The sequence below is a fragment of the Chryseobacterium sp. FH2 genome (assembly GCF_001045455.1).
GTDB lineage: Bacteria > Bacteroidota > Bacteroidia > Flavobacteriales > Weeksellaceae > Chryseobacterium.
Map to the genome: position 1 here is coordinate 230,686 of NZ_LFNE01000001.1, position 230,686 is coordinate 461,371.

Sequence of the window (230,686 nt, forward strand, 5' to 3'; positions counted from 1 at the left end):
TCAATGGAAACCAATCGATTTCTGGAAAGTTCAGGAACCTGTCGACGGTGAAGATGTTTACACAACTTTAGATCTTAGAATTCAGGACATTGCACATTCGGCTCTCCAAAAACAGCTTATCAATTTCGAGGCAAAACACGGAACCGTCGTTGTAATGGAAGTTGAAACAGGTAAAGTTCGTGCATTGGTCAATTTAAGAAGGGATGAAGATGGAAATTATGTTGATTCTTACAATTATGCTTTAAAAGACAATATTGAGCCGGGCTCTACTTTCAAAACCATTTCGCTTTTGGCAGCAATGGACGATGGATTCATCGATGAAAACACGACTGTAAATGTTGGAAACGGAGTCTGGGTATACGCAAAACAAAGAATTTCAGACGGTCACGGAGGTGGAACATACGACATTAGTGATGTTTTAGCAAAATCCAGCAACGTGGGAACGGCTAAATTGATAACAAAGTACTACGCTGATAAACCTCAAATTTTCCTTGACCATCTAAAACGCTGGAAATTATTTGACAAAATGGATATCGAGTTGCCGGGAATCACAAAACCCAAAATCGTAACTCCTCAAAATAAAAGATGGAATGCCGCCACATTAGCTTCAATTGCTTACGGATATTCATCAAATATCAACTTATTACAATTAGCAACTTTCTACAACGGAGTTGCTAATGGTGGCAAAATGCTAAAGCCCCTTTTCATCGATAAAATAATGAAAGACGGTAAGGTAATGTACAATGCGAAACCTGAAGTAATGGTCAATAAAATGGCTTCTGAAAAAGCAATTAAAATGATGACCAATGCTTTAACAAAAGCTGTTGAAAAAGGTACAGGACGAAGCATTTTTACCCCGAATTTAAAAATGGCAGGAAAAACAGGTACTGCAAGATTTGAATATTGGTTACCCGGCCCCATGAAGTACCGTGCATCATTCGCAGGGTTCTATCCTGCTGATAATCCGAAATATACGTGCTATGTAATGATTAGTGAGCCCAACACGGCAAAAGGATTTTACGGAGGTACAGTTTCGGCACCGGTTTTTAAAGAAATTGCAGGAAAAACGTTCTTAAAAACACCTCAAAATATTGAAAAAGAAATGCTTGTTGACAAAAAGGTAAACCTTAATAAAATGGTCGAGCCGAATGTGAAAATAGCAGTTAATGATAAGCAAATGCCAAGCGTGGTCGGATTAATTGGTAAAAACGTAATCCCCCAATTGGAAAATTTAGGTTATCGTGTTGATTTCAAAGGAGTAGGAAGAATCAAAGAACAATTCCCATTGGAAGGTACAACAATTAGTAAAAATCAGAGAATTTATTTATCTCTGCAAAATTAGAATATAAAGCATCAAAGAAATGCAATTAATTGAATTATTAAAAAGAATTCCAGTTTTAGAGATTCACGGTGATGATACTTGTGAAATTTCCGAATTGGTTTTCGACAGCAGAAAGGTTACTGAAAACTCTTTGTATATTGCAATGAGAGGAACGGTTGTGGATGGGCATTCATTTATTGTATCTTCGGTGGAAAAAGGTGCCAAAGCAATTGTTTGTGAAGAATTTCCTGAAAATTTAGATGAAAACATTACATATATTAAAGTAAAAGATTCGTCTAAAGCTTTAGGCCAATTGGCTTCAAACTTCTATGGAAACCCTTCTGAAAAATTAAAACTAATTGGCGTAACCGGAACAAACGGAAAGACATCTGTTTCTACACTTCTTTTTGACGTTTTCAAAAACTTAGGTTATGATTCGGCCTTACTTTCAACGGTAGAAATCAGAATTGGGGATCAAATAATTCCGGCGACCCATACAACTCCGGATGTTATCACGATTAATAAAATTTTAGCCCAGGCTATTGAGGAAGGCTGCGAATTTGCTTTCATGGAGGTAAGTTCTCACGGAATTGCTCAGAATAGGATTGAGGGACTTCATTTTAAAATAGCAGGCTTCACCAATCTTACTCACGACCATTTAGATTATCATAAAACTTTCGATGAGTATTTAAAAACAAAGAAGAGATTTTTTGATGAGCTTCAGGATACAGCCGTTGCCATCACAAATATTGATGATAAAAACGGGAATGTCATGCTTCAAAATACAAAGGCTAAGAAAAAATCTTATGCTCTGAAGGCCATGGCAGATTTTCACGGGAAATTACTGGAAGTCGATTTCAACGGAATGTTATTAAATTTCAACGGAAAAGAATTCTGGACGACTTTAACAGGAAAATTCAATGTTTATAATTTATTGTTGGTTTTCGGAATTGCTTCCGAACTTGGCTTTGAGCAGGATGAAATTTTACAGGCTATCAGCAGATTAAAAAGAGTTTCAGGTAGGTTTGAAACATTCAAATCAGATGGCGGAATTTTCTTTATCGTAGATTATGCACATACTCCGGATGCTTTAGAAAACATTTTAGACAGCATCAATGATATCAGAACTAAAAACGAAAGATTAATCACAGTTTTCGGTTGCGGAGGCGACAGGGATCATTCAAAAAGACCTGAAATGGGAAATATTGCCACGAAAAAATCTACATTGGCCATTATTACCTCAGACAATCCGAGAACAGAGGATCCGGCAGCTATTATAAAAGAAATTGAAGCAGGCGTTGAACCTCAGAACTTTAGCAAATACACTTCAATTCCGGATAGAAAAGAAGCCATAAAAATGGCCATAAAATTTGCAGAACCTAAAGATATTGTTCTCGTAGCCGGAAAAGGACATGAAGCATATCAAGAGATTAATGGTGTGAAGCATCATTTTGATGACAAAGAAGTAATTAATGAGCTTTGGAAATTAATGAGTAAGTAAAATTGATTTAAACAGATCTTTAACCCAGAAAAAATGCTATACTACTTATACGAATATTTAACCAGCCAAGGAATCCATGTTCCCGGATTAGGATTGTTAAAATACATTTCTTTCCGCGCAGGAATGGCTGTTTTACTTTCTCTGATCATCGCTCTTGTTTACGGAAAAAGAGTCATCAACTATCTTAGAGCCAAACAAATGGGTGAGCTTGTCCGTGACCTTGGTCTGGACGGACAAAAGCAAAAGGAAGGCACCCCTACAATGGGCGGTCTTATTATTATTTTGGCCACATTGATACCCGTTTTGCTATTTACAAGAATTACAAATATTTATATTGTCCTTCTGCTGGTTTCGATGCTTTGGATGGGTGCTATTGGTTTTCTGGATGATTATTTAAAGAAAATAAAGAAAAATAAGGACGGTTTAAGCGGAAAATTCAAGATTGTAGGACAAGTTGGGTTAGGACTAATTATCGGAATCACAATGTATTTCCATCCGGATATTACCGTTAAAAGAAAATACGCAGATGCAAAAGTAGTCAACAGAAACAATGTAGAGCAAAACTTTATGCCTACGGAAAAAATCACAGTTTCTACCGTTCCGTTTGCTAAAAATAATGAATTTGATTATAGCGGAATGCTTTTTTGGATGAATGATAAAGATGCCCACGAATGGGCATGGATTGTCTTCATACCAATTGTAATTTTCATTGTGACAGCTGTTTCCAACGGAGCCAATATCACAGATGGAATTGATGGTCTTGCCGCGGGAACAAGTGTAGTTATATTACTTACTCTTGCCTTGTTCGCATACCTTTCGGGGAACATCATTTTTGCAGATTACCTCAATATAATGTTCCTCCCGAATATGGGCGAAACAACCATTTTTGCCGTCGCAATGGTAGGTGCAGTTATCGGATTTTTCTGGTATAATACTTATCCTGCACAGGTTTTCATGGGAGATACAGGAAGTTTGATGTTAGGAGGAGTAATTGCTGTTTTGGCTGTTATTTTAAGAAAAGAATTATTGATTCCTGTATTATGCGGAATCTTCTTAATCGAAAATGTATCTGTAATGCTTCAGGTAGTTGTTTTCAAATACAGAAAAAGAAAATATGGGCTGGAATATGCTCAAAATAATAGATTATTTAGAATGTCACCTTTACACCATCATTATCAGAAAGGCGGTTTTCATGAAAGTAAAATCGTTAACAGAATGATAATTATAGGAGTTATGTTGGCAATTGTATGTCTTATTACATTAAAAATGAGATAAAAACTTTGTAAAAAGTAAAATGTATTGACGTATTAATGATTTTAAAACCCATAAATACAAAAGTACATAAATACGAAAAAATAGTATGAAAATAGTTGTTTTAGGAGGAGGTGAAAGTGGTTGCGGAGCTGCTTATTTGGCTAAAAAACAAGGTATGGAAGTTTTTCTTTCAGACAAAGGAGCCATTAAGGATAACTATAAGCAATTCCTTACTGAAAATGAAATTGATTTTGAAGAAGGAAACCATGATCAAGAAAGGATTTTAAATGCAGACTGGGTTGTAAAAAGCCCCGGAATTCCGAAAAAGGCAGATATCATTTATAAAATTCAAGAGAGAGGAATCAGACTTTCTTCCGAGATTGAATTTGCTTCGGAATTTACCAATGCAAAAATCATTGCCATCACAGGAAGTAATGGAAAAACAACAACCACTTCTCTTATCTATTACATCCTGAAAAATGACGGATTGAATGTAGGATTAGGCGGAAATATCGGATATAGTTTTGCGAAGCAGGTTGCCGATGAAAATCATGAATATTATGTTCTGGAGGTAAGCTCCTTTCAGTTGGATGATATTCAAAACTTTAGACCGTATATTTCTTTATTGTTGAATCTATCCCAGGATCATTTGGATCAGTACAATTACAACTATGAAGAATATGCAATGGCAAAATTCAGAATAGCTGAAAATCAAGAGAATGATAATTTTTTCATCTATAACAAAGATGATGAAATGAGTAAAAATATTCTTGAAAAGTTTGAAATAAAAGCGAAAATGATTCCTTTTTCAACAAAAGAAAAATTATCTGAAGGAGGTTTTATTGACGAAGATAAAATTGTGGTAAAAATGAAAGATAATTTTTCAATGAAAATTGAAGAATTGTCACTTCTTGGAAATCACAATGTGGCTAACAGCCTAGCCGCTTCAATTGCAGGTAAAATACTGGAAATCAACAATGAAAGTATTAGAAATTCATTAATGACTTTTCAGGCAGTTGAGCACAGATTGGAGTTTGTAGCTGAAGATGAAGGAGTAAAATACATCAATGACAGCAAAGCAACTAATGTAAACGCAACGTATTACGCGTTAGAAAGTATGAAAACCCCGACGGTTTGGATTGTCGGAGGGCTAGATAAAGGAAATGATTACACAGAAATTGAAAATTTAGTCAAAAGAAAAGTAAAAGCAATCGTCTGCCTAGGTATTGATAATCAAAAAATTATAGACTTTTTTAAAGACAAAAAAGAATTTATTTATGATACATCAAGTATGGAAGAAGCAGTGAAGATTTCAAAATCTTTAGCAAAGAAAGGAGATACGGTTTTACTGTCACCATGTTGTGCAAGTTTTGATTTATTCAAAAGCTATGAAGACAGAGGCCGTCAGTTTAAAGAGCAAGTATTAAAAGTACATAGCTAATAGCCAACAGCTAAAAGCAACAACTATGAACGAACAAGACACAGAAAACAGATTTGAATTTCTAAAGGGTGATAAAGTACTTTGGATGGTCATTCTTGTGATCTCCATTTTTTCTATTTTCCCTGTATATTCTGCGAGTTCGAACTTAGAATATATCGTAAATAACGGAACCACAACAGGCCATGTTATCAAGCATATGTTTTTTGTAGTCTTAGGGTTGGGAATTATGAGAGTGGTAGGAATGGTAAAGTATGAATATATCGGAAAACTCAGCAGCATCCTACTTGGTTTAATGGTGATTTTACTGATTGTCACCATGTTTACAGGTCAAACAATTGACGGGGCAAGTGCTTCCAGATGGTTGAAAATTCCCGGAACACCTATTTCGTTCCAGCCGTCTTCGTTTGCATTTTTAATGTTGATTATCTATCTGTGCAGATATTTGACCAAGAAAATCACCAGAGAAAGGCTTCCGATTGAGAACATTATGTACATTTTCGGACCTATTTTATTGGTTTTTGTATTGGTTGCAAAAGATAACGGTTCTACGGCATTAATGATTTTAATGGTTTCTGTTATTGTTCTGATAATTGGCCAGCTGCACTGGAAATATATTGCAGGATTTATTTCAGCATCATTTATTGCCATTGTTTTGTTTTTATTAGTTGCTTTAAATACAAGTTTAATCGGCGGAAACCGTGTTCATACATGGATGAGCCGTATTGAAACATTTACATCAAGCAAAGCAAAAACATCCGACGTGGATGACGAAAGCGTAAAAGCCAAAAACTATCAGGTAATGCAGGCAAAAGCAGCCATCGTTCATGGGGGAATTACCGGAATGGGGCCAGGAAAAAGCGCCTTAAAACAAATGCTTCCTCAGTCTGCCTCCGATTTTATTTTTGCAGTAATTGTTGAAGAATATGGAGTAATTGGAGCTGCTTTTTTAATATGTTTATATTTAATTATGATAATTCGTATCGTGATGATAGCCAGCAAAATGCCTGCCTTTTTTGGGTCACTGCTTGTGCTCTGTCTCGGGGTGATGATTTTCATACAATTATCTGTGAACATCGCCGTTGCGGTTAATTTAATCCCGGTTACAGGCCAGCCTCTGCCATTAATAAGCTATGGAGGAACATCCATGTTGGTAACCTATTTGCAATTAGGAATTATCTTAAATATAAGCTCTAGAATTCAGATTTATGATGAAGAAGGAATGGGCAAAAAACAAACAGTAGCAGAAATAAATGATATTGCCTAAGGCATTGCGAAGAGCAGAGCAATGAAGCAATCTCATTTTTAAAGAAAATAGATTTTAAAATGAACAAAAAATTAAAAATACTATTATCCGGCGGAGGGACAGGAGGTCATATCTTCCCGGCCATCGCTATTGCAGATGAAATCAAGAATAGATTTCCTGATGCAGAGTTTTTGTTCATTGGAGCCAACGGAAAAATGGAAATGGAAAAAGTTCCGCAGGCAGGTTATAAAATTGAGGGAATTGATATTGCCGGAATCGACAGAGGAAATATGTTGTCGAATTTAGGATTGCCTTTTAAAATTTTAAAAAGCTTATCTAAATCTAAAAAAATTATCAGAAATTTTGCTCCTGATTTCGCAGTGGGAACAGGCGGTTTTGCAAGCGGGCCTGCTTTGTACGAAGCAAGTAAACTGGGAATTCCGATTTTTATTCAGGAACAGAACGCTCATGCAGGTGTAACGAATAAAATTTTAAGTAAAAAAGCGAAGGCGGTATTTACAGCTTATCCAAAAGTAGACGGTTTTCCAAGTGAGAAAATAAAATTTCTGGGTAATCCGATTCGTTCAACTATTATTTCAGGAATATTGGAAACGGCTCAGGCAAAAGAAAAAATGGGGATGAATAGAGACAAACTGACAATTCTTTCGGTAGGAGGTTCTTTAGGTTCCAGAACATTGAATAATGCTTGGAAAACTCATTTAAATGAAATTGTAAATAAAGATTATCAGCTTATCTGGCAAACCGGAAAGCTTGATTATAAAGATATTGTTGAAGAAACAAAAGAAATCGATAGCAGAAATATCCAACTCAAGGAATTTATCAGCGATATGGAAACAGCTTACTCTGCAGCAGATGTGATCGTTTCGAGAGCGGGTGCAATTGCCATTTCAGAGCTGGCAGTAGCTCAAAAACCTGTTTTGCTGGTTCCTTTCCCGTTTGCAGCGGAAGACCATCAAACCAAAAATGCCATGAATCTGGTTGAAAAAAACGCCGCCAGAATGGTAAAAGACTCTGAAATGCAGGAAAATTTCTGGAACACATTATCAGGAATCTGCGAAAGTGAAAATATAAGAAAGGAAATGTCTGAAAATCTGAAATATTTTGCCAAACCAAATGCCACAAAAGAGATTGTGGACGAGATTTTTAAAATAATTAAATAAAATGACAGACGGACTATCAACATATAAAAAATTCATTTACAAAGATGATGCTCTTGACTTAATTAAAGTTCTTGAAAACCATCACATTGTTTACGAATTGAAAGATAATTCGTCCAGATTAGGTTCTAGTTTTGGTGGAGACATTAACACCAATGAGTTTGAATTAAAAATTCAGAAAGAAGACTTTGAAAAGGTTGAAAATCTTGAAGAAGAACTTGTAAAAAATGATATCGAAAATGTTTCGAAAGATTATTATCTTTTTGATTTTTCTGATGAAGAACTCATTGAAATTGTCATGAAAAAAGAAGAGTGGAACAAATTTGATTTTTTACTTGCTCAAAAAATTTTAAAAGAAAGAGGGAAAGAAATACCTCCCAGTCTTTTAAATGTTATAAAAAAACAGAGAATTAAAGATTTATCTTCACAAGAAGAAAGCCCGAAGTGGCTCATTTATATAGGCTATTTTCTTGCTTTTGTCGGAGGTTATTTAGGAATCATTATAGGAATCTATTTAACAACTTATCAAAAAGTTTTACCAAACGGTGAAAAGATATATGCATACTCCGACGAAGACAGGAAAAGAGGAAAAACTATTTTATACTGTTCAATCATCAGCAGCATTTTTTGGACTGTATTAAGATTTTTCAGATAGAAAAAAAAGAAAAGAATGAATAATTTAGAAACATATCAAAATTTTTATTTCGTTGGAATCGGAGGTATCGGGATGAGTGCTTTGGCACGTTATTTCCATGCTTCGGGCAAAAAAGTCTTGGGCTATGATAAAACCAACACCAAACTCACTCAAGCTTTGATGAATGAGGGAATTGATATTGTTTTTGAAGATATTATTAATGAAAAAATCACTTTGTTTCAGAAAGAAAATACATTGGTGATCTACACGCCGGCAATTAAAAAACTGGGAATTTTAGATTATTTTAATGAAAATCAATTTGAAATTTTAAAACGCGCAAAAGTGCTAGGTTTAATTACAGAAAATACAGATTGTATTGCCGTTGCAGGAACCCATGGAAAGACCACAACCTCTACCTTGGTTGCTCACTTATGTAAAGAAGCAGATTTGCCTTTTTCATGTTTTCTGGGAGGAATTTCTGAGAATTTTAAATCAAATTTCCTGTATAATGGCTCTCAATACTCTGTAGTTGAAGCTGATGAATATGATAGAAGTTTTTTAAATCTCTCTCCCGATTGGGCAGTGATAACCTCCACAGATGCAGATCATTTGGATATTTATGGAGATAAAAACCATATCGAAGAAGGATTTAAACAATTTGCAGCTTTAGTACCAAATGACAGGCAACTTTTTGTAAGAAAAGGAATTAACATAGGAAGACCTCATCTTACATATGCAGTAAATGAAGTGGCTGATTATTACTCGGATAACCTTCGTATGGATTATGATAAAATCTATTTTGATTTTCATACTCCTGCTGAAACAGTGAAAGATTTTGTCTGGGAAATTCCTGGAATTCACAACGTAGAAAATGCAACGGTTGCTTTAGCTATTTTAAATAATTTAGGAATTGACTTCGAAACTTTAAAGAATGCAATTGCTAATTTTAAAGGCATTAAAAGAAGATATACTAAACATATTTATAAAAACGGTAAAATTTACATCGACGATTATGCTCATCACCCAACGGAAATTAATGCGGTTGTGGGCTCAATCAAAACTTTTTACCCTGATAAGAAATTATTGGCTGTCTTCCAGCCACATCTGTTCAGCAGAACGAGAGATTTTGCAGAAGGTTTTGCAGAAAGTTTAAGCAATTCAGATGAATTGATTTTATTAGACATTTATCCGGCAAGAGAACTTCAGGAAAATTTTGAAGGGATTACCTCAAGTTGGTTACTAGAAAAAGTGACGTTGGATAAAAAAGAAGTATCAACATTATCAGATGCTTTTAACAAAATAAAAGAGAAAGATTTTGATATCCTTCTTACGGTAGGCGCAGGAAATATTGATACACTGTATGATCCTATCTGTGAATGGATGAATAAAAATTAAATTTTAGCGCAACGTATTAAAAATTACATCGTCAGCGTTTAAAGAAGAATTTTAAAATGAAAAACAAGTACAGAATATTAAAAATTGCCATCACAGTAATCATTCTTGGATTCCTGCTGAGTTTCTCTTTGAAAAAATTCAGCGGTCAGAAGATTACGGACAATAAAATTTCTGTAAAAATGAACGAGAAAACACCGGTTTACTTTATTGATGAAAAAGATATCCGTGAGATTGTAAAAAAAGAAAATCCGTCAGGAAAAGTTGGAGACTTGAATATTCCTGCTTTGGAACAAAAAATCAATGCTCTTCCTGCTATCGACAGCGCAAATGTCTATTTAAATTTGAATGGAAAATTAAATTTAGATATTAAACAAAGAGTTCCTGTTTTCAGATTAAATAATAACGGAAAAGATTTTTATGTAGACGAAAAAGGGGTTGAATTTCCAATTTCGAAAACATACTCTCATCCTTGTATGTTAGTGACAGGAAATGTAAAAAAAGATGAATATCAAAAGTTGGCTGAATTGGTTGAAAAAATCGACAAAGATGATTTTAGCAAAAAATACTTCATAGGTATTTCAAAAGACAACGATGATTATAATCTTCTGACCAGCGAAGGAAACTATAAAGTAGAAATCGGAGATTTAGACAATATTGATTTTAAAGTAAAAGGTTTTAAAACTTTTGTGGAAAAATTTCTTGTTTATCAGGATCCTCAAAAATACAATATGGTTTCTGTGAAATATCAGAACCAGATTGTCACCACATTGAATCCTTATTTTAAAGAAAATGACAGTATCTTAAAAGCAGGAAATAAAGAGTTGGCAAAGATTCCTACTCCCACCACAACCAAGAAAACTGACAATAAGGCTAAACCAAAAACAGAAGAAACCAAAAAGACAAGCTTAGTTTCTTCAAAACCAAAGGAAAACACAAAACCAAAAACTATAACCAAGCCAAAGGAAACTAAAAAACCAGAGAAGAAACCAACGGTCACAAAGCCGGAGACAAAAGCGAAAGTAAAAATAGAATAGAAAAGTCAAGGATGGAAAGGGGGGAAATAAAACCCAAATTATCAGAAAAAATCAAATCGATATAAACAAATGGAAAATCAAGAGTATTCGGTAGGTCTGGACATCGGGACAACAAAGATTGTTGCGATTGTCGGAAGGAGGAATGCACACGGGAAAATAGAAGTTCTCGGTGTAGGAAAAGCTAAAAGTCTTGGTGTTCACAAAGGTATTGTGAATAATATTTCGCAAACCATTAATTCAATCAAAGCTGCTGTGTCAGAAGCACAGTCCAGCGCTGGAGTTCCTATCCGTAAAGTAACGGTTGGGATTGCAGGAAAGCATATACGTTCTCTGCAGCACTCCGATTATATTATGCGTGAACATCCTGATAAATTCATTACAGATGACGACATTGAAGCATTAAAAGATCAGGTGAAAAAGCTGGTCATGCTTCCGGGAGAAGAAATTATCCATGTTCTTCCTCAGGAATATAAGGTTGATTCCGAAGGTGAAATTCAGGAACCTGTTGGTATGCACGGGAAACGTTTAGAGGCCAATTTCCACGTCGTAGTAGGGCAGATGGGAAGCATCAGAAACATCGCAAGATGTGTTCGTGAAGCAGGTTTGGAAATGGAAGCCCTTACTCTGGAACCTCTGGCATCTTCAGAAGCAGTTCTTACAAAAGAAGAAAAAGAAGCAGGGGTAGCCATCGTTGATATTGGTGGCGGCACAACTGATATTGCCATATTTAAAGACAATATCATCCGTCATACCTGCGTAATTCCTTACGGAGGCGGAATCATTACAGAAGATATAAAAGAAGGCTGCTCAATCATTGAGAAACACGCGGAACAATTGAAAGTAAAATTCGGTTCTGCAGTCCCTGAGCTTGAGAAAGACAGTACTTATGTTACAATTCCAGGGCTTCACGGGAGACCGGATAAAGAAATTTCGTTGAAAACTCTAGCACAGATTATCAATGCAAGAGTTGAAGAAATTTTGGAAATGGTAAATACAGAATTAAAGGCTTACGGAGCATTTGAACAAAAGAAAAAACTGATTGCAGGAATCGTTCTTACAGGTGGTGGTTCAAATTTGAAGCATCTCCGTCAATTAGCTAATTATACAACAGGCTTTGATAGTAGAATTGGTTTTGCAAATGAGTATATTGCAAACGATAAAAACCAGTATCTGAAAGGCCCTGAATTTGCAACTTCTATTGGATTATTAATGGAAAGTTTAAAAATCAGGGATAAAAAACAGATTACTGAAGTTGAAGAACCTGTTCAGGAGCAACCTAAAGCAGAGACTGTAGCAACTCCGGCTGAAACAGCACAACCTGTACAACAGGCAGAACCAATTCAGCAAAAGGAAACGGCACAGGAACAGTTAGAAAGCAAAAGAGCGGCAAAACTGACTTTTGGTCAATCGCTAATGGAAAAAGTTAAAAAATTCTTTGAAGAAGTAGAATAAAAAACATACATGACAAATGATAATCGATAAATGAATTTTATCATCTATCATGACTCAAATAAGAATTATAAAAAGATTATAATTATGGAAAATTTAGAAACACAAGGATTTTCATTTGATTTGCCAAAAGGAAATTCATCAATAATAAAGGTAATCGGTGTTGGTGGCGGTGGAAATAATGCGCTAAAACACATGTATGAAAAAGGAATTTACGGAGTAGATTTCGTGATTTGCAATACAGACGCTCAGACTTTAGATAATAATCCTGTTGCCAACAAAGTACAGTTGGGAACGACCATTACAGAAGGCCTTGGCGCAGGAGCCGATCCTGAAGTCGGAGAAAAAGCAGCCATCGAGAGTATCGAAGAAATCAAAGCTGCGATGGGACAAAATACCAAAATGGTTTTTATCACTGCCGGAATGGGTGGTGGTACAGGAACCGGTGCAGCTCCCGTTATTGCTAAAGTAGCAAAAGACATGGGGATTCTTACGGTAGGAATTGTTACAGTTCCTTTCAGTTTTGAAGGTAAAAGAAGACTAGAACAAGCCGAAAACGGACTTGATAAGTTAAGAAATAACGTTGATTCACTTATTGTAATCAACAATGATAAACTAAGACAGCAATTCGGAAACCTTGGCTTCAAACAGGGATTCTCAAAAGCCGATGAAGTTTTAACAAACGCCGCAAAAGGTATGGCAGAAGTTATTACAGGTTACTTTGATGTAAACATTGACTTTAGAGATGCCAAATCTGTACTCCAAAATTCTGGTACCGCTTTGATGTCTACAGGAATGGCTTCAGGTGAAAATAAGGCTGAAGAAGCGGTAAGGAAGGCCCTTGATTCTCCGCTGTTAAACGATAATAAAATTACAGGTGCTAAAAATGTACTATTGCTGATCAGAAGTGGCGCAGAAGAAGTAACGATGGACGAAATCGGTATCATCATGGATCACATTCAGAAAGAAGCAGGAAATACGGCAGATATTATTTTCGGGGTTGGTGCTGACGAAGAATTAGGAGACGCGGTAAGCGTGCTTGTTATTGCCACAGGTTTTTCTAATGACAATAAAAAGTTTGCAGGCCCTACCGAGAAAATTAAAATCAGCTTAAATGACAGTTTTGATACTCCAAAACAATCTCCTTTTAAAACAAGAGAAGAAAGAGAAACAGCTTCTGAACAGGGTTATGATTTTGGAAGTAAAAATCTTTTCAGATTAGATGATGAAGATAATGACACCCCAAAATTCAATTCTTCTATTGAAAAAAAAATGATTATTGAGGAAGAGCAAAGAAAAACTGAAATTAAATTCTTTGATGATGAGGAAGACACACTTGATAACCCTAATCAAAACTGGAGAAATCAGGAAGAAGCCGGAGATGAATCTTTCAGTCTGTTTACCATTGATGAAGAAGTTGAAGATCCTAACGATTTGGAAATTCAATCTTTCAAATTTGATTTTGAAGAGAAAAAAGAAGAGCCTAAAACAAATACTTTCACGAACTCTCATTCACAGGAAAAACCGGTTGAATTCAGCTTTTTTGTAAATGAACCAACCAACGAGCCTAAGAATGATTTTGGACAGCCGAAAGCTGAGTTTACATCAACAAATCAGGTAAGCCAATTAACAGAAGAGCCTTTTCAAAAAGTTGAGAACTTCTTTCAGAATATAAAAGACGAAACTAAGGTCGAGGAAAAAACTTCTATTGAAAATAAAGTGGAAATCGAAGCTCCGAAAACTACAGAATCAGAATTCACTTTTGTGAATAAAACCGTAGACCAGGACAGAGTAACCGAGAGAAGAAATAAATTAAAAGAATTCAACTCACGTTATCAAAGCTTTGATAGCTCAAGCGAATTTGAATCTATTCCTGCATTTAAAAGAAAGAATATTTCTCTTGACGGGAATAATGCTTCAGATCAAAATATCAACACCTATTTGTCTGAAAATAACGGTTCTATGCAAATAAAAGAAAACAGATTTTTAAATAAAGACGTTGACTAAATAATGTAACAATGTATCAATATAGCAATGTTATAATTTTATGTATTAACAATTATTGATACATTAATACACTTTACATTGGTAAATTAATTAAAATGAGTTTAGAAAATACAATAAACGAAGCTATCAAAACGGCAATGAAAGCTAAAGACAAAGTTGCTTTAGACTCTCTTCGTGCTGTAAAATCTCAAATCTTATTACTGAAAACTGAAGCAAAAGGTGCCGAAGTTTCAGCTGAACAGGAAATTGCTATTCTTCAGAGAATGGTAAAACAGCGTAAGGATTCTTACGACCAGTTTTCTGCACAGGGAAGAAATGATTTGGCAGAAGTAGAAGATGCACAGATGAAAGTAATTGAGCAATTCTTGCCCAAACAGCTTACTGCAGAAGAATTAGAAACCGAAATAAAAAATATTATCTCTGAAATCGGCTCCGAATCTGTGAAAGATTTAGGAAAGGTAATGGGAATAGCTTCAAAAACATTAGCCGGAAAATCTGACGGAAAAAGTATTTCCGAGATGGCCAAGAAGCTGCTTTCATAGTTGACAACCATCAACTATTATTAGGATATACAACCTTTGCATATCGATTTGATTAACGAAGCCCGAAACGAATTGTTTCGGGCTTCATTTTATTGTAGAAATATTCAAATTTATCCCTTATTTGTTCTCAGAAAAACAGATACAAATCAAGACAAATATTAAATATTTACAAAATACATCATTGGTAAAATTCTACTTCAATAGGAGGGAAATTTGGTGTTAAGTTTTTTTTCACGGTTAATTCGTTTTTAGAATCATTTCAAATTTAACAATATTTATTGTTTATTCATAATTTTATTTCATTTTTTTTCAAATATGTATAAACTATTAACAATCGGTTAATTTTGTTTTACGAAACTACCGATAGTTTTTATATATTGATCAAACGTAAAGAATTGTTTAACTTTGCATAGATTAAAAAACAAAAATATGTACCCAACAGATTTAGTAATGCCTATGAAGGCTGAACTTACAGATAAAGGTTTCGAAGACTTGACAACTCCGGCTCAGGTGGAAGAAGCTATAAAACAATCAGGAACTACTCTATTGGTAATAAATTCTGTATGCGGTTGTGCTGCAGGAGCAGCAAGACCGGGAGTTGTATATTCTTTGACAGGAGATAAGAAACCTGATCATTTAACGACTGTATTTGCCGGTTTTGACACTGAGGCGGTAGCCGAAGCTAGAAAGCATTTAGCTCCATTCCCTCCAAGTTCACCTTGTGTAGCTCTTTTCAAAGATGGAGAATTAGTTCACATGCTCGAAAGACACCATATTGAAGGAAATCCAGCAGGAGCAATTGCTGCAAACCTTCAGGCTGCTTATGACGAATATTGCTAGGAAACAATAATCTAAATATCAAACCGTTACTATATTGTAGCGGTTTTTTTTATTTAATACGCTAAAAAATTCTTTAAAAAATCAAATATTATTATATTTGTTGGAATGGCAACGAAGGCACTTTTCAATACTGTGGTCAATTGGTTTATCCGTCAAAGGATAGATCAGATTCAGAATTTCATGAATCATCCTATTGAGACACAGAAAGGTATATTATTTTCACAGTTGTTTCATGCCGAAGATACAGAGTATGGCAGAAAGTACGGCTTTAATTCAATTTCTAGTTATCAGGACTTCAAAAATAAGGTTCCGGTAGTCTCATACGAAGATTTTGAACCTTATATTGAAAAGGCAAGGCAGGGCTGTAAAGATGTAAGCTGGCCCGGCTACATCAAACACTTTGCTAAATCCTCCGGGACTACAAATGCAAAAAGCAAATTTATCCCAATTTCTGCTGAAAGCCTGGAGTATTGTCACATGAAGGCAGGAAAAGACATGGTTTCCATATATGCCAATAACCACCCTGAAAATCAGCTTTTCAATTACAAAAACCTCCGATTAGGCGGAAGCTCTGAACTTTATGCCGATTTTAACACGAAATTTGGCGATTTATCCGCTATCTTGATTGATAATCTCCCGTTTTGGGTAGAAATTACGACTACACCGAGTAAAAAAGTTTCTTTAATGGGCGAATGGGAGAGCAAGCTCAAAGCCATTACTTTAGAAGTTAAAAATGAAGATGTTGGGAGCATTTTAGGTGTTCCGAGCTGGATGATGGTTCTTTTGCAGAGAGTTTTGAAGGAAACCGATATTCAAAATATATCTGAATTGTGGCCCAATCTTGAGGTATTTTTTCACGGAGGAATAAGTTTTAAACCCTACCGAGAGCAATACCGGCAAATTATCGGAAAAGACATCAATTACTATGAAATTTATAATGCATCTGAAGGTTTCTTCGGAATTCAGGACAGATCAAATAGTGATGAAATGCTTTTAATGCTTGATTACGGCATTTTCTATGAGTTTATTCCGATGGAACAGTTCCATTATTCTAATCCGAAAGTGATAAGCCTAGAAGACGTGGAAGTCGGCAAAAATTATGCAATGGTAATTACCACAAACGGCGGGCTTTGGAGATATTTAATTGGGGATACGGTTGTCTTCACCTCGATTAATCCTTTCAGAATAAAAATTACAGGTAGAACGAAACATTATATTAATGCTTTTGGAGAAGAATTAATGATTACTAATGTAGAGTCAGCCCTCTCAAAAGCTTGTGAGGCAACCGAAGCATCTATCACAGACTTCACAGGAGCCCCTGTTTTTATGAAAGGAAATGAAGGCGGTGCCCATGAATGGATTTTTGAATTTTGCGAAAAACCTACTGATATTGAACGTTTTATTGATATATTCGACCAACATTTAAAGGCTATCAATTCAGATTACGAAGCAAAACGTTATAATAATATGACCTTAAAAAGACCAATCGTACATATTGCAAAACCTAACCTGTTTTATGCATGGCTTGAGTCGAAAGGAAAGCTTGGAGGACAAAATAAGGTTCCCAGACTAAGTAATGACAGAGAATATATCGATCCTCTGCTGGAGCTAAATAATAAATAAAAAAACCGCAGATTTACTGCGGTTTTTTCTATTTGTTTAAATCTTCTTTTAATTTTCTAGCAGCATCTTCTACTTTTGATGCTCCTTTTTTAGCCACTTCTTTGGCATCTTTACCCACTTTGTCAGCTTCAGCTTTAATATCCTGTCCTGCTTTGTGTATATCCTCTTTCGTCTTACTTGCAGTAGCATCGATTTTATCTTTTGCTTTCTGTGCTGCAGCATCGATTTTATTTCCCGCCTCGTCAGTTTTAGCTTTTACATCTTCTTTAGCCTTACTGATTTTTGCAGTATCTACAATATCACCGGGGCTTTCAGTAACAGTAGTCGAAGTTGTTGTCACAGAGCCATCGGGATTTTCTACTGTTTCAGTTTTAGTCGTTGATTTTGTACAAGATACAATTGCAAGAAAAGCAATACTTGCTACTAAAATTTGTTTTTTCATATTTTATATTTTTAAAAAGTTTTTAATTAGTTTGTGTAGATGGAGATGTTTCAGAAGCTTTTTGTTTTTTCTCTTCTTCAGCTTTCTTTTTCTCCATGTCTAGCTTTTTCTTATTTTCTTTATCAAGTTCATCCTTGATACGTTTTTCTTCTGCCTGAAGTTTTATGGCAGCTTTCATAGAATCCTGATATTTTTGAGAAGACATTCTGATTTGCCTTACAATATCAACCGAAGCCGCCCCGTTTGAAAAAGAATCTACAGCTATTGTATCATAAGATGCTTTTACCATATCCTGAGGATATAAGTCTGTGGGTTCTTTTTTAGCACAAGTTACCAGGAATAAAGAAAAAGTAAAAATTCCAAACGCTAAATTTTTCATGAAACTAATTTAATAGAAATTCTGCAATTACAGGATAATGATCCGATAATTTCACAGAATAATCTACTTTATAGCTTAAGGGAATTATTGAGCTGGAGGTAAAAATATAGTCAATTCTTAAAGGAAATGTATAGTCATGAAAACTTGTTGAAAATCCGTTTCCTGCTTTTACGAAGGCATCTTCAAGATTTTCACCTAAATTATAATATTCATAAGAATTGGGGACCGAATTAAAATCACCTGCTAAAATCACAGGATAAGGTGAACCATCAATTGCTTTTCTTATTTTTTTTATCTGATCCTCATGAGTTTTGAAAGTTGGGATTAAATGGGAAAAAATCATGTCTAATTTATTCGTTTCATTTGAAATCCCGTTAAACTCAAGCATAGATTTATGTAATCTGAAAGGTTCCAAATAAACATTTATCACTCTTACAACTTTCCCGTTAATATCAATATCAGCGTAAAAAGAATTTCCTCTGGACTTATCGGTAATCAATTCTCCCTGCCGAAGAATTTTATGCTTTGTTTTTAAAATCACCGTCGGATATTTTATCAAACCTTCCCGAAGTGCTGTGTTTGTATCCTTTTCCTGAACTAAAATAATATCTGCATTTTGCTGGCGGATATATTTCTTTACACTGTCCCAACCAACAACACTACCATATTTCACATTGAAAGTCAACACTTTAATGTCATTTTTTGAATTTATGTTTTTTGAATATTGAGGGGAAAAATTAATCCATCTTCTGATGGGATTATAAAAAATAAATGTGCTTAATACAAAAACGATCGCAACCGCTTTTCTTTTAATAATCCAGATTAAAGTTAAAAAACCATGTAATAGAATGAGATAAGGAAAACTGAGGGAAAGAAGATTTAGATTACCAAAATAATTAGGACGAACCCAAGCATTTGCAAAAGTGCATAAAAGCAAAAGAACAACACCTAAGTGAAAAAATAGTACAATCCGGCTCAGCCTCATAAAAAATTTACTTATCCCTGTAATTTTTAAGCAAAAATCTTACCAACAAGCACCGTTTTAACTAATTTTATGATTTTTATTTTTCTAAAGAGAAAGTCGTAATTACAGGAAAATGGTCAGAAAGCCTTATAGAACGGTCAACTTGATAGCTAATTGGTTTTATTGAGCTTGATGTAAAAACATAATCAATTCTTAAAGGAAACTTATAATCATGAAAACTTGTAGCGCTTCCGCAGCCAACCTCAACAAAAATGTCTTTCAAATCTTCTCCTAAATGATAATATTCGTAAGAATTCGGAACTGAATTAAAATCTCCAACTAAAAATACCGGATATGGAGAATTATCAATTGCTTTTCTAATAATTTCCACCTGCTCCTGATGTGATTTAAATGTAGGTATCAGTCTTTTAACAACATTTTTAAGTTTTTGTTGATCTCCTTCGCTATTTCCATCTAATTTTATCATTTGTTTTTCAAACTTGAATGGCTGGAGATAAAGATTAATAAAACGGTATGTTTTTCCTTTTATTTCAATATCATTCAAATCCGAGTAAGCATTAAAGCTATTATAATCTCCTAAAATCAAGATCTCATGATTAATTATTTTATGCCTTGTAAAAAGGGAAACAATATACATTTTTTTACTATCAGATTTTTTCAGATCATCAAACTTATAATCCATTTCTCCATCTTCCTGTAACAGAACAATATCTGCATTTTTAGAATTAATATAATTTTCAATATTTGTCTTTCCAAAATGCCCCCCCTTTACATTAAATGAAATAACTTTGAAGTCAGGAGTTTCCTTTATTTTTGAAGAGAAATTCACCCATCTTTTTATAGGATTAATGAATGCCAAACTGAATAAAAGAAAGATGAACGCTCTTTTTTTCCATGAAAAAAACCAGAAAACAGTTAATATAAAATAGCCCGTAATCAAAACAGGAAACCCCAGCGAAAGAAGATTAAACCAAGGAAATGTTTTTGGTGGAACATAAGCATTCAATTGCATACAAAACAAAAGAAATAATATTCCCAAATGCATTACTAACAATATTAAGCGGACAATTTTCACAGGATAGTTTAATTAAATCTGTATAAATGCTTTCTCCAACTTCTTGCTAAAAGAAAACCAACCAAAGCACCTCCGACGTGGGCTAAATGAGCAATACTTCCACCATCTCCCGAAACACCTAACCAGATAGAAATTATTACTACGATTGGTAATACATATTTTACTTTCATCGGAATCGGGATAAACATTATTGCAATTTTTGCATCTGGGTAAAGCGTTGCAAAGGCTGCTACAACTCCAAAAATAGCACCTGAAGCCCCAACCATAGGCGTTCTCAATGCATCGTAAAGCTGTTGTGAAAGTTCTCGTCCTTCAGGTGTAGTCGCACTGATATTCATATTTCCTGAATAACCAATCACGGCTTTTGAATATATTTCTGAAGTATTTAACCCTAAGCTTTCCAAACCTGAAATAATTTGTTGTACTTCAACAAAATTCCAAAGATTAAATAAAAAGAACGCTCCTAACCCGCTTGCAAAATAAAGTATTAAATATTTCTTTTCGCCCAACGACTGTTCTAATATCGGTCCAAAACTCCAAAGTGTCAACATATTAAATAAAATATGCATAATTCCTATTCCTTCATCCATACGGGCATGCATAAACATGTGCGTAATAATTTGCCAAGATTTAAAATTTGGAGAAAATGGATAAAATCCCGAAAGTAAAGTATATAATTGAGGGTACAAGAAATTCGAGATCACATAGACGATCACATTGATAATAATAATATTTCTTGTAACGGGTGGTATATTATTAAACATTTACTTTAAAATTTATTTTTAATATCATTAAAAGGAACCTCATAAAAACATCTCTTGCCATTTGGTAAAAATTCAGGGAATCCCAACGTTGTAAAATCCTTAATAAGCTGCTCAGCATCAGCTTTATAAATAAAATCAAAGCGAGATTTTGATTGCATTTTATTCCATTGGTTCTGATAATATTGCATGAATTCTTCTTCTGTTTTATATTCCAAAATATCAAAAAGGTTTTCAAGGAATTTCATAACCTGGGTTTCTTTCATTCCTTCCGGAACAGCATCTATTCTCAATACATTATCATGCGCCGTGGAGGTATTAAAACCAAGCCCCGGAAGATATTTTTTAAAGGATTTATATTTCTCTTTTTCAATCTCATTCATATGATATTCAAGAGAGAAAAGGAGTGAATGCCCATTTGTATTTGATTTTTTTGAGCTTTTATTGTTTTCTGAAACGACCAATCTGTGCATTCTTCCCAAATCCAGCATCAGCGTTCGGTCACCTTTGTTGAACAGCCAATATCCATTAGGAAGCCTCATCAAATCTTCATCAAAATCTTCTTCTTCAAACAAATTAATCTTTGAAGGTTCTGCAGAGATATTCTGATGATACATTTCCGTAAGACTTTGTATTTCAGCCTGTTTAAATACACCCCGTTCTTCCAAAAACGGATTATAATCCTTATCTACAATAATTTCAGGCATTTTCAAAACGCCGCCTCCGCCATTATTTGCTTTACTGGGAAATGCCTTATGCATGATTTCATCCAACTGCGGATCTCTTTCGAAATCCAAGCTTGGAGCCACATTGTAAATTCCCAGCGATCTTTTAATTGTTGAACGAAGCAAAGCAAAAATAAGATGTTCATCTTCAAATTTGACTTCCGTTTTCTGAGGGTGAATATTTACATCAATCTTCTCCGGATCAAGATTTAAGAAAAGAAAAAATGTAGGAACATATCCTGGTAAAAGTAATCCTTCAAAGGCCTCCTGAACAGCCTTATTAAAATATGGACTTCTAAAATATCTTCCATTAACAAAAAGAAACTGTTCGCCTCTTGTTTTTTTCGCACCTTCCGGTTTTGCAACAAAACCATGAAGCTGGCACCAAATAATATCTTCTTTTATAGGAATCAGCTGAGGTTGAAGTTTTCTTCCGAAAATATCAACAATACGTTGCATCTGGCTCCCCTTTCTTAATTTAAAAACAGGTTCGTCATCATGGAATAAAGAAAATTCCAAATTTTCATGAGCTAATGCCACACGCTGAAACTCATCAATTACGTGTCTGAATTCAATATTATTATTTTTAAGAAATTTTCTTCTGGCAGGAACGTTATAAAAAAGGTTTTTCACTAAAAAATTAGAGCCGTCAGCCGTTTGTATCGGATCCTGAAACTGGAAAACTCCACCTTCGATATAAATATTTGTTCCAATGCCTGTATCTTTCTGCTTTGTTCTCAACTCAACCTGAGAAACAGCAGCAATGGAAGCCAATGCTTCACCACGAAAACCTTTTGTAGCAATTTTAAAAATATCTTCAGTTCCTCTGATTTTAGACGTAGCATGTCTTTCGAAAGCCATTCTAGCATCTGTTTCGGACATACCCTTTCCATCATCTACTACCTGAATAAGGTTTTTCCCGGCGTCCCTGATAATCAACTCTATTTTTGTAGCGTCTGCATCGATGGCATTTTCCAAAAGTTCTTTCACAATGGACGCAGGTCTCTGCACCACTTCTCCTGCCGCAATTTGGTTGGCTACATGATCCGGTAAAAGCTGAATAATATCTGACATAAATTCTCTAATCAACTTACAAAAATAGTCAAACGAAATAAGAATAAAAATAGTAAGACCCTGAATTAAAATTTAATTATCAACATATCAACAACCTGGCCACAAACGATCTGAGTATGAATCTTTTATTAATCATGCTTTATTAAAAGATCAACCCTCAATTGCACTTATACAAACAGAGGGTTGATTCACAGCTAGTTTACACAAAATTAATACTGATATTTACTTTATCTTAATTTAATCATCAAATACAAGTTTTCTTTTCTTTTCTCTTTTATTTTTTATTTCAGGAATTCCGTGGATCTTATCATAAAGATAAGCTACAAGATTTGGTTTTTTATATATTTTACTATATCTATATTGTGTGTTAAAATGCCTTATATGGATTTTATAGGCATCATACCCGATAACCGTCAAAAGACATAAACTGATTACATAAAATACTCTGAATTCTAAATAATAGTAGGTCAAACCTGAGAATATAGCCCCCAATACATAAGCTACCATGATACTAGACAATAATTTTGCTCTTCCGATTAGCTCACCGTTTTTTCTAAATTTCTTTTGGGTAAACATTGAAAACAAAATTCCCAAATCAGTCGTTGTACCCGTAAGATGCGTTGTTTTTACCGAGAAATTTGAAATACTTGCTGTCAAACCATTTTGAAGACCCGTTGCAAATAACATTAATGCCACTAAATATTCTGCTTCTTCAAGTGTTTTTTGATAAAAAAGCTGACCGTAAACCCCTACGAACAAAAGACAGAGCATTTCTAAGACAATCGGCATTGAATGGGCGAAATATTTACTCTTTTTATTGAAATTAATAACAATAAAATTTGATAAAAAGCTTCCGAAGAAGAACAAGAAAATCCATAATCCTACCACAGCAACCTGTGACCAGTTCCCTTTACTTATTTCTGCTGCCAAAATAGCATAATGCCCCGTTACATTTGAGGTAAAAGAAAGAAATATCAATAGAGATGCTATATTTATAGTACCTGCCGTGAAGGCAGTCAGCGTCCCCAACCTGATGTTATCTCCCAATGTTCTGCTGTTACTATAATTTCTTAACATTTTTTCGTTTTTTTTAAGTTATTGTGTTTTTTAGACCTCAACAAAGATCTCTGCAAGCCTGCCTCTTTCAGGAAGTCTTTCGTGAATCTCAACTGCAATTTCATAAGATTCAAGATCTTTGCATTTTTTGATGTAAGGAATAATGTCAAATTTTCCTTTTCCTTTACTTTTAATTGATGGAGAATAATAAGCCTCTTCAATATTTTCTGTTTTCACATAATTATCAAAGGTTCTTTGGAAGCTTCCTGTGAAAATATCACACACGATTTTATTGATTAAATGAGGGTATTTATTCTTAATAATCCCATACGCCTCGTTAAATTCCTGAGCCTTGATTTTATTAAAGATTGTACTTTTGGTAGTAAACAAAAGATCTCTGATAGAATCTCCCATATCATACCCGGAAACCAGCAAAATATCATATTGATTCTGGTCTTCTGAAACATCTTTTCTCTTAAGCACTTTTTTCAATATATTTAATGACTCAAGAGAGTAATCCGTTGCTATTAAAATCGTTTTGGTCATATTTTAAAATTTAGTTTTGTAATATCTTATTTGATGATACAAAAATAGAGTGACCAAATTAGAAGCTCTTTGGAATAGAATTAAAATGTCATTAATGAGATTAAAATGAGATTAGAAAATTGTTAAGGGAAGTTAATATAGCTAAGAGCGCTGAGAAAAACCCGTGTTTTTTATCTATTATTTCCAAAAAAAGTTATTTCATACAGCTTATCATTCAGAGCAAGAATTTAGCGGATTTAATTTAAGAATAACTCCCCATTTACTAATCCTCAACTGTCTTTACTTTCCTGCATTATGCTATAAAAATTCGGAAAACGAAGCTGTACAGTCGTTCCCTGGTTTTCATGTGAACTTACGATCAATTCACCATGATGCATTCTCACGATATTTCTCGCCAAAGGAAGCCCGATTCCGTAACCTTCATAATTTTTCGTGTTTGAGGCTCTGAAGAAGGGATCATAAATTTTATTCATTTCCTCTTCAGGAATACCAATTCCATTATCTTTTACAATAATATAAACATCAGTATCTGTTGCCCCTAATGAAACTTTAACCTGTTGAAAATTAGAATATTTACACCCGTTTTGAATAATATTTGTAACTGCAAGATGCAATAATTGTTCGTTCCCCTGAACTTTCAATTTTTTAGGATTATCGGGTAACATGCTTATATCCAGATAGATATTATTTCTCGAATCGATTCTCCGTAACGTTTCAATGACATCCCAAAGCAATTGATCAATCCTGACCTTATCCATTTTCTGGATTTTTCCGTCGAAACCGGTTTGGGCAATCATCAACAAAGCTTTTATTTTTTTGTCTAATTTTTCAGCTTCGTCAAGAATAACTCCTAACGTTTCTTTGTATTCATCTGCTGTTCTGTTGATAGAAAGTGCAACGTCAGCTTCCCCCATAATTGATGTCAAAGGTGTTCTCAATTCATGGGAAACATTTCCAATCAGGTGATTTTGAGTTTCAAAAGACGTTTCGATACGGTTGAGCATATCATTAAATGTATCAACCAGTTCGTTTAATTCTTTGTTATCCGGTTGAGATTCGAGTCGCAAGTGAAGGTTTTCAGAACTGATTTCCTTTACTTTTCCTGTAATTTTTAAAATAGGTTTAAATAATGTTTTAGACAGGTAAAAAGAAAAAATCATACTAAAAAACAGAGAAAGTACGATACAGGTTATCAATGTTCGCTTCAAAAAGCCTAAATAATAAACCACATAATGATTTTTTGCGGAAGCTATCGCGATATAATCTTTTTCATCATATTTAAAGGTTTGCCCAATATAATAAAACTCTTTATCGTTATAATTTGCCTCCCCTTTTTTTACAATATTTTTGAAAAAATAATCCGGGATATGGATTTCCTGCGAGATTTTCTTATAATTAGAATCCGTAGGAATGGCAAAAACATAATCGCGCTCCATTGGAAGCTCCTCGTCATTTAAACTATTTAAAATATAATTTTGGGGCAAATCAAGATCATCTTTGCTTTTTTCAATCTGAATAATCGTTGTGGTACGGATTTTCAATAATTCATAGAATCTCTGATGTGAAAAGTTGACAATAGAGAAATAAACCAATCCACTGAAAAGCAAAATGATGGCAGTAAAAACCAACATCAAAAGCACCATTGTTTTGGTCTGATTTGTAACAACTTTATTAAACATCTATTAAGGTTTTTTCAAAACATAACCCATTCCTATTACGGTATGAATCAATTTATTATCATCCTGGCTATCTAGTTTTTTCCTTAAATAATTTACATAAACATCCACAACATTAGTTCCTAATTCATAATTCACTCCCCAAACTGCATCCAGAATTTCCGCTCTGGAAATTACTTTTTCAGGATTATTCAGAAAATATAGAAGTAATTTATATTCTGTGGAAGTCAGTGAAATTTCTTCTCCCGCACGGGTAACTTTTTTGGTATAATCATTCAAAATCAAGTCTGAAAACTGAAAAATATATTCATTATCGACTACGGGCTCAATAACTTCTGGAACACCCCCATTGTGACTTCTTCTCAACAAAGATTTTACACGGGCAACCAGCTCTATAAATTTGAAAGGTTTCACCAGGTAGTCATCTCCACCGCTTTCCAAACCAAGAACTATATTTTCGGAAGTTCCCAGTGCGGTTAAAAATAAAATAGGAACATGTTGATTTGTTTTTCTAATTTCTTTGCAGACATCAAGCCCGTTCATTTCCGGCAACATAATATCTAAAACTACCAAATCGAAATCGTTTGATTGTACCAACTGTACCCCCGTTTTCCCGTCAAAAGCTACAGAAACTTCATATCCGCTTTCCTGCAATCCTTTTTTTATAAAAGATACAACACTTGTTTCGTCTTCGATAAGGATAATTTTTTTCATTGAAATAAGGAATTAGACAAAAATAGAAAAAAGGATTAGAAATTCTAATCCTTTTCTTCATACTACTATAATTATTTTATCAAAAAATTTGATAAACAGGAACTCCTGAAAAATAGCTCGAAAAAATAATAATCAGAATAATTTCAACTAAAAGATAGTCTTTCACCAAAGTTGTATAAGCCAATTGGAAGATAAACAGGAATAAAAGTTTAAATATGATAAATGAGCTTATTTCTATAGATGTATAATCCAGCACAGGAATTACTACAACAATATACACTAAAAACAATAAAAACTTGGAAACAATAAACATTAGTAAAGGATATCCTGAAATTTTTTCAGCGTAAAATGTATTATTCGTATATTTTCCGGCCAGATAATTTTGATTAAGAGGAAGTAAGGTGATAAATACTGCAGCAATAATCAATATTTTTATTTCTCCGTGCACAAAAAATGCTAAAATCCATAAAACCAGCGCAACCAATTTCAAATTTTTGCTGATAGAATTCCTCAAAAGGAAAAATTCAGCTTTCAGCAAATGCCTAAAATTAAATGATGACACAAAAGCAATCGGATGATATGTCTTTTCTTTTATAGCAGAAGCGTTCGTTTCCTTTTTTATAACCGGCGGATTTTGTTCTGACTTTCTGATAACTGAAAATCTATTGAACACAAACGAACCAGCCAACACAAGTATTAGCGAAATTGGTAATAAATAAATTTTACTTAACCAGTCTTTAGGATTAATAAAATTATTGAAGTTTACAAATTCAATATCTTTGGTTTTTACAGCTCCAAGAATGAACTTATCCTTGGTTTGTGCATTTAAACTAGCAAAATTATCCATTAACTCCTGGATTCCGGTTATATCCAATGTGTGTCTTATACTATTATTATAAATGAAAATTATAAAAGCAAAATATAAGATATACTTTAAAAATTTCAAATCAACTAAATAGTCAATCAGTATACAAATCGAAGCCAATAAGAATAAATAAGGAACCGTAAAATAGAAAAACGGAATCAAATAGGAAACCAAGCTATAGCTTTGATAATTGATAACAAGAATGATGATTTCAAGGATAAAAGCCAGTATTGTAAGGTAAAAAAACAGCGAAACAACCTTTTGCATCAGCAATTGAAAATTCGATTCTACTGATAATCGAAAATTGACAAATGTATTGTTGTTTATTTCTCTTTTCTTCAGATTTTGACTAATAAAAATTGCCAGTAAAGAAAATATTGCGTTAATATAAACAGGCGTTAGATTACTTATCCAAACTAAATTTAATCCTCCAGTATAATTCCCAACAGTGAACGTTACATAATCTGATTTAGGATTTGGTATAATAAAAAATCCTAAAATCATGATAATGACTAAAATATATTTAAAATAAGTATGTTTAAAAAATAATTTGAGGTTATATAGAGATATCAATGGTAATGCTTTCATAAAAATCTTATTTCGCAAAATATTCAAATGCTTTTTCCAAATTCAAAGAGCTTTCCGAGATAGGACTTCCCAACCCCAAAACAGCTTCGGGAATTAGTTGATCCACAGTATTTGAGAAACTGATTTCCCCATTCCGGAGAACAATGATATTGTCAACATATTTTTCAATTTCATAAATATTATGAGAAGAAACAATCACGATAGAATTGTCTGATATTTTTCTTATAAGCTCATAAAAATTTATCCTTTCAATAGGATCGAGCGCACTTGTAGGCTCATCAAGGATCAAAACTTTTGGATTATTGACCAAAGCCAACGACAGTGCAACTCTTTGCTGAGTTCCGCCTGATAGATTTTTCACGTTCGTATCTTTCGTATGCAGAATATTGAAAAACTCTAAAACATTCGGAATATTTTCTTTCAATGTTTTCGAGCCTACCCCCTTTAACATTCCAAAATACATCAGATTCTGTGTTACAGTTAAATCCGGAATCAATCCAAAATTTTGAGGCATATAGCTCAAGTCTTTTCTAAGAATCAATGGATTCTTTATAATGTCTGCACTGTTGTAACTTAAACTTCCTTTTTGAGGTTTTGTAAGAGTAGATATCACATTCAATAAAGTTGTTTTCCCTGCACCATTTAAACCTAAAATACCATAAACACCTTGATTTAAAGATAAACTTATATTGTGCAGTATGGTTTTATTGTTAATTCTATAATTAATATTATTCAGCGATATACTCATTTCTTTTAAAATATTTAAATTCTAATATCATTTTTGGTTGAAAAGCTATTACATTAAGAATAATCATCACTACTCCGAATGTATAAAGGTTTATAGTTAAAATAATTATGATGTGTGTTATAATAATGTAAATTAAGGCTACATTTTTTGTCAGTTTGTTGTAAATGAGAATTGGATAAAATAACTCAACAATTACTACACTAAGCGAAATTATCTGAAATACAACGGGAACTGTAGTTGCGACGAAGGCAGTCAGGATATTCACATTCGTATAGGTAGATACCAAATACCATATTGCATCCCCCGTATACCAGTTATTTCCCATCGCTTTTCCTACTCCTGAAAAGAAATATATGATGCAAAGCTGCAGTTGTAAAAGTCTTATTGCAAAAGAATAAATTCCTTGGCAGTATTTTGAATTAATACACAACAGCATATTAATGAAAAGCGAAAAACTAATCATATAATCTGCTCCATAAGAAAACGAGTAGCTACTCGCCACTAAGGCATTATGTATAACAAGAACAATTATGGCAAATATAAGCCTATAATAATTCATCAAAACAAATAAAAATGAGCAGATATAAATTGCAATTACGATTGCTAAAGCATATTCATACTGTAACCCTATTCTCTCAAGTATATCTGTAATAAATGTTAATCTGAACTGATCTTTTCTGATCAGAAAATCATTAATATCAGAATTAATGACTCCATTTTTACTATAAATATTGTAAATATCTGGTAAAATTGATAAAATATTTAGCAACCCAAAAATAGAGATCATAATAATGAATATATTTTTTTTATCTATATTTTTATTATATCCAAAAAAAAATGTATTTATTTTATTTAGAACTGCATCCATATCAATTTTTATTAATGTTGTAAACAGTACTCTCTTCAATTCTGATTGGTTTTCCCATTTGAATTTCATCTAAAGATGGAAATTCTTTTTTCATAATGGCAACATCCATATGATTAACATTTGGATGAAGTGTAAATAATCTTACAGACATAGACTGAATTACTTTATTCCTAAATCCATCATTTTCCAGCTGTCCTCCTAATATGGTAAATACACTATTTATTTTAAATTTTGATTCAAATGTTCTTCCCGGTAAGTCAACTGGGTTATTATTGTCTTTAAAAATAATTTTAGTTTGTTTATTTGATGCATTTGGCGAATAATATTCATACCCGCGTTCTATCCCTGTATAGTATGAATAATTTCTCATAGCAATCTGTATAAATTCCGGAATATTAAAATATCCCAAATAATTTATAATATTCTTTCCATATATATTCAAAGAAGAATATGTAGAATTTTTCCATGTTTTAATAATCTGAATATTTATGATAACTGACGAGAAAACATGAAAAAGCAACACTGATATTAATAAGATTTTTAATGTTTTCATAGGATTATAAAAAAGAGGCTAATAAATTATTAGCCCCATAGATTAAATAATTTTGAAACAATTACTTTGTTGCAGTAGTAGTTGTTGTTCCTGTATAAACATATTCCGAAGAAATAAATGTCCACTCTTTTTCTTTCACTGCCTCTTTTACAGTTGCTGAAGAAACTGCATTTACTGTAACTTTTTCAGAAGAAATGTTTTGTGGGTTAGCACTTGCTAATGTAAATGTCCCTGCTGAGAATGCAACGATTAATGCCGCTGCTACTAAATGTTTTTTCATTTTAATAAATTTTTAATGGTTATTTTTCTAATTTGTTATTTTCGGGTAGCCCCTTATGTTTTGTTTTTAGAGTTACAAAATATCAAAATCTCTCATAAAAGCGCTTTATATTTTCTTATTGTGCCAACTCAATAGATTCATTATTGGCCCCAATCATTTTTTTAATTGTTTCTTCCTGATCTCTCAGCTTTTGACCTAATGTTTTACCATCATCTCCTGGCTGATTCAACTGCTCCGAGGTATATTTACTCCTTACCTGAGCCAAAGGGCTGCTTTTAAAATCAGCAAACATTTTAGTAAACTTGTCTTTATTTACCACAAGGGCTTGTTTATTTTTCAGCCTTTCGTTAAGACTTAATTCATTATAATTTTCAATGTTCTTGATTCCTGCTAATTCCCAAGAAAAGTTTTTACCTTCATCTTCAATCTTTACAATTAAGCCAGGTAAACCATAAAATTTATATGGCCCGTCCTGAATCGGAATATCTGGCGTAAACCAAGCCACCCAATTCCTTCCCCAAGCTGTTGCTGTAGCTTTTTGGATCTTATATTTTTCAAAAGAACTTACACTCTTTTCAGTCGAAATTTTCCATTTTATCTTACTCATTTCAGGATAAGTAATATAGTCACTAAGAATTAAGTCTGTGTATTTCACTTCATAAGACGGATAATTCTTCTGAACTTTATACATAAACTTAGGATTTTTAAATAGTTTCGTCAAATCTATTTTTACTCCCGTTGTTTTCATTTTTTCAACATTACTTTCAATCATCGAATCCTGAGATATGGACAAATAATCTCTATAAATAGATTTTTCTTTTGTTACATCTAAGATTGTCAATTCTTTTTCAACCCGGGAAGAATCTTTATTAGGTTTATAAGAAAACTCATAAAAGAATCTGCGAGCCTGCGCATTAGTAAATACATAAAGAATTAATAAAAAGATTGAAAAGTTTTTCTTCATTTTCTGGTTGTGATTAGTTTTTCTTTGATTCAGCCAAAGTATGTGATAATATTCACATATGCAAGAGATAAAATGATTTTTTTTCAAGCAAATCTCAAATTTGTGAATTTTTAATTATATTTTATATCACAAAGAAATGAATTAGCAATTTTTCAAACCTGTTAAAATACTTGTATTTAAAACACTTTGAACATGTTTTACCAAATGCTATAAAATTAAAATTATCAAATTATTGTGAAAAATATAAATTTTAAAACATTTTTTCATGTACTTTATAGTTCGAACTTATCATCAGCTAGTGATTTTTAAATTTAAAATAAACCATTTATAAAATATAAAAGTCGGACAAACCGAAACAGCGACTCAAAAAAAACTGAAAGTGGGCCAATCAAAAAAATTTAATACCATGAAAAAATTGCAATCTTATCTTCATTAGCATTATCCATAATCATCGGCTACTCATTTACAAGTGGAAATTCCAACAAACTACACAAGCTAGATACCGGCTCTGTAAACAAAACAACTTCAATAGGTGATAAACAAGTAGACGGAGCTGTAATTATAATATTCGTAGTAGACGGAACTTCTGCAACTGCTTTTCCGGGAACGATAAACAGTCACTTCACTCCCACAACAACTGATACACAATCTCCTAAAACAAAGCTTCAAAACTTAGTAAAAAACTATTAAATCTAAAAAGCCCATATCTCAAGTATGGGCTACTTTACCATGAAAAAGAAATTATACTTTACAGTTAGTTTAGTATTGATTTTTATCGTGCTATTATCTTCTGTAAAAACTACACTGGATAGCTACTACAAATATTATAAAGAAACCAAAGAAAATATTTTCAAATCATCTATCGACAATGCATACAATTACAGACCTTTAAGAATCTTCAACACCTATACAGGACTCGAAACCGGATATGGTTTCTTTGGAACCAATGTTTCAAGTGAATTTGTAATTTCCTATGAATTATTCGATAAAAACCAAAAACAAATAGACCGGCAAATTTTTAAATTGAACTCAAATGAAGGAAGTGTAAGGTTTATGTCTTTAAATAGAGTTTTTTTAGACAGACTTACCAAACCAGAAGATGAATTATTTGGAAAATACATGGAAATAGTAATGAAAGAAATATCAAAATTCGTTTATAATAAGTATGATAAAAAATATTCCGTAAAGCTTAAAGTTTACTTATTTTTAACGAATCACAAAACAACCTATTTTGGCTAAAATTTTTCAGAATTTCCATATCAATCCTTTAATATTCATCCATCATCTACAATTCTGTGTTTCAAAATAATTTACACGGTCTTAGCAATACTTTTGTTATCAGGCTATAAACAAAATTTCACTGCTATATTGCTGTTATTTATACAAATTATTTTATCAAAAAGCAATTTCTACTATTCATACGGAATAGATTTCTTTACGAGTATGTCACTATTTTATTTGGCAATAATTCCTCCGGATTTAAAATCTTTGGCACTGCCTGCTTTTAAAAGACTATTTCAGATTCACGTTTGTATCGTATATTTTTTTGCCGGATTTGATAAACTAATTGGAATTAATTGGTGGAATGGGGAAAGTATTTGGAAAGCTATTAATTTACCTTTTGCCACAAGCATTTATGATATTACTTTTTTAGGTAATTATCCTATTTTATTAACCATTTTAGGTCTTGGGACAGCTATTTTAGAATTATATCCTTTATTTGTTTGGAATAGAAAAACGTCTAATTTTTGGATTTATTCGGTAATATTGATGCACATAGGTATAGCCTTTATTCTGAACCTTTATTTTTTCAGTGCAATAATGATTATCTGGAATCTGACGTTAAAATTTTCATTTAATAATGAGAGGTCTTATAACTTAGCAAATGCATAAAGTGGAAGCAGAGATATAAATATGAAAAACAAAAAACCCTCCGTAAAAATACGGAGGGTTTGTAAGTACCCCGGGCGGGACTTGAACCCGCACGCCAAAAGAGGCACAGGATTTTAAGTCCTGCGTGTCTACCAGTTCCACCACCAGGGCATGGAGTGGAGCGAAAAACGGGATTCGAACCCGCGACCCCAACCTTGGCAAGGTTGTGCTCTACCAGCTGAGCTATTTTCGCATACTGTGCGGATGAAGGGACTCGAACCCCCACGCCTCTCGGCACCAGATCCTAAGTCTGGCGTGGCTACCAATTACACCACATCCGCGTTGTTTTGTTTAAGTTTATTTTAAAGAACTTGTTTCGTTTTTGTGAGTGCAAATATAGGACATTTTCCTTTACCTCCAAACTTTTCAGAAAAAAAAATGATTTTTTTTACATTTTTATTTCCTCATACCCTTTATTACAATTCATTTTATTACTTTTACACCGTTAATAATTATGTTATGGAATTACAAGGAACGGTAAAGAAACTTTTTGATGCTCAGACATTTGCGAGCGGTTTCCAAAAAAGAGAAATGGTTATTTTGACTCAGGAACAGTATCCACAGCCGATAAACATAGAGTTTTTGTCTGATAAGATAAATTTATTAGATAATATTAAAGAAGGGGAAAATGTAAAGGTAGGAATCAATATAAGAGGCAGAGAATGGGTGTCTCCTCAAGGAGAAACAAAATACTTCAATTCTATCACAGGCTGGAGAATAGAAAAAGTTTTAGACAATGGTTCAGAGCCTACACAGGCTTCGCCTTCTCAATCGGCATCCCCTGTTTCTAATGAAAATCCTTTCGCTGGAGACGATGATGATGATTTACCTTTTTAATCAGATAATACTATCAAATAATAATCCTACTTTTTATGAAGTGGGATTTTTTTTCACTAAAAATGGTTCGATTAGACGAAAAAGAAATTTCATTTCCCGATCCTGAGCTCTATGATGGACACGAGGGAGTTATTGCTTTTGGCGGTGATTTATCCGTAGAAAGACTTTGGTTTGCCTATCAATTAGGTATTTTTCCTTGGTATAATCCCGGAGAAGAAATTCTTTGGTGGTGCCCTGATCCCAGATTTGTTTTAGATCCAAAAGAACTAAAGATTTCAAATTCGATGAGGAAAATATTAAACAGAAATATTTTCACCTTTACAGAGAATCAAAATTTCAGAGAAGTCATTAAAAATTGTCAGGAAATAAGCAGAAGAGGACAAACAGGAACCTGGCTTTCCAACGAATTAATGGAATCCTTCATTCAGCTTCATGAATATGGCTTGGCAAAAAGTATAGAAGTCTGGCAAAACAATGAGCTTGTCGGAGGATTTTATGGCTTACAGATTGGTGATGTTTTTTGTGGCGAAAGCATGTTTGCAAAAGTAAGCAATGCATCAAAAGCTGGTTTCATCCATTTTGTTGAAACACACAAGGATAGTATTGAATTAATTGATTGTCAATCCCATACAGAACACTTGGAAAGCCTTGGAGCCAAAATGATTCCCAAAAAAGAATTTTTAAAAATTTTACATAAAAACAATGAACGCAGATAAAGAAAAATGGATTCTTCTGGTTATACTAAGCATTATCTGGGGATCATCGTTTATTTTAATCAAAAAATCTTTAGAACATTTCAGCCCATACCAGGTAGGAGCACTGAGAGTTCTTATTGCCGGAATTATTTTAATGCCAATTGCAATTTCAAAGTATAAATTATTTCCGAAAAGGCATGTAAAATGGCTTATTCTGGCTGCATTTACAGGAAATTTTATCCCTATGTTTTTATTTCCTATTGCTGAAACTGAAGTAAGCAGCAGTATCGCTGGAATTATCAACTCTATGATGCCGATTTTCGTGATTATTGTCGGAGCCTTAATCTGGAAATTTGAAACAACAAAACAACAGATTATCGGAACTTTAATAAGTTTTACCGGTGTCTGTTTATTAGCATTCGGCGGAGACGGGGAAGGTGGAAAATTCAAGCTGATTCCTATTGTATTGTTATTATTAGCAACCTTATGCTATGCGGTAAGCACCACAACAGTAAAATCTAAATTAATGGAAGTTTCATCAACCATTTTATCTGCTTTTGTTTTCTCTTTTGTTTTATTTTTCCCTTCGTTAATTGCTCTAACATGTACAGGGTTTTTTTCAACATTTGATTTTAATAAAAATAATTTGACCGGATTAATGTTTGTGAGTTTATTATCAGTCTTCGGAACCGGACTGGCAATGATGATGAATTATCGTTTATTAAAAGTATCCACTCCTCTTTTCGCGTCAACAGTTACTTTATTAATGCCGATTGTAGCCATTATTTGGGGCTTTTTAGACGGTGATAGATTAAGTGCAATACAGTTTGTAGGTGCAGGAATAATTATTGCTGGATTAATTTTTTTAAGGACAAAATCAAAAAGATAAATTATATTCTAAAAAAAAATTATTTTATTGGGCTCAATGGCCTTACTTACGCTTTCTTGAAGTGCTACTCAAATCAAAGTAAAAAGAACAATATTTTGAGGAACAGCTCACCCTGTGATGAACATTACATATACTTATAATAATGGTAATATGGTAAGGTTCTCAGGAACCGGCATATTAACAACTACGCCTTATAATGAGTTATCAACTTACATTTACACAGATAAAAACTATCCTTTCAAAAATGTAAAATTATACATTCAACACTTACCGGTCCAGAAAGTCTGTAGATTTAAATGGTAACCCAGGACAGCAACCAACCTGAAATTCACACCCTACGAATACAATCACTAATAAAAGAAAATCCTGCAGAATTGCAGGATTTTCTTTTATTTAAGGTTAATTTTTCTTTTTCACTTTAGCCTTGGCCTTTTTCACCTCATCTTTGATATAAGGATATTTTTTTTGCATATCCGAAACCAAAGAAGGATCCAAATCTAATGCTTTCTGAAGTGATTCAATGCCTTTTTCCTGTTCTTTTAGATTAAAATAGCAATTACTTAGCTGATAAAATAATTCCGCTCTGTGGTGGGCTTTTAAAGCTTTACTTAAAATAGTAACAGCCTCTTCATATTCTCCTAACAGCATTAATACTTCCGAAAAAGCATACCAGTTATAAAACCTCGTAGGCTCAGCTTCAACCAATTTTTTTAGACAGGCAAGACTTTCTTCAAATTTACCTGAATCTATGAATAAAAAAGCTAATCTTTTCTGATAATCAAGATTATTTTCGTTCAAATTAGTAGCTTCTTTTGCAAAGTGCAGAGCTTCTGTCATTCCACCCATTTCTTCGTAAAGATAAGACTGCTCCATCATCGCCAGATAAAACTGGGGATCTTCTCTCAACGATTTCTGAAAACAATTCAATGCTACAATAGGCTGTTTTAAAGCCTTATAGCAAAGTCCTATTTTGTAAAATGTAAAAGCTTTCGTATATTCCAGCTCAAGCATTTCTTTGTAGACTTCAATTGCTTTTTTATACTGACCTAAAGCTTCATAACAAGCTGCTTTATTGGCATAAACCCCAACAGAGTTTGAATTAATAGCCAACAAATAATCATACCCTTTTATTGCCTCTTCATAATTCTTTCTATTAAAATAGAATTGTCCGTATTCAAACCACGCAACCTCTGAATAAGCAAATTCATCTAAATATTCATTAAGGAAGGCAATCGCCTCATCGTTCTTATTTAAATCCGAAAAGCAAACCATACAGTTTTCCAACGCGTAATCATCAGTCGGATCTTCTTTCAGTGCTTTTCTGTAATGTTTAAGAGCGTTAAAAGGATCTCCAAGATTTACATATTCATCAGCAATAAAATTGTGAAGAAAATTTTCTTCTTCTTTTAATTCTAATGCTTTTTTACAGATGTCAATAGATTTTCTGGGATTTCCTAAACTCGAGTAATACTTTGCATAGCAAACCAAAAAGTCAGTGTTTTCCATAGAAGCACCTTTCAACTCATTGATAAGTTCTTTCGCTGTATTATAATCTTCCCATTCCAATAGAATTTCAAGTCTTTTGATCTTGATATCTAAAGAATTAGGATGAAGCTTTAGCCCATAATTAACCGCTGTATCAGCATAATTAAAATCACCCAGCTCCAGATAATAAACAATAATGTCTTCTAACTCTTCCGTATCAAAGTAGAATTCATCATTATTTTCCATCATTTCTTCGAACTTTTTTACCAGTTCATTTCCAAAATATTCTTCCAATACTCGTTTCATTCGTCAGCCAATGTCTGAATATGCTTACAGACCTCGACAAACTTCTTAAATTAATATTACTTCTGAAATTTATAATTCAAAATGTATGCAAAGTTGCGAATTTTTTTTGACATTTATCTTCGTAAATTTCTATCCTAAAGATAGTAAAAAGAATAATAAGATAAAAGGAATGTGGATAAAAAAAGAGGAGTTATTATTAAATTAACACTACTAATCGCTTTCTATTCTGAATTTCGCTTTCCCAAACCGTTTCAATATCTTTTAAATAAATGTTTTCTGTTTCTATTTGTAATCTACCTTCCACTGCTGCCTGAAACATTTCAGGAATAATCATAGAAAGAAGCTGCTGCAATTCTTCCTGTGTCCAACTCCCTAATCCCGAACCGGAAATCTGAATATCTGTTCCCCTCAAAATCTGAGATGACAACTGAATGACATCACCGCTCATGCCACCAACAGAAACCAATCTCGTTTTATGGGAAAAAGTTCCGTCACCCTTTAATGCATACAAAAGCAATTCAACCGAATGCCCCCAAATATAATCCAGAATAACATCAATAGGTGTTTGAGCATGAACTTCTTTAACTTTTTGTTTAAAATCTTCATCGTTTTCATTCAAAGAAATAATTTCATCCGCACCCAGATCATATAGAGATTTTAAAACGTCTTCATTTCTTCCCGTAACAATTACTTTTTTGGCACCGTATAGTTTTGCGATCTGAACGGCAACCTTCCCTGTTATTCCCGTAGCTCCATTGATAAGGACGGTTTCTCCTGCTTTTAAACCAGCTTTAAAACGCAACCCCATTGCAGAACCCATAATAGCATTTGGCAAAGCAGCCGCTGTAGAAAAATCCAGTTCTTCAGGAATCGGAACAATCATTTTTTTATCTGCAGCAGCTTTTTCAGCTACGGTTCCTTTTTTGCTGAAAAAATAAACTTTGGTTCCGTCTTCTAAAACTCCAACGCCGTCACTCCCTACAATTTTTGGCTGATGTTTTTCATTTTCAGTGGAATAATGCTTTCCGCTCGCCCTCGCTCTATCAAGGTGCTTAATGGACGCCGCCTTTACTGATATTAACGTTTCATTATCATTGTTAATTATCGGATCAGGAAAATCTGCATATTGAGGTATTCCCCCCTTTTCAAATACTACTGCTGCTTTCATTATTTTAAATTTTAATTCAAAATTACTTCGAAAGTGAGTTGAGATGCAATAACATTTGTTATCAGTTTATGATCATTACTTTTCTTTTAAAATTTTGGCCTTTATCCTGCTAAGGTGTACGGTTGTGATTCCCAGATATGAAGCAATATAATGTTGCGGAACTCTCTTTACAATTTCAGGGGTTTCTTTACAAAGGGTAAGATATCGCTGTTGAGGACTATCTCTTATAAATGAAAAAAAATGCTTCATATAATCGAAAACCCTTTCAAAAACGGAATCTATAAATTGGTTTCTTAGCGTTGGGTTTTCATAAACTTCTTCTAAAATTTTATCTGCAGCCGCTTTATCTATCTGCCATAAAACGCAGGGTTCAATTGTTTCAAATGAGGCCATACTCGGCAATCCTTTTCTAAAACTTTCAAGAGATGAAAACATAGTATTTTCCATAAAAAACTGAAAGGTAATATCTTTCCCATCATGGTTGTACCAAGCTCTTACAATTCCTTTTTCAATAAAATAGGCATTTAGCGAAACCTCATTTTCTTTTAAAAGTATTGTTTTAGCAGGAACTTCAATCCGAATGAAGCTCTTTCCATACTTTCTCCAGGTTTTTTTCAGGAAGGAGAATCTATTTTGTAAATGTTCAAACATGATATGTAAAAAAGAACGAAACCTATAGCTCCGTTCTTAATTTTATTAAATCAAACTTTTGATTTTAGCGATAATATCATCTCCCAATTTATCGGCAGCTTCCTGGGAATTGGCTTCAGTATAAATCCTGATAATAGGCTCTGTATTAGACTTGCGAAGGTGGACCCAGTTATTTTCAAAATCTATTTTCACTCCATCAATGGTAGAAACCTCCTCGTTTTGATATTCTTTTTCCATTTTAGATAAAATATCGTCAACATTAATTTCCGGAGTCAGTTCAATTTTCTTTTTACCCATAAAATAGCTTGGATACCCTGCCCTCAACTCAGAAACAGTTTTGTTTTCCTTTGCTAAATGAGTCAAAAACAGTGCTACACCCACCAGAGAATCTCTTCCGTAATGCAAGTCAGGATAGATAATCCCTCCGTTTCCTTCACCCCCTATTACTGCATTTTTCTCCTTCATTAAAGTAACTACATTTACTTCTCCAACAGCACTTGCAAAATATTCTGAATTATGAATATTCGCAACATCCCTCAACGCACGGCTTGAAGAAAGATTGGAAATAGCCACTCCTTTTTTATTTTTCAATAAATAATCTGCAACAGCAACCAAAGTATATTCTTCGCCAAACATTTCACCTCTTTCATCGATTAAGGCTAATCTGTCAACATCCGGATCTACCACAATTCCTAAATCTGCTCCTTCCTTTTTCACTAATCCACAGATATCTCCTAAATGTTCTTTTAACGGTTCTGGATTGTGTGGAAATTGACCGTTTGGTTCACAATATAGCTTTACTGTTTCACAGCCCAGTTTATCCAATAACATTGGAATAGCAATTCCTCCCGTAGAATTTACCGCGTCTAGAACAATCTTAAATTTTTTAGCTTTAATTGCTTCTGCATCTACCATTGGCAAATCAAGAATCTGCTGAATATGGATATCAAAAGCATCATCTCTTGTTTCATATTTCCCCAAATCATCTACTTCTGCATAATTAAAATCTTCACTTTCAGCCAAAGCTAAAACTTCTGCTCCATTTTCTCCGGTGATGAATTCACCTTTTTCGTTTAATAATTTAAGAGCATTCCACTGTTTTGGATTGTGGGAAGCGGTAAGAATAATCCCTCCATCAGCTTTCAATTCCGGAACCATAATTTCAACAGTCGGAGTGGTGGAAAGCCCTAAATCAATCACGTTGATTCCAAGACCTTGTAAAGTTGCTGTAACCAAAGAAGAAACCATTTGTCCGGAAATTCTGGCATCTCTTCCGATGATTAACGTTAAATCTTTTTTATTTTTATTATTCTGAAGCCAAGTTCCGAATGCCGAAGCAAATTTTACCACATCTAGCGGAGTCAAGTTATCATTTACCTTACCACCGATAGTCCCTCGGATTCCTGAAATACTTTTTATTAGTGACATTTTTATTTTTTCTTAGTTCGTTTTAAATTTTCTCTTCCTCATCGTTTTGCGCGCAAAACAACCTTACTAAATTCTATTATTTCACCGATATTGGCAAAATGATTAGAAACATTTTCTTCTGCATTTTCACAAAAATAAGCAAAAATTGAATCCTGGAAACCTTTAATTTTCCACAAAGAACATTATGTTTTTATGAACATCCACAATCTTTATCACAGTTTGTTCTTTTTGAATTGAATTTCTTCGGTGCAAAATTCTTTCTGAGTATTTTAAACAAAGAATAGCATGCGAATGCAACGATTAGTAATACGATTATGTATTGTAAAATTAATGAAGAGTCCATTATTTTAATATTTGATATGCAAACATCGACACAAAATATGCCAAACCGGTCATCATCACAACCTGAAAAGCCGTCCATTTCCAACTTTTGGTTTCTCTGTAGACTACTGCTAGTGTAGAAACACACTGCATTGCAAATGCGTAAAATAAAAGCACTGAAATACCTGTCGCAAAATTGAAGACTTTTTCGCCATTCGGTTTTATGTCGTGTCTCATTTTATCAATTACTTTCACTTCGGGTGCATCATCCTCTAAGCTGTATAATGTTGACATCGTACCTACAAAAACTTCTCTCGCTACGAAACTCGTCAATATTCCCACACCCATTTTCCAGTCGTAGCCAAGCGGAGCAATTACCGGCTCGATTCCTTTTCCCATTTTTGCCAAATAAGAATGATCAAGCTTAACATTAGTTGCAACAAACTGGCTCTGCTTCTGTTTTGGCCCGAAATAACTCAAAAACCAAATGATGATACTTACTATGAAAATAATTTTTCCTGCTCCTGTAATAAAATCCCAGACTTTACCCAAAACCATCTTAAAATCATATCCGAAAAGTGGTTTTTTATAAGCCGGCAAATCCATTACCAGATAGGTTTTTCCTTTATTTTTAATAAATTTATTAAGAATTGCTGCAGAAAGTAATGCAACAGCAAAGCCCAATAAATACATTGCCATCAAGACCAAAGCCTTGTATTTTATTCCTAAAAAAGTTTTATCTGAAATTATTAAACCAATAATGATACTGTAAACAGGAAGTCTTGCGGAACATGTCATGAAAGGTGTTACCAAAATGGTTAATAATCTTTCCTTTAAATTCTCAATGTTTCTTGTCGAAATTACTGCCGGAATTGCACAGGCTGTTCCTGAAACCAATGGAACAATACTTTTTCCGTTTAATCCAAATGGTCGCAAAATTCTATCCATCAGGAAAACAACTCTCGCCATATATCCTGAATCTTCCAATAAATAAAGAAAGTACAGCAAAATCCCGATTTGTGGCGCAAATACTACAATTCCCCCGATTCCCGGGACAATCCCGTTTGAAATCAAAGAATTAACCGGCCCTTCCGGTAAATGTTCTCCCGTGAAAGCAGAAAGCCATGAGAAAAAATCATCAATCCAGTTCATAGGATACTCTGCCAAGAAGAATACACTCTGGAAAATAACCAATAAAATTACTAAGAAAAATACATATCCCCAGAATTTGTGAACGAGTACTTTGTCTAATTTTTCCGTTAATAATTCTTTGAACTGCGCTTTTTTGGTAATGACATTAGCTAAAATTTTATCAACATTCTGATATCTTCTAACTGTTTCCTGAACCTGCAGTCTTTTTGGAACCAAGCTTTTAGAATCCGGCTTGTTCATTTGCTCTATGATCGAATCAATACGTCCTAAATCTGATCCTAGAGAAAGGCTCATCCAGGCTTTATATTCATTATCAACCCCTTGATGAGCAGCAATTTTTTGAATAAAATCTTTATGTTCGTTTGGCATTTCAAACGATAACTTTTCAGCTTTTACAAATTGATTATTTAAAACAGCATTTTTTATTTCGTCGATGCCAAAATTTTCCTTTGCATTGGTTTGAATGATTTTTAGCCCTAAAGATTCTGAGAATTTTTGAATATCTATATTAATTCCTCTTCTTTCAGCCTGATCGATTTGGTTGACAACCAAAATCATAGGCACGCCTAAATCTTGAATCTGCTGAAATAAAAGAAGCCCCCTTTTTAAGCTTAATGCTTCAAGAATATAAACAACACCCGCGTAATCTTTCTGATTATCAATAAGAAACTTTGAAAAAATAGCTTCATCCTCAGAACTTGGATAAATACTATAGGAACCGGGCAGATCCACCACCTCAACCTCTTCATTTTTATAAGTGTAGTTTCCCGAATGACTCGCAACGGTAACCCCTGCATAGTTTCCGGTTTTTTGTTTTTTATTGCAAAGCGCATTAAAAACCGTTGACTTTCCTACATTTGGATTCCCTACTAAAAGTACCTGTTTTTTTTGAGTTTCCTGCATTAATTCAATTCTTCAACAATAATAAAATCTCCTTCTTCTTCACGAAGAGCGATTCGGCTTTTTTCCTCTCCAAATTCCACATACATTGGTCCACTAAACGGCGCTTGATACAAAATTCTGAATGAAGTTTCCGGAAGAAGCCCCATTTCGATGATTTTATTGGGCATTTTCAGATGGTCATTGTCATATCCCAAAATCTTCCCCATTTTGTTTTTGGGAAATCCGCTCAATTTGTGTAAATCCTTATCTTTCAAAGCCAAATTTTTGTGTCTGCAAATATACGCTATTTAAATTTAATCTAAATAACGATGTGCCATAAAAGAAATCAACCCAAACACACGAATGCGTTTGGGTTGATTTACAAAATATAATTTAGTTGATATGAAGCTTATTTTTTCTTCTTTTCAGTAACTTGGGCCTGATTAATCTCAATCGGGTTATCATTAGCATTGAAGAAATCTTTGTACATTTTTTCCTGTTTTTTCATTATATCTCCAATTGTTCCATCCATTCCAGGGATACTTTTAGATAGCATTTCCTGCGTCATCATAGGTCTTACTGTAGCAAAAGGATCTTTTTTAAAATCACTGTATGTTTTCTCAAACTTTTCTCTTGTCAATTCGTTCACTTTTCCACCTTTAGCCTGCATTAGGTTTTCAATATATGAGTATTCTGTATAATCTTTTACCCTTTTATTTCCTTGTAAAACCCAAGAATAGTTTTTTCCTTCATCTTCTATTTTTACAATAAGACCCGGAAGTCCTGAAAACTTATATGGTCCGTCTTGAAAAGGAATATCTGTACTAAACCAAGCAGTCCATTTTCTTCCTCCAAATTCAGTAGTTGCCTTTTGAGCAGCATATTCTCCGATCTTTTGTTTGTCACCCAAGATATTCCAGTTGAATTTTACATCTTCGTTGTATCCAATATTACTTGGAGTAAATCCACTCGCAATTTTGTCTACATATTGTACTTTCATGCTTGGATAAAATTTATAAATTCTTGCTGAAATTTTTGGGGTTTTAAGAGATTTTGAAATATCTTTCATCATACCCGCCTTTTGCATCGCTTCAAATTCCACCTTCATAATAGAATCCTGCGAGATAACGGTGTAATCCTGATACACCGATCTGTTTTTATCCGTAATATCAAGAATTGTAATCACTTTATCAAGCTTTGCTGAATCTTTTTTAGGTTTAAAAGTTAATTCATAAAAAAAACGGTTTGCGGTTTCTTTCGATTCCTGAGCATTCGCAAAAGCCACAATAACAATTAAGAATATTGAGAAAAGTTTTTTCATTTTGAAAAGGTTTATATAATTAGTTAGCCTTTACTAACTTTTGTTACAGATTGTATGTCTTTTTATTTTGTTATTTTTTAATTTTAATATTTACCAGATTAAAAATATTGATTTTCAATTATTTATATTAGCCGAACGATAATTATCCGTTTTATGGAGAAGCAAAATTTGTGATTCCGTTAAAACACTTTTTATCCATAAAATTTTAACTTTAATATACCTAAAAACAAAATTATTATGGACACTTTATCTCAATTAAAAAACGAGCTTGATGCCGAGTATCAGACGACCCGAAAATTTTTTGAAGCTTACCCTGAAGGCAAAAATGATTATGCCCCTCATGAAAAAAGCTCGAAAATGATGCCTTTGGCAACTCATATTGCAGAAATTTTTGAATGGCCCAACGCGATGCTGAAAACTTCGGAACTGGATTTCGCTAAAGTAAATTATAAACCGAGCAATTTGTATACGAAGGATGATCTGCTTCAAAAACTCGATGAAAATTACCACTCCGGAAAAGCAGCACTTGAACAAGCAAAAGAGGAGGATCTTGATAAAATATGGTCATTAAAAAATAACGGTGAAGAGCTTAGAAAATGGACTAAATACGGCTCCATTCGTCACGGTTTAAACCAAATTACACATCATAGAGCTCAATTGGGGGTTTATTACAGGCTGAATGATATTCCGCTTCCCGGAAGCTATGGCCCGACAGCAGATAATCCTGATTTTTAGATTATTAAATATATCTTAAATAAAAAAACCAACCTCAATGAGATTGGTTTTTCTTTTTATTTAAAATTGAATTTTACAGTAAACATGACTTGGCTTGGACGAAGCTGGATTCTTGTGTAAGTATCCGTGAATCCGTCAACGGTATATGTTTCAAACAATTTCCTATTGGCAACATTCATCCATTTAACTTCAAAATCAATTTTCTTTTTAGCCCAAGTAAACTGATAAGAAACATCAAAGAATGGGTTTTTATATTTGGAGGTATCATTTCCAGTATTTACCTGATCCCAATAAAATCCGAAAGTATGGTTTTCAACAGGATATAAGAATAGGTTTAAATTGTGGTTATATCCATTCGTTCTAAAGTCCGATCCTGTTACACTATTTCTTGTATTCCAAGAATATGTGAAGTTATAATCCAAACTCATCCAACTAAAATAAGTGTTATTAAATTTAGCCCCAACACTTTGATTTACAGAATGATTCTCAAATCCTATGCTGTTTCTTTTTTGAAAAGACTCCGATTCTGTATTTCTATAATTCAAAGAGGCATTTGTTTTGAATTTTGGGAAATATTTTCCAAACTCAGCGCTGTAAGTATTGGATATATTTGTGTTATCTTCCAATTCATAGATAATTGTAGAAGCTCCTGTACCTTGATTTAGGACGTTTGCGGTAAGATTTCTCTTTGCATAAGTATATCTATATCTTACGTTAAAGAAAATATTATTTAATGGATTTCTATATTCAATTCCTGTTCCTGCAGATTTTGAGTTAATTTCATTAATAGGATTTTGAGGAGACATTGAGCTTAAACTTCCCGGATTTGAAAGGATACTTCCTGCATACATATCACTAATATCACCAAAACTATTGCTTATACTCCCATTCACACTGGCTTTCCAGAATGAAGCAAAAGAATACTGTGCAAACGCATTAGGTTCAAAGGTAACTTTATGTAATGATTTTGAAACATCTCTGTCATCATCTTTAGCAGTTATATTATTAAAATTTACCGGCATTTGGGCAAACACCATCCAAGCATCAGTTTTCAAATTAATACCCACAGCCCCATATGGGATGGTGTTTGTATACTTTATATTATTTACATAACTGTTCCCATATCCGATTGTTCCGCTATTTGTAATACCTAATAATTCTGAATTCATATTATTGGTGGAAAAATTTAGACCTACTTCTGGTGTAAACGTCCAATTTTTTTTAGTAAAACTTATATTAGCAGAATGATTTGCCTGAAAAGTTTTCATATTAAAATTCTGGCGGACAATGTTTGCTCCTTGAAAATCAAAAAATGTATATTGATCTGTTGCAGGATCATATGAGGTAGGAATTTTTATATAAGAAGCAGGATTTATATCTAAATTTTGGTGGTCATCCTGATAACTTAAATATGATTTTATGTTAATCATTTTTTCCTTCCATGGCAAAATGGTGCTCAATGAATTTTGAAAAGAGGTTGTTGGAGACTGTACTCCTTCATTTCCATTTCTAGCCCCAAATCTGTCATTAATATCTGTGCTTGCTCTATCAGCATTCCAGAACTGGCTAAATGAAGTTGTATTTTTAAAGAATCCTTTCTTAGCATTTTTTGTGAAAATCAATTCTCCTTTTGCTTTATCAGTATAAAAATGGTTAAGAATATTTGTTGTATAATGAGTATTTTTTTGATAGTCATTTTGCTCAGTATAAGATTCTCTTTCAATGGCATTATTAGTATAATTTGCATTGGCCTTTAATTCCCATTCTTTTTTCTTATCAATATTTGTAAGATAATTGGCTGATAAATAATGTACATTATTCATCAAATATCTTTTAGCAGGAAGATCGGGAGTACTTGCGTTTTCCACATTTAGCCAATCATTTTGGGATGCATTAATCCTTCTGCCTTCCCATCCGCTTCCAAATGCTAAGATATTCCCTTCATTTTCCACCTGCTCTCCCATATTGTTTGTTTTATAATTAACAACCCATTGGCTTTTTTGTCCAAAAAACATGGGCGTTAATTTTACATTCCACAACCAAGGATCTCCGAAACCGGTTCCCACTTCGCCACGGCCTGTCATTGTCACGGAATTTTTAAGCTTAATATTAATCGCAGCCTGATCGGAAGGCACTTTATCCTGAAGTATTTTTACCGGTTGGTGATTTTCAAGAACCTCAACTTTTTGTACGGCATCTTTTGGAAGTGAATTGTTAATTGTTCCGTAACCTCCTTCCATTAAATCCTTTCCGTTTACATAAAATTTATTGATTGCATTTCCTTGATAAAGGATTGTTCCGTCGGTATTTACTTCAATTCCGGGAATTTTTCTCATTACATCGGCTAACGTTCTGTCGTTTTTGCTGTCAAAAGCTTTCAGATCATACGCAATGGTATCCCCTCTAGAGGTAATCATTTTTGTTTTCAGCTGAACTTCTTTAATTTCTGTAGCTTCAGACTGCATTTTAAAGCTTAATGTCTGATCACTGTTGCTGATTTGTTTGGTTAAGGGTTTCTGGTTAAATGCTTTGACTTTCAAATCTACATTCGATTCTGCAGAAGTAAAAGTTACTTTGTATTCCCCCTTTGAGTTGGTAATCCCATATGCCAAAATTGCATCTTTTCCTGGTTCTTCTACCGTCACACTTGCGCTTGGGATTGCAATTCCATCTTCATCAGTAATTTTTCCCGAAACCGTCTTTTGGGCAAAAGAAAGAATTGAGAAAAAAATCATCAGAAACAAAGAAATCTTTTTTTTCATAATTTATTATTTGAATAATTAGTTATTGGTTATAGCTTTTTGTTACACTCTATTAAAGATGAAATTTGTTTTAAAAAGTTAAAACTTTATTTTATCACTACAAACATAGTTATATTTTTTTATATTTCATTCAAGCATTTTAAAGAAGAAAATTTATTTTTAAAATATTCATCACCATCGAATGAAAAATATAAATCTTTTTTACCTTTTTATTCTTCATTTGTTTCAATTATTGAATTTTAAAACATATTGCTATTTATTTTTTATCTAATTGTATAAATTTGTAGAAAAGAACCATATTATGGGAGTAGGAACAAACCTAAAAAAACTCAGAAACAAGACCAAACTTTCTCAGCAGGAAATCGCTGATATGCTAGGTTTAGACAGAAATACGTATACCAACTGGGAAAACGAAGTTACGGATATCAAATCCCAATATATTCCAAAATTGGCGGAAATTTTCCAGGTAAGTATTCTTGACCTTTTTGATGGAGCGCAGAAAAATCAGTTTGTAAATAACAGCTACGATAACAAAGATAGTTCTGTTGGTCAAAAAGATTTTCAACAAGGAATTATTCTTAATATCACAGAACCAGAATTAGCAAGAGATTTGGTTTCTAAGCTAGAAGAACTAATCAAAAGTTTGAAAAAATAAATTTTTAATTTGCCATTCCGTAGGAATCCATACTTTTATTGGAATAAAATGGCTTACATTCCTACGGAAAGACAAAATTTATTCAAAAGGTTTTAATTCCAGAGGATTATTTTTCATTATTTTCATTTTATCAAGTATATTTTGGGTTTCTTTTCTGAAACCTTCATCATCAATTGGAGGAAAAGCAGCCAAAGTAAATTCCATATTATACTTAGACTTTAAATAATTTTTTTTGCTCATCAGTTTATAATTAGAAAGATTGAATGTAAATTCTTCTGAATCTTTTTCAATTTTTGTCACTGTGAAATGATAATCATCTCTTGTATCATACAGGTCAAAAATCAATCCCGGAAGGCCCGTAAATTTATATGGTCCAGTTGAAAAAGGATATTCTTTAGAAAAATACGCAATCCATCTACGTCCATATTTATTAGTTGCTGCCATTTGACATTTTACTCCATTTATTATTTTTGTATCCCCATACAAAACCCATTTTAAAGGCTCAGATTCTTCATATCTCAGTTTCGCATCTGAAAATTTTATAAAAACAGACGTTTTATTATTTGTTTTTATTACTCTTTCCTGAAAATAATCACTAATTATTCTAGTATCTATTGCAGCTGTTTGTTTATACTGTCCTGTATCGTTCAAATAGTTTTGGGCGGCTCCAAAATATGAATCTTGAGAATTACTTAATAAAACAAATTTCTGAGTGTGACGATATTTTTCACCTAATTGAAGCTTAGAATCATAAATAACTTTTATAGTTGATTTAAAACTAACTTTTTGAGCACAAGTTGCTATGCAAATAATAGTTGCAAGAATTATGTATATCTTTTTCATATTTAATAAAGGTAGGCAGAACAAGTTCTACCTACCGAATTTAAATTAAGGATTAATTGTTACATTTGGTGTTACTCCACATTCAGCTTGGTTTGCCGCAGCAATCCAGTCTGCCATTTGATTATACGTATAGTTATTCGGAAATGTAGTATAATGCGTCACTCCACATGTGGAAGTCCAGACTGCCTGAATGTTTTTTGCAAACGCCATCACGGAAATACCCATCATAGCGCAAAATAAAATTTTCTTTTTCATAATGTTTTGTTTTAAAAATTAATAAATAGATTTTTCCCAATCCGTGATTCCATGTCTAGAATAGGTTTCCGAATCAGATGATGCATCACTTATGACAGTCAAGAGATTGTAACCACACAACAGACCGTTGTATAGCTTTCGCGAGTTTCTCATTTGTATCATATCACAAATTTATGAATAATTCACAAACCATTTACCAATGAAAATCAGCAAATTATGCGCAATTTTATAGGCAAAAGATAATTCATTGCACAATATTTATACTTAAATTTTTTAACTTAACTTTTATGTTTTACTTATTCTTATTTTATTTTTTTCAGATAGCATGAAATAAAAACATACAATTGTTAATTATTTGTTTTAATTTTTATTTAGTCTAAGCATTTAAAATATTGATTTCAATCATAGATTAAAAAAAACTTAAACCACGAATCATAAATATTTATTTAATAATTTTGTAACATAAAATTTATAAGATGGGAATTAATTTAAAGCCTATAGATATTGTAGACGATATTACTCAAGAAGAGTTTATAGAAAAATATCTAAAGCCCAGAAGGCCCGTTGTCATCAAAAATATGGCAAGAAAATGGCCTGCTTATCAAAAATGGACAATGGAATATATGAAGGAAGTTGTTGGTGATGTAGAAGTTCCGTTGTATGACAGCTCAAAAGCAGATCCTGCAGCTCCCATCAACACCCCTACTGCCAAAATGAAATTCGCAGATTATATTGATCTTATTCAAAGAGAACCTACTGATCTGAGAATTTTCTTTTTTGATCCTATAAAACAGGCTAAAAAATTATTAGACGATTATATTTCGCCAAAGGATTTGATGGGTGGATTTCTAGATAAATATCCATCAATGTTTTTTGGAGGAAAAGGTTCTGTGACCTTCCTTCATTATGATATTGATATGGCTCATATTTTCCATACACACTTCAATGGAAGAAAGCATATTCTTCTTTTTGACTACAAATGGAAAGAAAGACTATACCAGATTCCCTATGCAACCTACGCGTTGGAAGACTATAATATTGAAAATCCTGATTTCACGAAATTCCCGGCATTGGATGGTGTGGAAGGTATTGAGTGTTTCCTTGAGCATGGCGATACGTTATTTATGCCAACGGGCTGGTGGCACTGGATGAAATATCTTGACGGAAGTTTCTCTATTTCTTTAAGAGCCTGGGATAAATCTTGGGCCGTGAAAGCACATTCTTTATGGAATCTTACTTTCCAGCGTAAATTTGATGATATCATGAAGAAGAATTTCAAAAAGAAATACATGGACTGGAAAGAAAAAGTAGCCGTAAAACGAGCAGAAATTGCGTTAAAAAGAGGGTTACCAAAATAAAATGAAAGACGTTTCTATATGAAACGTCTTTTTTTGTTTAATTAATTTTCTAAGAATGAAAAATCCTCAACATGTATTGAGGATTTAATCAAAATATTAATATTTGTAGTAAAATTGGTGTTTTTTGTGACTTTCCGGATTATAAAATATTCCCGAACTCCTTCGGGAATATTTAATGTTCCTTATTCTGTTTAATTTCTAATAGTTGTGGTTGAACATTCAAGTACTATGCCAGGAATACTATATTTTTCACAAAAATTTATTTATTTGTTTTAGATACCACATTTTGAGTTTGCGCCTAAAAATGGTACACTTTTAGAATAGATGATTTCAGCACACAAAAAATATTACATATGAATTCATCTACACAATCTGAAAGCAGCAATTCACATTTCAACAGGGAAATTGAACGTCAAAAAGCCATTAAAGCTTTGGAAAAAGCAAAAAGTATTAAGAGAAAAGTTGTTTTTCTACCCCAGGGAGCAACAGGAAATCTAAATTTTATATACTAGATTTACTATAGAAAATAAGCTGCAAATTGCAGCTTATTTTTTTGTTTTCAAAGGATTTTAACTGCAATAAAATGAGATTATAAGATTCTATAAATCGGATATTGCCTAAAGGTTTTTTCTTCAAAGTAAGGAGAGTTTCTGTAAACCCAATCCAATTGAGCAGTTCCGTCATCTGCAAACTTTTTATCCGAAGTTTTTTTAGCCTCAAATTTTTGTTTTAAATCTTTATCTTTTTTCAGTAACTCTGCTGCAGTATCTTCAAAAATATAGGCTGAATAATATTCTTTCTGAGCTAAAATCCCGTCAAAGAAATTCCAGTTGAAAAAAGAGTCCAATGCTTCCGGTTCTAGGGTTTCAATAATGTATTTTACTCCTTCCTGTGTGGTCGGAACAATGTAATCTCCGGTAATAAAATTCAGATTTTTATTTGACGTATCAACCGTAGTCTCAAAATGCAGATAATGACCTTCGTAAGGATTTTTTACGGTTTTAAAATCATTAATTTTATAGGATTCCACGGCAATGGTACTGTCTTTTTCAAGTCGTTTCATCTGAATCTGATTTCTTTTAAATTCTTCAATGACTCTATGTTGAGACTGAGGAATCACATAATATTTTGGTATCGTGACATAGCCCGTCGCAAAGGCCGTTGTAAACAGCTTTATTCTCTTGGTAAAAGGCTTATTCCTGTCATAATACAATCTTGGCTTACCGGAAACCTCGCTGGGCTTATATTTTCCTTCAAAACCTTTAAAATCCATCGTAGAATATTTTGTAGAATCTATTTTCCAACGAATTCCGTATTGTTTTCCGGCTTGATATTGTTGTAAATTTTTCGTTCTGAGCTGTTTTATCTTTTTATAATCTTTATCTAAATTCTGAACATTCACAAACATATATTTATACGTCGCATCTACTCTTTTATCGTAAGGTTTCAACATATGCGTTTCAGGCATTGTTGCCAAAGTATTAAATAGAGAAGCATATCCCGTAGAATATCTCGGGGAATCTTCAAAAGCCGCAAAACCAATTTCAGGAACATCCCCGTGAATATTGACATAAGGTGTACTTTCGTAACCTAATTTTTTTAAATCTTTGAGATTATCTGCCTGATAATTATTGTAGAAATATTCTCCCAAGACATTTCCCAATCGTTCTTTGAAAGTGGAGATATAAGTGAAAGTATATTGATAATCCGCTCCGTTACTCACATGATTATCTATAAAAACATCAGGTTTCAGCCATTGATAAATCTCCTGAAAACTTCGGGCATTTCTGGAATCTGCTTTGATGAAGTCCCTGTTTAAATCGTAATTTCGCGCATTTCCCCTGAAACCATACTGTTCAGGACCATTTTGATTGGCTCTTGAGAATGAACCGCGATTCAGCATTCCGCTCACATTATAAGCTGAAACAGAAGCAATAATAATATTCTGAGGAGTTTTAATTTTCTTTGTCACCAAATCTCGCATCAGCATCATCGTTGCATCAATTCCGTCCGGTTCGCCCGGATGAATCCCATTGTTAACGAACAAAATTACTTTTTCTTTTCTTAATTTCTCTAAATCTTTTTCAGGAAAAGGATTGTAAACCACCACATAAATAGGTCTCCCATTATCATCCTCTCCCTTTTTCAGATATTGAATTGTACTGAAATTTTTAGCTAAATCCTGATAATAAGAATTCATCTCATCATAAGTAACGGACTGATTTCCATTCCCTTTTTCAAAAGGTGTCTGAAAAGTATGTTGAGCAAAAAACAAAGATGAACTTAAAAAAAATAAGAGATATTTCAGTTTCATTGAATTGATATTTTGAAGTTTAAAATTACTTTGTTTTTATAAAACAGCGAAATTGTGAAACTGTGAATTTATTTTATATTTTTCATTCGCAATGGGATTCATCCGGGCCGGACGGAACTTCTGCACATCCCAAAGCTATTTTCTGCATACAATTATAGGCTTCTTTTTTATTCTTCCCTTTTATCAGCTGAATTGCAAAAATCACATAAATAAAACATGCAAAAACAGAACGGAAATGCCCATGAGTAATGGATGAAACTTCTTTTACAGTTTGATACAGATTTTCGGTATTCTCTTCATCTTTAAGATAAAAAAAGGAAGAATTCTCATCAAAGAACCGTTATCTTCTTGAAAATTTTGCACTTTCACCTTTAATCAATCTTGCAATGGAATGTTTTGTTGTTCCACCAATATCGAAAAGCTTTCCGTGGGCAGTCCAGCGTCCATATTGTACCCATTTTACAAAACTTTCTCCAATTTTTTCTAAATCATATCCTTTGGTTAATTCATCAGCAAGACAAAGTGTTAATGAGCTATCGTCACTCCAAGTCCCTTTTGGCTGATTCCAAGACATATATTCCAAATACCCAGTAACAGCAGACTTCTTTAATTCTTCTCTTTTTTTGAATTCCACTGGAACACCCAAAGCATCACCAATACAAACTCCGAAAATTCCTGCTTTTACTATATTTTCCATTATGCAAGATTTACCAGTTTATCAAACAATAATTTCATCCCCTGAGTTGCAGTTTCTTTTATGACAACAGCTCTTTGTCCGTACCCAAAGCCCGTCTCGTTAGGATTGATAACAACTAAATGGCAATCATCTTTAATATAGTGAAGCAATCCTGCTGCCGGATAAACTTGTAAAGATGTTCCGATTACCAGAAAGATGTCTGATTCTTTTGTTTTTTCAATCGCTTCTTTCATGAGCGGAACGTCTTCACCAAACCAGACAATAAAAGGTCTTAACTGACCTCCGTCTTCCGCTTTGTCCCCGATATTGATGTCTTCTTTCTGTTCATAAATCAAACTTTTATTATTGCAGGAACATGACTTGAACAACTCTCCATGAATATGAAGAATATTTGTAGAACCTGCTCTTTCGTGCAAATCATCAATATTTTGCGTAATAACCTGAACGTCAAAATATTTTTCCAGATCGGCAATTAATTTGTGAGCATCATTTGGTACGACCTCATGAAGTTGGCGCCGCCTCTGATTATAAAATTCCAACACCAAAGCTTTGTCTTTTCTCCATCCTTCAGGACTTGCGACATCCGTTACATTATGATTTTCCCAAAGTCCACCTCCGTCTCTGAAAGTTTTTATTCCGCTTTCGGCACTGATTCCTGCACCACTTAATATGGTTAGTTTTTTCATTGTGTTTAATCTAATAATGTTTTATAAATCTCTTCGTTTTCATTATCAAAACAGACAAAAATAACTTTTTCAATGATTTCCGACTGAAAATTTTTAACTTCTTCAACTGCTATTTTTCCAGCCAATTCTTTCGGAAATCTGTAAACTCCCGTACTGATATTCGGAAAAGCAATTGTTTTTATCTCCAAGCTTTCTGCTAATTTTAAAGAGTTTTTATAGCAATTTGATAAAAGCTCGGAGCTTTTATCTTCATTATGATTCCAAATTGGTCCAACGGTATGAATGACATATTTTGCCGGAAGATTTCCGGCTGTGGTCGCAACAGCATCTCCTGTTTTGCACTTTCCTTGCCTATTTCGAATTTCCATACATTCATCTAAAATTTGTTTTCCGCCTGCTCGATGAATTGCGCCATCAACTCCACCTCCTCCAAGCAAGGATGAATTGGCAGCATTGACAATTGCATCTGCATTTATTTTGGTGATGTCGCCTTTTATTAATTTTATTTTCATCCTGTTTTAATTTTTTAATTTTAAAATCAAGTTCATAATTTCAGAATTTCCAGATGCTTTAAAATCTCTCCCTGTAAAAACTTTTATCACTTCAATATTTCCAATGATTGCCTGATTAAATGTTTCTAATTCTTCTGAGGGAACCCACAGTTCATTATGATTTCCGGCTCCGACATTTTGCGCCGGATATTTATTAACCTCATCTTCCAACACTTCAAGTTTGGTTACGAAGCCAAGATAGTTTCCTGCTTCATCTCTTGTATTCCATTTTTCAGCAATTTCGGAAGCATAATCTTCATCCAAAACAGGATAGAAAATCGGCTGCCATTCCAATCTCGGAGGAAATTTTTTGTAATTACTCTTTATAATTAAAACCATTTCCTTTTCTCCGACCGGTCTGTAAAGTATTCTTGTTTTCATTTTTCTTAATTTACCACTAAAACTGCTTCTTCGTCAGAAAGCCTTATTTCCACCGTTGCTCCACTGTTGAACTGTAAAAAATCCTGCTCAATCCCATCACTAAATATAAAACCATTATTCGGCATTAAAGATTCTACTGTCAATTTATTTCCTTTTTTCAGCTTCCCCCCGCATATGCTGGTTTGAGTTCTAATGCTTTTGAAAGGTTCTCTTACTGCAAAATACAAATCCTCTTCTTGCAGTTTTGGATAGTGCAAATCGGCTTCACCTAAAATTCCGAACGCCATATTGAAAATTGAACTCAGCCATCCCGTGCTTCCTGTTTTTGTAGAGACAATAATTCCGCTGGAAGAATGAGTTTCCTCTTTCCCGTTCAGCATGATTTTATATCTTGCCGAGCTGTGAGAAGAAATACCGATGAATAAATCATTTACTGCCAATAATCTTTGACCGTCGTTCAGAACAGCTTCTGCAAATTTCATCTTCCTTGAACTAAAACTTTCGTTGAATACAGAATTCACTCCACTCAAAAAGTTTTTTACCGTGAAAGGAAGTAAAACACCATCATATCTTTCCTCGTCAGGATTGATTGCCACAATCGGAATATTTTTAGAATATTTAGCAACATTCGCAACCAAACCGTCTTGTCCAACCACTACAATTAAATTATTTTCAGAAAAAATATATGACGGAACAAACTCTCTTTCGATTACTTTATTTTTGACAACTTTTGAAAGCTTGTTCTGAACTTCAAAAAATGATTGATAAAACATCTCATGCTCAGCCACATATTCCTGAAAATTCCCTCCCGAACTTTCAATATAAAACTGAGCCTGGGCTTTGGTATTAAATCTTTCAATCAAAGACTCAAGCCGTGTTTTATTTTTGATGATAATGGCGTATTCGATTTTCATTTTTGAGGAGTTAGAGATTAATTTTTTAATAAATTCTCAAGCAAATCAGGACTTATATTCAGATTACCAATTTTGCCGGCATTTTCAGCCAATTCTCTGAACGCAAGAGCAATATTATTTTTTGCATCTTGTTTTCCGCTCAAAGCGCTCAACACTTTCCAATCGATTTCTTTATAAGGTTTCAAAGAAGCTTCTAAAATATAGCCTTGAGTTTCAGCTTCTTTTCTGTCGTTTTCAGTTTTTTGTCCAATCAGTTGTTTTCTCTGATTTTCGACAGAAATATCAGCGGCAATTTTCATTTCTCTCAAAATCCTGTTGTTTTCTTCCTGCTGCACCTCAGTTTCCATTCTCTTTTCTTCGATCTGCTTTTGTTTTTCTTCAACGGCAATTTCGGTATTTAACTCAGATTCCTTTATTTTTCTTTCCTGTTCAACCGCAAAATTTCTTCTTTCATAAATAGCTTCATCGGCCTGCTGTTGAAGCTTTTCTCTGGTTTCCGTTTCCAATGCTCTTGCCATTTCAGGAGAGGCCTGAACCGCCAGGATATTGGCTCCCAAAATTTCTATTCCCATTGTTTTTATTGTTTCAGAATCCATCAAACCATTCAAAATATTTCCTTCGATTTGCTTTGCAGATCGTATTGCGTCTTTTAAACTCAATTCGTGAATAAATGATGCCGTTGAAGTCTGTGCAAGGTTGATGATTCTTTGATTCAACTTTTCGATATCATTTTTCTTATAAATTCCAGCTTCGTTTACCGTAAAATCTAAAGTGTTCGAAAGTGCTTTAGGATCAGTGATTTTATAGCTTATCTGTCCCTGAATTTTTATTGTCTGATAATCAAAAGTATTTTCATTAAAGATAAACGGCAGATCATTACTTCCCATAGGAATCGCAACGATAGAGCTGTTTGGAGCAAAATAAAAAAATGACAATCCTCTTCCTTCTTTTACAATTTCTCCGTTTTTAAAATGGAGAACGTAAGTCATTGAGTCAAATTTGATGTGTCTGAAACCGAACATAGCTTTAAGTTTTAAATTAATATTTGTGTTGTATTTACGCTAATTGAAAAATGTACAACAAACCTTAATTGCGTTATTTTTACACAAATTTACAGAAATATTAATTTATCTACAAAATTAATTTGCGTTATTTTTACACTAAAAATTTAATACACTGATTTTCAGTTACAAAATATTATTTAATTTCAAAGTAAAACCCTTGCTCTTCAAGTTCTTTATATTTCTCCTGATTAAAAGTAAATAGCTTACCGGGCCTGCCGCTACCTTCTTTCTTAAGATTATTTGTTTCATTTAAAAGTCCGTAACTCATGATTTTCTTACGAAAATTTCGCCGGTCAATTTCTTGCCCAATAATGGTTTTATAAAGATTTTCAAGATCTGAAAATACAAATTCCTCATTCAGAAGATTGAAGCCAATAGGTTGATATTGAATTTTCGTACGAAGTCTTTTCAGCGCAATATCAATAATATTTTGATGATCAAAAGCTAATTTTGGGAGATTGTTGACACTGAACCACTGTGCGTCTTCAGCATCTGAGTCTGCGAACAACTCATGATAAGATGGATTTACAAGCCCTAAATAAGCCACAGAAATCACTCTATTTCTAGGATCACGGTCAACCTTACCAAAGGTATAAAGCTGCTCTAAAAAATCGGGCTCTATTCCTGATTCTTCACGAAGTTCTCTTTTTACCGCATCATCCAGGTTTTCATCGTCTAAAACAAGTCCGCCAGGAAGCGCCCAGCCTCCTTTGAAAGGTTCGATATTTCTTTTAATCAAAAGAATTTGCAAATCCTTTTTATCAAAATATCCGAAAATAACTGCATCTACAGCAACTTTTATATCCTGTAATTTTTTTGACCCTTTCATTCTATTAATTTGCGTTATGAATACACAAAAATACAATTTAGATTTCAGAACTTCAAAAAAATTTATATCGAAGAAAAAACAGTGAAATCACTGTACTGAAATCGTGATTTTACTTATTGATTTCAAGAAAGTTATATCCAACTTTGATATATGCAAAAAGGTGAAGCCAAAAACCTGAAAAATAGGCAATAAAAAACTAATTTATATCATCATGAAAACATTATTAAGGGCTATTATAGTCATCATCATTATCATTGGCGGGGTTATTATCATCGTAGTTGGAAAAAAACCTGTACCAGAACCGGAATGTCTCGTATGCGGACCAAACCTTGTGAGAATGCTGGGAATCGCGGAAATTATTCTCGGATTGGGGGCATTGGTAATTCAGGGAAATCTCATAGAAAAACAAAGAAATCTATGAAAATAAAAAGACCGATAAAATTATCGGTCTTTTTATATTAATCATTTAGCTTCAGAACTGCCATGAATGCTGATTGCGGTACTTCTACTCTACCAATCTGTTTCATTTTCTTTTTACCTTCTTTCTGCTTCTCTAGAAGCTTTCTTTTTCTGGAAATATCCCCTCCGTAACATTTTGCAGTAACATCTTTTCTTAAAGCCTTAATCGTTTCTCTGGCAATAACCTTTGCTCCCAAAGCCGCCTGAACTGCAATATCAAACTGCTGTCTAGGAATCAGTTCACGAAGTTTTTCACACATTTTTTTACCAATATAGTAAGCATTACTATCGTGAATTAATGAAGAAAGTGCATCTACCATATCACCATTGATAAGAATATCCATTTTTACCAATTTGGACGCACGCATTCCGATTGGTGTATAATCGAATGACGCATATCCTTTTGATATGGATTTCAAACGATCATAGAAGTCAAAAACAACTTCTGCCAAAGGCATATTGAATGTTAGTTCTACCCTGTCTGCCGTCAAATAGCTTTGATTGACAATTTCACCCCTTTTTTCGATACACAGTGTCATCACTGCACCAACGAAATCTGATTTGGTAATAATAGAAGCTTTAATGTATGGTTCTTCTACTCTATCTAAAATATTGGGATCCATCATTTCTGACGGGTTATTAATCAGGATTGCAGTTTCAGGATCTTTTTTAGAATAGCCATGATACGAAACGTTCGGTACAGTTGTAATAACATTCATATTAAATTCTCTGTCAAGACGTTCCTGAACGATTTCCATGTGAAGCATCCCTAAGAACCCGCATCGAAAGCCAAAACCAAGTGCTGCAGAACTTTCCGGCTCGAAAACCAAAGAAGCATCATTTAATCTTAATTTTTCCAAAGAGAATCTTAATTCTTCAAAATCTTCAGAATCAATAGGATAGATACCTGCAAAAACCATTGGTTTTACTTCTTCAAAACCATCAATAGCTTCAGAAGCAGGATTTTCAAATGAAGTAATCGTATCTCCCACCTTTACTTCTCTTGCATCCTTAATTCCTGAAATAATATAACCTACATCGCCACATTCAATCTTCTTTTTAGGAACCTGTTTTAGCTTCAAAGTACCTACTTCATCAGCTCCGTATTCTTTTCCTGTTGCGAAAAATTTAATTTTTTCGTTTTTAGAAATACTTCCATTTACAACTTTGAAATAAGCTTCAATTCCTCTGAAAGGATTATAAACTGAATCAAAAATCAAAGCCTGTAACGGCGCATCCGGATCTCCAACCGGAGCCGGAATCCTGTTTACAATCTGCTCAAGCAAATCATGAACACCCTCACCCGTTTTTCCGGAAACTCTAAGAACATCTTCCGGCTTACATCCCAAAAGACCCACGATTTCATCAGTCACTTCTTCAGGGTTTGCTGAAGGAAGATCTATTTTATTAAGAATAGGAATGATCTCCAGATCATTTTCCAATGCCAAATACAAATTACTAATAGTCTGCGCCTGAATACTTTGCGCAGCATCTACAATAAGAAGCGCTCCTTCACAGGCAGCAATAGAACGGGAAACCTCGTAGGAAAAATCTACGTGTCCCGGTGTATCAATCAGATTTAAAATATATTTTTCTCCTTTATATTCATAATCCATCTGGATTGCGTGAGATTTGATCGTGATACCACGTTCTTTCTCCAAATCCATATCATCAAGCGTCTGAGACTGTAATTCTCTTTGAGTAACCGTATTCGTATACTCCAAAAGACGATCCGCCAAGGTACTTTTACCATGGTCGATATGAGCGATTATGCAAAAATTTCGTATGTTTTTCATTTAAGAACTTGTAATTTGCAAAGATAATAAAATGCAAGAGAATTCCTTATTCTATTTTGTCATGTGAAAAATTATTTTAAATTGATCAATAACATCAAAATTTTGGTCATTAATGAGACTATTCTCCACACTTATACTTAATAAAATTGTCTACTTGGGTTTATCAAAATTTTCGGGTAAAATATATTCTCCTGTAAGCCTATCAATTCCTATTCTATAATACAACGCATTCTGTTTGCGGATTTTTGTGACTGCAGCATCTATTACAACTGCTACTAAACTTCCAACAATACCCGCAGACCCTGCTCCTACGATAATCGGCGTACTGTTATACTGCGGGAAAATTTCCTCCTGAGACGCCATTATAAAAATCCCTTCATTATCTTTTTCAATCTCAATGATATTTGTGGGTGTCTTTTTATAAGCAATCCCGTTATCGATAATTGCGAAAACATCTCTGCCTAGATTATCATAGCCATCCACTCTTTTCACTCCTTTAATAATTCCGTCTTTATTCTTTCTTACCATAAGTTCTTTATCCGGTGTCTGCTCTGCAAATGACTTATAATCTCTATAAACACCATCCGTAAAAGACCCTGAGCTATAAATGGGTAATTGTTCAGATATTATTTTTTCATAGTTTCCAAGATCCATTTCAGAAATAGGAACACTCAGTCCTTTTTCTGTATATGAACTCTTTATAATATTGGCTAATTCTGATGATATTTTGGCTGCAATGACTTTTGTAATATAAGCATGATCTTTCTGCGGATAGTCTTTTGATATGTTAGCTTTTTTCAAAAAATAATACTTGTCATTCCGTTTTAAAAAAGTAGAAACTTTCATTTCCAGATGCCCCGTAGTAGATCTTTTTTCAGATATATCTTTAACCTTTAAATATTCCAGCATAATGAAATATTTGGTGTTTCCTCCTTCTTTATTATCTTCTAAAAACCAATCTGAAAATAATTTTTCAATATCTTCATTTTCGAATTTTACTTCATAAGGCTCTTTTCTGTGAGAAATAATCCCTATATTTTTATCTTCTCTTCTATCAATTAAAGTAAGAGATTGTGCAATATGATTTTTATCTTTTATACTATTTCTAAGCTCTATAAATTGATTTTTTTGAGCTGAAATAAATATTGGGAACAAAAAGAACAAAACAATTTTTTTCATAATTTAAATTTTCAGGTAAAACTAAACATTCCTTCTAAAAATTAAACGACTCTCACAAGTAAATTGTAAGAGTCGTCCAACATTAAAAAAATAAACTATTATGGGTTTTGTCTGGGTTTTGGAGCATTATTGTTTCCATGAGGTTTTCTTTCGTTCATTTTATCTCTCATCATACCTTCTGATTGAAACAGCTTCAAAACTTTTTGGCAAGGAATTACCTCCTGCATTTTATCAGCATATCTTTTTCTATTATCTAATAACTTCTGTCCTACTTCAAAACTCTGCTGTAATTTAGCTTTAGCTTCTTCGTCGGATAAAGTTTCAGGATTAAAATTAGAATCAAATTGATTTTTAATCTGCTTCTGATTATCCAGGTATTCATTATAAAGCTGAGTAAATTCTACTTTGTCATTTGGATCAATTTCCAGATTTTCCATCACCATATTATTCCTAAACTTTGTAAGAAGCGCTTTTCTCTCTTCGGGAGAAAGATTGTTTATTACCTCTTTTCTTTGTTTAGGGTCCATCTTTTTCCAGTCGTAATCCGTCCTCTGGGCATTCAAGCCAAAACCATAAATAATAAAAAGTGTAAATAATATCTTTTTCATCTTTCTTTTAATTATATAAATCCAAATAAACATCCTGCGTTGAATTGCTTGCTAACTCTGAAATTTCAGCATTAGAAAAAGAATCCAAATATTCATTCATTTGAGCTTCATTCTGTTTTGAAACAGTTTTTACTGTTTTTGTTTTTGGTTCAGTTGTTTCTCTTTTCCCTTTATTGTCATGTGCATAGAATGGTTTACTTTCTTCTTGACTTTCAACTATTTGATCATTATTTTCAACAGAAGTTAAATCAGACTGTAAAGTTTCATATGCTGTTTCACTCTCCATCTTGGATTGTTGATTATTCAAAGCATAAGTTTGCTGTGAATTTTCATTTCCTTTTGATTCGTCATTTGAATTAATAACAAAAGTTGCTCCAAAAACCAATGCTAATGATGCAGCTGCAGCATACACCCAATTCAGCTTAAAGATAGGCGCTTTTCTGTTAGCTTTTACATCATTCATTACTTTTTCCTGAATATTTTCAAACAAATTATCAGGTACTGTGTAAATATTTTTACGTTCAAGTTTTTCTATATCAAACTCTTTCATCTTTGTTTTCTCAAAAATTATCTTTCGTAATTTTCCTTAATATATTCTTCTATTTTTTGTTTGGCATAATGATAATTCGTTTTTAAAGTACCTACCGACATATCTACTATTTTTGATATCTCTTCGTAAGGCAAATCATCATAGTACCGCATCATAAATACCAGTTTCTGCTTTTCAGGCAGGCTTTGTATAGCATTCTGTAATAATAATTGTATTTCCTCTGCACTTCCTTCTGTATTATCAGCAATAAGATTTTGCATGTGATACTCGGGATCTTCATCAGTTTTCTGCATTTTCTTCATCTTATTTACCTGTTGTAATGCTTCATTGGTAGCAATTCTGTACAGCCATGTGTATAGTTGGCTATCATTTTTAAACTGGTGAAAATTCTGATAAGCTTTAATAAAAGTATCCTGCAGAGTATCCTGAGCAAGATTTCCGTCCACAATAATTCTTCTTATGTGCCAATACAATCTACTCTGATAAGCATCCATCAGGGCGCGAACTCCTTGTTCTAGAGTTCGTGGGTTTTGCATCAACGAAATAATTTCCGTGTCCTTAATCTTCATAAGATGCTTTCACTGTTTTGGATTACAAAAATAACTGAAAGTTAAATTACTTATTCAATTTTTAGTCCAAATATTAAAAATATTATCAGATAGTTACGTTATAAGCTTTATATAACAGGTATCCGCAGCTTTATAAGAATATACAATTCGATGCTTTTTCCTTTCTTTTTGAAATCAACGTAAAACCCTATCTTTGTTATATGCAAATTGTAATAATCGGTTCCGGGAATGTAGCCTATCACTTGGCGAAAGCATTTGTTTTAAAAGGGATTCCTTTAGCTCAAATTTTTGGGAGGAACGAAAAAGAATTAAATAAAATTTCTGAAGAATTAAATATTTCATACTCAACAGAAGAACTGGCTGACGCAGATTTGTATATTATCTGTGTAAGTGACAATTCTGTAGAAAATGTTTCTAAAATAATTACTGAAAAAGACTGTTTAGTTGCTCATACTTCGGGTTCACTTCCCAAAGAGATTTTAGTGGGTGAGTTCAGGAAATCAAGTTTTTATCCTTTGCAGACATTTTCAAAGTCTAAAGAACTGGATTATTCCAACATTCCTTTTTTTATTGAAGCTGAGAACGAAAAAGATAAAAATTTACTTTTTGAAGTTGCATCCAAAATTTCAAAAAATGTAATGGAAAGTACTCATGAAAAAAGAAAATACATTCATTTAACAGCAGTTTTTGCCTGCAACTTTGTAAATCATCTTTTTTCAAGAGCAAAAGAAATTTCAGATTCTCAGAAAATTCCGTTTGATTATTTTTTACCGTTAATTGATGAAACAGTTCAAAAAATTCATGAGATTGATCCAAAGTCAGCACAAACAGGGCCAGCAGTAAGAAATGATGTAAGAATACTGGAATTACATGAGCAGCTATTAAAAGACGATAGCCTTGAGATTTATAAAACAATGAATCATTCAATTCAAAAAATGTATGAGTTATAAAGAGAAATTAAAAGATATAAAAGCATTTGTATTTGATGTAGACGGAGTTTTCACAGACGGCAGCGTGTATCTGATGCCCGGAGGAAATATGAGTCGAGTGATGAATGTTTTAGACGGTTATGCGGTAGTTAAGGCCTTAAAAAACAATTATTTAATAGGAGTGATCACAGGCGGAAATGACGAAATGGTAAAGCACAGAATCAATTATCTCGGAATTCAGGACTATTATGCAAAATCTCATAATAAAATGGCCGATTTTGAAGATTTTAAATCAAAATACAATCTTAAAAACGAAGAAATTTTAACGATGGGAGACGATTTACCGGACATTCACATTATGGAAATCTCTGCCATCGCAGCGTGCCCTGAAAATGCAGTTCCGGAAGTGAAAGGAATTGCAACTTATATTTCACCAATTAAAGGTGGAAGTGGGGCAGTGCGTGATGTCATTGAGCAGGTAATGAAAGTTCAGGGAAATTGGCACGATGACAACACACAGTCTGTTTAATTAATTGATAATGAAAATATTACTAGCATCACAATCTCCCAGGAGAAAAGAACTTTTATCCAATTTAGGATTCGAGTTTGAAGTGGTAAAAATAGATTGTGAAGAAATTGTTCCTGAACATATTAAAGTAGGAGAATCTGCAGCTTATTTATCTGAATTAAAGGCTGATGCATTCCGAAAACTGGAAAAAGATGAAGTTTTATTAACAGCAGATACAGTAGTAGCCTTTGATAATCACCTTCTTGGAAAACCAAAAGACGAAGATGATGCAAAGAAAATGCTTCAGTTTCTTTCAGGAAAAATACATCAGGTGTATACGGGAATTACTGTTAAAACTTTAGATAAAACTATTACAGAAACAGATGTTGCCAATGTAGAATTTGATGACATTACAAATGAGGAGATAAGCTATTATATCCAAAATTATAAACCCTTCGACAAAGCAGGAAGTTACGGCATTCAGGAATGGCTCGGAATGGTTAAAATCAAAAGGATAGAAGGTAGTTTTTATACAATTATGGGACTTCCTACTCATTTGGTTTACAAAATTTTGAAAGAAATATAAAGAGTTTCAATATAAAATTTTATTATTTTTACAAAATCATCAACTCTTTTTATAATAAAAAGCAGATTAGCGAGTTATATTGAATAAATGAAAAAGAATATTTTATTCCTTTTAACAGCTTGTATTGTTATCTCCTGCGGGACAAAAGTCAAGAAGCCGGAGCAGCGATCTAAGTTTATGAAAGGATTTTCCACATATTACAACACATTATTTAATGCAAAAGACGCATTAAACACTGAGTTTGAGACAAGAGACAAGGGACATAAAGATAATTTTTATGCTCCTTATATTCCTATTCTTACCTATGAAGATCAGCCTTTGGGAAGTGACCTGGGACAATCTGCAGCATTTGCTGAGAATTCCATGAAAATGGCTGAAATCAACAGACAGTCTTCAAAAAATGATCTTCCTCAAAGGCCAGATGGCAACAATCCTAGAGGTAATAATTCTCCCTCAAGACCACAGGATGCAACAGATCAAAATGCAACAAAAGGGGCTACAACATTAGAAATTGCAGAAGCAAAAGCATTAAAAGCTATCAACAAATATTCTGTAATCAAAAATGGAGAGGAAAAGAATAAGAAAATTTTTGATGCTTATATGATTCTTGCCCAATCCAGAATCTACAGAGGAAAATCATTGGAGGCTTTAGATGCATTAAACTATGTTTTTTCCCATATGAAAGAAGATAAAAGACTTCCCTTGGCAAGGATTTATCAAGGTTTGGCTTATGCTCAGATTAAAGATTATCATAAAGCTCATGAAACTTTTGCGAAGCTTAAAGATGAGGGAATCAGTAAGACATATGAAAAATTATTAAGCATTTATTATGCTGAATCGCTTTTGGATGCCAATAGGAAGGAAGATGCTGTAAGAGAACTTGACCGGGCTTTTGACCTGAATAGCAATAGAAAGCTGAAGAGTAGAATTGCTTATTTGCGCGGACAGGTTTTACAGAATTTAGGCCAGAGTGAAAAAGCCAGAGAAAGCTTTGTTTCTGCTTATAAATATGCGAATGATTTTGAATTCGAAGTAAAATCTCAGATAGAAGTAGCTAAAACATTTAATGGAAAAGGCGATTATGAAGGAGGCAAAAGATATCTTGAAAATATAAGTGAAAAAGGAACTTACGGTTCCAGAAAAAACGAATTTTATTATGCTTTAGGGTTAATGGCTAATAAAGCAGGAAAGAAAGCCGAGGCACAGGAATTCTTCAAAAAATCATTAAAGGAGAAGGTTTCCGATCCTCAGGTTCGTGGGCTGGCTTACTATGAAATCGGTAATGACTATCTTGGGAAAAATGATTATATCGGAGCCGGAAGCTACTATGATTCAGCTCTTGTGGTGATGACTTATGAACCTTCAAAGGTGCTTTTGAAAGATCAGTCTGAAAACATCAAAAAGATATCCAAAAACTACTATTTAATCAAAAAGAATGACAGTATTTTATCGTTGGCTAAGATGACTACTGAACAAAAAACTGATTTCTTCTCAAAATATATTGCCAAACTTAAAGCTAAAGAAGAAAAAGAAGAGCTTGAAAGAAAACGTGCAGAAAGAGCAAAAGGTTTTGATACAGGAGATTATAGTGCCAATTCAATATTCGCAAACAATTCTAACGGTTTTGAAGATTTTGGTGTGGCTACCAAAGGGTTTTATTTCAGTAATGCGGGAACGGTAAGTAAAGGAGCTTCCTCATTTAAACAGGTTTGGGGGGACAGGGCACTGGTTGATAACTGGCGTTTTTCTAAAAAAATGTCTTCCATTGAGGATATGAAAAATGAGGCCTTAGGACAAACTTCAGCTCCTAATCCCAGACGTTTTGAGCCTACTTATTACATTGAACAGATTCCTACTGATGCTTCCAAATTATCTCAATTGAAGAAAGATAGAGATACGGCTTCACTTGGTTTAGGTATTATGTATCAAAACTATTTTACAAATACTCCTTTGGCTACAAAAACTTTATATGATCTGGTAGATGTAAAACCCGAAGAAAAGGTAATGTTACAAGCTCTCTATGAAATTTTTGCCATGAACTATGAGAAAAATCCTCAGGCTTCTGAAAGAGCAAAACAAATATTAATAACCGATTATCCTTATTCATCTTATGCAGAATTTGCAAGAAATCCGAAGAATAATACTTTCGTGAAATCATCAGAAGACGTAGAAAATGAGTATAAACGTGCATATGCTTTATTTGAATCAGAAAAGTTCAATGAAAGTAAAGATGTCATTGATCAGACTATTCAGAAATATCCTAAAGATGCACTCGTTCCAAAATTATCATTATTAAATGCATTTAATGCAGGAAAATCGAGTGGGAAAGAGGTAATGATATTGCAGCTTGAACAGATTGCCTTAAACTATTCTAAAACACCTGAAGGCATAAAAGCTAAGGAAATGCTGAATTATATGAAAAGTGACCTGAGCTTCCAATCAACTGATAATAAAGGAAATGTGCTTCCTCAAAGACCTGGGGAAAATAATGGAACTCCCTCTCAATCAAACCCTGCCCAGAATAGCAATAATACTCCTGCTAATAATGTTCCTCAACAGCAGCCATCATCTTCACCTGCAAACAACAGCAATATGCTTTTGGATGACGTTAATGCGAGCCCACAATCGCCGGTTCCACAACAGAAAAAGCAAAATAAGAAATCACAGCAGCAAAATAATCCTAATACGATTCCACCGAGACCACAATAAACAGTTTATAAATAAAAAAGCGAAGGATTAATCTTCGCTTTTCTTTTTCTTTACTCCATGGAAATCTTTCAGATAAAATGGTTCAAAGTACGCAATGTCTTCAAATTCTTTTTTATCAATTTTTTCCAGCGTTTTCTTGATTAAATATTGTGCGGAAGGGTAGATGTTCTCATTAAAATCAGCATCCGGAAGCCGTAAAATATCTTTTGCTTTTTTCGCTCCGTCTCCCACAAATATTACTTTTTTGCCTTTAAATTCCTCAAAAGAATTTTCGTCTAAAATTTTTGCTTCCGTTGAAGAGAGTTCATATCCCGTTTTCCCGTCATAAACGGCCGTATAAACCTCCATTCTCCTTGCATCAATCAAAGGTACTATAACGTCATAGTTTTGCTCTAAAAAAGGCTCTGCCATACTTTCTAAAGAATTGATGGCAACCAATGGAACTTTTAGTCCATAACAAAACCCTTTTGCAGAAGAAGCTCCAATTCTAAGACCTGTATAAGATCCCGGGCCTTTTCCTAAGGAAACTGCTTCAATATCCTTGATCGAAATTCCGGCCCCTTCCAATGCCCATTCTACAAAAGTATGAAGGCTTTCAGACTGCTTATAATTTTCAGAGACCTCTTCGGTTAAACATAATAATTTTTCATTATCTGAAATGGCTACTGAGCAGTTTCTTGAGGAAGTTTCTATGTATAAAATTTTCATTTTTTTATTTTAAACTAAAAGGCAATTCGCAAAAATGCTTTTAAATATTTTGCAAATTTAATGCTTTTTCAAAACTACTTCCTGTAAATTGTTCTCGGCTCAGCCTGGGCACTCGGATAAATGGTCATATCAGAAATACAAACATGTTTTGGCGCATTCACGCAATATGCGATAGAATCTGCAATATCCTCTGCCTTTAGCGCTTCATAACCTGCATATACATTGGAAGCTTTTTCGCTGTCCCCTTTAAATCTCACCAGTGAAAAATCTGTCTCTACTGCTCCCGGCTGAATATTTGTCACTTTAATTCCAAATTCAGTTAATTCCAATCGCATTCCTTCGGAAATAACATCAACTGCTTTTTTAGTTGCACAATACACGACTCCGTTTGCATAAGTCTGTCTTGCTGCCACTGAACTAATGTTTACGATATGGCCGGAATTTCTCTCTTTCATCATAGGAATGATCATTTTAGAGACATATAAAAGACCTTTCACATTCCCGTCAATCATAGAATCCCAATCATCTGTTTTTCCGTCAGAAAGAGGATCTAAACCATGAGCATTTCCTGCATTATTAATCAGGACATCTATATTTTTCCACCCTTCAGGAAGGGAATTGATGGCAGTTTCAACTTCATTTAAATTCCTTACATCAAATTTCAAACTAAATATTTCGGTAAAAGAAGAAAGTTCTTTTTTTATTTCATCTAAAACTTTAGATCTTCTGCCACAAATGATAATCCTGTTTCCTTGTTTTGCAAGAAGCCCGGCAGTGGATTTCCCTATTCCGGAAGTAGCTCCGGTAATCAATATTGTTTTCATTTTTTAAGCTTTTACCTATCGGTTATCAGCAATTGCCTACAACCAACAGCGAATTAATTGGCATCAAATGCTTCAAAAGCATCGGCTATATGTTCAATAATTAAATTTCCATTTTTGTCCGGAAGAACAGAAATAATATCAAATCTCACTTCATTGTTTTTGTTAAATTCCTCCAAATAATGATTTGCCGCTGAAACTATTAATTTGATTTTAGTTTTTGTAACAGCTTCCTGAGGTAACATAAAAGCATCTGTAGAGCGGGCTTTGACTTCAGCGATAATAATTAAATTATCCTTTTCAGCAATAATATCAATTTCAGCTTTTTGAAAGCGGAAGTTTCTTATTAAGACTTTATAGCCGTTTTTTTGTAAAAATGCTGCTGCTAAATCCTCCGCTTTTTTTCCAAAATCATTGTGAGTTGCCATATCTTGCCTTACAGTATTCGAGGTTTACTTTTAAAAGAATTTAAAACTCAACCTTTACCTTATCCTCAACTTTTAGCTTCACATTTCCTCCGACAATCAAAGGCCTGTTATCCTTAATATGGCCGTTCGGAAAACCGAAAATTACAGGGAATTTGTATTTTAAAATCCTGTCTGAAATTAATTGATAAGCAAATTCATCAAAACTTTCTTCGTATTGCTTATTCTCTTTTTCATCGCCCATATTTGTCATTCCTCCGACAATTAAACCTGAGATTTTATTGAAAACTCCGGCTAGTTCCAAACTCATAATCATTCGATCAAGAGCATAAAAATTTTCGCCAATATCTTCAATAAATAAAATTTTATCTTTAAATTTAAAAGAATATTTAGTCCCTAGAAGCGCATAAATCAGCGCTAAATTTCCTCCAATCAATTCTCCTTCAGTATTCCCTTCTTTATTAAACTGATGCGACTTAAGGGTGTACTTTGGAGTTTTTCCCTTTAAAATATCAAAAATCAAATCATAACTTTCCTCAGTAACTCCGAAACTTGAAGTTTTGATTGTTTGCCCGTGAATAGAAGCAAAACCTTTACCTAATAAAAAGCTTTGAATCACTGTATTATCAGAATAACCAATGTACCATTTCGGATTTTTAGTAAAATGTTTCAGTTTTAAATGTTGGATTAAATGCTGACATCCATAACCACCTCTGGAAGCCCAAATCGCAGAAATTTCATGGTCATTCAGAGCCCAATTGATGTCTTTTATTCTTTCCTGTTCTGTTCCCGCGTAATTGTAACCGTTAGAAAATTTTGCGTAAAGATGTTCTCCTAAAACAGGTACAAAACCTTTATTTTTAATCATCTCAATTCCTTTTTCCAATTGAGAAGTGTCTACAGCTCCTGCAGGAGAAATTACAGCAATTTTATCACCTGTTCTGAGTGGTTTTGGAAAGATATTTTTTTTCATTTAGTTTTTTGATATTTTACTTCAGTCTTTTCAGCTTCTTCCAGCCGCCTATCAAACTGATTGAATTTTTTGAAGCTCTGTAAGAAGATAAAGAAACTGAATATGATAAGGATCCCGCCAACAATTCTTCTGATTCTATTGGCTAAATTTTGTGTCAGTTTATCATGAAATTGTTTTGCCAGAAAGATTTTAGCAAGATCTATACATAAATAAGTTCCGATAACAATCCCGATGTAAAGAACAAAACTAGAAGTATCCGGATACTGATTTCGAACCGAAATCACGGTAACCAACCAAAATAAAATAACTCCAACGTTCAAAAGATTGAAGAAAAATCCATTCATAAAGGTCTTAAAATAATTTTGACTGATGATTTTTTCTTCTCCGGGCATATGCATTTTGGTCTTGGTAACCATCATTACAATTCCGTATATAAAAATAAGAATTGAGGTAATTCTATAAAAACCGGGATGTTTATCTATCAAAGTTACAATATCTGCACTTGCATAATAAGCTGCCAAAATACATAACAAATCTGCAGAAATCACTCCAATATCGAGTGCTAAAGCATGTTTTGGACCTCTGGAAAAGCTGGTTTCAATGAGTAGGAAAAAAATAGGTCCTATAAAAACCAAGCTCAGCATGAATCCTAAAATAACAGCTGAAAGTATAAGTTCAAACATTCAATAACTTTTTAAATGAAAAATAATTTTCATCCCATTTTATACAAATTTAAACTTTATGTTTTAATTAATCAACTATCTTAAAATCTAACTGCTTTTGGATTAAATTAGCTTTAACAACTTTTATCTTTACCTGATCTCCCAGCTGATATCTATTACCTGTTCGTGATCCGTAAACAGCGTGGGTAGATTTATCGTAAGTATAAGAATCATCCATAAGATCTCTCAATTTGATCAAACCTTCCGCCCCGTTTTCAGGAATCTCTACCCAGAAGCCAAATTCTGCAACCCCGGAAATCACACCATTGAAAGTTTCTCCCAAATGCTTTTCCATAAACTTTACCTGCATAAATTTGATAGAATCCCTCTCCGCATCTGCAGCTAATCTTTCCATTGAGCTGCAATGCTTTGCTTTTTCTTCCAGTTCAGGTTTACTTGGAGATTTTCCACCATCTAAATAATGTTGCAGCAAACGGTGGGCAAGTAAATCAGGATAACGACGAATAGGAGAGGTAAAGTGGCTATAATACTCAAAACCAAGACCATAGTGGCCGATTGGTTCTGTGGAATATACTGCTTTACTCATACTCCGCATTGCCAAAGTTTCAATCATGTTTTCTTCGCCTTTACCTTTGACATCGTGCAATAATCTGTTCAAAGATTCTGCAACCTTTTTGGTGTTTGCCAAATCCATTTTATACCCAAAAGTGGAAACAAAATCCCTGAGGGATTCTAATTTCGCAGGATCCGGATCATCGTGAACCCTATATATAAATGTATTTTGAGAAATATCTCCCCGCTTATTTAACGAAACAAATTCCGATACTTTTTTATTTGCCAAAAGCATGAATTCTTCAATCAAATGATTAGAATCCTTGCTTATTTTAAAGTAAACTCCAACGGGCTCGTTATTTTCATCCAGATTGAATCGGACTTCACTTCTATCAAAGGTAATTGCTCCGTTCTTGATTCTTTTTTGACGCATAATTTTCGCCAATTTATCTAAAACCAAAATTTCTTCTGCAAAATCACCATCTTTTCCTTCGATTCTTTCCTGAGCCTCTTCGTAAGTAAATCTTCTGTCTGAATGAATTACCGTTCTCCCAAACCATTGTTTTTGAATCTCAGCATTATCATTTAATTCAAAAACGGCTGAGAATGTAAATTTATCTTCATGCGGGCGAAGTGAACAAACATCATTACTCAAAACTTCAGGCAGCATAGGTACAACCCGATCAACCAAATAAACAGAAGTAGCTCTTTCATAGGCTTCATCATCCAAAATAGTTCCCGGAACTACATAATGAGAAACATCCGCAATGTGAATACCAATTTCCCAGTTTCCATTTTCTAATTTCCTGATAGATAAAGCATCATCAAAATCTTTTGCATCTTTCGGGTCAATCGTGAAGGTAGTAATACCACGCATATCCCGGCGTTTTGCTACTTCTTCATCATTGATAGTTCTGTCAATTTTCTCAGCATCCCTTTCAACTTCTGCAGGAAATTCATATGGTAAACCGTATTCGGCCAAAATAGAGTGAATCTCTGTTTCGTGCTCTCCAGGAGCCCCTAAAACCTGAATAATTTCACCTTCAGGATTTTTATCTCCAGGTTTCCATTCTGTCATTTTTACGATAACTTTGTTACCGTCTTCAGCTCCTCCGAATTTTCCTTTCGGAATAAAAATATCTGTATTAATCGTTTTTTTATCGCAAACAACAAATCCGAAATCTTTATGAGCAACCACTTGGAAAATTCCGACAAATTCCGTCCGCGCTCTTTCTAAAACTTCAATCACAGAACCTTCAAGCTTTTTTCCTTTATAAGTATATGTGATAATTAAAACTTTATCACCCTGCAAAGCATCTTTTACGTTCTTGGAATGGATAAAAATATCATCCTCCATACCTTCCACACTTACATAAGCATTTCCGGATTGGTTAAAATCTATAGTCCCGGAAAGAGTTCCTGCAATTTTTAGATTTACAATATATTTTCCTTTTTCAGTTTCCTTAATTCTTTCAGAAGCCTGAAGTTTATGCAAAGCCTGAATTACAAGTTCTCTCTGTCTTGGATTTCTGTAATCTATTCCTTCTGAGATCTGCTTATAATTATAGATCTTAGTAGAATTTTCATTCATAAAACGCAGGATTAATCTTCCGATTTCCATTAGTTTATGATCATTTTTTTGACTTATATATTTTCTTTTTTTTGGCATTTTAATTCATTATTAATTAGTTACAGTTTTAATCAGATTAAAACCGTGTTTTAAATTCATCTTTATATATAAAGAGAATTTTAATTTTTATTGTAAAATTTACTACTGTAATTTAACAACATCAATTTTCCTTCCAATATTTTACAATAGAAACGAGTTTTGTATAAAATTACTACAAATATGGAGAAGAGTGAGAAAAAACCTCATATTAAATATGATACAGGCTAATGAAAATAATAGGCTGGTAAATCCTAATAGACAATACAAAGATACAACATAAAAAATAAATAAGGCTTGTAATTTGATTTACAAGCCTTTATGTATTTAGCAAAATGCAATTTTATCAACTCTGTTCTGATGTCTGCCTCCTTCAAAATTTGTTGTAAGGAATTTATCTACAATTTCAATTGCCAATTCTTTCGATATGAATCTTGCAGGCATTGAGATCATATTGGCATCATTATGTTGTCTTGCCAAGCTTGCAATTTCAGGCATCCAGCAAAGAGCGCAACGAATTTTCTGATGTTTGTTGGCTGTAATCTGAACACCATTTCCGCTTCCGCATATTAATATACCCAGCTCATTTTCTCCGTTCTCAACTGATGTCGCAGCAGGATGTACGAAGTCAGGATAATCCACACTGTCTGTGGAAAACGTTCCAAAATCCTGAACTTCAAAGGTTTCTGATAAATAGTTCTTAACAATCTCCTTATATTCGAAACCGGCATGGTCAGCAGCAATAGCGATTTTTCTTTTCATAATTCTTGTATTAAGCTTTTTTAGATTTATTTCCACACAAATGTAAGTATAATGTGGATAACTCTTAAATTTTTGAGGATTTAATGTGAAACATATTGTTAATAACTGTTGGTAACATTGGTAAAATAAATGTTTCGTAACATTAGAAAATTTTGTAATAGAAATTACTGCCAAAAATTTTAACAAATTTTTTCAAAAACTTTCCAGTGAGATTTCTCTGCTTTTTCCATAAATCGGTTATTAATAAAGGGAATCGTGGAAAAGTTATCCATATTTGTTAATAAGTAATAGAAAAATCAGATTTCCAGGAATTTATAATGTATATAAAATGTGAATTGAATAAAAATTAATTGTTATAATTTATTCTTGAAAAACTTATCCCCTATACTAACAACACACAACAACAATACCATATTCTTTTTTTATAGAGAAAAGAAATTGTTGATTATTGAATGTTGGGTTTGCGGGAAACTTTTCTGAAAACTTTTATCGGGTTGCGGCTTTTCAAAAATTTTAAAATCTTACATTTGTGAAACGAAAATTCAACGATATTTATGAAAACAATCAATGATTTCAATTTTAGTGATAAGAAAGCTCTGGTAAGAGTGGATTTTAATGTTCCGCAAGATGACCGGTTAAAAGTTACTGATAATACAAGAATTGTTGCTGTAAAGCCAACAGTTGATAAAATCCTTAATGACGGAGGTTCTGTAATTTTAATGGCTCACCTTGGAAGGCCAAAAGGAGAGGTGAAGGATGAGTTTTCTCTTAGACATATCGTGGAAGAAATATCTGCGGTTCTTGGCCAGGAAGTAAAATTTGTTGACGAATGTGTAGGAGAGAAGGCTGAGGAGGCAGCAGCAGACCTAAAACCGGGTGAAATTCTTTTATTGGAAAATCTGCGTTTTCATAATGAAGAGGAAAAAGGTGATGAAGGTTTTGCAGAACAGCTTTCTAAGCTGGGTGATGCTTATGTGAATGATGCTTTTGGTACAGCTCACAGAGCCCATGCTTCTACAGCAGTTATTGCTAAATTTTTTCCATCAACTAAATTTTTCGGTTTGTTAATGGCTAAAGAGCTCCAGGCTATTGATAAGGTTCTGAAAAGTGGAGAACGTCCTGTAACTGCTATACTTGGAGGGTCTAAAATTTCAACTAAAATTACCGTTATAGAAAATATATTGCCTGCAGTTGATAATCTGATCATCGGTGGTGGAATGGCATTTACTTTTATTAAGGCACTTGGCGGTAAAATCGGAACTTCATTGGTAGAAGAAGATAAACTTCCTCTTGCCCTGGAAATTTTAGGAAAAGCGAAAGAGCATAAAGTAAAAGTTTATCTTCCCTCTGATACGATCATCGCTGAAAGTTTCAGTAATGATGCAGATAGAAAAGAAACAGATATTTATGCTATTCCGGAAGGTTGGATGGGATTAGATGCTGGTCCAAAATCCAGAGATCAGTTCAATGATGTACTTTTGAATTCAAGAACAATTCTTTGGAATGGACCAATCGGAGTTTTTGAAATGTCAAATTTTGCATCCGGAACTATTGCTCTTGGAGATAGTATTGCAGAAGCAACAAAACTTGGAGCTTTCTCTTTAGTTGGAGGAGGAGATAGTGTGGCTTTCGTAAAACAGTTTGGGTACGATGAAAAAGTAAGTTATGTTTCTACAGGGGGTGGGGCAATGCTTGAAAGTTTGGAAGGTTTGGAACTTCCTGGAGTGGCTGCCATAAATAATTAAGAAATTTAAATTTTATAAAACAAAAGTCCGCTAATTTTCAGTGGACTTTTTTATTTTATTAAAATCTTTATGTTTTGAATTTTCAGTTTATTAAAATACTTAATTTATATTTAATTTACTTTTATACTAATTTTAAGTATTAAAATAGGTTTTTTAGATAGAACTACTTTTTACTTTTAAATTTCTATCCATAAGATTACTTTATTTGAACTATCATTCTTAGTAAATTTTTTCTAACATTTACATTTTTTTTAAAAATTCGTTTTTGGAATATTGTTGAATAGGGGAGATAAAAAATAAAAAAACCTGGTGATAAAACCGGGTTTTTTAGATTTTTAACTAAAAATAGTAAAAATTGACCTTTATAAATGCCTCAAAAATCGATTTTTTACTTTTTTTCGATAATATATATCAAACTTGAAAATTCTGTCGAAAAAAGAGCCTTTACGTTAGAAATCGTTCCGTAGATGGCTGCTTTTAGCCAGAAAAGAGGGGATTTTTTGTATTTTTCGCTCAACATAGATATATAGTATGAATCTAGAATCAAAGGTTTAATTTTTCTCATTTTCCAATTTGGCTTCTTGGCGATCAGGTTTTCCATTCCATTTTTTGAGAAATGGTAAATGTGTCTTGGTACATCATAAGCTGCCCAATATTCTTTGTAATGTTTTGCATCATACGAAGTAGGGTTAGGTACAGCAATAATTAACAATCCTTTTTCTTTTAATTTCATGTTAAAAATTTCCAACATTTCATCCTGGTTTTCCACGTGTTCAAATACATGCCAAAGTGTAATAGCGTCTAAACTTTTGTCTTCAATTACATTTATATTATCTAAGATTTTAGCTTTTGTAATTTTATTTTGTGCTGCCTTTCTTGCATCAGTGTCAGGTTCAAAACCGAATGTTTCAAAATCATTTTCAATATATTTTACAAACTCTCCGGCACCGCAACCATAATCTAAAACATTTGCTCCTTTTTTAATCCTGTCTAAAAGAATCGTCTTTTTATACTGTAAATTAAATAGCTGTAAAAATTTGTAAAGTTTTTCTTTTAAACTTCCTGAATCCTGATGATGGGAGATATAATCTTCGCTTTCGTAATATTTAGAAATATTTAATGGAATAGGGGAGGTTTTAAAAACTCCTTTTGTTTCCGTTTCCTTAATTTCAAAAATTTCCTCCGAAAGAAAATGATCTTTTATTTTCATTGAATCTATTCTTTTATAATAAAAATTAAAGATATTCAGCTTTGTAATAAGCTTGTAAATGCCTTAATTTTTGCTTTTATTTCATATATGTTTCACGTGAAACATTTTTTAATTAACGTCCTAAATAGACTAATAAAACATTAATATCGGCAGGTGAAACACCACTTATTCTGCCAGCCTGAGCTATTGTTTTTGGTCTTATATTTGACATTTTTTGTTTTGCTTCTGCAGAGAGGCTGGAAATACTTTTGTAATCAAAATCTTCAGGAATTTTAATATTTTCCAGACGATTTAGTTTGGCAACATTCTCTTTTTCCTTTTCTATATACCCTTTATATTTTATATTTACTTCCGCTTGCTCTCTTACTTCATCATCATATTGAGAAGAAAATTCCTTGATTATTTCAATATTATCCAGTTTTTCTAGTGTAATATTAGGTCTTGTAAGAAATTGAGAAGCTCTATACGCCTGATCTACAGGATTGCTCTCAATACTTTCCAGGATAGGATTAATAATGCCGGGTTTTAAAGAGGTTTCTCGAAGAAATGCTTCAAGCTCCTGACTCTTAGCTATTTTTTCATTTACCCTTTTTAATCTATCTTCTTTAGCCAGGCCTAATTTAAAAGCTTTTTCAGTTAGCCTGATATCTGCATTATCCTGTCTTAAAAGAAGTCTGTATTCAGCTCTGGAAGTAAACATTCTATAGGGTTCTTCAGTTCCTTTTGTAATTAAGTCATCGACTAAAACTCCTATATACGCTTCGTCTCTATTTAGAATAAATTCATCTTTTTCATGTACTTTATTGTGAGCATTTATACCTGCAATCAAACCTTGTCCCGCAGCTTCTTCGTAGCCTGTTGTACCATTTATTTGGCCTGCGAAGTATAAATTATCCACCAATTTTGTTTCTAAAGTATGCTTTAGTTGAGTAGGAGGGAAGTAGTCATATTCAATAGCATAGCCGGGACGAAATACTTTTACATTTTCAAATCCAGGAATATGTTTCATTGCTTTAATCTGAACATCTTCAGGAAGAGAAGAGCTGAATCCATTTACATAAATTTCTACGGTTTTCCAACCTTCAGGTTCTACGAATAGCTGATGTCTCGTTCTTTCTGCAAAACGGTTAATCTTATCTTCAATACTTGGACAATATCTTGGGCCTAAACTTTGAATTGTACCATTAAACATTGGGCTTCTATCGAAACCTTCACGTAGAATATCGTGTACGGTTTCGTTAGTATAAACAATATGACAGCTTAATTGTCTGGTTAATTTTGGTGTATCCGAATAGCTGAATTTTTGAGGATTTTCATCTCCCTTTTGTTCTTCCATTTTAGAATAATCCAGGCTTCTTCCATCTACTCTCGGTGGAGTACCTGTTTTCATTCTTCCGGCTTCAAAGCCTAAAGAAACGAGTTGCTCCGTAATACCAAAAGCTCGCGGTTCACCCATTCTTCCACCTCCTAATTGTTTATCTCCCACATGAATTAATCCATTTAGGAAGGTTCCGTTTGTAAGTACTACAGCTTTTGATCTTATCTCAATTCCTAATGAAGTAATAACTCCTACAGCTTTATTATTTTCAATAATAAGCTGTTTTACCATATCCTGAAAGAAATCAAGATTTGGTGTATTTTCTAATGCCAAACGCCATTCTTCTGCGAAAAGCATTCTGTCATTCTGTGTTCTTGGAGACCACATCGCAGGACCTTTTGAAAGATTTAGCATCTTGAATTGTATGGCAGACTTATCTGCTATAATTCCTGAATACCCTCCCATTGCATCGATTTCTCTTACAATTTGTCCTTTGGCAATTCCTCCCATCGCAGGGTTGCAACTCATTTGCCCAATAGTCTGCATATTCATTGTAACAAGAAGAGTTTTTGAACCCAGATTCGCCGCCGCTGCCGCTGCTTCGCATCCCGCATGTCCAGCACCAACTACGATTACATCATATATTTCTGAAATCATTTTATTGCTTGTTTTAAGCTTTAAATTTTTATCTTTTTTTACAAATGTTTCACGTGAAACATTATTTAAATTTACAAGTCTAAATCGCTTGTTTTATAGTGTAAGATTAATATTAAGATTAGAAATTCAGAATTAAAAGATTTAGCATAAACTAATCTTTTAATATTCAATTTTTAAATTTATCTAAATAAAAATCTTCTTTGCTTCGCATTAACTGTTCTTCTTCCTCAGTTTTATCTTTATATCCTGAAAGATGGAGAATGCCATGAGCTAAAACTCGTCTCAATTCTTCTTCGTAATCTCGGGAGAGGGTAGAAGCATTATCAGAAATGCGCTGCAAAGATACGAAAATCTCTCCGCTTATGGTTTTACCTTTTACATAATCAAATGTAATGATATCAGTATAGTAATCATGCTGTAAATAGTCCTGATTTACTTTTAATAAATATTCATCGTCGCAGAAGATGTAATTGATTTCTCCAAGTTTTTTTCCTTCTGAAAGAATGATGTCTTCCAGCCATGTTGTATACTCTGTATTTACAGATTCGGGTAAGTTTTCGTAAAAGAATTGTATCATTGTTTTAAAACCAGTGTCCTAAAATAACACTGAATATGCCTTTTTGATTATTTTTAAGTGAGTGGCTAAAATTTAGCTTTATTTGTCCAAAAGGAGATTTATATCCTACATTGATTCCTAAAGAACTGTAATTTAATTTGACTGCATCCTCAAAACTTAAATCGTCTGAAAGATTTGCAAAAGAGAAATTTCCGCTTATGAAATAATTTTTGTTGAATTTAAATTGGAGATCATTTGAAATTAAAACAACGTTATTAGTATTTAATTGAGCAAAATAGAATCCTCCAAAAGTTTTAAAGTTTGCAATATTCTGTTCGAAAATTCCTCCAAGCCTATATTTGTAATAAGAAGGAAGTTCATCTCCGATAGTAATCCCTCCGTATAAATTCAGGCGATAAGTAAATTGTTTTGAGATAGGGATATTAATTCTTATATCTGCCTTTACCTGAACAGGTCTTTTTTCGACTTCTGAGCTTAATAAATCTACCACTTTTCCCTCTGCTGAAAAGTAAATACCTTTGGTAGGAAAATCCCTGTCGTTTTGCGTATCGCTTTTTAAGAAAACATATGGGTTAAGGTATCTGCTGTATCTTTTGTTGCTTCCATTATTATCAGCTTCAAAATAATCGTGGCTGATACCACCACCGATTGCAAATTTATCTTTCCAGATAGATTGAATATAAGCTTCATTTCTGAACCATTTCCAGGATTCATAAGATTGATTGCTGTCATTTCTTAAATCAAAACCCATTCCGGAGGAGTAGATTCCAAAGCCTGGAATATACCCGTTATCTATAAAATAGTTTAAGTAATACCTTGGTTTATCCCCTACAATCACATCAAGTGAAAGATTAGTATTTTTAAATAAAAGCCGCTTTGCTGAATAATTTAAAAGTAAACCTGTTTTGAAAACTTCATCATAATGCAAGCCAAATTTTACAAAATGACGGGCTTCATCTTCGGTAACATACAATTTCAGATAATTGACATTATTTTCAGTAACTATATCATAATTAATAAATCTATAATTATTAGTAGCTACAAGCTTATCTATTTTTTTATTAATACTTCCATATGTCTGCATAGAGGGTAATCGTAGCCCCATTTTCCCAAGAATATAATTTTTGCCGTAAATTTTACCTCCTTCTATGGAAATGCTGTCAATTTTATAGACATTAGAGTAAATGGGATTTATGCGTTCCCTAAGACGGTCAAACGAACGTTTAGGTAATTGATCTAAAATATCGACATATTTTAAACCTTCGACATAACCGCTATCGAGAATTTTTTTCTTGTCATCATAGCTTGTGGCGGTCATACCTTTTAAATTAGGCTTTATATTGATATCGGTGTATTTGTATTGTCTTCGGGTGTCTTTTTTTATTCCGAAATCGATAACCTGATTTAAAATCGCGATAATACTGTTTAAATCCTCTCTTTTTGATAAATCCTGGTTAAGGTCCACCCCGATAACGATATCGATTCCTTTATCCTTTAACGGCTTTGAAGGATAGTTTACCGTCATTGCTCCATCAATATAAATACTATCTCCGATTTTGACAGGATCCATCAACGAAGGAAATGCAGAACTAGCCATAATAGACTGAACTAAATCTCCTTTTTCAAAAATCTTCATATCTCCACTTTCAAGATTTGTCGCAACACACATGAAAGGAATTGGCAGTTTTGAAAAGTCATCTATGCTAGCAACATTTTTAAAAAGCTCTTTAAGTAAGTAAACATTTTTTTGTCCTGTGCTGATAGAAGAGGGAAGTGTGATTTTTCCGTTTTTAAGAGGAATTGATAAAAGATATTTATCTACAGATTTATTGAAAAAGCTTGCTTCCTGTCGGGATTTAGGATCCATAATTAAAGAATAGAAATCTGTATCCATAACAATTTTTTCAATTTCCTTTCCTGAATATCCTGAAGCGTAAAGACCTCCTACAATTGCACCCATACTGGTTCCGGAAATATAATCGACTTTTACTCCTAATGAATCCAGTACTTTAAGCACTCCGACATGTGAAAATCCTTTAGCACCACCACCGGCTAGTGAAAGTCCTATTCTGGGATTCTTTGGAATCACTAGATCCTTCTTTACCTGAGAATGGATTAAAAGCAATTGAAATACGAATAAAATTATCAGGAGCTTTCTCATAAGTGTTAGTCTTTTATGTAAATCCGTTTCACCCGAGGCGAAATAGAGGTTAATACTTCGTAGGTTATGGTTTTGCAGTAATCTGCGAATTCTTTTAAACTTGGTTTTGCATTAAAGATTGTGACAGTATCGCCCTCTTTTGCATTAGGAACATTATCTATGTTGATCATCATCATATCCATACAAATGTTTCCTATAATCGGGACTAAATTTTTGTTTACGCCAACACTTCCTATTTGATTTCCGATAAGCCTCGGAATTCCATCTGCATAACCCACAGGAATTGTGGCGATTTTTGTGGGGTGATCAGCTTTAAATCTTCTGCTGTAGCCTACTGATTCTCCATTCTCAACCTGTGAAATCTGCGAAATTACAGTTTTGAAGCTTACGACAGGCTGTAGTTGTTTTTGTATTTCACTATTTGGTGATTCACCTAACATTCCTATTCCGATTCTTACCATTTCATATTGATGATTGGTATAACTTGTAATTCCTGATGAATTTAAGATATGTCGGATAGGAGAATAACCCAATTTTTCTATTAAATAGCCTGAATTTTTTTCAAAAGTCCTTAATTGATGTAATGTAAATTCTTTCTCTGCCGGTATATCTGAAGACGAAAGATGGCTGAAAATACTTTGAATTTTTAAATTTTTATCACTTAAAATTTCACTTAATCTATCTAATTCAAAATCCTTGAAACCAAGACGGTGCATACCCGTTTCAAGTTTGATATGAATAGGGTATTTTTTATCATACCCGGATTTTTGAACGGCCTCATAAAACAATTCCAAGACTCGGAAACTATAAATTTCCGGTTCCAAATTATATTGAATCACAGTATCGTAGCTGTGTTGTTCAGGGTTCATCACTACAATCGGAACTGTAATCCCTTTTTTACGAAGTTCAACTCCTTCATCCACAAATGCTACTCCAAGATAATCAATATGGTGATGCTGAAGGAATTCTGAAATTTCATAACTTCCTAATCCGTAAGCATTCGCTTTTACCATTGCCATCATTTTTGTAGAAGGTTTCAGCAAAGATTTATGATAATTAATATTATGAAGAATGGCATTTAAATTAATTTCTAAAACGGTATCATGTTTTCTAAGTTCAAGAATATCTTTAAGCCTTTCAATTTCGAATTTTCTGGCTCCTTTAAGTAAAATAATCTGATTTTCAATTTCCGTAAGGTGTTTACTGTCAACTAATTCCTGAGTATCTATAAAAGTAAAAGTTTTAGCTTTAAATAATTCACTAAAATTTGATATCTCATTACCAATCAGAAAGACAGAATCAAATTTTTGTTCATTTACCAATTCTGAAACCTCTTCATAAAGTTCTTTAGAATTTGAATTAACGCCTACAATATCCGTCAAAACCAAAGATTTCTTCGGTTTGTTGTACTCATTTAAAAATTGAAGGGCGGTTTTGAGAGAATCTAAATCAAGATTAAAAGAATCATTGATAACAATATTATTTTTAATCCCTTCAATAGCTTCAAGCCGCATTTCGACAGCCTTCAAAGCATTGATTTTTTCAATGATTTTAGTGTTTTTGATGCTTAGTTCCTTTAATACGGTTATAAGTGCCAGAGCATTTGTTAATGTCGCTTCATCTTTTTGATAGACAGGAAAGGAAATTTCTTCATCGAAATATTTTACAACAATATTCTCATCCTTGGAAATGTTACTTTTAATAAAAACTTTGTTGTCTTCTTTAAAACCGTAAGAAATTAATTTTTTACTTGAATAAATATTTTTTATTTTATTGTCGACCAATAAGTTGTCTCCATTATAAATGATAACTTCAGAATCTTTGAAAAGTTTGATTTTTTCATCAATTAATTCCTCTTCAGACTCAAAATTTGCAAGGTGGGCTGTACCGATATGGGTAAGTAAGCCAATCTGTGGATGAAAAATATTTTCCAGTTTTTCCATTTCATTTGACTTAGAAATTCCGACTTCAAAAATTCCCAGTTTGTGAGAAGTGTTAATCTGAAGTAAAGAAAGCGGAAGCCCAATCTGAGAATTGAAGCTTTTTGGGCTTTTTACAGTAGAAAACTCATTCCACAGGCATTGATACAACCATTCTTTTAAAATTGTTTTTCCATTACTTCCAGTAATTCCGATAGATTTTAAATGAGAATTTTCGAAATGATATTTAGCTAATTTCTGAAGAAATACCACGGAATTTTTGACAATAATCCAGGTTATATTTTCAAAATTTTCATACTGATGCTCGGAAATAATCACATTGATACCTCTGTCAATGGAAGATTCGATGAATTTTTCTCCCGAATTTTTATGAGTATTAATGGCAATAAAAGCGGTATTCTTGGTAGAATAAATAATTCTGCTGTCGAAAGCTATATTTTTGATAATTAAGCCATTGTCTCCAATGACCTGAGCATTGGTGATATCTGCAATTTGTTTTACTGTATAATTCATTGGTGCCTTACTGCTTAATATTTTGCTTTGCTGTTTTGGTGATTAAATGTAAGGGAGCAGAGTTTTATTCAAAAACTTTTACGCTTTTTCATATAATCAGAATATTTTCTAATAAATCTAGTCCTAATTTTTAAACTAAATTTAAAATTATTTTCTTTTTTTTGAAAGTACTTCATCAATAAAAACACGCCGGCTTACTGCTTCATAACTTTCTGTTTCTCCGAGTTCCACAAGATCATTTCCTTGAGAAATTCTCATAGAGTAGTTGGCAAGATTTCCTGTTCTTTTACAAATAGCATGCACTTTTGTAACGTATTCTGCAGTTGCCATCAGATTGGGAATCGGTCCGAAGGGGCGTCCCAAAAAATCCATATCAAGACCTGCAACTACGACTCTTATACCACTATTTGCCAGTTGATTAGCTATATCTACAATGCTTTCATCAAAAAATTGTGCTTCATCAATACCCACAACATCACAATTTGAAGCCAGCAAAAGAATCTCGTTCGGGTTTTCTACTGCTGTACTGCGAATTTTAGTCTGATTATGAGAAACAACATCTTCATCCGAATATCTTGTATCCAGTTTTGGTTTAAAAATCTCTACATTTTGCCCCGCCATTTCTGCTCTTCTAAGCCTTCTGATCAACTCTTCGGTTTTTCCGGAAAACATTGAGCCACAAATAACTTCCATCCAACCACTTTGTTTGGAATGATTAATTGTATTTTCTAAAAACATTTGTTAAATTAGCCGTATATTTTTAACATCAAAAGTAAGCAATTTTAACAAGATTCTTATTATGCAGAACATCCAAGATTTAAAGGAAAAGATTTTTTTTGAATCCAAGAATATCATTGATATTTTGGACAAAATTAATAACGTAGATGAGTTACTTTCCAAGCAGGATCTTGTAGATGAGCTTGCGAATAGGATTTCTTTTCTGAGATTGCTGGAAAAGAATATTGAATATTTTATCCCGGAAAATTCATTTCAGGGTTTAGGAAACCAACAAAATAATAATGATTATGAAAATCATGATTCCGGAAATGAAGTGACTGAAGAAGAGGCAATTTTTAATAATGAATTTAATGAGATTGACGAAAATGAAGAAAATACTCAAGACGATTTCAGTTACAAAGCCGAGGAGGAGGCCGTTTTTAATAATCAATTAAGCGAAATCGTTGAAAATGAGCTTCATGAAGGAATTATAAATTTTGTTGAAGAAAATGAATCTGCTGCAAAAGAAAATACTCAAAATCAAATTACAGGAGAAGAAATTTTTCATAAGCAATTGAACGAAATTGAGGAAGACGAAACATCAGAAAATCAGGAAAACAAATTGAATTTTGTAGATGAAGATTTGATTTTAGCCAATTCTGAACCTGAAGATGATGAAGGTATTCATGAAAATATGTTTAATCAGGAAACAACAGAGGAGGAAGAGATTTTTAATAATCAGCTTAATGAGATTGATGGATTGGAGAATGGAAATTCTCAAAATAAAGATTCAGTGACTGAAGAAAGAATCCCAAGTATTTTTGACAGTGAGATTCTTGAGGAAGAGGAAATTTTGATTGAAGAAAATGAAGAACAGTTTATTTCTTCAAAAGTGGCCATCGAACAAGGAGAAATGGCGACTGATACTTCTAATGTTGATAATATTCTGAGCGAAATAAAAAATGATGCTCAAATTGAAGAACAACAAAAGGAAGTTTTTACTTCTGAAATGTCTGACAGGCGAAAAATTATAGAAATCGACAAGCCTCAAATCGAAAAAAATATACATCCTTCTGATGAAAGTTTTGAAAATACCGATGCTTATCATCAGGAGAAAAAAATAAAATTAGCCAATATTAAAGGATTGAAAGGTGTTCATACTCTTTTTGACGATGATCCTTTGGAAAGAGAAATTCCTGTAGAAAAAAATACAGAACCTTTGGGAAAAGAAGAAGGCGGAAGTATTCTTAAGACGAATATTCCTACAGATTTCATGGAAGCTGAAAAGAAAAAGCCAGAATTTAAGCTTGATTTAAATGACAGAATTGCCTTTTCAAAAATGTTATTCGGTGGAAGCCAGTCTGAGCTGAATGATGTGGTTTCTGAACTCAACAAGTTTAAAACTCTTGACGAAGCCAAAGAATTTTTGAGTGATCTGTATTATTCCAAAAAGTGGAATAAGGTGGATGAATATGCTCAGAGACTTTGGATATTGGTAGAAAATAAATTCTTATAAAATTAAATTTTGAGCGGGATTCTATATTTTGTTCCTACACCGGTTGGGAACCTGGAAGATATGACTTTCAGAGCGGTAAATGTACTGAAAGAGGTGGATTATATTTTATGTGAAGACACAAGAACTTCCGGCGTGCTTTTGAAACATTTCGAAATTTCTAAACCTTTAAAATCTTATCATTTACATAATGAACATCAGGCGACGGAAAAAGTGATTATTGACCTTAAAAGCGGACAGAATATCGCCATCATTACTGATGCAGGAACACCGGGAATCTCTGATCCCGGTTATTTATTGGGAAAAGCAGGAGCTGATAATAATATTGAAATGATTTGCCTTCCCGGAGCAACGGCCTTTGTGCCTGCTTTAGTGGTTTCCGGGCTTCCTAATAATGAATTTTTATTTGCAGGATTTCTGCCTCAGAAAAAAGGCAGGCAAACGAAGCTGAAACAGCTTGCAGAGGAAAAAAAGACGATTGTTTTATATGAGAGCCCACATAAAATAAATACAACTTTAGAACAGATTAAAGAATTATTTGGTGAAGAAACTAAAGTAAGCCTAAGCAGGGAAATTTCGAAAAAATTCGAAGAAACTAAACGCGGAACAATCAATGAATTAATTGAATTTTCAAAAAGTAAAACTTTAAAAGGAGAAATTGTTCTAATTGTAAATAATGCTATTTAATTTTTAATTGAAAAAACTAATTTTTGTATTGATTTCATCGGTTTGCATTGCACAGCAGACGGATCAATACACACAAATTTTATTATCAAAAAAACTCGGAAAAGAAGTTCGTTCTTATTCAAAAGGGTACGGAATTGTGTTGGATAATAAAACCGGGAAATCAGGAATCGTCGATTCTTTGGGAAACATTACTTTTGAGGGCGTTTATAAAAATGAAATTCTGCATCTTTCGCGCAACAGATTTATTTTAAAAATTAAAGATGGGAATCTGAAGAATAAAATTGCTCTGATAGATAAAGATGGAAATCAATTGATTTCTTTAAATAATTTCCAATACAGAACTTGGGAAAATAAAGACAGATTGATCTATACAAAAGACGGAAAAGACTGTGTTTATGACTATAACGGTAAGCAAATCATTCCTGTTTCAGATAAAATAGAATTTGCGAGTGAAAACCGTTTTTTTGTGAAAAAAGACGGAGCCTGGTTTATTTACGATTATGACGGAAAGCAGGTTTCTGACAGAGCTTTTGAAGAAGATTTACGATTTTATAAAGGCAGAACTTATTTGATAACCGGGGAAGATAAAGGTGAAGTTTTAGATAATAACGGTAAAACTTTAAGCCATATTTCTGCCCATAATATTGACAATATCAATGCTTTTCCTTTTCTTGTTACCAGAAAAGTTCCTAAAAATAAATATGGAATTATAGACGAAAACGAGAACGTTCTCGCTGATGAAATCTATGATCAGGCTTTTGTTGGAAGAGAATATATTTATTTGATTCAAGATAATAAAGTAAGCATTTTTTCTAAAAAAGAAAAGCAAGTATATCCTACTGATTTTCATTTTGTAAACCATTTGTTTGATGGGATATTTAAGACTTTAAAAGATGAAAAAAATCCTAAGATAGGAATCTTAAAAACCAGCGGAGAAATTATTTTTCCGAAAGAATATGATGTGGTAGAATCTTTTAAAATCCAGGGGAAAAACTATCTGTATGTAAGTAAAAATGATGAAGAAAAGCTTCTTGATGAAAATTTAAAAAGCATTTTAGAGGATGGCTATCAGATTGAAAAGGTTTTTTTTAATAAATTGATTCTTAGAAAAGGCGATATTTTCTATAAATTTTCACCCAATACTAAAACCTATACAGAACTTAAAAACATAACTTCTATAAAGCCGTTTCAATATTATCCCGCGATTATCTGTACCAATAAAGATAATCTTTACGGAATGCTGGATGAAGATGGAAATCAGATAATTCCTTTTGAGTATAGTGATATTTTCACTTTTTTAGGCGATAATGAAGTTGTTGTACAAAAAGGAAATAAATTCGGAGTCAGCAATCATAAAGGAGAGCCTTTGTCCGAGGTTATTTATGATAAATATGCGGTAGATAGAAAAGGGATTAAACTCATGAAAGGGAAAGAATCGCAATATATTTTTACTACCTCACAAAAAGACAACACTATCTTTGAATAACATACATACATGACAAAAAACAGTCATAAAATTTTACTAAAATAAGGGTTTAAAATGCATTGATTAACAATTTATAATATCTTTGCGCACCGTTTAATTTTACTAAATTTAAATATGTTAAATTAGCCAACTTTCAAAAGGCTAGTTAGTTGTAAAGAAATAATTGTCATAAATATGAAACTATTAGAAGGAAAGGTAGCGCTAATTACGGGAGCTACAAGAGGAATAGGTAAAGGAATTGCTGAAGTTTTTGCTCAACAAGGCGCAAAAGTAGCATTCACTTACGCTGGTTCTGTAGACAAAGCAAAGGAATTAGAAGCGACTTTAAGTTCTGTAACTCAAATTAAAGGTTACCAGTCTGATGCATCAGACTACGATGCAGCTCAAAAACTTGTAGACGATGTAATGGCTGAATTTGGCAAGATTGATATCTTGGTAAACAACGCAGGAATTACAAAAGACAACCTACTTTTGAGAATGTCTAAAGACGATTGGGATACTATCATAAAAGTAAACTTAGATTCTGTATTCAATCTTACAAAAGCGGTTATTAAGCCGATGATGAAGGCAAAATCAGGTTCTATTATCAATATGAGTTCTGTAGTTGGTTTAAAAGGAAATGCAGGACAGGCAAACTATGCGGCAACAAAAGCAGGAGTTTTAGGATTTACAAAATCTGTAGCGTTGGAATTAGGTTCAAGAGGTATTCGTTGCAATGCAGTTGCTCCGGGGTTTATTGAAACGGAAATGACGGCTGCTTTAGATGAAAAAACCGTTCAGGCATGGAGAGATGGTATTCCTTTGAAGAGAGGAGGACAGCCGGATGATATTGCAAACGCTTGTGTATTCTTCGGAAGCGATATGTCTGCTTACATTACAGGTCAGACATTGAATGTTGACGGTGGAATGTTGATGCCCTAATTAAGATTTAAGCTTAAAATTATAAATAAAAATCCGTCACAGTGACGGATTTTTTTATTGTTTTTCTTTTAAAATTTTGTCATAAACAGCCTTGACCTGAAGATCTCCAAAACCAAGCATTTCAAATTCTTTCTGAAACTTTTCAAAAATGATATTAAAATCTGTGACTTCGTCTTCTATTAAATTTTCAATAAAATCTTCAGGACTTGTATGTAAATAAACTTCAATCACTTCTTCTAAATATTTAAAACATTGAGATAGATTTTCTGAAAGCTGTTGTAAAGAATTATTATCATTGTTTTTAAATGCTTCCCAAAGATTTAAAGCAAATTCAATATCATTTTCACGAAATAAAAATCTTGATTGTAAAGATTCTTTTAAGTCTGAGCTGCTTGAAATAGAAAATCCTTTCCAGTGATCTTTTGCAGAGGCCTTCGGATAGATTCTATAGATTTTTAAACCTTTAATTTTTGAAAGTAAGGAAATACAAAACCACATATTTACCTGGCAAAACAAATCATCTTCAAACCAAAGATTCACTTCTGAACTTTTAGGAATATTCAATGTTTTTTCAAATTCCGAAACTACTTTTTTGTAATAACTAGCGGGTGCCGAGTTATAATATTTTAACATAAAATCAGACCTTAATTTCCAAAAATCATCCAGATTCCCAGTTTGCAAAGGACCTGCAACTAAAGCTTCTCTACAAACGATAACTTCTCCGGTAATCTGGATTTTCTTTAAATCTTCCGCAAGATAATCTCCGTTTGTTATATGAAAAATCTTCTCCAAATTTTTACTCTTTAAAAACCTGATTTTCCTGTTCCTGAACTCTGATAAAAGTCGTTCTTTTAGATAATTCCTTCAATTTTGAGGCTCCTACATAAGTACAGGTTGAACGAACGCCGCCCAAAATATCCTTTACCGTCTCAGAAACCGGGCCTTTGTAAGGAACTTTTACCGTTTTTCCTTCCGAAGCTCTGTATTCTGCCACTCCTCCCGAATGCTTATCCATCGCTGTTTTTGAGCTCATCCCGTAAAATGAACGGTATTTTTTACCATTTTCTTCAATAATTTCACCGCCACTTTCATCATGACCGGCAAACATTCCGCCAAGCATCACAAAATCGGCACCGCCACCGAAAGCTTTGGCAACATCTCCCGGAACCTTACAACCACCGTCTGCGATAATATGCCCGCCTAAACCATGAGCTGCATCCGAACATTCAATAATTGCGGAAAGCTGTGGATATCCTACTCCTGTTTTTACACGGGTTGTACATACAGAACCAGGACCAATTCCTACTTTGATGATATCTGCTCCCACCAAAAGCAGCTCTTCTACCATTTCTCCGGTTACTACATTTCCTGCGATGATAATTTTATCAGGAAAATTGGCTCTAGCTTTTTTCACAAAGTCTACAAAATGCTCAGAATACCCATTGGCAACATCTATACAGAGAAACTCAATTTTTGGATGCTTTTCGATTATAGTTTTAATTTTTTCTTCATCAGATTTTCCGGTTCCCGTGCTTAAAGCAATATATTGATGGATGCTTTCCGGCTGACTGTTTAAAAATTCGCTCCATTCTTCAACAGAATAATGTTTGTGAACGGCAGTTATGATTTTATCTTTTGCTAATTCCACTGCCATTTCGAAAGTTCCTACCGTGTCCATATTGGCAGCTATAATCGGAGTTCCTGTCCATTTCTTTTTGGTATGTTTAAAGGTGAATTCTCTTTCTAAACTAACTTCTGAACGGGATTTTAATGTTGAACGTTTCGGACGAAACATTACATCCTTAAAACCCAGTTTTATATCATATTCTATTCGCATTTTGGTAAATTATTTTAAATTGTTTACTAAATAAAATTAGCAAATAATATTAAATATCTTACTTTTGAGTTAATGGATTTCCCTTTTACATTTCATATTTGTGGTAAAACTGTTCTTGCACATCCTATTTTTGAAACATTGGGGATGTTTATTGGGATGCGGTATTATTTTTATTTAAAGCGAAAATCTACGGAAAAACTTTCGTTCAACACTTCTGCAGCCGTTTTAATTGGAGCGACAGCTGGCGCATTAATTGGTTCAAAATTAGTAGGGAACTTAGAAAATCCTTACAAAATTTTCGAACATTTTGATTTAAAAACATTTTGGTCAAATAACACAATTGTTGGTGGATTAGCGTTTGGATTGGCTGGAGTGGAAGTAGCAAAAAAAATTGTCAAACATAAAGAAAGTACAGGAGATTTGATAGTTTTTCCATTGATGCTGGCGATTATTATCGGTAGAATCGGCTGTTTTCTTACAGGAATTTACGAAGAAACATATGGTTTGCCTACCAATTCTATTTTTGGAATGCATCTTGGAGATCAATATTTGAGGCATCCTGTTGCATTATACGAAATTGCTTTTTTGATCCTGCTTTGGATTGGGTTAAAGATTATTCAAAAGAAACAAAATTATCCATCAGGCTTTGTTTTTCAGGTGTTTATGGTGAGTTACTTCACGTTCAGGTTTTTTCTGGATTTTATAAAACCGAGAGTGGAAATTTTGGGCAATTTGGGAACGATCCAGATAGTGTGCATTTGTGTAATTATTTATTACATTTATAAAATCAAAAATACGTTATCCTTACAATCATAAAATATTCGAATCATGGAACTTTTGACACTTTTAGAAGTCGGTGACCTTGGGGGTTTGGTTTTAATGATCATTCTGATTATGCTCTTTGGAGCTTTATTCATATCTGCTATCGTTACGCTTTTCATAAAACTGATTTATGAATTGAAAGGCGGTAGAAAATTTTCTAAAAAACAGTTTATTCAGACGATGGTTATCTGTTTGTTAATCTGTGGTTTGATTAGTGGATATATTTGTGGAGGGGGAATTTAAAATAAAACTATGCCGGTAAGAAATTATACTTATTACGATTATACGATCAGTCTTTGTCCTGAATGCCTGAAAAGGGTAGGAGCAAAGATTATCATAGAAGATGAAACCGTTTTTATGACAAAAAGATGCCCGGATCATGGTTTTTTTAAGACTAAAATTGCTTCAGATGTTCATTATTATAAAAACATCAGAAACTACAATAAAGCATCAGAAATGCCTTTATATTTTGGAACCGATGTAGAATATGGCTGTCCTTATGATTGCGGTTTATGCGTTGATCATGAGCAGCATAGCTGTCTTTCGATTGTAGAAGTTACGGATCGTTGTAATTTGACCTGCCCGACCTGTTATGCAATGTCTTCTCCCCATTATGGAAGTCACAGAAGTCTCGAGGAAATCGAAGCTATGTTTGATGTTATTGTTAAAAATGAAGGCGAACCTGATGTGGTGCAAATCAGTGGTGGTGAGCCGACGATCCATCCGGAATTTTTCAAAATCATGGATATTGCGAAATCAAAACCAATTAAACATTTAATGTTGAATACCAATGGGGTACGAATTGCAAATGATCCCTGTTTTGCGGAAAAACTGGCAACGTATGCCCCGGAATTTGAAATTTACCTTCAGTTTGATTCTTTTAACCCTGACGTTTTAGAAGATTTTAGGGGAAAAGATCTAACGGATGTCAGAATGAAAGCTTTGGAGAAATTAAATGCTTTAAATCTTTCAACAACTTTGGTTGTTGTTCTTCAGCAAGGGAAAAATACTGATGAAATCGGGAAGATTATTGACTTTGCTTTAAAACAAAAATGTGTTCGTGGAATTACTTTTCAACCTGTGGAAATTGCGGGAAGAAACAGAGAGGATTCTTCTCATCAAAAAATTACGTTAACGGAAGTGAGGCAGGAAATTTTAAACCAGTTTCCGCTTCTGAATTCTGACGATATTATTCCTGTTCCGTGTAATCCTGATGCGCTGGCAATGGGATATATTTTGAAATTGGAAGGTGAAGTTATTCCTTTAACACGTTATATCAATCCTGCGGATTTGCTGAATAACGAAACAAGAAACACAATTGTTTATGAGCAGGATACGGGATTGCAGATGCAGCTTCTGGATATTTTCAGTACAGGAATTTCTGTTGATAAAGTACAGCCGAAGGTAAATCAGCTATTATGTTGTCTTCCGGAAGTTTCTGCCCCAAATCTGGATTATGACAATCTTTTCAGGATCATTATTATGAATTTTATGGATGCTCATGATTTTGATGTTCGGGCTGTCAAGAAATCTTGTGTTCATATCGTCAATAAAGATTTAAAACTAATTCCTTTTGAAACAATGAATCTTTTTTATCGTGATGATAAAAGTAAATATTTGGAAGAATTGAGAAAGGAGGATAAAATTTTGTTCTAAATTTCTTTGTTTTTAAATGAAAGAACAGAAATTCAAGGCTTGGAAACAGTAGAATTTTTTACGCTCACAGAATTATTTTCTTAACATTTCATTGAAGCACAAAGAATTGCGAAATTAACGAGATAAAACAAAAAAGGCGTAAAAACTTACGCTTTTTTGTTTTAATTTTATTCAAAATTCATTACTTCCTCCAGCGTTTTCATATATTCATATGCCGTCAAATCAAACTTTACAGGAACGATTGAAATATATCCGTTTGCCAAAGCTGTTTCATCCGCATCTTCAGATTCATCCATATTGTTGAAATATCCTGTTAGCCAGTAATATTTTTTACCATGCGGATTTACTCTTTCATCAAAACTTTCTTCCCATTTTGCTTTAGCCTGTTTACAAACTTTTATGCCTTTAATATCTTCTTTAGGAAGCTTAGGTATATTTACATTTAATACAATTCCTTTTGGCATTGGATTTTCCAAGGTTCTTCTGACAATATTTTGAATATATTCTTTAGCTTGGGTAAAATCTGCCTCCCAGCTGAAATCCAACAATGAAAACCCGATTGCCGGAAGGCTTTCTACACCAGCTTCTACGGCTGCAGACATTGTTCCGGAATAAATTACATTAATCGAAGAGTTTGCTCCGTGATTGATCCCTGAAACAACGATATCCGGTCTTCTTGTTAAGATTTTATCGAGTGCCATTTTTACACAGTCAACAGGGGTTCCGCTACAGGAAAAATCCAATTGCGGACCATCGAGCTGTACTTCTTCATAGCTTAAGGTTGAGTTAATAGTGATAGCGTGGCCTTTGCCACTTTGTGGAGAGTTTGGTGCTACGACAACTACTTCTCCGATTTCGTTCATAAAGCTGACAAGATTTCTGATACCAGGTGCTGTAATTCCGTCGTCATTAGTTACCAGAATAAGTGGTCTTTCCATATTAAAATTTAATTTTAACAAAAATACTTAAAACTATTCGATATTTATAAATAAGGTATTAAATTTGATAGTTTGTAACAGTAATTTAAAAATTACTACTAATTGAAATACTTTTAAAAAATTAATAAAAATACATAACAGATTTATGTGGAAAAATTTCAAGCTAAATAAATTTTTACTCTTAATTCCATTAACAAGTCTAATGTTTTGTTTCAACTCGCCTAAAAATGATGATGAAAAGATGCAGACGATAATGGTGAGCGTAAAAAATACACTTTCTTATTTGCATTACAGCCCAAAACCTATCAACGATGCTTATTCGAAGGACGTTTATAAGCATTATTTCGAAATGGTAGATCCGGCGAAAAGATACTTTTTACAATCAGATATGGATGAATTTGGAAAGCATGAAACAAAGCTTGACGATTATCTGAACCTGGGAGATCTAACGTTCTATAAACTTACTATTGACAGGCTTTATCAAAGAGTTGATGAAATCGATAAAATCACTCAGGATATTTTCAGCAAACCAATCAATCTGGAAGAGGATGAAAGCCTAACTCTTGAACCCAAGCTGAAAAAGGTGCCTGCCAACAAACAGGAACAGTACAATGAATGGAAAAAGTTCATCAAATACAATATCCTTCAGGAAATCGAATCAATGAACAGCAAAGAAGAGACTCAGAAGGAGAAAAAAGATTCGGTTCAGAAATACAAACTGAAGGATACTATCAAATTCCAGCCTCTTAGCCAGGATCAAAAGATTAAAAAAGCAACTGATGAGGTAAAAGATCTTGTGAAAGAAACATTTACAAGATTCAAAAAAAGGAAGAAAATGGATTGGTTTACAGTATATATGAATTCTTATACTGAAGTTTTCGACCCGCATACCAACTATTATTCTCCAAAAGATAAAGAAGATTTTGATACAAATTTTACCGGAAAGGTAATAGGTATCGGAGCTATTATCCAGGAGAAGAAAGGATATCTTTATTTGGGTGCTCTTACGATTGGGGCTCCGGCTTGGAAATCAAAACAGCTATCGGAGGGGGATAAAATCTTAAAAGTAAAATCTAAACCAAAAGATGATGCTGTAAATGTTGTAGGAATGCTTTCCGATGAAGCTGTAAGGCTTATCAGAGGGGAAAAAGGAACACCCGTAACGCTTACCGTTCAGAAAAAAGACGGAACGATTAAAGACGTTACAATGATTCGTGAAGAAGTCGCTATTGAAGATACATTTGCTAGAAGTATTGTAGTAAATTCTCCAAATGGCAAAAAATATGGGTTTATTAACCTGCCGAGCTTTAATGCTGATTTTGAAGATGCTAAAGGAAGAAACGCTTCTGATGACATTAAAAATGAAATTATTAAACTTAAAGCTCAAAACATCGACGGAATTGTTTTGGATTTGAGGAATAACGGTGGTGGCTCATTAACGGAAGTTGGTGATATTATGGGGCTTTTTATGAACACAGGGCCATATGTTCAGGTAAAAGACGGAAACGGAAAAATTCAGACTTTGAAGAGTAAAAGCGATGCTCCAATCTGGACGGGACCGCTTGTAATCATGCAAAACGAACTTTCTGCTTCGGCTTCTGAAATTTTGGCTGGTGTAATGCAGGATTATGGCAGAGCGATGATTATAGGTTCTCCTCAATCATTTGGAAAAGGAACTGTTCAGACGTTTGTGGACCTAAACAGATTCTTGAATACGGAAGATGATTTTGGTTCTTTAAAACTGACAATTCAGAAATTCTACAGAATCACGGGGGAATCTACCCAGAGAAAAGGTATTGTTTCTGATATTCAAATGAAAGACTTCTTTACCTATGCAGAAATCGGTGAAAGATATGATGATTTTGCTTTAGCTTGGGATAAAATTCCCAGTACAAATTTCCAGAAACTGAATTATTTTAATATTCAGGCTTTAGAAAAAGCAAGCAATGACAGAATGGCTAAAAACAGCAATTATCAGTTATTATTAGAATCTGCCCAGTGGAGAGAGAAACTGGATAAAGAAGGAACAATTACTCTTAATATCAATAAGTTTAACGAATTGATGAAGCAGAGAAAGGCTCAGATTGAAAAATTCAAAGCATTAAGCAAATTTGAAAACGGGCTTCAGTTCATTATGTATCCGGCTGAGATAGAAAGAGAGAAAAAAGATGAAGCATTCAAGAAAAAATCTGAAATGTGGATTAAAAATCTGAAAAAGGATCCTTACTTACAGGAAGCAATGAATATCGTTGCAGATATGGGTACAAAATCATAAAACAAGCTAAACATGAAAAAACCGCTAATGAAATTAGCGGTTTTTTTATTGAAATAAATTGGATTATTTAATTTCTATACATCCTACTCTTCCCCCTGCATTACCAGTAGGCTGGGTATGAAAATCGTCTGCTGCGGCATGTACGATCATTCCTTTTCCTATAATGTTTTTAGATTCGTCTGCACATCCAAGACACCATTTATTCGTTTTAAATGTCAAAGTTGCTACACCGTTTTGATCTGCAATTAGATTGCCGATATCTCCCATGTGGAAATGTTCTGCTCCCCATTTTCCGTGGTCATCTTTTGCAGGGTTCCAGTGGCCGCCAGTGGAGGTTCCGTCTGCAGCAGAACAGTCGCCTTTTTCATGAATATGCACCGCATGAATTCCCGGAGTAAGGTTGGTAACATCAAGTTTCATGATAACTTCGTCTCCTTTTTGAGTAAACTTTGCAGTTCCTCCTGTCTGTGTGTTGCTTTTAGACAGGATTTGGTATGTATTTGTCGTTCCGCAAGAAACAGCAAATAAGGCATATCCTGCCAATAATGCTAATGTTTGTACTTTCATTTTTAAATGATTTAAAGTGATTTTACTATAAATTTAAAAAAACATTCCCAATACACTTTATGATTAGCATCTTTTTTATGTTAAATAAGATGTTTTTTACGATTCAGAATAAAAAATTTACAACTCAGTAAGAAAAAATTATCAGAAGTGAATTTTGATCTTATTTTTGAACCGAAAATTAATAATAATGAAAACACAAGTACAAAAATTACTACTCCTGATTGCTTTCTTCGGTTTTATTGTGAGTTATTCTCAGGTAAAAATCACAGGAAAGGTTACTTTTAGAAATAAGGGAGTAGCAGATATAAGTGTTACTCTAAAAGATACTTATGATGGTGCTACAACAGATGCAAATGGTAATTATTCGTTTGAAACATCAGAAAAAGGCGATCATATTCTTACGTTTACACATCCAAAATATAACGATATTGAAAAGTCAATTGACATTGAAAATCAGACTCTTTCAGTAAATGCAGAACTTAAAGAACAAATTAATGAAATTGATGCTGTAGTTGTTTCTGCAGGTTCTATTGAAGCGAGTGACAGAAAACGGGCAACCGCTCTTTTGACTCCGATTGACATTTATACTACCGCCGGGGCAGACGGTCAGATTTCTTCAGCGTTAAATTATCTTCCGGGTGTTCAGAAAGTCGGTGAGACTGAAGGTCTGTTCATCAGAGGAGGTACAGGAACTGAATCCAAGATTTTTATGGATGGAAGTTTAATTAATAATTATTTTTCAAATTCAGTTCCCGGAATTGCAGGAAGGGACAGATTCAACACGTCACTTTTTAAAGGGAATATTTTTTCAAGTGGTGGCTATTCGGCTTTATATGGTCAGGCTCTTTCGGGTGCTTTGATGCTGGAAAGTGTTGATTTACCAGATCAAAGTTCTTATGATTTCGGAATTTCACCCATATTTTTAAGTGCAGGATTTCAAAAATTAAGTGATGATAAAAATCATTCCTACGGAGCGACTTTAGGCTATTCTTTGCTGAGCCTAATGCAGAAGGTATTTAGTTTTAACACAGATTTTATGGATGCTCCCCAAGGATTGAACGGTGATTTTAATTTTAGAGTTAAAACAAAATCAGGTGGTTTCTTCAAATATTACGGGATGTATGATTCCAATAAAATGGGTGTGAGAGTGCCAAGTTTAGAAGCTGATGATCAGTTTAATTTGATAAGATTAAAAGGAAAAAATACATATCACAATTTATCTTTCAGACAAAAATTCGGGAAATATCTTTTAAACGCAGGAGCTTCGTATTCTTACAACCAGTCAGATCTGAATTTTTCTACAGAAAAAAATGATATTGAAGATAATAAATCAGGATTATTAAACGAGGGGAATTATTTGAATTTCAAGGCAGTATTAGAAAGAAAGATCAACAAAATCAGTGCGGTAAGAGGTGGGTTAGAATTTAATAATACAGATGAAAAACTGGATTTTGAAGAGGTAAATAAACATTATAAAGACTTAATTTCTTCCTTTTTCTTAGAAACAGATTTGGGTTTCAGCAACCGCTTTTCAGCTAAAATAGGAGTAAGGGCAGAAAACTCTTCGTATTTAAATAAAAATAACATTGCTCCGCGTTTTGCAATAGCTTATCGTTTGGCTAAAGACTGGACAACCTCTTTTGCTTACGGTTTATTTTATCAAAACCCTGAAAGCAAATACATCAACTGGCCGGCAGATCTTGATTTTCAAAAATCCCAACATTATATTTTTCAGGTTCAGCGAACTACCGAAGGAAGAAGTTTTAGATTTGAAGCCTTTTATAAAAAATATGATCAATTAATCAAAACCTTTACCATTAATCCTCAGGAAAACCAAAACCAGCAGGTACAAACAGCTTTGAATAATGATGGTTATGGCTTTGCAAAAGGCTTGGAATTATTTTGGAGAGACAAAAAAACATTTGAAAATATCGACTATTGGATCAGTTACTCATTCCTGGATTCTAAAAGAGATTTTATGAATTATCCAATGAGTTTAAAGCCAAATTTCGCTTCAGAACACACCCTTTCAGCAGTTGCAAAGCGATTTATTCCGGAATGGAAATTGGGAGTTAATCTCTCTTATACTTATGCAAAAGGCCGTCCGTACTACGATATGGCTACAAAAACAGAAAACGGCGAAATGGTAAACTTCACCCGGAATGAAGGAAGGCTGAAAGATTATAATGCTTTGAATTTTAGTTTGAATTATCTTCCCAATCTTGGAAAGAAAGATGCTAAAGCTTTCACGGTTTTTGTGGTAAGTATTTCGAATATTTTAGGAACGAAGAATGTTTACGGGTACAATTTTTCACAAAACGGATCCCGAAGTTCTGCAGTTGTCCCACCGGTAAATACATTTGTTTTTGTAGGGGCATTTATCAGCTTTGGGGTTGATAAAACACAGGATGCAATTAATAATAATTTGTAATAATAATTTGAATATCAACTAAAAATTTATCTTTGATTAAACCGAAACTAACTTTAAAAAATTAGAAAAAAATGAAAAAATATCTATTAACATTTGCTTTAACATGTATGAGTTTATCTGCTTTTGCTCAAAGCAGTTATGAAAAAATCATGACGGAAAAAATTACCAAACTTGAAGCCGGCAAATCTGCTGATGAATTTCAGGTATTGGCAAATGACTTCGACAGGATAGGGAAAAAGGAAACGAAACAGTGGCTGCCTGCTTATTATGCAGCTTTGGCATATATCCAGAAAGGCAGAATACAGATGAGAGAAGGAAAAATGAGTGAACTTTCTGTACAGGCAAATGCTGCTGAAAAATATTTAGAACAAGCCGAAAGTATTGCAGGAAAAGACAATTCTGAGATTCATTTGCTTAAAAAAATGACGTCTTCCCTAAAAATGATGGAAAATCCTGTAGAAAGATATATGACAGACGGAATGAAAGCTATGGAAGAACTTAAAATTGCCGAAAAACTTGACCCGAATAATCCGAGAGTTGCTTTGATTCAGGCTGAAGATACTTATTTTACTCCTGAGCAATATGGAGGAAGTAAGACAAAAGGATTGGAACAATTCAAGATAGCTTTGGATAAATTTAATGCCTTTAAACCAAAAACAGCATTAGACCCGAACTGGGGAAAAGCTGAAGCGGAATATTTCCTAGGTCAGGATGCTAAAAAATAATATGTCAAAACTTTAAAAGAAAGCCTTCCCCCACGGAAGGTTTTTTTGTGCGGCTCAGTAATAAAAAATAACAGTTCAGTAAAAAATAATTTTTAATACTTTTAATATAAACTAATTTTGGCTCAAGAAAATCAATAATGAAACGTAAAAACTTTATCACCTTATCATGGATATCACTGGCAACATCCATGTTTTTCTTTTTCGTATTTACGGATGAGAAGAATATTAAGAATTTTCTCCTGACAGTGCTTATTTCATTTATGTATTCGTTCATTTTGGGGATAGGAAACGGGTTGATTAATGATTTTCTGAATAAAAAGTTTCCCTGGTCTGAAGCTACTACAAAAAGGGCTATAATAAGTGTTGTTTCAATTCTTCTTGCGAATATTATTTTAGTGTATTTCTGTAATTATATAAATTTTGTGGTTTTCCAGGGAGTAACTGCGGAAGAGTATTTTTCAGGTAAATATAACTATATCAATTGGTTTACGATAAATGTTGCACTTCTGATTTCTGCCTTTCTTCATGCAAGAGGATTCATGGAAGAACTTAAAAAGACATCAAAAAAAGAAGTTGTAGAGCAAAAATTGATCGCAAAATCAGCCAATGCACAATTTGAGAGCCTTAAAAATCAGCTGGATCCGCATTTCTTATTTAATTCTTTGAATGTTTTAAGCTCATTAATTGATGAAAACCCCAGACAGGCGCAAAAGTTTACAGCCTCAATGTCAAAGATTTACAGATATGTTTTGGAGCAGAAAGATAAAGAGCTCGTAACCGTGGAAGATGAAATAGAGTTTGCAAAAACTTATTGCGACTTGCTGAAAACCAGATTCGAGGATAGTGTAGACTTTATTTTTGATGTTAAAAAAGAAGATTATAGAAGGTTTGTAGTTCCGCTTTCTTTACAGTTGATTCTGGAAAACTGTATTAAACATAATTTCGCAACATCTTCAAAACCTTTAATCATTAAAATATTTTCCGAAAATGATACGCTTTGCATTGAAAATAACCTGCAGGTAAGGGAGCAGATAAAGGAAAGTTCGGGAATTGGGCTGTCAAATATTGTTCAACGTTATTCTTTACTTACAAAACGAAATGTTTTTATTGAAAAATCCGAAGAGTATTTTAAAGTAAAACTTCCGGTATTGGCGGATAAGCCAAAGGCAGTCAGTGTAAATATTGATGATAAAGATAAAGCTTACGAAAGAGCACAAAAAAGGGTAAAAGAAATAAAAGGCTTTTACGGAAACCTTATTTCTTACTGTATTATTATCCCGTTCCTGCTTATTTTAAACCTTATTACAAGCCCAAAAAATCTTTGGTTTTATTTCCCGATGCTGGGTTGGGGAATTGGGTTGGTTGCACACGGAATGAACGTTTTTGCAATAGGTAAAAATTGGGAAGAAAGAAAAATAAGAGAAATTCTGGAAAAACAAAACAAACAATAAATGTATACTTATGGAAAATATAGATGAAAATAATATCCGTTACAGGGAAGCAGCCCGAAAAGTAAAGAAAATTAAAAATTTTTATATGTTTCTATTTATTTACATTATTGTAAATGCTTTCATTTTGTTTCTGAATTACAGAGAATTAGAGGCTGGACAAACCATCTGGAAATTCCAATATTTTGCGGTACCTTTTTTCTGGGGTATTGGTCTGATAGGGTATGGAATAAGTGTTTTTTTACCAGGGTTTATTCTGGGAAGCAAATGGGAAGAGAAAAAGATAAAAGAATTGATGGAAAAAGAGAAATAATTTCGGGTTGAAAAGCCTGAACTTTCTTTCCCTGAACACAATAAAAAAATCCCGATTCATAATTGAGCCGGGATTTTTACAATTCAGTAATCAATTTCTACGGTTCGGTTATATAAAATTGCTTTGAGGTAGTTTCCTGCCATACATTTGTCTCAACAAAAACAAACAACTTAATCTTTAAAAATAAAATTATGGAAACTACATTCAACAATAACGAAAGTTTAGCCTACCAAAAAGCGGCTAAAAGAGTAAAAGAAATCAAAGGTTTCTACGGTAATCTTACTTCTTACTGTTTGGTAATTCCTTTTTTAGCCGTGTTAAATCTTATCACCGATTCCAGCCACTTGTGGGTTTTCTGGCCAATGTTGGGATGGGGAATGGGGCTTGCTGCACACGGAATTAATACTTTCGGAATCGGAAAAGAATGGGAAGAAAAAAAAATTAAGGAATTGATGGAAGAAGAACAAAAAAATAAAAGAACATTTAATTAAATAAAATAACCATAAAAATTAGTATAATGAACTACAACCAAGCACAACAAAGAGTACACGACCTGAAAAAATTCTATAAAAGTCTTACATGGTTCGGAATTGTGGTACTAATCATTTTTTGTAATGATGTTTTCGAAAACGGAAAAATAGATTTTACATTATTCAATGGTTCGGTAATATTGACGGTTTGGGCCATTATTTTAGCAGTAAAAGGTATTAAATTATTTATTTTCAATTCAGAATGGGAAAGAAAAATGTTGCAGGAAGAAATGAGAAAGTCAAAAGAACCAGTTCAGTTTTAAGAGCTGATAACTTTTAAGTAATTTTATTTGAATTTTAAACCTAAACCGGGCTCAATGATAAAAACAGTCATTATCGAAGACGAAAAACCTGCTTCAAGGAAATTGGAAAGAATGCTTAATGAATTTCCTGAAATCGAAGTGGTTGCGAAAATAGAATCAGTAGAACAAGGTATTCAATGGTTTTCGGAAAACGGGCATCCACAGCTTATTTTTTCAGATATTGTTTTGGGAGATGGGCTATCATTCGATATTTTTGAAAAAGTTCCTACAAAAGGTTTTATTATTTACACGACAGCTTTTGACCAGTATACTTTGAAAGCATTCAAATTAAACAGCATCGATTATCTTTTAAAGCCTATTCTGGAAGAAGATTTAGCCGGAGCGATTGAAAAATTCAAATCATTTATTCCTTCAGATAATTCTGTCAATTCACAGGAAATTAAGCAATTAATAAAAAAAGATAAAACCACGCTTTCCAGAATTCTGGTAAAGATTGGCTATAACTTAAAGATTGTACAGACGCATGAAGTAAGCTGCTTTTACAGCGAAAATAAAATTGTGTACTTACAGACTCAGGAGCGAATTTTCCCTTCAGATTTCACGCTGGATGAGCTTGAAGATGTATTAGATGAAAAAAAATTTTTCCGTGTAAACCGACAGTTTATTATCAATTCAGATTACATAAAAAATATCCATATTTCTCCAAACTATAAAGTTGATTTGGATTTTCAGCCACAGGAGGATATCACGGTAAGTAGAGATCGGGTGAAAGATTTTAAAGACTGGTTAGTCAGCTAATTTTTAAATAGAGTATAGAAAATAACCTTATCTACTGATAGCCATCAACCATCAGCTAATTACCTGTAATCAATACGATTAGCTTCTGTATCTTCAAGCTGTTTTATAATTGATTTAGGAATCTCATCGCTATCAATCGGGAAGCTGATAGAGTCAGTAACAAATGTTTTTCTGTCTGCTTTCTGAAATATTTCGAATAGGGCTATCGGCTCTTGATTAAAACTGATACATGTACTTATAAAATGCAACTCATGGAGCTTATATTCTGGATTTTTCAACTTTTCCTTGATGTCTTTTATCCTTGAAATAAAATGCCTTTGACGGATAAATGTATTACTGTTCATGATGATAAAAACATAATCTGAATATGCAGTTACTTTACCGAAATACTTATGACGGTCACCACCACTTCTTTCTATTAAATATTCACCTGAAGTTTCCGATTTGTATATTTCCATTGCAGAACGCCAGATTCGGTTGTCTTTGGCTTGCAAAGGATTTTCTGGAAGATTCCGGTTATACGAATACCAACAGCCTACCAAGCTGTCTAAAAGAAAAGTATTTTGTTTCACATTATTCATATCAATCCTCAAATCATTAAAATTAAATGATTCGGTGTTTGAATTGATAAAATCGATATAATTTGAATATCCTAAAACTTTGACAATTATGCTGAGTTTTGCCAAATTGGGTTTGCCTAAAACAGCATTTTCGTTTTGATAATACTTCTTTAATTTATTGATAATCAAATGTTCATAAAGATAATTTGTGCCCAGTAATCCGGGTTCTTTTTTTATGTTTTTTTCTGAATTGTCATTAATAATGAGATCATTAAGTTCTGCAACTACGTAAGACCATTCAGTTTTTGATACATCTCCCCAATGATTTTTCTTTAAAAAATGCAGGCTTAAGAAATTCATCAATTTCTCCAAATGCAGAATATCCTCTTTTTTCATGTATTAAATTTTATAAGACCAATATAAGATTATTTTGAAACCAAATAAGATTAGCGTAAGACTTTTATATTTTAAAATCAAAAGATATTTGGATAGAACTAAAAGATAAAAAAATGGAAACAAAAATGGTATTACAAAATGACTCACTTTGGAATAGACTTCAGAGTTTTTCATTAGACCGTCCCCATGTAGATTTCCCTTTCTCAAAAAAACTGGCAAAAGAAGAAGGCTGGACGTTGGATTTTACTAAAAAAGCAATAGAAGAGTATAAAAAATTTGTTTATCTCTGCTGCATTTTACCAAATGGCGCTTCACCAAGCGAAATTGTAGATAAAGTTTGGCATATGCATCTCATTTATACTCAAAATTACTGGGAAGAGTTTTGTCCGGAGATTTTGCAGAAGAAACTTCATCATCATCCTTCAAAAGGTGGCTTTGCGGAAAAAGAGAAACACATATATTGGTTTTCGGAAACCATAAAAAATTATAAAGAAGTTTTTCAGCAGGAGCCTCCAAAAGATATTTGGGAAAACCAGGGTGAAATTCAGTTCAAGAAACCAAATTGGTTGAAGAAACTCAGATTAATACTGTTTTTCTCATTGCCTTTACTCCTGGTATCTTGTTTGGGCGAAGTTATTGGATCGATAATGTCAATTTTTATATCCGTAGTTGTCATTCTTACAATAGGAATTGCAATTTCTTCATTCAAAAATAATGGTAATGATAAAAATAATAACGATGGAAGTGCGGGAGGTTCAGGTTGCAGCGGAGGAAGTAGTTGTGGAGGAGGAGGCTGCGGTGGAGGATGTGGAGGAGGATGTGGTGGTTGTGGCGGATAAAATAATAAATAAAAAGCTATGAAAAAGATAATCATTCACACAGTTCCGTTGATAATAAGCTGGCTTTGGCTTGTTATAAATAAAGAAACCTACAACCCTATTACTTTGAAAGGCCCGGATTTTCTAAAGTTTTATTTGATTCTTTTATTAGGATTTTACAGTTCTTTTTTTCTTTTGAAAACACTCAGAGAAACTATTTCCAAAACTACATTTTATTTTATGATTTTAATTTTCTCTTTGGGAATTGTAAAACTGATAAGAGGAATTTTTTTAGGGAAACCGATTGGTTTTTTAGCTATGATTTTGATATTGGAAAGTATTGTTAACTTGATTATATGTAAATTAAACAACAACATTAAATAATTTTTTGAAATAATTTATAAAAATAAGCCTGAAATAATCTGTTCCAGGCTTATTATAATTTACTTCTTTTCTGTTTTATAATTCTATTTATACATATAGGAAGTAACTGCCGATAGAATAACGCTTCATATCAAATGTGATTTTTCAAGATTTGTCTTAGGATATTGTTTTTTTATAACTACGCAATTACACCGCTTCCGATAAGCTCATCACCAATGTACCATGAGGCAAATTGTCCTTCTGCAATGGCCGATTGTGGTTCTGCAAATTCCATATAAAACGCTTCTTCAAACTGGAAAATAGTTGCGGGTTGTAAATCCTGTCTGTAACGGAATCTAGCCATTACCTCCATAGATTCTCCATTTTTTAGTCTTAAATCATCTCTTACCCAATGCACTTCAGCATTGTCTACTTTCAAGGCTTTTTTATGCAATCCTGGAAAACTGTGACCTTCTCCAACGAAAATAATATTGTTTTCCATATCTCTGGATACGATAAAACAGCTTTCTTTGTGTCCGCCGATTCCTAATCCTTTACTTTGCCCGATTGTGAAAAATTGAGCTCCCTGGTGTTTCCCGATTACTTTACCATCGGCTTTTTTATAATTGATTTTCTGGCTTAAAAATTCTAATTCATCTTGTTTTGAAGAAAATTCAGGTGTTCCCAGTGTGAAAAGCGGAGAATTTTTAAAAATTTCCACTATTTCGCCTTCTTTTGGAACCAATTGCTGTTGTAAAAATTGAGGTAAGCTCACTTTTCCAATAAAACACAATCCCTGCGAGTCTTTTTTATCAGCCGTCACCAGACCAATTTCCTTTGCGATTTCTCTTACCTGAGGTTTTGTTAGTTCTCCGATAGGGAATAATGCCTTAGATAATTGATCCTGGCTCAATTGGCATAGAAAATAGGACTGATCTTTATTATTATCTTTTCCTGCTAAAAGATGATAAATTTCTTTTCCGTTTTCGTCAATCGTAGAATCTACTCTTGCGTAATGTCCTGTTGCCACTTTATCGGCACCTAAAGACATTGCCGTTTTCATAAAAACATCAAATTTTACTTCTCTGTTACACAGTACATCAGGATTCGGGGTTCTTCCTTTCTGATATTCGTCGAACATATAATCGACGATCCTTTCCTTATAAAGCTCGCTCATATCGATTACCTGAAACGGAATTCCTAGTTTCTGGGCAACCATCAATGCGTCATTACTGTCCTCAATCCAAGGGCATTCATCTTCTAACGTCACCGAAGCATCATTCCAATTTCTCATAAATAAAGCCACCACTTCATGCCCTTGCTGCTGCAACAAATATGCTGTAACACTGGAATCTACACCTCCAGATAATCCTACAACTACTTTCATAATAATTCTGATAAAGTTTTTATCTTTATCTTAAGGGTGCAAAATTACAATAATCCCTTTCGCAAAAAAAGTTATAATTTTAAACATTGATAAAAACGATATTAGTATGAAAAAATTTATTATTCCTTTAATGTTAATACTTTCCGGAGCAGTATTCTCGCAGGTTTCAGTAGGTGCAACCCAGCAAAATAATAACAAATGGACTTTTGGTGGTGGAATAGGAGTCGGTTTCGGAAGTCAGAGTTCGTTTTATCTTCAGGCTTCTCCCAGAGTCGGGTACAGGCTTACAGATGATTTGGAAGCTGGAGTAATTGGAAGTATATCGTGGCAAACATCTGATTATTACAGATCTACTATGTTTGGAGTAGGCCCTTTTGCGAACTATTATTTTGCAAGATCATTTTATGTAGGAGCAAACCTTCAGCATTATTTTATCAGTTATAAAGACAAATATTATGATTATAAGGTGAATGAAGAAGAAACCGCTTTATACCTTGGAGGAGGATATATGCAGAGAATCGGGAATAATTCTTTTATGCAGATTGGGGTGATGTATAATGTGCTTTATAAGGAAAATTCGAGTGTATTTTCCAGCGGTCTGATTCCTAATATAGGTTTTGTAGTCGGGCTTTAAATAAGTTTACTTAATCATTTAAATAGAAAATCCCGAAATTTTCTTTCGGGATTCTTATTTATAAAACTTAATTCTTAATAAAAGATTAACCATTCTCCGCCTCCAAAAGTAAAATAACTCGCGTTAATAATATTGGTATAGGCTGATATATCTATAATAGGAGGCTGCCCGCATTGTACATTTCCGATAGGAAAATAGCCGGCTACGTTTGTTCCGGTTATAGGATCTTTTATCCCGAATTTCATGCCCATATTTTTGGCTGCAAGACTGCTCGCAGGAATTATAGATCCGGGAAGCACATACGGTGATGTATAATTGTTATCAAGAATCCAGGTATCTATCAATGGTTTATCGGGAAAAGCAGGATTAAAAGTATTCGATTGATTTAAGTCTGCTTCATAATATGCATCCGTAGAGACAAATCCGGGATTTGGAGATTCTTTCAGTAAAGATAAGCCTGTCATACTGTTCCTTCCATCCCAAATAGGAGAGCAGCCGCCGGAAACATTTGTCTGGTCAGATTTAAATAGGCTAAATTCTACTTGATAAGAAGTAAAGTTTTGTATGTTTAGATCTGAGCCTTGTGCTGATATACAATAAGATATAATAAAAGCAGTAATTAATAATAACTTCTTCATTTTTATTCTGACTTGGATTAAAAGTTTTTAAAAGAATACTGCCCATGTTGCTCCTCCAAAAGAGAAGTATGAACCATTAACAACAGGGTTAGGATAAGCAGATAAATCTGTAGCTACAGTAGAGCTTCCACAAGTTTCTCCCATGAAGTAATATCCTCCAATATTTACTCCAGAGGTGTTTGTGATTCCGATTTTCATTCCTGTCCAAGTTGTAAGGTTGCTGAATGTAGCTATTATCGGAGAGGGGGTATTATTATAAGGAGGATTAAAGTTATTATTGATATTTACCCTTTCTATTAAAGGAGTTGCGGGATATGTGGGGTTTGGTGCAAATCCTAAATTAACATTCGATTCATAATTAGCTTCACTGGGAGTGCTTGAATTTACTGCAGGAGCTAACATCATTAAATCATTTTGAATATTTCTTGCTTCAAGTACAGGTGTACATCCTGTTGCAGGACTACCCATATTAGATTTCCAAATTACGTACCCAACAAAATGTGGGGTATAATTTTGTATAAAAAGTGAGCCTGCCGGTGGGGTCTGCGCAGAGATATGATAAGAAATAAATATCACTGCAAGTAATAACAACTTTTTCATAAGGTATTAGTTTTCAGATTTGAAGTTTTGATTTACCTTTTTGTTGTAGTCACCATAAACCTGAACGGCCCATTTCAAGATTTTCTCTCTGTCGTTATTTGTTTGTCTCTCAATTTCAGCAAGAGTAACACCTGTAGATGCGATTAATTCTTTTGCTGCCGGAATTAGCATGTCTTTTTTCTCATCACTCAATTCTGCTGAGGTTTTCGGCATTGCAGGAGCTGGATCTTTAATCATTGCCACTTTTTTGATGGCTCCATTAAATTTAGCAACCGCTTCAGGCTTTGTAGCCTGTGGTGTTACATTTGTTGCAATGTTGGATTCGTTTGTACAAGAAATAAAAGGTAGTAATGAAATACTAAGAAGTAAAACTGTTTTTTTCATTTTCATGATATTGATTATTTTATGTTCAATAAAGTTAATTATTTTTCTTAATTAATCAATACTAAGTGAAAAAATAAATGAGATATGTTGTGAAAATGAAAAAAGCACCGAGAAAAATTCCCGATGCTTTATTATGATTAAATTATTTATTTATGATTGAGAAGACTTTTCAGCCGACTTTTTGGTTTTTGAAGCTTTACCTGCCAAAGCGTCTTTTGCTTCATTAACATCTAAAGTAATAGTTTCTCCTTCGTTTAATTGCTTGTTTACCAGCATTTCTGCCAATAAATCTTCAATATATTTCTGGATAGCTCGTTTCAGTGGTCTTGCGCCGAAATCTTTGTCCCAACCTTTTTCAGAAATAAAGTTTTTCGCTTCTTCAGTTAAATCAACCTTATATCCTAATTTTTCTAACCTTCCGTACAATTTGCTTAATTCAATATCGATGATTTTCTTAATATCTTCTTTCTCAAGCGAGTTGAAGATTACAATATCATCAATTCTGTTTAAAAATTCAGGAGCAAATGCTTTTTTAAGGGCATTTTCAATTGTACTTCTGGCTCTGGTATCTGAACCTGTTTTTTTAGCTGAAGTTCCGAATCCTACACCGTCTCCGAAATCTTTAATATCTCTGGTTCCGATATTTGAAGTAAGGATAATAATTGTATTTCTAAAATCAATTTTCCTACCTAAACTATCCGTAACGTGACCTTCATCTAAAATCTGTAACAGGATATTGAATACATCCGGGTGAGCTTTTTCAATCTCATCCAAAAGAACCACAGCATAAGGTTTTCTTCTTACAGCTTCAGTCAATTGTCCGCCTTCTTCGTATCCTACATATCCCGGAGGCGCTCCGACCAATCTTGAAACCGCAAATTTTTCCATGTATTCACTCATATCAATTCTGATTAATGCCTCATCAGAATCAAATAATTCTCTTGCCATTACTTTAGCCAGCTCAGTTTTACCAACACCTGTTGTACCAAGGAAGATAAATGTACCGATTGGGCGGTTCGGATCTTTCAGTCCGGCTCTGTTTCTTTGAATTGCCTTAACAACTTTTTTCACAGCATCTTCCTGGCCGATAACTTTTCCGTTCAGATTATTATCCATTCCGGCTAATTTATCAAGCTCGTTCTTGCCAACTTTCGTTACAGGAACTCCACTCATCATAGAAACCACTTCCGCTACATTTTCTTCCGTTACGGTTTCTTTTTTCTCTTTTACATCTTTGTCCCACTTATCCTGAGCAGCATTCAGCTCCATTTGAAGACGTTCCTCTTCATCTTTAAGCTTTCTTGCCTCAAGATAATCCTGAGCTTTTACGGCTTTCTGCTTCATTTCTTTGATATCTTCGATTTTCTTTTCAAAATCAATGATTTCAGTAGGAACTTTCATGTTTTTAATATAAACACGGGAACCTGCTTCGTCCATCGCGTCAATTGCTTTATCCGGTAAGAAACGGTCAGTAATGTATCTTGATGTCAAATTGACACAAGCCAGAATTGCTTCCGGAGTATATACGACATTATGATGTTCTTCGTACTTGTCCTTAATTTGATTTAAAATCTGGATGGTTTCATCAATAGAAGTAGGTTCCACCATTACTTTCTGGAATCTCCTTTCTAAAGCACCGTCTTTCTCAATATATTGACGGTATTCATCCAGGGTTGTTGCCCCGATGCATTGAATTTCGCCTCTTGCCAAAGCCGGTTTGAACATGTTTGATGCATCTAGGCTTCCCGTAGAACTTCCTGCACCAACAATAGTGTGCAGCTCATCAATGAATAAAATGACATCTCTGTTTTTTTCCAACTCTGTCATGATAGCCTTCATTCTTTCCTCAAACTGACCACGGTATTTCGTTCCGGCAACTAAACTTGCCAAATCTAATGTGATAACTCGTTTTCCGAAAAGAACCCTGGAAACTTTTTTCTGTTGAATTCTTAAAGCCAAACCTTCTGCGATGGCGGATTTACCAACACCAGGCTCTCCGATAAGCAACGGATTGTTTTTCTTTCTTCTCGATAAAATTTGAGAAACTCTCTCAATTTCTTTTTCACGACCGATTACCGGGTCTAATTTCCCATCTCTAGCCAAAGAAGTCAGGTCTCTGCCAAAATTGTCCAATGTAGGAGTTTTACTTTTTGCAGAACCTAAATTTCCTGTAGGCTTCCTCATCTGCTCAAATTCCTCTCTTTCATCATCGTCGTCATATGCACTCATTTGTGGCGCTTGCCCGGAATTTTTAAGCATGGTTTGATACTCTTTTGAAACGCCTTCATAGTCGATATCGTAAGCTCCTAATATACTTGAGGTGGGGTCTTCATATTTGTAAAGAATGCCTAAAAGTAAATGAACGGTATTAATCTCATTACTTTTATATTGTCTGCATTCTAACTCCGCACGTTTAATAGCATGATCTGCCATCTTGGTGAAAGAAATATTGGTAACCTCCTCAGAAATAGGATTTAGACTTGCTGTATTTAGAGTTTCAATTTTTCTTCTGATTTGTGTTAAATCCGCATTAAGGTTTTGAAGGATTTCTTTTGCAGAGTTTTCCGTTTTTATAATACCTAAAAGTAGATGTTCTGTATTAAGAAATTCACTTTTCAGCCTTTTAGCTTCGCTTTTGCTTTGTTTGAACACTTGGCTCAAACCTTGTGAAAACTTATAATCCATAATATATCTCATTAGAATAAAAGCAACATTGCCATTTATTCATTATCTAAATTACAAATATTTTACCAAAAATCAATAAATGACTTTATGGCAGAAAAAATTTTATTATCTTATTGAAAATGATTAAGTTTGTTATCCTCAAAATTTCTCCCATGAATCCCGAAATTGCTACATATATTGGATATTCCGCTTCACTTTTTATCGTGCTGAGTTTTATTCTTAAAGATGTAAGAAAAATTAGAATTGTCAACATGATTGGCTGTATCTGTTTTGTTATTTATGGTTTTTTCAGTGGAATGCTTTGGCCGGTAATCATACCAAACGGATTGATTTGCTTTATCCAGATTTATCATTTGATGAACGGAAAGAAAGAGTAATGAAAGATAAGAAAGTCATTATATCCGCATTCAGCAATTTATATACAGATCAACGCATAGAAAAGGTTTGCAGAACTTTATATGAAAACGGATATGAGATTGAATTGATTGGAAATGACTGGAGTGGTGCAGAAAAAATGTCTCGACCCTATTCTTTTGTCCGGCTGAAATTAATTTCAAAAAGTTTAAAAACCGCATATTTTGAATTCAATTGGAAATTATATCATGAATTAAAAAAGAAAGCAGATAACAATACGGTTCTTCTTGCCAATGATTTGGACGCGTTACTTCCGAATTATCTTTTGGCTAAAAAATTAAATATTCCAATAGTATTTGACAGTCATGAAATTTTTTCGGAAATGCCGGCAATTCAGGGCAAAATGTCACAAAAACTATGGCGCTATCTTGAAAAAAAATTAATTCCCAACATAAAATTAATGATTACGGCAAGTTCAGGATATGCCGATTGGTTTAAAAATAAATATGGAATTTATCCAACGGTTGTTCAAAATGCGCCGCGAAAAATAGATTTTGATATTGAAATTCCTGTAAATACCCCGAAAATTCTTTTATATCAGGGGGTAATCAACCCATTTCGTGGAATTGACAAGGCTATTTTGGCAATGCACCATCTGGAGAATGTGATTTTTAAGATTGCAGGTGATGGTCCGAAGAAAAAAGAATATGAAGAATTAGTTATTAAAGAACATCTCCAGCATAAAATTCAGTTTTTAGGAAAATTATTGCCTGAAGATTTGAGAGAAATTACTTTGACGGCTGACTGTGGTATGAGTATCGAAGAAAATGGAGGAGAAAGTTACTTGTATTCTTTACCTAATAAAGTATTGGACTGTATTCAGGCGCGCGTTCCGTTAGTTTTGTCCAATCTTCCTGAAATGCAGAATATTAAGCAGCAATTCGATGTTGGAGAAATTATAGAAAACCATGAACCTTTATATATTGCAAGAGCAATCCAGGCGATTCTAAATAAAGGGAGAAAAATGTATTTACCGGAACTTGAAAAAGCTTCTCATATTCTCTGCTGGGAAAATGAAGAAGTAAAACTGTTAGAAGTTTTCAAAAGGGCATTCCTATAATATTTCTGTTTTAATTTTAATTGAAATAAACATTTAAACATAATTGCAAATAGATTTACATATTAAATTATCTTTTTAAAATTGGTTATCTTTGCAGAAAGAAAGTATAGAAATGACCATTAAAGAAAAACAGCAGGAAATAATCGACGAATTTGCGTTTCTTGAAGATTGGGAGCAGAAATATGAGTATATCATAGACCTTGGAAAAGAGCTGAAAGGGCTTTCTGATGAGAAAAAAACTGACGAAAACCTGATTAAGGGTTGCCAAAGCAAAGTATGGATTGATGCTGAATTTAAAGATGGAAAATTGTTCTTTGATGCAGATTCTGACGGAATTTTGCCAAAAGGAATTGTTTCTCTTCTGGTAAGTATCTACAGTGGACATTCTACGCAGGAAATTTTAGACTCTGATTTTGAATTTATTTCTGAAATCGGGTTGCAGGAATTTCTTTCTCCTTCCAGAGCCAACGGACTGATGGCGATGACAAAACAAATTAAATTTTACGCAGTCGCTTATCAACTGAAGTCGTAGCCGTGACAAGAATCTTAGCATATCGTTTTTCGGCTTTTGGTGATGTTGCGATGACAGCACCGGTTTTTCGTGAGTTTTTGGAACAAAATCCTGATGTGGAAATTGTTATGGTTTCCAGAAGTAATTTTGAGAGTTTATTTGCTGATATTCCGAATGTTATATTCAAAGGAATCAACTTAGATGATTATAAAGGCTTTTTTGGATTAAACAGGTTGGCAAATGAGCTTGTGAAGGAATTCAACCCTGATTTGATTGCAAATCTTCATGACGTTATCAGAACTAAAATTTTAGATAAAATCTACAGGAGAAAAGGCATTAAAGTCTTTAAAATTGACAAAGGCAAAGAAGAAAAAGAACGTTTGACAGACGTTTGGAATCTTCATAAAGTGCAATTAAAGAAAACGGTAGAGCGCTATGCTGATGTTTTCCGGGAAATGGGCTACAAAGTGGAACTTTCTCATCAATTACGATCTGTTTCACAAGAAAAGTCGGGAATAGGTTTTGCTCCTTTTGCTCAACATAAAGGGAAAATGCTTCCTCTTGAGAAATCTTACGAATTGGCAAGGCATTTAGCTCAAAAAAATACAATTTATTTTTTCGGAGGAGGAAAAAAAGAAACGGAAACACTGGAAAAGTGGGAAAGCATGATTCCTAATTCCAAAAGTTTATCAGGAAAATTAAGCCTAAAAGAAGAACTAAAAAAAATATCGGAACTCGAGCTGATGATCTCTATGGATTCTGCCAATATGCATTTGGCAAGCCTTGTAGGAACCAGATGTGTTTCTGTTTGGGGATCAACCCACCCATACGCCGGATTTTTAGGATTCGGGCAAAGTGAAGATGATGTGGTCCAGGTAAAAGATTTGACTTGCCGGCCTTGTTCTGTTTTTGGTGATAAAGAATGTTATCGCGACGACTGGGCATGCCTGGAAGAGCTTGATATTCAGAAAATTATCGATAAAATTTAAAATAAGGAAAAGGCTCCTATTAGGAGCCTTTTCCTTATTTTAAAGGAGTTTCAATATATGCTTTTTTCTGTTTTTCTTCTGCGGTATAAATTTCTTTATTGTTGATATCAGTCAGTTTTATGTAATCTCCTGATCTATTTACTTTTAAAGTTATTTTCTTTTTATCGGAAGGATTTGTGAGAATGATTGTGTTACCTTTCATTGTAACATCTAATTCAATCTCTTTTGTATCATATAAAACGTTAGATTTTTTAATATCCTGATCAACAAGTTTTACCTGTTTTTTGGGTGAACAAAGTTCCAGATATGCTTTTTCATTACTTTCAAAGATTAATATTTTTAAAAATACTTGTTTCGCTTTAATATAAACCACATTTTTGGTATCGATATAATGACTGTATGTTGCGTTATCTGTGAAGGAAAGATCCGTAAGTTTTGAAGATTTTATGACTTCAGGAACTTGTTTTTTCTGTGAATAGATGTTTTGGAACGTAACTGTTAATACTAACGATAAAAATAGTGCTTTCATTTATAATTTATTAAATTATTTCTTCTCCATGAAGTTTTGAAGTTGGCTTTTCATTCTAAATTCAAACAAAAATAAGAAAAGATAATAGAACGTTCCGAAGAGGAAAGATTTTTCAGAAAGGTGAAACCATTTGGTCAGAATAGCAGAAATTACGAGTAAAACAATTCCTGCAATCATCACAATAAAGTTGAAAAAGTCTGTATTGCTTTCCACTTCTCCATTCAAATGATTATTGATAATGGGCTGAATAGCGGCGATGAAAATAGGCAAAGAAAACAGAATATCCTGTGTTATAAATAAAATGAGTATTGGAACAAAGATCAATGCAATCAAAAAAACAGAGAAAAATATTTTTCCTGTTCCTTTTTCATTTACGAAAGAAAACCAAAAATAAAGACTCAGGAACCAGAACAATTGCATGAATGGTGTATATAGTACAAAATCGAGCTTTAAGGCATAAAATTCCCGGCCTGTAAAAAAGCATTGCTTCAAATACAACAATGCCATTAATAGGTATATCCAAGTAGAGGAAGAACGTAAAATATTTAATATTCTTCGCATAAATCTTTTATCTGATAACTTCTAAAGGCGCACCTTTTTTCGGACGGTGAAGAACCAAATCATAAATTTCTGTACTGTTATCTTTCAGTTTAGCCTGAAGTGGAGATTCGTCTTTGCTTTTGCTGTCGGTTCTGATAAGCGCTACCATTCTTCCTTGTCCGTAAAATGCCAATTTATAGTTTTCTAACGGCAAAACCTCTGTAATATTTTGAATCGTAGCGGTTGTTTCAGATTTATCCTGTTGAATATCTGAATCGCTGAAGTATAAGGCTTTATCAATTTCAGTATCTCTTGTTTTCGTTTTAGCTAAAAAAGAAGAGACATCTTTCTTTTGAAGAATATCTCGAAAGTTATTGTAAACGGCTAAAACTTCCTTTAAAAGAACGTCTTTATCTTCATTTAATAAAGTCTCAGATTGTGACCACCCGACAACTTTGTAAGGAACAGTTGAGGTGAAATCCCAAATTTGGGTAAATTCTTTCACTTTTTTGGATTTTTCAGTGTCAAATTTACAGTCGACGATGGTTTCATAATCCGGAGAATCCATGCTTGCATATTTTAATACTCTGAATTTATAATATTTAAGTTCTGTATCATCCAATTCTTTGTCGGATTTTAAAGCAATTTTAATGCTTTGTTTTCCAGAACCTAAAATTTCTCTGTTGATAGGAATGGTAAGATTTGTCGCTCCGGTTTGATAATAATAAGCAACTAAAATATCATTAATATAAACCTGAAAATCTCCCGAAGCATCGAGACTTAGAGCATAAAAAGGGCCGGATGTATTTTGTTTCATTTTGTTTTCGTGATTAGTATTAAGACTTGATGTTTGTATGTTGCTGTCTTTTTTCTGACAACTTATGATATTGAAAAACAGCAGCGCAAATAAAATGTTCTTACTCATTACATTAATATTTATTTTCTTTTCCTTCTCCGAAGGTCATGCTTACGGGAGTTCCCGTATAACTAGGTATCAGTTTAAATGGATCCAGCGTCTCAGGCGCTTTATTTTTAGAATTTCTCTTCATTGAAAATTTATAATAAACCGTTACCATAAGACCGGAAAATTTGGTTGTAATATCTACCTTGTTATCCCAGTCAAAATTTGGACTTAAAGTTATTTTAAATGAACAATCTGCTTTTACTCCCGCCTGTAGCTCCACTTCAGGGAATTTATTGATTTGCTTGTTGCTCATTGCCAATCCCATTTCCAGCTCCAGTTTTCCGCCAAAAGTTCCGGAAAGTTTCATGTCTGAATCCCATCTCTGACCTTCGGGCTTGGCATCATTCCATTTAATATAAGCTTCTTCGAGTGCTAAATTAGCATAAAAAGTAAGATCTATACGGTAGTTTATACTTAAAGAATTGAAAGACATTTTTTCAATAAGCCAGGTCGTCAAATCCAGAAAAGTGATAAACTTTCCGTACACCGGAATTTTATCGGCTAAGGCGAGTAAATCAATTTTTAAATCTCCACCAATGAGAGGGGCGCATTTTACTTTTCCGGCAATTTCTAAACCTACGAAATCACCACTTTTGGCAAATTTCCAGCTGACTCCTGCAGACGGAGCGGGAGGGAGCAGAGAAAGGCTCATCATGCTTCTTCTTCCCGCAAGTGATGGTGGAAGGGTATCTGCTGCATCTCTGGCGTCTTTTGCGCCTGCAATTTTATCGGCAAGATCATAGACAGATTTTAAAATGCCGATCATTTTTCGGTATTTTTCAGCGAATTTCCAGCTTAACTCGTGAGATTCTCCACCATTGAAGGTAACTTTAGCCGAAAGACCAAAATTTCCTTTCATCGTTCCATAATAACGATTGGCGGCTGTTCCTATTTTCTTTTGGCCGTCTTTTGCATTTTTGTTGTTAGTATTTTCCTCGCGGCGCAAATCTCCGAGCGCGCCCACATCGCCTGTGTTTCTAACATCTCTCAATGAAATGGAATCTCTTGTAGCCTTACTTTCTGTCCCGTAAATATCATAAGTTGGTTCAGAATTTCCGAACCAAACGGGATCTGTGGTGTTGTACAGAATATTAAACGACCATTCTACATCAGGAAAAATTCTTATTCTCGCTAATTGATTCGGATATCTGCATGTAGATATTGGAACAAAATAAGACTGAATTTTGTCTTTCGATAAAAAGAAATAATTGGCCAGCCATGCATCTGCTACAGGAACATCATTAAATTCGTTTTTAGCGACGACAACGGTTTTATTATAGTAATAGCTTAAATTTAATTCTAACTTGTTCTCACCAATATAATTAAAATCAACACCTTCTTTCCAGTCCTGAACATCAGAAACGTCTCCCGATGGAGCTTTGTTTGGATCGGCATAAACGTCTGTGTCATTCGCCTGAGTTGGGTCAGTTTTAGTGGAATAACCTTTTTTTGTCCAGTGTGGGGCTAGCACTCTGTCCATTAAAAATAAATTTTGCGGATGATCGTGCTTTTCCCCCTCAGGAAGAAGAACACCGGTACAAAGCACATTTTTATTCTCAAGCTTATCTAAGGTGATCGATACTTTTTTCTTTTTCTTATCTCCGGTTACAATGTCATATGTACTGATGGTTTTATCCATTTTATCTGTTGCATCTTCATCAAAAATGACAAGAGGAGCTTTGGTTTTATCATCTTCATCAGCGATTGAAATTTTGCTGTACCCGCACGGATCAAACTCTTTCTTTTGATATTCTATATCACCGATATATTGAATCATGTTTGACTTTCTTACCTCCATTTGTTTAAGAATAGTCTCGGTAGATTCATATTTTACGGCAAAAACGGACGAAACTTCCACTTCGTCAAAGTCTCTGTGAGAATCTGCAACCTTTCGAATTTGGTTGGAGTCTGGCTGAAAAGTGTATTCTTTTTTAGTTTTTTTATTGGTTACCTTTATTTTAACCGAATAATTCTTCGTTTTCTGATCCTTTTTATGAAGCTTGTCTCTCCAAGAAGGATCAATGTAAACAGGAAATTCATAACCAATATTTGCTGAAGTCAAAGAAACACTTCCGTTGGCTTTTTTTATTACAGGAGAATAGTCTTGTAATTTTCCTTTAATAATTGGTTCCTGAACAATTACGTTATTATTTTCATCGGTAAGATGTATCTCGACTTCCAAATCCGCATAAGTTGGTTCTACTTCAATTTTTCCATACTTTTCAAGATACTGATCGCTGATTTTCAAAGGAAGCATGTGAGCCCAAGCATAAAATTTTATGGTTTCGCCATAAGAATAATAGCCGTCATTGATTCTAAATTCTTTTATTTCAGGATCTATCTTCTGTTTATCGAAATAAGCTAAATAAATTTTAGGTTTATCAATCGTAAGAAAAAGGAAATTGAGCCCTTTTCCGGGAACCATGCTGAAAACCTCCATTCTATGATAGTTTCCAAGCCAAACGTCATTGGATTCGGGTGTGATTTCTATTGTAGACCCCTGTTTGTACTGCATATCAATTCCCATAAATTCTACGGGTTTCGGACCGCCGCCTAAATCTGCCCAAAGAGGAAGTTTTTCTCCTTTCGGTGTTTTTTTAGCTTCTTCCCAAAGATAGGATAGAATGAAGGCCCATTTTGCTTCAGCAACGGTGGTGTTCGGATTAGAAGTTCTTTCTCCCAGAATCGTGGAGTCATTTTCTAAAACGAAACGGTGTTTCCTTCCGCTTAATAAATAAAGTACAGCGTCTGGAACAACCGTAAATGCTTTTGTGCCGTCAATTTCATGATAGCAGGCTTTTATACCTCTTACAATTTCTCCCATGTTATTTTGCATTTAAATGATCGTACGGGTAAGTAAGATTATAGTTTTTCATGTCTATAATCGGGCTTATGTGGGACTGAAGCTCTTCATCGGCGCCTTGAATATTGCTTTGAGAGGGCTCACCGATTTGCCCGGTTTTCATGATGCTTATGCAGTCTTTTCCTCCAATAGGGCAGGTTGCTTTGCTGTCCTGAAGCAAGATATAACCATCGGGGGGAGAATATTTTTCTTTTTCATAAAAACCGCTCCATTCCGTCACGGTAGCCACGCAGGGAGCATTATTCATTTTTTTGCAAGAACCAAAAGTGTTTTTCTCGAAAGTAGTTCCGATATCTTTGTGAGTGGCGGCCAATTTTGTACTGCCGTTAAGATCATTGATGAAATATTTTTGCTGGGTGAGTACTTTTAATGCATCCGGAGTAGTACCAAACTGACATTGGCACAAGGCTCCCTGTACTACTTTTTCTTTTAAAGACATATTAATATAATTTGTGTGGTGTGTAAATTTAGTGTTTTTTATTCAAACAGGTTTTTACCAGTCATTTTCATATTCATTTTTATAAAACCCCCAACGGTTAGGCTCAGAAACGACAAGTCCACCAGTGATAAAAGGACTGGTTCTGCTTAATTCTTTATCTTTAAATTCTTCAGTATTTTCCTGATATTGGGTGTAATTTATTCTTTTTACAAAAATTTTATTTCCTGACCAATCTTTTGTGTAAACTTCAAAATAAGCCTGAATATGCATTGGGAAATGATGATAAAGATCCATATCAAAAATGACTTTTAAACTCATGAAATAATGTTGATCTGGATTGTTTTCAGGAACAAAATGAGAATGTGCATTTTGTTCGTGACTTTCAAATTCAATAACAAATGAATGATAATTTGTCGGGATTTTATTAATGGTCTGAATTCCAGTAAATTTTAAAGGGGATTTGTAAGGAACAACTGCCAAATAAAGAGAGGTTTCCGCCTTTCTTGTTTCTCCGTAGTCAATGAATTTTGGGTGAAAAAAAACGTTCCAAAACCAATCGTATTGGAGGCTCCTTTCTAAAGCTGTTTTATTGTCAATTTTTTTATCGACAGTGAGGAGAAAATTAGTCAATGATTCACCAGAATATTTTTCTAAAATTTTAGATTTTTCCTGAATCCAACGTTCTTTTATTTCCTTAATATTAATGATTTCGTTGCTGGAAAGCCCCTTTTCATTGATATGAGTCGTAACAGGATATAGAGATTTTGAAACCGAATTTGAAAGCATTTCGCTAATGCTGTCTGGTTTGTGCTGATCAAAAAACACGTTCTCTTTAATGATGCTTAAAAAGCCTTTGTGGCTCTCGATATTTAAATCAACAGTAACGTTATAATCAATTCTTTTTAATGGAATTTCTTCGCTGTTTGAGAAATATTTTACGGAAACATTATACTTCCTTTGCTGTAAACCCTGTGGTTTTATTCGAAGGGTGTTGAGTCGTCTTAATATTTCTTTTTTTGACATGGATATGTCCATAATTCATTCATTTTAGCCTTCAGACATAAAGTTTTATTGTTCCAAATTTAATAAATAGAATATAAATGACTGAAAATTTAAACTCAATCACAGAAATTGAGATGAAATTGAATATTTGGTTTAAAACTTTTATATTGCATTAAAACAACACACATGGAAACAATTAAAGTTTTTTCAAACGGCGGAAAATTATTTTATAGTGAAGGAAATTTTGATAAATGGTGTGTTTATTATGAATCCGGGGAAAAACCAATGTTTCCCCCAACAGATAAATATTACTTTAAATACTTGCTGAGAAGCAGTAGAATGTATTCTACAATTTATGATGATTTATTTTCTGTTTTTAATCAGACAACAGATAGGGTAGAAGAAGAGGTCTTACAAAATATTGTAATTCTTTCTCAAAAGTATGGAGCTTATGCTATTCAGTTTGAAATTTTATTCACTGTAATTTATTGTGCGATGATTTCTGAAGAGAAAAAGGAGCATACAAGATTGGGAAAAAGAATTAAAATGCTTGGCATTCATCAATTATTAAAAGAAAATTTTAGCGTTGACGAAGCTGCGGATTTCAGCAGAAATAAAAGCTGGAAAGTATTAGCAGCAGAATGCAATAAATATGGTTTTTAGATTAATAATTTTTAATTAAAAGTTCCGTAATACTTCCTCTCGCCGTACCTTTCGAATTAATACTTCTCTTAGCTAGGACTCTCTCAATATTAAAGTCTTTATACAAATTATCAAAATATTGATTTTCAATATCAATATTTTTCATGTCAGAATTGCTTAGCAACCACGAAACATTTTTATCATTCAGTTTTTTGCAAAATTCTGATAATCTTTCCTGCTCAGCATCAGAAAACTCTTCAAAATTGTAAGAATTGAAAGATGCGGTTTTGCTTAAAGGCTTATAAGGCGGGTCGAAGTAAAAAAAAGTGTTTCCGCTGATATATTTTTCAGTTTTGCTATAATCATCATGTAGAATGATAACTTTTTTCAGAAATTTGTGAATGTTTTTCAGGTTTTCAATGTCGTAAATTCCCGGAGTTTTGTGTTTACCAAAAGGAACATTGAATCCATTCTTTTTGTTCACCCGATACAGGCCATTGAAGCATGTTTTATTTAAATAAATGAAAAGAGCGGCCTGTTTGTAACCTTCGTCAATTTCAGAATTAAAAATACTTCTGTTTTCTAAGAAGAAATTTCGTTTCCCCTCCATGTCTTCAATAGAATTATGAATGGACTTTAGCTTCTCCAGTTCATTGAGGAAGTTTTTGAAATCGTTTTTAATGCTGAGGTAGGTATTAACCAGTTTTTCGTTTTTATCAGCAATTACAAACTTTTTGATGTTTTTGAATTGGTTTCCAACTTTGAAAAGCATGGCACCACTCCCGATAAAAGGTTCAATATAAGTGTCAAAGTTTTCAAAATCAGGAGGAAGATTTCCGATAAGGGACTCCATAAGCTGGGATTTTCCGCCCGCCCATTTCAAAAAAGGTTTAATATTGCTGTTTTCCATTAATTATTTCAAAAATAGCCCTTTGAAAAAGGACGAAGAGAAGATTCAAAGGTATTAAAATTTGGTATTATAATAAATACAAAAGCCAACACTTTGAATAGGCATAAATAAAAAAAATCTCCCAATATATTGAGAGATTTTGTGGGCCCTGAGGGATTCGAACCCCCGACCCTCTGGGTGTAAACCAGATGCTCTGAACCAACTGAGCTAAGAGCCCTAAATTTTTAAAAGTCTTAGGAACTTTTGTGGGCGATGAGGGATTCGAACCCCCGACCCTCTGGGTGTAAACCAGATGCTCTGAACCAACTGAGCTAATCGCCCTCTGTAACGTTATTTCCGTTTAGAGTGGTGCAAATATACGACTTATTTGGAAATCTCCAAATTTTTTTCTAAAAATTCTCCCACAACAAAGTTGCTTCCACCAATAAAAATCATTTCTTCATTTGTACATCTCTCTTTTGCAGAAAGATACGCTTCCTGTACAGAATCGAAAATTATATAAGAAATTTTTGCCTCAATCAGCAAATCTTCATAGTCTTTCGGGTGCCTCCCCCTGTTGATCGAAGGTTTAGCAAAATAAAATTCCGAATTTCCAGGTAAAATCTTCATCACTTCGTCAATTTTTTTGTCATTCACAAACCCTAAAACAATATGTTTATATTTATCGATTGAGCGCAACTGAGCGAAAACCAGCTCCAAACCGGCTTGATTGTGTGCTGTATCACAAACAGTAAGTGGTTTTTTTGAAAATTCAAACCAGCGACCGATAAATTTTGTGTTTTTGTGAACGTGTAAAAGCCCGTCTTCAATATTTTTATCGGAAATGATAAAATTTAATTTTTTTAATTCTTCAATCAAGGCTAAAACTACTTTAATATTTTTCTCCTGATAATTTCCTTTTAAATCCGATTTTACATCTGTTTTTAATAAAGTTGCATCAATAAAAGGAGCATTTTCTTTTGCAGCTTTATTTTTAATGATATTCTTCACTACTTTATTCTCATCTCCGGAAATAACGGGGATATTATTTTTAATGATTCCGGCCTTTTCTCCTGCGATTTCTTCAATGGTATCTCCTAAAATGTTTTGATGATCAAGCTGTACATTTGTAATGGCGGAAACCAATGGCTTGATGATGTTTGTTGAATCTAATCTTCCTCCCAGGCCCACTTCGATAACGGCGAAATCTACTTTTTGCTGATAGAAATATTCAAAGGCCATGACGGTAGTGAATTCAAAAAATGAAGGACGAATATCTTCAGGTAGTTGTTTTAACTTTTGGATAAAATTAAAAACAAATTCTTTGTCGCAATTTTTGCCATCCACTTTTATACGTTCCGTAAAATCAATGAGATGGGGTGAGTTATATAAACCGGTTTTATACCCTGATTCTTGTAAAACAGAGGCCAGCATATTACTTGAAGAACCTTTCCCGTTTGTGCCTCCGATATGAACACATTTAATCTTTTCCTGTGGGTTTCCGAAAAACTCACAAAGCTTAATGATATTATCCAAACCCGGTTTATAAGCCTTTTGTCCATCGATTTGATAGTTCGGAGCCTGTACGAAAAGCCAGTCTACAGCTTCCTGATATTGTTCCTTTGTCATCCTGCAAAATTCATAAAAGTTTTTGAAAAAAAATATTAATTTTTACAAACTGTAACTTTTTTATATTTGGCTCGTCTAATTCGGAAAAGCTTATAAATATGAAAAAAGTTTGGATTATTGTTTTTGGATTAACTTGTTTGGGCATACATGCCCAGAAAAAGTGGTCTTTGAGAGAATGTGTAGACTACGCAGTGAAACATAATCTTCAGGTGATCCAAAATGAATATTCAAAACAATCTCAGGATAATAACCTAAGAATTGCAAAGAAAAACTCTTTACCATCTGTTTCTGCAAATATCGGAAATACCGTGAGTTTTGGGCAGATATCGTTCGGGACGGGGAGTTTGAGAAATGACAAATACAGTAATAATGCAAACATTAATGCTGATGTTTTGGTTTACAACAATGGAAGACTGGATAAAACGATCAGAAAAGTAGAATTTGATGTAGAAGCAAGCTTGTTTGATATTGAAACCGTTAAAAATGATATTTCGCTTCAAATCGCTCAGCAATATTTAACGACTTTATTGAATAAAGAAATTGTGAAGATTTCTGAAGCAGCCGTTGAAAATGCCCAAAAACAACATGATAGAGCAAAAATCACCACGGAAGTCGGAACAACGGCTCAAACTGTTTTTGCGGAAGCCCAAGCTGCGTTGGCAAGAGAAAAGCAAAATCTTAAAACTGCTGAAATTAATGTGGGAAGAAGTTTATTTGCTTTGGCTCAGCTGCTTCAGTTGCAGGAATATAAGGATTTTGATGTAGAAGATGTTGTAGTTTCGGATCAGCTAACACCGGAGCTGAGATCTGTTGATGATGTTTTAAAGACTGCTTACGAAACACAGCCGCAAATAAAAGCTGCAGAAAGCAGAATAAAAGCTGCAGAAGCTCAAATTGAAGTTGATAAGACCGCTTTTTGGCCTACTGTAACGGCAAGTGCAGGTATTGGCAGTTTCTATAATAATCTTTTGACTACGGATAATGTAGGCTCGGTATCGGTCTATATAAAAGAAAGAGGTTTATTTCCTCAGTATAAAGACAATTTTGGACAGCAGGCTGCATTGTCTGTAAACATTCCGATTTTTAATAAAGGAATTACAAAATTGCAGGTAGAGCAGTCGAGATTGAATGAAAGTGTTGCTAAAAATACTTTGGAGCAGCAAAAACAGACGGTAAGACAAAATGTTCAGCAGGCACAATTTGATGTTGATGCAAATTATGAAATATATTTATCGGCGGTAGAAACAGAGAAAAGTACAAAACTTGCATTGGATTTTGCGGATAAAAGTTATGCGGCCGGAAGATCAACAATCTATGATGTGAATGTTGCAAGAAACAATTATGCGAATGCACAGGGTTCTGTGGCTCAGGCTAAATTTAATTATCTTTTCAGTCTTAAATTGTTGAATTTCTATGCAGGAATTCCATTAAGTTTGTAAAATGTCTATTCAATCCTTAGAAAAATATTTACCACAAAACACGCTTCAGTATTTAAAAATCTGGTTTTCAGATTACTATATTCATATTAAAATAACTCGAAATAGGAATTCGAAACTGGGAGATTACAGAAAGCTTCCGGACAATTCTCACGAGATTACGATTAATTCCACACTTGCACCACAGCTTTTTTTCTTTGTTCTCACCCATGAGCTGGCTCATTTGATTGCTTTTGAAAAATATGGCAGAAAAATCTCTCCACATGGTAATGAATGGAAGGAAACTTTCAGGCAAATGCTTCTGCAAAGCCTTGATATTTATGAAGAAGAACTGAAGCCTATCATTGTGCGATTTTCCCAATCTCCCAAAGCTAATTTTATGGCAAGTCCGGATTTGGTAAAGTATTTTCATATTGAAAAACAGGAAGATAACCTCCGGTTTATTGAAGAACTAAAAAAAGGGGAGTATTTCCTTTACCGCAATGAAAAGTATTTATTAGAAGGTCTGATTAAAAAAAACTATCTTTGTAAGAACCTGGCTACTGGAAGGAAGTATTCTTTCAAACCTTTGGCGAGGGTAGAAAAATGTAGTTAAGCATGTCAAAATCAGATAAATACTGTGTGATAATGGCCGGTGGAATCGGAAGCAGATTCTGGCCGATGAGTACGCAGAAATTTCCAAAACAATTTCAGGATATTTTAGGAGTCGGGCGTACGATGATTCAGCAAACGTATGACAGAATCAGCAGGTTAATTCCTAATGAAAATATATTTGTAATAACAAATAAAGAATACATGGAGCTTTCTCATCAGCAGCTTCCGGAAATTCCGGTTGATAATATCGTTGGTGAACCTCTAATGAAGAATACGGCAGCATGTAATCTGTATATGGCAAATAAAATTGCAGAGATTGATCCTAATGCAACGATGGTTGTTTTGCCTGCTGATCATTTGATTCTGAAAGAAGAAACTTTTCTTGAAAAGATAGAATTGGCTTTTGATCTGGCTTCAAAGCACGAATATCTGGTTACTTTAGGAATCACACCTACGAGACCAGATACGGGATACGGGTATATTCAGTTTGTTGATAAACATGATTCTGAATACTATAAAGTAAAAACTTTTACCGAAAAACCCATTCTGGAAATTGCCAAAAGTTTCTTAGAAAGTGGCGATTTTCTGTGGAATGCAGGGATTTTCATTTGGAATGTGAAAAGTATTTATCATGCATTTGAGACCTATCTTCCGGAAATGACACAGCATTTTATGGCTTGTGAGTATAATGCGGAGAGTGAAAAAAACTGTATAGAGCTTATTTATCCTAAAGTTCAAAAAGTTTCTATCGATAACGGGATTTTAGAAAAAGCTAAAAACGTTTATGTGATTCCCGCAGATTTAGGATGGAGTGATCTTGGAACATGGACTTCAGTTTATGAAAACACGGAAAAAGATGATAATGGAAATGCTGTAAAATTAAAACATCTTTTAGCGTATAATTCCAAAGGAAATATTATTCGGTTAAGAAACAATAATAAAGCGGTGATAATTGACGGGTTAGAGAATTATATCATTGTAGACACCGATAAAGCACTTCTGATTTGCCCAAGAGATAATGATCAGCTTATAAAAGATTACGTCCTTGATTTGAAGAACTTCAAAAAAGGAGATAAATTCATGTAAAATATTGGCATAATTTCTGCCAGGTTCTGATTATGACAAAAATTACGTCCAAATTTATACTGTTTATCTTCTTGATTTTAGGCGTTTTATCCTATTCTCAGGTAAAGAAAAAATTTATTAATATTCCAACAGCCTTGAATGGGATTATTCCCAATGACAGGGTTGATTTTTGGGTATTAGTCCATAATGAATATGGAAAGGATACCGAAGTAAGAACCTCCGGGACGAAGAAAGATTATATTCCCCAATCTTCCGGATTTGATTTGTTTCCTGACGACGACAGCTTCTATTATATTGTTTATTCCTCTGCTGGAAAAATAAATTATGTAGTTGATTTTGAAGGTTTAAAGGATTTTATCGGGAAAATAGATAATGCCGATGAAGCTTCAATCGCAGCTACTATTGATGGATACCTTATTGACGAAGAATTTAAAGATGTTGCTGCAAATTATTATGAAGATGCTTCCGCTTATTATTTAGATTTAGGGAAGATTACATCAAAAGAATGTCCTTATCAGAAAAAACATTTTACCTTAACGGTAAATAAAAAGTCAGGAACTATAACTGATGTAAAGGATAACGGAACCTATATTGAGCTTTATAATAAAAAGTGCGCAAATAATCCTAGACTTTTGAAAATCGAGAAAAAAGAGGAGCCAAAAGATGAGTCTAAAAAATCAAACAAATCCACAAAACGCAGATGATTTTTACGAAACAGAGCGGTTAATTATTCGTCCGATGTCATTGGACGATAAGGAATTTATCTTTGAACTTTATAACAGACCAAAGTTTATAAAATACATTGGCAATCGTAATATAAAAACGGTTTCTGATGCCGAAAATTATATTAAAAACAGGTTTCTTCCCCAGATGGAGAAACTGGGTTTTGGAAATTATTTAATAGTTACGAAAGAAGGAAATCACAAAATAGGAGGGGTGGGAATCTTCGAGCGGGAAGGTTTGGATGTTGTAGATATAGGCTTTTCGCTTTTAGAAGAATTTGAAGGAAAAGGCTATGCTTATGAAGCTGCTTTGAAAGTAAAATCTGTCGGAATGGGAGATTTTGGACTGAAAAAGATTTCTGCCATTACTTCAAAAGATAATTTTTCTTCACAGAGATTAATTGAAAAATTAGGGCTAAAATTTCAAAAACATGTTACTCTTCCAGACGAAGACGAAGAGCTCATGTATTATGAAACAGAATAATTTAGTGGTTAATTTGTCATCCTGAGAGCAACTCAACAATGTTTTTATAACTTCGGACAGATGCTTTCAGTATGACAAATAAAGTGAAAGATAATTTATCCTCCCAAAATCTGTTCAGCAGCAGTTTTTGAAGTCACTTTTTCTATAACCCTTGTACAAATCCCTTTTTCATCAAAAATAAATGTAGTTCTTACAATCCCCATATAAGTTTTTCCAAAAGTCTTTTTCTCTTGCCATACCCCAAATTTTTCAATGATATCTTTGTTTTCATCGGCGATCAGATCATAAGGAAAAGCATATTTGCTGTGGAAGTTTTTCTGTTTTTTTACAGTATCTCCGCTTATTCCAAGAAGTTGGAAACCGGCTTTTTCTAATTTAGAATAATTGTCACTCAGATTACAGGCTTCAACCGTACATGTCGGAGTGTTTGCCTGGGGATAAAAGAAAACGACTAATTTATTTCCAATCAATTTTTCAGAATCTATGGTTTCCCCATCTTGATTTATTCCTTTAAATTGTGGTAATTTATCTCCAACTTTCAGCATAATATTCGATTTTGAAAGCTAAAATAATAAAAATATTGTTGTATTGAGGGTTTGAGAACTTCTTTAGTTTAAGTCTCTGCCGTTTTAAACGAATTGTTACTATTAATACGGAAACAATAATTGGATCTTTTTATTCCTTCATTAATTAAAGTGGTTTTAATCTAGCTCAATCGGATTATATGGTTTTGCTTTTACGGTCTCCCTTATTACATTACCTTCGGCATCATAAGAAGAACCATGAAAGAAAGCCGGATTATCATGATAGGTTTTTTGAATTTCTCTAAATTTTTTTCTGGTTATTTTAAAAATTTGATCTTCATTCCTTAAATAGATATTCATAGGCTTTTTATCCATTGCTATTGCTGTAAAATGATAATGATTTTTCCTGTCCTCAATCTCCATAATCAAACCGGGTAACCCATTAAAAAGATAAGGGCCATTGTTTATTGGAATATCTTTAGAATACCAAGCTGTATATTTTCTTCCGCGAAATTCCGCGGTTGCTTTGTAACAAGTGTATCCAAGAATACTTTTAGTGTCATTTCCTAGTTTCCAGATAATAGCTGGCTGTTCTTCGGTATACTGATAATTATCTCTTGCTTTATCCTGAATGGTTATACTATTTTTATTGAGATCCCGAAGAACAACGGGTTTCCATTTCGGATAGACAGGTAATATCTGGTTCATTTCTTTTGCGCTCACGTTGTTTTGATGGCTAAACTTTTCTGCCAATGAATCGTATTTTATGGTGTTTAGCTCAAAAAATTTAGAAAAATTTTTTCCCAACTCCAATACACATATAACTTCTTTTTTGTTGACTGATTTAGGATTTGAAACGTAATTTAATTGATAATACACATTTTGTATGCTTTTATCAAACATCTCTATACTATATTTATCGGGAGGAAGAGAAAAATTTCCTAATACAGTTTGAGATTTTACCAAAATACAAAACATGCAAATTAATGTACTGATGTAATATTTCATATATTAAAAAAAATTAAATCCGTACAAATAATTGTACGGAATGATTAAGGTCAAGGGAATAATTATTAACATTTAATATCGTTGAAATCCTGCTGCGCATCAAGGAATTCAGCAACCGTATTATAATTTGAAGCTTGTAACCAATAAACAGCTCCACATGGCGCGATACATTGTATCCATTGAGCGGGTAATTTGAACGTGATTGTTTCTTTTTCAATCTCAGGTTTGCTCTCTACAAGATCTTTTGCATTCATCATTATTCCTGTGATCCCAAATAATGAGGCTAATAAAATAATTTTTTTCATAATGTTTTTAGAATGTTAAAATTAAAAAAAATAACTAATTGAAATTGCTATGCATAAAAATTTCATTACAAAAATTGAAAATAATTTTGTTTAACCTATGTGTTTCATACATAAAGAATGTACATTATTACTTTTTTAGTATTTTTGACTAAAATCTTCAAAATGTATATAAAGACAGACCAAATAAGAAAGCTGAGAAGGGAAAAAGATTTCTCTTAGGAATATATGGTAGAAATGCTAGATCTTTCTCAGTTTCAATATTCAAGGATTGAAAACGGAGAATGCAGCATAGATTTGGAGAAAACAAGTAAAATTGCAGAAGTTTTGGGTACTAATCCATTAGATATTATAGAGTTTTCGGATAAACAAGCTTTTTTTAATTGTTCACAATCAGGCAATATGAATGTCATTAACAATAATGAAAGTTTTGAGAAAGAAAGAGAAGCTTATCTTGTACAAATAAAAGAGCTAAAAGAAGATAAAGAATTTCTGAAGCAGGAAAATTTATCCTTAAAGAAAATGTTAGAGAAACTGGTAAAATGACAAAAAAGCAAAGAGCAGAGCTCGTTCAGGTTGAATTAGAAAAATTATATCCTGAAGTTCCTATTCCGTTAGATCATACGAATGCTTATACTTTAATGGTTGCTGTTGCGCTTTCTGCACAGACGACCGACAAAAAAGTGAATCAGGTAACACCCAAACTTTTCAAAGTAGCAGGAACACCTGAAAAAATGGCAAAATTGGAGGTTGAAGAAATCAGGGAGCTCATCAAAGAAATAGGGCTCTCAAATACAAAAGCCAAAAACCTAAAGAGGATGGCAGAGCTTTTATTGGAAAGGCACAATGGAGTAGTGCCTCAAACATACGAAGAGCTGGAAGCTTTACCGGGTGTTGGCCATAAAACAGCTTCTGTGGTGATGAGCCAGGGCTTCGGGTTTCCTGCTTTCCCTGTTGATACGCACATTCACAGACTGATGACCCAATGGAAGCTTACTTCAGGAAAAAACGTAATAGAAACGGAGCGGGATGCTAAAAATATTTGGAAAGAAGAGGTTTGGAATAAACTTCACTTACAAATTATTTTCTACGGAAGAGAATATTCTCCTGCGAGAGGAAAGGGGGAAAAGGATTTTATTACAAAAATGATGTTTGAGAAATAAAAATTCCCCCTGGAGGGGTAGATTTTTGTAAAACAAAGACGGGGTTAATCAATATTCATACATCCAACAGTCTCCTATGATAATTGATCTGCCCCAAATGATAACTCAAATGACCGAATAAGTGAGTCAGAAAATAGCCTGTTGTCATTTTGTACCCTAAAGCTTCAAGGGGATATTCTTTTTCCAAATCATTTCCGTTGAGCTGATTCAGGGTTTTGATAACAATGTCTAATGTGCCTTCAACTTTTTCAGTTAATTCAGTTTTTGGAATATTTTTTAAAGAAAACTCAAGTTCTCTGTTTCTTACATATCCTGAATTTCCAAGAATTGCTCCAACATAATGATTGAGATTCCCCACCAAATGAAGGCAAAGATTACCTCCGGAATTCAAAATATTCTTATCTGTCTCCCAAAGTGATTTTTCATTTTGGTAAGACTCAATTTCTGTTTTTAATTTATTTAAATCTCTGGCGTAAAGAGATTTTAGAGATTCTGTTATCATTTTTTTTGATTAAAATTAAAGTATACATCTAAATAAAAAAACCACAAAAATTAATTTGTGATTTTCATATTTTGTTGAAATTTATTTCTGCTTTTTCGCCCAAAGTTCCATTTTTCTGTTTAAAACGTCTAAAGGAAGACATCCCTGACTCAAAACTTCATCATGGAAACTTGCTAAATTGAATTTGTTTCCAAGCTCTTTCTGATATTTTTCTCTCAATTCACGGATTCTCAGGGAACCTATTTTATATCCCAACGCCTGTCCAGGCATTGCCATATATCGTTCTACTTCAGCAGTTGCACCTGCTTCATCGTAAGAAATATTGCTTAAGAAATATTTGATGGCCTCTTCTCTTGACATTTTTCCGGAATGTAAACCTGTATCAACAACCAATCTCACGGCTCTCAACATTTGGTCACTCAAATATCCCATTTTTTGATAGGGGTCTGTATAAAGCCCGAATTCAGGGCCCAGGGTTTCACAATAATGCGCCCAGCCCTCACCATACGCTCCAAACCAGCCAAATCTCATGAATTTTGGAAGTTTTGTATTTTCCTGCTGTAAAGAAACCTGATAATGATGTCCCGGAATTGCCTCGTGTAAGAAAAGAGACTCCATTCCGGAAGTAACATTGAATTTTTCCGGATCCGGAAGTGGGACGTAGAAAATCCCGGGTCTTTTTCCATCAGGAGTTCCCTGGATATATTCTGCGCTGGCACTGGCCTCCCTGAATTTTTCCGTTTGTCTGATTTCAAATTTTGTTTTAGGAGTTATGCTGAACATTGTTTTCAGCTTTGGAGTAATTTTCGTTAAAATCCCATTAAAAGCATCTAAAACTTCTTTTGAAGTCTTGTAAGGCATTGCTTTAGGATCTGTTTTTATATAATTGATAAATTCTTCCAACGTTCCTGTGAAGCCAACCTGCTGTTTCACTTTTTCCATTTCTGAACGGAGCATAGCAACCTGCTGTAATCCTATTTTATTGATTTCCTCAGGTGACATATGGGTTGTCGTCCAGCTTTTTGCATAATATTGATAAATCTCCTTTCCGTTTGGTAAGCTGTTGTAACCATCTGTTTCTCTTGCCTTGGGCAGATATTCTTTTTCTAAAAACTCACCCATTTTTGTATAAGCAGGAATGATTTTCTTCGTAATAGCATCTTTGTAAAGTGTAGAAAATTTATCTTTTTGAGCCTGTGTAAAATCTTTAGGGAATTTTTTTATGGGTCCGTAGAAAATATTTTTATCTAAATCAGTTGAGGTGATTTCCTCTGATTTCATCTGAGGAATCATTTTGATTACCAGTTTTTTAGGCAAAACAAATTTATTATTGATTCCTTCACGGAAATTGTCTTTTGCGGCATCCATCCAGTCTGGAAATTTTTCCATTCTTTTCAGCCAGTCATTATAATCTTTTTCTGTTTTAAACGGTTGGCTGCCTTCTCCGCTTCCATACAAAGGAAAACTCAATGGAAGTCCTCCAAATTGTGTAAACGGAATATATTCCGGATGATAAGCGTAGGCTTCAATTTTATCTTTTAATGTAAAATCCAAAACATCGTACACTACTTTATCGTCGTCGGAAAGGCTTTTGTAATCAACATTATCCAACTGTTTCTGAACCGAATTGTAAAAAGCAACTTCCCCGGAAATGAAATCTTTATCAATATTAATAGGTAGCTGATCGTTATACCTTGTATCTCCTTGAGAAGTAGCGTCTAAAGGATATAATTTAAGATATTGCTCATAATAATTTGAAGCAATGGAATCCAGATTGGATGGAGTAACTTTCGTTAGCGGAGAATCGGATTTCTTGCAGGAAGCAAGACTTATCACGAGTCCGAACCCTAAAATACTTTTCGATAAAATGTTTTTCATTCTTCAGAATCTTTATGTAAACAAAAATAGCTATTCTTGAGATATTCCGGATTATTAATTAAAGTTGATTTTAAAAAAATACTTTTCAAAAAATTTTTCACATTCAATCAATTTTTTATCTTTGCTGAAAACGTTTAACAATCATATTATTACAGCTCTTTTTTAAGAAATAATGAAAGGGATTTTAAAAATTTACCATCCGGAGGAAACGCTAAAGTACAATATTAGAAATACTTATTGCAAAGCAGTTTACAGCAATCAAAAACACTTTTTAGAAGTTGAGATTATTACGGATGACAGTGTGGATCACGTAGATGATGATTCTTTACAGTATAAATTTCCTCAGCTTTCACTTGAAGTGTTCGATTTTCCTATCGAATCATCAGAAATAGAAGGGAAAACCATCAACATCAATGATTCTGATGAAGATACTTACACAGAAGTTGATCTGTTTGATGATGAAGATGCCTATATTTATGATAATGAGCTTTTTTTCGAGAAGAACGAAGAAGGAGAACTTCAGGTAATCTGGAAAGGAAACATTGATGATTTTTACACAGGATCGGATACTCCTATTCCTTTTAGATTAAAATGCGAATTTAAACAAGACGATATTGAGGTAGACGAAGATTAGAAATAGTCTTTATGTTCAGTATTTTTTATATCAGATTTCTTTTCAAATCTATTTTGGAAAGAAATTTGCTGTTTGCAATAATATAAATTAATTTTAAGTTGTTTTTAAGCAATTTTTAAGACATCAATTAATAATATTCAATTACTTTTGTCGTTTAAACCTTTATTAAAATATTCACAGGAATGCTGTTAACGGAACTTACTCAGATTTTATTTGCACAAATCGCTACACCTGCAGTTGCCGCAGAAGATTTAGAATTTTCATTTTGGAAAATAATGTTCCACGGGGGAGCTTTCGCTAAAATAGTGATGGTTACGGTTTTAGCACTGGGAGTGTTTTCCGTGTATCTGTTTTTTGAGCGTTTTTTCTTTATTAAAAGGCTGACTTCAAAGACGGATTCCAATTTTATGGATAATATTGAAGACTTCATCAAAGAAGGGAAAATAGAATCGGCAGCAGATTACTGTAAAAGACAAAATTCTCCTGAAGGAAGGATTTTGGAAAAAGGAATTTCAAGATTGGGACGCCCTGTTTCTGATATTGTAAGCGCAATGGAATCTCAGGCTCAGGTAGAAGTGGCAAATATGGAGAAAAACCTGAATCTTTTGGCTGTTGTACCAAGTATTGCTCCGATGTTAGGGCTTTTAGGAACGGTTATCGGGATGATTATTGCTTTCTTTAATTTATCCCATGCAACCGGCTCGTTTTCGCCGAAAACACTATCTGAAGGTATTTATACTGCCTTGGGACAAACGGCTGTTGGTTTGGCTGTGGCTATTCCTGCAAACTTTTTCTACAATATTCTTTTAACGAGAATTGATAAGTTTGTATTGAAAGCTCAAAATATGTCTGGAGAATTTTTAGACCTTATCAATAAACCTTTATAATCTTTCTTATGAAAATTCAAAGAAGAAATAAAGCGAATCCGGAATTCAGTTTGGCAGCGATGACAGACGTTATCTTGCTGATGTTAATCTTTTTTATGATTACATCGTCGGCTGCCAATCAGAGTGCGATTGATGTAAAATTACCTCAAGCAGGTGCTGTGGATGATAATATTCCCAACCCTTTGACGGTAAGCATCAAACCGGACGGATCATATTTTGTGGATGACAGTCCGATTACAAAAGATCAGTTGGAACCCACCATTGTAAATAAACTTACAAACCAGACAAACAGATCTTTTACGATAAGAGCGGACGAAAATACAATGCATAAAGACGTTGTTTTTGTAATGGAAATCGCTGAAAAACATAAATTTAATATTGCCATTGCAACGGTTAAAGATAAGTAGCACATCCGGGACTTCCGGTAAGGATCATTTCAAGATGAGAAGCCATATTATAAACAGAGACGAGGAAAATAGAGATAAGGTAAAAAGTGCATTGCTTTCCATCCTTATCTGGTCTGCAATTTTGTTATTTGTTTTTTTATATAAATTGAAACCGGAAATTGATCAGGAACCTGAAGTAATCACCACTATGCTTGTCAATTTCGGGGATAACAGAAATGGAAACGGTATCGAAGAACCTGCAGAGCAGGAAGGCAGCTTGGCAGCAGCAACTGAAGAGGTGATTCCGGAACCTGTAGAGACACCTGTACCTGAAACAAAAACAGTTATTAAGCCGGAGCCAAAGCCGGAGCCGGAACCAAAGAAAACAGAGGTGAAGGAAAAGGTTATTACGGGAAATAATTCTAAAGTTACAGTTCCTAAAAAAGAAGAATCTAAAAAAGCAGATAAAAAAGCTACAACAGCTACAAGTTCTTCAAAAAATACGACAAAATCCGGTGCAACAACGGCTAATTCTAAAACAGGGAACGGTGACGGAAAAGGAAATGCTGCAATTGGTAACTTAATTAAAGGAAGAGGAACAAAAGCAGGAAGCCAGGGAACAGGAGACGGGATCGGAAATGCGGGAGATCCTTTAGGCGGAGACGGAAATGGTGATAGTAAAGTAGGAATTGACCGAAAATTGATTGGCTATATTCCGGGGACGATGGGAAGAGGAGGGGCACAGCCGGCAAACAGCTGTACAGCAAGCGGAACCATTACAATTGCTTATACCGTAGATAAAGCAGGGAACGTGGTTTCAGCAAGAAGGGCTAGCGGTACGTCTGATCCATGTATTGCTTCAAATGCTATCTCATGGGTTAAGAAATATGTAAAGGCTGAAAAAGCAAGCACATCCTCCACCGGAACATATAAAATTACATTCTAAAAATACAAAGCACTTTATTATTCAAGTGCTTTTTTTATTTCGTTGATTCTGTTGATTACAGGAAGCGCGAAAATCCCGCTGGTTTGAAGATATAGCTCGTAGAATGTTTTTGCTTTATCTAAAAAGTCTTTATTGTCTGCTCCTTTACCGTTAAAATAAAAAAGATTCCCCAACATTTCATAATAATCTTTGTGATCTCTTTCCTGCCTTTCATTGACGAGCTCAATAATTTCTTCTTTTGTTTTTGACGAAATTGCTGTAAAATCAATCTTGAAAATATCTTTCATTAACGAATCAAAATCTAATTCTTTCTGCATTAAACTTTCTTCCGGTTTATCCAGAATCAGTTTTTCTAATGCTTGAGTTAACTGACGTATTAATCGTAATGTGAATTCTTTATCTGTGATCATAAGTTTGGTTTAAATTAAGATGAAAAAATTAATATGGGATTTTAAAATTATGCAAAAAATAAATATGCCAATGCGATAGAAACAATAACGCCAACTAGATCCGCCAAAAGCATGGCAATTACTGTATATCTCGTGTTCTTTATGGCTACAGCTCCAAAATAAACTGCAATCACGTAAAATGTTGTATCTGAGCTTCCCTGTAGAACCGCCGCCAATTTTCCCTGAAAGCTGTCTGATCCGAAAGTCGACATAGTATCAACCATCATTCCGCGGGCTCCGGAACCTGACAAAGGCTTGATTAAAGCTGTCGGAAGGCCATCTACAAAGCGAGGGTCAAAATGCGCAGCATTGGCCACCCATTTCATTCCGTCAATAATAACATCAAAAACCCCTGAGGTTCTTAGCAAAGAAATTGCAATAAGCATTCCGACCAGATAAGGAATAATCTTTACACAGGTTGTGAAACCTTCTTTTGCTCCTTCAATAAAAGCATCAAAAACGTTGATTTTTTTATAAACCGCTCCCAGAACTATTGCCAGAAAAATGAATAGAATTAACCCATTACTTAGAACTTTACTGAAATCATCCAATTGATCCTTGCTTAATTGAACTAAATATAAAACCAGCAGGGCAATAACTGCCGAAATTCCCCCAACATAAGCGATAACAACAGGTCTTAATAAATTTATTTTTTGATACAAAGAAACAATGATCATTGCTGCTAAAGTTGCTGCAAAGGTTGCAATCATACACGGAAGAAATATATCTGTCGGTGTTTTTGATCCCATTGAAGCCCGGATTGCAATAATAGAAACCGGAATCAAAGTCATTCCTCCGGCGTGAAGGCAAAGGAACATAATTTGGGAATTACTTGCCGTGTCTTTATTGGGATTTAAGGTTTGCAGGCTTTCCATGGCTTTTAAACCAAAGGGTGTTGCGGCATTATCCAGCCCTAAGAGATTTGCGCTGAAGTTCATCAGCATATGCCCGAAAGCGGGATGGTTTTTAGGGATATCAGGAAATAATTTCGAAAAAAATGGCTGGATTAGCCTACTTAAAAGATTGATTCCGCCGGCTTTTTCCGCGATGCTCATAAACCCCATGAATAAGGTCATAATTCCAATTAATCCAAGACAAATTTTTACGGCAGTTTCAGAAGTTCCGATAACGCCGTCTGCTTCCTGAACGCGGTAAACTTTTACCTCTTGTTGTAAAGAATCTGTTTTATAGTGAATTCTGCTGTCTGCAAAATTGGTTTTTTTCATCAAACTGTCCCGGACGACAGGAGAAAGTGTATTCATTTTTTGTGTTGCAATCTGTACAGTATCGCCGCCTTTTCCTACAACCATATCGTTGAAAATGGTTTTATAATGACTTGATGAGACGTATTTTATACTTGCAATAGCAATGGCAATAATAATAAAAGCCGACCAAATTCTGCTGAGAACCATTTGATTAAATTAAAATTTTAGAAAAGATAATAAATTAAATTTAATGAAAAACTATTTGTCTTCAAGATAGACTAAATGTCCTCCAAAATCATCATCTAAGTTTTTCAACACTTTTGCGTCCTTCATTTTCTTCACTAAAGCGTCAATGAAGAAACTTTTTTCAAAAAACTGCCGGTGAATTCCCGGTAACAATTCCATAAAATAGTCCATTCCTATTTTGTTATTGTGAAGATCCATCTTTGTTTCTAAAGGCTTATTGGGAAACAATTCTTCATGTAAATCTGTTATTCTTTTGCAGAAATCCAATGCTTTTTCAGGTGATGAAACTTTGCAGCAGTACATCATGATAAAGGAACTCCAGAGCGCATGTCTGAAAGCATTTCCAATTCCGTTATTAGATGCTGTTTTCGGAAATTTTTTCTGAGCTATAGTAAAAGCCTGAACGGTTGCATGAAAGCTTAACAGAGAGAACAAAGGATGCGGTAGCACGAGCGATAAAAGGCGCATTATCTTTTTAAAGCTCATACTTCGAATTGTATTAAAAAATATTTTGAAAGTCCTCATAAATAAAAAATCTCTCCCCAATTAGAGAGAGATTATGTTGTATTTGTTACAAATATTAAGCATTTACTGCCAATAAATTTACTGTTTTAGATACAGTCTCCTTAATTTCAGTTCTTTTCACGATAAAATCAACAAATCCTTTTTCCTGAAGAAATTCTGATGTCTGAAAACCTTCCGGTAAATCTCTGCCGATGGTTTCACGGATAACTCTTGGTCCGGCAAAGCCAATTAAAGCTTTTGGTTCCGCCATAATGATATCTGCTGTCATTGCGAAAGAAGCTGTAATTCCTCCAAAAGTAGGGTCACACAGGTAAGCAATGTATAAAAGTCCCGCTTCTGAAAGCTGAGCCAATTTTGCCTGTACTTTTGCCAATTGCATCAAAGAATATGTTGCTTCCTGCATTCTCGCACCTCCTGACTGACAAATAATCATATAGGGGAGCTTTTTTGCGATACAGTAGTCAATTGCCCTTCTGATTTTTTCACCCATTACAGAGCCTAAAGATCCTCCGATAAAAGCGAAATCCATACAAGAAACCACCATTTCTGTCCCGTTTACCGTACCTACACCGTTTCTGATAGAATCGGTAAGTTTGGTTTTTGCTTTTACTTCTTTTAAACGATCTGCGTAAGGTTTTGTATCTTTAAAGTTTAGGATGTCTATACTTTCAACATTAGCGTCTAATTCAGTGAATTTACCTTCGTCAAAAAGGATATCAAAAAATTCTGCACTTCCTATTCTTACATGAAATCCGTCTTCTGGAGAAACATAATTATTTCTTTTAAGTTCTTCATGCTCAACTACTTTTCCTGAAGGAGTCTGATGCCAAAGACCTTTGGGAACGTCTTTTTTCTCATCAGTAGAAGTTGTAATGTTTTGTGCTTTTCTTTTAAACCACTCGAATGCCATCTTGTCTGTATTAATGTATAAATGTAAAATGTATTAATGTAAAAGCCTTCACTATGATTACTTTTTACATTAATACAAATGTACAGTTCTTATTTTAAAGTATTTACGTTATTTAAATCTTCAAACGCTTTTACCAGTCTTGCAGAGAACGTTTCTTCGCCTTTTCTCATCCAGACTCTTGGGTCATAGAATTTCTTATTAGGCTTTTCTTCTCCTTCCGGGTTTCCGATTTGAGTTCTTAAATAATCGATATTTTGTACCATATAATCTCTGATTCCTTCTGTATAAGCAAACTGAAGGTCAGTATCGATGTTCATTTTGATTACACCGTAGTCAATAGCTTCTCTGATTTCTTCCAAAGTAGATCCAGAACCACCGTGGAATACGAAATTCACTGGCTTTTCGCCAGTTCCGAATTTTTCCTGAACATATTTCTGAGAATTATCAAGAATTTTTGGAGTAAGAACTACGTTTCCTGGTTTGTAAACTCCGTGTACGTTTCCGAAAGCGGCAGCAATTGTAAAATTGTCAGAAACAGCCTTCAGTTTTTCATAAGTGTAAGCGATATCTTCCGGTTGAGTATACAATTTAGAGTTGTCTACGTCAGAGTTATCAACACCATCTTCTTCACCTCCCGTAACGCCAATCTCAACTTCCAAAGTCATCTGCATTTTAGCCATTCTTTCGAAATATTGAGTAGAAATTTCTAAGTTTTCCTCTAAAGGTTCTTCAGAAAGATCCAGCATGTGAGAAGAGTAAAGAGATTTTCCTGTTTTTTTATAAAAATCTTCACTGGCATCCAGCAATCCATCAATCCAAGGCAACAGTTTCTTTGCACAGTGGTCTGTGTGAAGAATAACAGTAGCTCCGTAAGCTTCTGCAAGTGTATGAATATGTTTTGCTCCGGCGATTGCTCCTAAAATAGCCGCTTTCTGACCGTCATTGCTTAATCCTTTTCCTGCATTGTAAGCAGCTCCACCATTAGAGAACTGAATAATAACAGGTGAGTTTAGTTTTGCTGCAGTTTCCATAACCGCATTTACGTTGCTTGAACCAATTACGTTTACTGCTGGTAATGCAAATTTATTTTCTTTAGCATGCTGAAAAATATCAGTAACTAATTGACCTGTGGCAACTCCTGCCGGGAAAATTCTGCTCATGTTTTACTTTTTAGTATAATTATAGGGTGTTTTTAAATTCCTGTAAAGGTAATAATTTTTAAGATATTGTTAATTTCTTTTGTCTCTTCCCCAAAGTAGCTTCTGGCGGATGGTCTCATAGAAGCTCAGATTGTTCGGCTGCACCAAAAGTATCTGAAAATTTGCTTTTTTAACGATAATTTCTTTATCTGTTTCTATGTGTATCAGTCGAGAATCAAGTGAAAGAGAGTATTGTGGTACCCGGCTTTCAACCTTAAATTTAATTTCAACGCGGTCATTCACAACCAAAGGTCTTACATTCAGGTTATGAGGAGCGATAGGTGTGATGACAAAATTTTCGTTGTTTGGAGAAATGATGGGGCCGCCACAACTTAAAGAATAAGCAGTAGAACCAGTTGGTGTTGAAACAATAACTCCGTCTCCCCAAAAAACATTTAAAAATTCGTTATTAATATATGAATCTACCGTAATCATCGATGTTGTTTCTTTTCTTGAAATAGTAACATCATTTAAGGCATACGGAAAAAAATCCTCCAATTCAGGAGATACCACCTGGATAACAGCACGGCGGCTTGTTTTTACATCACCTTTTAAGATAGAATCTAATTCTTTAAAGGCTTCTTCTTTGGTAAAGCTTGCCAGAAATCCTAATCTCCCTGTATTTACACCAACTATTGGAATTTCAAGATCTTCGATAAAGGTTAAAGAATTTACAATCGTTCCATCTCCCCCGAAAGTAAAGAAAAGGTCAACCTCTTTATCCAGAAGATCCTGTTTGTTGTTAAAGGTTTCGAATATTTTTGAAAACTGAAGAGCTTCAGCCATCTCATCATATAAAACAGATTTTACACCTCTGCTTTCAAGCTCCGAAACAAATTTGCTTAAATATAAAAAAGTGTCTAGATCTTTTTTTTGAGAATATATGGCTGCCTTCATTAGTTTTTATATTTCTATGAATTTTTGGAAAAACCCAAATCTGTCCTTAAACAAATCTGATTTTTCATCAGAATAGTATTTTTCAACGATTCTATAATCATATCGGTCGAATGTTTCATCAATAGAGCTCAGATTTTCATTGCTGATTTTTATGGTAACCTGAATAGCTTCATCTGACATAAAACTGATAAAAGCACCATAAAATTTTGAATTATTACTTTCTACAATATTCGCAATCTCAGTCATGGAGTATTTTCTGGAAGGAACCTCTACTGTAAGAATTGCTCCTGATTCCGAAAATAGCGGATACTTTGATAAATCCTGAAAAATATCTTCACAGCTGATATATCCCAAATATTTTTCAGCTTTGTTGATAACAGGAATCACATTGGCATTGAATGTGTAAAACAACCGGATGCTGTCCATGATATTGTTATCCTCAAGAATAGCAAAACGTTCGATTTGATGTTCCAGATCTTTCAGAATTCCTTCTTCTTCATAAAGAAAATCCTGGGCAATTGCTCCGTAAAAGTGATGAGATTTTTTGATGAAAATATGAGAATATCCAAATGCTTCTAACATGTCTCTTGCTGATTCTATCGAGTCAGTTAAACTAAAACACGGAAAGTCTTTTGAGATATAGTCCTTGATAAACATTGTGCTAATTTATAAAAAATTAAACGAAACTTTTTCTGAAACTCAAACTTTTTTTTAGCAAAAATGAAAAAAATGATTTTAAAATTTGTTTGTGATGAAAAAAAAAGTATCTTTGTCGCCTTTCATTTTTACTTTTTATTAGATTTATTTCAAACTGCACTGTCTTTTAGACATATGCAGTTTTTTATTTTAAGGCCTTTGCAAACTCCCACATTACGATTCCTCCGCAAACACTTACGTTTAGCGAATGCTTTGTTCCCAATTGTGGAATTTCCAGGAAAGAATCAATATTCTGTAATGCTTCATCGCTGATGCCTTCCACTTCATTTCCTAAAATAACCGCGTATTTTTTTAATTTGTCTATTGTAAAATCCGTGATCATTTGGCTGTCAGTTGTCTGCTCGATGCCAACAATTTCATAACCTTTTGATTTTAACTCATTAATCGTTGTATTAATGTCGCTTTCGTAGCCCCAGTCAACACTTTCTGTTGCTCCTAATGCAGCTTTATGAATTTCACGATGCGGCGGTTGAGGTGTAATTCCGCAAAGAATAATCTTTTCAATTAAAAAAGCATCTGCGGTTCTGAAAGTTGCACCTACATTATGCATACTTCTGATATTATCCAAAACCACAACCAAAGGGATTTTTTCAACAGTTTTGAATGTTTCTACGTCTATTCTGTTGAGCTCTTCCAGTTTTAATTTATGTACCAATGTATTATTTTGTTGAGATTAATTTTCCGTCTTTGTAAACCTCTGTCTTTTCTATGCTTCCATCTTCCCGGTAATGAATTCTGGTTCCGTTCCATTTATCATTTACGAATTCCGTCTCTCGTTGGATTTTTCCTGATGGATAAAGCATTCTCCATTTTCCTGTAGCTAATCCGTTGTCATAATATCCGATTTGCTTTACAGATTTACCATTTTCATAATAAAGTTTATTTTCGCCCTGCAATTTACCAAATTTAAAATTTGAAACTTCAGTTATTGTTCCGGAAGGAGAATAAAAAGTTGCAGTTAAACTATTATCATAAATGTTTTTCTCACCATTTCTAAAGACTTCTTTTGAAGTTAAAACTCCGTTTTTATCGAAATATTGCCATTCTTTTACTTTATAATCTTTCTTGTACTCTCCTTTTGCCTGCACTTTTCCGTTATCAAAATAGAAGATGGCATTGCCTTCCAGCTTTCCATTTTTCCATTCGGCGATTTCCTTTACTTGTCCGTTTTCGTAAAATTGTTTACAACTCCCTTCCTGTAATCCGTTTTTAAATCCGCAGGGCTTTTGGGCAGATATAATGCCAAATGTGAAAGGGGCTAATAAAAGTAGATATTTCATAGTTTCTTTTTTTTCAAAATTAATATTTGTTAGAATAATTTTATTCAATGTAGGGTGTTATAATGAAAATTTAACGTTTTTTCTACCCAAATTTGGGTATTTATTCTCTTTTGTAAAATATCTATATTTGACTAAAATATAGGCTATGAAAAATGTACTCGTTTTAATGACCGTAGTATCTGCTTTTACTTTTACGAAAGCACAAAATACTTATTATCCACAAGCTTTCTTCGATAAACAGCTGGCTCAGGATATGATTGGTTTTGGAAATTCAACCATTGAAGGGGTGGCTTCCACAAAACAGAAAAATAATTGGGGAATCAAACCTTTATTAGCTGAAAAGCATTATGCTAAAAAAGGAACTGTTGTTATGCTTTTTCCGGTAACTCCTTATTTTGAAGAGTTTTATAATATGCGAAGAAAATATGAAAACAAAAAAACTACAGTATATATGTCTGAAGAGGCGTTCAAATATAGAATCGAAGCTTTAACTGACGACCGAGGAAGATTTAAATTCGAAAAATTAAAACCCGGAAAATATTATTTAGAAACAATAATCAATTTTACGGCAACAGCAAGTTATAAACAACAAACCGGACAATCAGATGCTTATAATGCCTATGGAGGATATTTATACTCCACACCAATATATCAGACGTTTTTCTATGGCTATTCTGCCGGTAACCGCGAAAGCAAATTTGTAGAAATAAAAAAGGATGGCGAATTGAAGGAAATCAACCTGTAAAATTTGATTCTTACTTTTTTAATCCCATAATTTGATGAACGCTTCTTTCAATATTTTGGGCTAACGCTTCCATCGGAATATCATTTTCATCATTGTTGAAAGGATCTTCTATTTCTTCTGCAATAAGCTCAAGACTCATTAAAACATAATATACAAAAACCGTCAACGGAATCATAAAAAGGCCGATAGTAATAACATAGGCAATGGGTAAAGCGAAAACGTAAAGGATAATAAACTTTTTCACAAAAGACGAATAAGAATAGGGGATGGGAGTATTTTTAATTCTCTCACATCCTCCGCAAACGTCCAGAAAGCCGGAAAGTTGAGTATCTAAATATAGCATCTCAATTTCTGAAATTTTCCTTTCTTTTTTTAATTGGTTTAATTTGTGAGTGAGCAGAATAACGATTTCACTCGGTCCGTGATGTTTTATATGTTGCTCAATTTCAGAATAGTCTTCATCTAAGGCGAGCCTCGTTGACTCTTTTGAAAGATGTTTTGCTAAAAAGTGAGGGAAATACTTCAAATATCTTGCAATTTGTTCTGCATCCTGTCTGTTATCCCCTAAGATGGAGTTGATTTTTATGGCAAAATTTCGGGTATCATTTACCAGTTTACCCCAAAGTTTTCTTCCTTCCCACCACCTGTCATAAGCCGTATTTGTCCTGAAAACCAATAATAAAGAAAGTACAAATCCTAATAAAGAATGAATCATTCCCACATTACTGATACCTGATTTTGAAGTAAGGTGAAGATATTCAACCTCCAGATATTCAATCCCCCAAGAATATAACCCCACCAGAACCATGGTTGGGAAAAGGATTTTCATGGTATCGCTTTTATGTAAGCTGAAGAGGATTTTCAGGAAATGTTTAGTATTGTAGGCTCTCATAAACTTTATTAGTTCCACAAAGATAAAATTTTTCATTTTGACAGACTTTAGGAAAAGCCTCAATTTATTTTAAATGCATTGGAGGGTTTAGTTTTTTTGAAAAATTCTGAGATAAAATAAACTCACGCAGGTAGGGCAAATTATACATTTTTTAGCCAGAATTTAAGATAATCTGCTAAATTCATGAAATCAGCGAAAAATGAAATTTGATTTTAAATTTTTCTGAATTTCAAAAAAACACTATTTTTATTTCGTATTAAATACCAAAACAAAATGATTCTCGAAAACGTAGATGTTGTAACTGATATTAGTAAAGAAGATTTTCAGAAAAATTATTTCAAAAAGCACAAACCTCTTTTGATAAAGAATTTTGCGAGCCGTTGGGGTGCTTTCGAAAAATGGAATTTTGAGTTTATCCGCGAAAAAGCTGGTGAACAGGAAGTTCCGTTATATGATAACAAACCTGCCGATGCGTCCAAAAGTACAGACGCGCCGGTTGCGAAAATGAAAATGAAAGATTATATCGACACAATAAAAAACAAACCTTCAGATCTTCGTATTTTCTTTTATATCATTACAGACAGGCTTCCTGAATTGTTGAAAAATTTTACCTATCCGGATTTAGGAATGAAATTTTTTAAACGGCTTCCGACTTTGTTTTTCGGAGGGAGCGAAGCTCACGTTTTGATGCATTATGATGTAGATTTAGGAGATTTTCTCCATATTCATTTTGAAGGAAAAAAAAGGATTTTATTATTTGATCAAAAACAATCTGCGTTTTTATATAAAGTTCCTTTATCGGTTCATACAATCTATGAATTAGATTATGAAAATCCTGATTATGAAAAATTCCCTGCTTTAAAATACGCTAAGGGTTTCGAAATTTTTATGGAACATGGTGACGCGCTTTTTATTCCTGGAGCATTTTGGCACTTCAACAGATATCTTGAACCGGGATTTTCAATGTCGCTTCGTGCGCTTCCCCATAAACCTAATGTTTTCCTCAATATGCTCTATCATGTTTTTATTATGAGATATACAGATAAGCTGATGCGAAAGGTTTTTAAAGCTAAATGGGTGGATTATAAACAGAAATGGGCTTTAAAAAAAGGAAATGAGGCTGCAGAAAAATACAGTAGAATATAAATTTGGAAGCAGGAAAAGATTTAATAATATGCCTTAATTATTTTGCAGAAATCAATTTCCCGGTTTGATAAATTTCGGTTTCTTCTAAGCTTCCGTTTTCTTTATATGAAAACTGTTCGCCTTCTCGAAGTCCGTTCACGAAATTAGATTCATACTGCAGTTTTCCATTTTCGTAGAAGTATTTCCATTTGCCTTTCTTTTCCGTTGACAAATTTTCCGTAACGGATAATTTTCTCATTTTTAAAATAAGTATTTTCAGATTCGTCACTATAAACATCGCCTTTCCAGCTGTTGTATGTTTCGGTGCCGGTTTTTGATCCGCTTTGGTCATAGTAAACCCATTCACCAACTTTTCGGCCTTTTTTATAAACTCCTTTTGCTTTTTCTTTTTCAAAATAAGCAATATAATTTCCGTCTAATTTTCCTTTTTTCCAATTCAGATCCCACTTTTTTTGTCCATTCTCATAGAAGAAAATGCAATTTCCTTCTTGAAGACCATCTATAAAGCCGCATTTTTTTGAGCTTGTAAAGCAATACTCCAAAATAATAGAGCAAATAGTATTTTTTTCATAAAAAGTTGTATTTAATGCCAAATATATTATATTTGACTTAACAACAAATGTAAATCAGATGAAAACAAAAATTATTTTCACACTTTTCCTGTTATCAGGAGCTTTTTCTTATGCTCAAAATAAACTTTTTCCGCAAAGCTTTTTTGATAAAAAATTAGCTCAGGAAATGCTTGCTTTCGGAACATCAACCATTGAAGGAAGAGCAGATACAAAACAAAAAAATACGTATGGTCTAAATTCCGACGCCAATGCAAAACATTATGCTCCGCAAGGAAGTGTAGTAACATTGTTTCCAATGACACCTTATTTTGAAGAATTTTTAAAATTAAGAAGGCAAAAAGAAAATAAAAAAACAATAGTATATTTATCTGAAGAGGCATTTAAATACAGACTGGAAACTAAAACAGATGAATACGGAAGATTTAAATTTGAAAAGTTAAAACCTGGAAAATATTATATTGAATGTATGGTGGCTTTCACAGCAGTGGGAGGTTACACTCAGCAAACCGGAGTTACAACGACTTACAACGGATATGGAAATGCAATTGCTTCGTCGCCTTATTATGAAAATTTTTTCTATAATTATGATTCAGCAAACCGCGAAACTAAAATTGTAGAAATAAAAAAAGATGGTGAATTGCTAAACATAAAATTGTAAGAGATTATTTAATAACTTTGAAACCCTAAATTTAATACATAAATTTGGGGTTTTATTTTAATATGGCAAAAACAGCAAAGAAAGAAACCCCGTTAATGACGCAGTACAATACCATCAAGGCGAAATATCCTGATGCTCTTTTACTATTCAGAGTAGGGGATTTCTACGAAACTTTCGGACAGGATGCTGTTAGAACTTCTCAGATTTTAGGAATTGTCCTTACGAAAAGAGCGAACGGTGATGGGCATATAGAATTAGCAGGATTTCCGCACCATTCCGTGGATTCTTACCTTCCTAAATTGGTGAGAGCGGGAATGAGAGTTGCTATTTGCGACCAACTGGAAGACCCGAAAATGGTCAAAGGAATTGTAAAAAGGGGGGTAACGGAATTGGTGACACCCGGAGTTACTTTTAATGATCAGGTTTTGAACTCAAAAAAGAATAATTTCCTGTTGTCTCTTCACAAGGAAAAAGAAAAATTCGGGATTGCTTTGGTTGATATTTCTACAGGAGAATTTTTGGTAAGTGAAGGAAATTTAGAAAAGCTGCTTCACATTGTCAATACCTTTGATCCGAGCGAAATTATTTACCAGAGAAGTGCCCAGATTCCGGAACAGATTAAAAATAAAAACGCCTTTAAACTTGAAGATTGGGCATATCAATACAATTTTGCGTACGAAAAACTGACGAATCATTTTAAAACGAATTCATTAAAGGGTTTTGGAGTTGAAAATCAACCATTGGCAATTACGGCCGCAGGAGCGATTTTCGCTTACCTGGTTGAAGATACTCATCATAATTTACTTTCTCACATCACAAAAATTCAGATTATTCCACAGGAAGATTTTCTGATGATGGATAATTTTACGTTGAGAAATCTTGAAATTGTTTATCCGAGCAATGCACAGGGTAAATCTTTGCTGGATATTATCGATAAAACATCAACCCCAATGGGTGGAAGATTGTTGAGAAGGCGGATTATTTTGCCATTGAAGTCGGTTAACGAAATTAATAGAAGGCTTTCTTTAATTGATTTTTTAAATGAAAAAGATAATCTTAAATATGATATTTCCCAATTACTAAAATCTATTTCAGATTTGGATCGGCTGATGGGAAAACTGGCTGCGGAAAAAATTTCACCAAAAGAATTAGGATATCTTCGTCAAAGTTTGATTAATATTCATAAAATTAAAGCTTTAATTCATCCTCATGCTGATGTGTTAGCCTGGCTTGAGCCGCTTTATGATCAGGATGAATTGATCAAAATTTTAGAAAATCATCTTAATGAAGAGCTTCCTGTAAGCCTTGCAAAAGGGAATGTAATAAAAGAAGGTATTTCTGAGGAATTAGACCGATTGAGAGGGCTTCAAAGTAAGGGACGCGGGTTTTTAGACGAAATGTGCCAAAGAGAAATCGAACGAACAGGAATTACAAGCCTTAAAATTGATTTTAATAATGTTTTCGGATATTATATTGAAGTCCGAAATACTCATAAAGATAAAGTTCCGGCTGATTGGCTTCGAAAACAGACGCTGGTAAATGCCGAACGTTACATCACGGAAGAATTAAAAGAATATGAAAATCAGATTCTTGGAGCGGAAGAGAAAATCGGGGTGTTAGAAAATCAGCTGTACAGAAATGTGTGTGCTGAAACAATGATTTATATCGACCAGATTCAGGAAAATTCAAATATAATTGCCCAATTGGATGTTGCGGTTGGCTTATCAGAACTGGCCGTTTCCGAGAGCTATACTAAACCAATTTTAACTGAAAATTTTGCGATTGATTTAAAGGAAGCAAGACACCCAATCATCGAAAATGCCCTTCCTTTAGGCGAAAAATATATCCCGAATGATATTTTTCTAGATAAAGATTCTCAACAGATTATTATGGTTACAGGCCCGAACATGGCGGGTAAATCTGCAATTCTACGTCAGACAGCAATTGTTTGTTTATTGGCTCAAATTGGAAGCTTTGTCCCGGCAAAACATGCTGAAATCGGGATTTTAGATAAAATTTTCACAAGAGTAGGGGCGACGGATAATATTTCCGCAGGGGAATCAACTTTTATGGTTGAAATGAACGAGGCTGCGAATATTTTGAATAATATTTCTGAACGAAGCCTGATTTTATTAGATGAAATCGGACGTGGAACTTCTACGTATGACGGAGTATCTATTGCTTGGGCAATTGCGGAATATCTTCATCAGCATCCGACTCAGGCAAAGACCTTATTTGCAACGCATTATCACGAGTTGAATGAAATGACCGTAAATTTTGAGCGTGTAAAAAATTTCCATGTTTCTATTCAGGAGAACAAAGGAAATATTATTTTCCTGAGAAAGCTGATTTCGGGTGGAAGTGAGCACAGTTTTGGTATTCACGTGGCAAAATTGGCAGGAATGCCTTCAAAAGTGGTAAACAGGGCTAATGAAATTCTAAAAACGCTGGAAGCAAGCCGTTCTCAAAGCGGAGGTTCATCAGAAAAGATAAAAAGAGTAACAGAAGAAAATATACAGCTTTCTTTCTTTCAGCTGGATGATCCTGTTTTGGAAAATATCCGTGAAGAGCTGACGAAAATTGATATTAATACATTGACACCAATAGAGGCTTTAATGAAGCTCAATGCAATAAAAAAAATGATCGGTAAATAGCCAATCATTTTTTTTATTTAGTCAAAACTTAACGTTAAAATATTTAGTAATTTATAGCAACATTAAGGAAACTTTACAGGAAACCTGGATCTTACATTTTGACTTTCAAACTGTGCAGGATTCCACTTTTGTTTACAATTCTGAATTGCTTTTATTATCATTTCATTTCTAAAGCCGGACTGACCCGTTATGTATTCCGGAAATATATCAGCCTGTTCGTATGGTTCTTTGTTACCATAGATTTTTTCTTTTTTTTTGTGCTGAAGAAAAGGTGCAAATGGTGATGATGAATATTGTAAGAATTTTTTTCATTGTTAAATTTAGATGGAATAGCAAATGTTTTTTAATCAAAGTTTCTGAACTTATAGCGAACCTTTGCGCCATTCAGTTCTGATGATATTTCTTATTTGAAATTTTCAGAAATCATTTTTTGAAAAACATTTACACAAAAATAACATTTTAATATTTCTTCAATGTCAAAGGGAAAGTATAAAGATATCGAACGGGCTCTCCATTGATTGTTGCGGGTTTCCATTTTACAAATAACCTTCTTACGGCAATTTCTGCAGCTTGAGAATGCTTTTTATTATCTCCTGTTGCGGTCACAAATCTTACATATCCATTCTTTTCGACAATAAAGTAAATGCGGGTATTGATTTTATTGGTTTTAACATCAATGACATCCATTTTCTCTGCAAATTGTCTTTTGAAAGCCGCTTCTCCACCGGGAAATTCAGGTGATACGTCCGCTTTGGTTACCACATCTTCCAGTTTCATCCTTGTCTTTAAAATCCCATAATCCGGAATACCTGTTACACTGCTGAATTCAGGGGTATATGTATTCGTATTTTGTGCAAATGTTATAATGCTAAATAATACGACTAAACAAGGTATTAATTTTCTCATAGCTCAATATTTTGTGTTGTTACAGCAAAAAAAGAGCCTAACATTTTAAATTTGATTGAAAATACACTTTAGCTGGTGTTAAATTCGCAAAAACAAATACTTTTAGTAAATTTAAGCATGAAAAATTTGCTTACTATAATACTGTTGTTTTTATGTATTACTTTCTTTAAAGCACAACAAACAACAGTCTCTTCAGTAAAATATGAAGAACTTGAAAAAAAAATTCAGGAGGAGAATGATAAATTTCTTATTGTCAATTTTTGGTCAACAACCTGTGCTCCGTGTGTGAAAGAGCTTCCGCATTTTATGGAAATTAATAATAAAAATGCTGATAACCCAAAGTTTAAGATGATTTTGGTTTCGCTGGATAGATTGGTTGATAAAGAAAGAGTGATAAAATTTATCAAAAATAAAAACCTTGCCGCTGAGGTGGTTTTATTGGATGATATTAAAAGAATGAATACATGGATTCCGCGTTTTGAGAAAGATTGGGACGGAAACATCCCTGTGACGATTTTCTATAAAAACGGAGAGAAAGTACATTTTAATGATGGTGAAATGAGCAAGGAAGAATTGGAAAATATAATTTCAAAATATTTATAAATATATATACCTATGAAAAATTTCAAAATTGTAATGGCAGCTTTTATTGTCGGGCTTGGTCTGCTGAGTTTTACAACAATAAATCATGATAAAAACAAGACTGAAAATCAAAATGCTTCTTCTGTAAAAGGATATGAAGTGGGAGATGAGGCAACAGATTTTAAACTTAAAAATGTTAACGGTAAAATGGTTTCTTTGAGCGATTTTAAAACGGCAAAGGGGTTTATTGTTGTTTTCACATGCAATCATTGTCCGTATGCAAAAAAATATGAAGACAGAATTATAGAACTAGATAAAAAATATAAGTCTCAGGGATATCCTGTTATTGCTATTAATCCTAATGATCCGGGTGTACAGCCTGAGGACGGATACAAAGAAATGATTGAAAGAGCAAAACAAAAGGGTTTTACATTCCCTTATTTAGTGGATGAGGGACAGAAGATTTTTCCTCAGTATGGTGCAACAAAAACGCCTCATGTTTTCCTTCTACAGAAAGAAAATGGTAAAAATATTGTGAAATATATCGGCGCTATTGACAATAATTATGAAAATCCGGATGATGTTTCAGAATATTATGTACAGGATGCAGTGAATTCTTTGATTAAGGGAGAACCTGTAAAAATGACAAAAACTGTTGCCATAGGATGTACAGTGAAAGTAAAGAAATAATATATTTGCTAAATAAAAATCGGGATTCTTTTTGAATGCCGATTTTTTATGTATTAATTTGAAAAATGATGAAATTTAAATTCACCCTGAAATACTTTCTTTTAGCAATTGTAATCCTCTTCATTGAAGTTTTAATTGCTACAAAATTGAAGGATATTTTCTTTGTAAGAGCTTATCTGGGAGATGTTATTGTAGTGATGCTTATTTATACTTTTATTAAAAGTTTCATTAAAATTAATAACAATCAAAAGCTGATTTTAGGAATTTTTATCTTTTCATGTCTGATAGAATTTGCACAATACTTCAATATTGCAGAAAAACTAGGCTTCCAACCTGGAAGCCTGATGTATATTGTGATTGGAAATTCATTTTCCTGGATTGATATCCTTTGTTATGCTGTTGGATGCTTGTTGCTTTCTCTTTTTGCGGGATTTACTTCAAGAAAATAATTATCTTCCAAAACTGTCATATTTATCCTCTGCATATTTGATAAAACGGCTCAATAAAGCCACATTTTCTTTTTCCAAAGGAGATAGATCATTATCCACATTGTTTGAAACCGGGATATACCAATCTGTCTGCTCAAAAAAGTTTCTGTAAGTAGCTTTTTTAAAGGAATAACCGTGTCTTGCAAAAACCGAATTTTTAATGATTTCCATATCCAGCTTCCGAAGATTTTTAAGGTCTTTTTCCGTTAATTTTTGTTTTGAAGCATTTAATTTAAAAACAGCATCAGAAGCAACTCTGTTTTTCTGAGTGGTATATTTTTCGGTATTTCCGTTTTCGTCTGTATATTTTTCAACAAAATCTTTCGGATTTTCCCAATCTACCAGGTTTGAATCTTCATCCAGCATAAAATTCGGGTTATAAACGAATTCTTTTTTAGCCAATTTTAATGTTTTAAGAGGCGCTTTTACGGTTGCTTTGTTAAATGCAGACCATTTTCCGCTCAAACTGTCACCATTTAATTTTACCTCAAATCTGCCATCTGTTTTATCATTTCCAGGTTCGTCAAGCGTAAATGATTTTGAAATTTCATTAAAAATTCCTCGGAACGGGCGCTGATTTCCATTGACGATACTTTGACCATAAACACTGTCCTTTGTAATTCTGTTAATTTTTAAAGCAATTTTTTTATAAACATTACCTTCATACTCTTCGCCGTCTTCAGAGGTAATCATCTCTTTTCCTGCAAAATCACCCATGTAAATTCCGTAATATTCTTTAAAAATTTCCGGAGGAACTAATGAATCTTGTTTTGCAGTAAGGCTGTCTTTGGAAGAATTTACAGATTTTCCATCCTTCTTACAGGCAACTAAAGTAATTGTAAATAAGGAGATTAATGTTAATTTTAAAAATTTCATATATGTTTTTTTGCGATTAAATATTCAATTAATAATAAGTTGGGAACCCACCCCAGCCATGCGATAATCTGGTAAACATCCATCGGATTTGGGTGAAATAAATATACAATAATAACTTTCCACATTCTTAATGTAATAGCTGAAATTGTAAGGGCAAAACTGCGCCACATCCATTGTTTATGTTCTTTAAATTTTTTATGTCGCGCAAATTGGTATGCTTTAAATGTTGAAAACCACCACAAACAACCCAAAATCAAGAAAGAAATTTTAGATAAAATTCCGCCGTTGGCAAAAATTCCCATATAAATTCCTGATGGAGCAGCGAAAAGAAGAATTAGAAAAATATAAATTTTTCCTGCATTTTTATGGAAATTTTTAAACCCAAAATCTTTTCTTAAAATGGCTGAAAATCCCGATAATAAAACAAAAATACTTGTATAGACATGTGTGTAAAAAAAGTAGAGGTATTCTGCTCTTTGCCCAACTTCGGTTTGTTTTATCATGAGAAAGCTCACCTCTGTTTTAAATGGGATATATTCTAAAGTAATTTTCAGCATAAGCCAAAAGAAATATCCGAATCCTAAGATTAAAAGGATTTTTAAAATATTCGAAATATTTTTTTTGACTAAAAGCATTTTTATAATTTGTGTTCTTTATTATCGAATTTACGGTTAACTTATCTTTCTGACAAAGGAAGATCTAAACCTATTCATTAGAGATTCTCCGTTTCATTCCGTTTCATTCCGTTTCATTCAGAATAACAGGGGCAGTTACTAAATAAATGATTTCAAATTTAAATCCTGTGCAATCAACCATGCTTCGCTCCAACACGCCTGAAAATTAAAACCTCCGGTCACCGCATCAATATTTAAGACTTCTCCGGCAATGTAAAAATTAGGTAAAATTTTCGAAGACATATTTTTAAAGTTAATTTCCTTTAAATCAATACCTCCTGCAGTTACAAATTCATCTTTAAAAGTAGATTTCCCGGTTACGTGGAATTTCTTTTTACATAAACATTCAGTAATGGTCTGTATTTCTTTTCCTGAAACATTCGCAACCTGTTTATTTAAATCAACTTTTGAAACTTCCAAAATTCTCTGCCAAAAACGATTCGTTATATCAAAAAGTTTCGATTGTCCAATGGTTTTTTTAGGATTTAGCTGCCTGAAATTTTGGAATATTTCTTCAGCCTCATCCATTGATTTTGAAATAAAATTTACTTCAACTTCGAAATTATATTTCATTTTAGCCAAATTCACCGCTTCCCAAGCCGAAATTTTCAAAATTGCAGGTCCTGAAAGTCCCCAATGTGTTATTAAAAGTGGCCCGCTTTCCTTTGTTTTCAATGTTGGGATAGAGGTTTCTGCCATTTCAAAGCTTGTTCCGGCTAAATCTTTCAACAAATCATCTTTAATATTAAAGGTAAAAAGTGAAGGAACCAAATCAATGATTTTATGTCCTAAATTTTCAATGATTTTTAATGATTTCGGAGAACTTCCCGTTGTATAAATTACAAAATCTGCTTCGAAATCTCCTAAAGTTGTTTTAATGACATATTTTTCATCTTGTTTTTCAATTTCTTTTACAGAGCATTTTGTTTTTATTTCAACATTTTTTTGCTGGATTTCGTTCAAAAAAGTATTGATGATTGTTTGTGAAGAATTGCTTTCCGGAAAGATTCTGTTGTCATTTTCTATCTTCAACGAAACTTTTCGTTTATCAAACCAATCCATTGTATCGCCCGGCTGAAATTTGGTGAAAACACTTAATAATTCTTTGTTTCCACGGGGATAAAACTGTACCAGTTCTCTTGGGTCAAAACAGGCATGAGTCACATTACATCTTCCGCCTCCCGAGATTTTAACTTTCTGAAGGACATCCGAATTTTGCTCAAGAATAGTGATTCTATATTTCTTTCCGTCAAGATTTGATGCCGCGAAAAACCCTGCCGCACCACCTCCGATAATGATAATTTGCTTCATAATTATTGTAATCTTATGCTCAAGATTATTTTTCCAAAAGTACAATTTTTATAAACCATCTTATTTGAGTAATTTTGAAGAATATAATTAATTATTCTAAAACCGATATTTAAATGATTTTTTACCATAAATTCGAAGTTCGTTGGAGTGATCTTGATGCCAACAAACATTTAGCAAATTCATCTTACGTACAATATTGTGCCCAAACCAGAATGGCTTTTATGAAGCAGGAAAAAATGGGTGTTACGCAGATGAGCCGATGGGGAATTGGCCCTGTTATCATGCATGAAAGATTTTCTTTTTTTAAGGAAATATTTGCAGACCAAACCGTGATTGTAAGTCTGGAAGTTGATGCCTGTGCAGAAGATTGTTCTATTTATCGTTTTGTACACAAATTTTATACTCCTGAAGGAGAGCATTGCGCAACTTCTGAAGCTACAGGGGTTTGGATTGATACAATGTTGAGAAAAATGACGACTCCGCCGGATGATGTGGTAGAGGCCATCAATAAATACAAAACTCCGAATACAGTTGTTTTGACAAGAGAAGATTTTAAAAAGTTGCCTTTCCGTCCGGAAAATGTTGATCCATCCACATTTGCCTAAAATGGTTTTAAGTTTAATGTTTTGAGTTTAAAAGCATTTACTTATTACCAATTACTCATTATTTATAATTAAAAGATATGTTTGAAGATAAAGAACCTGAATTAACGCCGATTTCAAAATTGGGCGAATTTGGACTAATTAAACACTTAACGGAATTTTTTCCTTTATCCAATGAATCTTCGGAGCTTGGGGTAGGAGACGATGCGGCAGTTATTAATCCTGAAAATAAAAGAGTTGTCCTTACAACGGATGTTTTGGCGGAAGGAGTTCATTTCAATTTAGGGTATGTTCCGTTGAAGCATTTGGGTTATAAAGCTGTTGTTGTGAATCTTAGTGATATTGCAGCAATGAATGCGGCCCCAACGCAGATTTTGGTTTCTTTGGCGGTTTCAAATCGTTTTCCGGTGGAAGCTTTAGAGGAAATTTATGCCGGAATTCAGGCTGCTTGTGGTCGTTATAAAGTGGATTTAATTGGTGGTGATACAACAAGTTCAAACTCAGGTCTTGTGATGAGTATCACGGCTGTTGGAATTGAAAATGAAGAAAATATCGTAAAAAGAAGTACTGCAAAACCAAACGACTTACTTGTTGTGACAGGTGATTTGGGTGGAGCATACATGGGACTGCAAATTTTGGAAAGAGAGCATGCTGTTTTTTTAGCTGATCCAAATATGCAGCCTGAGATGGAAGGTTACGACTATATCCTGGAAAGACAGTTGAAGCCTGAAGCAAGAACAGATGTGAAAGGAATTTTAAAACAATTGGATATTAAACCAACTTCTATGATTGATATTTCTGATGGTCTGGCTTCCGAAATTCTGCATCTTTCTGACCAGTCGAAAGTTGGTTTCAGATTGTATGAAGAGAAGGTTCCGATGGATAATCTGACGATTACAACAGCAGATGAATTTAATTTAAATCCTGTTATGACGGCTTTAAGTGGTGGTGAAGATTACGAATTATTGTTTACGATTTCACCGAATGATTTTGATAAAATTAAAAATCATCCGGATTTTACAATTATCGGACATGCTGTTGAAAAGGAAGAAGGAAATTTTATGGTGGCACGAGGCTCTAATCAATTGATTGCTTTAACGGCTCAGGGATGGGACGCTTTTTTAGGAAACCAACAAGGATGATTTTGATTAATTTTAAATAAAAAAGCCAGCTCATTTGAGCTGGCTTTCAATTTTATATGCAAAACATTACGCTTTCACAATATTAATAATCACCTCCGTTGCTTTCTCCATACTTTCCAATGCCACATACTCATAAGGTCCGTGGAAATTAATTCCTCCTGCGAAAATATTCGGGCAAGGTAATCCCATATAAGACAGCTGCGCACCGTCGGTTCCTCCTCTTATAGCCTTGATTTTAGGCTCAATCCCGGCTTCTTTCATCGCTTCTGCTGCAATATCGATGATGTGCATTTTTCCTTCAAACTGCTGCTTCATATTTCTGTATTGCTCTTTAATCTCAATTTCAGCCGTTCCAGCTCCGTGTTTTTGATTAAATTCAGCCACTTTTTCTTCCATGAATTTCTTTCTTGCTTCAAATTTATCAGCATCATGATCACGGATGATATATTGAAGTTTAGCCTCAGAAATATCAGCGTTTATATCCATTAAATGATAAAAGCCGTCAAACCCTTTCGTTGTAGCCGGAGTTTCATTGGCTGGAAGCATCTGGGTAAATTCAGAAGCTAATAAAGCTGCATTTACCATTTTTCCGTACGCATAACCAGGGTGAACGCTCAATCCGTGGATTTTCACGACGGCGCCTGCGGCATTGAAGTTCTCATATTCCAATTCTCCAACTTCACCACCATCCATTGTATAGGCAAATTCCGCCCCGAATTTAGCCACATCAAATTTGTGTGCGCCCCTTCCGATTTCTTCATCAGGCGTAAAGCCAATTGCAATTCTTCCGTGTTTGATTTCCGGATGAGCGATTAGATATTCTGCTGCTGTTACAATTTCTGCACAACCTGCTTTGTCATCGGCTCCAAGAAGTGTGTTTCCGTCAGTTGTAATTAAAGTCTGACCGATATATTTTTTTAAACTTTCAAATTTTGAAGGAGATAATGTAAATTCTGTGGTCTGATTTAAAACCAAATCACTTCCGTCATAATTTTCCCAAACCTGTGGTTTTACATTTTCCCCACTGAAATCCGGTGACGTGTCATAATGTGAAATAAATCCAATCGTTGGTTTGTCATCGTTTTCAAGATTTGAGGGAACGTAGCCCATGATGTAACCGTTGTCATCAATCGATACATTTTCAAGACCTATCGTTTTCAATTCTTCAACGATATAATTGGCGATATCCCACTGTCTTTCTGTCGAAGGGGTAGTTTCGCTTTCCGCGTCGCTCGTTGAATAGATTTTTACATAATTGATAAAACGGTTCAGTAACTTTTCTTTCCACAATTGGCTGAATTCTATTGCACTCATTATTCATATAAATTTTAACAAAGTTAACAAATTTGATACTGAGAATAATTTATTTGCAATTGAATTAAATCATTAAAATTTCAAATGACAGTATAACTGAAGATCAAATAAAGTAGTTTTTTAAACCGCATAAACCGCTTTATTCTGAAAAACATTCATAACGGCAATTTTATTATTGGCTGTATTGTAGGCAATTTCTACAGTAAAACATGAAAGTTCATAAAGAACATACTTTAAAGTATCTATTGTCCTTTCGTTCATTACACGTCCATTATTTACAACCATATTGCATTGGGCCTGATCCGTCAAATTCTTGAAATCGTAGTAAGAAATATTCATAGCTGTAATTTTTATTAGTTTAATTGTCTTATTACTTATATACAATTTGTTTACCAATTTGCTTAGATAAAATACCACATTTTCAATTTATTTTATTTAAATAGAGTGATTAATGACAAATTATAATGATGGTGATTGATTTTTTGATTTTTACTTAAATTTTTAAATGATAATTTCATCTTTCACAATGTTGGGTTTTTAATGTGTTTCTGTGAAATCATTCTTAATGAATGCTTTATTTGTAAATGAATATTAAGTATTGAAATTATAAATTGAATATAAAATGTTGGAAATCAAAATAATGTTAGCTTTGTCTTCATTATATCTAAACTTATTTAGTTTTATTATATTTGAGAAAATCAAAACGTAAAAATGTTTCTTACTGAATGTCCACGTGATGCAATGCAGGGTTGGGGAGAATTTATCCCTACCGATAAAAAAATAGATTATATCAACTCTTTGATGGATGTTGGTTTTGATGTATTGGATTGTCTGAGTTTTGTGTCTCCAAAAGCGATTCCACAGATGGCTGATTCTGCTGAGGTTGCCGAAAATATAGATAAATCACTTTCCAATACAAAGGTTTCTGCGATTATCGGAAATTACAGGGGTGCCGAAAAAGCACTACAGCATCAGTCGGTAGATATTCTAGGGTTTCCATTTTCTATTTCCGAAACTTTTCAGCACAGGAATACCAATAAAAGTCAGGAAGAAGCTTTTGAAGAAATCATCAAAATGCTTGAACTGGTAAAAACTGAAGGGAAACAATTAAATATCTATTTTTCAATGGCTTTCGGGAACCCTTACGGGGAAATGTGGAAATGGGAAGATGTAGAGTTTTGGGCTCAAAGATTTTCGGAAATCGGAGTTAAAGATATCTTGCTTTCTGATACTACAGGAGTTGCAACACCGGAAACAATTGCCCTTTTATTCGATAAAATACCTTCAAAATATCCTGAGATTAATTTCGGAGGTCATTTTCATAACCGTTATGAAGATTCTTATTCTAAATTAAAAGCTGCTTATGATCAGGGTTGCAGAAGATTTGACAGTGCAATCAAAGGAATCGGCGGCTGTCCGATGGCAAAAGATGATTTGGTGGGGAATATGCCGACAGAGCAGGTTATCAACTTCATGAGCGTAGAAAAAGTAGATCACAAATTGAATTTATTAAACTTCGAAAGTTCTTACAACAAAGCGAAAGATATTTTTCATTTTTAATAATATAAAACAGTAAGTGATTCCTATCTTGCGGAATCACTTATTGCTTCTACTGCTGGTTCTTTTTCATCATTTCCTTCTTCATAATCACCTTGATTTTTCATGTCATCAAGTTCTTGTTTAGAATATTGGTGATATTCTTCAAATTTTTTTATCTTACTATTATAAACAAGTGCAATTTTTCTGTAATTATTAAACTTTACAATTAATCCGTCTTCTGGTGATGGCTGTAGATCTGTATTTTCCATGAAAATTTTACTTCCTTTTGTAAAGCTATTAATAATAGGGAGCTCTCCATCATATTCCTGCCAATGTAAAAGATCACCGCTACTGGAAATGACGTAAATGGCACTGCTTTTAAAGTCATTTTTCTCTAAAATAAAAGCCATGTCTTTGCCATCGTGTTCTGTTTTTCCGGTGAAGTTTCCAAAAGCGTAAACATTTTTTGCCCTGTCTTTGATTCTCGTGAAATAATAGTAAGCTTCTCCGTCTTTTGGCTGGTAGTAATTATTATCAATGAAGATTTTGACTATAGCCTTTTTGTAGTTTTCAGGAATATCATCATATTCACTTACCCGAAAAGTTGTATTTTTCCAATAATCATACTCATCTTGAGTGGCAAATGCATCTCCCGAGGATACTTCTAAAGTATAGTTTTGTTGCTGAGATTTCTTTTTATACGCATAAAAGCTTAATCCTAAACATAGGATTAATACAATTATTGAGATTAAAATAATGATCTTTTTTCTGTTTGGTTTCTTTTTTTCCGGTTCCATTTGTGTTTTTGTTTAATTTTATGCAAATTAAAAATTTTTTAATAAACAAAGCTGATTTTCATAAGCTTAAATTAATTTCAACTAAAAATAACATTATGTCACCAATAATTTCCGCGTCTGAATTAAGAAATCTGTCAGGCGAAAATCTTATTATTCTCGATGCAAGAGCAGGAAAAGATGCTTATCAAAATTATCTGAACCAACATATCAAAGGAGCTCGATTTATCGATTTAGATAACGATTTAGCTGATATTGGAGAAGATGCAGCTTTTGGTGGAAGACATCCGCTTCCGACTATTGAAAAATTTGCACAAACACTTTCCGGTCTTGGAATTTCGGAAGATTCTCATGTTGTTGTCTATGACGATAAAAATGGGTCTAACGCAGCAGCAAGAGCTTGGTGGATGCTTAAATCTTTTGGTTTAAAAAATGTTCAGGTTTTAGACGGTGGATTTCAAAATGCAGGAAGAGAAAGCTTGGAATTTACATCAGATGAAGAAACTTTTAAAAAGGCTGATTTAATTAAAAAGGTTCATTGGATTCTTCCGATTTCGACTCTGGAAAATGTTGAAAATGAATTAATAAACAATTCCTCAACAGTAATTGACGTAAGAGATGCCTACCGCTATAAAGGAGAGTCTGAACCCATCGATTTGGTTGCGGGACATATTCCTGGTGCTATCAATATTCCTTTTTCTGAAAATATTGACGAAAACGGAAATTTTCTAAAGCCTGAAATATTAAAAGAAAAATATTCAGAACTTCTGAAAGATAAATCTCAGGGGTTAATCATTCACTGTGGTTCGGGAGTGACGGCTTGTCATACCATTTTGGCTTTGGATTATGCAGGGTTCCCAATTCCTAACTTATATGTGGGCTCATGGAGTGAATGGAGCAGAAGAGAAGGAAAAGAAATTGCAAAAGAAATTTAAACATTAATTGCTCTGTTTGTCATTTCGACGAAAGAAGAATCTGTTTAGATCCTTTTCTGTTTTCGCTCTGCTCTAAATGAACTAGTTTCAAGTAAAAAATAAAAGGCTGCCAAAATTGACAGCCAGTTTTATTTTTAATTTGAATTTTAAAGCATTCCTAATTCAAATTTAGCTTCTTCACTCATCATATCCTTGTTCCAGCTAGGCTCAAATGTAAGCTCTAAATCGACACTTTTTACGTGTTCTACCTCTCCTACTTTGTCTTTTACCTCTTGCGGAAGTGTTTCTGCAACAGGGCAGTTAGGAGTCGTAAGTGTCATTATGATTTTAACATCCGCATCGTCAGAAATCTGAACATCATAAACTAACCCCAATTCGTAGATGTCTACCGGAATTTCAGGGTCATATACGCTTTTTAGAACCTTGATGATTTCTTCACCGATGTCGGCAATCTGATCGTCTGTAAATTTCATTTTTTAATCTAAATTGATATATCTTTTCAACAAATCTTCCTGACGCATTCGCCGGAAAATATTTGCCAAAGTTAAGACATCTTTTTCACAATAGTCAACTATTCTTTGCAAGTCTTTTTCTATGTAATAGATTGATGAAACCATTGAGCCGTCGATATCGTCTTTCGGGGTAGGGATTCCGAAAAGATGAGCCAGTAATTCTAAAGAAACGAAACTTTTGTAATCTCCAAATTTCCACAACTCCATCGTATCGATATGCGGAATCTCCCAGGGCTTTTTTCCAAACATCTGGAATGGAGCAGGAGGCATCATTCCATTGATTAAGAATCTTCGGGCAATCCAGGGAAAATCAAACTCCTTCCCGTTGTGAGCACAAAGAATAACATCACGAAGTCTCGGGCTGTTAAAAATTTCACCAAATTCCTGCAGCATTTTCTTTTCATCATCATCAGCAAAACTTTTGATTTTCAGCGTATCATTTTTTTCGACCATTCCTATCGTGATGCAGATTATTTTTCCGAATTCAGCCATAATTCCGGCTCTTTCATGATAAAACTCTTCTGCGGAAATATCGTCCTTTCTTTGGAACCTTGTTTTTTTATCCCAAAGAATTTGCTCTGTTTCGGATAATTCATCCCAAACTCCCGATCCAGGAACGGTCTCAATATCAATGAATAAAATTCGTTCTAAAGGAATATTTTGTATCATGTATTTTATAATTTTTTAACCAACCTGCATTCCATTTTTTGTTGGCAATGAAGGAGTTAAAAGTGTAACGTCCTTTTTGTCTTCACTGTACAGTCCCAACACTAAACATTCACTGAAAAAATTAGCAATTTGTTTTTTTGGAAAATTAATGACAGCCAGGATCTGCTTTCCGATTAATTCTTCTTTCCTATACAATGAAGTGATTTGCGCAGATGATTTTTTAATACCTAAATCGCCAAAGTCTATTTCTAATTGATAAGAAGGATTTCTGGCTTTTTCAAAATCATTTACGGAAATGATTGTTCCGCTTCGGATGTCTATTTTTTCAAAATCTGCCCAAGAAATTTCTGGTTTTATATTCATGATGATGAGTTGATTAGCTGTTCTATTTCTTTTTTCTGTTCCGCATATTTTTGTTGTAGCTCTGAGCCATCGCCCATTCTTTTGTAATATTCCAATGCTTTATTACCGAAAAATTTTCTGTGAAAATCTGAGACGTCCGGGATTTGAGGAAAAACTTTGTGAAAAAGCATTTCATAATAAGCCTGAAATTCTCTTTCATTTTTATCTTCAACCACTTGCCCCGGAGCTTTTTGTCTTACATGAAGCATTTCATGGGCGACCATATTTAAGACCAAATTCAAATCAAAATCAAAAATGTTTCTGGGGATCATTACCTTTTGTGGCCGTCCTAATTCCCCTTCGGCTGTTAAAAGCATAGAATTGGGTGAAAGTTCTTCTCTAAAACCGAATCCTGCAAAGTTTTCATGTTCTAAATTAAATGAATAAACTAAAAATTTTGCAGCATCTATAATTTGGTTGTGCTCTTTGTAAGCGTTAAGGTGTAGATTGACTTGTTCTAAATTCATTCCCAAATATGTTTTAACAAATGTATTAAAATAATAAAAACAGTAGTGCTATTTTGTTAGATTGAAATTTTTATTGTTTAAAATCAATGAGTTATAAAAAAATAACTGAATTTCTGAAATATTCATGCAAGATTCTTCAAAAAACGGATTTATTTAATGAGTACTCAAAATAAGTAATGTTTAATGAACTGAATTTAAAATAATGAAAAAATTAATGGTACTTAAAGCTTTTATAATTGCTTTTATTTCTTTTTTAGGATTGTCTTTGATGACGTCTTGCAATGACGATGTGTATGAGCCAATTCCCGTGAAGAATGGTGATGAAAATGGAACGTACAGAGCCAAACTAATTACAACACAGGGAATTAACCGGACAGAAAAAATTATTGATTTTGTGACAAAAGATTCTGTCATTACCTATAAGGAATTTCCAATAAAGGAAATTGTAAAAGCGGTGATAAAGGATGATGCAAAAGCAAATGCAGCTGTTACGGCAATGGGAAAAATTGAGTATAAACTTAATTTTTCCCCGAAAATAATTACAGAGCATAATGTAATAGAACTGACTTTTGCTCCTGAAAAACTGATATTGCAAATTCCTGTTGACGGACAAACGAAAAATACCGTAGTGACATTGGCAACATCAGAAAAAGGATACTTTATAGGACAAGATTTTTCGATGAGATTTGGTTTTGTAGCAGATAAAATTACGGTAGACGGAACGGATTTGACTCCTTATGAGAAAATTAAATATGATTTCCCATACTGTTTAAAGTATTAATTAATGTTTATGGCCCCCGAATAGGTTGTGCTTTGTAAAAAGGCAGCCTATTTTTGTATTATGTTAAATAAATCAATTATTAAAATAGGTATGTTGTAAATTTTACATGGAAATAAGCAAGGAACAGATTTTGGTAAACCGTCTTTTGAAAAAGGAAGAAACCGCTTGGAAAGAGCTTTTTGGGGCTTATTCAGGTAACCTTACTTATGTCTGTTCGCGATATATTACAGGTAGAGATAACGTGCATGACGTATTGCAAAACAGCTTTATTAAAATGTTTAACTCCATTGGTTCTTTTGAATATAGAGGCGAAGGATCTTTGAAGGCATGGCTTACGAGAATTGTAGTTAATGAATCTTTAAAACACCTCAAGCAAAATATGAATAGCGGGAATTTTACAGATGTGTTGGAGATACCCGATGTACCCAATGAAGAGGAACCTAATCTGGAAGAAATCCCGAAACCTGTGATGATGGAAATGATTCGTCAGCTTCCTGACGGATACCGGACGGTTTTTAACCTTTTTGTATTTGAGAGAAAGAGCCATAAAGAAATTGCAGAAGATTTAGGAATAGCTGAAAACTCTTCTGCCTCACAGCTTCACAGAGCAAAGGCAATGCTTGTTCGGAAAGTAAATGAATATAAAATGTCAAAAAAAGCGCAATATGGATGATCAATGGTTAAATAATCTGCGCAATAAAATGGAAGATCACTCAGAGGATGTTCCGGACGGATTGTGGGATGCTATCAGAGATGAATTATTCTATGAAGGTGATGAAAATAAAATTATAAGATTAAATTTAGAAAATGAACTAAAAGCGCAGGAAAAATCTGCCCAAATTGATATTAAAACGAAAATTTACCGTGCTGTGGGGATTGCGGCTGTTCTTGCTGCATGCTTTTTTGTGGGTAAAGAATTATTAAATCTAAATACTTCTGAACAGAAAAAAGCGTCAACAAAAGTTTATGCCAATAAAGATAATGTAAAAACAGTTAATAAAACTTCTGAAACTCAACACGCTTCAATACGAAATGAAAATATAATCCCTAAACAGACTTTTAGGTCTGATAATTGTCTGAATAGTAGTGTTTTAACTCAAAATGTAAAGAAAAATATTTCAGGTCAAAAATTAAGAGAAGAAAAAACGAACGATAATATTTTTTTGAAGCCTCAGGAAGAGTCTAAAGCAACAAATTTATTCAGCCAAAATCAAAGTATTGCTAAGGAAAATCAAGTTGTTACAGAAAATGTGAATCCCGCTGAGAAAGGTGAAGAAAATAAAGAGCTTCTTGCTGATAATCAAAATATTTTGAGCCCCAAAAGTGCTGATGAAGCAAAGCAGAAAACCCCAAAATCTACAAAATGGATGTTGAGTATGCTTACGGGAAATGCTTCTTCAGGTTCTGCGGAACAGTTCCCGGGGTATGCAACTGCTGCGGGGAAACCAATGAGTGTAGCTGAAGTATATCAAAGTTCTGACGGAGATCCTTTTGTGGAGGTGCTTTTGGCGAATCAAAACAAAGAAGTTGAAGCAAGGGTAAGGCATAAAACGCCGGTTACTTTTGGCTTGTCTTTATACTATAATCTTGGCAAAAGATGGGGTATAGGAACGGGTATGAATTACACCAAACTATCCTCAGAAATTCACTCAGGGAGCAGTACGAATTATATTAGGACAGATCAGTCGGTTCACTATATCGGAATTCCTGTTCAGGTTAATTATAATATTGTCAAGAAAGGAAGATTTACAGGATATATTACTGCAGGGGCATTGGCTGAAAAAGCGATTTCAGGAAAGCAAAAGACTCAATATGTTGTAGATAATATTGTAAAAGATGAGTTTACGGAGAAAGTTGATGTAACCCCTCTGCAGGTTTCTGTAAACAGTGCCGCCGGACTTCAGTTTAAAGTAATACATAACATAGGTATTTATGCGGAGCCGGGTGTAGCGTATCATTTCAGGGATGACAGCCAGCTGAATACGATTTACAAAGAAAAACCATTTAATTTCAATATGAAGTTCGGAATCAGGCTGCAGATTGATTAAATAATTTTTTTGAAATAATAACATCTAATGTTTTTGGATATCAGTGCTGTATTTTGTAGCCCTGTAGATAATCACATGCCTGTTTTTAATTATTGAAACTTAATACAACCAATAAATATTTTATATGAGAGTAAAATTAATTTTTTTAGCGTGTTATTTATTTTTAAATATCTTGAATATCAATGCGCAGTGTACACCGACCATCACAAGTCCCAGACTTGGAGTAATGTTTCAGGATAAAGTAGTTTTTTGTACTACGGAAACTGAAATTCTTTCCGTAACGCAAACTTATGATACCTATCAATGGTATAAACAAGAGTGGGATTGGCAGAGCCCGAATAATAATCCTTGGGTTGCTATTCCGAACGCAACATCACAGACACTGACAATCAATGGAGCGGATGATATGCTTTATTATTTTAAAGTCGCTGTTACCCAGGGGGGATGTTCCGCAGAGAGCCCGGCGATAATGTCAGACGGATATGCTTATGGACTTCCTTTTATGATGGCAGATTTCATACCGGGAACTTATCAGGAAATACAGCCGGGAGAATATAACGTTTGTTCCGGAGCAACTGTGCAACTTGACAATGGATTTCCTTTGGTGTATGGAACACATACTTGGTTTAAATGTATTCCAAGCAGTAATCCGCCTTCGCCTACAGATCCTTGTATCATTCCTGGAGCTACAGGTGATACTTTCGTTGCGCATGATTCCGGTGAATATGGTTTCTATGCCTGTACAGAATATTGTCCGGATATGTGTGAAATGCTAAGTGATGCGGCCTTTATAAAATTAAATTTTGGAGAATGGGGCTTCTGTAGCTTAGGAACAGGAGAAACGAAGCCGAAACAGAATAATCTGAGCATTTATCCCAACCCTACGACACAATTTTTATATATCGGAAAGGAATCTGACAAATCATATGCAGATATTTCCATCATAGATATGTCTGGGAAAATTGCTTTACAAAAACAAAATCATAAATACACAGAAGCGATTGATGTAAGTAAGCTTGTTCCGGGAACGTATTTTATTATTTCAAAAAATGCAGAAGGAAAAGTGTATAAAAACAAGTTTATCAAAAAATAAAGAAGTTCGGTGTTATCGGATTTTAGTTTTTTCAATAAATATCCTTGGTCGGCGCAGACATTTTGTCTGCGCTGTTTTTTTTATTTAAAATTAAATTTAAACTATCAAAATTATGTTTTTGCTGAAATTTATAAAGATTAATATTGATTTTGTAAAATGAAATATTAATTATTTTTACACCAAAACACAGTGTATGCTGATAAAAATTTACGGAAGTGCAATTCACGGGGTTGCCGCTCAAACAATTACTATTGAAGTAAATATAGATACCGGTGGAGTAGGTTATCACCTTGTTGGTCTGCCTGATAATGCAATAAAGGAAAGTAGCTACAGGATTTCGGCAGCTTTAAAAAATGTTGGTTATAAAATTCCCGGAAAAAAAATTACGATTAATATGGCTCCCGCCGATCTTAGAAAAGAAGGTGCGGCGTATGATTTGAGCATTGCCGTGGGAATTTTGACAGCTTCGGACCAGATTTTAGCTGAAAATGTTCAGGATTATATCATTATGGGAGAGCTTTCATTGGATGGAAGCTTACAGCCGATCAAAGGGGTTTTGCCAATCGCTATTCAGGCCAGAGAAGAAGGTTTTAAAGGGATTATTTTACCTAAACAAAATACCAGAGAAGCGGCAATTGTTAACAATCTTGATGTATTTGCCGCTGAAAATATTAAACAGGTTATTGATTTCTTTAATGAAGGAAAGCCTCTCGAAAAAGTTGAAATTGACACCCGAAAAGAATTTCAGGAAAGGATAAATGATTTTCCTTTTGATTTTTCTGAAGTTAAAGGTCAGGAAACGGCAAAAAGAGCCATGGAAGTTGCGGCTGCAGGAGGACACAATATTATTCTTATCGGCCCTCCCGGAAGCGGAAAAACCATGCTGGCAAAACGTGTTCCGAGTATTCTTCCTCCATTGACTTTAAAAGAAGCTTTGGAAACTACAAAAATACATTCTGTTGCAGGAAAAATGGGAAGAAATACATCTTTAATGACGATTCGTCCTTTTAGAAATCCACATCATACAATATCTGATGTTGCATTGGTTGGCGGTGGCGGTTATCCACAGCCCGGCGAAATTTCTTTGGCGCACAATGGTGTTTTGTTTCTGGATGAAATGCCGGAATTCAAAAGAACTGTTTTAGAAGTAATGAGACAACCTTTAGAAGATCGGGAGGTAACAATTTCAAGAGCAAGGTTTACGGTAAATTATCCCGCAAGTTTTATGTTGGTTGCATCGATGAATCCCAGCCCGAGCGGATATTTTCCGGATGATCCGAATAATACCTCATCAACTTATGAAATGCAACGCTATATGAATAAGCTTTCAGGACCGCTTTTGGATAGAATAGATATTCATATTGAAGTACAGAAAGTGGAATTTGAGCAACTGGCAGAAAAGAGAAAAGGAGAAAAAAGTGGAGATATTAGAAAACGTGTTTTAAAGGCGCGTGAAATTCAGGAGGAAAGATATAAAGATTTAAAAATCAGTTATAACGCTCAAATCGGGCCAAAGGAAATTGAAAAACATTGTGCATTGAACCAGGCTTCTTTCGACTTGATAAAAATGGCAATGGAAAAACTTAATCTTTCTGCAAGAGCCTATGACAGAATTTTAAAAGTTGCAAGGACAATTGCTGATCTGGATGAATCTGAAAATATTCTTTCCGAACACATTTCTGAAGCGATACAATACAGAAGCCTGGATAGAGAATTTTGGAATGTTTAGAAATTAAAAAACCACTGGGAACAGCTAGTGTTGATTTGATATTATTAAACTTATTATGTGATTGTTACTTTATAAAGCCTTTGCGTAAACCACTTTATGAAACCTATAAATTTCTACCGATTATAAAATATATTTTATAATTAATCACATCGTTATTTATAAACATTTGATTATGTAGATATCTATAGGAGTAATAATATTAAATATCAATTTCAGTTCTTAAGTGATTCAATAATCCGAACCACCATTTTAATATAGTTTCTGTATCCATACTTTCTCCATTGTACATTATTCTAATGTCTTTTTGATGTACAATTTAAAAAGTCATAGATACGAGAGAGATATTTCTATATTGTTTTCTGTGACCTTTTGTTTAATTAAAGCATCTATATGAATCTTTTTAATCTAAGTTCATTTTTGTTGGGAAAAAAGAAAGCAGTACTAACTTGCTTTCTTTCGTGTTTTTAGAATCAATCGTTTATTAAAAAATGTTTGGAAAGTAATTAGGAGAGGGAGAGTTATCCTAATTACCTAGTTAATACCTTTAGAATTCATGAGTTAGTTGATCTATTTTAAATCACATAATTTAATAGTTTATTAAGTTAAGAATGAATGGTTTAATATTGTGTTTATAGTGTGCAAAAGTATATATTGCCAATATTCAAAACTAATAATAGTCTGTAACTAATCGGAAAAATAATATATACTTTAATGTGTATTATGCCTTTTATTCTCTTGTTTTTTTTGAAAGTTGTTGAGCGATGAATTCAGACGGAGAGATTTTCATTTCTTTTTTAAACATTTGAGTAAAACGACTATGTGAGGAATAACCAGTGATTTCTGCCAAATAATCGATTTTGTAATTAAGATATTCTGGATTATTTATCATTTTTTTTATAATGTATCTAATCCTAATATTATTTAGATAATCACTAAAATTCTTCCCTCTGTAGTTTTGTAATAAATAATTAATATATTTTGTATTACTATTAAAAATAATAGCCATATTTGATATATTGAAGTTCTTACCAGTAAAAATTTCACTATTTTCAAATTCCTCTAATTTTTGTAATAACTCAGTAGTTTTCTTTTCAGATAAGGGTTCTTTAGAGGTAGTGTTTACTTTAGATGAAACACTTTGAATTTCTTTGTTTTTTACTTTCTCAAAATCATCAATGATTTTCTCATATTGAATTTTTATTTTTTTATTTTGGTAGTTTTTGTACCCCCCTATGAATAAAGTAAATACTATTAATAAAATTGAAATAATGATAAATAATAACGAAACCTTTTTCTCAGTTTTAATTTCATTTTTAGTCTTTTTTAAAATATTCTTTGCGGCTGTTTCTTTTGAATTTGAAACTAAAATACCATTGTCGATTATTCTTTTTTTTATACTATCCGCCTTTTTTACTTCCTTATTCAAAGTATAGTATTCATCAAATACTTCATCTATTTGCAGTTCCAAATTCTTGTCGGCCATTTTATCGGCTAAAGTTTTGGATTTATTAATATAAATAAGCGCTGAATTTATATTCTTCAACTTTATTTCTGCAGCAGCATAACGAATATAGAAATAGGCCAAATAGAAATTATTATTATCATCAATTGCCTTCAATCCTTTTTCATAATAAAATTTTGAAAGTTTATAATTTTGTAGGTTATAATAGTTAACGCCAATATTTAACAAAGCTGGTATATAGGCTTTTGAATAGCCAGCAAAGGGAAATTCTTTTTTTAAATCTTCCAAGTAGCTAAGTGCTAATAAGTTTGCAGATAGAGCTTTCTTATGTTTTTTTTGTTTACTATAGACGGCTGAAATTCTCTGATAAATTATTGATCTATCAATTAAAAAGTTTTCTCTATCAAGTTTACTAGTGTACTGAAGTGCTCGCTCTAAATATTCATTACTTTCAGCTTCCATATTTAGATTATTATACAAGGATGCAATTATGCCACTAGTCTTTGGTTTAAAATAAATAAGGTTTGATTTTATTGCAATAGAATCTGCTTTTAGAGATACATCTAAGGAAGAAGACAAATTGTGTTGCATTTCATATCCTTGTATAATAACAAATAAAGCTTTTACTCTTTGCCAATCATTGATAGATGACCTATATAAAGAGTCACCTTTTAGTAGGATTTCATCAGAAGTAATTTTCTTATCATTTCTTAAAATTTTATCTGTAATATGATTAAAATATCTATTTTCTTTTGATATACTTAAGTCCTGACAAAAAATATTTGCATAATTTATTAGAAAACAAAATATAAAAATATGTTTTATTATTAAGTGATTTATCATATTTATTTCGATTACATAAATATATTTTAATTATTATACAAATAAACAAATAATAAATAAGTGTATTAATGAATAATTAAAATTTTATTTTCTGAATAACTATAAAAAAGTATAAGGCAAGTAGCTAAAAGTTTAAAGTGAGTAGCACTTCCACCAAGTCAATTGATAAGAAAGGGCTTAACTGAAATCTCCTTGGATAAAAGATGGAGAGTTTTTTTGAATAGGTATGGATGAATGAAGCTGTCTCAAAAAGTAATATATATTCCTGAAACCTCCTAAGTAACAAAGTTTGCTAAGTTAAAAGCCGGGTTATTATTTGAGACAGCCTCTTTACAAAGGACAAGTATATTATGATTATATTCTATTGTTGAATACGAACGGCTGTAATAGTATTTTCACCCCAATTTCCACCAACTGCAGAAAAGGTTTTATTGTTGCTTGGTGTACCTATAACTGCTATATTTCCAACAAGTAAGTAATAAGTTTTATTTGCTCCAGAGGTGTTATTTACATAAAGACTTCCAGAGCCTATGTTATATTTAGCCTGAACTCCAGTTGGAGCTGCTGGGCAAGGCCCTTGAAAGCCCATGGATACTAGACGGCCTGCAGCAGGAGGAAGGTCGGAACTTATTGCGGGAACAGTGGGTGAGTCTCCTAAAGAAAATCTTACCCAAATCCAATCATCCGCAAGGAAGGGCTCAGTCCCATTATAACGTAATAATTGCGTAATATCAACTTTCCATCTCCCCGGAGCAAGAGTTATATAAGTCCCAGGTCTAACAGTATATGTAAGAGTAGATTGAAATGGAACATCTCCGCTTGAATCAGGAATACTAGTAATTACCCCTTGCGCTAACCCAATTGAAGCAGGCCTCCAGGTCCCCACGCCGTTCGTATCGGCGGTAAGTACGTAATCCGTTTTTTGATTTCCATCAGACAATTTAAACCCTGTTATAGGGGCGCTTGTTGTTCCTCCCGTATTAATTTCCAATTTTTGAGATGGTGTTGTTGTTCCTATCCCAACCTTACCTGACGCATCTACAACAAAATCATTTAGTTGTTGAGTTGCATTAGGCGCAACTGTAGCTGGATTGTCCTTGGCTCCATCCACATGAAAAATACCTTGTGGCTTTTGGTTATTAATACCTACCTGAGAAAATAAAATACCTGATACTAATAAATATGAGGCAATCATAAATTTGTTTTTCATTGTGTTGTATTTTTAGAATTATGCTTGATTTAAAATAAAAAATCGCGTGCTGTCATTTGTTTTGCAAAAGTAGCCTGAGATTCATTTATTAGCAAGATTTAGTATGTTGCTATTCCGAAAAATAACAACTAAAACCAAGACATATTGAGTAGGTGGTTTTGATTAAACTATTATTACAAAAGAGTTCCGGCAAGATTAGCAAATAACACCGGAAATAGATTTTAACATTTAATTATATTCTTTGATTGATTATCTTAAAATTAAAATATGGATAGGAAGAAAGTTGGATTTTCCACTTTTATTTTCGTTCAAAAAGTGTAAATGATCGAGTAATTATTAATTCATTAGAAAAATTAATTATCTTATAAATATCTGATATTAAAATATTTAAGTCAATATAATTGTTGCTTTACCGAATAGTTACAGTTTATTATGGATCCTCTGGTCCTGTTGCACTAAATGTTAGAAACTTGTATTCTGAATATAGAGCATACAGTTGGAAGTGAGTAAAGGAAATAACATTAATGTTTGGGGAAGAGTAAAAGCTTATGCCAGTTGGTCGGATAAGGTAGTCAAGCAGAATTAAATCTTCTTAATTCAAAATTAGACAGGTTAAATGCTAACCTTAAAAATGAAAAAAAAGGTGCCTATTATTTTCATATTTCATATTTTAATTCTTAAATAAAAGTAAATACAAAAAAGGATGTTGAAATTTTTTGTTAGAATCCAGTGTGTCAATGAAGCGTTCACTAGATTCTACTTATCCCTATAAATATAAAATAATACTCATAACGACTATATTGTTGAACCACAAGGTTTTATTGGTAAACCTATACGTTATGAGTGTAATGAGCCTTATCTTCCTGAAAGGATAATTATTTAAAATCTACATAAAAACCCGTGAAAGATAGCTTTCACGGGTTTTAAAATATATTCAGCGAATATTATTTTTTCTTTTTACCTGTTGCAGGTTTTGCGTGTTCTGGTTTAGCAGCACGGGTTTTAGTATCAGCTGGAGTATTTTCGTCTCTTACCAATTGCAATTCATCGATAATTCTTCTTGCTCCGGCATATTTGTCGATAGTCCAAAGAACGAAACGAACGTCAACATTGATGGTTTTTTGCCATTCTGGTTCAAAAACGATATCTCCGCTTAAAGCTTCACTGTTTCCGTCGAATGCAATACCGATAAGGTTTCCATCACCGTCGATTACAGGAGAGCCAGAGTTACCACCGGTAATATCATTGTTTGAAAGGAAGTTTACAGGCATATAACCTTTAGCATCGGCATACTGACCGAAGTCTTTCATATTGTAAAGGTCGATTACTCTTTGTGGAAGGTCAAATTCTTCGTCACCTTTCTTGTATTTTCCTACAAGACCAGCCATATCTGTGTAATAGTTATCCGTAACACCGAAATAGTTTCTGTCATCTCTGATTGGTAATGTATCCACAGTTCCGTAAGTCAGTCTCATAGTAGAGTTTGCATCCGGATAGAATTTTTTCTCAGGCATAGATTTCATTAAACCAGCTAAGAAAAGACGATTGTTTTTCGCAAAATTATCATCTATTTTCACAAATCTTTCATTAGATGCTTTTTGGTCAGCAACGATTCCGTCAGCAATTTTCAAAAGCGGATCTGCATCTAATTTTAAACGGTCTGGGTTTAAAATAAAGTTTGTAACGGATGTTTTATTAGCAAAGATTGAAGAGTAAGCTACGTTAGAAAGATTTTTAGAATCTAATCCCATAATCGTAGGAGAAGCAACATCTTTGTTTACTCTTGACTGGTAAAGCCCAACCATAGAGTTCATCATTTCACCTTCAAGCTTAGTGTTGATATTTTCGTAAGCAGCTTTTACGGCAGCTTCTACTTTTGGTTTCATTGCTAATCTTCCTGCCATATCCTGTTCGGCATAAGCTTTAAGAACAGAGCCTACTTGTAAAGCAACCGAGAAATATTTAGAGTTTCTCAAAAGCTGAGAAGCATAATTTCTTTCAACACTTCTATCAGATGTTTGTTTATAATAAATAGCAATATCATCTAAAACACTTTCATACTCAGCAATGTTTGCCGGTTGTACCGCCCATGCTTTGAAGGTAGCTTCCAGCTTTTGTTTGTCGGTAATTGTTCCGTTTTTGATAACGGCATCAATAGTTCCCTGTCTGTTTTTCCAGTAGTTGGCTACTGAAGCGTACTGAGAAGCATAGTTAAGCTGAGTTCCTTTATCCTTATCCATGTACTTTTTCATAATATCCATAGCTAATTTTGAAGCTTCAACCCAAGCCGGATAATCTTTGCCTACCATCTGCTGAATTCCGTAAGAAGTCAAATAACGGTTCGTTCTTCCCGGATAGCCCATGATCATTGAGAAATCACCAGGCTTAATTCCTTTCAAAGAAACAGGTAAGAAATGTTTAGGTTTCAGAGGAGTATTACTTGGAGAATATTCAGCAGGGTTTCCTGCTGCATCGGCATATACTCTGAAAACCGTAAAGTCTGCAGTGTGTCTTGGCCATTCCCAGTTATCTGTATCACCTCCGAATTTTCCTAATGATGAAGGCGGTGCACCTACTAATCTGATATCTTTGTAATCTTGGTATACGAAATAGTAGAATTCATTTCCGTTGAAAAAATCTCTTACCACTACGGTATATTTCCCGTTTTCAGAATTTTCTGTCTGGATGGCTTTGGTTTCTGCATCAATCACAGCTTTTCTCTCTTCACCAGACATATTGTTGTTTAGTTTAGAATTGATTCTTTGCGTAGCATCATCCATTCTAACTAAAAATCTTACATAAAGATCTTTTGCATTGAATTCATCTTTTTGCTTCATTGCCCAGAAACCATTCTTCAAATAGTCTTTTTCCGGAGTAGAAGCTGCCGCAACAGCACCATAACCACAGTGGTGATTGGTAAAGATAAGTCCTTGATTAGAAACAATTTCACCTGTACAGAAGCCGCCGAAACTTACGATAGCATCTTTCATACTTGAGTTGTTTACTGAATAAATTTCTTCAGGTGTCAAATGCAAACCTTCTTTTTGCATGTCAACACCATTTAATCTCTTGATGAGCATCAACAGCCACATCCCTTCATCTGCTCTCATCTGAGCAAAGCCCAATAGAAAAGTGAATAGTAGAAATAGTCTTTTCATTTTATAAAAATTAATTTTTGTGTCGCTAATTTACTAATTTTTACGATATTCTCCCTGCGATTGGTACGGAAATGGATTATTGTGCGTTATGAAAAAAATACTGTTATCATTTTTTACGATCTTGTTTCTTGGAATGACTTTGAATTGTACTTCTACAATCAGACAAAGTTCTCAGACTGTAGCTCAGAATCCTAAAATCCAACGGGAATGGATGTTGGTGGCATTCGGAAACTTTACAAAACCGGATTTAGAAAAAAATAAAGCTAAAATTGATTTGACAGGAAATATCGCTAAGGGAAAAATTAAAGGAGGGGCTTTTATGGGCTGTAACGATATGTTTTTTGATTCTGAATTTAAAGATGATGGAAGCATGAAAATTTCAGGGATAGGCTCTACAATGAAATCCTGCCAAAATATGGACTTAGAGACCTTATTTTCAAAAAATTTCAGAAGTATGATAAAATATTTTATTGAAGGACATTTTTTAACATTATCTGATAATAATGGACAGACTATGAAGTTTGTAGCTGCCGATTGGGATTGATTTTAGTAATTAACTTCAAAATATAAATAAAAGTCCACCAAAAGTGGACTTTTATTTAGTTGAAAATCTAGTTATTTGATTATTAGTTTTTAGGAATTGTCTTTTTTATTTCGTCTAAAGTTGCCGTATTGGGAAGCCCCTGAATATTATTTGTGTTCCTAGAATTTACTGTATGGTTGGCTGCCTGTCTGTTGGGAATTGTACTTTTAATTTCTTCAAGAGTTGCCGTATTTTCTAATAGTTTTCCGGAATTGCTTGTAGATACCTGAGTTTTCGGCTCCTGTTTCTTCACTTCAAGGCCCTGATCTGAAACCAGCGTTGTAGGGGTTGTTTTTTTCTCCGCTCGGTCTTTTGCTTCTTTTAGCATTTTGGTTTCAAATTCTTTTGATTGCTTAAAAGACAGATCTTCCTGTACTTGTGCTTCAGAAACTTTTTTGTTTTCCTGGGCATAAATATTTAGACTTAAAGCTAAAAATGTGATGATATATAGTGATTTCATGGTTTATTATTTAATGTTTACTAATACTTTTATTTTCCCGGTTTCGTTTTGATCATAATCCTGGAGGGCTTTACCTAATACTTGTCCTATTTTTACTTTCTTAAGATTAGCTTTCATGGCAACTCCTGATTTTGATGAGGTTACTAAAAGATCTCCTCTTTTAATTGCTCCTCCTTCCAGACAAACTTTTGTAGGAATGACTCCAATTACTCCCATCGGAACTTTTCCGGTTAATTCAGAATCAATATTTTCTTCTGTTAAAAGAACTCCCGGCTTCGTAGCATAAACTCCTGCAACAAGATGAGAATATGGTTTAGACGATTTTTCTACTGTTCTGTCAGAATCTATTGAAATAACTAAAATATCACCGGGTTCGTACTCTGAGGTATTTCCTTCTACATCAAACGCTTCTGCAACGTCGGCACCACTATTCTGAGTTCCTCCGTTGAAAAATCCCGTACCGGATTTATTTACTCTCGCAACATTGGTCCCCGCACTTTGGAATATCGCGATATTCCCGGAAGATCCGGTATGATTTACAAAAAATCCTGTTCCTGTACCGGCATTCGTCACAGATAATACGGGGGTCGCATTGGCTGCATTAAAGTTTCTGAAATATCCTGCCCTACCTGTCCCGAAGTTTGGCACCCAGCCATACATAGCGCTTCCTGTTCCATCTGCTGTGGATTCTATACCATTTCCATTTTTTCCGGCATTGGCTGTTATGCCGTTTCCGTTTCCTTCTGTTAAAGCAATTAAAGCAGGCCCGTTTCCATTTACATTGCTTTGATAGAATAAGCCTGCAAAACCGCCCGTTCCTATTGACTCTCCGTAGATACCTGCAGTTCCGAAGTTGGCAAACTGAGAGTTTACTTTTCCGTGTACGGCAGGTGAAGTCCCCAATGTATTATCTACGAAAAAGTCTCCGGCCATGTTGTTGCCGACGGTCTTGGCTGTAAGTACGGGGTTTATATTTGAGGTGTTAAAATTTTGAAATTCGGCTGCTTTTCCTGTGCTGAAAGTAGGGATCCACCCATAAATTGCACGTCCTGCTCCATCTACGTTTGCTTCTATTGCATCTCCGTCTTTACCTGCATTAGCCACAAAAGCATCTCCATTTCCATCTGTTAATGCAACTAAGGCACGACCGTTTCCTGAAGTATTTGATGAATAAAATAGCCCTCCAAAGCCTCCGGTTCCCGAAGAAACCCCAAAAATACCTGCGGCGCCAAAGTTCCCAAAAATGGTTTTTACTTCACCTCTTACAGCTGCACTTACACTGTTTGCATTATTGGAAAGGAAAGAAGCAACGTTTCCTAGGGTATTATCGGGAATATTTCCTGTACTGTTTGATTCTACTTCGAACGTGTTTCTGTCATTTGTTGAGTTTAGATTTTCGAATCTTCCTGCACGTCCTTTACCGCTATTTAATCCAACCTGTCCAAAAACGCCCACGGAAGTTCCTGTAGTATTGGAGGCTACAAAACCTCTTACGCCATACCCGCCACCATCGTTTCTACCTACTACAGCACCTGCAATATCACTTGTGTTTCTGCCTACTACAGCTTCACCTGATCCATTATTATCTCCTATAATCCCGGCAGAGGTTTGTGCGCTTGTTATACCATGAACAGCAAATCCTGATCCGGTGGAACTCTCAATACCTGCTCCCGTCCCTGTGGTGGAAACATTAATAACCGTTCCGTTTCCGACAGTATTTGCATTAAGCACATTGTTATTATTGGCGTTATTAAATATACCTATAGCTGCTGCAATTCCATTGGTACTTGTTGCATTAAGACCTGTTCCTGAATTACTATTGGCATAAACACCATAACCTGATGCGGATGAATTGCCATATATCCCTAGCCCGTTTGGAGTAACACCATAAACACCCCATCCGCTTCCGTTCTGGCTTCCCCAGACACCGACACCTAAACCTCCGGTTCCGTTATTAATCCCCCGGATTCCGGAAGAAAATCCTCCGGGAGCCGTACTGCTTACAATACCTCTTACTGAAGCAATACTTGAAGTGGTTGTATTGTTTATGCCTTCTACAGAGGTTCCGTCTCCGTCATTTATTAAAGTGAAAAGCGTTCCGGCGTTGTTGACTGTATTTGTATATGGAATTGTAAAATTCCCACCCGTTCCGCCTGCAGATTTTGCATACATAGCAAATGGCACACTTAATAACTGGCTTGTTCCCGTAATGGTATAGTTGGTTCCACCTGCAGGATCTGTTTCTGTTTTTAAATAGTAATTTCCTGTAGACCAGTTGATTGTATTAAAGGTTCCGGATAAAACTGTTCCTGTTCCAAGCTCAAGAGTAATAAGACCGTTCAAATTGGTGTTTCCTGTAAGCCTTTCCGAATAAACGGCAGCACCCGCAGGAGAACCCTGTAAAATGCTCGCTCTGATCCCTATACTTTGATTGGAAAGAATTTGTCCGCCGGTATTTCGAACGATTGCCTGATAACTCATTTTTTCAGGAACCTGTGCGAAGGCTGTAATTGTGCCCAGCAAAATTCCCATCAATAATAATATTTTTTTCATGGTAGTTATTTTTTTATGATTTTAAATGTTTTGATATTCTTCCCATTCTGATTTATCCGGATAATATACATAGCGGAAGGAAGAGAAGAGAAATTGAATTCAGACTTAGGCTGAGAAATTTTATCTTTTATAATCAACTTGCCTTGTGCATCAAATAGTTGATAGTCTGAATTCTTGTAATCATTTGTGGTAAAATCCAGATACAGATAATCTTTAAATGGATTCGGGTACAGTAAAATACCTTTTTCTGTTTCCTGGGTTTCGTTTGTGGCAAGTGTGGTTGTGATTTCGTAAGCTTGCTGCACACCTTCTAAAATTTCGTTGTTGCTGCCCTTTGCAAGATATGCGGCTTGCCCTACACTGTAAGAAACCGAGCCGTTACTTCCTGTAGCATTTGCTCCGGTTGCCGGTACTGCACTTTGGGCTTTCAGTAATCCGGGGACTATAAAGAGCGGAATGAAAAAGAAGCAGTGAATAGATGTTCTTTTCATATTGAGTAATTTTGTGGTTATTAATTGGTAAATGCAAAGTGAAAATTTTTATCACTTTGGGAATACTAAATTACCATAAAACAGGAACGGGATTTTTGGAAAATAGATAAACGACAAGATTAATCGACAAACGACAAAAGTGGAGTTATTTTGTAAAAATAAATCGAAACCGGTGTAGTATATGGAAAAGCAGTATTAATGATTTGGAGTGAAAAAATCCAGATTTTCTTTGTACATTCTCCCAATAGGAAGTTTGATCTGATGTACAAGTTCTACTTCATGAGTGTTTTTACTCCGAATTAAATGTCTTGGAACGGCATAACTTCTGTGTATTCTCACAAAGGAATCAAAATAGTTTTTATGTAGAAGATTTCCCAAAGAATCTAAGATGCAGTGTTTTTTATCAGAGGTGATGATTCTTGTATAGTCTTTTAATGCTTCAAGATACAGAATGTCAGTGATTTTAACTTGGTAAATATTTCCTCCCTCCTTTATTTTAATGCTGTTTTCACCAAGCAAAGTATCAAAACATTCACATTTTTCTTTCATTTCGAAGTAATCGAAAAGTTTTTGCATAGAATAATTAAAACGGTCTGTTTTTAAAGGTTTTGTAATAAAATCTAAAGTATCAAGTTCAAAGGTGTCAATAGCAAATTCGGGATACGAACTGATAAAAATGCAAGCTGGGATTTTATGAGCTAATTTTCTGAATTCCAGGCCACTCATTCCTTTTATTTTAGTTTCGATAAATAAAAGGTCAATTGGAATGCTGAGGTAGGGGATTGCTTTTTCGATTGAGTCAAAAGACGCAACAATTTCAATATTTTCATATTGTTTGATGTGATGGTGAAGAACCAGCCTGTCCAATTCATCATCATCAATAATCATACATCTAATACTGCTAATCATGATATTGGTTTTAAATAATTTTCAGAGATAAATATTTAAAAATCAAAAAATTACTTTATAAAGTTATTAATTTTCGGAATATCAATACAGGAATGAACTTAAATTAACATTAAAATATTTCTTAAAATTAAAAATCATTTTGTTTTTTGTAGCGAAAATGGTAACTTGTAAAAATCACAAACATAGATAGAATTTAATGCTAGAAAAGAAAGAACATAATTACGAAAAAGCAGTTTTGGTAGGTGTTGTGACCCAGCACCAGAACGAGGAAAAGCTTCAGGAATATATGGATGAATTGGAGTTTTTAGCCTTCACAGCGGGAGCTACGGTTGACAGACGTTTTACTCAAAAGTTAACACAGCCAGACTCCAAAACCTTTATCGGAAGCGGAAAAGCTCAGGAAATAAAAGAATACGTAAAAGAAAACGAAATAGGAACGGTCATTTTTGACGACGAATTATCTCCTTCACAACTTAAAAATCTGGAAAGAGAAATGGAGGTTAAAATCCTTGACAGAACAAACCTTATTCTCGATATATTTGCCCAAAGAGCAACAACTTCTTATGCGAGAACTCAGGTAGAGCTGGCTCAGTATCAATATCTTTTGCCTCGATTGACCAGAATGTGGACTCACTTGGAGCGTCAGAAAGGGGGAATCGGGATGAGAGGCCCCGGAGAAACGGAAATCGAAACTGACCGCCGTATTATTCGTGACAGGATTTCATTGTTGAAAGATAAGCTGAAAACGATTGATAAGCAAATGGCCACCCAGAGAAATAACCGTGGAAAAGTCGTGAGGGCAGCTTTGGTAGGATACACCAACGTTGGAAAATCGACTTTGATGAATGCTTTGTCAAAATCTGAAGTTTTTGCTGAAAATAAATTGTTTGCAACACTGGATACGACCGTAAGAAAGGTTGTTATCGGAAATTTACCTTTCCTTTTAACGGATACTGTTGGTTTCATCAGAAAATTGCCGACTCAGTTGGTAGAATCTTTTAAATCGACTCTTGACGAGGTACGTGAAGCTGATCTGCTGATCCATGTGGTAGATATTTCTCATGAAAGTTTCGAAGATCATATCGATTCTGTGAATCAGATTTTAATGGAAATTAATGCTCATCAAAAACCGATGATAATGGTTTTCAACAAGATTGATGATTTCAGTTATGAGAAAAAGGATGATGATGATTTGACGCCGGCTTCCAGAAAAAATGTTTCTCTTGAAGAATGGAAAAAAACGTGGATGGGAAAATCTAAATATCCTACCGTTTTCATCTCTGCTTTGACGAAAGAAAACTTCCCGGAAATGAAGAAAATGATCTATGATGAGGTAATGAAGATTCATATTTCTAGGTTTCCTTACAATGATTTCCTCTTCGAATATTTCGATGATGAGGATTATGAAAATAACGATTAATGAAAAAATATCTTTTCTTTTTGCTGCTTTTTATTTCGTGTTTTGGTTTTAGTCAAAAATTAAAACCTGAGTTGAAAGGCATTGAGAGAAATCTTAACGATTCAAAGTCTCCGTATAATTACGAGAAATTGATTTTTAAATATAAAGCCTATCCGCAATCGCTGGACAGCATTGAGGCTCAGCATCTTTATTATGGAAGGAACTTTAAAGGAGAGGTGATTTCAACCTCCGGGGATGAATTTAAAAAACTGGCAGAAGCTTTCAAAGACAAAAATTTTAGTGAGTGTATTGCTCAGGGAAACGCCTTGTTTCAGAGAGATCCTACAAACATGGATGTTCTGTTGATACTGCTTCGTGCGTATGATTCAAAACAGGATGGAAGTAAGTTTACCTATCATTTAAACCAATTCCGGGTGTTGACAAATGCCATGAAGCTGTCTGGGGACGGGAAGTCTGAAAAAACTCCGTATGTGGTAAATTCTGTCGGTGATGAGTATATTTTACTCAATATGTTGAAAGTTGGAGAAGAATATACCCGAGGATCAAAATCTACCAAGAACGGGATATTAGACATTTGGCAAAAAGACGATGATAAGATATATATTAAAATACTTTATTTAAACCTTTAATTTTAATCTAAAAAAACACTTTAGTGGAGTTATATTATTCATTTTCAGCTTTAATAGTTTTAGCATCAATATTCGCCTATCTTAATTACAGATTTCTTAAACTTCCGAGTACCATCGGGATTATGGTTATTGCCATCGTGGTTTCTATTATATTGGTTTTATTCGGGGAGAGTTTCCTTCCAAGGACTTTTGGTCATCTTAATAATTTGATGAATAGTATTGACTTTACTGAGGTTTTGATGGGAGCTATGCTTAATTTCCTTCTCTTTGCGGGAGGGATCCATATTAATATTAATGATTTGAAAGAGCAGTTGCGTCCTGTTGTGATATTTTCTACGGTGGGAGTTGTGATTTCAACATTTATTGTAGGTTTTGGAATGTTTTATCTGTTGCCTTTAGTGGGTTTAAAACTTCCGTTTATCTATTGTTTAGTATTTGGAGCTCTGATATCGCCGACCGATCCTGTGGCGGTTTTAAGTATTTTAAAACAGGCAAACGTATCAAAATCACTGGAAACTAAAGTCGCAGGAGAGTCTCTTTTCAATGATGGTATGGCGGTTGTAGTTTTCACGGTTGTGTTACAGCTGGCTATTGGAAATGAAGTGGATTTAGGATTAGAAAATATTGGCTTATTACTAATCAAGGAAGCTGGTGGGGGAATATTTCTGGGTGTTTTACTAGGTTGGATTACTTCCAGGCTGATGCGTGAAGTAGATGACTATATCATTTCGGTTTTGGTAACACTTTCTGTAGTGATGGGCGGTTACCTTGTTGCAAGACAAATGCACATTTCAGGACCATTGACGATGGTGGCAGCGGGTTTATTTATGGGGAATTTCAATGTTAAATTTAAAATGAAATCCATCACTCAGGACTATTTGATAAAATTCTGGGAGCTTATTGATGAAATTCTGAATGCTGTATTATTCCTATTTATTGGTTTCGAACTTTTAATGATAAAAGATTTTAAAGAGTACATGATTCCGGGATTGCTTGCCATTATTGTGGTTTTATTCGCAAGATTTATTTCAATTTGGGGCCCTACAAAGTTTATGTCTTTACGAACCAGGTTTAATCCTCAAACAGTAAAAGTATTGGTTTGGGGAGGTATTCGTGGCGGTGTTTCCATTGCGTTGGCGATGTCTATTCCAAAAGGGGAATATAGCAATGTCATTTTAAGTATTACCTATTGTGTTGTCGTATTTTCGATTATCGTCCAAGGGCTTACAATTGCTAAGGTTGCCAATCCTAAACAAATTGCCGAAGAAGAAAAAGTGTTGGAAAGTACTGCTTTAGATGAAAGTCATTAAATGATATAAAATCATACCAATACAGATGAGCATAGTTAAAGAAATCCAGGGTGCATTAGCTGTTTTGTCAATTCCTGAAAAAGCAGAGTTTTTCCCAAAATTTTTCAAAACCGGGAAAGGAGAGTATGGAGAAGGAGATGTATTTCTTGGGGTAAAAGTACCTGATCAAAGGGCGGTGGCAAAAGAGTATTATTCCAGAATATCTTTGGATGATTTAAGTAAGTTACTTTCCTCAAAATATCATGAGCATCGTTTGACGGCTTTGTTTATACTGATTTCAAAATTTGAAAAAACAAAAGACCCAAAGATTAAAGAAGAAGTCATTGATTTTTATATAAACCACCTTCAATATGTCAATAATTGGGATTTGGTAGACTCTTCTTGTTATAAGATTTTGGGAAGATATGCCTTTGAAAATCAAAAAGAAGACTTGCTGAGAAGCTTATCTGATTCTGAAGAAATGTGGCACAAAAGAATTGCTGTTGTCGGAACAATGTATTACGTAAAAAAGGGATTTTTTGAGCTGACTATAGAATTTGTAACGGGCAATTTAAAACACACTCATGATTTAATGCATAAGGCAAATGGCTGGCTCTTAAGAGAAATAGGGCAAAAAAATGAAGCGGAACTGATTAATTATCTAAACAAATACTATAAAGAAATGCCAAGAACCTGCCTGAGATATGCTATTGAAAAACTTGATGAAGAAGTGAGACAGGATTATTTAAAAGGAAGGGTTTAAAAATAAGATGTATTTTTGTTGATTAAAACTCAACTATGAAATTATTTCTCAAGCAACTGGTTCTGCTTTTTCCTTTATTGTTGTTGACTAGTTGTTTCGACATCTTAGATAAAGTCAATGTAAAAGCTGATGGAAGTGGGGAATATACGATTATTCTGAATGCAAGTAAAAGCAAAACCAGACTGGCTTCAATCTCAAAAATGGAAACGATCAACGGAAAAAAAGTCCCGCAAAAACCTGAAATTGAAAGTAAAATTAATGAGGCTGCGAAAATTTTCAGAGTAACCCCAGGAATCAGCAATGTAAAAACTTCTTTGGATTTTGAAAATTATATTATTAAATTAAGCTGTAATTTCAAAAAAATTGAAAATATCAATGCCGGATTAGAGCAGTTAAAAGCTAAGAATATTCTCGGAAAAATGATTCCAACACAGATTTATAGTCAAAATATTGAGAATAAGTCATTTACAAGAAACAAAGTAAACACATTCAAAACAGATTACGACAAAATGAGTACGGCAGATAAAGAAATCTTTAATAATGCCAGATATACTTCTGTCCTGCAGTTTGAAAATACGATAAAATCTCAGACAAACAGCTCTTATCTGCTTTCGCCCAATAAAAAAGCGGTGAAGCTGGACGCCAATGTTTTAGATTTTATACTTCAAAAGAAACAAATACAAAATAACATCCTTTTTCAATAATTTCTAAACCATGAAATCTATTTTACAAAAGACCCAAACGATTGCCCTTCTACTTTTGGGTTGTATGTTTGTTTTTGCACAACAAAAAATGAGAATTCCCAATGATGTTGCATTTTATATGGAAATCAACGGAAAACAGCTTAATAAAAAAATTAATTGGCAGAAATTCAATCCTTTTTTGCAGGAAGTGGCTAAAAAAGGCAAAGAAAAACCTTCATGGACAGACTATTCTAAAACAGGAATCAAATATGATGCGACTCAATATCATTATGCTACTTTCAACGATTCTGTACAGGTGTATACAGCCCACTTTATTTTAGATAATAGAGAAAAATTTCAGGAATTCATTAATTCCACAAAGAAAAAAGGATTGGAAATTTCTAAGAAAAACAATTATTCTTACATTGATATAGATGATGATATTTTTGTTGCGTGGAACGAAGATCGCGCTATTCTCAGCATGATAAATTATAATAAACATTCTAAAGATATCTGGGAAGACGCCGCCATATCAGATAGTATTGTTGCTGACAGTGCGGCCGTTGCTGTTGACAGCGTTTATACAGAAGAACCGGAAAAACCTTTTGATTATAAAGAAGAGATAGGATATCTGAAAGATGATATTAAATATTTAAAAGAAAGCATACAGAATAATAATGCTGAAATTGCAAGAAAGCAAAAGGATATCAAATATCTGGAAAAACATCATCAATATCCAAAAGAAAAGAAAGATATCAATGCTACAGATAAAGAATATTCCGGCAATAACAGTGAAATTTTGCCACCTCTTAAAGATAAAAGTTTTGAGGATGAGACAGAAGAAGATTTAGCTTATCAAAAAGAATTGGATTCTATAAAGATTGAAAAATTCAAAGTTGTAAAGAAGATTGCAGAGGAGCGGTTTGATATATATTTCAGTTCAAATTTAGAAATAGAACCGACTAAAGGCATGACAGCTTTCCGAGATGTAAATTCCGACGTTTTTGTCTACACGGATTACGGAAGAATCGTTGCAGACGGGATTTATGGCAAAATGATGAAGCATTACGGATTTGGGCAGATTTTCAATAAGGCATACAATTCAACCTCTTCATACAACCTGTATTTTGATAATGATAAGGTAAAACTGGTCAACAGTTATCAGCATAAAGATCCTGAAGTTCAAAAAAGTTTTTCAGAGGTGTATAAAGGCCGGAAAAATAAAAAACTATCATCGCTTATCAATGATAAAAGCATTGGATATTATGTTATCAATGTAGATAGTAGCAAATATTTTGATATTCTCTACAGTATGCTTAAAGACTCCGGAGAAGGTGATTACCAAAAGGAAGTGGAACTGATGATGGAAACCATGAAGATTGTTCTTGATGAAAAAGCCATTGCCAAAGTCGCACGGGGAAACGGAATTTTTGTTTTAAATGAACTGAAATCTAAAACAGTAGAATATACAGACTATGACTACGATGATGATTATAATGAAAAAGAAGTAAAAAAAACAAAAGAAGTAATGGTTCCAAATTTTACTTTTGCTTTTGCAACCGAAAATGAAGGCTATTGGAACCGTGTTTTCAATTTATTGATAACAAACAAAAAAACAGCTAAAAGCTTTACTAAGAATGGAGATTTTTATTCTTTTAAAGATGATAAAGCCAAAGACGGATATTTAGATCAATTATTCTTTACGGTAAAAGACGGATTGGTTTATCTTACAACATCAACAGACAATGTACTGCCTAAAAAACAATCTGAAATTTCCAGACAATGGGCGAAAGATTCATATAAATATCCTATGTCAGGAAGGTTTGATGCACAGAAACTATTAATTGGTCTGGAAAAGGAATTCAACAGTATCTCGGAAAGAAAAATCCTGGATCTATTCAGAAAGAATGTTGGTGAAATGTACTTTAAAACAGAAGTAAAAGGAGAGAGAATAGAAACAGAAATGAATTATAATATTAAAAATTCTTCCGAAAACAGCCTGATGTATTTCTTCGATTTGTTTGACGAAATTTTTAAAATCAAAGAATCTGAAAAAAAACAGCAAATTCTATAAATGAACCGCAAAAAACTTTTTGTCACGGCTGTTTTTCTCATTGCAACAGCTTTCTATTTTGTGTTTTATCATAAAGACAAAACTTTAAAATTTGTTCCGAAAAATGCAGATGTGGTAATTTTGGTTGATGTGAAAAATGTTACGAGACAATACATCTGTGCTCTTGCCTTTCATCCTTCGCAATGGTTTAGAGGTGGAAAAAATAAGATTTCTATAAAAAAATCGGGGTTGAAAATTCCTGATTTTTTGCAGGTGTTTCACATTAAAGATACCAAATTTTCAGATTGGTATAGTATTTTTGAGATTAAAGATAAGCAGGCATTTCTGTCGTTTTTAAAGCAGGAAAAGTTTGTAAACGAAGGTGAAAACCTTTTTCAAAAAGATAATTTTTTTATTAAAATAGAAGGCCAGAACTGTATTGTGGGAACCTCTGCTTCAGCCTTTGAAAATATAAACCGTTTGTTTTTGCAGTTTTCTCAAAGGACGGTTTACAGTGCTGATCAATATATTGATAATACTTCCGGGAGTATTTCTTTCATTTCCGGAGAGAAAATTCAGAATTTTTCTATTGAGCTGAATCATGGTGATATTGAGATAAAAAACAGTTCAAAATCAATTGATTTTACTTCACTTATTGATATGTTAGAGAGAAAAGTCCGGTTTTCGGATATAGAATTAGATGCTAAAAATATAAAAAATTATGCTGGATTTTTTGATAAAAGTATTTCGGATTCTTCTCAAATTAATTATTTCAAATTAACTTCCGATTTAGAGCAGGTAAGCTATACAATCATAACTTACGGCTATGATGATAATTTTAATGAAATTGAAAAAAAGAGCTTTCAGAAAATTATTCAGCCAAATTATAGTATTTCCCTTCAAAGTTCCAATCCCGGCAAAACGTGGGAATATTTCCAACATAAAAAGTGGATTAATGCTCAGAATCAATTTACGATTATCCCGTTTCAGCCCAATAATATCAGCAAAATAAAAGATGGTTTTGAAATTAAATCTATGAGAAAACCAGTTCCGTTGTCTCAAAAACTAAACGAAAATTATATTTTTGTAAGAAATAATGATTCGCTTTTATCTTCATTCAATATTTTAAATGTGGCAGAAAAGAAAATAATTTCTGCTGTTGATTATATTTTTTATGGAAACAGAGGACAGGATTATTATGTGAGAATAAAAGGAAAGAAAGGAGATTTACCTTTGATTTTAAGGTGAAAATTAAAAGTTCTTATAATCTGAAAAGAATAGTTTTATGATTTCCTCCGAAACTGCAATTTGGCTAAAACCATGTATACATTATTTCCTGCATTTGGTTTTTCCTGTTTTTATCGCATTGATTTTTTATCGTGAAAAGTGGCAAAAGGTTTATTTCATTTTTTTGGCAACGATGCTGGTAGATTTAGATCATTTATTTGCCCATCCGATTTTTGATCCCAATAGGGGAAGTGTAGGGTTTCACTTTTTACATTCCTATTATGCAATTGCGGTGTATTTTTTGATGCTATTTTTTAAAGGAAATACTAGGATTGTGGGTATTGGCCTGCTTTTTCATATGTTGACTGATTTACAGGACTTTTATTGCTGGCATTATTAAAAAGCTATTAATATTTTCTTTTGAAATTGTAAAAACCATAGGTTTTTTGTATTTTGTAGTCGCTTTATGAAATTAAAAGAACTTTTACATTATACGTATATTTTTCCTGTCCTGGCGGTAGTTTACTACTTTTCCGGATTGATAGGAGGCGGGGTTGTTTATGATGTTGTTGCCGGAATTTTACTTACCGGTAGCGTATTATCGGCAGTCCATCATGCTGAAGTGGTTGCCCATAAAGTAGGAGAACCTTTTGGAACAATTATTTTAGCTCTTTGTATTACGATTATTGAAGTGGCGTTGATTATCTCACTAATGGTTGCTGGTGGGGATCAGGCAATCACGCTGGCCAGAGATACTATTTTTGCTGCAGTAATGCTTATTTTGAACGGTATTTTAGGCATCTGTATTTTGGTAGGAGGAGTAAAGTATCACGAACAGTTTTTTGCCAGAACATCTGCTACGACATATTTAGTAAGTATTATTTCTATTCTGGTGTTTACGCTGATTCTTCCTAATTTTACCTCAAGTGTTAACGGGCCGTTTTATAATCAGGCCCAATTGGTATTTGTTTCTATTGCCTGTTTGGTAATTTATGGGATATTTCTAATGGTTCAGACCGTACGGCACAGAAGTTACTTCATTGTTCCTGATGAACATCCTGAAGAACATTATATTCCTTCTTTAACAAAAACTCTTATCAGCTTTGTTTTTCTGGTTATCTGTCTGGCTATTGTCGTAATGATGGCAAAAGGTCTTTCTACAACGATTGAAGATATGGTAAGAGGGTTGGGTGCTCCGAAATCTTTGGTTGGAGTAATTATCGCAGCGGTAGTTTTACTTCCTGAAGGCGTGGCGGCAATCAGAGCTGCCAAAAGCAACCAGATACAGTCTAGTCTGAACCTCGCTTTAGGTTCTGCTTTAGCAAGTATTGGATTGACAATTCCAGCGGTTTCTGTGGTTTGTATTACGTATGATATCCCTTTGGTTTTGGGATTGGACAAAAAAGATATCATCTTACTTTCACTTTCAGTATTTATTGTAATGCTTTCTTTAAGCAGGGGAAAAACAAATGTTCTTTACGGAACGGTTCTGCTGGTCAATCTTGCGGCGTATATTTTTACGGTAATTGTTCCGTAGCTGAGATTAAAGTCTTCTTGCTAAATCCATTTTAAAAGCCATCAGTTTGGCAATGTTTTCAGATTTTGAAATGGCCATATCTGCGTTTTCACCTGCGAAGTTTTCTTCAATGGTTATTCGCCACATTTCAAGCCATCTTTCAAAATGTTTTTGTTCCATAGCCTGAATTTCATTGATGGGAAAATGTGCTCCCATTGGATTGCCTTTATACGTCATTTGCCCGAAAAGAATTGTTTCCCAAAAAGAATACATTTTAGGAAGATGCTTGTCCCAATCCACTTTGGCAACATCTTTAAAGAAGAATCCAATAGTCTCATCCTTAACTACTTTAGCATAAAATGAATTGACAAGACGCTCAATGTCTTCTCGTGTTTCCAATTTTTTCATACTCCAAATTTAGCGTAAAATCAATTGAAAAATTCAATCGTGAACTTGATAAATTTCATGAAAACAATATTTTATCTTTGCATGTCGGGTTTCAACATAAACAGAGGGTTTAAGAAAAGGCAAAGGTTTTTAGAATAGAGCCTGTCAAAAGATAAATAACCCTACAGTACCGGATTAGGATAAAATTAATGAATGTAAGGCTGTGGAGATGCCTTAGTGGATTAAAAATAAATGAATTTAGAATCATATAAAAAACAGGCTTTACAAAAGCAGAAAGAACATAGAAAGTTTTTAGACGGATTGAAGAAAAAACCGCCTAAAAATCTTGATTATATGGTGCAGGAAACGCATGATAAGGTTTTTGAAGAAATAGACTGCCTGCAATGCGCAAACTGCTGTAAAACTACGGGACCTCTATATACGGAAAAAGATATTGAGCGTATTGCCAGACATCTTCGTATGAAACCTGCAGATTTTGAGGTTAAATTCCTTCGTGTGGATGAGGATAACGACAAAGTCTTACAGAATCTTCCATGCTTCTTTTTGAATAATGACAATACTTGCTCTATCTATGACGTTCGCCCAAAAGCTTGCAGGGAATACCCCCATACAGACCGGAAAAAGATATATCAGATAAATAATTTAATGATAAAAAATACGGTAATTTGTCCTGCTGCATTCGTATTTGTAGAAAAAATTATGAAGAATTTAGAAAAATAAATTATAATCCTAAATCGTCTTAAAAAATTATAAAGTACGTTAAATAAGAATCTTACATATAATTAAATATAAAATATGCCGTTTAATTTAAACAATCATTTAAAATATTATATTATTATGAAAAAGTTAATTTTAACTGCAGCGTTCTCATTAGTCGGAGTAATCACAGTATCGGCACAGGAAACAACTCAAAAATCTACAGACACCACTAACCAGACAACTCAAAATGAACAGAATCAGTCAGCAACAGATCCGAATGCTGGAGCGACACAAAATACAGCGACAGTAGATGCGTCTGCTTACAGCTCAACAGCTACTGCAGATACAACACTGAATGCTACAGCGCCTCAAGATGCAACGAAAGAAGAGAAGAAGGCGAAGAAAAAAAATAAAAAGTAAGTCCTTTTTTTAAAAAGTAGAAATGGAAATCCTGAAATGTAATGTTTCAGGATTTTTTATAACAGAATAAACTAGTTCCGATATTAAAAAATAAAAAAGCGCTGAATAATCAACGCTTTCTCCTTTCACTTTTTACTTTTTTCCCTATTATTGCCCCGGGAACAGGCTATAACAAAAAAGGCCGGGAATTTTCCCAACCTTTATATTTTTATACTACACCCTGAGCTAACATTGCTTCTGCAACTTTTACGAATCCGGCGATATTTGCGCCTTTTACGTAGTTTACATAGCCATCTTCCTCTTTTCCATAGTCTCTACAAGCTTTATGGATTCCAATCATGATTTCCTTTAATCTTGCATCTACTTCTTCAGATGTCCAGTTTAGACGGATAGAGTTCTGAGTCATTTCCAAGCCTGAGGTAGCTACGCCACCCGCATTAGATGCTTTGCCAGGAGAGAACAATACTTTGTTGTCTAGGAAATAATTGATTGCGTCTAGTGTTGAAGGCATATTTGCTGCTTCAGTTACACAAAGGCAGCCGTTTTCAACCAATGATTTTGCATCTTCCAAATCTAATTCGTTTTGAGTTGCAGAAGGGATGGCAACATCACATTTCACTTCCCAAGGGCGTTTTCCGGCGTGGAATTCCGCAGAAGGATATTTTTTAGCATAATCTTCAGCTCTGTTGTTTCCTGAAGATCTTAATTCTAATAAATAATCAATTTTTTCTCCGTCTATACCGTCTTTATCATAGATATATCCATCCGGTCCGGAAAGAGTCACTACCTTTCCTCCCAGTTCAGACACTTTTTTGATAACTCCCCAAGCTACGTTTCCGAAACCTGAAACTGTTACCGTTTTATCTTTGAAAGTTTGTCCGATAGTTTTTAACATTTGCTCAGCGAAATAAACAACTCCGTATCCTGTAGCTTCAGGACGGATAAGTGAGCCTCCGTAAGCAAGACCTTTACCTGTCAGTACTCCTGTAAACTCATTTCTGATTTTTTTGTATTGTCCGAATAAATATCCGATCTCTCTTGCACCAACACCGATGTCTCCTGCAGGAACGTCTGTCTCAGGACCGATATGCTTACATAATTCTGTCATGAAAGCTTGGCAAAAACGCATTACTTCCATATCAGATTTACCTTGCGGGTCAAAATCTGAACCTCCTTTACCACCACCCATTGGAAGGGTTGTCAGAGAGTTTTTGAATACCTGCTCGAAAGCTAAGAATTTAAGAACCGAAAGGTTCACGGTAGGATGGAAACGGATTCCTCCTTTGTATGGTCCGATTGCAGAGTTCATCTGAATTCTGAAACCTCTGTTTACTTGAATTTCGCCTTTGTCATCAACCCACGGAACTCTGAAAATAATGATTCTCTCAGCTTCAGCCATTCTTTCTAGAAGCTTCATTCCTGTATATTCCTTTTTGGTCATGATAAACGGAATCACAGTGACTGCTACTTCTTTTACTGCTTGTAAAAATTCCGGTTCATTCGGGTTTTTTGCCTCAATTTTTGCAATAAACTCTTGGATTTTCTGGTCAATATTATATTGTTCCATATATTAAGGTTGAATATTATTGTCAACAAATTTAATTTTTTTTTCAAAATTCACAATACCTTATTTAAACATTGCTGAAAATTTAATAATAATGTTTCGAAATATTATTAAATTAATAATTTGTGATTAAATTTTATTAAAAATTAAATGTTATGTCTGAAATAATGCAATATTAAGAAATCGTTAATTCTTAAATTGCTAAAAATTGTCTCCCGGAAAATGATTTTACTTTCCCCAAAAGTTCCAACTCCAAAATTATTGGTAAAATTTTGTGGGAAGGAAGGGCAATTTTATCAGTCAAATCATCTAATGAAATCTGTGGATTGTTAAATATGGATTTATATATTAATTCTTGATTATCAGAAAGTTGTATTGTGTTTTCACTTTGAGGAAATAATTCTTCAATTTTGTCTTTCGGGTTGTTAAATCCAAGTAAATCTGTAAGGTCTTTGATGGTAGAAATTGCTGTTGCCCTGTTCTGGAAAATAAGCTGATTACAGCCTTGGCTATATTTATCTGTTATTTTTCCGGGAAGTGCAAAAACTTCTCTATTATAGCTGTTGGCGAAAGTTGCCGTACTGATAGAACCTCCTCCGAAAGCTGTTTCCACGACAACCGTAGAAGGAGAAATTCCTGCAACAATTCTATTTCTTTGAATGAAATTTTCCCTGTCCGGTTTTTGGGAAGAATTAAATTCAGTGAATAGAGCTCCTTTATTTTGCAGGATTTTTTCAGCCAGCTTTTTATTTTTTGCAGGATATAAAGTGTGAAAACCATGTGCTAAAACTCCAACTGTAGGAATCTGATAATGAACAGACTGCTCATGAACTTCCTTGTCGACTCCTAATGCCAGACCGCTAATTGAAATAAAATCGGAATATTGACTTTCTTCAAAGAAGTCGTAGATAAACTTTTTACCATAGGGGGTGATATTTCGTGTTCCCACAATGCTCACCGTATTCAAAGAATTATTGAAGGTTCCCTTTTGGTATATAATTGCAGGAGCATCATCACATTCTTTAAGCAAGGAAGGAAAATCCCCGAGATGCCTTAAATTGATTTTAATATTATTCTTTTCACAAAAAAATAATTCATTTTCTGCAAATTTTAAATGTTCTGTATTGCCAATATCGAAGACTGTTTTTCTTCCGATTCCATCTACTTTGCTATATTCTTTTTTAGCGTTTTGCCAGACTTGTTTTGCACTTCCAAATGCCCTTACAAGTTTATGGAAATTGATGTCTCCAATGAGATTGCACTCGCGCAAAGCAATTGAGTATAGATATTCTTCAGAATACATTTGTGTTTTGTTTTGAACAAATGTAATAAATAAAGTTTTATTTTCCTCTTAATTCGTCCAAATGATCCCAAATATCATCTCTTTTTTTATAAGGTAATTCTAAGAAATCTTCCGGGTGATTTTCTTTGTATTCCTGCCAAAGTTTATCATCTTTTTCATTGTAATAATTCGGAAATTCCCAGATATATCTCTTCTTTTTTTCGCCGATATTTTTAAAAGCAAAAGCAATAATACTTCCTACAACGGCACCGGAGAGGTGAGCCTGCCAAGAAATTTTACTGGGCTCGTGGAGATTATAAAAAAGCTCTTCGGGAAACATTCCCCAAATCAAACTGCCGTAATATAAAACAACAAGCATCGATATGGTAAGAAGTTTTGTATTCCATTTAAAAACTCCGCTAAAGAATAGGTAAAAGGCTAGAACATAGACCACACCACTGGCACCGATAGTACAGGTGTACATATATTGACCTGTAAGAATATCAACAGGAGGCAAAAGCCAAACTAATAAACCTGTAGCCAGCCATCCTATAATAAATACTTTATTGGCAACGAGAGGATAAAATTGATATAAAAGGAACATCAAAATGGCAATTGGAATAGAATTTCCTATGATATGATCGATATTTCCATGTAAAAGGGGAGAGGTAATCACACCAAGTAAACCTTCTGGTAATAAAGGAATGATTGCCCCAAAGCAACTGCCAAAAAAGCCGTGCATCTGTAAAAAGTATCCGAACCACATTGCAGCAAGCATCAGCAAAGGATAAGTGATAGCTCTTTTGGAAATTACATTTTTAAACATATTTTTATTTATGAGTAATGGAAATCGCAAAACGAAAGCCAATCATAAATTTCGGAAAATTTGGCGATGATTTTTATCTCTTCAATTTTATTTAAGACAAAAGGTAATGATTTTCATCAGGTTTATAGATTTATTCAAAATTTTGACATCGTATTCTATTAAACTGGCTTGTTTTTAGTAGGTTAAAAAAAGTTTAATATTACAAAAGGAGAGGTTTGGGTTAAAGAAAAATTATATTTATACTTTTGTAATGTAAAATATTAATTTATGAAGAAGTTTTTATTGTTTATCTCCATTTCTATGGGGATTTTTGTATATGCACAGGAAAAAATAGAGAAAGATTCTGTAGTTGTAGACACGGTAAAACACTGGTCAGTTTTAGGGAAGAATTCATTAATGATTAATCAGGCAGCTTTTTCTAACTGGGTTGGAGGTGGAGCTAATAATATTGGCTGGCTTGCAGGAGCAAATTACAACATTACATATGAAAAAGGCAAGGATCTTTGGGAAAATATCATTATTCTGGGTTATGGACAAAATAATACAAAAGGTTTGGGAACAAGAAAGACTCAGGATGTATTGAATGTTTCCACAAACTATGGGAGGCAGTTTTCTAAAAGCTGGTATTTTTCTGGAGGTATAGGATTTCAGTCGCAATTTTCTGCCGGATATGAAGACGGAAATAATCCTTCTGCAAAGAAAATTTCAAATTTCATGGCTCCTGGATACTTTAATATTGGTTTGGGGATTACATACAGGCCGAGTGATGATATAAATGTTACGTTACGACCTGTCAACGCCAGATGGACATTTGTTTTGGATAAAGAGCTTCAAACTGCAGGAACGTATGGTTTAAAGGCTGATGGCGATAATTCATTATTGCAGTTCGGTTTCTTGGGAACAGCTTATTACAAGATTAAACTCATGGAAAATGTGCATTTGACTAATACAGCTTCGGTATTTTCAAATTATATTGATCATCCTGAAAGATTAGTTCTCGCCTATGGAGCTATTTTAAATTTGAAAGTAAACAAATTTATCTCTTCAAACATAACGGTGGATGTTTTGTATGATCACAATCAGATTCAGAAAACACAGCTGAAACAGACATTAGGAATTGGTTTTGCCTATACTTTGGATAATGGTGTAAAACGCTCTGACAGAAAGGACAGTCAGTGGTGGCTTAAAAAATAGTTTTTTCCACTTTAAAAATAAAAAGCACTTCAACTTGAAGTGCTTATTTATTATCAATTATATATTGTTAAAACTCTATATCAACTTCTAATTTCTCAGCCAGAAGCTTCGAAATTTTTTCTTTTAAAGGCTCGATGTCAATATTCTGCATTGCATCGTTAGCAAAAGCGTACAACAGTAAAGCCTGGGCTTCTTTTTTAGAAATACCTCTGGCTCTTAAATAGAACAGAGCATCTTCGTTCAGCTGACCAACTGTACAGCCGTGAGAACACTTCACGTCGTCTGCAAAAATCTCCAATTGAGGTTTTGTATCGATAGTTGCTCCTTCGCTTAATAAAACATTGTTATTTTGTTGATAAGCATTCGTCTTCTGAGCAATCTTATCTACAAAAACTTTCCCGTTGAAAACCCCGTGAGAATTTCCACTATAAATGCCTTTGTAATTTTGATAACTTTCACAGTTCGGTTGATTGTGGTGCACTGCCGTATGGTGGTCTACCAATTGATCTTTTCCGATGATTGTGATTCCGTTCATAAATGAATTGATATTTGATCCATTTTGAATAAAATCAAGATTGTTTCTTACCAGTTTTCCTCCGAAAGAAAAAGTGTTCACAGTCGTTAAGCTGTCTTTTTCCTGTTTTGCGAAAGTACTGTCAATCAAATAAGACGTATCGTTATCATTTTGGAGTTTATGCCAATCTGCTTTTGCATTTGGATATGTAAAAATTTCTGTCACGGAATTTGTCAGCACATATGTGCTGTCAAAATTGTGGTGACTCTCAATGATTTCCACTTTTGCTCCTTCTTCTACGATTAATAAATTTCTCGTGTTATAGAAAGTGTTTTCTTCCTGATTTTGAGAAATATAGAAGACGTGTATTGGTTTTTCAATCACTACATTTTTAGGAACCTTCAAAAAGAAGCCGTACTTGCAGTAAGCCTGGTTCAAATTTGTAAAAGCAGAATCCTTAGAAGCGATTGTATTAAAATATTTATCAAAAACATCTTTATGGTTATCATCGTTCAAGGCATAGTTGAAGGATAAAAATTCAACGTTTTCGATAGACACGTTTGATAGTTCTTTGCGAAGTTTACCATTCACAAAAGTGATCCAGTCAAAATTTTCTTCACCAAGATGCAGTTGTTCCAGCTGCTCCTTCGTGATATTGTGACCCTCTTTTGGGAAAAAATTATACCCTTTTTCAGTAATCTCTCTTAGATTGGTATATTTATATTCTTCGTCTTTTTTCGTCGGAAAACCAACGCTTTCGAATCTTTGAAGAGCGGCTTTTCTGTCCTCGTCTAAAAATTTATGACTAAGAGTCTCCAAAAATTTGCTATGGTTTTCTGTAATTTGTTCGTATAAAGCCATTACTGATATTTCGGCCATCACAGCTTATTTATATTTTTAAAATAAAATTGTTTCAATATGTACGGATTTTCCCGTTTTTTACCATTCTTGAATTAAGCTTTCCACTTCACTTCGACTTATTCAGAATGACATGTTTGGTCCCTCGTTAATTAAGGAGCCAATCGTACCCTTTTTCTTCAAGCTCTAAAGCAAGAGACTTATCACCGGTTTTGATGATTTTTCCATTTGCTAAAACATGAACATAGTCAGGTTGAATATAATTAAGCAATCTTTGATAGTGAGTAATCAAAAGAACCGCATTTCCTTCATTTTTAAATGCATTTACACCATCAGCAACGATTCTTAAAGCATCAATGTCTAATCCCGAATCTGTTTCATCAAGAATAGCCAGTTTGGGATTAAGCATCATCATCTGGAAAATCTCGTTTCTTTTCTTTTCACCTCCGGAAAATCCTTCGTTTAATGATCTTGAAAGGAAATCTTTTTTGATTCCTAATTGCTCAGACTTCTCGCGGATCAAGGCAAGCATTTCTTTTGCCGGCATTTCTGTCAATCCATTTGCTTTTCTGTTTTCGTTCAAAGCAGCTTTGATGAAGTTTGTTACAGAAACCCCCGGGATTTCTACCGGATATTGAAAGGAAAGGAAAATTCCTTTGTGAGCTCTTTCCTCCGGAGCATCTTCAATGATGTTGTCTCCACCGAAAATAATTTCTCCGTCTGTTACTTCATAATCTTCTTTCCCTGCGATTACAGATGAAAGAGTAGATTTTCCAGCGCCGTTCGGTCCCATAATAGCATGTACTTCGCCCGGTTTTATTTCAAGATTGATACCTTTTAAAATTTCTGCGCCATCTTCAATTTTGGCGTGCAAGTTTTTTATTTCTAACATTTTTATTTGCTAAACAAATTATTTTTGAATTTTATATACTAAACTTTCAGGCTGATTGGGAACATCATTAAGCTTTCCAATTGAATCAATTCCTGCCTTTTCTAATACTTTAACAGAAGCAATATTATCAGGACGGGCAACTCCGAATATTTCTCCTTTATCAATATTGTTAAATCCTAAGTCTATAATTTCTTTGTAAATTCTTTTCCCCAAGCTTCTGGAGAAAATCGATACCCGAGATTTAATTTTTTTTTATCTCCATACATTTTATAGCTTAGCCCTCCAAAACAACAATGCTTTCTTGATTTTCTTTTGCTATAACAGCCCATCCTCCGAAATTATATTTATCCCAATGTTCAAGCATTTTGTTGAATGTATTCTCTTTCCGTAACTTCCATAATTATGTTATCCAACAGATCCCTCTAATGAAATTTCCAATAATTTTTGAGCCTCAATAGCAAATTCCATTGGAAGCTTATTTAAAACTTCTTTACTGAACCCGTTCACTATCAATGCAATTGCTCTTTCTGTATCAATACCTCTCTGGTTACAATAAAAAATCTGGTCTTCCCCGATTTTTGAAGTTGTTGCTTCGTGTTCCAATTGGGCTGTCGGATCTTTGATTTCAATATAAGGGAAAGTGTGCGCTCCGCATTCGTTACCCATCAGTAAGGAATCACACTGAGAGAAGTTTCTCGCTCCTTTTGCAGTTGGCATTACTTTCACCAAACCTCTGTATGAATTTTGAGATTTTCCGGCAGAAATACCTTTAGAAATAATCGTTGACTTCGTGTTTTTCCCGATGTGGATCATTTTTGTTCCCGTATCTGCATATTGGTGATTGTTTGTCACTGCGATAGAGTAGAACTCTCCGATAGAGCCGTCTCCTTTTAAGATACAGGATGGATATTTCCAGGTTACGGCAGAACCTGTTTCCACTTGTGTCCAAGAGATTTTTGCTTTTCTTTCACAAAGTCCTCTTTTCGTTACAAAGTTGAAAACTCCACCTTTTCCTTCTTCATTTCCCGGATACCAGTTTTGAACTGTTGAATATTTAATTTCGGCATTATCCATCGCGATCAATTCAACAACTGCCGCGTGAAGCTGATTTTCGTCTCTTGACGGAGCTGTACATCCCTCAAGATAAGAAACGTAACTTCCTTCATCAGCAATAACGAGAGTTCTTTCAAACTGCCCTGTTCCTGCCTGATTAATACGGAAATAGGTTGAAAGTTCCATTGGACATCTCACGCCTTTTGGAATATAGCAGAAACTTCCGTCAGAAAATACCGCGGAATTTAATGCTGCATAAAAATTATCACCTCTAGGGACTACTTTCCCGAGATATTTTCTTACTAAATCAGGGTGATTTTTGATAGCTTCAGAAATGGAACAGAAAATAATTCCTTTTTCCATTAAAGTTTCCTGAAAAGTCGTCTTTACAGAAACTGAATCTATTACGATATCTACCGCAACTCCTGAAAGCCTTTTTTGCTCTTCTATATTGATTCCTAATTTTGCAAAAGTTTTTAATAACTCAGGATCTACCTCATCTAAACTTTCTAATTCAGGTTTTGCTTTTGGAGCTGCATAATATTTAATCGCCTGGAAATCCGGTTTTTCATACTTGATGTTTGCCCAAGTAGGTTCTACCATTTTTTTCCAAATCCTGAAAGACTCCAAACGCCATTCTGTCATCCATTCGGGTTCCTCTTTTTTAGCGGAGATCGCACGGACGATGTCTTCATTTAAGCCGGTTGGGAAGTCTTCATAATCAATCTTCGTTTCCCAGCCGAATTCGTATTTTTTATTTTCTAAATCGACTCTTAAGTCGTCTTCAGTATATTTACTCATTTTAATAGATTTTAGATATTAGATTTAGAAGCTAGTTTTCGCGATATGCTATCCTAATCTCTATTTCTAATTTCTAATTATAAAGAAAAACTCTCTCCACAACCACACGTTCTGGATGCATTAGGATTATTAAAAATAAATCCTTTCCCGTTCAAACCTCCTGAATACTCAAGAACTGTTCCTGCCAAATAGAGGATAGACTTTTTATCTACAATAATTTTAATGTCATTGTCTTCAAAAACCTGATCTGTGTCTGTCTTTTCGTTGTCAAACTTCAAAACATATTCTAAACCAGAACATCCCCCGCTTTTTACGCCCACTCTTATATAGTCTTCAAAAGGTTTAAAACCATCTTCTGTCATCAGTTGGATGGCTTTTGCTTTTGCTTGATCTGATACTTTTATCATTGTATTTATTTAGAATGATTTAATCTTGCAAAAATACGAACTAATTTCCGCAATCTCAAATTGATGATGTCTATTTTATCGATTTTACTTATAGACATTCTTGAAGGTGTTAAAAATTATATAAATTATCTTTTGCAAATATGGTGATTCTGTTTTTGATTTAACTTTGAAAAGTATTTTTTATCTATAAGAATAACAATGAGAAATAAATTACTTGCTTTTTTTGCATTATTTTTAATAACAGCAGCAGCTTACGGGCAGACTGTGAGATACGTGTATGAAACTTCTGTCAATCCAGATTCTATTAATCTGGTGAGCCTGAAAAACGAAAAAACGTTTTTGGACGTCAAAGGGAACCAATCTTTGTTTATTAGCGAAAATAGATTGATAAAAGATTCTTTACTTGCTTCTTTTAAACCGGAAGAAAAAAAGGAAAATAAAAAAGGGGAGAAAGATTTTTCAAAATTGGGAGGAAAAAAACATATTGAGCCTACTTTTTTTGAATATTTTATCATTAAAAATATTCCTGAACAAAAAATTTACTATTACGATAAAGTGTTTGATAAGCAAATTTATTATCAGGAAGACAGACCTTTGAAATGGGAAATCACAAATGTTACGGAAAAACAAAATGGTTATTCTGCTCAAAAAGCAGTTGCGAATTTCGGGGGAAGAATCTGGACGGCCTGGTTCACAAAAGATATTAATGTTTCTGACGGCCCATATAAATTTTCAGGGCTTCCGGGGCTGATTGTAAAGCTGGAGGATGACAAAGGAGATTATAAATTTGACCTTGTTAAAAAAATAATAATTAAAAATTCTTTTGAAGAGTCTGTAAGCTCAGATGCGAAATTGAGTACAAGAGTTGATTTTCACGGAGATAAAGCAGCATTGGAGCTTGAAATGAGCAAAAATAAAAAAGCATTTTCAGGAAACGAAAGACAAATGAGCTCTGGTGGTGGTAGACGAGGAGGAGGGATGCATGGTGGCGGAATGGGTGGCGACGGTCATATGGGCGGAAGAAGAGGAATGCCTCCCGGAGGAAATGAAGGGGGAATGGCCCCATCGGTGCCAAATGCAGGCTTAGGAAATGTTTCTTTTCAAAGTTTAGGGAACCAAAATCCAATAGAATTAAAATAAAAATAAATAATGAAAAAAATAGGAATTCTAATTTTAGCTTTATTCGTGCACACGGCTTTTGCACAGGCTAACAGATTTGTGTATCAGGTTACGATGAAACCAGATGCATCTGATAAAAATAGTGTAAAAACCGAGAATGCCTATCTCGATATTTCACCGGAAAAATCACTTTTTTATTCTGAAAACAGATTCAAAAGAGATTCTATCATGCAGCAAAACTTTCAGAGTGGAGGAGGAAGAGGTTTCAACCGAGATCAGATGGAAAGTTTAAGATCGAACATCAACTACTCGGTAGAAAAAGATAAAACCAATCAAAAAACATTCTTTAAGGACAGATTAGGAAGAGATATTTATTCATACGAAGAAGACAGGCCATTGAATTGGAAGATTTCGTCTGAAACGATGAAAATTGGTGATTATAAAGTTCAAAAGGCTGAAACTGATTTCGGAGGAAGAAAATGGACGGCTTGGTTTACCACAGATTTACCTTATCAGGATGGCCCTTATAAATTCGGAGGGCTGCCGGGGCTAATTGTGAAAGTGGAAGATGACAAAGGAGAGTATTCTTTTGATTTAATGAAAAACTATAAAATTGCTGAACTTCCTGCTTTAAACCAATTTGGTAATACCATTAAAGTAAAAAGAACAGATTTTGTAAAACAACAGGAAAAATTTAAAACTGATCCGGTGTCCTTTATGAACCAAGGCGGAGGCGGGGGATTTTCCCAAACTAGAATTGCCGCTGGCGGAGGAATTGCTGCTCCAAGAGGTGGAGGCGGCGGAGGAAACCGTGGAGGCGGAAATTCCGGAGATTTCAGGAAAAGAATGGAAGACAGAGTAAAGGAAGAGGCAAAAAATAACAGCAACCCAATTGAATTAAAATAAAAAAGAACCCCTGAAGATTTCTTCGGGGGTTTTTAATTTGTATGACTTATTTTAAAAGTTGATTAAAAGTATCTCCTTGTCTGATGTCTCCGGTATTATAACCTTTCATAAACCACTCTTTACGCTGAGCAGACGAGCCATGTGTAAAACTTTCCTGGTTGACATACCCCTGAGATCTTTTCTGGATATTATCATCGCCCACTGCTTCTGCAGCTTCGATTGCTGCATCGATATCTCCGGGCTCTAAGATGTGTTCCCTGTTATCAGTTTGTTTTGCCCAGACTCCGGCATAAAAATCCGCCTGTAATTCTGTTGCAACGGAAACTCTGTTCATATCAGCTTCAGAATACTTTCCGCTTCTTCTTAAAGCATCTACTTTCTGTGTTGTTCCTAAAAGAGTCTGCACATGATGTCCTATTTCGTGAGCCATTACATAAGCAATGGTAAACTCAGTTACTTGTGCCCCGAATCTTGATTGAAGTTCATTAAAAAAGCTCATATCCATATAAACACTTTGGTCGGCAGGGCAATAAAAGGGACCCATTGCAGATTGTGCTGTTCCGCAACCTGATTGTGTTGTGTTTTCGAATAAAATTACTTTTGCGGGACGATATTGCATTCCGTTATCTGCAAAAATTTTAGTCCAAGTTTGTTCATTTTCTGCGGTTACCATTTGTACAAATTCACGAACCTTCAATTCGTTAGCATTCAATTGTCTTTGTTCAGTAGGTGCAGAGTTGCTTCCTCCTCCTGAAGAAAGGATAGATGAAGGGTCGCCCCCAAGAAAAAATATGATTGCAGCAATAATAAGAGTTCCCAAACCGCCTCCTACAATGGCTCCTCCGCCACCGCCAGATCCTCGTCTGTCTTCTACATTACCGCTTCTGTCTTCCGTCCATTTCATAGAAAATAATTTTTTGTATGTAAATTTAAAATTAATATTGATTATTTTTGAAAAAAATTAAAACTAAGTGAAGAAAATTAAATTTAGTATTTTACTATTGGGAGTTTTTGGTCTTATAGCTTGTGATAAGAAAGAAGATGAAGTACATGATGTCAACAAAAAAGCATCTATTGAAACAGAACTTTCTGTGCAGCATTTAGATTCAACGGATATACTTATTACCAAGCATAAAATCTGGAAAAACAATAAACTTTTCAAAGAAATTATCAAAAGGGATACGATCCCGGGTTTAGGAGACACCATCCGGGCGGTGAAAGATGAAGCAGGTCATTCTCATGTTGCAAATGCTAAAAAAGATTACGAATTTTTTATAACTGTCCAATAGTCATGAAAAAATCAAGTTCTATAAAATTACTTTTCGTGACAGGTATCCTTGCGGCCTGTTCTCAGGAAACCCCCAAAAATACAACGAACGAGAAAAAGGTGTATATGAGAGCAGACAGTACAGCATCTTATTCAAGAAGTCACGGTTTTATGACGGGGATTTTACTGTATCATGCTTTCCGACCTTACGGAGCTTACAGCAACGGATCTTATCAAAGAGCCGGATATTATAGTGATGCGATAAGTTCAAAATCAAATGTTGGAAGAAACACCTATAAAGGAAAAGTAACGAGAGGAGGATTAGGGAAAAGTGGGTTCCGCGCTTCATCATAAATTATGGAAAGAATACAAACACATCTCCGTAAGAACTGGGAGCATAAGCTTGAAAATTTAGGTTTTGGCTACCACTCCCTGGATGGATTATATTGGGATGAAAGTCATTATTATGAATTTTCTTTAGAGGAAATCGATAAAATAGAGTCTGCAACTGCCGAATTGTGGCAAATGTGCCTTGCTGCGGTTGGCTATATTATTGAAAAAAATCTATGGTATCGATTCAATATTCCTGAATCTTTTAGAAATTATATTATTACAACCTGGGAAGAAGATCATCCTTCTATTTATGGAAGATTTGACTTTGGCTTTGATGGAGAAAATTTAAAATTACTTGAATTTAATGCGGATACACCTACTTCTCTTTATGAGGCGTCCGTGATTCAATGGTATTGGTTACAAGAAATATTTCCTTATAAAGATCAGTTTAATTCAATTCATGAAAAGCTGGTTGATTACTGGAAGTATCTTAAAAAATATATGAATCCGCACCATATTTATTTTGCATCACTTACAAATATTGAAGATGTTACTAATATTGAATACATTCGTGATTGTGCTACTCAGGCGGGTTTTGATACAGAATTTATTCCGATTCAGGATATTGGCTGGGCGGAAGATGCAGAAGAATTCATTGCAGGAGATGATTCTATCATGGAGTATATTTTCAAACTTTATCCTTACGAATGGATAATTAATGATGGTTTTGCTGAAAAATTAGTCAAAAACGGATTCCGTTCCCAATGGATTGAACCGGCTTGGAAAATTCTTCTTTCATCAAAAGCTATTTTACCGATTCTTTGGGAAATGTATCCTAATCATCCGTATCTGTTGGAGGCGTATTTTGAGCCGAAACATTTAAAAGATTTCGCCAAAAAACCTATTTACTCAAGAGAAGGAGCCAATGTGATTTTATATAAAAACAATTTCCCGATTGAGCAAAATGCAGGAGACTACGGTAAAGAAGGATTTATTTATCAGCAATTATTTGATCTTCCGAATTTTAACGGAAATTATCCCGTGATTGGAAGCTGGGTTATCGGGCAAGAACCGGCTGGAATCGGCATCAGGGAAAGTACTCATTTGATTACCAATAACCAGAGTCGCTTTATACCTCATTTAATCAGCGATTAAGCTGATTTTTTTTGAGCCAGTATGAAGTTGACTGATATACCGAAATCGTTTTGTCTACAAGGTATTGCTTCGGAGCTTTCAGTATATTTTCATCATAATAGATATTGAATGCCGGGGCTAATTTGCTTTCTTTTTGTTTTAAAGAATATTGTTTTACCTTTCTTACGGGCGAAATAATCGTCAAATGATCATCTTCTACAAAACCTAAATCCTGATAGGTTGCGATATAAGCTCTCGGCTGGAAATATTCTTTCAAAACGTCCTGTCCTAAAAATTTAGAATGGTAATTAAAATTCAAAATTCCGAAAAGAGTAGGCATCAAATCTATCTGCGACATTAATTTGTCAAATTTTTGTGGAGCGATAAAGCCTTCCGAGTAAATCATCGCAGGAATTCTGTATTTGTCCATCGGTAATTCTGTTCCTCCCGCACTTGAAGCACAGTGATCAGCAACGATTACAAAGACCGTATTTTTATACCAATCCTGTTTTTTTGCCATTTCGAAGAACATTTTAAGCGAATAGTCGGTGTATTTTATACCTCCTTCTCTGGATTTAGCATCTCCGGGAATATCAATCCTTCCCTCAGGATACGTAAAAGGCCTGTGATTCGAAACGGTCATCCAGTGATTGAAAAATGGCTTTCCGGATTTCGCTTCAGCATTCATGACCTGAATTGCCTTTTTAGCCATATCTTCATCTGCAACACCCCAAACGTTTGCGAAAGAAATTTCTTCAGGTTTAAAATTGTTTCTGTCAACAATATCATAGCCGTTTCCTGCGAAGAAATCCTGCATATTGTCGAAATAGCTGTAACCGCCGTAAAGGAATTTCACATCATAACCCTTCGATTTGAAAACGGTTCCTGTTGTAAATTTATTTTTATTATTTTCTCTTTTAATGATACTTTCCCCCGCCGTGGGCGGAATACAAAGTGTCAAAGCTTCCAAACCGCGAACAGTTCTGTTTCCTGTTGCATATAGATTGGTAAACATCAATGATTTATCTGCCAGACTGTCGAGAAAAGGGGTTATTTTTTGAGTATTTCCATAATGTTCCAGAAACTCTGCAGATAAACTTTCGATAGAGATTAAAACCACATTCTTCTTTTGTTCCGGTTGTTCGGGAACAATATTTCTTGTTAAAGTATGTTCAGGATATTGACTTAAAAAGTTTTTCTCAGCCTGGTTCTGGTCGATTTGTGGATAAAACTGGAAATAATCCAGCTCATTATGAGTGAATGCCCAATAAAATTTAGGAATTCCGTTGGCTTCAATTTCATCTGCAAAAAGATTGGGCGACCTTATCTGCATCATCGCCGGCAGTACTAATAAACTTGCTCCTGCCAAAACCACAAATGTTCCCAAAAGAATTAGCTTTTGCTTAAAATTTGGTAATATTAAAAGCTCTCTTTTTGTCTTTTTAAAGATAAACCATGTAATACTTAAAGTAATAATGAAAATCGCCAAAAATAACGGAACTACAGGATAACTTTCCATGATATTACCGATGACTTCATTAGTGTAAATAAGGTAATCTACCGCAATGAAATTATAACGGAGCCCAAATTCATTATAAAAAAAGTATTCGCTTACCGCATTGAAAACAATTAATAAGACATAAAGAAATAATGTAATGAAATATAATGTATTTCGAATTTTAATTCTCTTTGAAGGAAGGAAAAGCATTAATCCGAAAAGAAGAGTTTTTAATCCAACAAAGATTAAAGCAATCTTCGTAACTGAACCACCATATTGTTTAAAAATATTATTCGGAATGACTAAAATATACAGAAAAAATAAGAATAGAACCCCGAAAATAATAGATCCGTAAGGTTTATTGTATTTTGAATTGGATAAAAATAAAAAGTAAAGCGCTAAAAAAGAACTCGCCAGAATGAAGACAAAAATGTCATTCACAAGCCCGATAGATAAAACCTTTATGATTTCAAAGAGCCCAAAACTTACATTAGTAATAGGATGGAAAAAGAATACAACCCTCAATAATAATGAAATAATAAGGTAAAAAGCTCCTAAGTAAAGAAAAGGCTTAATTTTCTGCGTAAACATTTTATTAACTGTATATTAATTTTTGCAAAGATAGTTTTTATTTAATATCGGATTGGATATGTTTGTTTAACAAAAAAGGACTATCAACGATAGCCCTTTCTCTATTATTTTTTTAAGAAATATTAATTTCCGAAACCGATACTTCCTTTCTTACCGGATAAATTCTTTTTAAAATCTATCATTCTCAAAGCTGTTACTGCTGCTTCAACCCCTTTATTTCCTAAATCTCCACCGCTTCTTGCAATTGACTGTTCTTTAGTATCATCTGTCAAAACGCAGAAAATCGTAGGAGTATCAGTCAATATATTACAATCTTTGATACCTTGTGCTACCGCCGAACAAACATAGTCGAAGTGAGGTGTTTCTCCACGAATTACACAGCCGATAGAAATGACCGCGTCATATTTACGTTCTTTACAAAGCTGCATGCTTGCGTAATTCAGTTCAAATGCTCCAGGAACAGGGAAAAGTTTAATATTTTCAGCTTTTACACCTTCTTTTTCAAGAATTTCCAGAGCTGCATCGCGAAGATTATAGGTTACAAAATCATTCCACTCAGAAAAAACAATGCCGATAGAAAAATCTTCGGCATTAGTTATATTCAGTGGCTTGTAATCTGAAAGATTAACTGTTGCCATTTTTTAATAATATTTAGTCATTTCAATATAAGAATCAGACATTCCGTTGTCGTAGTCCTGATATTTTTCACTGATCGTAGTAAAGTATTTTTTAGCATCTGCATTTTTCTTTAGACCTAACGCCAGAATACCTGCTTTTCTTGTAAAGTAATAAGAAGTATACGGGTCGTCAGAAGCGCCGGAAGCTTTATCTAATAGTTGCAGAGCCTCATCGTTTTTATTAAGACCTGATTTTGCATCTGCCATTGCGCCATATTTCATGGCCATCAATGTTTTGTTATCAGATGAAACTTTGTCTAAAAGATCGTATGCCTCTTGGAATTTGCCTTCTTTAAATTTTAATAAACCTGCGTTATAAGCAGAAAGCTTACCTACAGATGTAGAAGGATATTCATCAGCTGTACCAATGAAACCCGGATTTGCAGCAGATTTTCCACCTAGAGCTTCTTTGTCTTTACCGTTAGCAAGGTTTTTCTGTGCAGCAAGGAAACTTTTCACTGCTTCCCCATTCTGTGGAGCAACGATAAATTGCTTATATGCGAAAAAGCCTAAAACTCCTAATACCAGAACACCAAAAATAATACCTAGTTGTTTTGAATATTTTTCAAGGAATCTTTCAGTATTTAAAGCCTCTCTATCAAGGTCTTTGAAAAATTCTACTGTTTCTTTACCTTCTTGCTCGTGCTGAGCATTCTTTGTAAGTTTTGCCATAAATTCATTAAAATTGAACTGCAAATTTAATTGTTTCTGAATGATTTACAAAATACTTTGAGGTTATTATTAATAAAAGTGAATCAAAGTATTAAAAAAGGCATCAGCTGTCAATTATTGAATACAAAAAATGCCTCTTTTTTATGAGGCATTCTGATATTTTTTATATAAAAAATTAAAATTCTAAAATATGATAAATTTCGGCATCAAACTTTTTAAGCTTTTCATCTCCATTCAAACCTTTCAAAGCTGTTAAGAAGCTGAATTGAGCGACTTTTGCACCTTGTTTTTCAACGAGTTTGGCTGCTGCTTCCGTTGTTCCTCCTGTTGCCAATAAATCATCGTGGATAAGTACTCTTTGTCCTGGTTTTATTTGTCCTTCACGAGTTTCGATAATTGCGCTTCCATATTCCAAATCATATTTTTCTGAAATGATTGGTGGGGGAAGTTTTCCGGCTTTTCTGATTAAAATAAACGGGACTTCTAAAGCTACTGCAACTGCAATTCCGAAAAGATAACCACGGCTTTCAATTCCGCAGACTGCATCTACCTTTCCTCTGCTGAAAGCTGCTAAATCTTCAATGACCTCTTCGTAAAGTTTTGGATCCAGGAAAATTGGTGAAATATCCTTAAACTGAATTCCGGGAATCGGAAAGTCAGGGATATTTTCAATCGTTTCTTGTAGTTTTTTGATAAGTTCTTGTGAAGCCATTAAGGATTTATTTTATAGCTGGAAATTTTCCAGTCTCCGTTTACATTTTTAAGCCCGAAAGTTACTTTTAGCGAAGTCGTTTTTCCGTTTTTGTCGGTTACATCATATGTTGCATTCACACTTGCACTGTTTGCATTTGCAGCATTAGATGTGATATTTTTCACGTTTACATTTTTCACAGAACCAAAACCTGAAGTAGGGTTTGAGAAAGACTCATAACTTCCCCAGCTTGGATTATTTGATGCATCAAATGCTGCTTTTAGGTTTTGTGAGCTTACATTATTTAAAAACTTACTTACCGTAGCTTTTGGATCTGCAATTGGCTGCTTAGGAACTGAAGGAGTTGTTGCAGCATTAGGATCTGTAGATATTGTTGGGTTTGTCTGATTTACAGGGCTGTTGGGATCTACCGCACTTGGATCTTGATTTACGGTTGTAGAATCTATTTTTGGCGGAGCCGGTACTTTCAATGCCGAAGGATTTACATCTAACCCAATCTTAGACATTTTAAAGGTCTTTGCCGTCGTTTTTACTGAAACAGTAATGTCTATTTTATTGTCAACTACTTTTCCTGCAGGAATTGAAGAAAATTTTAAATTAAATCCTTTAAAATTATTATCAGTCATCAGGTTTTTAGCTGTAGAAAGTTTTACTCCGTTGCTGAAAACTTCCAGAGTGGCCTCTAAACCCGCACCTGTAAATGAAACAGGATTTCCTGCGTTGTCAACAAGTCTGGGGATTATCTGAATTGCAGTCGCTCCATTCCCGTCATTCCCTGTTGGTGTTGTAATAACAGATAGTGAATTTGCTTTAATATCGTTAGGATCACTTTCTTTTGCTTTATCATCTCCAAAGATATTCATTTCTCCTAATGATGGTGGGGCAGTACTTGCCCATTCAATTCCGTTTTTCTGTGCTACCTGATCTGCCAGGGATAATATCTCAGGCACTTTTTTTCCATTAATAAGTTGCCCAAGTCCTTTTAATTCTGCCACGTCGCCGTCAGCCTCTACTCCAAAAGTTTTAAGGATATAAAGAGCTTCGTTAAATTTAATTTGCTTAATCGTAGGCAAACTAGATGTCATATCATTGATACTTGACTGTAAAGTTTTCGTACTTGTAGCATCCACAGAGTCTTTTTTACACGCTGTGAAAAGTAACAAACTGAAAACTAAAAGAAAAGATAACTTTCTCATTTTTATTTGGTTTGCTACAAATTTAATAAAACCTTTATTAATAGACCTTTTTTATTTTTTATTTTGTTGTTCTTTTAAGTCATCTTTGAAAAACGCACTGAAAATATTCTGCATATTAGGAAATGAAGAGTCTTCCCAGTATTTTGTTTTATAATTGCTGTTGTCTGTTTTGAATTTCACCTTTTCAATATTATCTGCGTTGTTAAAACTTAATTCTGTCGGGTAAAAATTGGTATAAAGAATAAGCTGGTTAAAATTGGGCTCAGATTTATGTTTTAATTTGATAAAATTTATTTCGTTGAACTCTAAAAGATCTCGTAAGTTCTTTTCGGTATTTTTTTCATAGGAAACATTTAGGATGCTTTTAATATCAAAAAAACGATATCCGAATAATGCAAATTCTTTTTTCTGCAATGCTTCTCCTGTGATTTCGATTTGGTCTTTCTGAGATCCTTTCAGTTCTTTGATTACTGAGTTTTTCTTTTTATAGTCTAAAATATTTCCTACATTTTTCAAATCCGGAACCTCTAATGCTGAATCATAATCCCACATTGAGGTTTGCTTTTTCTCAAATTTTATATCTTCCAGTCTGTAAACTCTGTATTGCTCAACATTTGTGCTTTTTAGTTTTTTAGTTTTGTTGTCAAAAATATAGGTGATGATTCCGTCGGCGAAACAATTTAATTTACCATTGACTGTAACATAAGAATTGAAGTTACCTTTCACGAAAACATATTTTGAAGGCTTGTTGTTTTTGATAACTACGGTTTCAATATCTTTTATCCGATCATTAATTTTAATGACATCTTTATCAAGCTCAGAATAGAAAAGACTTGCTACAGGAAAGTTTTCATATACTAATTGAAATTTTTCCTGACTTTGACTTAATAATGATTTTTCAATTTTTCCATCAATATCCGAATATGCCAAAATATTTCCATCTTTTCCAAAGACTGATACTTTAGGCAGGGGTTTGTTTGTCTTTTCAGAAATAAAGGTGATAGTTTGTGCGCTGGTAAAGTTTAATATTAAAATAAATAATAAATATAATAGTGATTTTCTTTTCATAATAGGTTGGTTTGAATTGTTGCTATTTAAAGTTGGATATTTAATATGTACCAATTCTAAAAAGGCATAAAAAAAGACTGATTATTATAATCAGTCTTTTAGAATTTTATTTTGTTACAAGTCCTTAGAAAGGATACTCATAAATTTCAGATTCATGTAAGAATGGGTTTCCTGTAGGAATCAATTTAAGTTTAGATAATGCAGTAAGCACTGTAAACATAAACAATCCAACTACGAATAACACAGCTCCTAAGATTAAGATTAACATCTCTGGAGTTTTCCAGAATGGGCCTACTGTTCCAGGCATTACCATATTGAAGTAATCTAAAAGGTGTCCCAAGATAACAACTACTGCCATTGTAGTAACAACTTTGTAGTTTCTCTTGATGCTGCTACTTACTAATACTAATAGTGGTAACAAGAAGTTTACAATCAACATTGGTAAGAAAGTAACACCGTAGTGCTGGAATCTTCCAAAGAAGTAGTTTACCTCTTCCGGTACGTTTGCATACCAATAAAGCATAAACTGAGCGAACCATGTATATGTCCAAAGCATACTTGTAGCGAAAAGGAATACTCCTAAATCATGCAAGTGATTGTCATTGAACTGAGGTAAGAATCCGTTTTTCTTTAAGTAAACACTTAAAAGAATGATAACAGCGATTCCACTTGATAAGCAGCTAACCATTGAATACCAGATATACATTGTAGAATACCAGTGAGGGTCAATAGACATCAACCAGTCCCAAGCCCAAGCTGCAGAAGCAAACCCGAAGAATGCAATATATCCTACTGCCCATCTGTAAAGCATTTGATACTCTACTTTAGACTTAGTTTCGTCTACTTTTTTAGACTGAGCTTTCAGTTTCCATGCGAAGAATGAAGCACCAATTACATAGATTAATGTTCTGATAGCATAGAAAGGAATGTTTAAGAATCTTTTCTTTTCAAACAAGATTACATCGAAGTGAGCAGAATTAGGGTCTGTCAAATCCGGATCCATCCAGTGGAAAAGGTGACCTTGGTGGAAGATATTTAAAAGCATTAAAATAACTAAAATAGCTCCTCCGTATGGAATATAAGAAGCAATAGCTTCCATTACTCTCGTAATAATAATTGGCCAACCTGCGTGAGCAGCATGCTGAATACAGTAGAAAAATAATACTGCACAACTGATTCCGAAGAAAAATACAGCTACAAAATGTATTGATGCCAACGGCGAATTGTGAACCTGCATAGTAGCATGCTCTAAGTGAGCCGTATGATCTTGAGGTCCTACCATTTCGCTTGAATGCGTAGGTGCAGTGTGACCGGAAGCGTGAACAGCCTCCATCATTTGCTCTATTCTTTCGGTAGAGATTCCTTTATTCATAAAGAAACCAATGGCAAATAGAACTAAACCTGCAACAAGAAGTATTAAAGAAGTTGATTTTAATTTTGGTGAAAAACTATACATTTCTTTTCTTATTTTTTAGTTTCAGTAGTAGTTTCTGGTTTTGCTTCAGTTGTAGCCGCTGCCGCTGGTGCTGCTGCCGCTTTTTTGAAAGCACTCATCACATACATTGCAACTCTCCATCTGTCTCCAGCGTTTAGTTGTCCAGCATAAGATCCCATCGCATTTCTACCGTTTGTTAATACATAATGAACAGATCCTACAGTAATTTCTCTATCAGCATAGTTTGGTACGCCTGAGAAAGCTCCCGATTGTACAATTGGTCCCTGTCCATCACCTCCAGTTCCGTGACATGCAGCACAAGTGTGGTCGAATAACATTTTTCCTCTTTCAATATCCTTAGCCGCATTAGCAGGATTTAAAGGAGATGCTATTACTTTTTTTGAAGCATCATATCCAGCATTATATTCATCTACATTTTTAGGAAGTAATCCTTCTTCAAAAATTCCGTCTTTGTTTTGAGCAACTGATCCTTCTACGGGAGCAAGCCCTGTTGCAAAGCTATTTTTAACAAAAGCAGGGATTTCGTTTTCGTGGTCTGAATATGCATCCTGAGCTTTCATTAATGGATCGTAAGCTACCGGGAAGTACATATCAGGGAAATATACTAATGGTGTATTTTCTTTTGGCCCGCAAGAATTAAGTAAAACTGTGGTTAAACCTAAAATTGCTGTAATTTTTAATACATTCTTTTTCATTTTAAGCGTCTTTAACAGTTATTTCTTCAACTCCGGTTTCAATCAGCAACTGCTTTACAGATTCTACATCTTCAGTTACAAACTCCATTAAGAATTTATCATCAGTAGTCCTTGGATCCGGGTTCTGAGCAGGAGCTCCAGGATACATTTTATTTCTTACTAAGAAAGTCAATGACATCATGTGAGCAGCGCAGAATACCATAAGCTCGAACATTGGAACTACAAATGCAGGCATGTTGTGTGCCCAGTCAAAAGCAGGTTTACCACCAATATTCTGAGGCCAGTCATGATTCATCACATACCAAGTTACAGTAGCACCAATGGTAACACCATACAGGGCATAGAAGAAAGCGGCATCAGAAATTCTAGTCTTCTTCAGACCTAAAGCTTTATCTAGTCCGTGAACCGGGAATGGAGTATAAACTTCGTTTATCGCAATTCCTTTATCGTTGAATGCCTTAACGCCGTTCATTAAATCGTCGTCATCAGCATAAAGTCCGTATACAATTTTAGTGGTGCTCATCTCCTTCTTTTGCTTTATAAGTTTCACCTGAGATTTTCAAAATCGATTTTAATTCAGCCTGTGCAATTACAGGGAATGTTCTTGCATATAATAAGAATAATACAGAGAAGAATCCGATTGTTCCTAAGTATACACCTACATCAATGATCGTTGGCTTAAACATTGTCCAAGATCCAGGCAAGTAGTCTCTAGAAAGGTTAATAACGATGATGTCAAAACGCTCAAACCACATACCGATGTTGATAATCAATGCAACGATGAATGTCCAGATAATATTCGTTCTAAGTCTCTTGAACCAGAAAGAAGCAGGAATAACAAGGTTACAGATGATTAATGACCAGAAAGCCCACCAATAAGGTCCAACAGCAGCACCCGGAGAAAGATATGTGAAATCTTCAAATCTAGAACCAGAGTACCATCCGATGAAATATTCAGTTGCGTAAGCTACAGTTACCATACCACCAGTTAAGATAATTACGATGTTCATAATTTCGATATGATACATTGTAATATAGTCTTCTAAGTGACAAACTTTTCTAGCAATCAGCAATAGTGTTTGTACCATCGCAAATCCTGAGAAAATCGCACCTGCAACGAAGTAAGGAGGGTAGATTGTAGAATGCCATCCTTTAATAACCGAAGTTGCGAAGTCAAAAGATACGGTAGTGTGTACTGAGAATACAAGTGGAGTTGCCAAACCTGCAAGAACCAAAGAAAGCTCTTCGAATCTTTGCCAGTGTTTTGCTTTACCCCCCCAACCGAATGCTAGGAATGTATAAATTTTCTTAGTCCAAGGAGTTTTGGCTCTGTCTCTAATCATTGCAAAGTCAGGGATAAGCCCCATGAACCAGAATACAGTGGATACTGAGAAATACGTTGAGATTGCGAATACGTCCCAAAGTAGAGGAGAGTTGAAGTTCCCCCAAAGAGAACCGAACTGGTTTGGTAAAGGGAATACCCAATATCCTACCCAAACTCTACCCATATGGATTACAGGGAAGATTGCCGCCTGCACAACTGCGAAGATAGTCATCGCCTCAGCTGAACGGTTTACAGACATTCTCCATCTCTGTCTAAATAATAATAATACTGCGGAGATAAGTGTTCCGGCGTGACCGATACCTACCCACCATACGAAGTTGGTAATATCCCAACCCCAGTTAATAGTTCTGTTAAGCCCCCATGCTCCAATACCTGTCCCGATAGTATAAGCGATACAGCCGAATCCATAGATGAATAGAACTAGCGCAGCATATAATGAAATCCACCATAATTTACCTGCTCTTTCCTCGATAGGTCGTGCAATATCTTCTGTGATATCGTGATAAGTTTTGTGACCAATAATTAGAGGTTCCCTTATCGGAGCTTCGTAATGTCCTGACATTTTTTACCTATTTATTATTTAAACTTTATTTTTCTACTCTGTTTCTTACTTTAGCGTGATAGAACACATTTGGTTTTGTTCCAATCTCTTCAAGTAAATAATATCTTCTGTTGCTGGAATACAATTCTCTTACTTCAGATTCTTTGTCATTCATATCTCCAAACGTCATTGCTCCGGTAGAACAAGCAGCAGCACAAGCACAAGAATTTTTGAATTCGTTGTCTGTTACTTTTCTGTTTTCTCTCTTAGCAGCTAAGATTGTAGCCTGTGTTTCCTGGATACACATAGAACATTTCTCCATAACCCCTCTGGTTCTTACAACTACGTCCGGGTTTAATACCATTCTTCCTAAATCGTTGTTCATGTTGAAATCGAACTTGTCATTTAGGTTATATGTAAACCAGTTGAAACGTCTTACTTTGTACGGACAGTTGTTAGCACAATATCTAGTACCTATACATCTGTTGTAGGCCATGTGGTTTTGACCTTGCTTACCATGTGATGTAGCCGCTACCGGACATACAGTTTCACAAGGAGCATGGTTACAGTGCTGACACATTACTGGCTGGAAGATTACATCCGGATTATCCGCTGGGTGGTTTAATGCACCTCCTTCTTCATTGAAAGCAGTTCCGTATAATTCAGGAACAGCCATACCTTCTTTTAAACCTTCGTATACTTCCACTTTTTGTCTTGCAGAATAGTAACGGTCAATTCTTAACCAATACATATCTCTAGACATTCTGATTTCTTCTTTACCTACAACAGGAACGTTGTTTTCAGCCTGACAAGCAATAATACATGCTCCACAACCTGTACAAGAATTCAAGTCAACAGAGAGATTGAAGTGAGGGCCATCTGTATCATCGAATGCATCCCAAAGGTCAATTTTTCTTGCCGGTAATGCACCACTGATTGTGTGATATTCCAAAGGCTTGTTCCATCCTTTATGCTCATCATCGAAAGGTACGTTAATAAATTCAGCTAAAGGAACTTCTTTTGCTATTTCATAACGACCCATTAGAGTATTTTGAAGCTGGATACCTGCAAACTCATGATCTTCTCCTGTTTTCTTGATTGTAACACCTGAAACAACAAGGTTAGAACCATCAAACAAAGGATAAGCGTTTACACCTGTATCAGCAGTAGCTCCTGAGTCTTTTTTACCATAACCAAGCGCAAGACCTACTGATCCTTCTGCCTGACCTGGCTGGATAAACACAGGAACATCTTTTATAGTAACTCCGTTTACAGTAAGGTCTACGATAGAACCGTCTAGCTGCATTCTTGCATTTAGATCATTTTCAATCTCGAACTTTTCCGCATCTTTAGGAGAAATTGTCAAATAGTTATCCCAAGACATTCTTGTAATTGGGTCCGGCAGTTCTTGCAACCAAGGGTTGTTTGCCTGAGTACCATCTCCAATAGCAGTCGTAGTATAAAGTACTAATTCTAATTCAGAGGGTTTAAAGTTACTTAATTCAGCAACTGCCTGAGCAGCATTTCCGCCTGCATAAGATAGAGTAGAACCACCAGTTGTAGCTACAATACCGTTATATAAAGCTTTGTTGAATGAAGTCCCGCCTAAGATAATAGCAGCATTTGCTTTTAAATAATCATAATAATTATTGGCAGCATTGTTTTTACCATTCTTCCAAACCAATAAAGATTCTTCAATCTGTCTTGATTTATAGATTTTCTGGATAGTTGGCTGCATTAATGTATAAATTCCAGTCTGAGGCTGGATATCTCCCCAAGACTCTAGCCAGTTAGCTACAGGAATTACAGCTTTTGCAGCTTTATACATTGAGTTTTTCTTGTCAGCAACAGCAATTACGTAAGGTACATTTTTGATTGCTTTTTCAAATTCAGCACCTTTAGGATTGGAATAAATAGGGTCAATGTTATTTGTAATTAATACTCCAACTTGTCCTGAAGTTACCCATCCTAAGAATTCGTTATATCTTGCTTTATCAAATTCTTTTAAGAAATTAGCCTTACCGGTGAAAGCTACTGAACCTAATTTTTGGTTGATTAAATGAGCTAAAACCTGTGCCCCTTTAGAACCATCAGCAAATACAACAGCTTTGCTGCCTTTAGACTGGATTTCTTTTACGATTTCAACTGCAGATTTGTCTGAAGGAGCAGCTCCTGTAACAATTGCATTGTAAACTTCAACTAAAGTTTTGTTTACCTGGCTTGGTTTTAATCTATATCTTGAATCAGCATTAGCACCAGTAAGAGACATATTTGATTCTACTTGGATATGTCTCAACATATTTGGTCCAGGTTTTCTAGCAGAAGCGTAAGATGTTTCTAAACTTGCAGCATTATATTCTCCCAAGAAGTCTGCCTGGAAAGAAACTACTAATTCAGTACCGTTAAGGTCATAAACTGGTAATGCTCTTTGTCCGAAAACTTCCTGTGCTGCATCTAGAGAAGCAGTATAAGGAAATGCATCATACGTTACTAATTCAGCTGTAGGATATTTTGCTTTAAAGTCAGCAAATAATTTTTTGAAAGTAGGTGAAGCAAAAGAGTGCGATAATAATACGATTCTTTTGTTTCCAGCCTTAGCTTCATCCAACCCTTTAATAACAAAACTGTCTACTTTATCGAAAGTTTCGTCTTTACCGTCCAGTTTAGGTTGTTTTACTTTATCATTATCATAAAGAGAAAGTACACTTGCCTGAGCTCTTGCGTTAGTTTTACCTAAATCACCTGCAGCCGGGTTTGGATCAATTTTGATTGGTCTACCTTCACGAGTCTTTACTAAAACACTAGCAAAATCAAACCCATCAAAGTATGTCGAAGCGTAGTAATTTGGAACCCCAGGAATGATATCATGAGGTTTTACCACGTAAGGAATCGTTTTAATTACCGGAGCTTCACAAGCAGCAAGTGTTACCGCTGCCGTAGAGAATCCTAGTAACTTTAAGAAATCTCTTCTTGAAGTACTTGATCCGTTTTGTTCAGCATCTCCAAGGAAATCTTCTACCGGAATTTCTTCCTGAAACTCTTTCTGAGCCAGCTTATTATTTAAAGCCGGGTCTTTAAGTTCATGAATACTTCTAAATTGTATTTTGTTTGAAGCCATTTATACTTCTAATTTTTTAGTTATTAATAATGACATTTACCACACTCAAGACCTCCAATTGCATCTACAGTAATCTTACCACCATCTTTAGGGTATTGCTTTTTAAGCTTGTCATGTAGATTCTTGAAGTATTCTTTATTATAACCGTTGTTCATATCAACTTCTGTAGTTCTGTGACACTCAATACACCATCCCATTGTGAAGTCATTTGCCATTTGAACAACATTCATTGTGTCAATTTTTCCGTGGCAAGCTTTACATACAACATCAATTTTGTTTGTAGGGTTTTTCTTATTGAAAGAATTAATAATTGCTTGCTCACCTGCAACAACGTGTTGAGAGTGGTTGAAGTACACGAAGTCTGGCATATTGTGGATTCTGGTCCATTCTACCGGCTGCGTTTTTCCTGTATATTGTTGTTTTTCAGGATCCCAACCAGTTGCAGCATATATCTTCTGGATTTCTCCATCGTAGAATGCCTTGTCTTTTCCTGGCTCCATGTAGTGTTCTGCATTGTATTCAGAAATTGTTCTGTGACAGTTCATACAAACGTTCATAGAAGGAATTTCAGATACTTTGCCATATTTAGCACTGGAGTGACAAAGTTGACAATCAATCTTTTGTTCTCCGGCGTGAATTTTGTGTGAGAAATAGATAGGTTGCTCTGGCTTATATCCTTTGTAAACTCCGATCCACATTACCCAGTTCCAAATTCCATAAGTTGCTAATAAAGCTAAGATTGCGATTAATCCTTTACCTATATAATGGTATTTTTGATAAATTTCACTGAAAGATTTTACTCTTGTCTCATTAAGTCCTGCTAAATCTTCAGATTGGCCTAATTTCACTAATTGTCTTAGTTTAATTAAAATCCAAACTAATAAAGCAGCAATTGCTAAAAGTGAGATGATTACTACACTTGTTGTAGTATTGTTTGCAGGAGCAGCCGATGTAGCATCTGTTGCGGTTTCCTTTTTAGGATCTGCAGCAGGAGCTGGCTCTGGAGGATTAGTTGTAAATGCTAAGATGTCATCAATATCCTTATCTGTAAGATTTGGAAAGACTTGCATCTCAGTTTTATTGAATTTTTCGAAAATCTCATTGGCGTATTTGTCTCCAGAAGCTCTAAGAGCCTTGTTGTCCTTAATCCACTTATGAAGCCAATCTTTGTCAACACCACCTTCAGTCTTTACTCGTTCTACTACACCCTTCAAAGGTGGTCCTACAACTTGTTTGTCTAAAGCGTGACATGCCGTACAATTTGCCTTGAAAAGTTTTTCTCCATTCTTAGGATCGCCGTCTTGCCCGTAAATTGAAGCACTGGTTGATAGCAATAAGCCTATTGCGATCAACGTTTGTCTATAATGCTTTCTCCAACTAATCATTTAAATTATCTTATGTTAGTAAAATATTGAACCAATCAATTCCGCAAAAATAATATTTTTAACAGGAATTTAACGGCATATAGAAAGGGGAAATATCATTTAAGTTTAATTTGTAATTATTCTAAATAACCTTGTTTGGTGTAATTTTTAATTTTTGTATAAATTTGCGGAAACAAGTTTAAATGAAAAATTTAATCAAAATATTTTCTGTGTTATCTTTATTGGGGTTTTATAATATTGATGCACAGCAGGTTGTGAAAAGAGATACACTGGCCGGAACAGAACTTATCATATCTATGGATTCTAAGGTAGATACTGCATTGGGAAGTTTAGAAGATAAATGTTCAAGAGTTACGACCAATAATGTAGTCAGAGATAATGATGAAGATGTTTATACAAAACCTGCAAAAATATATGTTCCGAATAGGGAACTTACAAATGCTGAAATTTGCAGGAAAAATCCTAGAATTTTAGGATTTAAAATACAAATCACAACCGTGAAAAGTAATGAAGAAGCTAATGAAGTGAAGTCTTATTTCAGGAGAAGATTCCCGAATCTTAAAGTTGAAACAGATGCTTCTCTGAGACCAAATTATAAAATCTTAGCTGGAAGTTATTTTACAAAGCAAAGTGCTGCTTCAGATTTATCTAAAATCAAAGAATACTTTAAATCTGCAATCGCTGTTCAATACAGGATTTTCTGTGCAGAAGCAAAATAATATTATCAATAAAAAAAGCTGAGGAATTCCTCAGCTTTTTTTATTGATAATATTGATGTAAAAACCAAAAGAATTCTGTTATTCTCAAGTAATTATTAAGGACTAAATAAACAAATAAAATACCCGTGACAACAGTTAAAAATGATAGTATTTTCGGTGATGATTTATATGAATAGAACAGCCAACCGATTGATAACGGATATACAAAAACGAAATGCCCTCCATAAATAAAAGAAGTGTGTAAACCAAACTTCAGGATACAATGAACAATAATATCCACAACGAAAGAAATCATCAATATCTGGACTAATTTATTCTTAAAATTTCTAAGATAACTCCAACAAATTAATATCAATAAAACAGCAATAAAAATATAAGGGATCCAGGAAGAATAAACATCCATAAGCAGAGCTTTAAAGTAAAAGCCTTTCATATTATGTTTATTTCGGATAATAAAATCTGAAAAAAGAACGTTCCCGCCAAAAAAATAAGATAAAATCATGTCCCAAGTGGGAGTTGTTTTTACATTTGAAAATTTTTCATATTGCTCGCTGGTCTTGCTGAAAATAGTCTTGTATTTAAAGTCAATTCTATTTAAATACAATAAAATAAAGCAGAGGCAGGTAAATGAAACTCTCAAAACTGCATTTCCAAATCTCTTCCAACTTTTAAATAAATCTTTTTCAAAAAAAACAGGGATAAATACTTTTAGAATGTTGGTTATAGTGAGTCCGCCAATCGTAATGCCGGCTAAAGCAAGTGGAATTGCAGGGATTATTTTGTTCTTTTTAATTTTTATTGCAACATAATAATTATACATAGTCAATAAAAAGAACGTATAAGTAAAATTTTCCGGGGTGAAAGAAAGTAGAATATTTGTTGAAAAGATTCCAAAAAACAGGATAATTAGAAGACTTATAGAATTTGGTAATCTGATTATATTTTTTAAATATTTAAAAACCTGAAGGATACTTAAACTTATGGCCAAATTACTAAACCAAGCTAATGTTAATCGAAATACAGCGTTTGTTTTTCCATCTGAAATGAATAAAGCAATTTCTCTTATCCAATTAAAGAAATAATAGGATAGAGGATGTCTTTCGAAGCTGCCACCCGTCATTACAATAGCTTTGTTATCAAAACTGAAATAGGCATCCCAAGGAATCCTGTCATCAAAAATGATTCGATAATCAAGAGCTATATACCATCCTAAAATACCATAAGTAATAAGAAAAAAAACAAATACAGCCAACTCCGGGTATGATGAGGGTATGATGAGTTTGAAAAAGTTATAAAGTTTTGATTTAAAAGACACTTTTAGAATTTTTGCAAAAATAAAATAAAAAAACTCACCAAGAGTGGTGAGTTCTAAACATTATGATAATGTAATTATTGTTTGATTACTTTTTCTGAAGTTATTGTTCCGTCACTAAACTCAACTTTAATCAGGTAAGTTCCTTTTGGAAGAGACGATAAATCGGCTTTCTCAGAATCTGTTTTTAGTAAAGATCTACCAGTCATGTCTGCAATTGTAGTTGATCTTACTTTTTTGTCTGTTTTAATGTTGATTTCTCCTTTTGTTGGGTTAGGATAAATGACTGTAGAAGATTTTGCTTTTGAGATTTCATTTGTAGAAAGGGTAGTGCTAGATGCAAGCACTTCTACATCATCAATTGAAACGATGTCTGCATCTGTTGCTACGTAGCGAAATCTAATTTGAACATTTGCTTGTCCTATATATGGAGTTAAGCTAACTTGTACTGGGACAATGTTTTGATTGTAAAGATCTGTGTCTGGATCCCCGTCTCCATCGTCTATAAATCCGGGTTCGTCATCTTCATTCCATAGTGTCGTCCAAGATGCACCACCATCAGTTGAAATCTGAGCGAATAAATCACCATAATCACCAGCAATCATGTAAGAATATCCAACAACCGCTTTAAATTTTAATACAGGGCTCGTTGCTCCTACTAAACTGAATGAAGGACTGACTAAATTTGCCGTATTTGCAGAAGCGGTCCAATTTACAGAAGCCGATTTTGCGCCCGCAATAGTGTATTCAGCTTGGCCGGCAGCATTGAAATTTACAGTAGTAAAGTCCCAAGGTCTTGTGCTAACAGTAGAGGATCTTGTCCATCCTGTTGGAGGGAAAGTAGTTCCTTCGAAGTTTTCAGACAATAACGTTTGTGCATTGCCTAAAAAACATGATAGAAGTGTTAATGAAAGTAGAATTTTCTTCATGACAAATTTTTTTATAAAAGTAAGAAAAAAATAAAAACTATGCTGAAAAAATAATATAAATTATAAAAATATGGATATTTCGTAATTTACGAGCTGCAAGAAAGCATCGAACATCCTGCAATATCATTATATTTTGACGGTCTTTTCACAGAAAACTCAGGATAAATTTCCTGATAAGGATTTTGCAGTGCCTTTATTAGCTTTTCAAATAATTCAGTTTTTCCAATGTTAATTTCTTCAATACATTCAAAAAGTAAATAATTTCTCAAGATGAATTTCGGATTTGTCTTTGTCATAAGTTCAATTGACTCTTTGTTTGAAATTATATTCTTCTCAAGCCTTTTATTATAGGTTTTGATAAAGTTTTTAATCTTAGATACTTTTTCACTGTCCAAAATAATGTAAGACACATTCTCAAACTGGAATTTTAAATCAATTTTATCATCAAATTTTTCAAGCTGGTTAAAGAATAAAGTGTAATCTAGCTGTAATTCCTGCATAAGACCTTGCCAATTTGTGAAAAATTCCTCGTCACTTTCTAAAAGTTGATCAAAACCAAATTTTCTGCAAAGCATATTGTCATGAGCGTTCCAAAAATAATCTCCAAATTCATTTAACGTTTTTTCTAAAAACTGCTCATCCTGAATAATTAAGTGTAATGCATTTGCCAATTGCCAAAGATTCCATTGAGAGATTTGCCCTTGCTTTCCGAAAGCATATCTTCTTCCGGGTAAATCTGTCGTGTTTGGAGTGAAATTTAAATCATATTCATCCATCATTGAATAAGGACCATAATCAATAGTTAATCCGAGAATTGAGATATTATCGGTGTTCATCACTCCATGTACAAAGCCAACTCTAAACCATTCAACCATCAAGTCAGCTGTTTTTTTACAAACTCTTTCAAAAAAATCTTTATATTTCTGAATCCCTTCAGATTCTATTTCGGGAAAATAGTTTTCAATGGTAAAATCTACTAAATCCTGTAATGTTTTATGCTCTTTCTGGGCAGAGATTAATTCATAATGACCAAAACGAAGAAAGGTTTCTGCTGTTCTTATCACTACAGCTCCTTTTTCTTCTTGAGGGTTCCCGTTATACATAATGTCTCTCACAACATTTTCTCCGGTAAAAGCTAAACTTAATGCCCGGGTAGTAGGAATCCCTAAATGAAACATAGCTTCACTCATCAAATATTCTCTAACCGAGGACCTCAGCACAGCTCTTCCGTCTGCATGTCTGGAATAAGGAGTTGCTCCCGCACCTTTCCATTGGATTTCTGTTTTCTGGCCTAAACTGTTTATAATTTCTCCGGCAAGAATTGCTCTTCCGTCTCCCAACTGGCCTGCCCAGTTTCCGAATTGATGGCCTGCGTAAGCTGTAGAATAGGTTTGAATATTCTCAGGAAGATTACTTCCTACCAAAAAATCAAGATCTTGTTCTTCAAATTTTCCTAAGCCTATTTCTTCTGAAAGTTTTTCATTAAAAACAATTAGTTCCGGATGCTCAAAGCCGGCAGGTAAAACCGTCGAAAATAAAACTTTTGGAGTGGTTCGCTGCATAAGATTTCCGGAAAAGTCACCGGGAAATATCTTTATAAATGGTTGTTTGATATTTTCAATATTCATAAATCAAAGATACTAATAATAAAAAAAGACCTCCCAAATTGTTTGAAAGGTCTGATATATTTCTAAAAGAGAATTTATTTATTAAAATCTACTTCTTCAGAAGTGTTGAGATTTTCATTTACATTCTCATCTTTTTTACCTGGATTTTTTGGAGTACTAGGTTCTACAGGTCTTGGATTTTTGATTTCGTCAATTGTCTGAAGGCCTCCGTCGTCACCATAACCTCCGCCAATTCCTTTTAGATCTGAACAGCCGTCTTTCCATTCTGATGGTTTTGTGAATTTGTCATCAGGTGAAATTCCTAAACTTTTATCAGCCCAGACTTTCTTCATGTAAATCGCCCAGATTGGTAAAGCCATTTTAGCACCTTGTCCTTCACCTGTTCCTAAGAAGTGAGTGGCTCTGTCTTCCCAGCCTACCCAAGCTCCTGTTGCCAGTTTTGGAGTAATTCCCATGAACCAGCCATCGGAGTTATTCTGAGTTGTACCTGTTTTAGCTGCTATTTCCACGGCTTTTGAAATTCCTCTTCTTCCAAGCTCTCCGGAAGCGGTTCCGTATTGTGCAACACCTTTCATTAATTCAATCATGGTATAAGCATATAACGGGTTCATTACTTCTTTAGGCTCTACATTTACTTCTTTGATTACTCTGCCATTGGCATCTTCAATTCTCCAGATCATTTCCGGTTTATTGTGATTTCCATAATTGGCAAAAGTACTGTAAGCTCCAAGCATTTCGAAAATTGTAATGTCTGACGAACCTAAAGCAATTGTATTGTTTCTTGGAATGTCTTCCGTCACTCCTAAATCTCTTGCAGTTTGAATTACGGCATCCACACCTGTCATTTCGATAAGACGAGCCGCAATCGGGTTCTGAGAATGTGCTAAACCATCTTTTAAGGTTAGCATTCCCCCTCTTCCGGGAACATGCCATCCTTTATGATCATAGGTTCCGTTTGAGACTGTTGAGCAGGGTGTCATTCCTAATTTCATAATTGCAGTAGCATATACGAAAGGTTTGAACGTTGAACCAACCTGTCTTTTTCCTTGCTTGATGTGGTCATACTGGAAGTGTTGCCAGTCAATACCACCAACCCAGGCTTTAATTTCACCTGTTCCGGGAACCATAGACATCAAACCTGCCTGAGCAATCTGTTTGTGATATCTGATAGAATCCCAAGGCGACATTTCAACTTCTTCTTCTCCGCTCCAAGTAAAACGTGATGTTTTGATCGGTTTGTGGAATTCCAATAAAATTGAATCTTCCGAAACCCCCGCAGCTTTCAATTGTTTGTAACGTCCGGTTCTTTTCATAGCCTGGGTCATTACATCATTAATCTGCTTGTTTGTCAAATAATAAAAAGGTCTGGTTTTTCTGCCTCTCTGTTCTGCATCAAATCGTCTTTGAAGATCTGTTAAGTGCTCCTTGATTGCCTCTTCGGCATATTTCTGCATTTTAGAATCAAGAGTTACATATATCTTTAATCCGTCTTTATATAGGTTTAATTTTTTACCGGTTTGCTTTTCGTAATCTTTAAGGTAAGTGTCAATTTCCTTCTTTAAGTAAAACTTATAATATGCGGAGTAGTCATCACTAATATTTTTGATTGGATGATAATCTAATGTAATAGGTGTTCCAACAGCTTTATCAAAAGTTGTCTGATCGATGTATCCGGTTT

General features: G+C 34.1%; 228 protein-coding genes, 5 tRNA genes and 1 pseudogene (2 of these 234 running past the window's edge). 98 read left to right on the forward strand and 136 right to left on the reverse strand.

Annotation, left to right across the window (positions count from 1 at the left end; genetic code table 11):
• The 14 genes from ACM39_RS01120 to ACM39_RS01185 form a co-directional block, all read left to right on the forward strand.
• On the forward strand, positions 1–1,342 hold the 3' portion of the coding sequence (locus tag ACM39_RS01120; protein WP_048509170.1) for a penicillin-binding transpeptidase domain-containing protein. Its footprint begins 650 nt before the window's first position; the window shows 1,342 of its 1,992 coding nt (coding positions 651–1,992); its start codon lies beyond the left edge, outside the window; the stop codon is at positions 1,340–1,342.
• A 19-nt stretch (positions 1,343–1,361) separates the two neighbouring features.
• Positions 1,362–2,822 carry a UDP-N-acetylmuramoyl-L-alanyl-D-glutamate--2,6-diaminopimelate ligase gene (locus tag ACM39_RS01125; RefSeq protein ID WP_048509171.1) on the forward strand — a complete coding sequence of 487 codons (1,461 nt, stop codon included), beginning with the start codon at positions 1,362–1,364 and terminating at the stop codon, positions 2,820–2,822.
• 33 nt (positions 2,823–2,855) lie between these two features.
• A complete protein-coding gene (gene mraY / locus ACM39_RS01130; RefSeq protein WP_048509172.1) occupies positions 2,856–4,097 on the forward strand; it encodes a phospho-N-acetylmuramoyl-pentapeptide-transferase in 1,242 nt (413 codons plus the stop codon).
• An 85-nt stretch (positions 4,098–4,182) separates the two neighbouring features.
• Positions 4,183–5,517 carry a UDP-N-acetylmuramoyl-L-alanine--D-glutamate ligase gene (gene murD, locus ACM39_RS01135; RefSeq protein ID WP_048509173.1) on the forward strand — a complete coding sequence of 445 codons (1,335 nt, stop codon included), beginning with the start codon at positions 4,183–4,185 and terminating at the stop codon, positions 5,515–5,517.
• A 25-nt stretch (positions 5,518–5,542) separates the two neighbouring features.
• Positions 5,543–6,781 carry an FtsW/RodA/SpoVE family cell cycle protein gene (locus tag ACM39_RS01140; RefSeq protein ID WP_048509174.1) on the forward strand — a complete coding sequence of 413 codons (1,239 nt, stop codon included), beginning with the start codon at positions 5,543–5,545 and terminating at the stop codon, positions 6,779–6,781.
• 59 nt (positions 6,782–6,840) lie between these two features.
• Positions 6,841–7,941, forward strand: a complete 1,101-nt coding sequence (gene murG, locus ACM39_RS01145) for an undecaprenyldiphospho-muramoylpentapeptide beta-N-acetylglucosaminyltransferase (protein WP_048509175.1) — start codon at positions 6,841–6,843, stop codon at positions 7,939–7,941.
• Between the two features lies 1 nt (position 7,942).
• Entirely contained in the window at positions 7,943–8,593 is a 651-nt protein-coding gene (locus tag ACM39_RS01150) for a hypothetical protein (protein ID WP_048509176.1), read from the forward strand.
• 15 nt (positions 8,594–8,608) lie between these two features.
• Positions 8,609–9,967 (forward strand): UDP-N-acetylmuramate--L-alanine ligase, encoded by a 1,359-nt coding sequence (gene murC / locus ACM39_RS01155; RefSeq protein WP_048509177.1) that lies wholly within the window; start codon positions 8,609–8,611, stop codon positions 9,965–9,967.
• A gap of 56 nt (positions 9,968–10,023) precedes the next feature.
• Entirely contained in the window at positions 10,024–11,001 is a 978-nt protein-coding gene (locus ACM39_RS01160; protein ID WP_048509178.1) for a cell division protein FtsQ/DivIB, read from the forward strand.
• A gap of 69 nt (positions 11,002–11,070) precedes the next feature.
• Complete coding sequence (gene ftsA, locus ACM39_RS01165; protein ID WP_048509179.1) at positions 11,071–12,453, forward strand: cell division protein FtsA; 1,383 nt, start codon at positions 11,071–11,073, stop codon at positions 12,451–12,453.
• Between the two features lie 84 nt (positions 12,454–12,537).
• Complete coding sequence (ftsZ, locus tag ACM39_RS01170) at positions 12,538–14,457, forward strand: cell division protein FtsZ (RefSeq protein WP_048509180.1); 1,920 nt, start codon at positions 12,538–12,540, stop codon at positions 14,455–14,457.
• 95 nt (positions 14,458–14,552) lie between these two features.
• Complete coding sequence (locus ACM39_RS01175; protein WP_048509181.1) at positions 14,553–14,999, forward strand: GatB/YqeY domain-containing protein; 447 nt, start codon at positions 14,553–14,555, stop codon at positions 14,997–14,999.
• 429 nt (positions 15,000–15,428) lie between these two features.
• Positions 15,429–15,839, forward strand: coding sequence for a BrxA/BrxB family bacilliredoxin (locus tag ACM39_RS01180; protein WP_048509182.1), 411 nt, complete (start codon positions 15,429–15,431; stop codon positions 15,837–15,839).
• A 105-nt stretch (positions 15,840–15,944) separates the two neighbouring features.
• Positions 15,945–17,462, forward strand: a complete 1,518-nt coding sequence (locus tag ACM39_RS01185) for a GH3 auxin-responsive promoter family protein (protein WP_048509183.1) — start codon at positions 15,945–15,947, stop codon at positions 17,460–17,462.
• Positions 17,463–17,490: 28 nt separating this feature from the next.
• On the opposite strand, the gene ACM39_RS01190 is transcribed toward ACM39_RS01185, so the two are convergent.
• The 16 genes from ACM39_RS01190 to ACM39_RS01265 form a co-directional block, all read right to left on the reverse strand.
• On the reverse strand, positions 17,491–17,904 hold the full coding sequence (locus tag ACM39_RS01190) for a hypothetical protein (RefSeq protein WP_048509184.1): 414 nt from the start codon (positions 17,902–17,904) through the stop codon (positions 17,491–17,493).
• Between the two features lie 22 nt (positions 17,905–17,926).
• Positions 17,927–18,283 (reverse strand): hypothetical protein, encoded by a 357-nt coding sequence (locus ACM39_RS01195; protein ID WP_048509185.1) that lies wholly within the window; start codon positions 18,281–18,283, stop codon positions 17,927–17,929.
• Positions 18,284–18,287: 4 nt separating this feature from the next.
• On the reverse strand, positions 18,288–18,971 hold the full coding sequence (locus ACM39_RS01200; protein WP_228377031.1) for an endonuclease/exonuclease/phosphatase family protein: 684 nt from the start codon (positions 18,969–18,971) through the stop codon (positions 18,288–18,290).
• 373 nt (positions 18,972–19,344) lie between these two features.
• Complete coding sequence (locus tag ACM39_RS01205; protein ID WP_228377032.1) at positions 19,345–20,313, reverse strand: endonuclease/exonuclease/phosphatase family protein; 969 nt, start codon at positions 20,311–20,313, stop codon at positions 19,345–19,347.
• A gap of 38 nt (positions 20,314–20,351) precedes the next feature.
• Positions 20,352–21,107 carry a rhomboid family intramembrane serine protease gene (locus ACM39_RS01210; protein WP_048509188.1) on the reverse strand — a complete coding sequence of 252 codons (756 nt, stop codon included), beginning with the start codon at positions 21,105–21,107 and terminating at the stop codon, positions 20,352–20,354.
• Positions 21,108–21,112: 5 nt separating this feature from the next.
• Entirely contained in the window at positions 21,113–22,903 is a 1,791-nt protein-coding gene (gene mutL, locus ACM39_RS01215) for a DNA mismatch repair endonuclease MutL (protein ID WP_048509189.1), read from the reverse strand.
• Between the two features lie 237 nt (positions 22,904–23,140).
• Positions 23,141–23,980 (reverse strand): YoaK family protein, encoded by an 840-nt coding sequence (locus ACM39_RS01220; RefSeq protein WP_048509190.1) that lies wholly within the window; start codon positions 23,978–23,980, stop codon positions 23,141–23,143.
• Between the two features lie 30 nt (positions 23,981–24,010).
• Positions 24,011–24,505 carry a hypothetical protein gene (locus ACM39_RS01225; RefSeq protein WP_048509191.1) on the reverse strand — a complete coding sequence of 165 codons (495 nt, stop codon included), beginning with the start codon at positions 24,503–24,505 and terminating at the stop codon, positions 24,011–24,013.
• A gap of 269 nt (positions 24,506–24,774) precedes the next feature.
• Positions 24,775–26,184 (reverse strand): sensor histidine kinase, encoded by a 1,410-nt coding sequence (locus tag ACM39_RS01230; protein ID WP_048509192.1) that lies wholly within the window; start codon positions 26,182–26,184, stop codon positions 24,775–24,777.
• Between the two features lie 3 nt (positions 26,185–26,187).
• Positions 26,188–26,895 carry a response regulator transcription factor gene (locus tag ACM39_RS01235; protein WP_048509193.1) on the reverse strand — a complete coding sequence of 236 codons (708 nt, stop codon included), beginning with the start codon at positions 26,893–26,895 and terminating at the stop codon, positions 26,188–26,190.
• Between the two features lie 79 nt (positions 26,896–26,974).
• Positions 26,975–28,348 (reverse strand): hypothetical protein, encoded by a 1,374-nt coding sequence (locus ACM39_RS01240; RefSeq protein WP_131701387.1) that lies wholly within the window; start codon positions 28,346–28,348, stop codon positions 26,975–26,977.
• 7 nt (positions 28,349–28,355) lie between these two features.
• On the reverse strand, positions 28,356–29,096 hold the full coding sequence (locus ACM39_RS01245) for an ABC transporter ATP-binding protein (protein WP_048509195.1): 741 nt from the start codon (positions 29,094–29,096) through the stop codon (positions 28,356–28,358).
• Complete coding sequence (locus tag ACM39_RS01250; RefSeq protein ID WP_131701388.1) at positions 29,077–29,883, reverse strand: hypothetical protein; 807 nt, start codon at positions 29,881–29,883, stop codon at positions 29,077–29,079. The genes ACM39_RS01245 and ACM39_RS01250 overlap by 20 nt, the downstream gene beginning before the upstream one ends.
• Positions 29,884–29,965: 82 nt before the next feature.
• Positions 29,966–30,517 (reverse strand): hypothetical protein, encoded by a 552-nt coding sequence (locus ACM39_RS01255; protein WP_048509197.1) that lies wholly within the window; start codon positions 30,515–30,517, stop codon positions 29,966–29,968.
• A 61-nt stretch (positions 30,518–30,578) separates the two neighbouring features.
• Positions 30,579–30,797, reverse strand: a complete 219-nt coding sequence (locus tag ACM39_RS01260; protein ID WP_048509198.1) for a hypothetical protein — start codon at positions 30,795–30,797, stop codon at positions 30,579–30,581.
• A 115-nt stretch (positions 30,798–30,912) separates the two neighbouring features.
• Positions 30,913–31,761 (reverse strand): GLPGLI family protein, encoded by an 849-nt coding sequence (locus ACM39_RS01265; protein ID WP_048509199.1) that lies wholly within the window; start codon positions 31,759–31,761, stop codon positions 30,913–30,915.
• A gap of 729 nt (positions 31,762–32,490) precedes the next feature.
• On the opposite strand from ACM39_RS01265, the gene ACM39_RS01270 reads away from it, so the two are divergent.
• A complete protein-coding gene (locus ACM39_RS01270) occupies positions 32,491–33,000 on the forward strand; it encodes a hypothetical protein (protein ID WP_048509200.1) in 510 nt (169 codons plus the stop codon).
• A gap of 204 nt (positions 33,001–33,204) precedes the next feature.
• A complete protein-coding gene (locus tag ACM39_RS01275; protein WP_053073284.1) occupies positions 33,205–33,654 on the forward strand; it encodes a hypothetical protein in 450 nt (149 codons plus the stop codon).
• A gap of 66 nt (positions 33,655–33,720) precedes the next feature.
• On the opposite strand, the gene ACM39_RS01280 is transcribed toward ACM39_RS01275, so the two are convergent.
• From ACM39_RS01280 to ACM39_RS01290, 3 genes are all read right to left on the reverse strand, one after another.
• Positions 33,721–33,804 (reverse strand) — tRNA-Leu (locus ACM39_RS01280).
• Positions 33,805–33,810: 6 nt separating this feature from the next.
• Positions 33,811–33,886: transfer RNA gene (locus tag ACM39_RS01285), tRNA-Gly, on the reverse strand.
• A gap of 6 nt (positions 33,887–33,892) precedes the next feature.
• Positions 33,893–33,974 (reverse strand) — tRNA-Leu (locus ACM39_RS01290).
• A gap of 178 nt (positions 33,975–34,152) precedes the next feature.
• Here ACM39_RS01290 and ACM39_RS01295 point away from each other — a divergent pair.
• The 3 genes from ACM39_RS01295 (at position 34,153) to ACM39_RS01305 (ending at position 36,114) form a co-directional block, all read left to right on the forward strand.
• Positions 34,153–34,530 (forward strand): DUF3127 domain-containing protein, encoded by a 378-nt coding sequence (locus tag ACM39_RS01295; protein ID WP_048509505.1) that lies wholly within the window; start codon positions 34,153–34,155, stop codon positions 34,528–34,530.
• A gap of 62 nt (positions 34,531–34,592) precedes the next feature.
• Entirely contained in the window at positions 34,593–35,246 is a 654-nt protein-coding gene (gene aat, locus ACM39_RS01300) for a leucyl/phenylalanyl-tRNA--protein transferase (RefSeq protein WP_048509201.1), read from the forward strand.
• Positions 35,233–36,114: a DMT family transporter gene (locus ACM39_RS01305; protein WP_048509202.1), complete on the forward strand. Its 882-nt coding sequence runs from the start codon at positions 35,233–35,235 to the stop codon at positions 36,112–36,114. The genes aat and ACM39_RS01305 overlap by 14 nt, the downstream gene beginning before the upstream one ends.
• Before the next feature lie 399 nt (positions 36,115–36,513).
• On the opposite strand, the gene ACM39_RS01310 is transcribed toward ACM39_RS01305, so the two are convergent.
• The 7 genes from ACM39_RS01310 to ACM39_RS01340 form a co-directional block, all read right to left on the reverse strand.
• The gene (locus ACM39_RS01310) at positions 36,514–37,893 is read right to left on the reverse strand and encodes a tetratricopeptide repeat protein (RefSeq protein WP_048509506.1); all 1,380 of its coding nucleotides are present in this window, start codon (positions 37,891–37,893) and stop codon (positions 36,514–36,516) included.
• 208 nt (positions 37,894–38,101) lie between these two features.
• Complete coding sequence (locus ACM39_RS01315; protein WP_048509203.1) at positions 38,102–39,073, reverse strand: zinc-binding alcohol dehydrogenase family protein; 972 nt, start codon at positions 39,071–39,073, stop codon at positions 38,102–38,104.
• Between the two features lie 75 nt (positions 39,074–39,148).
• Positions 39,149–39,724, reverse strand: a complete 576-nt coding sequence (locus ACM39_RS01320; protein ID WP_048509204.1) for a Crp/Fnr family transcriptional regulator — start codon at positions 39,722–39,724, stop codon at positions 39,149–39,151.
• A 45-nt stretch (positions 39,725–39,769) separates the two neighbouring features.
• Positions 39,770–41,152 carry a phosphoglucosamine mutase gene (glmM, locus tag ACM39_RS01325; RefSeq protein WP_048509205.1) on the reverse strand — a complete coding sequence of 461 codons (1,383 nt, stop codon included), beginning with the start codon at positions 41,150–41,152 and terminating at the stop codon, positions 39,770–39,772.
• Positions 41,153–41,494: 342 nt separating this feature from the next.
• The gene (gene feoB, locus ACM39_RS01330) at positions 41,495–43,528 is read right to left on the reverse strand and encodes a ferrous iron transport protein B (RefSeq protein WP_048509206.1); all 2,034 of its coding nucleotides are present in this window, start codon (positions 43,526–43,528) and stop codon (positions 41,495–41,497) included.
• A complete protein-coding gene (locus ACM39_RS01335) occupies positions 43,528–43,782 on the reverse strand; it encodes a ferrous iron transport protein A (protein WP_082140507.1) in 255 nt (84 codons plus the stop codon). Before ACM39_RS01335 ends, feoB begins: the two co-directional genes overlap by 1 nt.
• 134 nt (positions 43,783–43,916) lie before the next feature.
• Positions 43,917–44,828: a GLPGLI family protein gene (locus ACM39_RS01340; RefSeq protein WP_048509207.1), complete on the reverse strand. Its 912-nt coding sequence runs from the start codon at positions 44,826–44,828 to the stop codon at positions 43,917–43,919.
• A gap of 237 nt (positions 44,829–45,065) precedes the next feature.
• Between ACM39_RS01340 and ACM39_RS01345 the strand changes: the two genes are divergently transcribed.
• The gene (locus ACM39_RS01345) at positions 45,066–45,563 is read left to right on the forward strand and encodes a DinB family protein (RefSeq protein WP_048509208.1); all 498 of its coding nucleotides are present in this window, start codon (positions 45,066–45,068) and stop codon (positions 45,561–45,563) included.
• Positions 45,564–45,619: 56 nt separating this feature from the next.
• Here the strand turns inward: ACM39_RS01345 and ACM39_RS01350 are convergent, their stop codons facing one another.
• Positions 45,620–48,325, reverse strand: a complete 2,706-nt coding sequence (locus tag ACM39_RS01350; protein ID WP_048509209.1) for a Plug and carboxypeptidase regulatory-like domain-containing protein — start codon at positions 48,323–48,325, stop codon at positions 45,620–45,622.
• Positions 48,326–48,626: 301 nt separating this feature from the next.
• On the opposite strand from ACM39_RS01350, the gene ACM39_RS01360 reads away from it, so the two are divergent.
• Positions 48,627–48,980, forward strand: coding sequence for a helix-turn-helix domain-containing protein (locus ACM39_RS01360; protein ID WP_048509211.1), 354 nt, complete (start codon positions 48,627–48,629; stop codon positions 48,978–48,980).
• A gap of 78 nt (positions 48,981–49,058) precedes the next feature.
• On the opposite strand, the gene ACM39_RS01365 is transcribed toward ACM39_RS01360, so the two are convergent.
• Positions 49,059–49,823, reverse strand: a complete 765-nt coding sequence (locus ACM39_RS01365) for a GLPGLI family protein (protein ID WP_048509212.1) — start codon at positions 49,821–49,823, stop codon at positions 49,059–49,061.
• A 45-nt stretch (positions 49,824–49,868) separates the two neighbouring features.
• Positions 49,869–50,078, reverse strand: coding sequence for a hypothetical protein (locus ACM39_RS01370; protein ID WP_131701389.1), 210 nt, complete (start codon positions 50,076–50,078; stop codon positions 49,869–49,871).
• Between the two features lie 476 nt (positions 50,079–50,554).
• Here ACM39_RS01370 and ACM39_RS01375 point away from each other — a divergent pair, with 476 nt between their 5' ends.
• A complete protein-coding gene (locus ACM39_RS01375; protein ID WP_048509214.1) occupies positions 50,555–51,436 on the forward strand; it encodes a cupin-like domain-containing protein in 882 nt (293 codons plus the stop codon).
• Between the two features lie 353 nt (positions 51,437–51,789).
• Positions 51,790–51,948 carry a hypothetical protein gene (locus tag ACM39_RS19125; RefSeq protein WP_165585076.1) on the forward strand — a complete coding sequence of 53 codons (159 nt, stop codon included), beginning with the start codon at positions 51,790–51,792 and terminating at the stop codon, positions 51,946–51,948.
• Positions 51,949–52,025: 77 nt separating this feature from the next.
• Here the strand turns inward: ACM39_RS19125 and ACM39_RS01380 are convergent, their stop codons facing one another.
• The 8 genes and pseudogenes from ACM39_RS01380 to ACM39_RS01415 all read right to left on the reverse strand — a co-directional run bounded on the left by ACM39_RS01380 (position 52,026) and on the right by ACM39_RS01415 (position 58,872).
• Positions 52,026–53,750, reverse strand: coding sequence for a hypothetical protein (locus tag ACM39_RS01380; RefSeq protein ID WP_048509215.1), 1,725 nt, complete (start codon positions 53,748–53,750; stop codon positions 52,026–52,028).
• Between the two features lie 82 nt (positions 53,751–53,832).
• A pseudogene (locus tag ACM39_RS01385) lies at positions 53,833–54,447 on the reverse strand (ADP-ribosylglycohydrolase family protein).
• Positions 54,447–55,133 carry an SIR2 family NAD-dependent protein deacylase gene (locus ACM39_RS01390; RefSeq protein WP_048509216.1) on the reverse strand — a complete coding sequence of 229 codons (687 nt, stop codon included), beginning with the start codon at positions 55,131–55,133 and terminating at the stop codon, positions 54,447–54,449. The pseudogene ACM39_RS01385 and the gene ACM39_RS01390 overlap by 1 nt, the downstream one beginning before the upstream one ends.
• A 5-nt stretch (positions 55,134–55,138) precedes the next feature.
• The gene (locus ACM39_RS01395) at positions 55,139–55,645 is read right to left on the reverse strand and encodes an O-acetyl-ADP-ribose deacetylase (RefSeq protein WP_048509217.1); all 507 of its coding nucleotides are present in this window, start codon (positions 55,643–55,645) and stop codon (positions 55,139–55,141) included.
• 6 nt (positions 55,646–55,651) lie between these two features.
• Positions 55,652–56,065 carry a hypothetical protein gene (locus tag ACM39_RS01400; RefSeq protein ID WP_048509218.1) on the reverse strand — a complete coding sequence of 138 codons (414 nt, stop codon included), beginning with the start codon at positions 56,063–56,065 and terminating at the stop codon, positions 55,652–55,654.
• A 5-nt stretch (positions 56,066–56,070) separates the two neighbouring features.
• Positions 56,071–56,979, reverse strand: a complete 909-nt coding sequence (locus tag ACM39_RS01405; RefSeq protein WP_048509219.1) for an NAD(+)/NADH kinase — start codon at positions 56,977–56,979, stop codon at positions 56,071–56,073.
• Between the two features lie 17 nt (positions 56,980–56,996).
• The gene (locus ACM39_RS01410) at positions 56,997–57,968 is read right to left on the reverse strand and encodes an SPFH domain-containing protein (protein ID WP_228377033.1); all 972 of its coding nucleotides are present in this window, start codon (positions 57,966–57,968) and stop codon (positions 56,997–56,999) included.
• Between the two features lie 208 nt (positions 57,969–58,176).
• Positions 58,177–58,872, reverse strand: coding sequence for an NUDIX hydrolase (locus ACM39_RS01415; RefSeq protein WP_048509221.1), 696 nt, complete (start codon positions 58,870–58,872; stop codon positions 58,177–58,179).
• Between the two features lie 211 nt (positions 58,873–59,083).
• Here ACM39_RS01415 and ACM39_RS01420 point away from each other — a divergent pair, with 211 nt between their 5' ends.
• Complete coding sequence (locus tag ACM39_RS01420; protein ID WP_048509222.1) at positions 59,084–59,293, forward strand: hypothetical protein; 210 nt, start codon at positions 59,084–59,086, stop codon at positions 59,291–59,293.
• 37 nt (positions 59,294–59,330) lie between these two features.
• Here the strand turns inward: ACM39_RS01420 and lepA are convergent, their stop codons facing one another.
• The 5 genes from lepA to ACM39_RS01445 all read right to left on the reverse strand — a co-directional run bounded on the left by lepA (position 59,331) and on the right by ACM39_RS01445 (position 64,033).
• Positions 59,331–61,127 (reverse strand): translation elongation factor 4, encoded by a 1,797-nt coding sequence (lepA, locus tag ACM39_RS01425; RefSeq protein ID WP_048509223.1) that lies wholly within the window; start codon positions 61,125–61,127, stop codon positions 59,331–59,333.
• Positions 61,128–61,277: 150 nt separating this feature from the next.
• Positions 61,278–62,306: a hypothetical protein gene (locus ACM39_RS01430; protein ID WP_048509224.1), complete on the reverse strand. Its 1,029-nt coding sequence runs from the start codon at positions 62,304–62,306 to the stop codon at positions 61,278–61,280.
• A 98-nt stretch (positions 62,307–62,404) separates the two neighbouring features.
• The gene (locus ACM39_RS01435; protein WP_048509508.1) at positions 62,405–62,914 is read right to left on the reverse strand and encodes a hypothetical protein; all 510 of its coding nucleotides are present in this window, start codon (positions 62,912–62,914) and stop codon (positions 62,405–62,407) included.
• A gap of 7 nt (positions 62,915–62,921) precedes the next feature.
• A complete protein-coding gene (locus ACM39_RS01440) occupies positions 62,922–63,464 on the reverse strand; it encodes a hypothetical protein (RefSeq protein ID WP_048509225.1) in 543 nt (180 codons plus the stop codon).
• A 17-nt stretch (positions 63,465–63,481) separates the two neighbouring features.
• Positions 63,482–64,033, reverse strand: a complete 552-nt coding sequence (locus ACM39_RS01445; protein WP_048509226.1) for an RNA polymerase sigma factor — start codon at positions 64,031–64,033, stop codon at positions 63,482–63,484.
• A 200-nt stretch (positions 64,034–64,233) separates the two neighbouring features.
• Here ACM39_RS01445 and ACM39_RS01450 point away from each other — a divergent pair, with 200 nt between their 5' ends.
• The 4 genes from ACM39_RS01450 to ACM39_RS01465 all read left to right on the forward strand — a co-directional run bounded on the left by ACM39_RS01450 (position 64,234) and on the right by ACM39_RS01465 (position 68,765).
• Complete coding sequence (locus tag ACM39_RS01450) at positions 64,234–64,983, forward strand: Rossmann-like and DUF2520 domain-containing protein (protein WP_048509227.1); 750 nt, start codon at positions 64,234–64,236, stop codon at positions 64,981–64,983.
• Entirely contained in the window at positions 64,973–65,491 is a 519-nt protein-coding gene (locus tag ACM39_RS01455) for a KdsC family phosphatase (protein WP_048509228.1), read from the forward strand. The genes ACM39_RS01450 and ACM39_RS01455 overlap by 11 nt, the downstream gene beginning before the upstream one ends.
• 10 nt (positions 65,492–65,501) lie before the next feature.
• Positions 65,502–66,056 carry a Maf family protein gene (locus tag ACM39_RS01460; RefSeq protein WP_048509229.1) on the forward strand — a complete coding sequence of 185 codons (555 nt, stop codon included), beginning with the start codon at positions 65,502–65,504 and terminating at the stop codon, positions 66,054–66,056.
• 87 nt (positions 66,057–66,143) lie between these two features.
• Positions 66,144–68,765, forward strand: a complete 2,622-nt coding sequence (locus tag ACM39_RS01465; protein ID WP_048509230.1) for a tetratricopeptide repeat protein — start codon at positions 66,144–66,146, stop codon at positions 68,763–68,765.
• 27 nt (positions 68,766–68,792) lie between these two features.
• On the opposite strand, the gene tsaB is transcribed toward ACM39_RS01465, so the two are convergent.
• From tsaB to rpiB, 7 genes are all read right to left on the reverse strand, one after another.
• The gene (tsaB, locus tag ACM39_RS01470) at positions 68,793–69,473 is read right to left on the reverse strand and encodes a tRNA (adenosine(37)-N6)-threonylcarbamoyltransferase complex dimerization subunit type 1 TsaB (RefSeq protein WP_048509231.1); all 681 of its coding nucleotides are present in this window, start codon (positions 69,471–69,473) and stop codon (positions 68,793–68,795) included.
• A gap of 74 nt (positions 69,474–69,547) precedes the next feature.
• Positions 69,548–70,297, reverse strand: a complete 750-nt coding sequence (locus ACM39_RS01475) for an SDR family NAD(P)-dependent oxidoreductase (RefSeq protein WP_048509232.1) — start codon at positions 70,295–70,297, stop codon at positions 69,548–69,550.
• Positions 70,298–70,350: 53 nt separating this feature from the next.
• Entirely contained in the window at positions 70,351–70,722 is a 372-nt protein-coding gene (locus tag ACM39_RS01480; protein ID WP_048509233.1) for a YraN family protein, read from the reverse strand.
• A 40-nt stretch (positions 70,723–70,762) separates the two neighbouring features.
• Positions 70,763–71,692: an LD-carboxypeptidase gene (locus tag ACM39_RS01485; protein WP_048509234.1), complete on the reverse strand. Its 930-nt coding sequence runs from the start codon at positions 71,690–71,692 to the stop codon at positions 70,763–70,765.
• Entirely contained in the window at positions 71,689–72,375 is a 687-nt protein-coding gene (locus ACM39_RS01490) for a LysE family translocator (RefSeq protein ID WP_048509235.1), read from the reverse strand. The genes ACM39_RS01485 and ACM39_RS01490 overlap by 4 nt, the downstream gene beginning before the upstream one ends.
• A gap of 67 nt (positions 72,376–72,442) precedes the next feature.
• Complete coding sequence (gene rnr / locus ACM39_RS01495; protein ID WP_048509236.1) at positions 72,443–74,596, reverse strand: ribonuclease R; 2,154 nt, start codon at positions 74,594–74,596, stop codon at positions 72,443–72,445.
• Between the two features lie 324 nt (positions 74,597–74,920).
• Positions 74,921–75,355: a ribose 5-phosphate isomerase B gene (gene rpiB / locus ACM39_RS01500; protein ID WP_048509509.1), complete on the reverse strand. Its 435-nt coding sequence runs from the start codon at positions 75,353–75,355 to the stop codon at positions 74,921–74,923.
• A gap of 554 nt (positions 75,356–75,909) precedes the next feature.
• On the opposite strand from rpiB, the gene ACM39_RS01505 reads away from it, so the two are divergent.
• Complete coding sequence (locus ACM39_RS01505; RefSeq protein WP_048509237.1) at positions 75,910–77,100, forward strand: phosphoglycerate kinase; 1,191 nt, start codon at positions 75,910–75,912, stop codon at positions 77,098–77,100.
• Between the two features lie 388 nt (positions 77,101–77,488).
• On the opposite strand, the gene ACM39_RS01510 is transcribed toward ACM39_RS01505, so the two are convergent.
• The 6 genes from ACM39_RS01510 to ACM39_RS01535 all read right to left on the reverse strand — a co-directional run bounded on the left by ACM39_RS01510 (position 77,489) and on the right by ACM39_RS01535 (position 86,214).
• The gene (locus tag ACM39_RS01510) at positions 77,489–78,310 is read right to left on the reverse strand and encodes a class I SAM-dependent methyltransferase (RefSeq protein ID WP_048509238.1); all 822 of its coding nucleotides are present in this window, start codon (positions 78,308–78,310) and stop codon (positions 77,489–77,491) included.
• Between the two features lie 112 nt (positions 78,311–78,422).
• Positions 78,423–80,285 (reverse strand): tRNA uridine-5-carboxymethylaminomethyl(34) synthesis enzyme MnmG, encoded by a 1,863-nt coding sequence (mnmG, locus tag ACM39_RS01515; RefSeq protein WP_048509239.1) that lies wholly within the window; start codon positions 80,283–80,285, stop codon positions 78,423–78,425.
• Between the two features lie 166 nt (positions 80,286–80,451).
• Positions 80,452–80,862 (reverse strand): rRNA maturation RNase YbeY, encoded by a 411-nt coding sequence (ybeY, locus tag ACM39_RS01520; protein WP_048509240.1) that lies wholly within the window; start codon positions 80,860–80,862, stop codon positions 80,452–80,454.
• 4 nt (positions 80,863–80,866) lie between these two features.
• Positions 80,867–83,023 (reverse strand): patatin-like phospholipase family protein, encoded by a 2,157-nt coding sequence (locus tag ACM39_RS01525; protein ID WP_048509241.1) that lies wholly within the window; start codon positions 83,021–83,023, stop codon positions 80,867–80,869.
• Between the two features lie 5 nt (positions 83,024–83,028).
• A complete protein-coding gene (locus ACM39_RS01530) occupies positions 83,029–85,476 on the reverse strand; it encodes a bifunctional UDP-N-acetylmuramoyl-tripeptide:D-alanyl-D-alanine ligase/alanine racemase (RefSeq protein ID WP_048509242.1) in 2,448 nt (815 codons plus the stop codon).
• A gap of 147 nt (positions 85,477–85,623) precedes the next feature.
• Positions 85,624–86,214, reverse strand: coding sequence for a thymidine kinase (locus ACM39_RS01535; RefSeq protein ID WP_048509243.1), 591 nt, complete (start codon positions 86,212–86,214; stop codon positions 85,624–85,626).
• Between the two features lie 61 nt (positions 86,215–86,275).
• Between ACM39_RS01535 and ACM39_RS01540 the strand changes: the two genes are divergently transcribed.
• From ACM39_RS01540 to fabG, 4 genes are all read left to right on the forward strand, one after another.
• Positions 86,276–87,709 (forward strand): hypothetical protein, encoded by a 1,434-nt coding sequence (locus tag ACM39_RS01540; RefSeq protein ID WP_048509244.1) that lies wholly within the window; start codon positions 86,276–86,278, stop codon positions 87,707–87,709.
• A gap of 9 nt (positions 87,710–87,718) precedes the next feature.
• Positions 87,719–88,393, forward strand: a complete 675-nt coding sequence (gene rsmI / locus ACM39_RS01545) for a 16S rRNA (cytidine(1402)-2'-O)-methyltransferase (protein WP_048509245.1) — start codon at positions 87,719–87,721, stop codon at positions 88,391–88,393.
• A 7-nt stretch (positions 88,394–88,400) separates the two neighbouring features.
• On the forward strand, positions 88,401–89,879 hold the full coding sequence (locus tag ACM39_RS01550; protein WP_048509246.1) for a WG repeat-containing protein: 1,479 nt from the start codon (positions 88,401–88,403) through the stop codon (positions 89,877–89,879).
• 174 nt (positions 89,880–90,053) lie between these two features.
• Positions 90,054–90,800, forward strand: a complete 747-nt coding sequence (gene fabG, locus ACM39_RS01555) for a 3-oxoacyl-[acyl-carrier-protein] reductase (protein WP_048509247.1) — start codon at positions 90,054–90,056, stop codon at positions 90,798–90,800.
• A gap of 54 nt (positions 90,801–90,854) precedes the next feature.
• Here fabG and ACM39_RS01560 read toward each other — a convergent pair whose 3' ends face one another.
• A complete protein-coding gene (locus ACM39_RS01560) occupies positions 90,855–91,592 on the reverse strand; it encodes a DUF1835 domain-containing protein (protein ID WP_048509248.1) in 738 nt (245 codons plus the stop codon).
• Between the two features lie 4 nt (positions 91,593–91,596).
• Complete coding sequence (locus ACM39_RS01565) at positions 91,597–92,637, reverse strand: GMP reductase (RefSeq protein WP_048509249.1); 1,041 nt, start codon at positions 92,635–92,637, stop codon at positions 91,597–91,599.
• Positions 92,638–92,709: 72 nt separating this feature from the next.
• Here ACM39_RS01565 and ACM39_RS01570 point away from each other — a divergent pair, with 72 nt between their 5' ends.
• The 3 genes from ACM39_RS01570 to ACM39_RS01580 are packed head-to-tail and all read left to right on the forward strand — an operon-like array spanning position 92,710 to position 95,115.
• Positions 92,710–93,453 carry a prolipoprotein diacylglyceryl transferase gene (locus ACM39_RS01570; RefSeq protein WP_048509250.1) on the forward strand — a complete coding sequence of 248 codons (744 nt, stop codon included), beginning with the start codon at positions 92,710–92,712 and terminating at the stop codon, positions 93,451–93,453.
• A gap of 12 nt (positions 93,454–93,465) precedes the next feature.
• Positions 93,466–93,702, forward strand: coding sequence for a hypothetical protein (locus tag ACM39_RS01575; RefSeq protein ID WP_048509251.1), 237 nt, complete (start codon positions 93,466–93,468; stop codon positions 93,700–93,702).
• A gap of 9 nt (positions 93,703–93,711) precedes the next feature.
• The gene (locus ACM39_RS01580) at positions 93,712–95,115 is read left to right on the forward strand and encodes a radical SAM protein (RefSeq protein WP_048509252.1); all 1,404 of its coding nucleotides are present in this window, start codon (positions 93,712–93,714) and stop codon (positions 95,113–95,115) included.
• A 167-nt stretch (positions 95,116–95,282) separates the two neighbouring features.
• On the opposite strand, the gene surE is transcribed toward ACM39_RS01580, so the two are convergent.
• The gene (gene surE / locus ACM39_RS01585) at positions 95,283–96,053 is read right to left on the reverse strand and encodes a 5'/3'-nucleotidase SurE (RefSeq protein WP_048509253.1); all 771 of its coding nucleotides are present in this window, start codon (positions 96,051–96,053) and stop codon (positions 95,283–95,285) included.
• A gap of 145 nt (positions 96,054–96,198) precedes the next feature.
• Between surE and ACM39_RS01590 the strand changes: the two genes are divergently transcribed.
• Positions 96,199–98,328, forward strand: a complete 2,130-nt coding sequence (locus ACM39_RS01590; protein ID WP_048509254.1) for a carboxy terminal-processing peptidase — start codon at positions 96,199–96,201, stop codon at positions 98,326–98,328.
• Positions 98,329–98,391: 63 nt separating this feature from the next.
• Here ACM39_RS01590 and ACM39_RS01595 read toward each other — a convergent pair whose 3' ends face one another.
• Positions 98,392–98,895, reverse strand: coding sequence for a superoxide dismutase family protein (locus ACM39_RS01595; protein WP_048509255.1), 504 nt, complete (start codon positions 98,893–98,895; stop codon positions 98,392–98,394).
• 187 nt (positions 98,896–99,082) lie between these two features.
• On the opposite strand from ACM39_RS01595, the gene ACM39_RS01600 reads away from it, so the two are divergent.
• The 7 genes from ACM39_RS01600 to ACM39_RS01630 all read left to right on the forward strand — a co-directional run bounded on the left by ACM39_RS01600 (position 99,083) and on the right by ACM39_RS01630 (position 105,403).
• On the forward strand, positions 99,083–101,326 hold the full coding sequence (locus tag ACM39_RS01600) for a TonB-dependent receptor (RefSeq protein WP_048509256.1): 2,244 nt from the start codon (positions 99,083–99,085) through the stop codon (positions 101,324–101,326).
• 71 nt (positions 101,327–101,397) lie between these two features.
• The gene (locus tag ACM39_RS01605; protein WP_048509257.1) at positions 101,398–102,051 is read left to right on the forward strand and encodes a hypothetical protein; all 654 of its coding nucleotides are present in this window, start codon (positions 101,398–101,400) and stop codon (positions 102,049–102,051) included.
• A 137-nt stretch (positions 102,052–102,188) separates the two neighbouring features.
• Complete coding sequence (locus ACM39_RS01610) at positions 102,189–103,502, forward strand: 2TM domain-containing protein (RefSeq protein WP_048509258.1); 1,314 nt, start codon at positions 102,189–102,191, stop codon at positions 103,500–103,502.
• 10 nt (positions 103,503–103,512) lie between these two features.
• Positions 103,513–103,812 (forward strand): 2TM domain-containing protein, encoded by a 300-nt coding sequence (locus ACM39_RS01615; RefSeq protein WP_048509259.1) that lies wholly within the window; start codon positions 103,513–103,515, stop codon positions 103,810–103,812.
• Between the two features lie 191 nt (positions 103,813–104,003).
• Positions 104,004–104,303 (forward strand): 2TM domain-containing protein, encoded by a 300-nt coding sequence (locus tag ACM39_RS01620; protein ID WP_048509260.1) that lies wholly within the window; start codon positions 104,004–104,006, stop codon positions 104,301–104,303.
• Between the two features lie 26 nt (positions 104,304–104,329).
• Complete coding sequence (locus tag ACM39_RS01625; RefSeq protein WP_048509261.1) at positions 104,330–104,605, forward strand: 2TM domain-containing protein; 276 nt, start codon at positions 104,330–104,332, stop codon at positions 104,603–104,605.
• A 54-nt stretch (positions 104,606–104,659) separates the two neighbouring features.
• Positions 104,660–105,403: a LytR/AlgR family response regulator transcription factor gene (locus ACM39_RS01630; protein WP_082140500.1), complete on the forward strand. Its 744-nt coding sequence runs from the start codon at positions 104,660–104,662 to the stop codon at positions 105,401–105,403.
• 59 nt (positions 105,404–105,462) lie between these two features.
• Here ACM39_RS01630 and ACM39_RS01635 read toward each other — a convergent pair whose 3' ends face one another.
• A complete protein-coding gene (locus tag ACM39_RS01635) occupies positions 105,463–106,359 on the reverse strand; it encodes a hypothetical protein (RefSeq protein WP_048509262.1) in 897 nt (298 codons plus the stop codon).
• A 113-nt stretch (positions 106,360–106,472) separates the two neighbouring features.
• On the opposite strand from ACM39_RS01635, the gene ACM39_RS01640 reads away from it, so the two are divergent.
• Together ACM39_RS01640 and ACM39_RS01645 are read left to right on the forward strand one after the other, a co-directional pair.
• Positions 106,473–107,198 carry a glycine-rich domain-containing protein gene (locus ACM39_RS01640; protein WP_048509263.1) on the forward strand — a complete coding sequence of 242 codons (726 nt, stop codon included), beginning with the start codon at positions 106,473–106,475 and terminating at the stop codon, positions 107,196–107,198.
• A gap of 18 nt (positions 107,199–107,216) precedes the next feature.
• Complete coding sequence (locus ACM39_RS01645) at positions 107,217–107,561, forward strand: hypothetical protein (protein WP_048509264.1); 345 nt, start codon at positions 107,217–107,219, stop codon at positions 107,559–107,561.
• Positions 107,562–107,739: 178 nt separating this feature from the next.
• Here the strand turns inward: ACM39_RS01645 and mnmA are convergent, their stop codons facing one another.
• Entirely contained in the window at positions 107,740–108,927 is a 1,188-nt protein-coding gene (gene mnmA / locus ACM39_RS01650) for a tRNA 2-thiouridine(34) synthase MnmA (RefSeq protein WP_048509265.1), read from the reverse strand.
• Between the two features lie 106 nt (positions 108,928–109,033).
• Here mnmA and ACM39_RS01655 point away from each other — a divergent pair, with 106 nt between their 5' ends.
• Positions 109,034–109,561, forward strand: coding sequence for a hypothetical protein (locus ACM39_RS01655; RefSeq protein ID WP_048509266.1), 528 nt, complete (start codon positions 109,034–109,036; stop codon positions 109,559–109,561).
• 74 nt (positions 109,562–109,635) lie between these two features.
• Here ACM39_RS01655 and ACM39_RS01660 read toward each other — a convergent pair whose 3' ends face one another.
• The 4 genes from ACM39_RS01660 to ACM39_RS01675 all read right to left on the reverse strand — a co-directional run bounded on the left by ACM39_RS01660 (position 109,636) and on the right by ACM39_RS01675 (position 113,868).
• On the reverse strand, positions 109,636–110,199 hold the full coding sequence (locus ACM39_RS01660) for a hypothetical protein (RefSeq protein WP_048509267.1): 564 nt from the start codon (positions 110,197–110,199) through the stop codon (positions 109,636–109,638).
• Positions 110,200–110,226: 27 nt separating this feature from the next.
• The gene (locus tag ACM39_RS01665) at positions 110,227–110,799 is read right to left on the reverse strand and encodes a hypothetical protein (RefSeq protein WP_048509268.1); all 573 of its coding nucleotides are present in this window, start codon (positions 110,797–110,799) and stop codon (positions 110,227–110,229) included.
• A 6-nt stretch (positions 110,800–110,805) separates the two neighbouring features.
• Positions 110,806–111,183 (reverse strand): hypothetical protein, encoded by a 378-nt coding sequence (locus tag ACM39_RS01670; protein ID WP_131701390.1) that lies wholly within the window; start codon positions 111,181–111,183, stop codon positions 110,806–110,808.
• A gap of 150 nt (positions 111,184–111,333) precedes the next feature.
• Positions 111,334–113,868 carry an ATP-dependent Clp protease ATP-binding subunit gene (locus ACM39_RS01675; RefSeq protein ID WP_048509511.1) on the reverse strand — a complete coding sequence of 845 codons (2,535 nt, stop codon included), beginning with the start codon at positions 113,866–113,868 and terminating at the stop codon, positions 111,334–111,336.
• A 152-nt stretch (positions 113,869–114,020) separates the two neighbouring features.
• Here ACM39_RS01675 and ACM39_RS01680 point away from each other — a divergent pair, with 152 nt between their 5' ends.
• From ACM39_RS01680 to ACM39_RS01695, 4 genes are all read left to right on the forward strand, one after another.
• Positions 114,021–114,245: a hypothetical protein gene (locus ACM39_RS01680; protein ID WP_048509512.1), complete on the forward strand. Its 225-nt coding sequence runs from the start codon at positions 114,021–114,023 to the stop codon at positions 114,243–114,245.
• Positions 114,245–115,342: a glycosyltransferase gene (locus tag ACM39_RS01685; protein ID WP_048509270.1), complete on the forward strand. Its 1,098-nt coding sequence runs from the start codon at positions 114,245–114,247 to the stop codon at positions 115,340–115,342. The genes ACM39_RS01680 and ACM39_RS01685 overlap by 1 nt, the downstream gene beginning before the upstream one ends.
• 112 nt (positions 115,343–115,454) lie before the next feature.
• Positions 115,455–115,874, forward strand: a complete 420-nt coding sequence (locus ACM39_RS01690; protein ID WP_048509271.1) for a SufE family protein — start codon at positions 115,455–115,457, stop codon at positions 115,872–115,874.
• 2 nt (positions 115,875–115,876) lie between these two features.
• Positions 115,877–116,842, forward strand: a complete 966-nt coding sequence (locus ACM39_RS01695; RefSeq protein ID WP_228377034.1) for a glycosyltransferase family 9 protein — start codon at positions 115,877–115,879, stop codon at positions 116,840–116,842.
• A gap of 34 nt (positions 116,843–116,876) precedes the next feature.
• Here ACM39_RS01695 and ACM39_RS01700 read toward each other — a convergent pair whose 3' ends face one another.
• The 6 genes from ACM39_RS01700 to ACM39_RS01725 are packed head-to-tail and all read right to left on the reverse strand — an operon-like array spanning position 116,877 to position 123,212.
• Positions 116,877–117,371, reverse strand: coding sequence for a hypothetical protein (locus tag ACM39_RS01700; RefSeq protein ID WP_048509272.1), 495 nt, complete (start codon positions 117,369–117,371; stop codon positions 116,877–116,879).
• A gap of 15 nt (positions 117,372–117,386) precedes the next feature.
• Positions 117,387–117,932: a hypothetical protein gene (locus tag ACM39_RS01705; protein ID WP_165585077.1), complete on the reverse strand. Its 546-nt coding sequence runs from the start codon at positions 117,930–117,932 to the stop codon at positions 117,387–117,389.
• A gap of 7 nt (positions 117,933–117,939) precedes the next feature.
• Positions 117,940–118,836 (reverse strand): hypothetical protein, encoded by an 897-nt coding sequence (locus ACM39_RS01710; protein ID WP_048509274.1) that lies wholly within the window; start codon positions 118,834–118,836, stop codon positions 117,940–117,942.
• Positions 118,837–118,840: 4 nt separating this feature from the next.
• On the reverse strand, positions 118,841–121,699 hold the full coding sequence (locus tag ACM39_RS01715) for a hypothetical protein (RefSeq protein ID WP_048509275.1): 2,859 nt from the start codon (positions 121,697–121,699) through the stop codon (positions 118,841–118,843).
• Position 121,700: 1 nt separating this feature from the next.
• Entirely contained in the window at positions 121,701–122,177 is a 477-nt protein-coding gene (locus tag ACM39_RS01720) for a DUF4280 domain-containing protein (protein WP_048509276.1), read from the reverse strand.
• Positions 122,178–122,231: 54 nt separating this feature from the next.
• Entirely contained in the window at positions 122,232–123,212 is a 981-nt protein-coding gene (locus ACM39_RS01725) for a hypothetical protein (RefSeq protein ID WP_048509277.1), read from the reverse strand.
• Positions 123,213–123,365: 153 nt separating this feature from the next.
• On the opposite strand from ACM39_RS01725, the gene ACM39_RS01730 reads away from it, so the two are divergent.
• Positions 123,366–123,842: a DUF7004 family protein gene (locus ACM39_RS01730; RefSeq protein WP_048509278.1), complete on the forward strand. Its 477-nt coding sequence runs from the start codon at positions 123,366–123,368 to the stop codon at positions 123,840–123,842.
• A 1-nt stretch (position 123,843) separates the two neighbouring features.
• On the opposite strand, the gene ACM39_RS01735 is transcribed toward ACM39_RS01730, so the two are convergent.
• The 4 genes from ACM39_RS01735 to ACM39_RS01750 all read right to left on the reverse strand — a co-directional run bounded on the left by ACM39_RS01735 (position 123,844) and on the right by ACM39_RS01750 (position 126,339).
• On the reverse strand, positions 123,844–124,731 hold the full coding sequence (locus tag ACM39_RS01735; RefSeq protein WP_048509279.1) for a DNA adenine methylase: 888 nt from the start codon (positions 124,729–124,731) through the stop codon (positions 123,844–123,846).
• Positions 124,732–124,873: 142 nt separating this feature from the next.
• A tRNA-Val gene (locus tag ACM39_RS01740) sits at positions 124,874–124,948 on the reverse strand.
• A gap of 29 nt (positions 124,949–124,977) precedes the next feature.
• Positions 124,978–125,052 (reverse strand) — tRNA-Val (locus tag ACM39_RS01745).
• Positions 125,053–125,094: 42 nt separating this feature from the next.
• Positions 125,095–126,339 (reverse strand): bifunctional folylpolyglutamate synthase/dihydrofolate synthase, encoded by a 1,245-nt coding sequence (locus tag ACM39_RS01750; RefSeq protein ID WP_048509280.1) that lies wholly within the window; start codon positions 126,337–126,339, stop codon positions 125,095–125,097.
• A gap of 98 nt (positions 126,340–126,437) precedes the next feature.
• Between ACM39_RS01750 and ACM39_RS01755 the strand changes: the two genes are divergently transcribed.
• The 5 genes from ACM39_RS01755 to ACM39_RS01775 are packed head-to-tail and all read left to right on the forward strand — an operon-like array spanning position 126,438 to position 130,661.
• On the forward strand, positions 126,438–127,778 hold the full coding sequence (locus ACM39_RS01755) for a TolC family protein (RefSeq protein WP_048509281.1): 1,341 nt from the start codon (positions 126,438–126,440) through the stop codon (positions 127,776–127,778).
• 1 nt (position 127,779) lies between these two features.
• Complete coding sequence (locus tag ACM39_RS01760) at positions 127,780–128,370, forward strand: SprT-like domain-containing protein (protein WP_048509282.1); 591 nt, start codon at positions 127,780–127,782, stop codon at positions 128,368–128,370.
• Positions 128,371–128,372: 2 nt separating this feature from the next.
• Positions 128,373–129,455 carry a mannose-1-phosphate guanylyltransferase gene (locus ACM39_RS01765; RefSeq protein WP_228377035.1) on the forward strand — a complete coding sequence of 361 codons (1,083 nt, stop codon included), beginning with the start codon at positions 128,373–128,375 and terminating at the stop codon, positions 129,453–129,455.
• A 32-nt stretch (positions 129,456–129,487) separates the two neighbouring features.
• Entirely contained in the window at positions 129,488–130,159 is a 672-nt protein-coding gene (locus tag ACM39_RS01770) for a hypothetical protein (RefSeq protein WP_048509283.1), read from the forward strand.
• Entirely contained in the window at positions 130,119–130,661 is a 543-nt protein-coding gene (locus ACM39_RS01775) for a GNAT family N-acetyltransferase (RefSeq protein WP_048509284.1), read from the forward strand. The genes ACM39_RS01770 and ACM39_RS01775 overlap by 41 nt, the downstream gene beginning before the upstream one ends.
• A gap of 95 nt (positions 130,662–130,756) precedes the next feature.
• Here the strand turns inward: ACM39_RS01775 and bcp are convergent, their stop codons facing one another.
• The 3 genes from bcp to ACM39_RS01790 all read right to left on the reverse strand — a co-directional run bounded on the left by bcp (position 130,757) and on the right by ACM39_RS01790 (position 132,498).
• A complete protein-coding gene (gene bcp, locus ACM39_RS01780) occupies positions 130,757–131,206 on the reverse strand; it encodes a thioredoxin-dependent thiol peroxidase (RefSeq protein ID WP_048509285.1) in 450 nt (149 codons plus the stop codon).
• Between the two features lie 156 nt (positions 131,207–131,362).
• Positions 131,363–132,193, reverse strand: coding sequence for a GLPGLI family protein (locus tag ACM39_RS01785; protein ID WP_048509286.1), 831 nt, complete (start codon positions 132,191–132,193; stop codon positions 131,363–131,365).
• Positions 132,194–132,258: 65 nt separating this feature from the next.
• A complete protein-coding gene (locus ACM39_RS01790; RefSeq protein ID WP_048509287.1) occupies positions 132,259–132,498 on the reverse strand; it encodes a hypothetical protein in 240 nt (79 codons plus the stop codon).
• A 225-nt stretch (positions 132,499–132,723) separates the two neighbouring features.
• Here ACM39_RS01790 and ACM39_RS01795 point away from each other — a divergent pair, with 225 nt between their 5' ends.
• Positions 132,724–133,041 (forward strand): helix-turn-helix domain-containing protein, encoded by a 318-nt coding sequence (locus ACM39_RS01795; RefSeq protein WP_048509288.1) that lies wholly within the window; start codon positions 132,724–132,726, stop codon positions 133,039–133,041.
• Positions 133,038–133,658 (forward strand): endonuclease III domain-containing protein, encoded by a 621-nt coding sequence (locus ACM39_RS01800; protein ID WP_048509289.1) that lies wholly within the window; start codon positions 133,038–133,040, stop codon positions 133,656–133,658. Before ACM39_RS01795 ends, ACM39_RS01800 begins: the two co-directional genes overlap by 4 nt.
• Before the next feature lie 55 nt (positions 133,659–133,713).
• On the opposite strand, the gene ACM39_RS01805 is transcribed toward ACM39_RS01800, so the two are convergent.
• Positions 133,714–134,160, reverse strand: a complete 447-nt coding sequence (locus ACM39_RS01805) for a DinB family protein (RefSeq protein WP_185097441.1) — start codon at positions 134,158–134,160, stop codon at positions 133,714–133,716.
• A gap of 81 nt (positions 134,161–134,241) precedes the next feature.
• Positions 134,242–136,038: a DUF885 domain-containing protein gene (locus tag ACM39_RS01810; RefSeq protein WP_048509290.1), complete on the reverse strand. Its 1,797-nt coding sequence runs from the start codon at positions 136,036–136,038 to the stop codon at positions 134,242–134,244.
• Positions 136,039–136,210: 172 nt separating this feature from the next.
• Here ACM39_RS01810 and ACM39_RS01815 point away from each other — a divergent pair, with 172 nt between their 5' ends.
• The 4 genes from ACM39_RS01815 to ACM39_RS01830 all read left to right on the forward strand — a co-directional run bounded on the left by ACM39_RS01815 (position 136,211) and on the right by ACM39_RS01830 (position 138,891).
• Positions 136,211–136,672 carry a hypothetical protein gene (locus ACM39_RS01815; protein WP_048509291.1) on the forward strand — a complete coding sequence of 154 codons (462 nt, stop codon included), beginning with the start codon at positions 136,211–136,213 and terminating at the stop codon, positions 136,670–136,672.
• Between the two features lie 182 nt (positions 136,673–136,854).
• Positions 136,855–137,559: a MotA/TolQ/ExbB proton channel family protein gene (locus tag ACM39_RS01820; RefSeq protein WP_048509292.1), complete on the forward strand. Its 705-nt coding sequence runs from the start codon at positions 136,855–136,857 to the stop codon at positions 137,557–137,559.
• Positions 137,560–137,567: 8 nt separating this feature from the next.
• Positions 137,568–137,966: an ExbD/TolR family protein gene (locus ACM39_RS01825; protein WP_048509293.1), complete on the forward strand. Its 399-nt coding sequence runs from the start codon at positions 137,568–137,570 to the stop codon at positions 137,964–137,966.
• Positions 137,967–138,000: 34 nt separating this feature from the next.
• Positions 138,001–138,891, forward strand: a complete 891-nt coding sequence (locus ACM39_RS01830; RefSeq protein WP_048509294.1) for a hypothetical protein — start codon at positions 138,001–138,003, stop codon at positions 138,889–138,891.
• 17 nt (positions 138,892–138,908) lie between these two features.
• On the opposite strand, the gene ACM39_RS01835 is transcribed toward ACM39_RS01830, so the two are convergent.
• The 9 genes from ACM39_RS01835 to ACM39_RS01875 form a co-directional block, all read right to left on the reverse strand.
• The gene (locus tag ACM39_RS01835; protein WP_048509295.1) at positions 138,909–139,301 is read right to left on the reverse strand and encodes a hypothetical protein; all 393 of its coding nucleotides are present in this window, start codon (positions 139,299–139,301) and stop codon (positions 138,909–138,911) included.
• 47 nt (positions 139,302–139,348) lie between these two features.
• Positions 139,349–140,752, reverse strand: coding sequence for a nucleoside recognition domain-containing protein (locus ACM39_RS01840; RefSeq protein ID WP_048509296.1), 1,404 nt, complete (start codon positions 140,750–140,752; stop codon positions 139,349–139,351).
• Positions 140,753–140,803: 51 nt separating this feature from the next.
• Complete coding sequence (locus ACM39_RS01845) at positions 140,804–141,316, reverse strand: DUF6973 domain-containing protein (protein ID WP_048509516.1); 513 nt, start codon at positions 141,314–141,316, stop codon at positions 140,804–140,806.
• 55 nt (positions 141,317–141,371) lie between these two features.
• Positions 141,372–142,226, reverse strand: a complete 855-nt coding sequence (gene accD, locus ACM39_RS01850; protein ID WP_048509297.1) for an acetyl-CoA carboxylase, carboxyltransferase subunit beta — start codon at positions 142,224–142,226, stop codon at positions 141,372–141,374.
• Between the two features lie 89 nt (positions 142,227–142,315).
• A complete protein-coding gene (fbaA, locus tag ACM39_RS01855; protein ID WP_048509298.1) occupies positions 142,316–143,386 on the reverse strand; it encodes a class II fructose-bisphosphate aldolase in 1,071 nt (356 codons plus the stop codon).
• Positions 143,387–143,455: 69 nt separating this feature from the next.
• Positions 143,456–144,322: an NAD kinase gene (locus ACM39_RS01860; RefSeq protein ID WP_048509299.1), complete on the reverse strand. Its 867-nt coding sequence runs from the start codon at positions 144,320–144,322 to the stop codon at positions 143,456–143,458.
• 6 nt (positions 144,323–144,328) lie between these two features.
• Entirely contained in the window at positions 144,329–144,979 is a 651-nt protein-coding gene (locus tag ACM39_RS01865) for a CBS domain-containing protein (protein ID WP_048509300.1), read from the reverse strand.
• A gap of 184 nt (positions 144,980–145,163) precedes the next feature.
• Positions 145,164–145,694 carry an RNA methyltransferase gene (locus tag ACM39_RS01870; RefSeq protein ID WP_048509301.1) on the reverse strand — a complete coding sequence of 177 codons (531 nt, stop codon included), beginning with the start codon at positions 145,692–145,694 and terminating at the stop codon, positions 145,164–145,166.
• A gap of 4 nt (positions 145,695–145,698) precedes the next feature.
• Positions 145,699–146,319 carry a toxin-antitoxin system YwqK family antitoxin gene (locus ACM39_RS01875; protein WP_048509517.1) on the reverse strand — a complete coding sequence of 207 codons (621 nt, stop codon included), beginning with the start codon at positions 146,317–146,319 and terminating at the stop codon, positions 145,699–145,701.
• Positions 146,320–146,464: 145 nt separating this feature from the next.
• Between ACM39_RS01875 and ACM39_RS01880 the strand changes: the two genes are divergently transcribed.
• Positions 146,465–147,064, forward strand: a complete 600-nt coding sequence (locus ACM39_RS01880; protein WP_048509302.1) for a hypothetical protein — start codon at positions 146,465–146,467, stop codon at positions 147,062–147,064.
• Between the two features lie 10 nt (positions 147,065–147,074).
• Here the strand turns inward: ACM39_RS01880 and ACM39_RS01885 are convergent, their stop codons facing one another.
• Positions 147,075–147,992, reverse strand: coding sequence for a bestrophin family protein (locus tag ACM39_RS01885; RefSeq protein WP_228377036.1), 918 nt, complete (start codon positions 147,990–147,992; stop codon positions 147,075–147,077).
• 237 nt (positions 147,993–148,229) lie between these two features.
• Here ACM39_RS01885 and ACM39_RS01890 point away from each other — a divergent pair, with 237 nt between their 5' ends.
• Positions 148,230–149,102: a cupin-like domain-containing protein gene (locus ACM39_RS01890; RefSeq protein WP_048509304.1), complete on the forward strand. Its 873-nt coding sequence runs from the start codon at positions 148,230–148,232 to the stop codon at positions 149,100–149,102.
• Positions 149,103–149,139: 37 nt separating this feature from the next.
• Here the strand turns inward: ACM39_RS01890 and ACM39_RS19585 are convergent, their stop codons facing one another.
• Positions 149,140–149,340, reverse strand: coding sequence for a hypothetical protein (locus ACM39_RS19585; protein ID WP_228377037.1), 201 nt, complete (start codon positions 149,338–149,340; stop codon positions 149,140–149,142).
• Entirely contained in the window at positions 149,252–149,695 is a 444-nt protein-coding gene (locus ACM39_RS19135; RefSeq protein WP_048509305.1) for a toxin-antitoxin system YwqK family antitoxin, read from the reverse strand. Before ACM39_RS19135 ends, ACM39_RS19585 begins: the two co-directional genes overlap by 89 nt.
• Before the next feature lie 37 nt (positions 149,696–149,732).
• Between ACM39_RS19135 and ACM39_RS01900 the strand changes: the two genes are divergently transcribed.
• Both ACM39_RS01900 and mutS read left to right on the forward strand, forming a co-directional pair.
• Positions 149,733–150,332, forward strand: a complete 600-nt coding sequence (locus ACM39_RS01900; RefSeq protein ID WP_048509306.1) for a hypothetical protein — start codon at positions 149,733–149,735, stop codon at positions 150,330–150,332.
• A gap of 62 nt (positions 150,333–150,394) precedes the next feature.
• Entirely contained in the window at positions 150,395–152,986 is a 2,592-nt protein-coding gene (gene mutS, locus ACM39_RS01905) for a DNA mismatch repair protein MutS (protein WP_048509307.1), read from the forward strand.
• A 459-nt stretch (positions 152,987–153,445) separates the two neighbouring features.
• Here mutS and ACM39_RS01910 read toward each other — a convergent pair whose 3' ends face one another.
• Positions 153,446–153,892: an energy transducer TonB gene (locus ACM39_RS01910; protein WP_048509308.1), complete on the reverse strand. Its 447-nt coding sequence runs from the start codon at positions 153,890–153,892 to the stop codon at positions 153,446–153,448.
• Between the two features lie 117 nt (positions 153,893–154,009).
• Between ACM39_RS01910 and ACM39_RS01915 the strand changes: the two genes are divergently transcribed.
• The 3 genes from ACM39_RS01915 (at position 154,010) to ACM39_RS01925 (ending at position 155,613) form a co-directional block, all read left to right on the forward strand.
• A complete protein-coding gene (locus ACM39_RS01915) occupies positions 154,010–154,495 on the forward strand; it encodes a TlpA family protein disulfide reductase (RefSeq protein ID WP_048509309.1) in 486 nt (161 codons plus the stop codon).
• Between the two features lie 12 nt (positions 154,496–154,507).
• The gene (locus tag ACM39_RS01920; RefSeq protein ID WP_048509310.1) at positions 154,508–155,164 is read left to right on the forward strand and encodes a thioredoxin family protein; all 657 of its coding nucleotides are present in this window, start codon (positions 154,508–154,510) and stop codon (positions 155,162–155,164) included.
• A gap of 68 nt (positions 155,165–155,232) precedes the next feature.
• Positions 155,233–155,613: a DUF2809 domain-containing protein gene (locus ACM39_RS01925; protein ID WP_117590715.1), complete on the forward strand. Its 381-nt coding sequence runs from the start codon at positions 155,233–155,235 to the stop codon at positions 155,611–155,613.
• On the opposite strand, the gene ACM39_RS01930 is transcribed toward ACM39_RS01925, so the two are convergent.
• From ACM39_RS01930 to ACM39_RS01940, 3 genes are all read right to left on the reverse strand, one after another.
• Positions 155,614–156,528, reverse strand: a complete 915-nt coding sequence (locus tag ACM39_RS01930; protein ID WP_048509312.1) for a YARHG domain-containing protein — start codon at positions 156,526–156,528, stop codon at positions 155,614–155,616.
• Complete coding sequence (locus ACM39_RS01935; RefSeq protein WP_048509313.1) at positions 156,525–157,163, reverse strand: DUF2306 domain-containing protein; 639 nt, start codon at positions 157,161–157,163, stop codon at positions 156,525–156,527. Before ACM39_RS01935 ends, ACM39_RS01930 begins: the two co-directional genes overlap by 4 nt.
• 138 nt (positions 157,164–157,301) lie before the next feature.
• Positions 157,302–158,513, reverse strand: coding sequence for an NAD(P)/FAD-dependent oxidoreductase (locus ACM39_RS01940; protein WP_048509314.1), 1,212 nt, complete (start codon positions 158,511–158,513; stop codon positions 157,302–157,304).
• A gap of 113 nt (positions 158,514–158,626) precedes the next feature.
• Here ACM39_RS01940 and ACM39_RS01945 point away from each other — a divergent pair, with 113 nt between their 5' ends.
• Both ACM39_RS01945 and thiL read left to right on the forward strand, forming a co-directional pair.
• Positions 158,627–159,118 carry an acyl-CoA thioesterase gene (locus ACM39_RS01945; protein WP_048509315.1) on the forward strand — a complete coding sequence of 164 codons (492 nt, stop codon included), beginning with the start codon at positions 158,627–158,629 and terminating at the stop codon, positions 159,116–159,118.
• 77 nt (positions 159,119–159,195) lie between these two features.
• The gene (gene thiL, locus ACM39_RS01950) at positions 159,196–160,257 is read left to right on the forward strand and encodes a thiamine-phosphate kinase (protein WP_048509316.1); all 1,062 of its coding nucleotides are present in this window, start codon (positions 159,196–159,198) and stop codon (positions 160,255–160,257) included.
• Between the two features lie 66 nt (positions 160,258–160,323).
• Here the strand turns inward: thiL and pepT are convergent, their stop codons facing one another.
• Positions 160,324–161,571, reverse strand: a complete 1,248-nt coding sequence (gene pepT / locus ACM39_RS01955; RefSeq protein WP_048509317.1) for a peptidase T — start codon at positions 161,569–161,571, stop codon at positions 160,324–160,326.
• A gap of 120 nt (positions 161,572–161,691) precedes the next feature.
• Positions 161,692–161,910, reverse strand: coding sequence for a hypothetical protein (locus tag ACM39_RS01960; RefSeq protein ID WP_048509318.1), 219 nt, complete (start codon positions 161,908–161,910; stop codon positions 161,692–161,694).
• A gap of 372 nt (positions 161,911–162,282) precedes the next feature.
• Here ACM39_RS01960 and ACM39_RS01965 point away from each other — a divergent pair, with 372 nt between their 5' ends.
• Positions 162,283–163,131 carry a hydroxymethylglutaryl-CoA lyase gene (locus ACM39_RS01965; RefSeq protein ID WP_048509319.1) on the forward strand — a complete coding sequence of 283 codons (849 nt, stop codon included), beginning with the start codon at positions 162,283–162,285 and terminating at the stop codon, positions 163,129–163,131.
• Positions 163,132–163,154: 23 nt separating this feature from the next.
• On the opposite strand, the gene ACM39_RS01970 is transcribed toward ACM39_RS01965, so the two are convergent.
• A complete protein-coding gene (locus ACM39_RS01970) occupies positions 163,155–163,907 on the reverse strand; it encodes a hypothetical protein (protein WP_048509320.1) in 753 nt (250 codons plus the stop codon).
• A gap of 95 nt (positions 163,908–164,002) precedes the next feature.
• On the opposite strand from ACM39_RS01970, the gene ACM39_RS01975 reads away from it, so the two are divergent.
• Entirely contained in the window at positions 164,003–164,839 is an 837-nt protein-coding gene (locus ACM39_RS01975) for a sulfurtransferase (protein WP_048509518.1), read from the forward strand.
• Between the two features lie 146 nt (positions 164,840–164,985).
• Here ACM39_RS01975 and ACM39_RS01980 read toward each other — a convergent pair whose 3' ends face one another.
• The 4 genes from ACM39_RS01980 to ACM39_RS01995 are packed head-to-tail and all read right to left on the reverse strand — an operon-like array spanning position 164,986 to position 166,889.
• Complete coding sequence (locus ACM39_RS01980) at positions 164,986–165,312, reverse strand: SUF system Fe-S cluster assembly protein (protein ID WP_048509321.1); 327 nt, start codon at positions 165,310–165,312, stop codon at positions 164,986–164,988.
• Between the two features lie 3 nt (positions 165,313–165,315).
• Positions 165,316–166,020 (reverse strand): 3'-5' exonuclease, encoded by a 705-nt coding sequence (locus ACM39_RS01985; protein ID WP_048509322.1) that lies wholly within the window; start codon positions 166,018–166,020, stop codon positions 165,316–165,318.
• 15 nt (positions 166,021–166,035) lie between these two features.
• The gene (locus tag ACM39_RS01990) at positions 166,036–166,383 is read right to left on the reverse strand and encodes a tRNA-binding protein (RefSeq protein WP_048509323.1); all 348 of its coding nucleotides are present in this window, start codon (positions 166,381–166,383) and stop codon (positions 166,036–166,038) included.
• On the reverse strand, positions 166,380–166,889 hold the full coding sequence (locus ACM39_RS01995) for a hypothetical protein (protein ID WP_048509324.1): 510 nt from the start codon (positions 166,887–166,889) through the stop codon (positions 166,380–166,382). The genes ACM39_RS01990 and ACM39_RS01995 overlap by 4 nt, the downstream gene beginning before the upstream one ends.
• A 202-nt stretch (positions 166,890–167,091) precedes the next feature.
• Between ACM39_RS01995 and ACM39_RS02000 the strand changes: the two genes are divergently transcribed.
• The 5 genes from ACM39_RS02000 to ACM39_RS02025 all read left to right on the forward strand — a co-directional run bounded on the left by ACM39_RS02000 (position 167,092) and on the right by ACM39_RS02025 (position 172,540).
• Positions 167,092–167,670, forward strand: coding sequence for a DUF4840 domain-containing protein (locus ACM39_RS02000; RefSeq protein WP_048509325.1), 579 nt, complete (start codon positions 167,092–167,094; stop codon positions 167,668–167,670).
• Between the two features lie 106 nt (positions 167,671–167,776).
• On the forward strand, positions 167,777–168,343 hold the full coding sequence (locus ACM39_RS02005; protein ID WP_048509326.1) for an RNA polymerase sigma factor: 567 nt from the start codon (positions 167,777–167,779) through the stop codon (positions 168,341–168,343).
• Positions 168,336–169,718 carry an outer membrane beta-barrel protein gene (locus ACM39_RS02010; protein ID WP_165585079.1) on the forward strand — a complete coding sequence of 461 codons (1,383 nt, stop codon included), beginning with the start codon at positions 168,336–168,338 and terminating at the stop codon, positions 169,716–169,718. Before ACM39_RS02005 ends, ACM39_RS02010 begins: the two co-directional genes overlap by 8 nt.
• A gap of 124 nt (positions 169,719–169,842) precedes the next feature.
• On the forward strand, positions 169,843–170,811 hold the full coding sequence (locus tag ACM39_RS02015) for a T9SS type A sorting domain-containing protein (protein WP_048509328.1): 969 nt from the start codon (positions 169,843–169,845) through the stop codon (positions 170,809–170,811).
• Positions 170,812–171,004: 193 nt separating this feature from the next.
• Complete coding sequence (locus ACM39_RS02025) at positions 171,005–172,540, forward strand: YifB family Mg chelatase-like AAA ATPase (RefSeq protein WP_048509330.1); 1,536 nt, start codon at positions 171,005–171,007, stop codon at positions 172,538–172,540.
• Between the two features lie 727 nt (positions 172,541–173,267).
• Here the strand turns inward: ACM39_RS02025 and ACM39_RS02030 are convergent.
• From ACM39_RS02030 to ACM39_RS02040, 3 genes are all read right to left on the reverse strand, one after another.
• Entirely contained in the window at positions 173,268–174,845 is a 1,578-nt protein-coding gene (locus ACM39_RS02030) for a helix-turn-helix domain-containing protein (RefSeq protein WP_048509331.1), read from the reverse strand.
• A 361-nt stretch (positions 174,846–175,206) separates the two neighbouring features.
• Positions 175,207–176,055, reverse strand: a complete 849-nt coding sequence (locus tag ACM39_RS02035) for a hypothetical protein (protein WP_048509332.1) — start codon at positions 176,053–176,055, stop codon at positions 175,207–175,209.
• Positions 176,056–176,999: 944 nt separating this feature from the next.
• Entirely contained in the window at positions 177,000–179,213 is a 2,214-nt protein-coding gene (locus tag ACM39_RS02040) for a S46 family peptidase (RefSeq protein WP_048509333.1), read from the reverse strand.
• An 88-nt stretch (positions 179,214–179,301) separates the two neighbouring features.
• On the opposite strand from ACM39_RS02040, the gene ACM39_RS02045 reads away from it, so the two are divergent.
• Complete coding sequence (locus ACM39_RS02045) at positions 179,302–179,757, forward strand: META domain-containing protein (RefSeq protein WP_048509334.1); 456 nt, start codon at positions 179,302–179,304, stop codon at positions 179,755–179,757.
• An 82-nt stretch (positions 179,758–179,839) separates the two neighbouring features.
• On the opposite strand, the gene ACM39_RS02050 is transcribed toward ACM39_RS02045, so the two are convergent.
• From ACM39_RS02050 to ACM39_RS02065, 4 genes are all read right to left on the reverse strand, one after another.
• Positions 179,840–180,256: a hypothetical protein gene (locus ACM39_RS02050; RefSeq protein WP_048509335.1), complete on the reverse strand. Its 417-nt coding sequence runs from the start codon at positions 180,254–180,256 to the stop codon at positions 179,840–179,842.
• A 6-nt stretch (positions 180,257–180,262) separates the two neighbouring features.
• The gene (locus ACM39_RS02055) at positions 180,263–182,809 is read right to left on the reverse strand and encodes a beta strand repeat-containing protein (RefSeq protein ID WP_048509336.1); all 2,547 of its coding nucleotides are present in this window, start codon (positions 182,807–182,809) and stop codon (positions 180,263–180,265) included.
• A gap of 5 nt (positions 182,810–182,814) precedes the next feature.
• Positions 182,815–183,300: a T9SS type A sorting domain-containing protein gene (locus ACM39_RS02060; RefSeq protein ID WP_048509337.1), complete on the reverse strand. Its 486-nt coding sequence runs from the start codon at positions 183,298–183,300 to the stop codon at positions 182,815–182,817.
• 195 nt (positions 183,301–183,495) lie between these two features.
• Positions 183,496–184,209, reverse strand: a complete 714-nt coding sequence (locus tag ACM39_RS02065) for a LytR/AlgR family response regulator transcription factor (RefSeq protein WP_048509338.1) — start codon at positions 184,207–184,209, stop codon at positions 183,496–183,498.
• A gap of 196 nt (positions 184,210–184,405) precedes the next feature.
• Between ACM39_RS02065 and hflX the strand changes: the two genes are divergently transcribed.
• From hflX to ACM39_RS02110, 9 genes are all read left to right on the forward strand, one after another.
• Complete coding sequence (gene hflX, locus ACM39_RS02070; protein ID WP_048509339.1) at positions 184,406–185,629, forward strand: GTPase HflX; 1,224 nt, start codon at positions 184,406–184,408, stop codon at positions 185,627–185,629.
• Positions 185,629–186,258, forward strand: coding sequence for a DUF4919 domain-containing protein (locus tag ACM39_RS02075; RefSeq protein ID WP_048509340.1), 630 nt, complete (start codon positions 185,629–185,631; stop codon positions 186,256–186,258). Before hflX ends, ACM39_RS02075 begins: the two co-directional genes overlap by 1 nt.
• A gap of 23 nt (positions 186,259–186,281) precedes the next feature.
• Positions 186,282–187,568, forward strand: a complete 1,287-nt coding sequence (locus ACM39_RS02080) for a cation:proton antiporter (RefSeq protein ID WP_048509341.1) — start codon at positions 186,282–186,284, stop codon at positions 187,566–187,568.
• 25 nt (positions 187,569–187,593) lie between these two features.
• Positions 187,594–188,310 (forward strand): DNA alkylation repair protein, encoded by a 717-nt coding sequence (locus ACM39_RS02085; protein ID WP_048509342.1) that lies wholly within the window; start codon positions 187,594–187,596, stop codon positions 188,308–188,310.
• Between the two features lie 35 nt (positions 188,311–188,345).
• Positions 188,346–189,014, forward strand: a complete 669-nt coding sequence (locus ACM39_RS02090; RefSeq protein ID WP_048509343.1) for a hypothetical protein — start codon at positions 188,346–188,348, stop codon at positions 189,012–189,014.
• A 10-nt stretch (positions 189,015–189,024) separates the two neighbouring features.
• The gene (locus tag ACM39_RS02095; protein WP_048509344.1) at positions 189,025–191,067 is read left to right on the forward strand and encodes a hypothetical protein; all 2,043 of its coding nucleotides are present in this window, start codon (positions 189,025–189,027) and stop codon (positions 191,065–191,067) included.
• Positions 191,068–192,294: a hypothetical protein gene (locus ACM39_RS02100; RefSeq protein WP_048509345.1), complete on the forward strand. Its 1,227-nt coding sequence runs from the start codon at positions 191,068–191,070 to the stop codon at positions 192,292–192,294.
• Between the two features lie 37 nt (positions 192,295–192,331).
• Positions 192,332–192,673 (forward strand): DUF6122 family protein, encoded by a 342-nt coding sequence (locus ACM39_RS02105; protein ID WP_048509346.1) that lies wholly within the window; start codon positions 192,332–192,334, stop codon positions 192,671–192,673.
• A 66-nt stretch (positions 192,674–192,739) separates the two neighbouring features.
• On the forward strand, positions 192,740–193,810 hold the full coding sequence (locus ACM39_RS02110; RefSeq protein WP_048509347.1) for a calcium:proton antiporter: 1,071 nt from the start codon (positions 192,740–192,742) through the stop codon (positions 193,808–193,810).
• 6 nt (positions 193,811–193,816) lie between these two features.
• Here the strand turns inward: ACM39_RS02110 and ACM39_RS02115 are convergent, their stop codons facing one another.
• The gene (locus ACM39_RS02115) at positions 193,817–194,197 is read right to left on the reverse strand and encodes a group III truncated hemoglobin (protein WP_048509348.1); all 381 of its coding nucleotides are present in this window, start codon (positions 194,195–194,197) and stop codon (positions 193,817–193,819) included.
• Positions 194,198–194,428: 231 nt separating this feature from the next.
• Here ACM39_RS02115 and ACM39_RS02120 point away from each other — a divergent pair, with 231 nt between their 5' ends.
• Together ACM39_RS02120 and ACM39_RS02125 are read left to right on the forward strand one after the other, a co-directional pair.
• On the forward strand, positions 194,429–194,917 hold the full coding sequence (locus ACM39_RS02120; RefSeq protein WP_048509349.1) for a YkgJ family cysteine cluster protein: 489 nt from the start codon (positions 194,429–194,431) through the stop codon (positions 194,915–194,917).
• 117 nt (positions 194,918–195,034) lie between these two features.
• Complete coding sequence (locus ACM39_RS02125; protein ID WP_131701392.1) at positions 195,035–195,316, forward strand: hypothetical protein; 282 nt, start codon at positions 195,035–195,037, stop codon at positions 195,314–195,316.
• Between the two features lie 208 nt (positions 195,317–195,524).
• Here the strand turns inward: ACM39_RS02125 and gdhA are convergent, their stop codons facing one another.
• The 3 genes from gdhA to ACM39_RS02140 form a co-directional block, all read right to left on the reverse strand.
• Complete coding sequence (gene gdhA, locus ACM39_RS02130; protein WP_048509351.1) at positions 195,525–196,883, reverse strand: NADP-specific glutamate dehydrogenase; 1,359 nt, start codon at positions 196,881–196,883, stop codon at positions 195,525–195,527.
• A 190-nt stretch (positions 196,884–197,073) separates the two neighbouring features.
• Positions 197,074–198,183 (reverse strand): DNA-processing protein DprA, encoded by a 1,110-nt coding sequence (gene dprA, locus ACM39_RS02135; protein WP_048509352.1) that lies wholly within the window; start codon positions 198,181–198,183, stop codon positions 197,074–197,076.
• 37 nt (positions 198,184–198,220) lie between these two features.
• A complete protein-coding gene (locus tag ACM39_RS02140; protein WP_048509353.1) occupies positions 198,221–198,988 on the reverse strand; it encodes a rhomboid family intramembrane serine protease in 768 nt (255 codons plus the stop codon).
• Positions 198,989–199,255: 267 nt separating this feature from the next.
• Between ACM39_RS02140 and ACM39_RS02145 the strand changes: the two genes are divergently transcribed.
• Positions 199,256–200,182 (forward strand): DUF3078 domain-containing protein, encoded by a 927-nt coding sequence (locus ACM39_RS02145; RefSeq protein WP_048509354.1) that lies wholly within the window; start codon positions 199,256–199,258, stop codon positions 200,180–200,182.
• Between the two features lie 67 nt (positions 200,183–200,249).
• On the opposite strand, the gene sufD is transcribed toward ACM39_RS02145, so the two are convergent.
• The 5 genes from sufD to ACM39_RS02170 form a co-directional block, all read right to left on the reverse strand.
• The gene (gene sufD / locus ACM39_RS02150; RefSeq protein ID WP_048509519.1) at positions 200,250–201,557 is read right to left on the reverse strand and encodes a Fe-S cluster assembly protein SufD; all 1,308 of its coding nucleotides are present in this window, start codon (positions 201,555–201,557) and stop codon (positions 200,250–200,252) included.
• Positions 201,558–201,702: 145 nt separating this feature from the next.
• Complete coding sequence (gene sufC / locus ACM39_RS02155) at positions 201,703–202,446, reverse strand: Fe-S cluster assembly ATPase SufC (protein ID WP_048509355.1); 744 nt, start codon at positions 202,444–202,446, stop codon at positions 201,703–201,705.
• Between the two features lie 18 nt (positions 202,447–202,464).
• Positions 202,465–202,659, reverse strand: a complete 195-nt coding sequence (locus tag ACM39_RS02160) for a hypothetical protein (RefSeq protein WP_048509356.1) — start codon at positions 202,657–202,659, stop codon at positions 202,465–202,467.
• 192 nt (positions 202,660–202,851) lie between these two features.
• The gene (gene sufB, locus ACM39_RS02165; RefSeq protein WP_048509357.1) at positions 202,852–204,300 is read right to left on the reverse strand and encodes a Fe-S cluster assembly protein SufB; all 1,449 of its coding nucleotides are present in this window, start codon (positions 204,298–204,300) and stop codon (positions 202,852–202,854) included.
• Positions 204,301–204,377: 77 nt separating this feature from the next.
• A complete protein-coding gene (locus ACM39_RS02170; protein ID WP_048509358.1) occupies positions 204,378–204,707 on the reverse strand; it encodes a HesB/IscA family protein in 330 nt (109 codons plus the stop codon).
• Positions 204,708–204,905: 198 nt separating this feature from the next.
• On the opposite strand from ACM39_RS02170, the gene ACM39_RS18675 reads away from it, so the two are divergent.
• Together ACM39_RS18675 and ACM39_RS02180 are read left to right on the forward strand one after the other, a co-directional pair.
• On the forward strand, positions 204,906–205,847 hold the full coding sequence (locus ACM39_RS18675; protein WP_053073286.1) for a GLPGLI family protein: 942 nt from the start codon (positions 204,906–204,908) through the stop codon (positions 205,845–205,847).
• A 9-nt stretch (positions 205,848–205,856) separates the two neighbouring features.
• A complete protein-coding gene (locus tag ACM39_RS02180) occupies positions 205,857–206,732 on the forward strand; it encodes a GLPGLI family protein (protein WP_048509359.1) in 876 nt (291 codons plus the stop codon).
• A 46-nt stretch (positions 206,733–206,778) separates the two neighbouring features.
• Here the strand turns inward: ACM39_RS02180 and ACM39_RS02185 are convergent, their stop codons facing one another.
• The gene (locus tag ACM39_RS02185) at positions 206,779–207,636 is read right to left on the reverse strand and encodes a neutral zinc metallopeptidase (protein WP_048509360.1); all 858 of its coding nucleotides are present in this window, start codon (positions 207,634–207,636) and stop codon (positions 206,779–206,781) included.
• Positions 207,637–207,703: 67 nt separating this feature from the next.
• On the opposite strand from ACM39_RS02185, the gene ACM39_RS02190 reads away from it, so the two are divergent.
• Genes ACM39_RS02190 through ACM39_RS02200 form a run of 3 tightly spaced genes read left to right on the forward strand, consistent with a single transcriptional unit; the run spans position 207,704 to position 209,487 of the window.
• Positions 207,704–208,021 (forward strand): hypothetical protein, encoded by a 318-nt coding sequence (locus ACM39_RS02190; protein ID WP_048509361.1) that lies wholly within the window; start codon positions 207,704–207,706, stop codon positions 208,019–208,021.
• Positions 208,022–208,023: 2 nt separating this feature from the next.
• On the forward strand, positions 208,024–208,353 hold the full coding sequence (locus ACM39_RS02195) for a hypothetical protein (RefSeq protein WP_048509362.1): 330 nt from the start codon (positions 208,024–208,026) through the stop codon (positions 208,351–208,353).
• 3 nt (positions 208,354–208,356) lie between these two features.
• On the forward strand, positions 208,357–209,487 hold the full coding sequence (locus ACM39_RS02200) for a glutathionylspermidine synthase family protein (RefSeq protein WP_048509363.1): 1,131 nt from the start codon (positions 208,357–208,359) through the stop codon (positions 209,485–209,487).
• Here the strand turns inward: ACM39_RS02200 and ACM39_RS02205 are convergent.
• The 12 genes from ACM39_RS02205 to ACM39_RS02260 form a co-directional block, all read right to left on the reverse strand.
• Complete coding sequence (locus tag ACM39_RS02205) at positions 209,477–211,555, reverse strand: LTA synthase family protein (RefSeq protein WP_048509364.1); 2,079 nt, start codon at positions 211,553–211,555, stop codon at positions 209,477–209,479. The two genes, ACM39_RS02200 and ACM39_RS02205, sit on opposite strands and share 11 nt — an antisense overlap.
• Before the next feature lie 122 nt (positions 211,556–211,677).
• Positions 211,678–212,193 (reverse strand): 6,7-dimethyl-8-ribityllumazine synthase, encoded by a 516-nt coding sequence (ribH, locus tag ACM39_RS02210; RefSeq protein ID WP_048509365.1) that lies wholly within the window; start codon positions 212,191–212,193, stop codon positions 211,678–211,680.
• 3 nt (positions 212,194–212,196) lie between these two features.
• Complete coding sequence (locus tag ACM39_RS02215) at positions 212,197–212,904, reverse strand: tetratricopeptide repeat protein (RefSeq protein ID WP_048509366.1); 708 nt, start codon at positions 212,902–212,904, stop codon at positions 212,197–212,199.
• Between the two features lie 175 nt (positions 212,905–213,079).
• A complete protein-coding gene (locus ACM39_RS02220) occupies positions 213,080–213,616 on the reverse strand; it encodes an adenine phosphoribosyltransferase (protein ID WP_048509367.1) in 537 nt (178 codons plus the stop codon).
• On the reverse strand, positions 213,616–214,812 hold the full coding sequence (locus ACM39_RS02225; protein WP_048509368.1) for an NTF2-like N-terminal transpeptidase: 1,197 nt from the start codon (positions 214,810–214,812) through the stop codon (positions 213,616–213,618). The genes ACM39_RS02220 and ACM39_RS02225 overlap by 1 nt, the downstream gene beginning before the upstream one ends.
• A 51-nt stretch (positions 214,813–214,863) precedes the next feature.
• On the reverse strand, positions 214,864–215,880 hold the full coding sequence (locus tag ACM39_RS02230) for a hypothetical protein (protein ID WP_048509369.1): 1,017 nt from the start codon (positions 215,878–215,880) through the stop codon (positions 214,864–214,866).
• A gap of 124 nt (positions 215,881–216,004) precedes the next feature.
• Positions 216,005–217,336 carry a hypothetical protein gene (locus tag ACM39_RS02235; RefSeq protein ID WP_048509370.1) on the reverse strand — a complete coding sequence of 444 codons (1,332 nt, stop codon included), beginning with the start codon at positions 217,334–217,336 and terminating at the stop codon, positions 216,005–216,007.
• Between the two features lie 8 nt (positions 217,337–217,344).
• Positions 217,345–218,031 carry a c-type cytochrome gene (locus ACM39_RS02240; RefSeq protein ID WP_048509371.1) on the reverse strand — a complete coding sequence of 229 codons (687 nt, stop codon included), beginning with the start codon at positions 218,029–218,031 and terminating at the stop codon, positions 217,345–217,347.
• A 1-nt stretch (position 218,032) separates the two neighbouring features.
• Positions 218,033–218,554, reverse strand: coding sequence for a DUF3341 domain-containing protein (locus ACM39_RS02245; RefSeq protein ID WP_034724188.1), 522 nt, complete (start codon positions 218,552–218,554; stop codon positions 218,033–218,035).
• Positions 218,541–219,938, reverse strand: coding sequence for an NrfD/PsrC family molybdoenzyme membrane anchor subunit (gene nrfD, locus ACM39_RS02250; RefSeq protein ID WP_048509372.1), 1,398 nt, complete (start codon positions 219,936–219,938; stop codon positions 218,541–218,543). Before nrfD ends, ACM39_RS02245 begins: the two co-directional genes overlap by 14 nt.
• Positions 219,939–219,963: 25 nt before the next feature.
• On the reverse strand, positions 219,964–223,035 hold the full coding sequence (locus ACM39_RS02255; protein WP_048509373.1) for a TAT-variant-translocated molybdopterin oxidoreductase: 3,072 nt from the start codon (positions 223,033–223,035) through the stop codon (positions 219,964–219,966).
• 23 nt (positions 223,036–223,058) lie between these two features.
• Positions 223,059–224,420 (reverse strand): c-type cytochrome, encoded by a 1,362-nt coding sequence (locus ACM39_RS02260; protein ID WP_048509374.1) that lies wholly within the window; start codon positions 224,418–224,420, stop codon positions 223,059–223,061.
• 182 nt (positions 224,421–224,602) lie between these two features.
• On the opposite strand from ACM39_RS02260, the gene ACM39_RS02265 reads away from it, so the two are divergent.
• Positions 224,603–225,139: an SPOR domain-containing protein gene (locus ACM39_RS02265; protein WP_048509375.1), complete on the forward strand. Its 537-nt coding sequence runs from the start codon at positions 224,603–224,605 to the stop codon at positions 225,137–225,139.
• A 40-nt stretch (positions 225,140–225,179) separates the two neighbouring features.
• Here the strand turns inward: ACM39_RS02265 and ACM39_RS02270 are convergent, their stop codons facing one another.
• The 4 genes from ACM39_RS02270 to ACM39_RS02285 all read right to left on the reverse strand — a co-directional run.
• Positions 225,180–226,454: a DUF6080 domain-containing protein gene (locus ACM39_RS02270; RefSeq protein WP_048509376.1), complete on the reverse strand. Its 1,275-nt coding sequence runs from the start codon at positions 226,452–226,454 to the stop codon at positions 225,180–225,182.
• Between the two features lie 74 nt (positions 226,455–226,528).
• Positions 226,529–227,380, reverse strand: a complete 852-nt coding sequence (locus ACM39_RS02275) for a T9SS-dependent choice-of-anchor J family protein (protein ID WP_082140502.1) — start codon at positions 227,378–227,380, stop codon at positions 226,529–226,531.
• A gap of 86 nt (positions 227,381–227,466) precedes the next feature.
• Positions 227,467–229,008 carry a protein adenylyltransferase SelO gene (locus ACM39_RS02280; RefSeq protein ID WP_048509378.1) on the reverse strand — a complete coding sequence of 514 codons (1,542 nt, stop codon included), beginning with the start codon at positions 229,006–229,008 and terminating at the stop codon, positions 227,467–227,469.
• A 74-nt stretch (positions 229,009–229,082) separates the two neighbouring features.
• Positions 229,083–230,686, reverse strand: the 3' portion of a protein-coding gene (locus tag ACM39_RS02285; RefSeq protein ID WP_048509379.1) for a transglycosylase domain-containing protein. Its footprint extends 772 nt past the window's final position; only the last 1,604 of its 2,376 coding nucleotides appear in the window; the start codon falls outside the window, past its right edge — the gene reads right to left on this strand; it ends in the stop codon at positions 229,083–229,085.

Coding starts and splice junctions, on each gene's coding strand:
- ACM39_RS01125 (WP_048509171.1), top strand. CDS start 1,362: ATGCAATTAATTGAATTATTAAAAAGAATTCCAGTTTTAGAGATTCAC.
- mraY (WP_048509172.1), top strand. CDS start 2,856: ATGCTATACTACTTATACGAATATTTAACCAGCCAAGGAATCCATGTT.
- murD (WP_048509173.1), top strand. CDS start 4,183: ATGAAAATAGTTGTTTTAGGAGGAGGTGAAAGTGGTTGCGGAGCTGCT.
- ACM39_RS01140 (WP_048509174.1), top strand. CDS start 5,543: ATGAACGAACAAGACACAGAAAACAGATTTGAATTTCTAAAGGGTGAT.
- murG (WP_048509175.1), top strand. CDS start 6,841: ATGAACAAAAAATTAAAAATACTATTATCCGGCGGAGGGACAGGAGGT.
- ACM39_RS01150 (WP_048509176.1), top strand. CDS start 7,943: ATGACAGACGGACTATCAACATATAAAAAATTCATTTACAAAGATGAT.
- murC (WP_048509177.1), top strand. CDS start 8,609: ATGAATAATTTAGAAACATATCAAAATTTTTATTTCGTTGGAATCGGA.
- ACM39_RS01160 (WP_048509178.1), top strand. CDS start 10,024: ATGAAAAACAAGTACAGAATATTAAAAATTGCCATCACAGTAATCATT.
- ftsA (WP_048509179.1), top strand. CDS start 11,071: ATGGAAAATCAAGAGTATTCGGTAGGTCTGGACATCGGGACAACAAAG.
- ftsZ (WP_048509180.1), top strand. CDS start 12,538: ATGGAAAATTTAGAAACACAAGGATTTTCATTTGATTTGCCAAAAGGA.
- ACM39_RS01175 (WP_048509181.1), top strand. CDS start 14,553: ATGAGTTTAGAAAATACAATAAACGAAGCTATCAAAACGGCAATGAAA.
- ACM39_RS01180 (WP_048509182.1), top strand. CDS start 15,429: ATGTACCCAACAGATTTAGTAATGCCTATGAAGGCTGAACTTACAGAT.
- ACM39_RS01185 (WP_048509183.1), top strand. CDS start 15,945: ATGGCAACGAAGGCACTTTTCAATACTGTGGTCAATTGGTTTATCCGT.
- ACM39_RS01190 (WP_048509184.1), bottom strand. CDS start 17,904: ATGAAAAAACAAATTTTAGTAGCAAGTATTGCTTTTCTTGCAATTGTA.
- ACM39_RS01195 (WP_048509185.1), bottom strand. CDS start 18,283: ATGAAAAATTTAGCGTTTGGAATTTTTACTTTTTCTTTATTCCTGGTA.
- ACM39_RS01205 (WP_228377032.1), bottom strand. CDS start 20,313: ATGCATTTGGGAATATTATTTCTTTTGTTTTGTATGCAATTGAATGCT.
- ACM39_RS01210 (WP_048509188.1), bottom strand. CDS start 21,107: ATGTTTAATAATATACCACCCGTTACAAGAAATATTATTATTATCAAT.
- mutL (WP_048509189.1), bottom strand. CDS start 22,903: ATGTCAGATATTATTCAGCTTTTACCGGATCATGTAGCCAACCAAATT.
- ACM39_RS01220 (WP_048509190.1), bottom strand. CDS start 23,980: ATGTTAAGAAATTATAGTAACAGCAGAACATTGGGAGATAACATCAGG.
- ACM39_RS01225 (WP_048509191.1), bottom strand. CDS start 24,505: ATGACCAAAACGATTTTAATAGCAACGGATTACTCTCTTGAGTCATTA.
- ACM39_RS01230 (WP_048509192.1), bottom strand. CDS start 26,184: ATGTTTAATAAAGTTGTTACAAATCAGACCAAAACAATGGTGCTTTTG.
- ACM39_RS01235 (WP_048509193.1), bottom strand. CDS start 26,895: ATGAAAAAAATTATCCTTATCGAAGACGAAACAAGTGTTGTATCTTTT.
- ACM39_RS01240 (WP_131701387.1), bottom strand. CDS start 28,348: ATGAAAGCATTACCATTGATATCTCTATATAACCTCAAATTATTTTTT.
- ACM39_RS01245 (WP_048509195.1), bottom strand. CDS start 29,096: ATGAGTATATCGCTGAATAATATTAATTATAGAATTAACAATAAAACC.
- ACM39_RS01250 (WP_131701388.1), bottom strand. CDS start 29,883: ATGATCTCTATTTTTGGGTTGCTAAATATTTTATCAATTTTACCAGAT.
- ACM39_RS01255 (WP_048509197.1), bottom strand. CDS start 30,517: ATGAAAACATTAAAAATCTTATTAATATCAGTGTTGCTTTTTCATGTT.
- ACM39_RS01260 (WP_048509198.1), bottom strand. CDS start 30,797: ATGAAAAAACATTTAGTAGCAGCGGCATTAATCGTTGCATTCTCAGCA.
- ACM39_RS01265 (WP_048509199.1), bottom strand. CDS start 31,761: ATGAAGAAAAACTTTTCAATCTTTTTATTAATTCTTTATGTATTTACT.
- ACM39_RS01270 (WP_048509200.1), top strand. CDS start 32,491: ATGAAAAAGAAATTATACTTTACAGTTAGTTTAGTATTGATTTTTATC.
- ACM39_RS01275 (WP_053073284.1), top strand. CDS start 33,205: ATGTCACTATTTTATTTGGCAATAATTCCTCCGGATTTAAAATCTTTG.
- ACM39_RS01295 (WP_048509505.1), top strand. CDS start 34,153: ATGGAATTACAAGGAACGGTAAAGAAACTTTTTGATGCTCAGACATTT.
- aat (WP_048509201.1), top strand. CDS start 34,593: ATGGTTCGATTAGACGAAAAAGAAATTTCATTTCCCGATCCTGAGCTC.
- ACM39_RS01305 (WP_048509202.1), top strand. CDS start 35,233: ATGAACGCAGATAAAGAAAAATGGATTCTTCTGGTTATACTAAGCATT.
- ACM39_RS01315 (WP_048509203.1), bottom strand. CDS start 39,073: ATGAAAGCAGCAGTAGTATTTGAAAAGGGGGGAATACCTCAATATGCA.
- ACM39_RS01320 (WP_048509204.1), bottom strand. CDS start 39,724: ATGTTTGAACATTTACAAAATAGATTCTCCTTCCTGAAAAAAACCTGG.
- glmM (WP_048509205.1), bottom strand. CDS start 41,152: ATGTCACTAATAAAAAGTATTTCAGGAATCCGAGGGACTATCGGTGGT.
- feoB (WP_048509206.1), bottom strand. CDS start 43,528: ATGCAGGAAACTCAAAAAAAACAGGTACTTTTAGTAGGGAATCCAAAT.
- ACM39_RS01340 (WP_048509207.1), bottom strand. CDS start 44,828: ATGAAAAAACTTTTCTCAATATTCTTAATTGTTATTGTGGCTTTTGCG.
- ACM39_RS01345 (WP_048509208.1), top strand. CDS start 45,066: ATGGACACTTTATCTCAATTAAAAAACGAGCTTGATGCCGAGTATCAG.
- ACM39_RS01350 (WP_048509209.1), bottom strand. CDS start 48,325: ATGAAAAAAAAGATTTCTTTGTTTCTGATGATTTTTTTCTCAATTCTT.
- ACM39_RS01360 (WP_048509211.1), top strand. CDS start 48,627: ATGGGAGTAGGAACAAACCTAAAAAAACTCAGAAACAAGACCAAACTT.
- ACM39_RS01365 (WP_048509212.1), bottom strand. CDS start 49,823: ATGAAAAAGATATACATAATTCTTGCAACTATTATTTGCATAGCAACT.
- ACM39_RS01370 (WP_131701389.1), bottom strand. CDS start 50,078: ATGAAAAAGAAAATTTTATTTTGCGCTATGATGGGTATTTCCGTGATG.
- ACM39_RS01375 (WP_048509214.1), top strand. CDS start 50,555: ATGGGAATTAATTTAAAGCCTATAGATATTGTAGACGATATTACTCAA.
- ACM39_RS19125 (WP_165585076.1), top strand. CDS start 51,790: ATGAATTCATCTACACAATCTGAAAGCAGCAATTCACATTTCAACAGG.
- ACM39_RS01380 (WP_048509215.1), bottom strand. CDS start 53,750: ATGAAACTGAAATATCTCTTATTTTTTTTAAGTTCATCTTTGTTTTTT.
- ACM39_RS01390 (WP_048509216.1), bottom strand. CDS start 55,133: ATGAAAAAACTAACCATATTAAGTGGTGCAGGAATCAGTGCCGAAAGC.
- ACM39_RS01395 (WP_048509217.1), bottom strand. CDS start 55,645: ATGAAAATAAAATTAATAAAAGGCGACATCACCAAAATAAATGCAGAT.
- ACM39_RS01400 (WP_048509218.1), bottom strand. CDS start 56,065: ATGAAAACAAGAATACTTTACAGACCGGTCGGAGAAAAGGAAATGGTT.
- ACM39_RS01405 (WP_048509219.1), bottom strand. CDS start 56,979: ATGAAAATCGAATACGCCATTATCATCAAAAATAAAACACGGCTTGAG.
- ACM39_RS01410 (WP_228377033.1), bottom strand. CDS start 57,968: ATGACTTACGTTCTCCATTTTAAAAACGGAGAAATTGTAAAAGAAGGA.
- ACM39_RS01415 (WP_048509221.1), bottom strand. CDS start 58,872: ATGAAAGGGTCAAAAAAATTACAGGATATAAAAGTTGCTGTAGATGCA.
- ACM39_RS01420 (WP_048509222.1), top strand. CDS start 59,084: ATGAAAACATTATTAAGGGCTATTATAGTCATCATCATTATCATTGGC.
- lepA (WP_048509223.1), bottom strand. CDS start 61,127: ATGAAAAACATACGAAATTTTTGCATAATCGCTCATATCGACCATGGT.
- ACM39_RS01430 (WP_048509224.1), bottom strand. CDS start 62,306: ATGAAAAAAATTGTTTTGTTCTTTTTGTTCCCAATATTTATTTCAGCT.
- ACM39_RS01435 (WP_048509508.1), bottom strand. CDS start 62,914: ATGAAAAAGATATTATTTACACTTTTTATTATTTATGGTTTTGGCTTG.
- ACM39_RS01440 (WP_048509225.1), bottom strand. CDS start 63,464: ATGAAAGAGTTTGATATAGAAAAACTTGAACGTAAAAATATTTACACA.
- ACM39_RS01445 (WP_048509226.1), bottom strand. CDS start 64,033: ATGAAGATTAAGGACACGGAAATTATTTCGTTGATGCAAAACCCACGA.
- ACM39_RS01450 (WP_048509227.1), top strand. CDS start 64,234: ATGCAAATTGTAATAATCGGTTCCGGGAATGTAGCCTATCACTTGGCG.
- ACM39_RS01455 (WP_048509228.1), top strand. CDS start 64,973: ATGAGTTATAAAGAGAAATTAAAAGATATAAAAGCATTTGTATTTGAT.
- ACM39_RS01460 (WP_048509229.1), top strand. CDS start 65,502: ATGAAAATATTACTAGCATCACAATCTCCCAGGAGAAAAGAACTTTTA.
- ACM39_RS01465 (WP_048509230.1), top strand. CDS start 66,144: ATGAAAAAGAATATTTTATTCCTTTTAACAGCTTGTATTGTTATCTCC.
- tsaB (WP_048509231.1), bottom strand. CDS start 69,473: ATGAAAATTTTATACATAGAAACTTCCTCAAGAAACTGCTCAGTAGCC.
- ACM39_RS01475 (WP_048509232.1), bottom strand. CDS start 70,297: ATGAAAACAATATTGATTACCGGAGCTACTTCCGGAATAGGGAAATCC.
- ACM39_RS01480 (WP_048509233.1), bottom strand. CDS start 70,722: ATGGCAACTCACAATGATTTTGGAAAAAAAGCGGAGGATTTAGCAGCA.
- ACM39_RS01485 (WP_048509234.1), bottom strand. CDS start 71,692: ATGAAAAAAAATATCTTTCCAAAACCACTCAGAACAGGTGATAAAATT.
- ACM39_RS01490 (WP_048509235.1), bottom strand. CDS start 72,375: ATGTTTGAACTTATACTTTCAGCTGTTATTTTAGGATTCATGCTGAGC.
- rnr (WP_048509236.1), bottom strand. CDS start 74,596: ATGCCAAAAAAAAGAAAATATATAAGTCAAAAAAATGATCATAAACTA.
- rpiB (WP_048509509.1), bottom strand. CDS start 75,355: ATGAAAAGAAAAATCGCTATTGCTGCTGACCATGCCGGTTTCGAATAT.
- ACM39_RS01505 (WP_048509237.1), top strand. CDS start 75,910: ATGAAAACAATCAATGATTTCAATTTTAGTGATAAGAAAGCTCTGGTA.
- ACM39_RS01510 (WP_048509238.1), bottom strand. CDS start 78,310: ATGAAAATAAAAGATCATTTTCTTTCGGAGGAAATTTTTGAAATTAAG.
- mnmG (WP_048509239.1), bottom strand. CDS start 80,285: ATGATTTCAGAAATATATGATGTAATCGTAGTTGGTGCTGGACATGCG.
- ybeY (WP_048509240.1), bottom strand. CDS start 80,862: ATGATACAATTCTTTTACGAAAACTTACCCGAATCTGTAAATACAGAG.
- ACM39_RS01525 (WP_048509241.1), bottom strand. CDS start 83,023: ATGAGAAAGCTCCTGATAATTTTATTCGTATTTCAATTGCTTTTAATC.
- ACM39_RS01530 (WP_048509242.1), bottom strand. CDS start 85,476: ATGAATTATACAGTAAAACAAATTGCAGATATCACCAATGCTCAGGTC.
- ACM39_RS01535 (WP_048509243.1), bottom strand. CDS start 86,214: ATGTTTTTAGAAAATACAATTAATCATTCCAAACAAAGTGGTTGGATG.
- ACM39_RS01540 (WP_048509244.1), top strand. CDS start 86,276: ATGCAGAACATCCAAGATTTAAAGGAAAAGATTTTTTTTGAATCCAAG.
- fabG (WP_048509247.1), top strand. CDS start 90,054: ATGAAACTATTAGAAGGAAAGGTAGCGCTAATTACGGGAGCTACAAGA.
- ACM39_RS01565 (WP_048509249.1), bottom strand. CDS start 92,637: ATGCGAATAGAATATGATATAAAACTGGGTTTTAAGGATGTAATGTTT.
- ACM39_RS01570 (WP_048509250.1), top strand. CDS start 92,710: ATGGATTTCCCTTTTACATTTCATATTTGTGGTAAAACTGTTCTTGCA.
- ACM39_RS01575 (WP_048509251.1), top strand. CDS start 93,466: ATGGAACTTTTGACACTTTTAGAAGTCGGTGACCTTGGGGGTTTGGTT.
- ACM39_RS01580 (WP_048509252.1), top strand. CDS start 93,712: ATGCCGGTAAGAAATTATACTTATTACGATTATACGATCAGTCTTTGT.
- surE (WP_048509253.1), bottom strand. CDS start 96,053: ATGGAAAGACCACTTATTCTGGTAACTAATGACGACGGAATTACAGCA.
- ACM39_RS01590 (WP_048509254.1), top strand. CDS start 96,199: ATGTGGAAAAATTTCAAGCTAAATAAATTTTTACTCTTAATTCCATTA.
- ACM39_RS01595 (WP_048509255.1), bottom strand. CDS start 98,895: ATGAAAGTACAAACATTAGCATTATTGGCAGGATATGCCTTATTTGCT.
- ACM39_RS01600 (WP_048509256.1), top strand. CDS start 99,083: ATGAAAACACAAGTACAAAAATTACTACTCCTGATTGCTTTCTTCGGT.
- ACM39_RS01605 (WP_048509257.1), top strand. CDS start 101,398: ATGAAAAAATATCTATTAACATTTGCTTTAACATGTATGAGTTTATCT.
- ACM39_RS01610 (WP_048509258.1), top strand. CDS start 102,189: ATGAAACGTAAAAACTTTATCACCTTATCATGGATATCACTGGCAACA.
- ACM39_RS01615 (WP_048509259.1), top strand. CDS start 103,513: ATGGAAAATATAGATGAAAATAATATCCGTTACAGGGAAGCAGCCCGA.
- ACM39_RS01620 (WP_048509260.1), top strand. CDS start 104,004: ATGGAAACTACATTCAACAATAACGAAAGTTTAGCCTACCAAAAAGCG.
- ACM39_RS01625 (WP_048509261.1), top strand. CDS start 104,330: ATGAACTACAACCAAGCACAACAAAGAGTACACGACCTGAAAAAATTC.
- ACM39_RS01630 (WP_082140500.1), top strand. CDS start 104,660: ATGATAAAAACAGTCATTATCGAAGACGAAAAACCTGCTTCAAGGAAA.
- ACM39_RS01635 (WP_048509262.1), bottom strand. CDS start 106,359: ATGAAAAAAGAGGATATTCTGCATTTGGAGAAATTGATGAATTTCTTA.
- ACM39_RS01640 (WP_048509263.1), top strand. CDS start 106,473: ATGGAAACAAAAATGGTATTACAAAATGACTCACTTTGGAATAGACTT.
- ACM39_RS01645 (WP_048509264.1), top strand. CDS start 107,217: ATGAAAAAGATAATCATTCACACAGTTCCGTTGATAATAAGCTGGCTT.
- mnmA (WP_048509265.1), bottom strand. CDS start 108,927: ATGAAAGTAGTTGTAGGATTATCTGGAGGTGTAGATTCCAGTGTTACA.
- ACM39_RS01655 (WP_048509266.1), top strand. CDS start 109,034: ATGAAAAAATTTATTATTCCTTTAATGTTAATACTTTCCGGAGCAGTA.
- ACM39_RS01660 (WP_048509267.1), bottom strand. CDS start 110,199: ATGAAGAAGTTATTATTAATTACTGCTTTTATTATATCTTATTGTATA.
- ACM39_RS01665 (WP_048509268.1), bottom strand. CDS start 110,799: ATGAAAAAGTTGTTATTACTTGCAGTGATATTTATTTCTTATCATATC.
- ACM39_RS01670 (WP_131701390.1), bottom strand. CDS start 111,183: ATGAAAAAAACAGTTTTACTTCTTAGTATTTCATTACTACCTTTTATT.
- ACM39_RS01675 (WP_048509511.1), bottom strand. CDS start 113,868: ATGGATTATAAGTTTTCACAAGGTTTGAGCCAAGTGTTCAAACAAAGC.
- ACM39_RS01680 (WP_048509512.1), top strand. CDS start 114,021: ATGAATCCCGAAATTGCTACATATATTGGATATTCCGCTTCACTTTTT.
- ACM39_RS01685 (WP_048509270.1), top strand. CDS start 114,245: ATGAAAGATAAGAAAGTCATTATATCCGCATTCAGCAATTTATATACA.
- ACM39_RS01690 (WP_048509271.1), top strand. CDS start 115,455: ATGACCATTAAAGAAAAACAGCAGGAAATAATCGACGAATTTGCGTTT.
- ACM39_RS01700 (WP_048509272.1), bottom strand. CDS start 117,371: ATGAAAGCACTATTTTTATCGTTAGTATTAACAGTTACGTTCCAAAAC.
- ACM39_RS01705 (WP_165585077.1), bottom strand. CDS start 117,932: ATGCGAAGAATATTAAATATTTTACGTTCTTCCTCTACTTGGATATAC.
- ACM39_RS01710 (WP_048509274.1), bottom strand. CDS start 118,836: ATGAGTAAGAACATTTTATTTGCGCTGCTGTTTTTCAATATCATAAGT.
- ACM39_RS01715 (WP_048509275.1), bottom strand. CDS start 121,699: ATGGGAGAAATTGTAAGAGGTATAAAAGCCTGCTATCATGAAATTGAC.
- ACM39_RS01720 (WP_048509276.1), bottom strand. CDS start 122,177: ATGTCTTTAAAAGAAAAAGTAGTACAGGGAGCCTTGTGCCAATGTCAG.
- ACM39_RS01725 (WP_048509277.1), bottom strand. CDS start 123,212: ATGGACATATCCATGTCAAAAAAAGAAATATTAAGACGACTCAACACC.
- ACM39_RS01730 (WP_048509278.1), top strand. CDS start 123,366: ATGGAAACAATTAAAGTTTTTTCAAACGGCGGAAAATTATTTTATAGT.
- ACM39_RS01735 (WP_048509279.1), bottom strand. CDS start 124,731: ATGGAAAACAGCAATATTAAACCTTTTTTGAAATGGGCGGGCGGAAAA.
- ACM39_RS01750 (WP_048509280.1), bottom strand. CDS start 126,339: ATGACAAAGGAACAATATCAGGAAGCTGTAGACTGGCTTTTCGTACAG.
- ACM39_RS01755 (WP_048509281.1), top strand. CDS start 126,438: ATGAAAAAAGTTTGGATTATTGTTTTTGGATTAACTTGTTTGGGCATA.
- ACM39_RS01760 (WP_048509282.1), top strand. CDS start 127,780: ATGTCTATTCAATCCTTAGAAAAATATTTACCACAAAACACGCTTCAG.
- ACM39_RS01765 (WP_228377035.1), top strand. CDS start 128,373: ATGTCAAAATCAGATAAATACTGTGTGATAATGGCCGGTGGAATCGGA.
- ACM39_RS01770 (WP_048509283.1), top strand. CDS start 129,488: ATGACAAAAATTACGTCCAAATTTATACTGTTTATCTTCTTGATTTTA.
- ACM39_RS01775 (WP_048509284.1), top strand. CDS start 130,119: ATGAGTCTAAAAAATCAAACAAATCCACAAAACGCAGATGATTTTTAC.
- bcp (WP_048509285.1), bottom strand. CDS start 131,206: ATGCTGAAAGTTGGAGATAAATTACCACAATTTAAAGGAATAAATCAA.
- ACM39_RS01785 (WP_048509286.1), bottom strand. CDS start 132,193: ATGAAATATTACATCAGTACATTAATTTGCATGTTTTGTATTTTGGTA.
- ACM39_RS01790 (WP_048509287.1), bottom strand. CDS start 132,498: ATGAAAAAAATTATTTTATTAGCCTCATTATTTGGGATCACAGGAATA.
- ACM39_RS01795 (WP_048509288.1), top strand. CDS start 132,724: ATGGTAGAAATGCTAGATCTTTCTCAGTTTCAATATTCAAGGATTGAA.
- ACM39_RS01800 (WP_048509289.1), top strand. CDS start 133,038: ATGACAAAAAAGCAAAGAGCAGAGCTCGTTCAGGTTGAATTAGAAAAA.
- ACM39_RS01805 (WP_185097441.1), bottom strand. CDS start 134,160: ATGATAACAGAATCTCTAAAATCTCTTTACGCCAGAGATTTAAATAAA.
- ACM39_RS01810 (WP_048509290.1), bottom strand. CDS start 136,038: ATGAAAAACATTTTATCGAAAAGTATTTTAGGGTTCGGACTCGTGATA.
- ACM39_RS01815 (WP_048509291.1), top strand. CDS start 136,211: ATGAAAGGGATTTTAAAAATTTACCATCCGGAGGAAACGCTAAAGTAC.
- ACM39_RS01820 (WP_048509292.1), top strand. CDS start 136,855: ATGCTGTTAACGGAACTTACTCAGATTTTATTTGCACAAATCGCTACA.
- ACM39_RS01825 (WP_048509293.1), top strand. CDS start 137,568: ATGAAAATTCAAAGAAGAAATAAAGCGAATCCGGAATTCAGTTTGGCA.
- ACM39_RS01830 (WP_048509294.1), top strand. CDS start 138,001: ATGAGAAGCCATATTATAAACAGAGACGAGGAAAATAGAGATAAGGTA.
- ACM39_RS01835 (WP_048509295.1), bottom strand. CDS start 139,301: ATGATCACAGATAAAGAATTCACATTACGATTAATACGTCAGTTAACT.
- ACM39_RS01840 (WP_048509296.1), bottom strand. CDS start 140,752: ATGGTTCTCAGCAGAATTTGGTCGGCTTTTATTATTATTGCCATTGCT.
- ACM39_RS01845 (WP_048509516.1), bottom strand. CDS start 141,316: ATGAGGACTTTCAAAATATTTTTTAATACAATTCGAAGTATGAGCTTT.
- accD (WP_048509297.1), bottom strand. CDS start 142,226: ATGGCATTCGAGTGGTTTAAAAGAAAAGCACAAAACATTACAACTTCT.
- fbaA (WP_048509298.1), bottom strand. CDS start 143,386: ATGAGCAGAATTTTCCCGGCAGGAGTTGCCACAGGTCAATTAGTTACT.
- ACM39_RS01860 (WP_048509299.1), bottom strand. CDS start 144,322: ATGAAGGCAGCCATATATTCTCAAAAAAAAGATCTAGACACTTTTTTA.
- ACM39_RS01865 (WP_048509300.1), bottom strand. CDS start 144,979: ATGTTTATCAAGGACTATATCTCAAAAGACTTTCCGTGTTTTAGTTTA.
- ACM39_RS01875 (WP_048509517.1), bottom strand. CDS start 146,319: ATGAAATATCTACTTTTATTAGCCCCTTTCACATTTGGCATTATATCT.
- ACM39_RS01880 (WP_048509302.1), top strand. CDS start 146,465: ATGAAAAATGTACTCGTTTTAATGACCGTAGTATCTGCTTTTACTTTT.
- ACM39_RS01885 (WP_228377036.1), bottom strand. CDS start 147,992: ATGAAAAATTTTATCTTTGTGGAACTAATAAAGTTTATGAGAGCCTAC.
- ACM39_RS01890 (WP_048509304.1), top strand. CDS start 148,230: ATGATTCTCGAAAACGTAGATGTTGTAACTGATATTAGTAAAGAAGAT.
- ACM39_RS19585 (WP_228377037.1), bottom strand. CDS start 149,340: ATGAGAAAATTATCCGTTACGGAAAATTTGTCAACGGAAAAGAAAGGC.
- ACM39_RS01900 (WP_048509306.1), top strand. CDS start 149,733: ATGAAAACAAAAATTATTTTCACACTTTTCCTGTTATCAGGAGCTTTT.
- mutS (WP_048509307.1), top strand. CDS start 150,395: ATGGCAAAAACAGCAAAGAAAGAAACCCCGTTAATGACGCAGTACAAT.
- ACM39_RS01910 (WP_048509308.1), bottom strand. CDS start 153,892: ATGAGAAAATTAATACCTTGTTTAGTCGTATTATTTAGCATTATAACA.
- ACM39_RS01915 (WP_048509309.1), top strand. CDS start 154,010: ATGAAAAATTTGCTTACTATAATACTGTTGTTTTTATGTATTACTTTC.
- ACM39_RS01920 (WP_048509310.1), top strand. CDS start 154,508: ATGAAAAATTTCAAAATTGTAATGGCAGCTTTTATTGTCGGGCTTGGT.
- ACM39_RS01925 (WP_117590715.1), top strand. CDS start 155,233: ATGAAATTTAAATTCACCCTGAAATACTTTCTTTTAGCAATTGTAATC.
- ACM39_RS01930 (WP_048509312.1), bottom strand. CDS start 156,528: ATGAAATTTTTAAAATTAACATTAATCTCCTTATTTACAATTACTTTA.
- ACM39_RS01935 (WP_048509313.1), bottom strand. CDS start 157,163: ATGCTTTTAGTCAAAAAAAATATTTCGAATATTTTAAAAATCCTTTTA.
- ACM39_RS01940 (WP_048509314.1), bottom strand. CDS start 158,513: ATGAAGCAAATTATCATTATCGGAGGTGGTGCGGCAGGGTTTTTCGCG.
- ACM39_RS01945 (WP_048509315.1), top strand. CDS start 158,627: ATGATTTTTTACCATAAATTCGAAGTTCGTTGGAGTGATCTTGATGCC.
- thiL (WP_048509316.1), top strand. CDS start 159,196: ATGTTTGAAGATAAAGAACCTGAATTAACGCCGATTTCAAAATTGGGC.
- pepT (WP_048509317.1), bottom strand. CDS start 161,571: ATGAGTGCAATAGAATTCAGCCAATTGTGGAAAGAAAAGTTACTGAAC.
- ACM39_RS01960 (WP_048509318.1), bottom strand. CDS start 161,910: ATGAATATTTCTTACTACGATTTCAAGAATTTGACGGATCAGGCCCAA.
- ACM39_RS01965 (WP_048509319.1), top strand. CDS start 162,283: ATGTTTCTTACTGAATGTCCACGTGATGCAATGCAGGGTTGGGGAGAA.
- ACM39_RS01970 (WP_048509320.1), bottom strand. CDS start 163,907: ATGGAACCGGAAAAAAAGAAACCAAACAGAAAAAAGATCATTATTTTA.
- ACM39_RS01975 (WP_048509518.1), top strand. CDS start 164,003: ATGTCACCAATAATTTCCGCGTCTGAATTAAGAAATCTGTCAGGCGAA.
- ACM39_RS01980 (WP_048509321.1), bottom strand. CDS start 165,312: ATGAAATTTACAGACGATCAGATTGCCGACATCGGTGAAGAAATCATC.
- ACM39_RS01985 (WP_048509322.1), bottom strand. CDS start 166,020: ATGATACAAAATATTCCTTTAGAACGAATTTTATTCATTGATATTGAG.
- ACM39_RS01990 (WP_048509323.1), bottom strand. CDS start 166,383: ATGAATATAAAACCAGAAATTTCTTGGGCAGATTTTGAAAAAATAGAC.
- ACM39_RS01995 (WP_048509324.1), bottom strand. CDS start 166,889: ATGAATTTAGAACAAGTCAATCTACACCTTAACGCTTACAAAGAGCAC.
- ACM39_RS02000 (WP_048509325.1), top strand. CDS start 167,092: ATGAAAAAATTAATGGTACTTAAAGCTTTTATAATTGCTTTTATTTCT.
- ACM39_RS02005 (WP_048509326.1), top strand. CDS start 167,777: ATGGAAATAAGCAAGGAACAGATTTTGGTAAACCGTCTTTTGAAAAAG.
- ACM39_RS02010 (WP_165585079.1), top strand. CDS start 168,336: ATGGATGATCAATGGTTAAATAATCTGCGCAATAAAATGGAAGATCAC.
- ACM39_RS02015 (WP_048509328.1), top strand. CDS start 169,843: ATGAGAGTAAAATTAATTTTTTTAGCGTGTTATTTATTTTTAAATATC.
- ACM39_RS02025 (WP_048509330.1), top strand. CDS start 171,005: ATGCTGATAAAAATTTACGGAAGTGCAATTCACGGGGTTGCCGCTCAA.
- ACM39_RS02030 (WP_048509331.1), bottom strand. CDS start 174,845: ATGATAAATCACTTAATAATAAAACATATTTTTATATTTTGTTTTCTA.
- ACM39_RS02035 (WP_048509332.1), bottom strand. CDS start 176,055: ATGAAAAACAAATTTATGATTGCCTCATATTTATTAGTATCAGGTATT.
- ACM39_RS02040 (WP_048509333.1), bottom strand. CDS start 179,213: ATGAAAAGACTATTTCTACTATTCACTTTTCTATTGGGCTTTGCTCAG.
- ACM39_RS02045 (WP_048509334.1), top strand. CDS start 179,302: ATGAAAAAAATACTGTTATCATTTTTTACGATCTTGTTTCTTGGAATG.
- ACM39_RS02050 (WP_048509335.1), bottom strand. CDS start 180,256: ATGAAATCACTATATATCATCACATTTTTAGCTTTAAGTCTAAATATT.
- ACM39_RS02055 (WP_048509336.1), bottom strand. CDS start 182,809: ATGAAAAAAATATTATTATTGATGGGAATTTTGCTGGGCACAATTACA.
- ACM39_RS02060 (WP_048509337.1), bottom strand. CDS start 183,300: ATGAAAAGAACATCTATTCACTGCTTCTTTTTCATTCCGCTCTTTATA.
- ACM39_RS02065 (WP_048509338.1), bottom strand. CDS start 184,209: ATGATTAGCAGTATTAGATGTATGATTATTGATGATGATGAATTGGAC.
- hflX (WP_048509339.1), top strand. CDS start 184,406: ATGCTAGAAAAGAAAGAACATAATTACGAAAAAGCAGTTTTGGTAGGT.
- ACM39_RS02075 (WP_048509340.1), top strand. CDS start 185,629: ATGAAAAAATATCTTTTCTTTTTGCTGCTTTTTATTTCGTGTTTTGGT.
- ACM39_RS02085 (WP_048509342.1), top strand. CDS start 187,594: ATGAGCATAGTTAAAGAAATCCAGGGTGCATTAGCTGTTTTGTCAATT.
- ACM39_RS02090 (WP_048509343.1), top strand. CDS start 188,346: ATGAAATTATTTCTCAAGCAACTGGTTCTGCTTTTTCCTTTATTGTTG.
- ACM39_RS02095 (WP_048509344.1), top strand. CDS start 189,025: ATGAAATCTATTTTACAAAAGACCCAAACGATTGCCCTTCTACTTTTG.
- ACM39_RS02100 (WP_048509345.1), top strand. CDS start 191,068: ATGAACCGCAAAAAACTTTTTGTCACGGCTGTTTTTCTCATTGCAACA.
- ACM39_RS02105 (WP_048509346.1), top strand. CDS start 192,332: ATGATTTCCTCCGAAACTGCAATTTGGCTAAAACCATGTATACATTAT.
- ACM39_RS02110 (WP_048509347.1), top strand. CDS start 192,740: ATGAAATTAAAAGAACTTTTACATTATACGTATATTTTTCCTGTCCTG.
- ACM39_RS02115 (WP_048509348.1), bottom strand. CDS start 194,197: ATGAAAAAATTGGAAACACGAGAAGACATTGAGCGTCTTGTCAATTCA.
- ACM39_RS02120 (WP_048509349.1), top strand. CDS start 194,429: ATGAATTTAGAATCATATAAAAAACAGGCTTTACAAAAGCAGAAAGAA.
- ACM39_RS02125 (WP_131701392.1), top strand. CDS start 195,035: ATGAAAAAGTTAATTTTAACTGCAGCGTTCTCATTAGTCGGAGTAATC.
- gdhA (WP_048509351.1), bottom strand. CDS start 196,883: ATGGAACAATATAATATTGACCAGAAAATCCAAGAGTTTATTGCAAAA.
- dprA (WP_048509352.1), bottom strand. CDS start 198,183: ATGTATTCTGAAGAATATCTATACTCAATTGCTTTGCGCGAGTGCAAT.
- ACM39_RS02140 (WP_048509353.1), bottom strand. CDS start 198,988: ATGTTTAAAAATGTAATTTCCAAAAGAGCTATCACTTATCCTTTGCTG.
- ACM39_RS02145 (WP_048509354.1), top strand. CDS start 199,256: ATGAAGAAGTTTTTATTGTTTATCTCCATTTCTATGGGGATTTTTGTA.
- sufD (WP_048509519.1), bottom strand. CDS start 201,557: ATGGCTTTATACGAACAAATTACAGAAAACCATAGCAAATTTTTGGAG.
- sufC (WP_048509355.1), bottom strand. CDS start 202,446: ATGTTAGAAATAAAAAACTTGCACGCCAAAATTGAAGATGGCGCAGAA.
- sufB (WP_048509357.1), bottom strand. CDS start 204,300: ATGAGTAAATATACTGAAGACGACTTAAGAGTCGATTTAGAAAATAAA.
- ACM39_RS02170 (WP_048509358.1), bottom strand. CDS start 204,707: ATGATAAAAGTATCAGATCAAGCAAAAGCAAAAGCCATCCAACTGATG.
- ACM39_RS18675 (WP_053073286.1), top strand. CDS start 204,906: ATGAGAAATAAATTACTTGCTTTTTTTGCATTATTTTTAATAACAGCA.
- ACM39_RS02180 (WP_048509359.1), top strand. CDS start 205,857: ATGAAAAAAATAGGAATTCTAATTTTAGCTTTATTCGTGCACACGGCT.
- ACM39_RS02185 (WP_048509360.1), bottom strand. CDS start 207,636: ATGAAATGGACGGAAGACAGAAGCGGTAATGTAGAAGACAGACGAGGA.
- ACM39_RS02195 (WP_048509362.1), top strand. CDS start 208,024: ATGAAAAAATCAAGTTCTATAAAATTACTTTTCGTGACAGGTATCCTT.
- ACM39_RS02200 (WP_048509363.1), top strand. CDS start 208,357: ATGGAAAGAATACAAACACATCTCCGTAAGAACTGGGAGCATAAGCTT.
- ACM39_RS02205 (WP_048509364.1), bottom strand. CDS start 211,555: ATGTTTACGCAGAAAATTAAGCCTTTTCTTTACTTAGGAGCTTTTTAC.
- ribH (WP_048509365.1), bottom strand. CDS start 212,193: ATGGCAACAGTTAATCTTTCAGATTACAAGCCACTGAATATAACTAAT.
- ACM39_RS02215 (WP_048509366.1), bottom strand. CDS start 212,904: ATGGCAAAACTTACAAAGAATGCTCAGCACGAGCAAGAAGGTAAAGAA.
- ACM39_RS02220 (WP_048509367.1), bottom strand. CDS start 213,616: ATGGCTTCACAAGAACTTATCAAAAAACTACAAGAAACGATTGAAAAT.
- ACM39_RS02225 (WP_048509368.1), bottom strand. CDS start 214,812: ATGAGAAAGTTATCTTTTCTTTTAGTTTTCAGTTTGTTACTTTTCACA.
- ACM39_RS02230 (WP_048509369.1), bottom strand. CDS start 215,880: ATGAAAAGAAAATCACTATTATATTTATTATTTATTTTAATATTAAAC.
- ACM39_RS02235 (WP_048509370.1), bottom strand. CDS start 217,336: ATGTATAGTTTTTCACCAAAATTAAAATCAACTTCTTTAATACTTCTT.
- ACM39_RS02240 (WP_048509371.1), bottom strand. CDS start 218,031: ATGAAAAAGAATGTATTAAAAATTACAGCAATTTTAGGTTTAACCACA.
- ACM39_RS02245 (WP_034724188.1), bottom strand. CDS start 218,554: ATGAGCACCACTAAAATTGTATACGGACTTTATGCTGATGACGACGAT.
- nrfD (WP_048509372.1), bottom strand. CDS start 219,938: ATGTCAGGACATTACGAAGCTCCGATAAGGGAACCTCTAATTATTGGT.
- ACM39_RS02255 (WP_048509373.1), bottom strand. CDS start 223,035: ATGGCTTCAAACAAAATACAATTTAGAAGTATTCATGAACTTAAAGAC.
- ACM39_RS02260 (WP_048509374.1), bottom strand. CDS start 224,420: ATGATTAGTTGGAGAAAGCATTATAGACAAACGTTGATCGCAATAGGC.
- ACM39_RS02265 (WP_048509375.1), top strand. CDS start 224,603: ATGAAAAATTTAATCAAAATATTTTCTGTGTTATCTTTATTGGGGTTT.
- ACM39_RS02275 (WP_082140502.1), bottom strand. CDS start 227,380: ATGAAGAAAATTCTACTTTCATTAACACTTCTATCATGTTTTTTAGGC.
- ACM39_RS02280 (WP_048509378.1), bottom strand. CDS start 229,008: ATGAATATTGAAAATATCAAACAACCATTTATAAAGATATTTCCCGGT.